This is a genomic window from Paenibacillus borealis (genome assembly GCF_000758665.1).
GTDB classification, from domain to species: Bacteria; Bacillota; Bacilli; order Paenibacillales; family Paenibacillaceae; genus Paenibacillus_AQ; species Paenibacillus_AQ borealis.
Genome location: NZ_CP009285.1, coordinates 2,941,247 through 3,171,932, shown reverse-complemented (window position 1 = coordinate 3,171,932; position 230,686 = coordinate 2,941,247). Strand labels below are relative to the sequence as shown.

The window sequence follows — 230,686 nt, the reverse complement described above, 5'->3', positions numbered from 1 at the left end:
CCTTGGTGTAGGCTGCACTGCTGAGTGAACGGACGATCCGGCTGGAGGCCGGCTGGCTAATGCTGGCGTCGACGTTCAGCAAGTCATTGGGGTCCGTGGAGAAGTAGGATTGATCCGATTCCAGCACGACACGGTTCTGCTCATCCAGAAGCTTGAAGCTCAAATAATCACGCTCTTTCTGGAACAGCTCGAGCACATTGTTTACCCGCAGGTCGATCCGTAAATACTTCGTATAAGGCTGGCCTGTGAAGCTATCCAATTTGCGGATCACGCTGACATAGGTTTCCTGCCGGGCCGGGTTCAGCGGGTTGGCCCCCTGATAGGAGGTCAGCAGCACCTTGTCAGAGCTGCCGGAAATTTTGCTGTACCATTCGCTCTGCTTGTCGCTGTCCGACAGAACATAATAACTTCCGCCGTTCTGAATCGTCGGATTCGTAGTATAGATCCCCATCCAATAAATATAGGAATGCAGATTGCTGTACTGCCGCAGCTTATCCCGCAGAACATCATTATAGGCATCATAATAAGTATTGTTATCCTCATAGGCGTAATCCATCATTTCATTGTAGGCACGGTCTGCGGCAACTGTATTGCTGATGGCCACACATTCATTAACGATCTGCATCAGATCATAGGCAACCCGGTCTACCGAAATCTCCAGATTACCTCTCTCCCTCGTCTCTATATTGCGGCTGATTTGAACGTAGAAAAGAGCATTGATACAGAGAATGGGGACGAGAACGCACAGTAAATAGATAAACAAAAACTTGTATTTGAGCGGAATATCATTAATGAAGGCAGATGGCTTCCGTGTATTCTTCATGCCGGCCCCTCCTCCCCCTTGAATTAACTCTTCTTATATACTGTAGGCGTGACCCCGTTTAATGCCTTGAACTTGGCAGCGAACAGATCGGCGTCCGTATAGCCCACCCGGCTTGAGACATCAGATATGCACATATCCGTCCGCCGCAGCAGCTTCTTGGCTTCTTCAATGCGGTATTCATGGAGAAATTCATTAAAGGAGCTGCCGTAATGCTTCTTGAACCGTTGTCCAAGGTAAGCCGAATTCATATGCAAAAGCTTAGCAATATCCTGCAGCTTCAGCTTCTCCTGATAATGCTCCCGGACATAGTCCAGCACCGCTGACACGGCTTGATCCTCCCGGGTGCTGTCACCAGCGGCGAACCATTCTGCCGCCTCACTCAGCTCTTCTTCCGTCTGCCGTTCCAGCAGCGGCATGCAGCAAGCGGTGTACCGGGGCGGAAACCATTTATCCTCCCATATGGCGGAGTCTCCCCCTCTTGCGGTGATTTCACGAAGCAGATCAGCTTTGATATTGGCCAGAAAAGCGTCGATCCATGCGCTTGAAGCAACCTTTGCCGAGAATATTCTAAAAACATCGCGCAATTGGGCGCTTAAGCGTTCCGTTTTCCCTTCGGTGACTGACTGCAGAAGCGTTCTCCTCAGTTCGGCCGGAAGCTTCGCCATTTGCCCCTGGTCCTGTTCCTGATAGAAAACGGTAGCTTCGGGGCTGTATGAATCCGGACGGCACAGCTCTGCCGCCAGCGCTTCATGGTAAACCGTGTTCAGAAACTGCGGCCCGTGATGCTCAAGACTTGCCGAGAAAAAGACTGGAACGCTATACAGAGTCCTCATTTCAGCGGTCCAGCTTTCCAGCATCCCCGGATCAAGCGCCGGCCCTTCCGCCGGAGAGACCAGCAAATATCCATGCTTCTGCCTTCCGGCTGTGAAAGAATAGGCGGTTATGCTGCGGAACGGCTCCTTGCCCTTCATGGCATAGACCTGGGCCTGCAAATGCAGGCTGTCCGGTGAGGCACCCTGAACCAATACACAGCATAGCCGTGAGCCGGGGGATATCCCAAGCATTTCCAGCCCATTCTTCAGCTCCTCTTCCTTGTTCTCCCGCATCAATAACCGCGATACGGTATCTGCCTGCATGAAAGCCGTAACCGCCTCCCGCCGTGAAGCCGCCTTGCGTTCAGCATAGATTTCTTCGGCTACAATCTGCAGCGCCTCCGTCAGTTCCTTTTCATCCAAAGGCTTGGTCAAATAGTTGGATACGCCATATTTAAGGGCTCTCTTGGCATATTCAAAGTCAGCGTAGCCGCTAAAGATAATAAATTTTGGCCGGAAATCGCTTTCAGAACATCTCCCGATAAGATCAAGACCGTCTATTACCGGCATGCGTACATCGGTTATAACCAAGTCAGGACGTGTGCTATGAATAAGCTGCAGCGCATCCTCACCATCGAGGGCTTCACCGCACACTTCAAAGTTTAATTTCTCCCAGTCTACCAGGAATCGCAGCCCCTCCAGCATCAGCGGCTCATCATCGGCAAACAGCACCTTAAGCATCGGCATCACCATCTTTATTTTCATATTTTGTTTCTGTAAGGCTCACCGTTCCTTGAACAGGAGAAACCGCTTCGGCTGCATCCGAAACGGTTATAGTATACATATTTTCCTTATATAAATTTAATTGACAATTATTCTTTAACACTTCCCAGGTTCAATCCTACCACGAAATACTTCTGCAAGAAAGGGTAGACGAACAATATCGGCACTGCGGTAACAATGGTGATGGCTGCCCGGATGGAAGCCGGTGTTACCAGAGCCTGCGCCTGATTATGCTGATTGCCCGCCAGCAGGGAAGGATCATTGTTCGTGCTCATGGTGGAACCGAGCAGCTTCATCATTTCATATTGCAGGGTGCTCAGCTTGATATCCGAGGAAGCATAGAGGAAGGTGTCAAACCAGGCGTTCCACGAGCCAACGGCGATAAACAAGGCTACGGTTGCCAGCACCGGAGTACACAACGGGAAGATAATTTTCCAGAAGATCCGGAAATCTCCCGCACCGTCAATCTTCGCCGACTCCGTGAGACTGCCCGGAAGACCGCGGATATACGTCCGCATGATAATCAGGTTGAACGCGCTGACCAGGCTCGGAAGAATATAGACCCAGAAGCTGTGAAGCAGACCCAGCTCTTTAATCAGGAAATAATTCGGGATCAGGCCGGCATTGAAATACATGGTCAGGATGAACAGCATGCCGATTTTTTTGCGTAAAACAAAATGCGACTGTGCCAGTGTATACGCCAGCATGGTGGTCAGAAACACACCTAGTACTGTTGAAAGTACCGTACGGGACACAGAGATGAATGCGGCATGATAGATCGTCCCGGAAATAAAGACAGCCCGGTAGTTCTCCAAGGTCCAGTCACGGGGCCAGAAATAAATTCCGCCGGAAAGCGTGTCGCTGCCGTCATTGAAGGAAACAGCAATCGTGTGGAGGAATGGATACAGCGTGATAGCGACTACAAAGAGCATAAATATCGTGTTAATCGTATGGAATACAACCGGCTCAATGCGGCTTGAACCTTTCGTCACAGCTTTCATAAGTGTTCCCTCCTCTATATTAACCGCTCTTCGCCAAGGCGTTTTGCGATATAATTTGCGATGAATACGAGCACGACACTAACGATGGTTTTGAAGATCCCTGCCGCTGTAGCCAGAGAATAATTCCCCATAGAGATCCCATACTTCAATACAAAGATATCAATGGTTTGCGACCAGTCCACAGTAAGACCGTTGCCAAGCAGATATTGAAGCTCAAAGCCGGCATCCAGAATATGTCCAATGTTCATAATTAATAGAATAACGAAGGTAGCTTTAATCCCCGGGAGCGTAACATAGCGCATTTTCTGAAAACGCTTGGCGCCGTCTATGGACGCTGCCTCATACAGAGATGGATCAATCGAGGTAATGGCCGCCAGATAAATGATGGTGCCCCAGCCTACCTCTTTCCACACATTCGAAGCCCCGACAATGCCCCAGAAATATTTCCCTTCACTGAGCCACATAATCGGTTCTTGAATGATGTGAAGCTTCATTAGAACGATATTGACAATTCCATCATCAATCGACAGCGAAGTGGCAACGATACCTGCCGCGATAACCCAGGACAAAAAATGCGGCAAATAGGAAATAGACTGAACGATACGTTTGAAAAACTTGACTTTGATCTCATTTAGCAGTAATGCCAGGCCGATTGCCGTAACAGTACCAAGTACAAGGTTTATAAAACTCATGGCAACCGTATTGCGCAGTACCATCAAAAAGGTCTCATCTGCAAACAGAAATCTGAACTGCTGCAGGCCTACCCATTCCTGCTGGCCGAAGGAAAGCGCCGGACGGTAGTTCTGAAAGGCCATCAGCCAGCCCCAAATAGGAACGTAGTTAAAGATAAGCAGATAAATCGCAATCGGCACAGACATCAAAACCAGCTGCTTCTGTATTTTGAGCGTCTTCCAGCTAAGGCTCACACCGATTTCCGGATCGACTCTGCGATTTCTGGTCTTCTGTTTCTTGACCTGTTTGTCCAGTACGGCATCAGACATGTAGTGTTTCCCTCCTGTAAAATCATTCTCTCCACATCCCTATTTATGAAGAGCGGGAAATCTCCTTTCCCGCTCCGGTTCCAGCCTACTTCCGCTTACTTCACACTCCACTTTTCGATGCGCTGCTGAATTCCTTCATTTATCCGGTCTTCATAGGCTTTGATATCCAGCTTGTGGATTTGGTTGACATAATCTGTCCAGACCTCTTCGAATTCATCCGGACTGGCCATAATGGCCTTAGGCAGGAATTTGACCTGAAGATCATTCAGCTTGGACTGCGCAAGCTGGGCTGCCGAACCATCTTTAAGAACGATGGAATAGGCAGGGAAATAGATATTATTTTCTTTGGGTTCCTTGAAGAATTCAGACCATGATTTCTTGTTGTACGCCTTCAGGATTTTCTGATCGTAAGGCTTCAGACTGTCGAAGAATTCCTGCGGCTGAGTTCCGGGAGAATCTGAATTCCCGTCGCTGTAGGTACCTTGAATTTTCGGCATAGATCCCTGCATGGTAGTAATCTTGTTTGCCAGCTGCCAGCTTGTCTGATCTGCGTTCGCCCGCTGTTCCGGCGTCCGGTAGAATGATCCGTCTTCATTTACTTCATAGTCTTCGCCTTTGACTCCCCATTGGAGCGTTTTCTGCCAATCCTCTGTAATCATCTGATCCAGGAATTTGATGATCCGGACAGGGTCCTTGGCTTTGATCGAAATTCCGAATCCGCGGTTGGTGCCGACCGCTCCGCGGTCACGGTACCATTCCTCAGCGCCATCATAGAGCAGAGGGAAGCCGATATACGTATTTTCAATTTTACCCTGGGAGATCAGGGAGGTTTCGCCATCCTGGAAATTCCAGTGCTGGTCAAACATTCCGATGACCTTGCCGCTTGCGATTTTGGCCAGATACTGGTCGTAGTTCTGTACGAAAGCCTCTTTATCCATCAAGCCTTGCGCGTTAATTTCATTAAGCTTCTTGTAATAGGTCTTGGATATGTCTTTGTCGGCAAAAATCTGCGCTTTGTTGTTGTCTACAATAACGGCGCCATCATTCGGATGTCCCGCCAAGTGCTCAGGGGCGTTCTGCAGCGGGAATACACGCCAGTCGAAGTTGAGGGATTCAAACCCGATCATATCCGGGTGCTTTTCTTTATATTTGGCTATGATATCGAAATACTCATCCAGGGTCTTTGGGGTCGGATATCCCATTTCCTCAAGCACAGCCTTCTGAAGCCAGAAGCCTGGTCCCTGGTATGTCGGTTCAGTGATTTTACCTTGATATACACCATAGGCCGGCAGAACGTAGATGTGGCCGTCGCTCTCATCCTTGATCTGATTCCAGACATCGGCATAATGCTTCTTCAGGTTAGGGGCATACTTCTCAATCAAATCCTCAAGCGGAATATAAGCTTTGGCATTAATTAATTTGTCATCACCCGACATGATGTCAGGATAGTCTCCAGAGGCAATCATTACGCCGAGCTTCTGCTGCAGGTCACCCACCAGAAATTCCATATTGAAGCTGACGCCGGTTTCTTCTTTAATCAGTTTGAGAATCTTGTTGTCGGCCGTAGGCTGCTGCCCGGGACCTGCCATAAATACCGAGAATGTTGCCGGAGCCTTGTCGTCTCCGTTTGCCGCCGGACTGGCACTTCCCCCTTTGGAAGAATTGCTGTTCGAGCTGCAGCCTGTAAGTGCCAGTGTAAGTGCGAGTACACCGGCTGCTGCTGCCCGGGCGGAACGTTTTGCCGTTTTATGCATGTTGTTATGCCTCCCCTTTTTGGCTAATTACTTATATTTATTGAATCACCTGGTGACATCTTTAATTATACTTTTGGAGAATACGCTTACAATTCATAAACTATAGTACTTCCCCCCCGAAAATACGATAAAATGAAAACGTTTGCTAGCGGCGCGGCAACGGAATTTCCTTTCTTTAGTACAGGAGCAGCACTTATGCTCTTCATTTCCTCCTGTCGCCCACTTTCGACGGATTCAGAGGGATTTCCCCCTTTCATTCCCGTGCACCGCCACTTCAGGCGGGTCTATTATATAAGCAGAATTTCCTGCACAACCACAGAAAAGGATTGGCGCAAATGCGCCAATCCCCAGCACAATCTTCTATAATCATCGAATTTGTCAGTATCCTATTTCCACAATATCCCATATCATCCACCCAGGCAGCTCTTGTCCCTACTTACCGGGTAAACGTATAAGAGCTTCCTGCTTCCCCTGTGAACGAAACGGAATCCAGTCCCGGACCTTCGATCCGGCAAGGTCCGGATACGGTACATGATATCATTGCTTCCGTAACGCGTCCATCGGCCCAGGTGAAGTCGAGGATATATCCGCCCCTTGCCCGCAGGCCGCTTACGCTTCCTTCACTCCAGCCTGGGGGCAGTGTGGGAAGCAGCTGGATTACCCCGGTATGACTCTGGAGCAGCATCTCGGCAATCCCCGCTGCTCCTCCGAAATTCCCGTCAATCTGGAACGGAGGATGGTTGTCGAGCAGGTTCGGCAGTGTTGAATGTTCGAGTAAAGCGCGGACGTTCGCATAGGCTTGATCAGCATCCTTCAATCTGGCCCAGAAGTTAATAATCCAGGCCCGGCTCCAGCCGGTGTGGCCGCCGCCGCTTGCCAGTCTGCGTTCCAGCGTGGTACGGGCGGCCTCAGCCAGCTCCGGAGTATGCTCTACGGTGAAAGCATCGCCAGGGTACAATGCAAACAGATGGGAAATATGGCGGTGCCCCGGCTCCACCTCTTCATAATCCTCCATCCATTCCTGAATCTGGCCGTATTTCCCGATCTGCGGCTGGGGCAGACGTGCCAGAGCGGCCGAGAGTTCTTCAAGGAAGCGCTCATCTCCGCCGATGATATCCGCACTGCGGATGCAGGCCGCGAACAATGCTTCAATAATTTGAAAGTCCATTGATGCTCCGGCGCAGAACACACCAGACTCGCCGCCCGGCAGCTGATAGGTATTCTTGGGAGAGACAGACGGACAGGTAATCAGGCGGCCTTCATCGTCTTCTATCAGATAATCAAGCAGGAACTGCGCCGCCTCCTTCATCGTCTCATACACCTGTTCCAGGAAATAACGGTCCTGGCTGAACCGGTAATGCTCCCACAGATGCAGGCACAGCCAGGCAGCGCCCAGCGGCCAGAAGGAAGCCGGCAGGTAGGTATCCTGAGGTGCCGTGTCTGCCCAGATATCAGTATTATGATGCGCCGTAAATCCTCCGCAGCCGTACATCACCCTGGCTGTAACCCGTCCCGGCTCCCGCATCCGCTCAATCAAATCAAACAGCGGCTCATGGCATTCAGCCAGATTGCAGATTTCGGCGGGCCAGTAATTCATTTGCGCATTGATATTAATGGTGAATTTGCTGTCCCAGGCCGGGGTGAAGCTGTCATTCCAGATGCCCTGCAGATTCGCGGGCAAGGAGCCCGGGCGGCTGGACGAGATCAGCAGGTAACGGCCATACTGGAAGTAGGCCGCCAGCAGACCGTTGTCCTCCTCCCCCTTCTGAAACCGCTTCAGCCGCTCGTCGGTCGGCAGCCCGCTAAGGTCCAGGTTCTCCGGCAGCGTCAGCGTAACCCGCCCGTACAATCTGCGGTAATCCGCAATGTGACGGCCCAGAAGCGCTTCGTAGGAATCCCGGCTCAGCTCTTCCAGCCTTCTCTTGGCCTGTAGCTGCGGCTCGGGATGGCGGAACGTGGTCCCTGCAGCAAGCAGCAGGGTAACCGAGCTTGCCCCGTCCACAAGCAAATATTCTCCGATGTTGCGGCAGGTGCCGTCATTGGTGACAGCCTTCAGGACAGCGGCAAAGGAGCTTCCCCCCTGACCACCGCCATAGCCGGTCATCACCAGCCCGCTGTTCTGCCACTTCTCAATTTGCTCCAGGTATCTCCAGTTGTGGCGGTTAAACCGCGCCTTCAGGGAAACCCCGTTCTTACGGCCGGAGGAGATCCGGATGACAATCGCCTGATCCGGAAAGCTGGCAAACAACTCGCGGGTATACCGGACGCCGCCGGTTGAATAGCTCACCCGGGATACGCCGCGCTCCAAATCAAGTTCCCGCCTATAGTCCGCAGCCGGCTGCTCATGTCCGTCAAATGACAGCAGCAGCTCGCCAAGCGGCAGATAATGACGCTGCGCTTCAGGCAGTCCTGCCATTGACATCGCTGCCAGCTCTTCCGCTTCCCGCAGCCTCCCCTTCAGTATCAGACTGCGGAGTTCCGGTAAATGTGGCAGGGCATCCCCGTTATTACGGTCACGCGGGCCGCCGTACCATACGGAATCCTCATTGAGCTGAAGCTTCTCCTCAGCGATGCCGCCATAAATCATCGCGCCAAGCCGCCCGTTGCCAACCGGCAACGCCTCATTCCAATCCCTCGCCGGTTGACCGTACCAGAGCCCCCGCTTATGTTCCATGCTTGTCATGATCGCTGCACCCTTTCAGGTTATTCCAGAGTGAATGAAGCCAGACTTGCGCCGCCGTTGCCGGTATACGTAAAATATAAGGCCTGAACGCCATCGGGAATGGCCACTTCAGCAGTGTAATCCTGCCAGATATTCGTAAAGCCCACCGGTATCCGTCCAAGTGCAGGTCCGTTCCAGGAAGTTTTCACTTCGAACTCACCCTGGCAATAGCCGCGCACCTTGATTGTGACCCGGTTGATACCCTCGCAAGCGAAATATTTAAACCCGGCAGCAGCTGAATCCGTCATATTGGCAATATAGCCGGCTTCCTCATCGCCGTCCCTGCCGTCCTGGGTAATCTTCGGAAACCGGCTGTCCATCCAGGCACCCGTACGGCCGAAGCCTCCGGTGTACATTTCCTGGTCTTTACAGAACAGATGGCAGGCCAGATAAGCCGGATATTCTCCCCGGCCTTCGAGCGGGCCTCCGTTCGGACCGCAGGACGTAATCTCCGCCTGGGGAATCGTGCCGTCTTCGCGGAATTCAATCCGTTCAATGCAGCCCTGGCGGCAGAACGCCGTCCCATGGGTATGCCGGTGATAAAAAATGTACCATGCTCCATGGATTTGAACGATGCTGCCGTGGTTATTGCCGCCGTAAGCCATCGGCTGGTCCGCCGGCTTGTACGTATCGATATGAAGATCACAATTACTTACAATGACTCCCTGGTAGGTGAAGCCCTTGGCCGGATGCAGGCTGGTTGCATAACACAGCTCATGCATGGAGACCGAGGAATAGATCAGATAATAGATATCCCCTCTTTTGCGGATGGAAGGGGCCTCGAAGAACTCATAACCTTCAAACCCGCTCCCCTTGCTGTAGGGCTGGCTCGGCACAACAAATACAGGCTCTTCGGTAATCGTGAGCATATCCGGGCCAAGCACCGTTGCCATAGCTCCATGTCTGGACGAATCTCCATAACCGCAGAAGCCGGTGTACAGGTAAGTGTTCTCCCCTTCGGTCAGCACACCCGGGTCAAACTGCGGCTCGTCGCCTTCCTTCTCTCCCAGGCGTATTCCATCGGCATAACTTACATATCCGTAGAATTCATATTTACCGCCCGGCTTGTCGCAGACTGCCACCGATACGACAGGAGCCTTATCCAATACATAGTAGAGATAGTACCGCCCGTCCGGTCCAACGGTGACATCAGGTGCATACAGGCACATGCTGCCTTCCGTGTTCAGCGGATCATCCGTAGTCTCGTAAATCACGCCTTCATACTGCCAATCGGCCAGATTATCCTCCGGCGCCGACCAGCAGGCATAGTCATTCAGGCAGAATGCGTGCCCGTTAAAACGGTCATGTGAACCATACACATACACTCTTCCTTCAAAAACGTAAGGCTCACCATCCGGGATATATTCCCATGACGGGAGATACGGATTAAAACCTTGTTTTTTAGCCATTCTTATTTTCCCCTTGTCATTTTGTCCCTATCAGTATAGTGAAGCCGCATGAGCGAAGTCCATGACATATAGACATCTAAGATTGATCTATCCTGAGATGATGAAATGGGACCGGATTACCTATAAATTTTAAGGAAAACGCTTTAATTTCTTTAGTTCCGCTTATGATATACTTTGGCAAAACCCTATCCATTGGAGGATTGTTATGAATATTTTCACAGAAGGCTCCTTTTATACAGGGAAATACAGAAACCTGTTCCTTGAGAACGGGATACCGGCAAAGACGATCAGCCAAAGGCTTGAAGCTACCTGGAACGAAATGTTCTACGGCGCTTCCGATGTCCGGATCTACCATCCTATGGGTGACGATATGGGATATATCGTAGATACCGGCAATACCGATGTGCGGACAGAAGGCATGTCCTACGGGATGATGATGGCAGTGCAAATGGACAAGAAGGAAGAATTTGACCGGCTCTGGAAGTTCGCCAAGATACATATGCAGCATACGAAAGGCCGCTACAAGGATTATTTCGCCTGGCACTGTAAGCTGGACGGAACACATCTCTCACCCGGTCCGGCACCGGACGGGGAAGAGTTCTTCGCCATGGCGCTGTTCTTTGCTTCCAAACGCTGGGGCGACTGTGCTTCACCGTTCAACTATTCTGAACAGGCCAGAATCATCCTCCGCGCCTGTGTGCATAAAGGGGAGAACGGAGAAGGCGATCCGATGTGGGACCCGGCGACCCGGCTGATTAAGTTCATTCCTGAAACCCCTTTCAGCGATCCTTCCTACCATCTGCCGCATTTCTATGATTTATTCGCTCTGCAGGCGGATGAACAGGACAGGGCATTCTGGAAGGACGCAGCAGCCAGAAGTAGAGCGTACCTGCACAAGGCCTGTCATCCCGAAACCGGCCTGTCGCCGGAATACGCCAATTATGACGGGACTCCGGCTGAACCCCAGCCGCATGGTGACTTCCGCCACTTCTTCAGTGATGCTTACCGGGTCGCTGCCAATATCGGGCTGGATTATGAATGGTTCCGCAGCGATCCTTGGCAGGTAGAGCAGTCTAACCGGATTCAGGCGTTCTTCCGGGACATTGATAGTGCCGATTACCGGCGCTACACTATAGACGGCCAGCCGTTTGATGAGCCTTCCCTCCATCCTGTCGGTCTGCTGGCGACCTTAGCCATGGCCTCGCTTGCAGCTGATGGACCGGATGCCGGACACTTCGTTAAGCTGTTCTGGCATACCCCGCTTCGCACAGGGGAGCGCCGGTATTACGACAACTGCCTGTACTTCTTCAGCATGCTGGCTCTAAGCGGAAACTACCGGATCTATAGATAGACAGAGAAATCGCTCCTGACAGGAGCGATTTCTTGTATTTGTTAGGCTAGTAATTCAGTCATGCCTGCCAGGAGGAGAACGCGATGGCCCTTATTCACTATGTTGAGTGCAATACTTCACACACCGGTAATTTTGTTATTGATGTTCCCGCAGGCTCTCATTGGCTGCTTGTTATTACCAAGACTCCAGCCGAGTTCTGGGTACATGGCGGGCTCAAGCTCTATCCTGCTCACAGTGTAATCCTCTACCGTCCACAGCAAAAGGTCTATTACCGGGCCAGTGCTGACCTTTTCGTCAATGACTGGATCCGCTTCGAAACCGATGAACCCTATATCACGGGATCTCCGCTTCCTTTTGGTGTTCCCTTCGCGTTAAGTGACCCCGACTACTGCCAGAAACTGCTTGAGCTGATTGTCAGTGAACACACTTTCAACCGGGATTGCAAAGAATCCTCCATCGATTATCTGCTCCGGACCCTGTTCAACAAACTATGGGAATCCTGCTTCCAGGATAATATTACACCGCAATACTACAAATTGCTGAAGCTGCGCACGGCTATTCAGATTAACCCAGGAGATTACTGGACCGTTTCAAAAATGGCGGATGATCTTCAGATTAGCCCAGGCTATCTCCAGAACATTTACAAAAAAACCTTTGGAATCTCCTGCATGGATGATGTCATCAACAGCCGGATTCGTATGGCGAAGGAATACCTGATCCACAATGCCCAGAGTATTGCCGATGTGGCTTCACGGTGCGGATATCAGAATGTGGAGCACTTCTGCCGGCAATTCAAGCAAATGACCGGGCATACGCCGAGAAATTTCCAGAAGCAGGCCAAAGACTAACGCCTATGCTTGAGAGGATCAAGCCGGACTACCGGCATTCTTGAAATACTGCTGCACGAGAAATTCCATCATCTCGCCCGGTTGCTGTCTGTTAAAGCCGGCCTTGTCTGCAAACAGCATTCCGTACGGTGCTTCAGGGGTATAAGGCTCCCACCGGGGTAATTCCAATCCTGTTGAATCCTGGCCGTTCGGGTCTCCGCTGCGGATGAAATGGGCCGTATAATTACACATCTGCCGGGCCAAATCATAATGCTTGCCGGTAAAAGGCCTCCAGCATTTGGCAAGCGTCTCGAAGAAGAACCAGAGGTCTACGGAGTGGAAGGTACCCGGGTTATCCCACCCCGGAATCTCAGCATCGAAATTATAATAGTAGAGCGGCGTTTCACCGCCGGTGTCCGCATTGGCCTGTGCAGCAACACGGATCGCGTATTCGATTCCGCTTACGGAAGCCCTCTCCCGGGCTTCCTCTAATGGAACTGTCTGATCCCCGCAAAGCCGGAGAAAAGTACCGGCATCTTCACCGAACATATCTGCGGCCAGCTGCTTGAGCTCGTCAAATGTCCCGGCGGCCGGGGTACTAAAGAACTCCGAGGAGGTATGACCCAGCATTACCGGTACCTTCAAGCGCTTGTTCTGAAGAAACAAATCGAACGGGTTGCCTGTCAGGAATCTCTGGTCTGCAACCGTGCCCCAGAATCCCCCATACTCTACGGCCTTGTCCCGAAGATAGACCGCATCCAGCTGCCGGGCTTCTGCAAGTGAGGATACGCCCAGGTAATTGAAGAACCGGGTACCGTCATGCTCAGCCTCCTGCAGATCACTGCGGTGAGGAGGCAGCAGGGTTCCCGGATACAGCTTTGTGAAAATCCCGCTTTCAACAATCGCCCGCTGAAACAGCCCTTCGTTCTGCGGTGAGGTGAGCTGGCTCATGACACTTCCGCCGCCGGCAGACTGTCCGCCGATGGTGATATTGTCCGGATCGCCTCCAAATGCCGCAATATTGCGCTTCACCCAGCGGGTCGCTGCCTGTTGATCGAGGTTGCCAAAGTTGGCGGGCGCCTCCGGCGCTTCCGCTGTTATTTCGGGATGGCAAAGAAATCCGAAGGCATTCAGGCGGTAGTTGATTGTCACTACCACTATGCCTCTGCGTGCAATACGTTCACCGTCAAATTCCATTTCAGCCGGATGGCCTACCTGCAGACCTCCGCCAAAATACCATACATATACGGGAAGCTTCTCGTCCGGAAGTTTAGCTGGTGTCCACACGTTCAGGTACAGACAATCCTCGCTCATCACGATGTCCGGTTCTACGGCCCATTCGCGGGTATAGATGTTATTATCATCCAGCTCTTGCCTTACCTGCATGGAGACCGGTGCGAACTGGTAAGCATGCAGCACACCTTCCCAGTCTTCCGCAGGCTGCGGCGCCCGCCAGCGGTTCTTGCCTATTGGCGGAGCGGCAAAGGGTATCCCCTTGAAGCTCGTAATCCGGGGATCAGCTGCCGGCAGTCCCTGAACCGTCCCGTTTTCAACATTTACCACTCTTAGCATGTTACCGTCTCCTTTGTGAAGGTGAATGAATTGAACTACATTGAAGGCTTGGTATTACGCACTGTGAGGTAACCGTTTTCATTAACTTATACTAGAAATTCTAATTTACCGCCCTATCTAAAACAATGATCTAAGCCAAATCATAATTGATGTATTCTAACATCTGAGTTTATACGCGTTTATTGCTACACAAAAAAATCCCCTTACGGGTAAGCCAGCACGTAAGAACATCTTACAGATGTCTTCGTGCGTTTGGCTTCCGTAAGGAGATTTTACTGGGGACGTGGTTATTCCGGAAATCCGCCGCTTAAAAAGATATTCGATCTGCCAGCCGGGACAGCAGCGGCAGCCGTCTTCCCCGCAGCAGCGTGTAGACCGGAGCGATAATTAGAACCGCAAGAAGAATGTAAACCAGATAGTATCCGGCATAAAAAGTGATATAATTGATGCCCGGTACGAAATACAATAGCGGGAGTACGAATTTTAGAAGGGTAAAAACAACAATGAGTGTAAGAATCGCCTTCAAATGATCCTGCAAATATGTATTCGTGATGAATAAATAAATGACACTGAGAATGACGAAGAAGTAGGACAACTTCAGATATGGACTCACCAGCAATGTAAATTCATAACCGCCAGACTTGGAATAAATATTGTACAGAACCGGTACCGCCGCCAGAATATAGAGCATAATCATACTTAGCTTAGCGGTTACCACTGGGCCGGAATCATGGTTACTGCCGGAAGACAATTTGACGCTCTCCTGCTCCGTCTTCCCGGCCGGTTCTCCATGTTCTACCGGTGGCAGTTTAACCAGAAACAATACCGTCAGCACGCTGACAACCACTGTATAGATCAGATTGGTTGGCCGAAGAATCTGCGACGGGTGCAGGCATGGCTGGTACAGAATAGATATCAGCTCCACGGACAGAAACATCAGCACCAGACTGTGCCTTCTCCCAAACCATATCACACAGACAACTGCAGCTATGGCTGCTACTATCGATATTAAGCCAGCCATACTACCGCTAGAAATTTGGTTGTTGTCGATATAAGCGATAAAGCTATAAAACCGGTTACTGAAAAGAGTGAACAGAAGCTGCAAACCAAATAATATATACACTATCGTATTGAGCTTACCCGGGCGAACGCCGCCTGTTTCCAAAGTCATCTTCCCTTTCAAATATAAGGATATACGACCTTTATTCTCTACTCCAGACGATTTCCCCTGCTTTATTGATCAGATATGCTGAATATTCATTGTTGTTATCTATGAATCCTTTGTCCGCTCCGGCTTTGAAATCCCGTACATTAGAGAAAGCAGGCTTGACGATCACATCACCCGCTACATTTTTGAAGCCGAACCCGCCGTCACTATAAGAAATCATGCCATCGCCATAACCATTAATTTGATCGGCACCCGGAATGGCGATAATATTGCCCTGGTCATCTACAAGCCGCTGAGTGTAATCGTATGCTTCTCCGCTCAGCGCCAGCAAAATATAACCGTCATGGAACCGCCCTACGAACCCATTTCCAGTACTGAACTCAGGCTTCAGAATCAACTTTCCTTTGGTATCGAGGAGATCGCTTTTGCCGTTCAATACCGCGGTAGCCACGCCTTCAGAGAAGGAGCTGACGGATTCATAAATCGGCTTGATTGCCCATTTATGCCGGGTACACTTGGTATTACGATTGTACCATTGTGGTCGATATAAAAGGTCTTGCCTCCGGCCACCTTCGCGAGTCCATCGGAGAAATCATACACACGGCATTAGTCTATTCTCTATGCACCAGTGACGGACGCTGTATAACCTGCTCCCGGCCCGGGCCTACAGATACCGTCGTAATCCCGACTCCCAGCTCAGATTCAATAAAATCAATATATCCTCTTGCTGCTTCGGGTAAGTCTTCCAACCTGGTAATCTGCGATATATCACACTTCCAGCCCGGAAGCTGTTTATATACCGGTTTGGCTAGGCTTAACTTATCCTGGTAAGGGAATTCATCGACGACCTCCCCCTCAATCTCGTATCCCACACATACCGGAATCTCATCCAAATACCCCAGGACATCCAGGTTTGTAAGTGCTACGCTGGTTGCACCCTGGATTCTGCAGCCATAACGTGTCGCGACCGCATCAAACCATCCGACCCTTCTTGGCCGTCCTGTCACCGCTCCGTACTCGCCGGCATCTCCGCCACGGCTTCGCAGCTCATCGCCTTGCATATCTTCCAGTTCCACAACGAAGGGGCCTGCCCCGACACAGCTGGAATACGCCTTGGTAACCGCCACGATCTTCTCAATCGAATAAGGCGGAAGCCCGGCCCCTACCGAAGCATATCCGGCAAGCGTAGATGAAGAAGTGGTGAAAGGATAAATTCCGTGATCAGGGTCTCTAAGCGCCCCAAGCTGTCCTTCGAGCAGAATTCCTTCGCCATTCCGATAGGCTTTATGTAATAACGAAGTCGTATCACACAGGTAAGGAGCTATAGCCTCTGCCTGCTCACTTAACTTGGATAACCACTCATCTACCTTAATGGAAGACTGACCATAAAGATGCTGGAGCAATATATTTTTGCTCTCCAACAGATTTTCCAGCCGTTCACGAAGATAAGCCATGTTGAATAAGCTGGAGGTTTGAATTCCAAGCTTGGCATATTTGTCGGAATAGAACGGAGCAATCCCGCGTTTAGTTGAACCGAAGCTGCGTCCTCCTAAGCGGTTCTCTTCGAGCTCATCGAGCAGCCGGTGCACCGGCAATACAATTTGAGCTCTGTCCGAGATTCGTAATTGAGGGGCCGGAACTCCTCTTTCGGTTAAGGATTCTAGTTCTTGCAGCAGCACATCAATATCCACAGCTACTCCGGGGCCGATAACGTTCACCACATTGGGATAGAAAACCCCGGAAGGAAGCATCCGAAGCGCGAATTTCCCGAAAGGATTAATAATCGTATGTCCTGCATTGCTACCGCCTTGATATCTCACCACATAAGAAGAAGCGGCTGCCATCATATCTGTTATTTTCCCCTTGCCCTCATCTCCCCAATTTGCACCCACGATTGCCGTTACAGTCATGTTTATGGCCTCCAATCCTAATTTGCTTACAAAACTAATGATAATCTAAGCAAAGCATATTAGAATAATGCATATAAGTAATACTAGGTATAAAGAGAGGTAATGTGTATGCAGGTCAATTTGGAATGGTATCGTGTCTTTTATTGGATTGCCAGAACAGGAAGCTTATCGCGGGCAGCAGATCATCTGCATATCACTCAACCGGCTGTCAGCCATACCGTTAAACAGCTGGAGGCCTCCCTTGGGGGACAACTGTTCTTACGCACTCCCAAGGGAATCATCTTGACCAAGGAAGGCGAGGTATTGCTGCATTACCTGGAGCAGGCTTTCAATTTCGTTGATATCGGAGAAAAGGCCCTTGCTGAGATGAATAACTTAAACAGCGGGGAAATTGCCATCGGGGCAAGTGACACGTTGTGCAAATATTTCTTGTTGCCGTATCTGGAGCAGTTCCATGCCCGGCACCCCCGGGTCAGAATCCGGGTCACGAACCGGACGACACCAGAGACAATAACGCTGCTTAAGGAAGGGAAAATCGACTTCGGTATAGTCAGCCTGCCTGCATCTGACAAACAGGTCGATTTCTATGAGAGCATACCGATCCAGGACTGTCTTGTCGGAGGGAAGGAATTTCAGTACCTGGCGGCAGAAAGCCCGCTTCCCGTCGAAGACCTCCATCAATATCCCCTGCTGATCCTGGAGCCGGGAAGCAGCACAAGACGTTATCTGGATCATTATGCCGCTTCATGTGGAGTGAAGCTGGAGCCTGAATTCGAGCTGGGAAGCGTGGATCTTCTCGTGCAATTCGCCAGCAGCGGATTTGGTCTTGCTTTTGTCGTGCGGAATTACATCACTGAGGAGCTGAGGTCCGGTAAGCTCTTTGAAATTCCCTTGAATCCTCCGTTACCTGAACGGCGGATCGGGATCGCGACGCTGCGGGGAGTCCCGCTGTCTTCGGCGACCCGTACTTTCTTGGAGCTATTACCTAGAATGACCTGAATACAGTCAGGCAAATCGGGCAGGCCATCATAATCCAATCTTCCACTCCGTGTCTAGCTTTGTTACGCAGTTATTTACATTAAATTTGTATGATTATAATTTTCATATCTACAATTCGTACAAATAACTGTCGATATACAATTGATACGTAAATTTTGCGCAGCAAATTGAGGAGTGGGAAGCATGAAGTACACACAGAGAAACCTGTTGGGGAGAATGAAGTTGACGATTCGCATGAAATTATTGATGGGGTTTCTGGTTGTGGTTGCACTGCTCGCCTTCGTAAGCACCTATGCCTTAAATCAGATTTATGGTATGTCCCAAACTTCCGAGGAAATCGATCAGGAGTGGATGCCGAGCGTCAGTTTACTTGGCATGATGAATGGTGACGTTTCAGATGTGGAGCGTCTGGCTCTTGCAGTTATCGTTGAGACGGATCCCAATGAAATTGCGAAGACGAATGAAGCTTTGGAGCAGCTCAAAGTCAAGATTGAGGATGAGCGCAAACAGCTGATTACACTCATTGAGGGCAGTGAAGAAGCGTTGACAATGTATGATACCTTCAGCACCAACTATGATGCCTATTTGGAGAAAATGCCTGCATTTATCGAATTTGGATTAGCTAACAACTTTGGGGAAGCCAGCAAGCTGCATACAGAGGCTTACCCGTTATGGTATACAGCCAATGATACACTCGCTCAGTTAATTGCCATGGGCAGCGATTTATCGGGACAGGCTACAAAAGATTCACTGTCCGAGGCAAATCGTGCATTCATTATCATTTTGGTGGTGACGATTATTTCCTTCCTGATCGCCTTATTTATTGCCTTCTTCATTGCAAGTATGATCTCAAGACCCATCCAGAAAATGAATGCTTCGGCGTTGCTTATAGCGAACGGGGATCTAACCGGTGAAACCATCACGCTTAAAAACAAGGATGAGCTCGGTACATTGGCAGCCTCCTTCAATACCATGACAGGTAACTTGCGTGCGATGATTCAATCCGTCTCCATGACTTCTGAGCAGGTAGCCGCTTCTTCGGAAGAATTGCTGGCGAGTGCAGAGCAAAATACGAGAGCCTCCGAGCAAATCTCCGAAACGGTCGAGGAATTGGCTGTGGGTACCTCTGATCAGGTGAGCATGGTGAAAAATTCCTCCCAGGCCATGAGCGAGATGGCCACCGGATCAGAACAAATTGCACATCTTGCGCAGAATGTATCCGTATTGGCTATAGATGCCGCGAATCAATCGGCTGAAGGCAATAAGATTATCCGGCAGGCCGTGGAACAAATGGGCTCTGTCCGGACTTCTATATCGTCACTGACCGAGCTCGTTACCAGCCTGGGAGAACGTTCTGCAGAGATTGGCAGTATTACCGGGGTCATCAATACTATCGCAAATCAAACCAATCTGCTCGCATTGAATGCAGCTATTGAGGCTGCACGTGCAGGTGAACATGGCCGGGGTTTCGCCGTTGTTGCCGGAGAAGTACGTAAACTGGCCGAGGAATCCTCCATATCTGCGCAGAAAATCACGGATCTGGTACAGCTCATTCAGAATGATACGAACCATGCGGTACTGGCTGTGAAAGTAAACAGCAGTGAAACCGAAGCCGGAATTGAGATTGTTACTGCAGCGGGACAAGCATTTGAGCATATCTCCGAAGCGGTAAACAAGGTCGCTGATGAAATTCAGGAGGTATCTGCCGGATCGGAAGAAATGTCAGCCAGCACGGATGAAGTGGTCCGGTATATTGAGCAGATTTCCAGTATTGCCGGGGAAGCATCCGGAGGGGTTCATAATGTATCTGCTGCAACCGAGGAACAGCTTGCTTCCATGGAAGAGATTACAGCGGCAGCAGAATCCCTCTCCAAGATGGCAGAAGAACTGCAGGGACAGATTAATAAATTTAAAGTGTAGCTGAGCCCAACAAATACAAACACCTTTTTTTGCTTTTACATAGAGTGCAGTCCACCGCCAAATACTGCTCGTATGGTAAAGAGTCAAGATAAACAATATACTAGCTATACAGTTATTTGTTGAGGTGAAAATCAAATGGATGAAATCGATGAATCGAAACAACTTGTTTTGCAAATTGGCAGTGCCTTGAAAAGGTACAGAAAAGAAAAAAACATGAGTCTGGATGACTTAGCGGAATCAACGGGTGTAAGCAAGCTTACTCTGGGTAATATCGAACGCGGCGAGACAAATCCAACGTTGGCGATAATATGGAAAATTTCAAAAGGCATTTCTTTACCGCTGTTGGCTTTGTTCAAAACAGAAGATCCGGTTAGCTTGTACCGGGCAGGCGAAGGACTCCGGTTTTCTAATGATCAAAAGAACTGGAGCATAGAACCTGTCTTTAAAAATGCAGGCAGCGATATTGAAATGTGCCGGGCTTACTTACAGCCTAATAGTTCGTACCACCCTGAAGGTCATCATGTGAATACAACTGAAATTGCAACTGTAATGACGGGTTCTATTGAAATTCAAGTGAATGGAGAGCGTTACACCTTGAATCAATATGATACGATCAGTTTTCGTGCAGATAGCCCTCACTCTTATACCAATAATTCGAATAGCGAAACCGTACTCCATATAGCCTTGAAATACGGTTTCTAAAAGTCAATATTCAACTATGAAAATGCAACTCTGTATTCCATTACATATGGGAGCTCAGGGTTGTATTTTTATTTCATAAAAAGTTAATCATATAATACTTATTGCAAATTTAAATATATTATAATATACTTTCATTGTCCGCGCGGATACTATAATATATTTTTTGTCTTGAAGGAGAATGAAGAATGCCGAACAAAAAAATCTTATCATCATCTATCGGGCTGTTAATACTCGGCATTATCATTATTGCAGCTAATTTACGTGCTCCCTTAACCTCAGTCGGTCCTTTAGTAAGTCTTATTAGGGATGACGTTCATATTTCCAATACTTTAGCCGGCCTCTTAACAACGGTACCTTTGCTAACCTTTGCTTTATTATCGCCTCTAGTCCCAAAACTGGGACGGAGGTATGGAGTAGAGCTTTTAATTTTGATTGCCCTGATTTTTTTGACTGTTGGTATTGTAATACGTTCTTTATCTGGCGCTGCCAATCTGTATATAGGAACAGCAATTCTCGGATTCGCTATTGCTGTTTGTAATGTATTATTACCGAGTCTAATCAAACGTAATTTTCCTGACAAAATCGGTTCCATGACTGGTATTTTTGCAATTTCAATGAGTTTATCCGGAGCCGTCGCATCGGGAATCAGTGTACCGCTAGCCGCGAATGCTGGTTTGAAATGGCAGGGGTCCTTGGGAATATGGGGAATCCTAAGCTTTATATCAATTCTCTGCTGGTTACCTCAAATGAGAAATCATACGAAGCAAACAACCCTGACGGGTCAACAGCATGCTGGCAATGATGTGAATGTCTGGCGTTCACCACTTGCGTGGCAGGTGACGCTGTTTATGGGTACGCAGTCCATGATTTTCTATGTATTGATCGCTTGGTTGCCTGAAATTCTACAACAGCAAGGCATTGACTTAAAGCAATCAGGATGGTATCTCTCAATTATGCAATTAGCGCTGCTTCCCTTTACCTTTATTGTCCCTGTTATAGCCGGGCGTATGTCAAACCAGCGTTCCCTGGTGGTCATCACAACCATTTTACTTTTGACAGGAACGCTAGGAATGCTTTATGGAAGCTCCAATATCATTTTGTTGTGGATCATAATACTCGGAATTGGCGGAGGCTTCGCCTTTAGCTTATCCATGATGTTTTTCGGGTTACGTACTCATAACGCGCATCAGGCAGCAGAACTGTCAGGCATGGCACAATCCGTCGGATACCTTCTTGCCGCAATCGGCCCTGCCCTTATCGGTTATCTGCATGATGCGACTAATAGCTGGAACCTGCCCCTTTTCATTCTGCTTGGAGCCACGGTCTTACTTTTCGCAGCCGGTATAGGAGCAGCAAGAAACCGTTATATAGAGTCAGGTCAAGTCACCATAGTTAATGTAAGCCACAAGGATGTACAGCAAACCTAACGTAGAACATTAGCTCAATAAAATAGCGGCAGTCGAGGACTTATTACGTCCAAGGCTGCCGCTACAAATATATTGCAATTAACGCTGATGGTCAAATCCACTTACCAAATCGCAATGCCAACCTTATCTTTTTCCGTAAGTGCAATCTTTATCATTTCCAAAGCATTTCCTGCTGCAAATTCAATAAAATCTCTATAATCGCCAATATGTAGTTGTATAACATCTAAATTATCCAGTAAAATCAGGAATTCACTTCTTAGCTTATCTAAGTCTTCATCAAATGCATAAATATTTGTACCTTTTAAAGAAAAGATCAATTCGCATCCAAGTTCATTTATGGTATCCATTCCCCAGAGCTTTTCTCTGTATGACTCAAATCCGAATAAATTATTATGTGGTTCTGGTACCTGCGCTTCCAATAATTCAGTATCTACAATTATGTTATTCTTTTTAATAATACTAACGATCAGACTCATATAGTTGAAACTCCTCTCAATAATAGAAAAGCGGGTGAATGAAATTTTTAAAAAAACCCTCATCTTAGTTGTATTTATCATTTTACTTCAAGGCTGTTCACATAAAGATAACACTACCGAATATCCCGTACTTCCCTACCCACCAGTTATTGTATGGAATAACAAAGCCTATGTAGTTACTGATGACACAATCGCAGCAGAGCGGATAGGCAAAGAAATCGGAACTGTAAAAAGGTACATCGACCCGGACAAATCCTTGCCTGAGCAGGATGGCGATTCAACCATTGCCCCGAAGGGGAGTACATTTTATGAAGTTGAGGGCCAGGACGAGGCTTCCGTTATCGCTGTCCTGATTGAAGGAGAGTATAGAAAAGCTTTCAGATAACTGCACGGTAATAGGAATGCCTATCCAAAAAGGCTGCTGCTTTCAGTAATGAAAGAGCAGCTTTTTGAGTATCAGTAACATGATTACCTTTTATAAAAACACCTACTGCTGGGAAGCCGCGGCATGGTCAGCCTTCACACAATCAATGGCGACCACAATCGCGATAATGATGGCTTCCATCTCCTCCTTTAATACTTGAACACTGTAGCTATCGCCCCAAGTGAACCACTTCTTGTTGACTTCACCTATGACGGCTCCGCGCTGGATGACCTGGAAATCCATGTCCCACCAGTTCCCGCGCACCTCAATGTCAGCCGAATCTATCGTATAGCGTGCTTTCAGGAATGAAAATTCCTTCTTAATCGTGAGCACCTCCCGGCCGCCCACCTCCACAAAAAACTTCGGTAAAAAGCTGAATACCTTCTTGGTAATCAGTGCGACTTCCTCATCCGCTGTATTCATAATGGAGAATGTCTTAGGAATCCGCATAAAGCTGCCTTCTACATAATAGACATCCTGCTCCTGCTGATTCTTCACCGTAAATTTCTCGCTTAGACTGAATACCTTCTGCTTAATAAAAAGCTCCGTCATTCTCTTCTCCTCCTTCGATATAGCCTATTCCCATAGCTTTCTTCGACCAGTATAATCCAAGTATATCAAAGATAGGATCTCTATACATTCGTCAGTGGAGATGCTATACCAGCACAGCCCAAATTAAATTAATGCCTATATTAATAAGGAGAAATCCATGGTTAAAAAAAACACTATTTTTACGAGGACTCCTATCTTAATTTTCATTTGTTTGTTCTTACTTACTTCATGCAATAAGGATGCTGAAATATTTATTGGAACTGTACACACCATAGATGCAGAAAATAAAAGAATGCTAGTTATATCTGGCTTAAAAGAAGAGGATTTGAAGTTGAGTGAGAGCTGCTCCACGCAAATAATCCCGGATGAGGGAATTACCTCACCCGGGATTATTAAATATTAGTATATACACTCTCCGGCATCCTCCAATAGAACTATCTTCCCTTATTTATATTTTCAGCTTCATAATCACCAGAGTATTATAATTGAAAATTTTGAGAATAGAGGGAAATCAAATTCAGCCGGGCGATTCCCCTCTAAAAAACCGGCTAGGATTGGTTCACTTTTAATACTCGCATAGCGTTCAGAACTGCGATCATTGTCACGCCTACATCTGAAAACACAGCTTCCCACATAGTAGCAAAGCCAAAGGCACCTAAAATTAAAAATGCTGCTTTTACTCCCAGTGCGAAGATAATATTCTGCCACACAATTCGTCTAGTCCTTTTTGCAATTCTAATAGCTGACGAAATTTTCGAAGGTTCATCCGTCATAATCACAATATCAGCTGCCTCAATAGCTGCATCTGACCCTAATCCACCCATGGCAATTCCTACATCAGCCCGGGCCAACACTGGGGTATCATTAATACCGTCACCGACAAAAATAATTTTTTCTTTGGCCGATTTACTCTGCATTAACTTCTCAATCTCTTCCACTTTGTGCTGTGGAAGTAACTCTGCATACACTTCATCTATGCCTAATTGCTTTCCCACGGAATCACCAACAACCTTGGCGTCCCCAGTTAACATCACGATTTTCTTTATACCTAATTCTTTCAATGAACGTACCGCTTTTGCGGAATCATCTTTTATTTCATCTGAAATAACGATGTAACCTGCATATTTCTTTTCTATTGCAACATGAATAACCGTTCCTGCTTCATTAGGCGTCTCAAAGGATATTTCGTACTTGTTCATTAACTTAACGTTCCCGGCTAAGACCTCTTTCCCTTGAACCTTTACTTCTATCCCATGTCCTGATATTTCATTATACCCTTCCAGCTGATCTTCACTTATTTCCTTACCATAGGCAACTCTTATCGATTCAGCAATCGGATGGGTTGAATGCAATTCAGCAAAAGCCGCATATTCTAGGAGCTCATCTTCAGAATATTCTGCAGCTGGGTTAATACTAGTAACTTTAAAGGCTCCCTTAGTGAGCGTCCCTGTCTTGTCAAAGACCACATACTTTACATCATTTAAAGCTTCAAGGTAATTGCTGCCTTTGATAAGAATCCCAGTCTTCGATGCAGCTCCGATCCCTCCAAAAAAGCCCAGGGGAATAGAAACCACAAGTGCACAAGGACAAGATATGACCAGGAAGACAAGCGCCCGGTAGATCCAATCTGAAAAAGTAGCCCCACTTAAAATCAGAGGAGGTAGGACAGCCAGAAGTAAAGCGATGATTACAACAACCGGTGTGTAGAAACGGGCAAATTTAGAAATGAATTTCTCAGTCGGTGCTTTCTTGCTGCTTGCATTTTCAACAAGCTCCAATATTTTGGATACCGTCGATTCTCCAAACGGCTTAGTTACTTCTATCGTTAAAACACCATTTTTATTAATAAAACCGCCCAAGACTTCACTCTTGACTTCAACTTCCCGCGGCATCGATTCACCGGTCAGCGCAGAGGTGTCTACAGCAGAGCTTCCTTCGATAACGATTCCATCTAATGGAACCTTTTCACCGGGTTTTACAATAATATGGTCTCCAATGTTAACCTCTTCCGGTGACACTCGTTTCGTATCATTCCCGGTTTTCAGATTTGCATAATCCGGCCTGATATCCAACAATGCACTGATGGATTTACGTGAGCGATTAATAGCAATACTTTGAAACAGTTCACCCACTTGGTAAAAGAGCATTACTGCTACACCTTCAGGATACTCCTGGATGGCGAATGCACCGATTGTAGCTACAGACATCAGGAAGTATTCATCAAACACTTGACCACGAAGAATGTTTTTCACGGCTTGAAGGACAATATCTCCCCCGATCAGGAGATAAGCGGCTAAGAAAATTGAAAGTTCTACCCAACTTGCAAAAGAGCCTACTAATCCGACTGCACCTATGACTGCACCTAGGGCTAAACGAATTAACATTATTCTGATTTTGTCTTTACCGACATCATGTGAATGTCCCTCATGATCCTTGTGCCCCTCACTACCATTCGAATGTTTATGGTCATTCCCTTCTTTTGCATGCAATTGGCCAATTCCTCCTTTCTTCTTGACACTAACTTCAATATGCGGTTCAAGCTTATTAACCAGCTTAGTTGCCGCAGTTACAATTTCCTCATCCTGATCTTTGTTTGCCTCAAAAGATAAGGTTTTATTCACGAAATTTACAGAGCAGTCTGAGACTCCTTGGATCTTTTTTACGCCATTCTCAATTTTTAATGCACAGTTCGCACAGTCTAGTCCTTCTAATAGTAATTCACGCTTCACGGTATCTTTAGCTTGACCTATTTGTCCCAATATCATCATCTCCTTAGAAGGAATATATATGATCATATGTTCATGTATTGGCTTTATTATATTCTTTTTCATTCATCCAAGTCAATGATTAGGCAGCGCACGACAATCAATCTAGTATGGCTTCGGCATCTCGATGGCTGATTGGTTTATAGCCTTCAGTGATCATTTGTATGACACACATATTGAACAGATTTTCCAACAAACCCTCCACCAATTAAGTCACGAATAATTACACTCAAACAGGCCGGTGCAATAAACCGACCTGTTATTATTATTAGATATTCAACCTCCCAAACTGATATAGTGAGCATAAATTGATTAATTCTCTGGAAAATGAATCATTGTAAAAGTCCAGTTAACAATCAAGCGTCCTGATATAACCATCCACCACAATATAAAGGACACTCCCTTATGCGAGAAAGTGTCGAGAGGTAAATCTTAATCCATCGTTACATAATATCTCCAATACCCTCATTCAATTGAGACATTGAAAAGAGTAAGGTTGAAGCAACTTCTTGAATATTGTTCCAGGTTTTTAACCAAAATCACGATTGCGGCAACCTCAGATTGCTCATCAAGAACCGGCGTTACGATTCCTTTAGCAGGTACGCCATAGGCGTGCGGCGGAGTGAGTGAAACGAAAGACTTTTTGGTTCTTATAACTTTTTCAATACCTTCGTTAATATCAACCCTCATCCCAACCTCGAAACTTGTTCTCAGCTTAATTCCATCTGCCTTTGCCAAGACATTCATCGCAGGAACGCTGACAACTGCAGCTGCAACGTCCTCCCCCAATACCTCTAACAAATCAGGAAGTGATGCAATAAAGGCATCCATATTTGTGATGTGCATACTCATCTGCTCCTAAAATATCAATTCAACCGGGTTCTTCACTTACTTCTGTATATCTACCGATACTAAGCATCTTTTCTATTCTGGCATTTACCAAGTCATCCGTTGAAATTCCATTTACTTGCTTGAGATATTTGTTTATATATTTTTTAATGATCTCTGCTTGACCTTCAATATCTTTATGAGCTCCACCTCTGGGTTCGGGAATAATCTCATCAATGATTCCGTACTCCATTAGATCATTAGATGTGATCTTCAAAGCTTCAGTAACTTCTGATACCCTCCCAGCATCCTTCAGTAATATTGACGCAGCAGCATTTGGAGACGCCACAGCATATACTGCATTTTCAAGCATTAGCAGCCGATCTCCTACACTTAAGGCTAGCGCTCCTCCGCTGCCCCCCTCACCAATGACAATACTGATGATTGGAACCCTTAGCTTCGACATTTCCAGAAGATTCATCGCTATAGCTCCAGATTGTCCCCGCTCTTCTGCAGACATCCCGGGGTAGGCTCCCGGCGTATCAATAAATGTAATTACAGGTCTATTGAATTTCTCAGCCTGTTTCATTAATCTTAATGCCTTGCGGTACCCTTCGGGATGGGGTATGCCAAATTCCGCTTTAAATTATCTTTCATATCCTTGCCTTTTTAATGTCCAATTACAGTGACCGCAACCCATCGTTCCTGTAAAAAAGTCATAACTTTGCAATGCGATAATCAAAGGGAAACCTCCAAGTGTACCCTCACCGGTGATGATTGCGTCATTTAATCCGGAAGATTGTTTGGCCAACGGCATATCTCTTTTTATTCGTAATAAAATCTCGGAATGAAATCATACTCACCTCATATAATTACCGTAATTTCGCCCTTCAGGAACGAAGTAAAATAAGATCAGGTTCTGTTCAATAAACAGAAGGGACGAATGTGTCGGTTATGGAACACCTTTAATGATTGTGTTGGCCAAATAAAAAAGCAGCCCGATTTATTTTTAAACCGACTGCCTTCTTATTTATTGTATCGGATTAAAAAATCTTCTTTCTCCGTAAGGTCAATCGGATCCAAATCACAAGAATCAAGGCTATGATCAATGTGATGATCCAAGCGAGGGGATTCTTATCACCCATGGGTAAGGTAACATTCATACCAAAGAAGCTAAACACAAGCGTAGGCAGCGTTAAAAAAATCGTAAAGATCGTAAGAGTCTTCATTGTATTATTCAATTCGTTAGATATTAACGAAGAAAACGACCCGGTTATACTATCCAAAATTCTTGTATATAATTCTGTTGTCTCGATCCCTTGATTAATTTCAATTCTTACATCTTCCAGAAGATCTATGTCATCTTCATATAATTTTATGGAATGGGTACGAAATAGTTTGGTTATAACATCCGAGTTGGCCTTTAATGAAATGAGAAAATAAACTAAACTTTTTTCAATATCCATTAGGTCATAGAGCTGCTTGTTCGTTAATGAATCACGCAAATGACTCTCTATTTTTAGACGTTGCTTGTTAAGCAGCTTTAATTTATCGATATACTGGGTTGAGATTGACAATAACACCTCTAATGCAAAACGATTTTTCATCGAGGTATTCACATTCTTCTTAATTGTATTCTCCAAAGGGCTATTCGATTGACTGCAAACCGTAACAATGTAATCCTTGCCTAAGATAATGCCAATGGGAATGGGAATGGTAATGTACGAATCAAACTGATTGTTGTTAACATCCATAGTCGGAAAATCATTAATAATTAATGTGGAATTCGTATCTTCATCATATTCAATCCGGGCACTTTCTTCTAAATCTAACGGATCTTCTAAGAATTCAATGGGGATATTATAAAATAGGGATACCTCATTAATTTCTTCCTTTGAAGGTGCGGTCATATTTATCCAGCTGTTTTTTTCGAAGCTTGGTCTTATTCCCAGAGTTCCATCACGAGAGGTTCTATAGGCGGTCAACATCACAGGTCACTTCCCTTCAACGCTTAATCTAAATTTAAGTTAACCCAAAGCCACATCAAGAATCATCATCAATACAAATCCAATCATTAAGTTCATGGAAACCAGATCCTTATTTCCTTTTTCCTGTGAGCTTGGAATCACTTCCTCAGCCACAACAAAGATCATTGCTCCCGCTGCAAAGCTCAAGGCATAAGGCAATAAGGGTTCAATAAATGCGACGGCAATGGCTCCGATAACTGCGGCTATGGGTTCAACCATACCTGAAATTTGTCCGTAGAAAAAGCTCTTTCTGCGGGACATCCCTTCACCTCGTAAAAGCCTAGATACTGCCAGGCCTTCAGGAAAGTTCTGAATGCCGATTCCGAGCGCAAGGGATAAGGCACCCTCTAAAGAAGCTTCCGTCCCCCCATTTGCAAGTGCACCGAAAGCGATTCCGACAGCTAACCCCTCCGGTATATTATGAAGCGTGATGGCAAGGACCAATAGGGTGCTTCTTTTTCTTTCTTTGGGATGGAGCACTCATACTATCAAGCAACCGCTGGTTTACTGTTCTTGTGGCAAATACGAGCGTAGCCCCCAGCGCAGTCATTCCCCAGGTGAATAAAGTGGCTATAAATGCTTGCGTTACAGGATTGAAATTCCGGAAAAAATCAACCATAAGAAGCGCTCCTTTCAAAATTCCTGATTTGATTAGAACCAAAATGTTTCTCTTCGGAAGCATTTTGGTCCTAGTCAAAGCAAATTCTTCGGATAGGTCCTGCTTAGTGTTATTACTTGCCTTAAGCGCAATAATCCGGGCAATATAGCCCGGACACTGGTCATCTAATTTCCTGTTGTTTCAGTGGTAGTAATAATATGGAAATAATAAAAGCGCCTTTATGAAGGAAGAAAATCCACTTGTTCCAGGACCATATTTAGCTGCTTATATGGGAACTGCAATCATAGGAGTCATTCAGCAATGGTTGGAAAGCGGTACGAAAGAATCTCCTCTTGAAATTGGCTCGCATCCTAACGACCATTTCGGTTAAAGGTCCCTTCTTTGCAGCTGATTTAAAGAAATAATCACTCAACAAATAAGGGACACTCCCTGAGAAAGAACAGGTAATGTTCTATTATTTCAATTTATCGTTTGTATAAAAACACTTATTTCATGTATTAATTACCTAATAATGGTAAAATAGAGATGACCACCAATACTGCATTGGCAACGCCTTCATTCCGTTGAAAACCAAGAGATGCATGCTTGGAAGTGCAAGGGCAAACAGAGTATTGAATGCTTTCTGGGTCGAGTAGAGAACTGTCAATCCGGAAATGAGTAATCCCTCATTTTCCAAGTTCAATGTATTCTTTACCCTTTTCCCATTTCACCAAAATAGTAACTGGTATATTGGAGGTAGCCCTAATAACAGGCCTTTCATCTGTAGATTTTCGTCCTTCACAACTTAAATCTAATATCCCTTCTTTTCCAAAAGGATATTGAGATATTCCATGAGCATCCAGAAGTCTTACATCCCATTCTAACTTTGAATTAGGCACATCAGGCTTAAGACCAAAAATATATTCAAAAAGAATTGCAATTGGAGAAAGTCCTGTCCATCCAACAAAATCAGGTTTTGCAGGGACTCCCGGAAGCGCTTTTTCCGCAGAATAGTTTTCCCAGAGAGTTCCTGTATCTTCATATACCTTTACGACGGCTTCTAAATGTCTCACTCCTATATCATGAGCAAGTGCGTTATACCCAGATTTAGATAAACCTTTCAATACCATATAATTCATTGGTGCCCAAACTCCTCCTCTCCAATAGCCGGCATCCTCTCTATATTCAGGATGATCTGCAGAAAGGGAAGGAATGGGGTGAGGGCGATTAAATTCTTTTTCATTAGTCAGGTGAGAAATAAACCCTTCCTTCTTGCTCTCAGGAACAACATCGGCAAGTAATGCCCAATAGCCTCCAATTGATTTTACATGATTAAGTTCATTGTTTTTCCAAAGATCATAATAATAAGAGCTTTTTTCATCCCAAAGCGTACTATTTACAAAATCAGAAAGATACTTGATCTCTTCTTCAAATTCCGGCACCTCATGCCGTCTGCCAATTTCATCACTCATGCTCAAGATTAATTTTGCACTAAGCAACTGTTGGAAACATGTATCCGACCAAACCATATGTCCATGTGAAAAACCCACATGATACATTTTCTCCAGCCTTGGTTGATTATCCATGCCGCATCCCCATCCTGAAGACCAGTAGCTCCCATCTCTCCATGTCCTAAATTCTCTAAGCCACTTATGATACCCTACCAATACCGGAAACACTCTCTTTAGACGATCCTTATCACCAAAATTCAAGTAGTATTCCCACTCTGAAAATGGCAAAATGTTTGGTCCTGTACTAACAGGATCAAATCGGTGAAATCTATCTTGACCATTCATTTCATTAATTACTCTTGAAATAAATCCATCTTTATGCTGCTTTGAATACAAGTTATCTAAGGTTTTTTGGAAATTGAAAACGCGGTTTCCATACTTCGCAAAAAGTAAAATAAAACATGAATCCCACATGAATAGTAAATTATTGAAGGCAGTATCGATGTAGTTTGTTATAAAACCATTTTCCGATGTAGGCTTTCTGAGATTATTAAATGCCAGTTCCCATGCTTTCCAATAACATTCAATGGCCAACTCGTTTTCATTCCAAAAAGGTTGGGGAAGAGACTGCTTTATCTCTTTAAAAAGTGGCAATTCCTCATTTTCCGGTATCTCACTTAAAAAAACATTTTCACTAACAAACTTGTTTGCAGTATAAACATTCAAAAAAGCCATAACCAGTCTCCCATATCTATAACATGCTTTTACCTGAAATATTTTACAGCAGGTCCTAGTGTTTGTTTTGAGCATAATGCTGAGATTGCACGAATATGCCACCCGAGCCGCAAGCAGGGTCTAAAACCATCCCCGATTCCGGCTCCAACATAGCAACAAACAGTTCGGCAATGGAACTCAGTATGAAGAACTGACCGCCGCGGTTTCCTTAGGACAAAGAAACAACCTTCTTCGTATCCTGTGATTCAAAAGCAGCCAGAATGACTGCGAGCGACTTCAGGCCTTCTTCACCGGAAATGTCCGGTGGTGTGTTCGTTACAATGCTTTCCACGAAAGCATCCATGATGCCGCTGGGCACTTGCTTCTCGTTCGTCGCCATCGCACCGACCTGATACTTCTCAACGGAGCCGTCACGAAGCTCGACAATCACTTGATCAACGGGATGCGTACCGATGTGCATCACGCCGTTCTCACACCACAATACTGTGCTGTTGTCGCCGCCTTTATAATACGTCCAGCTGGCCACTAGCGTACCAATTGTTCCGCTCTTCATGCGCAGGATGCACGTCGCGTTATCGTCGACATCGGTTCCTTCTTTATGCAGTGTGTTCACAAAGGCAGCGACTTCAGCGACTTCATCCTCAAGCAGCCAGCGGATCAGATCGGACTTGTGAACGCCGAGGTCACCCATTGCGCCCATGATGGCGTCTTCCTTGCGGAAGAACCAGCTGTCGCGGCCATCCACACTCCAGCGTTCAGGTCCCGGATGACCGAAGGAAGTACGGAAGGAAATAACTTTACCCATTTTACCTGTCTGCAAAATTTCTTTGGCCTTCAGGTGAGGCGGCATCAGGCGCTGGTTCTGCCCCGCCATTAAGAACACCCCGTTCTTATTCGCCGCTTCAATCATAGCCGCTGCGTCCGCCGCGTTCGTTGCCATCGGCTTCTCCACAAGCACATGAGCGCCTGCATTCGCAGCGGCAATTGCACATGGCGCGTGCAGCACGTTTGGTGTACATACGCTGACTGCATCAGGCTTTTCGGACTTCAGCATTTCTTCATAGCATGTATAGGCTCTGCCTCCGTAGTGCTCTGCAAAACCTTCGGCCCGTTCAAGAACCGGATCGCAGAAGGCTACAAGTTCAACGTTTGGATTCGCCGCGTATTCCGGAATATGTCTTTTCTTGGAAATGGTCCCGCAGCCTATTACGGCTACCTTAATTTTGTTCATATCTGATTCGTCTCCTTTGGAGATGGTATTTAACTTAAAATTGCGATAAGTAATTGCGCTTCAGCCAATTGTAGCTGGCAGCAACACTCTCAAGCGGAGGGTTCGCGCATCGATCCTGCTCTACTATGATCCATTCAACCCCTGCGTCCGAGCCGGCCTGGATGACAGATTGCAGATCGATCTCCCCTTCACCTAACTCAACTGTATTGATATCTCCGTCCACCGTTCCTTTGAAATCCTTCAAGTGAAGCAGCGGCAGCCGGCCTGCATAATCCGCAATGTACTGCAATGCGTCCAGACCTGCAAATTGAACCCAGCCTGCATCCAGCTCCACTTGGAGTGACTCCGCAGTAACGGATGAATATAAGGCATCTAAAGCGTATTGGCCGTTTACTTTCAGCTCAAATTCAAACGCATGGTTATGGTAAGCGAACTGAAGTCCTCGCTCCTTAACCCGCCGGCCTGTTTCCGCAAAATAAGCGAATAAGCTCTGCCAGGCTTCAGGAGTTTCGCGGTCCCCGGCAGCAATATGTGGGCAAATGAGATAAGGAGCGTCAATCGCACGCAGATATTCGATTTCTTTATTCAAATCAGCCTTCATCTTGGCGATACTTACATGAGCGCCGATTGCTTTCAGGTTCAATTCCTGCAACAGCTCCTTCAGCGCTTCCCCAGACAATCCGCCGTAACCTGCAAATTCTATCCCTTCGTAGCCAAGTTCAGCCACGCGGCGAAGTGTACCGGCGAAATCTTGGGCCAATTCCTTGCGCACCGTATGCATCTGCAATCCAATACCCATTCTTCTCATTGCTTGTATCCCTCCAGCTACATGTTCATTAATCAGCTACCTTACAAACTCCATGGTAGGACAGCTCATGATAATATTTCTGCATATCACAGCTCAGCCGCCATTTGATATCGGAGATTAATGCATAAGCATGCTTGGCCTGCACTTCATCATGAAGCCGGAGCTGCTTCACTTCCTCTTCACATCTTCTCATGCAATCCACAAGAAGCTTGTGCCTGTACTCCAGCTTCGTCATCACGAATAACCGATACCTGAAGAACATTTCGGTATGCACTTTGAACACCTTAACGACTTGTATCTGATAGTCCATACATTTCCTTAGAGCAAGATAGTCCTCTTCAACGAGCTCCTGCTTACACTGCTCCAGGATTTCACTCATTCTTCGAACATTGTGAACGGCCTGTTCCTTCTCATTTACAATGAGTGATAAATTTTCTTCAGTAGGCTCTAGAATCCATTTTCTTTCCAGCCCCGCCGTATTATAGACATGATCCACGTAGCTCAGCTGCCACTCGTATCTTTCGATTGAGCCAATAAAGGAGGAATGGAAATTATTAACGATGGCTTCATTGGCATAATGCGCTTGTTCGGCCACCATTTCCGACAATTGAAAGAACTCCAGCATTTGATCGGGAAAACCGCTTCTCTTGCACATGCGCCATACATCAGCCAGCTGGATATTCATGTCCCAGCAGGACTTGAAATAGATATCATATTTAATGGACTGTAGTCCCTTTAAGACAGCATAGTCGCCAACAAAGGTAGTATTCGGACCCAGGGCATGACCGCGTATTCTGCACATGAACCCGCTGATGCCCTTATCGTAATAATACCTCATGCGATCCGGGATAAACGCAAGCGCACAGCTAATCCACCCGGCCCAATCCCCCCGGTATTCGCCTCCGAGGTCAAATTCCACCCATTCTCTGCCCGGTGACAGCCTGCCTGGAAGCGTCGCGGGAGAATGAAAACGATAGTAATCCTCCACCTGCATTTTACTGCGCGAGTCACAGCGCTCCGGTAATTTACCCAAAATATCTTCATAGATTTTTTCGCAATCCGGATGATGGGTAAAGCTGGAGCAAATCACGCGTCCATCACTTCGTCCCACCTCATCCATCGCCTCAAGAGCGTAATCATACATCGCAAGGAAAAGCTCCCCAATCGACCTTGTATCCGTGTCCGGACGATAACATTGGTAGATTTCCATGGCCTCGCCTGTCCATAGCTCAATTCCGGAAAGGGAAGGAAAGTCCTCCATGACCTCTTTAATTTTCGCTTTATAGAATAGCCAGGTATCTTCATGGTCTAAACGTAGCACACGTAACCCCGTTTGCGGATTCTGATAGAACATATCCGGGCACCGCTGTAACAGGTCTTCGGGGATATTAAACTCCGTGCAGGAGAGGTAGAAATCCATCCCCCAATTTTTTGCTTCATTAATAATCGTGCGCAGGCATTCCTTCGCGTGCTTAATTTTACCCTGCTCATCCGTTCTTTGAAGTGCCGGAAAATACCTGAGTTCAAGAAACGGATACCAGCTCAGATTAATCCAACTATCGATCCACATGAGATGATTGACCCGTTTTCTTGCTAAAAGCCTGATCAGCTTGAGGTTCTCGTCCAGGTTATCCGTTGTTGTCATGGACGGGCCCCAATGCCGCTCGACTCCCCGCTTCTTAACATCTGGTGAACTAATCATATTCAGGAGCGGCAAACGGACATCTTGATCCCGGATATACGTCTGATCAAGAATTTCGCAGATGCCGTAGAGGATCGCCTTTTCACTTGTGCCGGAGAGATTCATCTGATAATATCCGTCTGTTATAGTTGTGGAAATAACAAAGGTCTGATTATCCTTACCTGCGATATCTGAGGGTTCGAGTATGCGAATGCGGTTCCCTTCAACCGGTTCCGAATGCAGCTGAAGATTACTAATCTGATACCCGTCCCTCCATTCTTCCAGCAACAATTCCACAGCATTATTCGTAATAATGCCACTGTTGTACGTTATCTCAATACTAACCTTGCATTCCCCGTTGTTCGTCACATATAAATCCATGAGTTGGGTGGTCCTTTCATTCCTGATAAAGTTTACAGCAGCAGATGCATTTTGCCTGTGGGTTCGATAATGGGCAGACGCACGGTAACCTTCGTTCCCTTCCCCGCTTCACTAGCAACATCCAGACCATATTGCGCTCCGAATTGCAGCCTGATCCGCTTATTAATATTGCTAAGCCCAATGCCTTGTTTGTCCGTACCGAGCAGTTCCGTATTTGCGCTCTCTCTGATTCCTGTAAGCAATTCGGATAACTGAGCCTCCGTCATTCCGATCCCGTCATCCTCGATGTCGATTTGCAGATAGCCCTCCTCAGAGATAAACCCTTGAATGGACAGACGTCCAGATCCTGTCTTCATCTCCAGACCATGATACATCGCATTTTCCACAATCGGTTGTAGAATCATTTTCAAAGATTTCATTTCCAGAATAGACTCTTTCATCTCAATGACAATCTCAAATTTACCCTGGTACCGGATGTCCATAATTAGCAGATAATCTTTAATGCAGCCCATTTCGTCCTTAATGCTCACTAGATCCTGGCCTTTAATGCTATAGCGGAATATGCTCGACATGGCAGACGATATGCTCACGACTTCGCTCACATCATAAGCCAGACCAATACTGCTCAGGCAGTTCAGCGTATTATAAAGAAAGTGCGGATTAATCTGGCTTTGCAGTGCAGATAGTTCCGCCTGCTTCTTGGATAATTCAGCTTCATACAGGGACGTTTGGTTCTCAACAGTATTTCGGGTCATTTCTTCCACATTGTCAAGCATGTGATTGATATGGGTAGCAATAATACCAACTTCATTGGTGGATGGTATTTTCAACCTGTAATTTAATTCCCGGTCGCCCACCCTGGATAGGAATCTCACGATCAGCATGATCGGACGAGTGGTATTATACATAAAGATACTTCCTATTGCCGCCAGCATGATAATCATAATGAGGCCTAACCAGATCCCTAACGTCACGATAGGCTTCATATCTTTGGTAAGCTCTGCAGTAGGAAGAACACTGATGATCTTCCAGTCCGTGCTTTCAATTTTCTTATACTGGACCAGGGACTTCTTGCCCTCATACACAATTTCATCTTTGGCCGTACTGCTTACTCCTTCTTGCCAAAACACATCTTCGTAGTAATCACCTGCTTTTAACCCTTTATTGCTCACAATCACCCGATTGTCGGCATCCAAGATTAGAAGGAGTGAATTCTTCGTTAATTCCGTGGTATTCACTAATTTTTCAAGTTCCCTTGTATCTAAAAGAAAAATGCAGCTTCCTATTTTGGAATTATCATATGAAGAAAAGATAGGCGAAATATAGGAATAATAATAGAACGCATCACTCCGGTCTCTTACAATCGAAGAAAATACGGGCTTTCTAAACTCATCACTTTTAAAGTTGTAAATCCCCTCTAAGGTTTTCAGAATATCATTGTTATAATGCAAGGAGTCGGAAGTCTGTTTATCCTTACTGCTCAAGAGCACGATACTGTAAATATTCTGATTGGATGACCTTGTATGGGTGAAAATTTCCGTGACATACTCATTTAATTCGGTTTTCCGGATAATATCATCCGACACCATCAATTCCTGCACAAATTTGCTATAACTAACTGTAATGGAGTCTCTCTCCACATTTTTGGCAATGGTATCTATATTTAGCGCTACCTGCTCCATTAGATTCCCTGCAAACTGAGCCGCACGGTCCCGTGTGAGCGAATTAAAGAAAGCAGTGTACATGCTCTGCATTAGGATCATCATAATCAGGGCAATCACGATCAACAGGGATATCTGATGCTTCAGTTTGAGATTTCTAAGTGAGCGCATTCATATCTCCACTCGTTTTACGATATTTGGAAGGTGTAGAACCCATATTCCGTTTAAATACCTTATTGAAATAGAAATAATCACTATAACCTACACTCTTACATATCTCTGCAATGGACAGATTGCTATTCTGAAGCAATTCAACAGCCTTTTTCATCCGCAAATCGGTCATATATTGGGAAAATGTCATTCCAGTAACCCTTTTAAACAATTCACAGCAATAGCTCACATTAATAAAAAACTTCGCGGCCAGATCCTTTAAAAAGAGTTCTTCATGAAAATGCTTATTGGTGTAGTGTAGCAGCTCTTTAAATTTCTGATTGGCATCCCCAAGCTGATCCGGTTCCGGGTACGACAATTGTTCAAAAACATATTCACCGAGCATTTCCAGATCCATGAACTTTTCCTTCATTTCACTATCATCCAGGAACTCAAAATCCATGACCCGGCTGCTGCTTTCTTTACCTTTTGAAGCATGCAGGACAATTTCATTCCACAAAAACACGGCATCCTCAATCCCTAACTGGTATGCAGCAAAGAAATCCGACATCCGGGATGTGAATTCCTTCATACTCCTGTATTGGGCCCTTTCGAGTCCATCAATAAGCTCTTCCGCAAATTGTTTGACAAGATTTTTTTTACCCTTGCTGTATTGTGAAATCCGTCTTGAACGGTCAATGAAACAATCATTACTCGCGATATCAGACGTTTTTAAGAGCATAGAGATATAATCTTCCCGGTCGACGGACAAACTAATCCCTGCCCTGTCCACGACATTCTCGTTGGAAGTGAGACTGCGATAGATCAACGCGCTTTGATCTGCATCACTATTAATAATGAACACACATTTTTTCGGGCCCAATTTCATGGTTGTGAGCTGCACTTTACTTTCTAATTCCAATAAACCCGTATCATCATATTCAGCGCTTTTAAAATACACCGTTACAACCTGATATCTTCTGTAGGGCTTAATACGCAACCGGGAGTTTAACAGCTGCTGGATATCCTTGTTCTCTTCAAGCAAGGAAATGTAAAAGCTTAAATCATTGGTGCTGCGCTTGTTCTCCAGCTTCTTATACAGCTTGTCCAGCATTTCCTGCGCCTTGTCCATATCCAGAGGCTTTAACTGATAATCCATTGCACCTTCTTGTAAGGCTTGCTGCACATAAGAGAATTCAGCAAATCCGCTGATTACAACAAAATCCACATCCCTTTCCTGTGCTCTCGTCCTTTGCATCAGCTCAATCCCTGTCATGTCAGGCATACGAATATCTGCAAAGACAACATCGGGGTATTCTTCACAAATCACCTCTAACGCTTTAAGCGGCTCTGTTGTTTCGCAGATAATTTTAAATTTGTTTCCGTTGCGCTCAATTAATTTGCGGATGCCAATCAAAGCCCAAGGTTCATCGTCCACGATGACTACACGATACATACAGGGTTCACCACATTTCTGCCGGATAGTATCTGAAAGGGGAAATCTTTATCCTTAGGACAAAGAGTTCCCCTTCTATGACTATTTACAATATAACATACCCGTTCTTATTGCTTGTCGAAATTCGCCTTTGCTGAAGGCAGCAATTCCGGTTCGCTCTTCAGACCCTCAAAGTCCTCCGGTGATAACATTTGATCTTTATGTTCTGCATAATACTCACTGTAGTATGCGTCTACAGCTTCACCGCCAGCTTTATTCCAGGCCTCTTTCGCTTCTGCAACTGCTTGTTCTGCCGTCTTGCCTGTATCTGCAAGTGATTTCAGGAAGATTTCATCAACGACTTTTAATCCATTCGTCTCCTGCAAGAGCAATTCAGAAGCAAGTGCCGGTAACGTTTGCTGCCATTTTCTTGGATCAGTAGTGCCAGGTTTGTTTGCAATTTGCGCCATTTTATAGTATAGAACCCCAAACTCCTGTAATAAAGGGTCGCTCGATTTGAGATACGAGTTATAATATTCATTCGCTAAAGGACTAATGGAATCATCCGTTAAATCAAAGGTTCTAATGATACTGTAATCGGCTGCGTAATCGTATTCAATTTTATTCTTCTCCGGATCCACAACAACAACGGTACCTTCAGCATCCCGCTTTTTATATACGCCATCCGGTCCGTTTACCAAATAGTCGGAAACTTTAGGATCGGTCAGCCAGTTAATGTATCTGGCGGCAGCATCAGGATCTTTGGTTGCTGAATTTATGAAGCCTACAATGGATGGTCCGCCATTGACATACCCTGTGAAGGAGCCATACTTTGTCGCAGGCAAATCAAATGCCTCCAGTTTGCCCGTTGGATTATTCTGTTTGAAGTTCACAAATGTCGGTGAATTCAGTTGACTAAGTTTCCCTGTAAGGAAAATACCAACCTTGCCATTGGTGAAATCTGTAAGTGCTTTATCCCCTTTATCAAGCAGGAAGTCCGGATCTACAGTCTTTGCATCCACGATTTGTTTCGCAAAGGTAATCCAATCCTGCTTCCGGTCCCATACATTGGTCAGCTTGCCATCTTCGATCGCATAACTCTCCGGATTGCCAAAGCCAAACATGTGAGCAAGTACTCTTCGTGAATCCGAGTTCATTGTTGTTCCGTAAGTATCGTTCTTTCCGTTTCCATCAGGGTCCTGCTCTGTGAACGCCTTTGCTACTGCAAGCAGTTCTTCCGGTGTCTTCGGTACAGAAAGATTTAACTTCTCCAGCCAGTCTGCACGGATGACAGCAGTATGGTTGGGTGAAACAGGGGATATTGTTCCCACGGTGTAGATTTTACCATTTGTTGTAGTGAGCTTTTGCAGCGCCGGGTTTTCATCCAGAATCTTCTTGTAGTTCGGCATTTTGGCCAGCAGATCCTCTGTGATTTCCAGTGCTTGTCCTTTAGCAATAAACGGCCCCACATCTTCATAGTTGGCTACGACATCCGGTCCCTCACCTGCTGCGAACAGCATGTTCATTTTCTGCACAGCTTCTGTCCGGGGCACGATGACAAATTCAACTTCTTCAAACGGTGCATTTTCCTGAATCCATTTGGTCCAGCGGTTATTATCATACGTACCTTCTGATGCCGGAATGAGTCCCCGGTCATAGACCATAACGCTGACTTTACCTTTTCTTTCTAAGCCGGCAGGGGTAAGGTTTGCCACCTTGTCAGGTTCTTTCGTTGCGCTGGCTGTAGTGTTGTTTGTAGTGCTGTTTGCAGCCTTATCTCCAGCGTTGTTGTTTGAATTGCTGCATGCTGTGAGACCAGTAGAAACGGCCATCATCAGCGTTAATGCAGCCACACCCAATACTTTCCTCTTCATACGTTTGCTGCCTCCCTTTTTTCGGAACAAAATAAGTATCGAAATTGAAATCGCTTTCGATATATATGTGAAGAATACGATTTGTGACCGTATCCTTTACAATCCTGTCTCATTAGCCTTTAACCGAACCGAGCATAACACCTTTAACAAAATATTTTTGCAAAAACGGGTATACAATTAGCATAGGCACTATCAATACAACAACACCTGCCGATTTAACAGATTCCGAAATGACCTGATTTGCACCCGCTACCTGATTCAGATCTACACTGGTACCAAGTTTTATTTGTTCAAGCTGGAAAACCATCTGTTGAATGAGCACGGGTAATGTATAACCCCTTGAATCGTTGATATACATCAGTACTTTCAGGAACATGTTCCAATACGTTACCCCGTAAAAGAGACACAACGTAGCAATCACTGCTTTGGACAGCGGAAGATACATCTGAAGCAAAATCCGCCATTCGGAACAACCGTCGATTCTGGCTGATTCGTCTATTTCATCAGGAATGTTCTCGAAGAAAGACTTCATGATTAACATATTGTAGGGACTGATCAGCGTTGTTAACCAAATGGACCAATAGGAATTCATCAATCCAAGCTCTTTTACAAGCAGGTAGGTTGGGATCATTCCACCACCGAACAACATGGTGAAGACAATGAAGAAGGTGATTTTCTTTCTAGCAAACAATTTCTTTTTGGATAACGGATACGCACAGATTATCGTGAAAATCATACTAAGTGCGACCCCAACCCCGGTTACAACAACACTATTCCAAACATATTTAAACAAACCCGTGGATACAGTCAATACTTTATAGGCAGCAGGTGTGAAATCAACTGGCCATAAATATACTTTTCCTGATTCTATAGCTGCACCGCTACTGAAGGAAGTAGCAACGATATACAGGAGCGGCATCAGACAAGTAAGCGATACCAAAAAAATCACGATATTGTTAATAGTATAAAACGTTTTCTCTCCAGTGGAAATTTTCAAAGGCCTGTCCTCTCTTTCAAATGGCTGGTTTGCTAATGGTTTAGAACAAAGCGTTATCTGACTTCTTAGCAATTTGATTAGCCAGAAGCACAAGTGTCAAGCTGATGACAGAATCAAACAATCCCATGGCCGTAGTTATGCTGAAATTCCCCGATTGTATCCCAAATTCATAAATATATGTGGACACGACATCCGAGATATCCCTGACCATTGCATTCTGCAGCACATAAATACGATCAAAACCGACTTCCATAATCTTGCCGGTGGCTAATATAAACTGCAGAACGATCACTGGGATCAAACATGGAATCGTGATCTTGGTAATCTGCTTCCACTTGTTAGCGCCGTCTACAACCGCAGCCTCATAATAGGAAGGATCTATACTCGATAGTGCAGCCAAGTAGATAATGGTATTGAATCCTGTATCCTTCCATATCCCGGCTCCCAGATAGATGGACATCCACGACGTATGATTAAACATAAACTGGAAGGGTGTCCCGCCAAGGGCTTCAATAATAAAATTGATTGGACCATTATTAGTGGAAAAGATGTTAATAATAATTCCGCCTACGATGATCCAGGAGAAGAAGTGTGGTAAATAAAGAACCGTTTGTGTTGCTTTTTTAAAGAACTTGCTTCTTACTTCATTCAGAAGAATAGCTAAAATAATCGGGAATGGGAACGATGTCACCAGGGTAAGCAGGCTTATCACCAAGGTATTCCGTATAATCCCTACGGTTTGCGGCTGGGCAAATATCATCCGGAAATTGCGGAGCCCCACCCATTCGCTTCCCATAATACCATCAATAAATCTGTAATCTTTAAAGGCGATGACCAGGCCAAACATGGGGCCATAGCTAAAAATAGCAAAGACCAAAAGCGGTAAAATCAACATACTGTATAAGGGTATATTCTCTTTAATTCTCATTTTTCTCTGTAGCTTCATAGAATCTGTCATCAAGTTCTTTCTCTGTAGCTTCACAGTATCTGTCTTCAATTACTTTCCCTCCTGCAGCGATAAATTCAATGATGAAAACGTTTTATTGAATATGCACTCCAATCTCTTATGATGTTTTTATTGTATGGCAGAAACACATGAAGAAAAATGTAATATTATCGTTTCTTTTATGGAAATTGTTCATAAATAAGAGCCCCGCAACCGGTGTCAACACCGTGCTGCGGGGCTCTTTAATTACTGTTATCAGTCTATTCGCGGCATACGTTTAGCAATCTGCGCGGGTGATCCCGAACCGGCGGCCAACGGTGATAGACGGACCTGGAAGTGGAAGTTCTCCGCCTTCAGCACATACTGCGGGAGCACGCCGGGACCACAGCTGGCGCTGCCCAGCCCGTTCTGCGCAAGATCGAGATGCAGGTAGATGCGGCCTCGTTCGTGCAGCTCAAATGTATGACGCGCCTTCTCCAGATCCCCGCTTGTATAGCGTCTTGCTGTGAAATCAAACTGCGGCGAACCCGCTACGAGCAAACCTGCCCCGTGCTGATTCGTCAGCGCGAGCCAGCGTGTATCGGTGCGGTTGCCATTCTCCTGCGGCACGATGTACTCGGTAAAGAGTCCGCGCACCGTTTGCTGATAGATGCCGAACTTCGCCGCCTGCTTCGAGTCCGCATACGCCTCGCCAGGACCGCGCCCGTACCATTCAGCCCGCTCACAATCGTCCGGCAGCGCCAGCCGCAGCCCGATGCGCGGCAGCGTCTCCGGAGCGCCGCTGCCGTCAATCGATCCGTTAACACTGGCCATCACGTCCCCGTTTGCATAAATCGTGTACGTATATACCGTGTCGACCGACCACTTTAGAATCGGCGGAGCCACGCGTACCCTGCAGGTGACCGTCACAGCCGATCCGCTGACGTTACTGCTCCAGTCCACACTGATTACCCGGTGCTGGAGCCAGTGCAGCCCGCTCTTCTTCCATAGCACTGTTGCACGCTGGTCATTATCAATGGAGGTTCTCCAGTCACCTATCGGCCGCATATCATTATCCGTTGGAGCACGCCACAGATATAGTCTTGGCCCTTCCTCCAAAAGATGCACACCAGCATGTTTCCATCCGGCAATAACACCATAAATACGGTCAAACTGAAGCTCGAAATCACTTCCCTGCACTTCAAGCATCATACCATTCTCCTTAACGGATAAAGGCGCGAAGCCGGATAGTTCTACCGCAGGCTGTAGCTCCGATTGATATGGCAGTTCAAACTGGGCCCAGGCAACTTCGAAGCCTGCTTCTGCCCAAGCCGTATCAGCGGCAAGCAGCACGCTGACATTCAGCCAGTAATCCGTTGCCGGCTGCAAGAGGTCCGGCAATGTATAACTGATTGTTACGGTGCCCGCTTCTCCCGGCGGGATCTCAGGCAGCCCGCTTGTACCCGAGCATAAGACTTTGCCGTCTGCCGTTACATTCCAGACCAGCTGCAGATGCTCCAGGTGCAGGAAATCGTAGCGGTTCGTAATTTTCAAGAGTCCAGCCCGCAGATCCTGCCCTTCGATTACAACCGGCTCCATCACCTTTTTCAGCTCCAGCAGTCCAGCAGATGGCACACGATCCGGGTTCACGAGACCATCAATGACGAAGTTTGAATCATTCGGGTGGTCATCGAAATCGCCACCATAGGCGAAGAATTCTTGACCGTCCGCTGTCTGCTGCCGGATGCCCTGATCGACCCACTCCCACACGAAGCCACCCTGTAACCGCTTATAGGTGTAGAAGACATCCCAATACTCCTTTAAGCCGCCAGGGCCATTCCCCATGGCATGCGCATACTCACATACGATATGGGGCTTGCCTAGATCTTCACGCTGGCCCAGCTCATGCAGCTGCCAGATCCTGTTATACATGGTGCTGAATACGTCGGCGGTCGCAGCTTCTCTGTCTTCCGCATAGTGGACCAGCCGCGTTGGGTCATGCTTCTTGGCCCACCGGTACATCGCTGCGTGATTACAGCCATAGTAGGATTCATTGCCAAGCGACCAGAGGATGATCGAGGGATGATTCTTGTCACGCTCAATCATCCTTTCGATCCGGTCTACATAAGCGGCCTCCCAATCCGGGTCATCGCTTAATTGATTGGAGTTATCTGTCCGGTGGAAGCCATGACATTCCAGATCGGCTTCATCAATAACGTAAAGGCCGTATTCGTCACACAGGTCATAAAAGCGCGGATCATTCGGATAATGTGAGGTTCGGACAGCGTTAATATTATGCCTTTTCATCAGCAGGACGTCTTTAAGCATGGAGTCCAGCGGTATTGTTCGCCCAAGGTCGGGATGATGATCATGCCGGTTAACGCCTTTGAACTTTATAGGTACCCCATTTACCAGCAGCAGGCCGCCCTCCAGCCCGATAGAGCGGAATCCAACGCGCGCTGACGTTACCTGTACAGTTTCGCCAATGACCCTGATCAACAGCTTATATAAGTACGGATCTTCCGCAGACCATTTCCTCGGGCTCACAACCGGGAGCTTAAAGACGAGCTCGCGTTCATGCATCAGCTCATCACCGGTTATACATTGCTCCGCACGGCCATCATTCACAGCCTTCCCATTGGCATCGAACAGCTGAAGCTCGAGCCGCAAATCTTGAGCTTCAGCTGTTGTACTGCGAAAGCGCAGGCTGACCTCAAGCGCCGCATCACGGTAGTCGTTATCAAGCAGGGTCCGGACCGTATAATCATACAAATGTGTTTGCGGGGCAGCCGTCAAATAGACGTCACGGAAAATGCCGCTCAGCCACCACATATCCTGATCCTCAATATAAGAGCCGTCCGACCACTGCATGACGCGGACTGCAAGGACGTTCCTCCCTTCGCGGACAAGTTCGGTAATATCGAACTGTGAAGGCATACGGCTTCCTTTACTGAAGCCCGCTTCCTGTCCATTTACCCAAACGAAGAATGCACTGTCCACGCCTTCGAAATTCAGCGTAATGCGCTGCCTGGCCCAGCCGGCCGGAACCGCAAATTCACGGCGGTAAGAACCCGTCGGATTCTCGGTCGGCACAAGCGGCGGCACAACCGGGAACGGATAGACAACATTCGAGTAATGAGGACTTCCGTAACCGTGCATCTGCCAGCAAGACGGCACAGGCAGGTCATCCCAGCCGCTCACGTCGAAGACATCCAGGTGAAAGTCCGCTGGAGCATGCGCAGGTGTAAGAGCATAGTTGAATTTCCAATTCCCGTTTAACGGCATAAAGTACGGAGACAGGCTCCTTTCATTACTTAGAGCATTTTCGTCATCACCAAAGGGGATGAATGCAGCTCTCGCCGGAAGCCGGTTCCGCTGCAGCAGTCTGTGATTTTCCCAGTCGTTCTTCATAGCCAATTCAATACCTCCGAATAATAATATTTATATAGGAAAGCCGGACCGCCATGAGCGATCCGGCCTTTTGACTTCACATAAAGGATTCGTTGCAACCCATCCGCACTATTCGTTAGTTCTTAGGCTCCATAAGTATCAAAGCCTTTAATGACTTCATTGCAGGCAGCCGCTGCAAAGATTGCTTCAATCAGAATCTGCACACGCAGCACTTCAGCATTCTTTACGATGGGTTCAGCTGTGTCTTCAATTACGGCTACAAAATTACTGTAGAATCCGTCTGGTAGTTCAGCGGCTGGAGGCAGCGCTTCAGTAATTGCCGCTCCTTTTCTGGGCGGAGCCATCGTCTTGGTGAGCCCTACGCCGGCGCGGACCGGAGCCGGCTCCCTTTGCTCACTTTCCCTGTTCCTCGTAACGATCCTTCCGTTCAGGAACCAGTCTTCAATTACAGCGGAACCTTCTGTCCCCTTCACATACCATCTCGGGAGAGGGATAAAGTTGGTCGTCCCAACCTCAACAATGGCTTTGATACCATTCTCAAATTGCAGAACCGCTTCAAACCCATCGTCGACTTCGTTGCCAAGGATATAACTCATAGTGCTGAAGACGCTGACCACTTTACTGTCAATCATGAACAGCAGCTGGTCGAGCAAATGCACTCCCCAGTCCAGCAGCATGCCGCCGCCATGTTCCTTGACATGCCGCCAGTCGCCCGGAATACCGTTCGCCCCGTGTACGCGGGATTCAATCTGGAATAAAGCTCCAATGGTTTCCCTCTCATACATTTGCCTGATTACACGGAAATCCTCATCCCAGCGCCTGTTCTGATGCACCATCAGCACACGGCCGGCTTTATCAGCTGCAGCAATCATCGCTTTAAGTTCTTCCGAAGACATCGCTGCCGGCTTCTCACAAACGACATGCTTGCCGGCTTCAAACGCGCGGATGGCGATTTCTTTGTGGACCTCATTAGGCGTGGCAATTACTACAACTTCAACAGAAGAATCAGCCAGCACTTCCTCAAAGCTCTTATAAGCCCTGAAACCAGCCTGCACGGATGCTTCCTGCCGTGCTTCCAGCAGGTCGAACGAACCCGCTACCTCAAGCTGCCCGTTCTCCCTGATCAATTGACCATGAAATTTCCCCATGCCGCCATAACCAATAATGGCTACAGTATGTTTGTCTGAACTCATGCATTCCACTCCTGTTTATCTAATAGTTCTGTAATCATGTTAATCTTATTAATAGTGATATTAGTGAAAAGTAATATTGGACGTATTCGGGCCGATATCAATTAACCCCTGGGTAGCGCTGGTGATCTTCTTGCCGTTCATTATCAAATCAGTGATGGTTACATTGGAAACCTTGCTGGAGCTATCATAACCTTGAATGAAGGAATGATAACTGCCGATATTCTCAAAACTGACGCGGGTCAGTTCTATATTGCTGACCGGGGCAACCTCGTCACTGCCATATTTAGCCGTCCAGATAAGAATAGGGGCTGTCCTGAATTGGCCGGAGGTTCCGTTATTATGAATTTTCTCCGTGCGGATATCGATGAAATGAATTCCGTCCCATACCCCGTTTCCTTGGTCGTGATCCACGCTGACGCCCCGGTAACCCTGGATCACGTCAATATTCATAAACCAGATATCACTGACCGCTGCCCGTCCTTGCATGCCGACCTTGGTACCCGCAGATTCGGTAAAAGCAACCGAATTTTTGTATACAACATCCGTCATCGGTTCTTCCGAGGAGGATTTCGCGTCAAATACATCATCGCCGGTATAGCCGAAGCATTGATCCACAACTGCGTGGGAAGTATTGACCAGATCAAAGCCATCGCCATGGATCCAGTTTACGTTATTAATAATCTTTACATTTTTGATGTTGACGTTAGTAGCGTCTTGAATCCTGAAATTCCAGGTGGTTCCATCTCTCAGGGTGATACCTTCGAACGTCAGGTTATTCGGCTTGGTTTCGCCGCCACTTTTGGATGAAGAGATGATGTTCTCACGGTTCGGCCCGCTATCGCCCGTTGTAAGTGTAGTCCCATTGGAGTCGATCATCCCTCTGCCTTTGATCGCTACGTTCGATTTCCCTACGATACGGATGTTGGCTGCGGGAAAAACATTTCCGGAGAAATCATAATCGTTAACATCTGATGACCCGCGAAGTATGGCACCGGCAGCTAAGTAGAGCGTAACGTTGCTTTTCATCTCAAGTTGAGAGAACTTATAAGTCCCCGCCGGAAAATACACAGTACCGCCGCCGGAACGGGCATTTGCGTCATTGATGGCTTGTTGGATTATGGATGTCATTAAATTACCGCCCGAATTATCCACACCCGAATAATCATTGATGCTCTTTACACTCCCGCCATTGGGCGAGGGTCTGTCTGTTTCTGGTGGGTCAGCCATAATGACCAGGTTCTCCAGGTTATTGATCTTGATCACTAAGTACCGCGATCCGGCTTGCGGAAGACTGAAGGTTAAGTCCTTGCCGCTTACCGTTGCCTGAATGCCGTAACTGTGAGGGCTGATGTCATAGGCGTTGATGTTTTCTGAGGCTGTTACTTTGAATGTAGCCGTACCAGAATAAGCAAACTGGGCAAACGAATAATCAAACTGCCTGGCAACCCTAACCGTAGTCGAATCAACCTTCAAAGTGTAGGCCGAACTTGTACCGAAGTGAGAAGGATACGTTGTGACTGTCGCAGCCGAAGCAGGTGGAGCCCAGCTAATAGTTAAACTGAACATTAGAGCAGCAACAAGGATCATTTTCTCAAACACATTTCCGGCCCGCCATTTCGCTTTACTGAAATACATAATCATTTCGCCTCCCGTTTACTTGTAATAGAAATAAATAAATAAATTAGCACAGCCTCCATTCCGGTAAGCGTTTTCAACCATTTTCATTTTATGGCAGATCCTCAACGATAAAAATGTATTCGTTTCGTTTCTTTTATGCAAAATTATCGGTGAGCACATTAGTATGCAGCACAAAAAGAGCCCGCAATCTTGCCGGGCTCTGTAAATAGTTTTACCTCTACAATCCTTTGTCAGACCTGGATGTAACACATACACCCGCTGTATAGTTGCCCTCAATAATCCACGCTTCAGCGGTATCCGCTAGTACCTCTCCACACATGTTTAGACCCGTAAATGTAACATTCTTTACAGCATTCGTGTTACTTGAGCCGTAGATATGAATGGGGTTATATGCCGATCTCTCGAAAAGAACCCCATCTATATATACATCAGATACAGGTGCTGTCCGCGCTTCAATCTCTACAGGAATACTTCTGCCCATGGAAGTAAAAACAAAGCTTTCCACCCTTGTATTTACAAAATGGATATCGTGCATCTGCTGATTGCCCGAGGTTGCTTCCACTACAATGCCGCGCCGTGCCTGAATGACATCATTATCCTCAAACCATACATCATACATTGGGCTTAAGGACTGCAAACCTGCCTTGAGGCCGGCACAGGATGAAAATACAATATTGTTCCTAAAACGCACATTATACATGGGAAAATGATTTTTCGTTGATTTTGCACAGAGTGCATCATCTACAGTCATGACAAAGTTATTTTCCGCGAGAGCATTTCTTGTTCCGCATAGATCTATACCGTCATTCATAATTTTATACTGGTATGGATTTTTATGATTAATAATCTTCACATATCTTACTGTAAATCCTTCACCGCCTTGAATACCGTTAATAGTCCAGGTTGTTGAGTCCTTTATAATGATGCCCTCTATCGTTACATGATTGGAGAAGTTACCCACTATAACGTTTCTTCTGTATCCAAGATAGGTTGGCGATGCAGAATTCTTATCCATAATCGCGATCCCGCTGGCATCAAGTACACCACGCCCCAATATCTTAGCATTAGGTGCATGGTCAATCCTTATCATCGGATCTATAAAGATTTTCCCTTCCCTGCTGGTCGTATATTTATATAGGCTTCTGTCCGGATTCGACTTTATCACTGCCCCGCCCTGCAGGTACAAGGTAACATTACTCTTCATAAACAGAATATCCTTCACTTTATACACACCTGCGGGAACATAGACCACTCCCCCGCCGGCGGCAGAGGCATCATCAATTGCTTGTTGTATAATCTCTGTAACATCGCTCATCCAAGTGTTGTCTGCATAATAAGGTGAATCCTTTAGATTATAAACACCTGTCCCCGAGGGTGGCGGGGCATTGCTCTCCAAAGGGTCAGCCAGAACGACCAGCTTCTCCAAGTCATTCATCCGAATAACCAGATAGGTTGGCTTCTCAGCATTACTATTAATAGTGAACGTCAGCTGATTCCCGCTTGCAGTCCCGGTTATCCCCAAACTATGGGGGCTTATATCAAAACTAGTAATAGGCTGATTTGCCCTGACTGTCAATAGGGATGTTCCCGAGCAGGAAAAGTGAGCATAATGGTAGTCCAAAAACTTTTCTACCAAAACAGGGGTGCCGTCTACATGTAAATTATAAACGGAGCTTGTTACCGTATATGTGGGTTGCGTATACGAAATTAAGATGGCAACACACCACCTTTCTATAGGTAAACTATTGTTATGGGTGCTTCAGTTATTCCCTGCACATTCGTTTATCTGACGGATAAGATCTGGAAGGTTCAGTAATACATCACCATCATACCAGCCCTTCCACTTGCCTCTCTCAGCATGCAGACGGATAATAGCTGCCTGCTGAAGTTCTGCTGCAGCTTCCAGAATTGGGCCGCGCACGTGGCCCTCTTCCTTCTTGAAACCGGCAAGTACAGACTCTGCCGCATTAGATAACTGGTGAACTGCCCGATATAGTCCGCGAATAAGCGATAGCTGGACCAGAAGGTTGGTAGTAAAGAACTCTCTTCGTTCCTTTTCAATCCCCTGCAAAGCCTGATAGGCCACATTCAAAGCAACGTCCCACTTCGGAAGAGCCTCTTCCGTAGCCTTTCTGTAATACGCTACAAAATCCGTTGCCTGATCAAATGCCAATAGGGTTTTGTTCTGGATCTCGTCCTTGGTGAACGGTTGACCTTGCAAAATGGCTGTCAATTTGATAATTAATCTTCGGCACATGCCATCCATCAGGAGCATACGGCCGTCGTATCCCGTGTTGTCCAGCGAATGGAAGGCTGCGAAATAAGCCTGATAAGCACGCACCGCCCCCGCGCAACCTTCCTGCCCGTAATGCTCGGCTGCCCAATGCTGCATAAACTGTTCCGGCTGATTGAGTTCAAAGTTCCAGCCTAAGGCGGCGGTGTATTGGGTTCCAAGCAGCATCTCTCTGACATTCGTTACGTTAACGACAAGATAACCGGTATTCCCGTGCTGAACAGCTGCCTGCAGATTGTAATGAATTTTATGAGGTAAAGTTCCTTGAACCTGATGAGGTCCGTCACTCCAGAACGCGACGTGATAATATAAACCGTATTGCCTTCCCGGCTCCCGCTTCACCTCATAGAAGCTGTCACCTAACATCTGGGTCGGGCCGAAATCCGCATGGATAATCATCGTCTCCTGCGGAAATGACAAATGGCCCCCCTTCAGAAGCTCCATTCCCTCCATCCACAAAGTAGCCGTCGAGGCGAAGTTGTTGTGACCCACGGCTTCAGTAATCACTTCAAGCTGCTTGGCAATGGCACCGGCGATCAGCTGTCCTCTTCCGCTATCTGTCTCTGGTGCATAAGGATCATCTGCCCATACAGGCTTATCCCCCATGCCGCGAAGGCCAAGCTGCCACACCACGTTGTCATACCTTGCCCAGCGGCCTGCATACAGCCGCCAGACTTCTTCATACTTTTCAGGATTTTTCGTATAGGATAAAGGCTCTGTATCTCCCCGTTCCTGCCAATAGCGCAGAACCCGCTTGGGGAATACGCCCAGCGGCTCAATGTGATGCTGGGTAATGAGCAGTCCGCGGTCCGCCACCCGCCGGACCAGGTCTTCATCGGATGGATCGAGGATATCGAGCAAGGAACAGGGGATGAGCAGATTCTGCTTCAGCCGCAGTGCGGTCTCCATAACCGGCTCCAGTGCATCCGCATAACCCGCATGCTTTGTAAATGCATTATTCTGAAAATTGGTATCGAATTTGCCGGTCCAGCCCAGCAGCAGATCCTCGTCATTGATGAACCAGCCACGGTAGCTGAAGGTGTGGGGGCCGTCCGTCATAGAGATGCTGCTGAAATCGAGGCTTTCTATAGCTGCAGCCCTATGGCCTGTCCATAGATATAAGGGATTAACACCAAGAGCTGACCTGCTGAAATCATAGATGCCATAGATCGCCCCACGGGTATCACTGCCTGCAATAATGAGCTGACGCCCCTCTTCCCCGGTACTCTTAATGAGGTAATGCTCTTTTTTTCCGTCGATATTGCTGAAATCGAATTCTCTATTTGTTAAGAATTCCGAGAATGCAGGATTGCTTAAGGTTCCCACTGCAATAGAAAACCCTTTCACATTTGAAAGGTATTTGCGGAAAATTCCCTGAATGTCCATTACTTTACACAAATCCTTGATTAAATCATTGACCGCTAACCCGAGCCCCTGATGTTCCAGGGCATCCATCTGAATTTCTACTATATCCTTGGCCTGTAACGCCAATTCCCCCACCCCTTTGCCTTATCTTTGGTGCAATCCGCTTACCGAGGATTATCGAGTTTACTATATCTCATAAGCGCATCCGTAAATATGGACTGGTTCTGTTTCTTTTATGTAATTAATTCGTTTATGGTTTCCAGTATAGAGTTCGTTTTTTTAGTTTGGTAGGTAACAAAAATGGTCATAAAAAGCATAAAAAAGTATATAGATTGGTTTCTATATACTAGCGTAAAATGATATGGGTCAAACGGTTTACCGCCGTATGTAAAGTTTCCTTTCCCTCCACACATGCCATTGCCACCCCATAAATGCCCCAGCTCCAAAAGGTAGCAAGTAAATAATGCTCTTCCTTCATACCATGCTCTTTATCTAATAAGGCTTTCAGAGTTTCCGTCAATCGTTGTTTAATCTCATAGTCCATTTTCGCCTTAAATTCTTCAAGTGCATGTTGACATTGTAGAGATAAATTTATTTGAGAGCTCATAATTGCTTGGAGGGACTTAATGATCGTTTGTTCATCGATGGCTTCTTGTAATGCTACTTCATTAAATATTTCTTTTGTAAGCACTTCTTTTTGAATCATATCGATTAAATCGTATTTATCAACAAAATGATAATAAAACGTTGAACGGTTGATCTTTGCTTCTTGTGTAATATCAGCAATGGTAATATCACTGAACTCTTTCTGTTTAATCAGTCTCATAAAACCATTCATAATATTTTCTCTTGTCCGTTGAATCCGCGGATCTGGTTTTTTCATTTGTATTGTACCTCCCCTTGTAAAATCATCTTTATTTTTCAACACTTGTCGGATTACGCAATTATAACAGAAAATTTTCAAAAAAAAGTCGCGGCCCATTTTGTATGGACCACGAACATCACTTTAATAATATGAAATGTTTTAGAAGGTTTGCGCTAATTGCTTTGCACGCTCGATGCCTGCTGTTTTAATTTCCCCTGCTTTATTTGGCATTTTAGCCTGGCCTTCAATAAATAAACCTTCAAACTCCGAGATACCCATGAAGCCCATCAAATGTTGTAAATAGCGATTGCCCTGCTCTTCCTCTGCTAAAGGACCCTCTGAATAAAAATCACCGCGGGCTTGAATGTGCAGCACTTTCTTACCATGAAGTAAACCTACAGAACCATCTTCCGTATATCTAAATGTCTTCCCAGGTACTGCTACGGCATCAATGTATGCTTTGACAACGGATGGGAATGAGAAGTTCCATAACGGCGTTACGAATATTATTTTATCTGCAGAAATAAATTGATCCAAAATATCGTTTAGACGTATGACTTTCGCTGATTCCTCAGCTGAAAGAGCATCCATTTGCTGACCTGCACGAAGTTTTCCCCAGCCACTAAAAACATCTGCATCCAAATTCGGAATTTCTTCCTTAAATAAATCCAAGGTCACAATTTCATCCGTTAAGTTTAAATCTTTATAGGTTTCGATAAATGCCTTTCCTGCTGCCATACTAAACGAATGATTTTCATCATTTGGATTTGCTGTAATAAATAATACCTTAGTCATATTAATCTCCTCTAATCTTTATTTACAACAACTGTTGTTAAAGTAAGTATAGGAGAATTGATTAACTAAACAAACCATCAGTTTAATCAAATTGTTGTAAATCCAACATTCAGCTGGTATTGACCGAAAATCAACTTTCAGTGATAACCATAAAAGCCGGTATACCTTAATTGAAGGGTTTACCGGCTTTAAAATATATAGATAAGATTTTGAACAGCATGAGAAGCCGAGGATTATCGAGTTTACTATATCTCATAAGCGCATCCGTAAATATGGACTATTAAAATTCCATCTTATTTCTAGCAAAATCCTGCTTAACTCTCGTTGTACCGTCCTAATCAGGATGGCATGTCGTATTTACTTTATCTCCTGCGAAAATAACCGCCATTTCTGATTGTCTCCGCCATTATCCTCCCATTGGGTGAGTTGAACTCCATCTGTCGCCGACTCCGTGCTATCTAAGGAAAAATGAATTAAAATCGTTTTTTTATGGAATTTATTCGTCCATAGTGATATTAAGCTATCTGGATGATTATGCTTATTTAAAATAATCTTCTAATGTTCTTTGGTTATTAAAATTTGAGACTGTTCTTACCAGTAGACAATTAACTTTACTTATCAACACAAAAAGTCCCGATATAGGACATTCCTAATCGGGACTTTTGCATTGTTGCTTATTACCTTTATTCGCTTACTTTAATATGGATAAACATTCTAATAAATAAAGCAACATTTTGTCTAACACATATATATTATTTATGGGATTTTACTTAAATATCAATGCAATATAATGCATAAAAACACACACTTGTATATTCATGCATTATAATGAATAACCACAAAAAATCTCACTTTTCATGAACCACTTTTCGCAACTTTCATGGTAGTTCTCGCAGCTTTGGTGATCCACCACACACAATATTGTATTAATTACGAGTTCAATCTACCTCACCCGCACCGGCTATACCCGCAATTCCCACATGTCTTGCACCCCTCAATATTAATAAGTGATGCACTTCCGCAGGAAGGGCAGAGATCCCGCGAAGCAGTCGCATGGCTATGCGCACCATGACCTCCGTGTCCATCATCAGTAGCCGTTGCCGGGACACTGGATTTCAGCTCCGCGCTGAGCGCTTCGTTGAAATCAAGCTCCAGTGTAGCTGCGATAGGTGCAGGCACGTGATCGTCATGGGCGTTGTTCAGCACATGGGTTTCCAGGGCCTTAGCCACCGCGTCGGCGATGGATTCGACGCGGTTCGCACCGAAGCCGATCGCGCCGGAGCCGCCGATGCCTTTGAGATGCTTAATCAGCAGCTCCACCTTCTCGCCGTGGTCGCCGTAACGCAGGAACAGCGAGCAGACGCGGCCCAGTGCTTCCGCCATGGCGAAGACGTCGGAGCCGGCTTTACCGACATTCAGGAAGATCTCGGCCGGAATGCCGTCAAGGTCGTTGATGGTAATATACGCCATGCCGAACGGCGTGTTGATCTTATAGGTAGCGCCGCGCAGAACCTGCGGGCGTTTCTTGTATTGTTTGTCCACTACATTAGCCGCAGGCTGTGGTGCGGGAGCGGCCGCTACTGTGACTGGAGCCGGGGCAGCTTCGACTGCAGGAGCTTCAACCGTCTCAACAGCTGCCGGTGTCTCCTGTTTCTCTTCCTTCTTCGTCGTTTCCAGCACCTGCACGTCACGGCTGCCGTCGCGGTAGATCGTTACGCCTTTGCAGCCCAGGTCGAAGGCCATTTCGTATAGCTCGGCGGTTTCTTCGACGGTGAAGTCCGACGGGCAGTTCGCTGTCTTGGAGATCGAGCTATCGACCCAGCGCTGAATCGCAGCCTGTGCACGGATATGATCCTTGGCGGACAGATCCATTGAAGTGACGAAGTATTCAGGCAGCTCTTCACCCGGATGGGCTTCCAGCCATTCCTGGGCAATCGGCACGAACTGTTCGTCATAGCCGAGACGGCTCTGGCGGTAATATTTGAAGGCGAAATAAGGCTCGATCCCGGTCGAAGTGCCGACCATGGTTCCTGTACTGCCTGTAGGTGCCTGGGTAATCACCGTAACGTTGCGCATACCATGTTTACGGATGGATTCGCCGACTTCCGGATAAACTTCGGTGATATTTCTCATGAAGCCGCTCTGCAGGTATTTATCGGTGTCAAAAGCCTGGAACGAGCCCTTCTCGCCAGCGATCTCAGCTGAAGCCAGATACGCTTCGCGGGCCATGAAGCCGTAGAGCTTGTCCAGGAACTCCAGGGATTCCGGACTGCCGTATCGGATATTCAGCTTAATCATCAGCTCAGCCAGACCCATCGTGCCGAGTCCTACGCGGCGTTCAAGCTTCTGGTTGGCTTCATTTTCCGGGAAATGATATGGTGTCTTGTCGATGACATTATCCAGGAAACGCACGGAGTAGCGGGTTGTTGTCGCCAGATCTGCCCAGTCCACATCGTGATTCTCCGCATCGTAGAACTTGGAGAGGTTGACGGCCGACAGATTGCACACACCCCAGCCCGGCAGACCCTGCTCACCGCATGGATTCGTGCAGATGATCGGGTTGAAGTACCAGCTGTTGGACATCTGGTTGTAATATTCCATGAACACTACGCCCGGCTCAGCCGATTTCCAGGCCGATTCGATAATCGTATGCCACACATCGCGCGCTCTGACAGTACGGTAAGGAATGACGCGCCGGCCTTCTGCTTTCCATTTATCCAGATCGCCGTCCCAGATTGTATCGTAATCCGGATCGGTGGTATCCGGGAAGACCAGCTCCCATTCCAGATCCTCCTTGACGGCTTTCATGAAGGCATTGCTCACGCATACCGACAGGTTGGCATTCGTTACCTGCCCCATCGTCTGCTTCACGGTAATGAAGTCCACCACATCCGGATGCCAGTCATTGATCATCAGCATCAGCGCGCCGCGGCGGCTTCCGCCTTGCTCAATCAGTCCGGTTGTATAGCTGAAAAGACCGCCCCAGGACACTGAGCCGCTGGATGATCCGTTCACGCCTCTTACAATCGCGCGGCGCGGACGCAGCGAAGACAGGTTAATTCCTACGCCGCCGCCGCGGGCCATGATCTCGGTCATTTCGGAGAGCGTCTGCATGATGCCCCCGCGGCTGTCTTTCGGGGAAGGTACAACATAACAGTTGAACAGCGTAAGCTCCTCGCTGGCTCCGGCACCTGCCGCAATCCGTCCGCCGGGTACCAGCTTCCAGTCATCAAGAATAGAGCGGAACTTGCCTGTCCACTCTTCCTGAAGCTCGGGAGTCTGCTCTACGGAAGCCATCGCTGCCGCAAGACGGTCCCACATTTCCTCCGGAGTCTTCTCAATATTCAGTGTCAGCTTCTCCACATCCGATTGCACGAGTTCACCGCTGCGGGTCTTCACCGTAACAACCCGGCCGGTGCGCTCAACAATCTCGCCAACCTCCTTGGTTGGGAATTTCGGATCATCCTTCGTCAGGACAAGCACTACATCGCCTACCTTGGCATTATTGCTGTCCGCGTCCTTCCAGGCATAACGGTCCAAAAATATTTTCTCACTCAGCCCCTCAAGACGCTGCTTGCGTTCCACTGTACTCAATAGAAAAACCTCCCGGATGATTGATAGGTAATACTTCCGTTCCTTGGTGTGGGCTTAGACTTTTTGTAACCCACAACAACAACTTCCGGCGCCCGAGTGGCCGCAGCCTGCATGTACAGCGGAAGTTCCTCTTGTCAATAACAAATAACCGCAAAAACCCGCGAATAATCAAATTTTCAAGCTTTTGTAACAATATATTGTATACATCAGCTTTTCAACTATACCACATATTGTATCAGAGTTCTTTTTCCAAAAAAGCGGCCCATGGCGGGAATTTCGTAAAAACGGTAAAAGATAGTGGATTTTCTCCCTCTTTCTCGCTTTTTTACAGGTTCCAGATTGATAAGCTTCCGGGCCCGGAAGACAGATTCCGCCACGGATATTCAAGATCCGCCGAAGCCGCAGCAGCACCAGCAGCAGTACCGCCGCAAGGCTCCGCAAGATTACTCCACGGCAGCAGCCGGAGGATAGCAGGTTATGAAATCTCTCTTTTACGCGCATACTACTGCTACGCATTTCGATATGAAACCGCGCCGGAGGAGGCTGCAACATGACGCAATTATTCCGCAATTCCTTGCCGCAAGGGGGCAGTACGCCTGCCCCGCTGCTGCCTGTTCCTCTGTCCTTTGAGCGTAACTGGCTGCAGGACCTGGAGTCGAAGCTTGATAAAGGCGGACCTTGGGGAGACTGGAGACTATCCCGGCTGGCCGTACAAGGTGAGCAATCGGGACTGGTTACGAGCTTCGATGAGCTGCAGTGTATGAAGCATCTGTCCGGGTTATCCCCGCTTCCACACCAGCTGGATACCGCCCATAAGGTACTGTTCGAGATGTCAGGCCGGGCCATTCTGGCAGACGAAGTGGGGCTTGGCAAGACGATAGAAGCCGGATTGATCCTCAAGGAATATCTGGTGCGCGGGCTTGTAAGTAAAGTTCTGATTCTTGTTCCTGCGTCTCTTGTCCTGCAGTGGGTGCGTGAGCTGAACAGTAAATTCGGTATTTCAGCCGTAGCACAGAAGAAAGCTTACTCCTGGGGCAATGATATTGTTGTCGCCTCCATGGACACGGCCAAACGCGATCCGCACAAGGAAATGCTGCTGAGCCAGGAATTCGACATGCTGATTATCGACGAGGCCCATAAGCTGAAGAATAAGAAATCAACGAACTATCTGTTCGTACAGCAGCTGCGCAAGAAGTACTGTCTGCTGCTCACCGCCACTCCCGTCCAGAATGATCTCGGCGAGCTGTTCAATCTGATCACGCTGCTGAAGCCGGGACAGCTCGGGAACCAGGGGGATTTCGCCACCAATTTCGTGGTCGATAAACGCCAGCCCAAGAACGAGGTCCAGCTGAGGGGCGAGCTCTCCAAGGTGATGATCCGCAACCGCCGCGGCGAGGGTCCGGTGAATTTCACGAAGCGCAAAGTGCGCAATATTCCGCTCACTCTCTCTCTGGAGGAGAAAGAATTATATGACGGCGTCACCGCCTTTGTCAAAGACCAATATCAGGAAGCGGGCGGCAATCTCAGCAGCATGCTCTCCCTGGTGACGCTCCAGCGTGAGGTATGCAGCAGCCGGGATGCCGTGTTCGTCACGCTTGTGAATCTGATTAAGAAGCTTCCGGCGGATTCACCGAAACGCGAGCGTATGATGGGTCTGCTCCAGACGATACGCACGGTCAAGACAAACACCAAAGCGGAGAAAACGATGGAGCTGATCCGTCAAATGAACGAGAAGGTCATCGTCTTCACCGAATACCGGGCAACCCAGGAATATCTGCTGCAATATTTCCGTGAGCATGGACTGCAGTGCGTCACTTACTCCGGCGGGATGAACCGCGGCAAAAAAGACTGGATGATGGACCTCTTCCGCGGCCGCGCCCAGGTAATGATTGCTACGGAAGCGGGCGGCGAAGGGATCAATCTGCAGTTCTGCCACCATATGATCAACTTCGACCTCCCCTGGAACCCCATGCGCGTAGAGCAGCGGATCGGCCGGGTACACCGGCTTGGCCAGGAGAATGATGTAGTCATCTACAATCTCTCTACTGAAGGCACGATCGAGGAGCATATTCTTCACCTGCTGCATGAAAAAATCAATATGTTCGAGATGGTCATCGGCGGGCTGGATGTCATCCTGGAGCGCTTCGAGAAGAAGGAATCCCTTGAGAAAAGCTTATATAAAATCGTCCTCGAAGCCCGCAGCGACGAGGAGCTGCGCAGCGAGCTGGATCAGATTGGTGACACGATCAGCGAGCTGACCCATGCCAATCTGGATGAAAGTGAGGTGGCTCCTTAATGCTGACCCCTGTGGAAGTACGCAAGCAGGTCATGGATTACCTGGAAGCGACAGAATGCACGATTCTCGAATCCTCTCCGATGCATGTGACGGTGAAGCTCTCGCCGCGCGCGGACCGGATGCTGACGGACCGCCCTTATTACTGGGGATTCGTGGAGCGCACCGGCGTAGATCCGGAGACCCTGTCCTTCAGCTTCGTCTTCGATCCGGAGAAGTACGATGAGCTGGCCGCACAGGCAGCTGCGCCTGCGGCCCGGCCGCGCGGCGGAGCCGTCCGCCCGGCGGCAGGGCCGGTGCCGCGCGGCACCGGCGCGGCGGGTGCCGCGGATGCTGAGGCAGGCGCGGAGCCTGGCGCGGCACCGGCAGCAGCACCCGGAGGCGTGGTGCCGCCCGGGGTCTCCGCTGATCCGGAGGACAGCATCCTCGCACGGTACTTCGGCATCGTCCCGCAGCTGCCGCGCATCGGGCCGGGTATGATCCGCCGCGAGGATGTGACCTACGGCAGCAAGCGCCTGCGGCAGATCTGGTCAGCGGCACGGGACGAGGGCAAATGCCTGCAGCTGTTCGAGGATCCGGGACTCCGGCAGCGGACCACGCTGTTCTCGGCCGCCTACGAGCCTTGGCTTGCCGTCTGCTACAAGGTGGAGATGACGTGTGACCTGAAGCGTGAAGAGCTGCATTTCATCGCGGTGTCACTGACCTCCGGGCTGATTGTTCCGGACTTTGAGGCCCGGCTGGCTTCGCGGGAGCTTACGCCAAGGCTGCCGGAGAATATCCACATTCAGCCTTCTGAGCTGTCCGTTACTGCCGGAGCCGACAGGCTGGAGGGCTATCTGACCTCGAAGCTGGCTCTGCTGGACTATACCTGGGCCGAGGAAGCCCGCGAGCGCCTGCGGCTGGAGCTGAGCATCGTGGATATCTATTACGAGGAGCTGCTGAAGGAGCAGGATGAAGAGAAACGCCTCGGGATAGAGGAGCAATACAACCGCCGCCGCAAAGAGACCACCTGGCAATATGAGCCGCAGATTGCAGTTTCTGCCGTAACATACGGGCTGTTTCACCTGCGCAGCACATAGAATGCGACCCGGCTCGCTAAAAGCAAACAAAAAAACAGCGGAATTCCCGCAGGCCGCCGCGACAGTAAGCAACAGCCTTTTCAGGGCTTGTCCCCTACAATTAAAAGTACGTAGCAGGACGCTGCCGGGCTCCGGGTTACCGGCCCCGGCAAGGCTTGCGAATAACCTTTGGAACAGGAAAGGTGAACAATGACATGAAAATCAAAGCGAGGCAGAAGGGACCGCTCGGGCGGCGCACCCGCCTGCTCCTCTGTCTGACTCTCGGACTGACTCTGTTCGCCGCCAGCGCCTCCCCGCCTCCGGCGCTCGCGTCTATAGGCAGCCGGACCACTGTCACACAATCCGTCCTGCAGGAGATTCTGCCCGGACTTGTTATGACACAGGCTCCCGCTCCTGAAACTTTGCAGGATTTCACCCGCCTCACGATTAGCCAATTGTCGGCGGATACTCCTTTTAAGGAATGGAAGAATGCCGGAACTGAGGTCTATCCTCTCGGGCCGGGCACACGCAGCTGGCTGGTCAATGTGATGAACGGGGAGCAGCGGATCGGATATCTCATTATTTCTGCTGCGGACGGGGGCAAATATCTGCTGAGTGAATACGGAGCCGGTACCTATGGTCTCCCTTATAGTATGAGTGATCTGCGCCAGTATCTGGTGCAGGAAGGACTGATTACCTCCTCTTATTCTGGTAAAATAGAATTAACGGCGCTGTACGCTCCGCTGCTGCCGGTCTGGAAGCTCACGCTTGCGGACAAGACGCTGTATCTCAATGCCTCAGTACTGCAGGTACTGCCTTGGAGTCTTAGCCAGGCAAACCGAATCCTGGACGGCCAGCTTGATGCCAAAGCCCTGGTGGTGTACTCGGGGCAGGGCTCAGGCCGCACTCCCTTGCCCGCTCTGCTTAGCAGCGGGCAGGATGACCCGTATGCAGATTTACAGTGGCTGACCGCTCCTGAACTGAAGAATATCAGCGAAGCCAGTTTAAATACTTTGCTTAAAAGCCGGGGCAGCCTTGCCTTCCAGTCCACGGGACACAATGATACCCTGGGCGCCCCGTTCATGATTACAGGCTGCCAGAGCTGGCTTCAGTCCCCTGCCGGAAGTAAGGCGGGTGCTGAACCGGCAGTTATTTACGCCGCTGCCGGGCCCGGCGGGAAACGTTATCTCCCGCTCACAGCACTCCAGAAGTACGGAACCTTCCACAAACCACCGCTGCCTCTGTCCGGAGGAACGACGCTCGGCGCAGCGCCGCATTAATTATAAAGGTTCAGCGCTTATCCTAATAATGCAGCTGTACAAGCCAAACAGCCTCCCCTTCTGCCGCTTAAGCGGCTTTAAGGGAAGGCTGTTTCTGAATCCGGGTGAGCAAAGCCGCTGGTGCTTGGCTTTTGCTGACTATCTGACTGATCACTTATGACCCTGCCGCGCTGACAGGCAGGCTATTGCCGTTCCTTGCGGCTCCATTTGCTGCGCCAGACGGACCAGGCGAGCGGCAGCATGCCGAACCATTTCTGGGCCCAGGGCTGTTTCTCCGCCTTCCGCCTTGCATGTACGGCGCGCGGGTCCTCCATATAGACGACTACTTTCTCCGTAATGTATTTCACCAGATCATCTCCGCTGGATGCCATGACCTATACCTCCTCTGCAGGCAGCTGACGGATTGCCGCCTGCCACCCTGCCCATTTCTCCATATCTGTAGTGTGCTCCATTCTTCAGCTCTCTAAACCGGAACCGTTAAGCTTCGTATAGGTTTGGCGCTAAAGGTACAATCTAACAGTACATGAAGCTATGATGATTCAGGCAGGAGGTTATTCACATGAGAATATCAGGACAATTACAAGAACATCATGCAGGAGGGGCAAGCCTTCCTGGGCAACATTACCGGCTGGGGCAATTGCTGCAGAGGATACTGGCGTCATTAGCGGTGCTGACTCTGCTAACAGCTGGAGATGCAGGGACCATCCTTGCCGCTACACCGGGGGTAGACCACTTGACCGACAAACAGTCAGACCGTCAGCATATGCTCGGACATGACCAGCGGATCATCCTGATTGATGCCGGACACGGGGGGATAGACGGCGGAACGTCTTACGGCACTATTCTGGAGAAGGACATTACCCTGGCCATCTCCCGCCGCCTCTTTCTCCTGCTGCGCAGTGACGGCTTCGATGCCATTCTGAACCGGACCGGTGATTATGCGCCGAGCGACGAGAACCTCTGGCTGCGCAGTAAATCCCGGCATCTGCGTGACCTGGCACAGCGCAAGGAACTGGCGGAAACGCTGCCGGCTAATGTCGTGGTCAGCATCCATATTAATTGGGCGAAATCGCCCTCCAAGCATGGCCCGCTCGTATTGTACCGCCAGGAAGGGCGCAGCTTCCTGCTGGCCAGAGCTATTCAGGACCAGCTGAACGGGCTGTATGGGATGAAGAATGACCCCAGACAAGGCAAACCCTTCTATCTGCTCAACAAAATAACCGCCACAACAGTGATCGTCGAGGCGGGTTTTGTCAGCAGTCCGGCAGACCGCGAGAAGCTGTGCACACCGCAAGGCCAGGAAGAGATTGCCGAAGCGGTTGCTAACGGAATTGCGGCGTATCTTATGGAAGTGTGACTTGCGAATTCCATTTCCACTCATCCCGGACAAGCTCGGAGATGCCGATAAATTCCACGCTGTCTTTCATTCCGGCAATGCCGCTGCGGATGCCCGCTGCGGTTTCTTTGCCTTGAATGCCGACATGACCGATAGTTACGCAGTATCTCTGGCTCATTGCCCGCTCATGTACCAGCTTCATCTGTTTAGCCACATGGCTGACAGAATGCACGTCGTCCAGGAAAATGTGGTTCTCCACAGGCGGGAGTCCCAGCTCCCGGGCCATTCTCCCGGCAACGGAACGATAATTGGTATGGCTGTCTACGAAGAATAAACCTCGTTCTTTGCAGACCGCCAGCACAATGCCCATCACCCGTTCGTCACCGGTCACCTTAGAGCCCATGTGATTGTTAATCCCAATAGCAAAAGGGACATTATCGAGCGCTGCCTCCACCCGCTGGCGGACTTCAGCATCACTCATCTTAGTCAGCACCGCACCCGGTCCAAGCCATTCCGGCTTGCCCTGGCGCGGCTCCATCGGCAGATGGACCAATACATCCAAGCCAAGCTCATGCGCACGCCGTGCATCCTTTTCACTCGTGGACAGGAACGGCATCACCGCAACGGTAATCTTGACCGGCAGCTTGAACATCTCCTCCGTGCCCCGCATGTTATTACCGAAATCATCGACAATGATGGCGACACGGCTGGGCAACTTCTTATTCTCTATTTGCCGGTCAACTGAACCGCTGCTTAAGCTGTTGTCTGCATGCGTATCTGTTGCCGGCTCCGGCAAGGAATCTGCGGTTTCCATAACCTGCGCGGTGTCTGCAAGGGCTGCCGGTGCGGCAAGTACCGCTTGAGATGCTGACGGAATCAGCGTGGTCATCAAGACAACTACTGCGGCCAAAAGATATAGAATGATGTGCTTTACGCTGTGACTGCTTTTCTTCAAATGGAACACCTCCTTCATGATTCAACAATTGTTCTCATTGTTTGGCTCACGAAGGTTAAATATGTACGGTGAACTTACGCAATAATTAACAAAGCTTAAAATAACCCCACAAAGTGTGGCTTTGGCTCCAGTGATGACTCAAGAACTTTGCGGGGACCCCAAAACATTTTAAGATAGCTGTGCCCCGCGGCGGTCGGCATCAAGAATCGCTGCCAGCACCTGCTGCGGTGTCACGGCAAACGGCATGTTGGCCATTGGACTGCCCTCGCTGCAGCTGGCCTCAGCTGCAATCAGCAGCCGGCCATGATCAACACCTGCTAACCCCAGCTCCGCCAGCGTTACTGGCAGACCAACCAGCCGGCAGAACTCCACCGCCCCGCTGATCTCAGCTTCCGTCGCTCCTTCAAGGAAGAGCTGTACCAGTGTGGTGAATGCTACCTTCTCCCCGTGAAGCACGCTCCGGCATTCCTCGAGCAGCGTTAGCCCATTATGAATAGCATGGGCCGCTGCCAGTCCGCCGCTCTCGAAACCGATGCCGCTGAGATAAATATTGGCTTCGACAATATGTTCAACTGCGGCTGTGACGCGTCCTTCCCTGACATCAGCCAGTGCCTGCGCACCATCGGCAAGCAGCGTAACATGGCAAGCGCGGGCGAGTGCCAGGGCAGCCAAAGTGCTTGTACCTCCGGCGCTGGTAAGCGCTCCTGATCTGCTGCAGGCTCTTGCTTCGTAATACGTCGACAAGGCATCCCCCATACCTGCTGCAAGCAGTCTGACAGGAGCTTTGGCGATAATCGCCACATCTGCGACAACGATATCCGGACTGCGACGCAGCGGCAGATACCGGTCGAATTCGCCCGATTCGCTGTAGAGAACAGATAGGGCGCTGCATGGCGCATCCGTTGATGCTACTGTCGGCACAAGCATCACCGGGAGCCCGGTGAAATGGCTGACCGCTTTTGCCGTATCCAGTGTCTTGCCTCCGCCAATGCCCACAATGACATCCACACTGCCGCTATCCAGCTCCGCCACTATCTGGTTCACCTGCACAAGACTGCATTCGCCCTTGAATTCACGCAGCAGCAGCGGAATCTGCTCCGTCTCGAAACCGGTGCTGATCTCTTGTCCATACAAAGAGAGAATATAGGGATCTACTATAGCGTAGGCACCTTTCGCCCCCATTTGCTGACAATACACCCCTAGCCTCGTAATCTCACCGCTGCCCTGAATATATTTAGACGGTGAATAGATGATCTGTGACATTATGAATCCCTCCTGTTCTAATTCTCTTATTCTAAGGAAGAATCTGGAATACAGCAATGAACAAACTCCGCTAAATCCTCATAGGGGCAACTTCTGCCCGCTCGGCAAATTTAACAATTGGATAAACGTATCTTAATTTCGATCTTTTATAGCGTCTGAGGCAAGTAAGTGGATAAACGTCATTTAATCTCATGTATTTCCACTACGTTGAAGGATTTGCCGCATATTAAGTGCCTTATTTCCAACTGTTTCCTGACAAGGACTCGTCCGTACCTAAGCAAGTGGAGAAAATCCAACTAATATTTCCTGAACAACAAGCGGAAACCGCTTTGCCGTCATTCTGGCACCGTTTCAGCGGGAAATGGGATAAGTTGTCATGTGAAACAGATGCATACAAGCGATATTAGCAAAAAGCCCCACTCCAAAGTGATTTGGAATGAGGCTGTGAGGGAATAGGATCAGCGTTTGCGCTGCGCCGGCATTCTGCGGGTATCTCCTGTAAGCTCACATTCCTGCGGGCCGAGGTTTCCCTGATCCATCTTGGTATCAATAAAATCCACAATCTGCTGCAGTGAAGCGATCTGCTCCAGGATCTTCTGTTTATGATTCAGGATCATCTCATGCAGCTCCGGATATTCAGACAGGTCCGAATCAAGAGACAGGCTAAGATATGGCCGTATGTCGTCAAGGGACATCCCCGTCTTCTTGAGACAGGTGATCAGCTTCATCGTCTCCAGATCCTGATCGCTGTAGATGCGGTGGCTGTTTTGCTTGCGCTGGGCCCGCGGCAGCAGGCCGATCTTCTCGTAATACCGGATCGTATCCTCCGGAATTCCGGTCCGCTCCGCTGTTTCTTTGATCGAATATCCCTGAATGATATTAGCTTCTGCCAGACTCATAGGGTCACCTCATTTGAATTATCTAGTCTTCAGTTCATCCTATTGTATAACTTGGAGTCAGCTCCAAGTCAACGGTTAATTTCAGGCCTTGACTTGGAGTCGGCTCCAAGTTATACAATGGGCACCATTCACCACTACAATCCCAAAGGAGAACTTAATATGACTATAGAACAATCTCAACGAACTGCGCTGATCACCGGAGCGAATAATGGAATCGGACTCGCCTTGACCCGCCGGATGCTGGGTGAAGGCTGGGAGATTATTGCGCTCATCCGTTCAGCTTTTCCAGAGGATGATCCCCTTATCCGTGAAGCGCTCAGCAGCAGACGGCTGCGGATTTATAAGGCTGACTTATCGGATTTCACCCAGTTGAAGCGTGCCTTGCAGGATATTCACAGCCATGAATCGCAGATCGATCTGCTGTTCAATAATGCGGGCGGCAGTTTTCCCGAGCTAAGCTTCTCCAAGCAAGGCCGTGAGCTGCACTATGAGCTGCAGACGGTTGTTCCGTACATCATTACCATGGAACTGAAGCCGCTGATCCTGAATGGCACACTGCGCACTGTGATTAATACCTCTTCCAATGCTTTTATGATGAAGCGCAAATTCGACCCTGCCGCCCTGGAGCATCCTGCCAAGTTCCAAAAGCTGACCGGCCCTTACGCGGACACCAAGCTTGCCTTATCCTTATGGACTTCCGAGGTTGCCCCCGCGCTTGCGGCGGAAGGCATTATAATCCGCAGTGCCGATCCCGGAGGTAACAATACGATCCGCGGCGGCAAGAAATCCGGAATTCCTTTTTGGCTGAGACCGGTTATACGTATGTTCTTCCCGGAACCCACTCATGGAGCTGGCTTGTTATATCAGGCTGCACTCGGCGAGCACAGCCGCAAGCCCGGTGTGTTCCTGATCAAGAATCAGGTGACCCCGCTTAAATTCACAGAGCACAGCAGCACTATTCTGAAGAACGTCCAGACCATTTATCAGCAGGAGTTCCGCACGGTCGGCAGCAGCTCCTGATTCATACGTTATACTGCACATACCAAAGCCCAAGCATCTGATACGATGACTTGGGCTTGATTGTGCGGGCATTTATCCTGCAATAATTATTCATGTTATAGCTCAGAGATTCGTCCAAACTCCCGCAGCAGCAGCATATTCTCCATAACAGTATGTGCCTTCCACCAGTTCTCGCTGACAGCAAATTCCCGCTCATACCCCGCCCAGCTCCAGGTCAGGTTCCAGACTCCTTCTGGATTTCTGGTCTCCAGCAGATAATCCAGCTCCTGGTGAACCAGCCCGGCGAGCTCTGCATATCCGGGACTTTGCGGCGACTTCAGGAAAAAGGACGGTCTGCAGCTGTAGCCGTTCCATTCTCCCGCATCGCGGCTGATCAGCTGTACGATTCGCACTTTAGCCGCTTCTTTCAATGTGACATAGGGGAAATGCTCCTGCTGCTCCGCCCAGGCGATACATTCCAGCAGAGTGACAACACATTTCAGCGGATGCATCTCAATGGCAGTATCTTGCAAGAATAGCTCCGTCAATTCATGGGCGATACCCATTCCCCGGTCATACAGCGCACTGTCTCTGTCGGCATATTTCAGAATGAATCCGGCCAATATGGCTGTCGGATTATAGATACTGCGTGCGGTGCTGTCCGAATCCGTGTGCCACCAGGGTGCATGGGGGTAATCGTTGTTGGAGGCTACCACATTCCTCCATGTCCGGTCTTCCATATCCGCACCGCTGTCCAGATACTTCAGAATGCCCTGTACAACCGGGTGGCCGGCATCTGCAAATTCCAGCTCCAGCAGTCTCTCCACAGCAGTAGCCGTCATGACCGGTGTGGAATCCGGATTCCAGGCATCCGCTTCCAGGGCATGGCCGAAGCCGCCGTCTTCATTCTGATAAGCTGACAATGCTTCCAGCACAGGCGGGACTCCGCCTTCTTCAAAGTGGAACTTCCATCTCGCCAGATCCAGCGGACGGGCATTGCGGTACAGCCATCGCCGTATAACCTCGTAATCCTCCAGCAGCAGCTTCATGTGTAATCTCCTTTTGATGAAATAGTATTAACCGGTTCTCTCAGCAAACGCTATGATTTCACACATATTATTCTAAGAGATTTCCAATAAAATACAAGAGAACACAGATTGCCGAGGAGGATACACATGACTGAAGATTTCTACTGTGACGAAGTATTAAGCGGCAAAATTGAAGTGAGGAAGGTAATCGAAACGGACAATGTTCTAGCCAACCACCACACCAGACCCTTTTATCCTGTCCACATTGTCGCCATCCCTAAGCGGCATATCTCCTCACTTATAACTCTTCAAGACAGCGATAATGACCTGCTGCTTGAGCTTATCGGAGTCATTAAGCAGGTGGCCGCCCAGGTAACCGGGGAATACGGGGCATGCAGAGTGAGCACGAACCTTGGGAACTATCAGGATTCGAAGCATCTGCACTGGCATATCAGCTATGGCGAGCCGCTGAGATAAGTCCTACAGCTTCTCCGGATATTCTCCCATCTCCCCCCAGCGGCTGCGGAGCATGCGGGCGGCGGCTTTAGGCTGGCGCTGGCGTGTGAATACGCCTTTTTTGTTGCCGTTAATTCTAGTAATCCCCTGTTTGGTGGCAAAATCGGCAAAAGCCCAAACATGCTCCCCGATCACGAAATCCAGCCGGTCAAACACATTGTGGTAGCGGGTGAGCAGCTCCTCCTGATATTCCTCGGTGAACATGACCGGAGGGTCCTGGTGAAATCCGGCGATGGCATCGGCGCCATATTCCGTCATGATGACCGGCTTGCCGAAATTCCGGTACCAGTTCGTCAGCTCCCATTCCACCTGATGCTCCACCAGCTCCAGGGCACCCGGGTCCTGGTACCAGGAGTAGTAGCGGTTCACACAGATGACGTCAAAAAACTGCGCCACCTTGCACTTATCCGGCAGCGGCCATTGCACAATCGTAATCGGACGCTGCGGGTCCAGCCTGCGGGCGGTATCGGCCAGCTGGCGGAAATACGGTACCGCCTCGTCCTGGAAGGTGGCCGCTTCGTTAGCAAGACTCCACATGACTACGGATGGATGATTCTTGTCGCGGGCAATCAGATCGCTCAGAACATCGTGATGATGAGCCAGCGTCTCCTCATTGGCCTGATCCGGTGTATACACCTTGTCGTTATAATTGAAGAAAGTGAAGCCTACAGCCGGGACCTCGCCGATCACCACGATGCCTTCGCGGTCTGCCAGCTCCAGCAGCTCTTCGGCATACGGATAGTGGGAAGTGCGGAAGGAGTTGGCGTTAATCCACTTGAGCAGATTGAAATCCTTCACATTGACCGCCTGATCCAGTCCCTTGCCCCTGATATCACTGTCCTCATGCTTCCCGAAGCCCTTGAAATAGAAACGCTCGCCGTTGATCAGGAACCGGGTCCCTTCCACCTTAACCGTGCGTATGCCCACCTGCAGCTGATAATGGTCAGCGAGTTGTCCGTAAGAATCAAGAAGCTCCACATGAAGGGTATACAGATAAGCCTGCAGCGGCTTCCACAGTCTGGCGTTCTCCACCTGCAAGGTGCCCGAGCTTCCCTTCCCTGTGGCAGCTTCCTTCCCGTCCTCGTCCAGCAGCTTGACCCTTACCTCTCCTTCCGGCTGAGAGCATTCAATGGAGTATCCGACAACCCCTGACTCCCCCTGCACATCTGTAGTTATGGTTATATCCTGAATGAACAATCCGGAAGTCCGGTACAGCTTCACCGGCCGGTGTAGTCCCGCATAGTTAAAGAAATCATGAAAATATTCCTGCACCCGGTAGCCTTCGGGATGCTTCTCATCGTCGAAGGTCTTGATCCGTCCCGGCGGCAGTGTCTGCCAGTTAAGCACATTGTTGACCACAATAGTTACGCGGTTCTCCCGGCCGGGCACTGCAACCCGTGTAATATCCGCTTCAAAAGGCAGAAATCCCCCCTTGTGGGAGGCCACCTCCACTCCGTTCACCCAGACAACCGCATGATGGCAGGCACTGCCGATCCAGAGCATCATCCGGTCACCCGACCAGGAACGGGGGACGATGAAGGTCTGCTCATACCACACGTCACCGATGTGGTCACGCAGCGCCGCATCCTGGGTGATATCGTTGTAGCTGGCGGGAACCGGCATAGGAATGGTATCCTGAAGCGGCTGATGATGCCACTTCTCTTCCCGGCCCCGGTTGTCCGGATCTGCCTTAAAGCGCCAGATGCCGGACAGATCCTTGATTTCGCGCGTCAATGTATCCTTTGGAAACAGCATGGTTTGTCCACTCCGATCTTCTATATATTAACTCTGAATTTCACTTAAGCTCAGACTCAGGCCCGCGCTAGGAAGAGGCTCACTGTTCCAGCTGAACAGTAACCTGATACTCTCTTCCTGCTTCATAGGGAAGTGCAGCTGCCATCCAGGCTTCTCCGTCGACCGTCACCTTCACCGTTCCCCGGCTGATCCCGGAGGGATTGAGCACATGAATCCGGTATGATGCAGACCGGTATTTCCGTTCCACTGTGTACTCCGGCCAATCGGCGGGAATACACGGGTCGATCTTCAGTCCATTAGCTGTAGCTCTGATTCCCAGCGCATATTCGAGCGTAGTCCAGAGCATCCAGCCTACCGTTCCGGTTGAGACATGATGGCTGGATTTGCCGAAGTTCGGAGAATCCGCCAGACCGAAATAATAATTCGGCACAAAAATCGGCACCTGCCCGTTCTGCCCGGGCGGATTGTCCGGGTTCGTCGGCAGCGTGCGGCTGATCGTCTGCCAGGCTTCGCTTCCCCGGCCTGCGATGCAGTCGGCGAACGCTTTGAACATGGACGCATGGCAATAGACGGAGCCATTCTCGGTAGTGCCCGCCAGCTTAAGGCTGATCCGTCCCCATTTGGGATTCCAGCCGCTGAATGGCGGCTCCAGCAGGCGGGGGCCAAACGGTGTATCCAGGCTGTCGATTGCCGCCAGGCATTGGTCCAGCCGCTCCCCGCTGGCGATACCGCTCATAATCGCCCAGGTCTGGGTGTTCAGGAACAGCTTGCCCTCTTCATCCTGCGCGGTTCCGAACGGCGTGCCGTCATCATCGAACCCGGCCACATACCAGCCTCCATCCCAGCAGATGCGGTTAACGGCATCCGCCAGCCTCCTAGCGACAGTATTCAGCTGCTCTGCATTCTCCGTATCGCCCAGCTGTTCGCAGAAGGGAATGAGTGCCTGAATGGCATAGACCAGCGCCATGGTATTCCAGGCAGATTCCCCGCGGCCCAGCCTTCCCGGTCCGTTAATCGGGTCATTCCAGTCCCCGTCTCCCATCAGGCACAGTCCATGCGCACCGGTCTCACCGGCCATATAATCCGCTGCCAGCAGCAGGTGCTGATAAATGGTAGCGCTATCAGAAGATCCTTTGAAGCCAACCTGGCGCTGCAGCAGCTCCGTATCCCCACACTGGTTCAGCAGCGCCGTTATGCAGATGATCAGCCAGACCGGGCCGTCCGTATGCTTCAGCAGGCACAGATTTTTGGGCGGGGAGCCGTCAGTCATAATCCACTGCTGGATGAAGCCGCTGCGCTCCTGGCCCTGAAGCACAGAGATCATATACTCTGCCGCCCCGGCGGGATCAACCAGCGCATAGCCCAAGGCATCCTGAAGCTGGTTACGGACCGGACAATAGCTCGACATACGGTTCGTGCGGGTCTGCATGACGATCTGTTTTTTGAGCCAGATATTCATGAATGCATTCACATCATCATCCGGTGTCTCCACCCGGAACATGCCGGTGATTCCCTCCCAGTAGTCCTCAGTTTCCTGGAGCAGAACAGCGTATCCCTTGGCGGCCAGCTCCGCCTTGCTGCTGCGGATCTCTTCCAGGGAAGAGGCGCAGCCGACAACAAAATGGCGCACTGCCTGTTCACCAGGCTCAAGAGTAATGGTCTGCTGGAGGGCTCCAAGCGGATTCTCTGCCTCTGCCTGCCCGCCCGAACAGCGCCCCTTCTGCACGGCTGCCGGAAGCTCATAAATATCGTCGCCGCCGAAGAATGCGCGCTGGCTGCAATCATAGGAATCCGCAGGATAATCCGGGTATACGTACACCACGTTGGTATGATCGTCGCACCCGGCCTTCTGCCCGTAAGTAACATGATAAGGGAAGGAATAGGAGGACAGGATTTGCGATTCCTGATCGAACTGGCATTTGCTGCCCATCACACCCCCGTTCTCCAGCGAGAAAGCGGTGAACAGCGATAGGCTCCTCGGCTTAACGCCCGTATTCGTAAGCGTTACTGTCCAGATCTCCTGCTGACCCGCACGGGGTACAAAAACATGAATAGAGGACGCAATCTCCTGTGATACGGAGCGGATTTCGGTAGTTCCCAGGCTATGAATACATTCATACGCCTCCGGCTCTGTCTTCAGCGGCTGATACAGCGGCGACCAGGTGCCTCCCGTTTCCAGGTCCTTCAGATAGAAGTAGCGGAAGCCCCTGGTCAACGTGCGGTTATGAGGCCGAAAAGCAACACTGTCCCCCTGCCCTGTCTGGGATATCTCTGTATAATAAGTGTCATTAAACAAATAGTTGAACCATCTTGCCGGTGTCCGGGGAGTGGTAATGACATACTCTCTCCCCTGGTTCCGGAAATACCCGTAAGCATCACTTCTGTTCAAATGAATTACACACCTTTCCTGTTCTGCTTCAACTCCTGCTGTCCTGCCCTACACAACACTCAAGGCTACTCCACCAGGTTGGTCCGGTACTGCCCCGGAGTAATCCCTTCCATCTTGCGGAAATAACGGATGAAGTTCGCCGGATTATTATATTTCAGTTTCATAGCGATCTCGGTGATCGTCAGATCGGTATCCTTAAGCCATCTTTTGGCCACGGTAAGCCGGTATTGCGCCAGATAATCGGTGAAGCTGGTGCCTGTCTCCTGACGGAACACACGGCTGATATACTGCGGATGATAGTTCAGCCTGGCTGAGCATTTCTCCAGCGTAAGATCTGTGTCGAAGGCTTCAACAATCAGCTGCTTCACCTCTTCCGAGATGCTGTTGAACTGCGTCTCCTGCCGCTCCTTCAGCAGCCCGATGGCCGGCGAAACAATGACCTTCCCGAACCAGGCTTCGATATCACCGGGACTATGCATGCCAAGCAGCTCCTCGAACAGGGAATCCTCCCCTGCCCTCAGCAGGTGGTGGGAGATGCCGGCATCCTGCAGTAGCCGGATCAGATCCATCAGCAGCCGGACCAGCGACATCTGATATTCCTGATGGTCGGATTCCTCGCTTGCGAGCGCATTCATCACCAGGGACAGGCGTTCTTCCGCCCGGCCGCTGTCATGCGCTTTAATCGCTTCGCACAGCTCATCTGCGATTTTGTTGGGATAGACAATTTCCTTACGGCTGGCTGGTTGAACATCCTCTATAAACAATATGACCTCTTCACCGAGCCGTGCCCGGTACTTCAGCGCATTCTCCCCTTCTTCATAGCCCCGGGCCACTTCAGGCCAGGCTGTACAGGAACGGCTGATACCGATGCTGGTCTGCAGCTCCAGATAACGCTTCACGGAAGCCTGTACCTCAGCCGCCTTGGCATACACGGATTCCTTGAAGGCTTCTTCGGATTGCGTACTTGTGCCGGTCAGAATCACCACCGATTCCCGGATGACAATCGGCGGAAGGCGTTCCCCTTCCGGGACTACCTCCAGCGCAATATTGCTGATAGCAAACAGCAGCAGATCGCGGTCCTTCTCTGTGAAACGGCTGCTGTCAAGCCGGTCAACCTGCACAAGCAGCACCCGCATGACCGTCCACTGGCTGGTGTACCCGTAACCATAATCCATGAGCCGCTCCTGAATACCCTGGGATCTCGCTTCACCCAGCATCATTTTACGGACCAGAAACTCTGCCAGCTGCTGCTGCTGTCCTGCAAGCTCAAATTGCAGCTTGGTCTGATCCGAGAGAATGCCCTGAATCCGGTCGGAGATGGCGATGAACTCATCCTTTCGGGGCCTCTGCTCCTTGTCAGGCAGCAAGGACCGGTAGATATGCCGCACGGGACTGTACATCCGGCGCGAGCCGACCAGAGCCGTAAGCACCGTGGCTGCAAGCACACAGAGGCTAATCAGAATCGAGGTCCTGCCAATGGCAGTAGCCTGACGGGTAACCGCCTGGGTTGGAACGACCGATACATACGTCCAGCCGTTATACGCTGACTTCCGGTAAGAGATGGAGGCTTTGCTCCCATCCGCTATGCCATTGAACACACCGGCGGTATCTTTCTTGTCCCGGATGGCAGCAATATAAGCTTCAGCCGACAGATCCTTATCCAGCAGGGAAGGGTTGGAATGGCTGATCGCCCGCCCATCCTCATCCAGTATGAACACGCTGCCCATGCCGGGCTCATTGGCGATCAGATCGTTCAGCTGCTGGGAGGACAGCACCACCGCGATCATGCCCCGGGGTCTGCTCGAATTAATCGGCCATTTCTTGATATTAATGACGGCGTGATTCAGTTCAACCATGCCGTCGGCCCCCTGGATGCTGGCTGAATTGCCGCTGATCCACACCGATCCGTTAGGCATTCCGGCGAACGGCCGCAGCTTCTCCTTCAGACCCGGCTGGCTGTATGCATCCATGCCGGAGTTGGTAATCAGCCAGTCCTGTTCCAGACTGAACAGATACACATCCTTAATCCCCAGCTCGAAGGTCTGGATCGAGGAGAGATTTTTATACAGCTCATGGATCATTTCCATATCTTGTATGCCGAGCTTAGTCGCAATTGCATTGGTCACTGTCGGCAGCCCCAGAAGCTGCGTGGTGGAGAAATCAATCATCTTAAGCGTCTGCTCCACCCGCAGCTGGCTCTGCCGGAGTACCTGGGAGTTGCGTTCTTCAATCTGCTGAAGCACCGACTGCGAGGAGTAGTGATAGGAATACCACCCTAAGATCAGCACCGGAAAAGCACCGATCACCAAGGTGAAAATGATTAATTTCAATAAATAGCTGGATATCCGTATTCGCATGACTCCCTACCCCCGCAATCGTATGTTGCTTTTATTCTAGCATATGGGGATTGTCAGGCACGCTTATTGCGCATTCGCTTTATTGTACGCCGCAGTATATTCTTCAATCACCTTCGCACCGCCGTCCTGCTCCCATTTCGCTACTGCCTGATTCCACCCGTTCTCGTCCAGATCACCCATGATAAAGCGGACCCGGGCATCATCAATAATTTTGCTAAGCTCCGAGCCCCGTTCGCTGTAGGTATCGGAGATGAAAGGCTGAACCGGGTTAACCACGGCGATTTCCGCATTCTTTTTCCACATCTCATCACGCAGATGCACCAGCGGATTGCCATAGGTCACCACTTTATCTCTTAACACAGCCAGCTGGGAGGAATCGCCCATGCCGTATTCAGCCAGCAGCTTGGAGTCGGTGGTCTTGACGTAATTCCCGTTATCCAGCGTGAACTGCCGTCCTTCCAGCCCGTTGACCAGCATATTCTGCATATCGTCGTCAGACACTTTGTCAAAAAAGTTCAGGACTGCCTTGAGATCCTCTTCTGTCTTCACCGAAGTCTTGGGAATCATGAAGATGCCGTATGAGCCTGAACCGCCGGCACTGCGGAGCCCTTCCGGACCTTCCAGCGCGTTGACCATCGTAATCGAACCGGTAGGCGTAACCTTCTTCACACTCTCTTCAATGCCGTTGGCATCATTCAGATTCGCAATCCACGAGCCCGCTTTGCCTGCATTAATCATCTGCTTGCCGTCTTTCACCACAGCGAAGTCCAGGTTGATGAGCTTCTCATCATACAGCTTCTTGTAGAACTTCATCGTTTCCAAAAAGGCAGGGGACAGATGAGCCGGACTCGCCTTGCCGTCCTTAATCTCCCAGTCCGCCGGACCGCCCAACCAGGTCAGCATGGCCCGCCAGCCCGCTGCCACCTGCTGCTCGGCCAGGCCGATCGTATCGGCTTTGCCGTTCTGATCCGGATCCTCCTTCACGAATGCCTGCAGCACTTGATAGAAATCATCCACCGTCTTCGGCTCCTGCAGCCCGAGATTCTCCAGCCAGTCCTTACGCAGCATCAAACCGTCACGCGCCAGATCCCGTTCGCGGTAGATCCCGTACACTTTCCCGTCAATGGAAATAGCGTTCAAGGCCACATCGCTCATCCGGCTTAAGTTCGGATAATCCTTCAGATAAGGACCCAGCTCCCAGAACATGCCGGAGCGTACTGAATTGACAATGTAGGGCAGCTTCTGGTCGAGTACAAGCACGGTGCTGGGCAGCTCGCCCGAAGCGATGGTAGCACTGAGCTTATCCGAATAAGTGGTCGAAGGAACCCAGGTGATTTTGAGATCGGTATTCGTCCGTTCCTCCAGCTGTTTGTATATCTCTCCTTCCGGGTCCATCGGCTCCGGATTGTAGCTGGTCAGCATCATGGACATTTTGTAAGGTCCGGCAGGTGATGCCGTTCCGTCCGCGCCTTGAGCGTTCTCTTCTTTGTTGCCGTTATTGCCGCAGCCGGCTAATGCGCCCAGCACCAGAGCTGCCGAGAATGTCGTCAGCGCCAGCTTTTTCAAGTTATAGGTATTTGCCCCTTTGGTTGTTTTCATGATTGATGTTCCTTCCTTAATATGAGGTGGGTGGTGTAATGCGTCGAACCTAGAATTTTGTAAAAGGACTGGTCGTGACTGCGGGGAATGTTTGGACTTCCGGCCGCTGTTAGGTTTGGATTTCCTGATTCTATACCGCTGGCTGCGGTTGAAATCCAAACCTAAAGGCGGACGCTACCGCTCCTACAGTTCCAAACTTTCCCTCCGCACTCCTGCCTTTTTATTGTTTTCTCAAGTTCTCCTTATTTGGGTGTGTTGTAGCAAGTTAAAGGCTGAGTAGTGACTCCAGAGATTGTTTGGACTTCCAGATGGCTGCTGTTGCCGCATAAATCACTCAATCCAGCGGTTTTTGTAACAGCGATCCGGTAACCCTCCAGAAATCCTGCACAAAATACAACATTTCCCTCATCAAAACGTCCGAAATCCAAAATTGTTGTACAAAATGCAAGATTTCACCTTTTTCAACTGGCTAAGCAGGAATATTATTGTATTTCGTACAACAATCCTTCCGAACACCCAGCTATCCATGAATCAAAGTTGTAAAACGTACAACATTTATCTCAACAGTGCTTACTAAGAAGACTCTAATCGGCCGGTAACGCATCAAGTGTACTGAATTTCCGTGCTGCCAGTACCGCAGCAGCAACTGACCGGTAATGTGTATTGTTCTTTTCCACAGTGCGGCTTCTATATAGTAGTTGGAAATCCAAAACCTCAGCCCTTAACCGATCCCAGCAAAGCGCCTTTGGCGAAATGCTTCTGCAGGAACGGGTATACGATCAGAATCGGAATCGTGGAGACTACGATAACCGCCATTTTCACAGCCTGGTCCGGTGGGATGAAGTTGCTCTCCAGTGAAGACGTATCTCCCAGACTGCCTCCCTGGGACAGCATGACAATCTGCCGCAGCAGCACCTGAATCGGCCATTTGGTAGAGTCGTTAATATAGAGAATGGAGCTGAAGTACGTGTTCCAGTGCCCTACGGCATAGAACAGCGAGAATGTAGCCAGAACCGGCAGGGACAGAGGAATCACAATCCGCACCAGAATGCCGGGATCGCTGGCACCGTCGATTTTGGCTGATTCCTCCAGATCCGGCGGAAGCTGCTGGAAGAAGCTGCGGACAATAATCAGGTTGAAGGCACTGATGGCACCGGGCAGCAGCAGCGACCAGTACGTATCCAGCATGCCCAGCTCCTTGACCACCAGGAAGGTCGGGATCATCCCGCCGCTGAACAGCATGGTGAAGATGACCATGAGCTGGATGGGGGAACGGAAATCCATATCCCTGCGGGATAACGGATAAGCCATCAGGCAGGTTAGAGTAATATTAATCAGCGTACCCACCACTGTGATGAAGATGGTAACGCCCAGGCTTCGCATCAGCGTATTGGTTGAGAAGATATAGTTATACGCTTCAAGCGAGAATTCTGTCGGGAAGAGAATAAAACCTTTCTCCAGCAGCTCCCGCTGCGTTGCGAATGAACCGGCAACCACATAAATGAACGGAACAATAGTAATGAGCGCAATGATTGCCAGCACGATGATATTGAATATATCAAACAGGCGGCTCGTCCATGATGTTTCTTTTACCACAATTCTACCTCCTTTCGCTGTTTATCCTAGAGAATTCCTTCCTCACCGAAACGTTTGGCCAGGAAGTTGGAGCCGAAGACCAGCACGAGCCCAACTACTGACTTGAACAATCCGACGGCAGTACTGTAGCTGTACTCTCCCTGCGAGATCCCCGTGGTATACACATAGGTATCGAAGACTTCGCCGACTTCCCGGTTGAGCGGATTCAGCATCAGGAAGATTTGCTCAAACCCCGTATCGAGGAAATTCCCCAGCCGCAGAATCAGCAGAATCACAATGGTCGAGCGGATCGCCGGAAGTGTAATATGCCATAACTGGCGCATCCGTCCGGCACCGTCTATTTTGGCAGCCTCGTAGAGCTGTGTGTCTACACCCGCCAGCGCCGCCAGGAAGATAATCGTTCCCCAGCCCGTTTCCTTCCACATTACTTCACCGGTGATGAAGGTCCGGAACCAGCCGGGACTAAGCAGGAACTGGATTTTCTCGCCCCCCACAGAGGCAATCGCTTCATTGACCAGCCCTCCCTCGGTTGTGAAGAACAGGTAGGCAATAGAGACGATAACCACCCAGGACATGAAGTGGGGGATATAGACCAGGGTCTGAATTGTCTTCTTGTACGTCTGCGATCTTAATTCATTCAGCATCAGTGCCAGCACAATCGGCAGCGGGAAAAAGAACAGAATATTGTAGGCCGCCAGCACGAACGTATTCTTCAGCAGCTTCCAGAACAGCGGATCCCCGAAAAAACGGTCGAAATGCTTCATCCCCACCCACTCACTATCCACAAACCCCAGGAAAGGCTGATAGTTCTTGAAGGCCAGCAGGACTCCATACATCGGTACATATTTGAAAGTAATAAAATACAGCAGTCCCGGCAGCAGCATGATATACAGCCAGCGGTTGCGGGCCAGACGCTTCAGCTTCTGCCTGCGGAATACAGCAGATATTGACGGCTTCGAAGCCGCTAATGGATTTCCCATGTTCCTTCCCCATTTCCGGCACCCGTAGATCAGTTATTTATGTCTAGAACCTGATCCTTAAGTGCATTGAATTGCCCGGTTGCCCGGTTATAAATTTGATACCAGCCATTGTCATCCCATACGGAGAAAGCAAACTGTCCCGCGATGGCCTTGTTCGCGATTTGCCGGTACGAATCCAGCAGTGTGTCCGTGATGACTCCCCGGTGCTCATAGCCGAATTCGCCCAGATACACCGGAATGTCATGCACATCCACAAATTCCCGCTTCACATCGTCCACACGCTTCAGATGATCCGCCAGATTCTGAAAATACGAGTGATAGGTGCCCATAATATAGCGGTCCGTTCCCCCGCCCGGCAGGTCCTGCGGATTGCGGTACGTATCGTACAGGCCCCATCCGCTGTTGTAGTTGTACCCGCCGAAGATCACGATCCGCTTGGCATGCGGCTCCATGCCGCCCAAGGTGTAGCTGCGGATCGCCGCATAAGCCCGCTTGTTGAGCTCAATGACGCTCGCTTTGGCAGCTGCCCCCGTATTCAGGCTCAGATGCGGTTCATTGAACAATTCGAACACCAGCGTGTCCGGTTCATCCTTGAACAGCTCCGCGATCCCCGTCCAAATAGTCTCCAGCCGCTGCATGTTCGTTTCAAAAGCAGGCTCGCCTTGAACAGCGTTCATTGCCCATTCCTCGTGATGTGCATTCACAATCAGAATGATAGGCGGCTTGCCCGCATTTGCCCGCTGAACATTCACATCCTTCAGTACATAATCCACCAGACGTTTCACCGTGGCCACATTCGGAGCGCTGAAGGAGAAATGCCCCGCTTCATCCGCAGTCGAAGCATATTTATCACCCCGTCCGCCCCAGTTGACCGGAATCCGGATGTTGGTATACCCCGCCGCAATAAAAGCATCCACAGCCGCCTTCACATCCTCGTAACTCTGGCTGTTCCAGTTCCCTTCAAACGTGTTGCCCAGATTAGTTCCCCTGCCCATAAGACCGGCCATTTCCTTCGCTGTCAACGGAGTGGAAACGGCGGCTCCAGACGATGCCTCCGCCTTCGCACTGGCTCCACCGGTCAGCAGTGAAATCAACAGAATGGCACAGACCGGCCAGATCATTGCAGATTTGAAGCTAGTCGGGAATCTCATTAATCATGCCTCCTCAGGATTGTAATGGTCATCAGAACGGGATACATCTAACGGAAAGCGCATTCATTTCGCAGCTGGCAAGAGAGCGTATTCTCCGGTCCAGCAGGTTCAGGCAGCAGCTGCTTGCTCTGCCACCAATATAGAGGAGCCTGTGAATTGCCGTCTATAGTCATCTTAGTACCACTGTGTGAAGCCTTGCTGCTACAGGCTTTGCGGCGCCCCGTTATTCATTACAGACTCTGCTGTTGTCATTATCGGCCGGGCCTTTTCGGGCAAAAAAAAACAGCATTCCGGTTCCTTCCGGAATGCCATTCCTGTATTCTTTGGTGACGCTTCTGCTTCTTCAACCCCACTGTGCTAAAATAAGAACAAGCATGCTGCACCTTAGGATAATTTTATGTGAGACACATATATATGGATATATTTTCATAAACAAGCCTATACCGCAATAAAAGAAGGAGGGCCCTATGAGCAGAAGTACTGCCGGCCGCAAGGATGCATTCACATTCATCAAACAGCTGCTGCAAAAAATCAAAGCCGATGATGTCCAGGGGATCAGCGCACAGCTGACCTATTATTTGATTCTGTCGCTGTTTCCCTTTCTGATCTTCATTATGACCCTGATCGGGTATGCGAATATTTCCCTGGAGGACAAAATCCAGCAGCTGGAACAGGTGATGCCTGCCGAAGCCGTCTCTATTATAGAAGAGATTCTGCAGGATGTGTCCGAGGGACGCAGTCAGGCGCTGTTATCCTTCGGGATGCTGGCTACACTCTGGGCGGCTTCCAAAGGGGTCAATGCGATCATTAAAGGGCTCAACCGCGCTTACGATATTGATGAGAGCCGGGCCTTCTGGAAAATAAGAGGGATTGCCTTTCTCGCCACGCTTACGATCGGTTTTGTCGTGCTGCTCAGCATTCTGCTGCTGGTCCTCGGGACCTGGCTCAAGACACAGGTCTTCCTGTTGACGGATCTGCCCTACGGTTTCCAGAAGCTATGGGATCTGCTGCAATACGCTGTGCCGCTGCTGGTCATGTTCATTGTGTTCACACTGCTCTACTGGATCGCCCCAAGCCGCAGACTGGCTCTGCGGGAGGTCGTTCCCGGCGCGATGTTCTCGACCCTTGGATGGATTATTACATCGGTACTCTTCTCGGTCTACGTCAATCAGTTCAGTGATTTCACCAAAACCTACGGCAGTCTAGGGGGCGTAATGATTCTGCTCATCTGGCTGTATATCAGCTCGATCATTATCCTGGCCGGCGGCGAGATCAACGCGATCCTCCTCAAACGCAAAGTTGACCTAGCTACGGTAAAATAACCAGATCATCAGTAATTTTAACAGCAACTAATTTTGGGCTGCATCCGCTGGCATCAGAGGAATGCAGCCTCATTAGGCTCGTCTACCCTACAATTGGCACATTGTATTCGATTTTTCGCATACATTTGGCCCGTCTACCCTATTGTTGGCACATTGTATTCGGTTTTCCGCATACATTCGGCTCGTCTACCCTATCATGGGCACATTGTATTCGGTTCTTCGCATACATTCGGCTCGTCTGCCTATCGTTCTCTTAAGCCCCTACTCAAGGTGTCCGATTCCCGTACAACAAGACAGGCAATCCCCGCTGACGGGAGATTGCCTGATTGGAAAAAGCTATATGCTAGCTAGCGTCATTTTGCTTCATGTCTCAGTGATACCTCACCGGTTTTCCCTCTTCTCCTGCCGCTGCATCCGGATCAACAAATACTGTTCCGTCTGCAGCATCCGGCAGGTAAGCGCCCTCTTCCTTCAGGCGTCTGCGCAGCACGGATACATCCACCGCATGCACGTCATAACCGGGAAGCTCCGCGGCGAGTGCTGCGGCAATCCCGGCTGCTTCGCCCATTGCCAGACAGACCGGCATTACCCGGACACTCCCTTGCACTTCACGGACACAGGAGATGGAGCGCCCCGCGACCAGCACATTTTTCAATGAACGCGGGGTCAAGCAGCGGTACGGAATGCCGTGCGATTCTCCCGGACCGTAGCGTTTAATGACCTCCAGCTTACCTCCTGCCTGCTTCTCTTCCTTCTCAGTCCCATGGATATCAATGAAATAGCTATTGCGGCAGATTTCATCCGCGAAGCTGCGGCGGTTGACATAATCCTCCACACTTAGCACATAATCGCCGGTAATTCTCCGCGTCTCCCGTACTCCCATCAGCGAGCCGGTATTGGCTACGTAAGAGCTGCCGAACGCAGCAGGCATGAACTCGGCCAGTGCATCCCTGTAGACGGAGGCCAGCTTCCTTCCCTGCATCAATGCAGCGGATACGGAGAAGGCATCCGTATTATCCACATCCCACAGATGGCCGGCATTGAAGCCCACCGTTCGGGGAGCAATAACATTGTTGCAGATATGCGAATCCGGAATTAAAGGGAACTTCCCGGAGCCCAGAATATCGAAGATCGGGCTGGTTTTGTTGTTATTATGCAGCAGCGGACCGTTCAGATAAGCATATTCATCGACATTGCCAAGGGTAAAACAGTGCGTCGCAGGCATCAGCTCACCGGTTACGGTATCACCCTTGAGATATTCCGCTCCCGCCCAGGCCGCTACATCGGCATCGCCCGTGCAGTCGATATAGACCTTGGCCTTCAGCGCCTGCAGACCGTTCTTGCTGGCAGTGATTAGCGCCAGCACATGGCCTTCCTCATCCGCCTCCACGGAACCCAGCTGCGTATTGAACAGCACCGTGGCACCGGCTCCGGCTACCAGCTCATCATAGATGACCTTGAGCTTCTCCGGTTCGATCGGAACCCAGTCCATCGCCTCTTGGCTCACATGCGGCATCTGCGCCTTCAAGGCTTCAAACACCTTCATTGCCAGTCCCCGGTAGATGATCGTCTTCATGTCCGAGAACGGGCACCAGGCCGGCACTAGTCCCGATGTGCCCATTCCGCCCAGGCTGCCTGTCGCTTCAATCAGCAGCGTCTTTGCCCCTTCCCGGGCTGCGGCTGCGGCCGCCGTACACCCCGCCGGGCCGCCGCCCACAACGATGACATCCCAAGAATCCTGCAGCGGAATCTCACTGCTCCGCATCCTGTAGCTGTTCATCCTTTTACCTCCTAAAATGTTTTCTTTGACTCTATTTCTTCACTGTAGCATACCAGGCATTCACCTCTTTGGTGCTGGCTTCCCCGCCTGCAGCTTTGTATTTCCCGGCGAAATCAGCCACGGCATCCGGGGACTCTTCACCGACAATGACTTTAACGGCGAAATCATTAATCATCTGATTCAGCGAAGCATTGTTCTTCGAATATTCCGGCAGGGATGGTGCCAGCGCTAGCGGATCGGCAATTCTCGCTTCCGCCGGAAGCTCATTGTTCAGATAAGAGAAGCCTGCGAACAGCCGGGCATCCTTCTGCACCCGGGCCTGCCAATAGATCGGGTACAGCTTCTCGTCTATACCAGTCAGATAATTGCTGGCGTTGCCGCGTTCGTCCGTGAATAGCGGCAGGATCGGACTGTATACGCCGTCTTTATACGTATGATGTTTGCCTTCTTCACCGATGGCAATCAGCTTGAAGGTTTCTTTTTCCAGCTTGGCATTGATCCATTTAATCGCATCTTCAGGATGCTTCGCAGATTTCGGAATGAAGGTAATGCGGTCGAACCCGCCGCTCATGCCGAGGCCCATTTGTCCGTCTTTGCCTTTGAGGGCAGGAAGGTAAGCATATTTGGCATCAGGGAAGTTCTTGGTCAGGGCATCGGCAATTCCGGGAATATCATACCAAGGCAGCTGAATGACCCCAATCTTGCCGCTGGTGAATTTCTCCTTCAGGGTAGCATCCTTGTTCACGGCAAATTCCTTATCGAGCAGCCCCTGTTTATACAGACCGGACATGTACGTCAGATATTCCTTGAAGCCCGGATGCAGCGGGGCCGGAACCAGCTGGCCGTCCACCGTATTCCAGCTCGTGCCTATTCCGAAGGCACCGGTAATATTCGCCGTTGTTGCCAGTGCCCCGTCAATCGACATGGGGGCGCCGCTGTTCCCGGTTCCGCCCGGATCTTTTTCCTTGAAGGCCTTCAGCACTTCCGTGAATTCATCAAGCGTAGTCGGCATCTTCAGCCCCAGCTTGTCGAGCCAGTCCTGGCGGATCATCAGATCGGCACCGGCAAATTGCGAGGAGCTGTTGGGGATGCCATAGATTTTGCCGTCAATCTTCATCGCATCGAAGGAAGCCTGGGAGATGGAAGCCTTAATATTATCACCGAACTCCTCGATGAGCGGGGTAAGATCCACCAGCGCACCCATTTTTGCATAATCGGTATACACGGCTTTTTCACCGGAAATGGTAATGACATCATACGGCTCGGCAGAGGAGATCAGCAGATTGAGCTTATCCATTGCCTTGTCGGCGGGAAGCATCTCATACTTCACCTTATAACCGGTCCGCTCCTCGATCACCTTGGCCAGCGGATACGTATTGTAATCATCCTTCGACCACAGATTAAGCGATTTCAATTCTGGCTTGGCGGCATTCTCTGATGTTGCCGTTGCGGCAGTTGCTTCTGCAGAAGCCGGGGCTGCTGTTGAAGCGTTCTCCCCGCTGCTATTCGTGTTGTTAGATGAACCACAGGCAGTTGCCGCAAACAGCAGCCCGGTGCTCAGCAGGAGTGACAGCCATTTGGTCTGTTTCATTAAGATAACCCCCTATAAGTTTTGTGAGCTTAAGCTTCCAGTCTTACTTCATACAAAACTCGCCTCGGAAGCATACGCTACAAGCTATGGACGGAATAGTCCCTCAGCCCTTGACCGAGCCGATCAGCACGCCTTTGATGAAATACTTCTGCAGGAATGGGTATACGAACAGAATCGGAACCGTCGAAGCGACCACCGTTGCCGCACGTATGCCTTCCGGAGACATGTTCATCAGGTCATCCACACTTTTATTAACTGCGTTGGCGGCACTTGCATCCATCACCACATCCTGCAGATAGAGCTGCAAGGTCTTAAGCGCGGTATCGTTGATGTAGATCATTGGACCGAAATAATCATTCCAGTACCCGACAGCATAGAAAAGCGCAATCGTGGCAATCACCGGCATACTGAGCGGCAGTATAATCCGGAACAGAATGGTGTAAGTCTTAGCCCCGTCGATCCGCGCTGACTCCTCTAATGCTTCAGGAAGACTCTCATAGTAGCTTTTGATCACCAGCATGTTGAACACACTGATCATCCCCGGCAGGATAAGCACCCACAGATTATTGATCAGATGCAGCTGGCGCATCAGCAGGTAATTGGGAATGAGCCCGCCGCTGAACAGCATCGTAAAGATGAACAGCACCATGAAAAAGGAGATGCCCGGCAGATTCCGTTTGGATAACGGATAAGCCGTAAGTGCCGTCATCAGAATAGAGATCAGGGTGCCCGCTACAGTGACGACGACGGATACACCGAACGCCCGGATGAACATCGATGAAGAGATCACCTGTCTCAGGGTGTCAAGCTGGAAGCCTACCGGCAGAATGCCCACTTTTCCCGAGGTAATGGCCCATTCTTCACTGACCGATTTCGATAATACATTGACCAGCGGCAGCAGCATCATCACTCCGAGCGTGATCAGGAACAGGTAGACAAAGATATCGAGCAGCATGTCGCCTTTGGTTCGTTTCGTCATGGGTTATACTGTCTCCCTTCCCGTCTACCAGATTCCGCGTTTCAGCAGCTTCCGGCTGATATAATTTCCCGAAACGATGAGGATGAAGCCTACCACTGAGTTGAACAGGCCAACCGCAGTGCTGAAGCTGTAATCCATTTTGCCCAGCCCGATGCGGTAAACGAAGGTGCCGATGACATCCGCTGTCTCATAGACTACCGGATTGTACATGGTCAGAATCTGCTCCGTTCCTGCATCAAGCACCGAGCCCAGCCGGAGAATGAACATCAGCACCACAGTCGGCAGGATACCCGGCAGTGAGATATGCAGCATTCTGCGGATCCGCCCCGCCCCGTCAATGGAAGCCGCCTCGTATTGCTCCTGATCGATCCCGGCAATGGCGGCAATGAAGACGATCGCATTCCACCCTGATTCCTTCCAGCCGGCCGTAAAGACAACCACACTGCGGAAATAATCATTGCTGACAAAAAAGCTGACCGGTTCTCCGCCAAACCACTGAATGATATTATTGACCAGTCCGCCCGAGGTGGAGAGTATGGTGACGAACAACCCGGAGATAATGACCCAAGACAGGAAATGCGGGAGATAAATAATCGTCTGGATCGTCCGTTTGAAGAACATCAGCCTAACCTCGTTCAGTACCAGCGCGATGAAGACCGGCACCGGGAACAGCAGAACAATTTTGTAGACACTGATAAGCAGCGTATTCATGAATACCCTTCCGAATTCGTCCGATTGGATAAGCTTATGGAATTGCTCCAGCCCTACCCATTCACTGCCTCTGATGCCCTCGAAAATGTTAAAATCCTGAAAGGCGATCAGCACCCCGTACAGCGGTGTATATTTGAAGAGCAGCAGAAACAGCAGTCCGGGTATCAGCAGTACATAATAATCCCTGTTCCTCCAGGCGAGTCTCCACTTGCTTGCGGACCTGATTCGGGTTGCCGTAACCTTGCTCTTCCGGTTCAAATCCGTGACACTCCCACCCACTTTCACTCACCCCCATATGTTTGTGAGATGATTATACTGAGAAACCGGGGGGCTCTTGTAGGTGGTAATCTGATTATTTCTGGTCTTACGCGACTGTATATCAAGCAGGCAGATTATTCGAATGGAACCGCTTTAATTCTGATGTTAATTACAGTACCCATGCCGGGTTCTGTTTCAATGGACAGGCCATACCGGTTGCCGGCAAAAAAACGGATCCGCTCGTTGACATTATAGAGTCCGAACGACCCCGGCATCCCGTCACTGCGCAGCTCGGAGGAAGGCTCCAGCAGCAGCCGTCTGGCCTGCTCCGTGCTCATGCCCGCCCCGTCGTCAGACACCGCCAGAAGGATATCATCCTGCTCCCGGCGCGCTGTAATAGTGATATTCCCCTGCTTCCTGCGGGTTTTGCGGATACCGTGCAGCAGCGCATTCTCCACCAGCGGCTGGAGGGTAAGCTTGGGAATCATATACTGTTCAAGTCCAGGCTCTACTAGGACACTGAAGGTAAAAGTCGAAGGGAAGCGGTTCTGCTGAATCTCCATGAACACCTTGGCCAGGTTCAATTCATCGGCAAGGCTGACATTGTCGCGGCCCTGATTCAGGCTGAGCCGGAAATATCTGGCCAGCGCCTCAATCATCTCGCTGGTATCCTCCGCATCATGAGAGATCGCGGACCAGTTGATCATATCCAGCGCATTATACAGAAAATGCGGATTGATCTGGGCCTGCAGGGTTCTCAGCTGCGCCTCCCGCTCCTGCATCTTCGCCTGGTAGGATTCCTCCATCAGAATGTTGACCTTGTGGATCAGATGGTCCACACTGCGTTCCAGCAGCCGGAAGTCCCCGTCCGGCATTGTCCTTCTGTCCTCCAGCCAGCCGATGCCCTCCTTGCGGATCATCCGCAGAATCATCTGCACTCTGCGCTGCATGTTCTGCACGAGGAACATCAGCAGCACAAACACGAGTACCAGGAACATGACTGTGATCCCCGCCAGCGTGGCAATGCTGGTGAACTGATTCATTGCTGTTGCCCGGTGCGAAATCTCCGATTCAGAGACTTGGGAGATCATTTTCCACCCTGAAGTCCCGATCGTGGTATAGACCACATTAACCTCTTCACGCCCGAGGGTCCGCTTAACGATTCCCTCGTCCGATTGCTTAATGGTATCCAGCAGTTCATCAGGCAGCACACGCACCTCTTGCGCTCCGCTATCTCCTGTACTGTAGATCAGCCGGCCCTCACTATCCAGGAGATAAGGGGTGTAGGTGTCCGAGAACTGAAGCTCTGACATCACCTCCGCAATCAGATCCTGGGATACATCCATCACAAGTATGCCGATGGTCTCTTCATATGCCTTCGGATTGCGCAGCATCCGGGCGACTGAGAAAATCCTCTTCTCCCCGTAATCGATATAACTCTCATCATAAACCCCGGTCCAGACCATGCCGCCCCCGGCCTCCACCACCTGCTTGTACCACGGATACTGCTCCATATCGGATAGCGGGTACAGGTTCACCCGGTCCCCTCCATACATCCGGGAAGGATCAACAAAAAACCGCAGCCGGAAAATATCCTCATTCTCCTGGGCGGTTTCGGCTAAATTACGCAGCTCCTTAATCTGGTTAAGCTCATCGGTGATGCTGTCCTTCTGCTGCAGATTGCTGTAGAGCACCTGGTTCATGAAGACCGAATTGCTGCTGTCGCGGATATGATCCAGCTTATAGGTCAGATTCATTCCTGCCTGCTTAAGCGTCAGCTGCATCGTACTGGTGACCTCCTTCTCCAGAATCTCACTGGACCGCTGATAGAAGGAAGCCAGCATGACTGATACCGGCAGGAGAATGAGTATGACATAGGCAATCAGCCACTTCCGCGCCGCCAGAATCCCCTGCCCCAGTCCGGTCAAATAGCTCCAGCCCTTTTTCACTGCATCGCCTCCTTGTTGGGCATGCCTTCATTCTTCTGCAGCCTGGCCTTCACAGATTGCACACTGCTCATAGACTCTGCTCCCTGTAGGCGCTGGGTGTGGTTCCGGTCATTTTCTTGAACAGCTTGCTGAAATGGCTGGGATCGCTGTACCCGACGGCGTAACAGATTTCGTAAAATTTGTTCTGCGGGTCTCTCAGCAGCTTCTTCGCCTGCTCGATTCTGACCTTGGTCAGATATTCGAACAGCGTTTCGCCCGTTTCCTGCTTGAAGAGCAGCCGGACATAGGTCGGACTGAGATAGACGCCGGCTGCAATATCGGCTACCGTCAGATTCTCCGGATAACGTTCGCCAATCAGCTGCCGGACCCGCTCAATGACTTCGCTTGCCTTGCCGCTGCGCTTCATTGCGACGAAATCACAGGCCTGAAGCAGATAGCTTTCCGTGTATTCAAGCAGCTCCTGCATGGTCTCCTGGCGCATAACCTGTTTCCAGGCAGCCGTCTCACGCTTTTCCCATTCCTCCGTCATTCCGCCAAGCTCCAGCAGAACCTGGCCGGACTGCAGAATCAGATGCAGACTGACATTCTGCGCATACCGCGCACCTTGTCCCCGGTTCTGCCCGAGCAGACTGAAGATCTCCCCAAGCTCTGCCTGAAGACGTCCGCGGTCTCCGGATTTCAGGGCAGACCACACCCGCTCCCCCCACTCCGGCTCGTACCGGTAACGCAGATTCTCACCGCTCTCCCCGGAGGCGATATTGTCCATGGTCAGAATCCGGTTTTTGCCCAGATACCACTTCTGGTCAGCCGCATCCCTTGCCTGCTTGTAGGAAGACGGGATTTCCGGCAAGCGTTCAACCCTCTCGCCGACACCGATGGTTACACTAAGCTTCAGCCATTGCCGCAGATTGCTGCGGACCGATTCTGCCAGCACCAGCAGATCATTCTCGGGAGCTTCGCTGAACTCCTGCGGCTGCAATGATCCGGCCAGCAGAATCCCCACATATTCTCCGGGCTCCTTCTCAAACGTCACGCCGCGCATCTGCTTGTCAATCAGCTCTTGAATAATGTTCAGCACCGTATAGGACAGCAGCTGTCTGTCCTGCTCGCTGCGGGTGTCCAGCACCTGCGGCACATCATCCAGCAGAATCACCATGAGGATATAGCTGTCCGCCGCAAGCTGCGGCAGGCCGAGAAACTCAAGCTTGTCCTGAATATGCGCCGTATGGATACCATCGCTGATGACGGACAGCAGAAACTTCTCGCGCAGCAGCGGCATGCTCTGCGTCAGCTTCACCTGCATCTCCTTGATCCGCTTGCGCTCCTGGGTCTCCGCATCCAGCGCTGCGGTCACCTTGCCCATCACCACCGACAGCTCCTTGCGGCTGACCGGCTTAAAAATATAATCCGCCGCATGCATCTGCAGCGCAGACTTGAGATAATCAGCATCATTATGCCCGCTGATGAACACGATCTTGGCCTCCGGCAAAAGCGCCCGGACCTCCGCAGCCATGCGGATACCGTCCATTGACGGCATCTGGACATCCGTCAGCACGATGTCCGGCTTCAGCTCCCGGATCAGCTCCAGCCCCGTGTCGCCGTCATCAGCGGTTCCGATCAGCTTAATCCCCTGTGCCGCCCAGTCCACATAGGTCCGCAGCCCGTTCACCACCGACGGCTCATCATCCACAATCACCAGTGTTTTCATTTCCTTGTCCTTGTCCCCTTCAATATTGAATCTGTCCAGGTTAGACGGAGCGTGACGATATAATGGTGCATTTTGAGAGTAAATGGTTTTTACTGGATTGAATAACCTGCTGACCTGAAATTCTACATCCAAGGTGCATCTCCTGCATACAGGCAATAAATAAGGGTCCGATGTGTTCTGCGGACAGCGAATTAATGGCAGACTGAGAACCGGGAGCAGTCATACAGTAAGCAGACGATCTCCATATTGTATGCCGGGTGCAGAATGGCAGCACAAACAGCCGTTCCACCCGGACTCAGAATCCGTTATTTTGGGAAAAACAGCTGTTTTGCCGGCTTCGCGGACTGAGATTCCGCTATGGCCTGAATGATGGGTCTAATTCTGGTGTTCTAAGCTGAATAGGCGATTCTCAGTCCGCTTCATCTCTAAAGTGGCTGATTCCGGCAAAATAAGGTCCCTACAGTCCGCCACGGTTTGATGGAAGCAATCAGCATCTCAACTCTACATCACCAATCGCAACTCTCCCTCCCCCGATCAGCGCCTCCACTCCATAGCATCAAACCCCCTCTACCCTTCTTCACTCACCGTGTACGCCAAACAGGCGAGGGCTTCCACCTGCTTGAAGCCTTCACCAATATACAGAGCCTGCGCCTGTTCGTTCTCTGCATTCACACACAGGATGGTGCGCGCATACGACTGTTCTCCTGCGAACCGGAGTGCTGCCCGGAGCATAATTCTGCCCAGCCCTCGCCCCAGATATTCAGGCAATACTGCCAGCGGCCCGATACTCATGGCAGGCTCATCCCCATACTCATCGGCGCAGCCGCGTACAATTCCCACGGCTTTGCCGTTATGGTACAGTATCAGTAAACCGCCCTCTATGTAATCCGTTCCGCTGATCATCTGCTTCACCATTGCCGGTGTGGCCGGTGTCTCGTTGCCCTGTAGCCTGGCGAAACCGGCATTCCGCACCTCACACCAGACGGCTTCATCCGCTCCGCTGCGGAAGGGAATGAGCTCGTAACCGGCGGGCAGGCTGATCTCAGGAATATTTGGCTCCTCTCTTACGAGAACATAAGTATACCGCTCCACCGCAAACCGCACGGCTGCCAACGCCTCCATCGCCGCAGTATTTACGGCGGGAACAAACAGATTCAGCTTATCCATTCCGGCAGCATGGGGCAGAATCGCCTCCAGCAGAGCCTCGTATACTTTCAAATCGGCTGTGTCTGCATGAAAGATTCTGAACCTTGCCTTGTGCCCCCTGCGGCTGTAATCATTCAGAATGAGCGAGGCTGCCGCGGTAATTTGACCTGAGGAATTGGCAACAATATATGTAGGATGGTCCGGTGAAAGCGTGAACCCGGCAAGCTCCTCATCGATCAGATAAGAATCATCCAGTTCGCCACGGTACTTCCGGCAGAAATTCAAAAATGCCTCCACCCTGCTCTGTTCGAGTGCTTCAACTTTCATCATTCTCATCCTTTCCGTTTCAGCATTACCCTTCTAAAAATATCAAAATATTCATTTTGCGCAAAGGATAAAATAACACTATGAAACATTCACTGATTGCAGCCATTACCAAAAGCCCGCTCCGCACTTCGTTATACCACTTCACCCGGGCCCGGAATTTGCCCGCCATGGCTGCACTTGACGCATTGTACGCCTCAGCCGTATTAAGTCCGGCGCATGCAGCCGGAGTACGCCGTACTACAGCCCTCCAGGTACAATACGCCGGGCAGCCGGTTGTCCTGAATTCCCATCTGCGCATCACACCTGAAGCGATGGACCCGGACACAACCCCTGAGGAATTCCGTCTCTGCCTTGACCGCCATGTCTTCTTGTGGCCGACCTGGCGTGATTGTCTGGCGATGGCCGCGATGTATTCCCGCAGAGAGCCCGGCGAAGTTTTTGCCATCCTAAAATTCGACGCCAGCGAGCTGCTCACCGGACAGTTTGATCGGATCAGGCTGTCCAAATATGATTCCGGCAGCTCGCCCAGATTCCCGCACCGGATGTCCTACCGCAAAAGCTGCGGAATGCTGCTGCCCATTGCTGAGTTCATGTCAACAAACGGGCAGGCGATACCCACCAAACCATCGGAGATCAAGGAAGTGCTGGTCGAAGGACAAGTATCCCCGCTCAGCCGGTATTTGCAGACGGTCTATTGTTCGGAGCCGCAGCTGGTTCCTGAGATCTGGCAGCCTGTATGTCAACCGCTGGCTCTGACGGCACATTAATTGCTGCTAGCCTTGAAAATTATGTCACATCGTGATATAGTCACGTTATGACATAGTCACGGCTAGACATATTATATTCAAAGCCATGAGTTATGCACAATGAACTGGCGAAGCAGGTGATCGTGTTGTCCACAATGGATAAAGTGCTGAAAAAGTACGTGCCGATGACAGAGACGGCCTTCTATATTCTGTTGTCCCTAACCATACCCCGCCACGGCTATGGAATCATCAAGCATGTGGATGAGCTGTCTGAGGGACGGCTTAGACTGGGTTCCGGTACGGTATATGGAACTTTGACGAAGATGAACAAGGATGGACTGATTGTTGTATTCGCTGATGAAGAGAGAAAAACGGTGTACGAGGTGTCAGATCTGGGGAAAGCAGTAATGCGCGCAGAAATCAGCAGATTAAAGGAACTTCACCGCAATGCCATTACCAGTGAGGAGGAATTTGTATGAAAAGGGTATTTCGGCCTTTCTGGAGCTACGACCTGCCCAAGTCAGAAGCCTGGCTGGCCGATATGGCCAGCCGGGGGTGGGTGCTGGCGGAGTGGAATCTGCTGCGGCAGCAGTTTACGTTCCGGCAGGATGAGCCGGTCCGGCTTACTTATCAGATCGGTTATGCTCCATCCTCCCAGCCTTCCATGTCTTCCTCTCTTGCCGCTGAAGGCTGGAGCAAGCGCCTGCAGCAAGGCAAGTGGAGCGTCTTCGAGAATGATCGGCTGCCGTCACAGATTAAGGCATCCCCTTCCCGCAAGGATGTCTTGAGGCGAAACCGCAAAATCTCATACATTTTTATGGGAATACTTCTTTATTTGCTGCTCATTGCAATGATTCCGCTGATTGCTCTAGGCTTCTCCTTGACCCAGGATACTCCACTTCAGGTACAGCAAAGCCCTATGTGGGCGGTTACCTGGGCCGCAGCAGCCTTGGCTGTGATCCTGCTTGTACTTGCAATCTACTCTATTATTAAACTCCGGGCGGCCAGAAGGGCGTTACTCTCGGATTATGAGGACTTCGACTTCGAGAGGCCTTACGGACAACAGAAGCCGGCCGGCGTTACGATGACGAGGTTGAAGTTAGGCTGGATGTACGCTCCTGACCGGCTGGAGGAATGGCTGGAGGATAAGGAAAGGCTGGGATGGAGTCTGTATAAAATCGGCCCGGGAGGCACACTGTTCCATTTCAGCAAAGGCAGTCCACGTATAATGAAGTATCACGCCGACTATCAGGTCATAGGTGATGAAGGGTATTTCGAGCTGCACCGGCAGGCAGGCTGGAATAAAGTCTATAGCTCATCCTCTTCTCTGCAGAAATGGACCATCTGGAGCCGGGAGGAGCTGGATCGTGCTGAACAACCGGAGATCTACAGTGACCCGTATCACCGCTTGAAGCACGCCCGTAAAATTGCCATCAGCTATACAGTATTGTTTCTTCCGATGATTCTGCTCTACAGCCTGAATGTGACGGCATTTATTGACGGCATGCTGCAAGACGGAATCTCCGCTTCCCGGGCATGGAATACTTCACTTATGTTCCTCTGTATCCTGCTCTTCGGCTCGTTCGCAGGCAGAACCTGGCTGTATTACCGGCGGCTTAAGAAGCTGTAGGTATTGCACCGCAACAAAAGGCGTATACCGGAAGTCATGCTCCAAACGGAGCAGGCTTCAAGGATACGCCTTAAACATATGCTTACCATATTTCAGAAAAATTGCGGGTATTGCTTGGACATCACCTGTACCCGTTCCAGCAATGTATTGGAATGCTCCATCACAATCTTGCGCATTCCCTCCACATCACGCTTGCGGGTGGCCGCTACCATCTTCACATGTTTATCGATATCGGATTGCTGCACGCCCTCCATCTTGCCGTACAGCAGACGGATCCGGTTATAGTGCGAGGCTACCTCTTCAATTGTGAACCAGGATAGCTCTTCCCCGGCCGTCTGAAAGATCAGCTGGTGGAAACGATTGTCCTTGAAGTAAAATTCCCGGAAATATTTCTTATCCATATATTTCTTCTGTTTGTTAATCAGCTCTTGCATGGTATCCGCAACAAGCTCACTGCATTTGCGGATGAATTCATCAATCACGGCAGATTCAAGCGATGTGCGGATGAACCATTCCTCGCGGACCCGCTGCAGATCAATCTTAGAGACTACTGTTTTGCGCTGAGGATATATTTCCACCAGTCCAGACTGTTGAAGGCGGACTACTGCTTCCCGTACCGGTGTCCGGCTTACGCCATAGCGTTCAGAGAGCTTCTGCACACTGACATCCATTCCCGGCTCCAACGTCATATTCATGATGTCTTCTCTTATTTTATTGTAAGTTACATCATTTAGTGAATTACTGTTATTAATAATCTTCAACGGGTTCCCTACACCTTCCTGAACTCACTCCTAGTACATCACGATATATCTTCTCCGCACTGGCAGCATCATAGCTGTAATACAGCAGAACATCCAGAATAAACGGCGCGTAGCTGAGTCTATTCAGTTCCTGTGTAAAGGCCATGGCTCCCACTTCACTCAAGGTGCGTATTGTAGAATAATTCTTGAACCCAAGCAGGTTCCATAACAGAATTTTCTCAGTCCGGGTGTAGATTTCATGTGCAAACTGGTCTTCTACAAAATGAAAGATTTCGTGTCCAAGGATAGTATTCATTATACCAGCTTGCTGAAAAAGTTCAACTAGCGCCGGCTCTTCCTCCTGGACAAGCTCCGCCGCTCTGCGCACGGGCTCCTCCATAATTTCGATTGTGTACGGCGGGGTATAGCAGGCAAAAAGCACACGTTTCCCTGTCATAAGCGCACTTTGAAACTCTAGCTTCAGCTTCAATTTGTCCGCGATCACGCGGACATCACGGGTTCCGTATTCACGGATGATGCGCTGTGCGTAGGCTTTGCCGCAGGCTGTAGCTTTGGCAATCATCTCTGTCTTGGTTTCAGGCAGAATGCGCCGGTTCAGAATGTCCCTGGAAAATGCGTACAGCCCCCAAGCCTCATCCTCTACCTGCAGCAAATCACGCATCATAACTCCCAGCTTCATCTGCACCTGCATCTGCATGCTGCCTCCATTCTTCATTCCTTAAGATTAGCGTTAGCTCTGCTTAATATTGGCTGCTACAACGATAACCTCTGTATCCGGCTCAAATGTTGAAATTTCGATATCCATGAGCAGCTCCAGCTGTTCGAAATCGGAAGCGGTAAAGTCCATGACACGGGCGCCGATACACAGATAGAAGTCCGGCCGGGCAATCAGCTCCGTCTGATAGACCGCCATAGCCTCCCATAGCTTTTTGACCGCATTCAGATAGTCTCCGGCAGTCGTCTTGAGGGCCATCGCCCGGCCTCGTTGCACCTTAATGAACCCTTTGGTGTCCAGGATGCGGACGGCACCGGCTTCACCGGCTTTCTCAACCTTTTCGCCGAAAATGCTGACATATCTCGTTTTCTCGAGCAGCTGTGTCCGGTCGATGGAAATACGCATATCCTTCGCGGCCAGCTCACGGAGCTCCTCTTCATCACATTCCTTCAGCAGCTCGGTCGTCTTCACTTCCGTGGAGCCGGTAGCAATCGCGGTGACCTTGGAGGTCTGCGGATCAATATCAATATGAATTTCGATGCTTTCCGGTGTGGCTCCGCTCTGAATCGCCTTGTTCATCGCTTCCATTTTGAGTGCGGCAATCACTTCTTTGGAGGGTGACGGAATGATCCGCTCTACCACGTCCCGCACCATGGACAGGGCAACACCAATGGACGAGATTACCTCAGCATTCTCAGGGATGCTGTATTTCAGGCCCATTTTCTCAGAGAAATAGACGATCAGCGAAGCGGCTCCCCCGCCAACTCCCACCAGAGAGATCTGGTCTTTCTCCAGTTTGTATTTCTCGGCCAGCGACAGGATGATCGGTTCGATCTTCGCATACGCTTTTTCCATAATCTGCTTGGCAATATCTTCGGCCGTGGTACCGCAATAATCGGCTAAGGCCTGCATCGCCCGTCTGGCAGCTTCCACATTCCCGTAGGAGAAATGCTCCGGCTTCACCAGCCCAAGGACGTTTGCAGCACAGGAATTCGTGATCGTCACGCGCTCCCCGTTCTCCAGACGGATGGCCACATAATCTGCCGGATCGCCCGGTTTGGGCGAGAAAAACTCCACCTTGGCGCCCTTAATCTTGTCCGGGTCGGTAAAGACCGAATAATCCAATCCGCCGATATGCGCTGATCTGGGTCCGACATCCACCACTCCGCTTTTGTTCGCCCGGATCATTGAACCGCCAGCGACACCGAGCACACGCACATCCAGTGAATTGACATAGGTCGGATGACCGCCGACGATTGAATAGTCAATGGCCGGACGGCCGTTTTTGATAACACCGATATTGGTTGTGGTTCCCCCTACCTCGAAATACACACCGTTAGAGGCTCTTAGATACATCAAAGACCCCATAACTGAGGCAGCCGGACCGGACAGCATCGTAAGCACAGGACGTTTCTTCATTTCGCTGATTTCCATAACCCCGCCGTCGCCTCTCATGATCATCAGCGGTACATGGACGCCGGCTTCTCTTACGGATTGTTCCGTTGAATTGGCCGTGTCCAGCATCTTGGGCAGAATACTTGCGTTGATCGCTGCCGTTCTCGTTCTGCGGGTCAGACCATACAATTTCGTAATATCGGAGGCCATGGTGGTCGGGATGCCTTTTTTCTCCGCTTCTTTATATACAAGCTCTTCAGGTCTGCCATTATCTACGCCAAAAGCCATGGAAGGCACAATCACCTGTGCTCCCTGACGCTTAAGATCATCGATGACCTGCAGCACGGACGCTTCGGACATTTTTTTAATATTAATGAAGCTGTTGTAGATTTTGATCTCTTTGCTGTTGCCCAGATCAATGTTCTGCAGTTTGGTCTGACGTTTGGCTAGCCAACCTTCAAGGCCGCCCTTAGCCATGCCAATGATGCCAACCTGTGCGATATCGCCTTCAATCAGTGCATTGGTTGCCTGCGTCGTGCTGTGTGCAACGAAGACTACATCTTCCGGCTTGATGTTATTTTCCTTCAGACAATTCTGAAAACATTTCACAACACCGGCGGCTACACCTCTCACATGATCATGCGTAGTCTTGACGGACGATTTCCCGATAATTTCATGGGTTTCGTTGTCGATGGCAACTGCTTTTGTATGTGTTCCGCCGACGTCGATCCCCATTCTAACCATTTTGCCCATATGATTTCTCCGTTTCTCTTCATTAAATTGTATTGAAGTTTGAATAACCGGCTCCTGACGGACATAGGCGCAGCAGCCGGTTCTGATTGGACATAAGCGGTGCTACACTAGATTGCCGTACATGAAGAATACAATCGCGCAGAGAATAATCCCGATAATCCAGCCTGTAGGAATGGACATCTTCATGTACTCCTTGGCCGGAACCTTCGTATATCCGAAGCCCCAGGCCACCCAGGATTGGGTAACGTCCAAATGCTGCGGAGCTACTGTAGTGATGGCGAACAAAGGATACAGGAACTGTACAGGCCAGGCTGCTGTAGCCACAACTACTGCGAGAATGGCCGAACCGGAACCGACCAGGTTCATCGGGCCGCGGAAGAAGCCGAGCGGTGTCAGGATGGCGAATACGATACAGAGCAATAACGCTGTCTGAGGCATTGCACCATCAAGCAGTGTTTTGAAATAAGGCGAAGCATAAGTTGCCGCATTATTGAACATGGACAATGTGAGCAAGAATCCGATCATCGGTGCCACATCGATCGCTCCGTCGGAGAATTGCTTCGACAGCATTCTGCAAACGCTTGCAAAACCACCCTTTAACTTGCCGCAGGTCAGTAAGGCGAACAGACCGGCAACGATGAATCCGAAGATAATCGGAAGCTTGAACACCACTACACCGATTACCGGCAGGATGATGGAAATCCAGGAGATTGCAGGTGCGTCTACCGTAGTTCCGGCATCCGGAGTTGCCGCCCAGGCACGTGATACCTTTTTGTTCATCGACAGATTAGACACCACCAGAACAACGATCAGGGAGACAGCCATCGCAATCATGCCGAATTTGAAATATGTATTGTAGTCGTAGCTGGCATAACTTTCATTGGCTGTGGCAAAAATAGCCTGATACTGCTTGAAGTTAACAATGTTCCCGAAGATCCCCGCCATAATGGAGCCCATGAAGGAGAACAAGGCAATCGGTGAAGGTATGCCCAGTGACAGCATAATAGGCAGGACGATTACAGCAATGGAGATTACCGGACCGATACCGGTCATGGAGGTGAAGATTACTGCTGTAACAATACATAAGAGCGACATTGTGATTCTGGGTTTGTCTCCGCCGAGTTCTACCACCTTGCGGATCAGCGTAGCTGCAATTCCTGTGTCAATCAACACTCTGCCGAAGAAGGCACCGAAGAAAATGTTAACCAGAATCGCTTTACCGTAGTTCTCCGGCCCCGTCTGGAAGACGTTCGTCAGGACATCAATAAATGTCTTGCCCTCCATAACGGAGGTTGGATGAATGGAATTTCCGATCAGGGCAATCGATGTCCACAGGACCGACATGACGAAGAAGCCCACCATGAGGTTATACCCCTTGACGCAATACCACACCAATCCAAAAAATGATAAAACCATAATGAAACCGATTACAACATTAGCCACATCCACAAAATAACCTCCTGTAATAGGAATATATGAATAACATGCTAACATGCTATATAGCGTCACTGACATGTTAGTTTGTCTCGGGAAAATATTAACATGTTAGTTACTCGGGCGTCAATACAATTCTGCACGGTGAATTCCCCTGTCTTGTCAGCCTCAAAAACACTGATAAACGTTGCTTCCGCCGGGTAAACCGGGAAATCATGTGCAGGCAGACATGCAGTATTTTCATGATACCCGCTTCCGGGTGTTGTTTCTGTCAGGAAGGACACACTGCGGGAATAATCAGGGATGGGCAGAAGGACGCTAGAGGGGATGGATGATGTAAGGCGGATCGGTGATGTGGGGCAGGGTCGATGTCGTGGCGGATGGATGACGTGTGGCGGGGTATAGATAGATGGATTGAAACCAGTTGGGTTGGAGCGATACTGATACGGGATAGTTAGTTGAGGTGAGATGATGAAAGCTCATCCTCTAAATAAGATAATTCTAGTCGCAGACCGTACCGATAACGCTTTAGAAGGCATTTATATCCACGTTTGAAACGATTTATTGACCATCTTTACATTGTTCATTTTTGCCCAACTCTTTAAATCCGAGATACCTTTATCTTCATCCTTTGAATACCTGAATGCCATATCCAATGGGACGATCTTCCTCCTGTAAGGTAATATCCCAATAACAGGTTTAAAGTAACCCCTGATCATTATCACTTTAATATCCTTTGAATCAACAATATGCCCATTTAATATAATTTGCTCATTGGATAAGCATAACTCGGTTAGTTTCTTAAAAAAGGTTCTGTACAATGCAAGTAACAGTAGAACTAAACCCAAAAGAACCACTGTTAACGAAGCGTAGAATACCCCACTCTGATCCCATAATCTGAATACAAGAACAGATTGACTCGATATAATAGCAATCATGCCTATAATGGTTCCAATCCTTGATGGATTTTTAACTGAATACTTTATTTCCATCAACATCGCCCCCTAATTTCACTAGGCTCAATTCCCGCTTTGCTTACGTGAAGAACTGAAACTCCCGATGCTAATCTTCTTTAATTTTCCTCTCAATTACGTAGAATAATAAGAAACCGAACATCAGACCGCTAATAGTATGAGCTGTTGTTCCCGGAGTAATCGAAAGGTAGCCTAAAGGTAAATCATTATAGGAAATAGACAGACCCGACCAAAATAATAGTGGAAGTATGGAGACATAGAGTGAAGGTACGCCGAATATACAGAGCTTCATCCAATTTATTGTCCAGTCTCCAGTCTTCCGCAGTAATTCAAAGAGTCTTAGCAAACCGAGTAATAATCCAAAGGAAATCGGAAAAAGAACAGAAAAGGCAACACTAGTTTTAGGTTGATACGTCTTAGTTGCTTCTACCTGTAAATGATGCTGATATTGTAACCCTAATACAAAAACTAAGATCACGATTACTAAGAATCCCAAATAAATAAACAAGTTATTTACCCATACTTTCTTCATTTGATCACCTCATATTGTTTACATCACAAAACCTTCAATCCTCTATAATCAGCACATTCTTAGCTGTTCTTCGCTGGGAATCTGATATGCTTGGGAACTCGATCAGGTCGAACGCAACTTTCTGTCCCTCTTTAAGAAATCGGAAGCCGTTCGGTAGCCTAACAGGGTCTGGTAATATTTCACTAAAGTGCACAAATACATGGTTTCCGTCCGCCCCGTCTAACATTATCCGCCCGTAACCTTTATCTTCCTTGAACCATTTGACAATCCCCCATCGTCTTTCTCCCATTTATAAAAACCTCCTCTTCACATTTATAAAATAATATTAAGTATTCCGCCGATTAGCTGAGTAAAATAAGATTCATCCATTCATTTCATACTAGTAGACTTGCTACTGAATCTGTATAGCTCTCTACCCAATACGAAAATGACAACTCATTATCCCAAGTAACCATATTCATTGCTTTTGCACAACCCCAATCCAAGACTCGTTGATGAAGCATATGTACTTTGATACGTTTTTTTATGGCTTCCTTTTCTTCTGAACCATTAAAATAAACTTGTATAAGATGACTAGCGAGTTCAGGTTCACCGTTATCCAAATAGACTGTAATCATCTTTATCAAATCAGAAATAGGGTCTCCAAAATATGAATTAGTGAAATCAAATAAACCGCTTATTTCCCAGCCGTTCATTCCTGGGTGTATTAGGAAGTTTCCAGGCTTGAAATCGCCCATCACGAAGCTTGGAGATGAAAAGTCATCAAAAGCCTCTTTGGAGTCCTCCAATAATAAATCGACCCTTGTTAAATCTTCATCCGTTATTACTGAATACTTCTTAGCATCTTCTAACCAAAACTTAATTCGATTGTACAGCCATATCGTATAACTTCCCTCAAAGGCAGCAATATTGAGATTGTTGGTATCCAGTTCGCCGAACCGGGTAACTTTCCAGCTATGCAGATCAGCTAAAGTCTTCGCAATTGATTCCGCAATTTCGAACTTGTCTGCTGTATTTAGTGTGACCTTTAGATGTTCTGAATTCATATGTTCCCCTTGAAGACAAGGCATTAAAGAGTAGCTCCATCCAAATATCTCTTCTGAATCATCGATTATATAGGGAGTAGGAACAGTTACATTCGTTCTTTTATGTATGTTTTCGATAAAGAATTTTTCCTCAATGAATTGTCCGGGATACAATGGATTTCCTTTTAGAATAAAATCTCCTTCTTTTGAGGAAACAAACATCGTTTGTCCCATAGCACCATTCACAGTTTTTTGGAAAGAAATAAGTTTACCTAAATTAAATTTATCAAGCATCAACTGCATTTGATCGTCATGTACTGCACCTAATTTATTTGATGCAAAAATTATTGCAGCAGTCATATAATGACCTCCTTTTATCTCCCCTGTCTGTTGACGCATACATTTCTTATCTGACTTGAACAATCGAACTCCCGGTAAAATCTTACGTATGTATAATATTACCAAACTAATGATACCTAACACAATGCCTATTCTGATCCATCTGGGCTGACGCCGCCTGTATTCATTTCCATTTCTCCACAACAAAAGACCCGTACATTACCTATAAGGTAAATGTACGGGTCTTTTGTTGAAATCAGTGATGCGGTCAAGAGGACTCGAACCTCCACGATATTGCTATCACTGGCACCTGAAGCCAGCGCGTCTGCCAATTCCGCCATGACCGCATATTAGGTTGACTTGCTTACGCAGTCACAAGATAGATCTTATCATGCTGGGATTTCAGAGTCAACCTTTTTCTAATTTTTTTAATTTTGTTTATTTCCAATAATTTTCAAGATGAATATTGCATTTACTTACCCAAAGGATGTATAATGAGAACAAAGGTTCGCATACTATAAATGAGGTGATTTATATGGCGACTACCAAGAGAAATACCCTAATCACACCAACACTTCCTGAAGATATAACCAAAGACGAATTGTCCCTTGTCAGAAGCTATCTGCTGCTAACGTTTATCCATAAAGTGTTCGAGCGCGATTGCCGAGTTATTGGTAAGAGCGGTCTGTTCAAGACCCCCCAGCTCTACATGGAGCTGGTCTCCAGCGCCACGAAGAAGACTTCGCTGATGCTGCAGGAGGTTACCCGTGAGCTTACTTCGCATCAGCTGAAGATCAATACCATCCGCCAGGATCAGCGCGGAGTTACGGCCGAGTATACCTGCCGGGGATACGCCGGCGATATCCATATCCTATGGCCCGGCTTCCGTAATGAGATGATGCTGCGCATGCGTGCTTATCTCGGGCTGGGTGCCGAGCTTGCCTCCGTCCTGCCCAGAGAAGAACGGGTGGAACAGATGGCCTTGTCTTTCTAGGCCATTACTGGTTAATACAAAGAGCCTCGTCCTATTTAATGGACGAGGCTCTTTGTGTACCTACACTTCCCTACAGGGTCCGTATGGTTTGAATTTGAACCAAAGCGAACCATTCCATTCTTCATAACTGTCCCGTTGTCCGCAGAGCGAGCCTGTGATTGTTAAATTAACACTCCATAGGCATAATTGTTGTACGTATTGCAACTTGGATACCTCGATACTCACATGTTTAGGGGGATTGTTGTATGAAATACAAGAATTCCCCCCGCAAACTGCCTGAAGAAGGAGTAAATGCTGCCTTTTGTACAACAATTCTGGTTTACCGCCAAAATCATGAGGAAAATGTTGTATTCTGTGCAAGATTTTAATAAGCAATGTGATCTCCGGTACAAATATCGGGATAAGAATACTTACGGCAATAGCCGCCGTAAGTTCATCTATTCTCTGTAGTCGCAGCAACCCCAAATTCGAAAAATCGAAAGTTCAATCTGTACAGAGCGCTGCGCTCCCCTACTTAATTACCTTTTCAATCTCCTTCATCCCCGCATCCGGGAACAGCTTCGCTACATGCTCAGCAATTCGCGCCTTTGATTCCGCAGGCTTATCAGCATAGCGCGAGGTTACCCACTCTGCCCCGTATACGTCCTCACTCATTGCATAACGCCCGACTCCCCAGCCGTACGGACGGCCTTCTTTGTCTTGCTTATATTCGAATCTGCTGGCTGTAATATAGGTCTGCATCTGCAGATGCGTCATTGCCGTATCGAAGCCCTTGACCCCGTTTTTCCCGAAGCCGGCCAGCTGCTTGAGCTCATTGGAGAGCAGTCCCTCATTATGTTCCATCAGCACATCCATAATTTGTTTGCTGGGCATGGAAGCTAATCCATCATCATATCTGGCATCGAAGTCGTATCCGTCCCGGCGGTAGTTGGCGAAGTCTGGGTACCACTCTTTGCTGATAAACCCGGCTTTTTTGTTAAAAAGCTTCGCATAAGCGATCTCGCCCCCTGCCGCAACTTCCTCACGCCACTCCCACGGGCCTTCCACATCCTTCACGAACCAGTAGCCTGCAGGAGTACACTCCTGCAGGGAGAAACCGTCGATCTCACAGCGGAATAAAGGAAGGAAACCAATCTCACGCACCAGATCGGCTAACTCCCGCGCATTCTTAATTACTGGCAGCTTCATGCCTTCCCTCCCGGATTATAGGTCCAGCCTTCGTCCCCATGATAGATCATCAGCTTGGACATTCCGCCATCGATATTTATATTCTCCCCGGTGATGAACCCTGCAGCATCACTGCACAGGAAAAGCACCATAGCAGCGATATCCGGCGGTGTTCCGACCCGTCCGGCCGGATGCTGCAGCCGGTCCGGCTCTGAATGAACCGGCTCCTCAGTCTCCCCCGCCCCATGATAAGCAGTGGTATCAATCCAACCGGGGCTGACCGCATTCACCCGCACTTTACCGGCCAGACTTACACTAAGACCATGGGTCAACGCGCCAATCCCGCCTTTGGCGGCCGTATAGCTCTCGGTATCCGGCTGGGACATGCGTTCCCGGCTGGAGGAGATGTTCACGATAGAGGCACCCCGCGCAAAGTGTTCCTTAAACCGCATTGTTAAATAATACGGCGCAGTAACCCCGATCCGCTGCACATATTCGAAATCCTCGTAGCTGCATTCCGACAGCAGGCCTTTTTTGCTGATGCAGGCATTGTTAATCAGATAATCCACTTGACCGAATCTGCTGATAACCTGTGCGGTGAAACCCTCAATGACAGAACGCTCAGCAATATCTCCCTGGTAGAAAAACAGCCGCTCCGCTCCATACCACTCCTCCAGCCAGCGTCCGGCCTCAAGATCGGTATCTATGCAGGCTACAGCTGCCCCGGCCTTCAGCAGCTCCTCTGTAATACAGCGTCCAATTCCGTTAGCGCCGCCGGTAACGACAGCTTTCTTATTCTGATGATTCATATATTCCTCCTGTGCAATGCAGTTTATGGGGCCTGTAAAATCAACAAAAGTACGCTCAGGGCGTACTCTGTTGCGATCTATTGTATATTCCATAGCCGTCTTCACAGCCTAATATCCTTGGCTTGTTACAGTGTGTCAACATCCGGTCTCGGCTCGCTGAAGGGCTGATACAGATAATTCCGGTCCAGCTTCACCACCCGCTTATTCGGACGGCGGATCATTACCAGGGATTCATCCCAGGCCAGCACGATCCCCCTGACATCATTGCTCTCCAGTCCATCCCTTACGACACGTATCTTTTCACCGGAAATCCGGTAGGCATCCAGCTGTTCATCACTGATCATAACGGCTCTATATCTCCTCTCTGTCTATTAGTAGCTTGTCCATATATTACCCTAATTCCACTCGTGAAAAAGACCCAAATGATAAATCATCCGGGTCTAGTTACGTACTAGGAAGTCTGTATGTCTTATGAAGTTCTTATATCAGCGCTTCATTCTTCTCAAACCAGAAGTCAAGAACTTTAGCGGACATCACTCGTTGTTCCAGATATTCCACCTGATGATCAGTGAATTTCTGTCTCCAGTTGAAGGACAGCTCTTCACACAAACTTGTGATTGTCAGAAGCTCCGACCAAGCTACGTAGCGTTTGTACCAGAAAAACTGAGGATGTTCGATCATATAGGGATACAAATCGTCGAACTCCGTGTGTTTGCAATCCAGCGCACGTTCGAAGTGATCCTTGGCCTCGGTTAGTTTATCAATAAAAAATTGCTCTGTCACCGGTTCTTTCCCCATTGTGACGCCTCCTCTCTCATGTCTAATTTTTATTATAAAGGAAAACTTATAGGGTGAAAAGCAGATGTTTCAAAAATAGGCTATGTTCCTGTATTTGTCACTTTATTCTTACCCGAAAGTAATCGTTCCCTCACTAAGAGAGGTAATGTCGACAAGTGACTCCAGACGGATACCCTGTTCCCGGATTGTGCGGGCTCCAGCCTGGAAGCTTTTCTCCACTACTACGCCCAGCCCGACAAGTTCCGCACCGGAACGCTGGATGATCTTGATCAGGCCGCGCGCGGCGTCTCCGTTGGCGATAATATCGTCGATGAAGAGGATTTTGTCATTCTCCGAGATGTATTGGCGGGACAGCATGATGTCCGTAACAATCCCTTTGGTAAAAGACGGCACCCGTTCGCATAAGGCATCAGGATCCGCGAGCAGTGTTTTTTTGCGCCGGGCAAAGACCAGCGGCACCTTCATCTCATAAGCGGTGGCAAATGCCACGGCAATACCCGAAGACTCCACGGTAACTACGCGTGTCACTCCAGCCTCAGCAAATCTGCGGGCAAACTCCCGTCCCATTTCCATCGTCAGCATTGGATCAACCTGGTGGTTGAGCAGACCGTCCAGCTTCAGCACCTGATCCGAAATGACGACCCCTTCCTCCAAAATCCGCTGTTTCAATAATTCCATGACTTTGAACCTCCATTACCTTTATAATTCCAGACGTTCCACTGTAATAACAGCTTATTCACAAGGCGGAAGTCATGTCCTTCTGTTCCTCATCATAACCTGTACTATGCGGACTGCACAAGGCAATCCTGCCCGCACCGCTATTTATATCTTCGCAGCATTCAGAGGAGGAGAACAATGAAGTCCCGAGTCCGCACTTTGCAGATCGCTTTTACCTATATTGGCACCATTGTGGGTGCCGGCTTCGCCACCGGTCAGGAAATTCTCCGTTTCTTCACAAGATACGGACACTGGGCCTTGCTGACCATCCTCTTCTCCACCGCGATATTTATTTGGCTTGGTACCAAAATGATGATTATCGCCCGGCGGATTGAGGCAGACTCCTATGAGGATTTCAACCGCCATCTGTTTGGAGAACGGGTCGGGTCCAGCATCAGCCTGTTCACCATGATCATTCTGATTGGCGTGAACAGCATTATGCTGGCGGGTGCCGGGGCTATTTTTAAGGAGCATCTCGGAATGCCCTATCAGGCGGGGCTGCTGCTCACCATCCTGGGGTCCTACCTGCTGCTGAAGCGCGGCATTTCCGGAATCCTGCAGATCAACAGTCTGGTGGTCCCTTTGATGCTTACCCTGTCGCTAATTATTGTATTTAATACGCTGGGTGTTCCCGGTGCAGAAAGATTCCTGTTCCTGCCGACAGACCACAGCTTCTTCGGTGCCTGGATGTCTCCGCTCCTGTATACCGCCTTTAACCTCGGCATGGCCCAGGCAGTGCTTGTTCCGCTGGCCCGGCATACTGAAGACGAGCAGGTGCTTGTACGCGGAGGGATTCTGGGCGGAGCCGGAATCGGATTCATGCTGCTGGCAGCCCATTTTGCCATGAGTTCACAGATGCCGGGAATTCTGCAGTTCGAGATTCCGATGGGCAGCATCGCCTTCCGGCTGGGTCCCATCGTGCAGACGATTTTTCTGCTGCTGATCTTCATGGAAATCTTCAGCACCTTCGTCGCTGATATCTATGGGGTTAGCGTTCAGCTGCAGCAGCGTCTGCCTGTCGCTCCAGCTCTGGTAACCCCGCTGCTGATGCTGGTCTGTTATGTGTTCAGCCAATTCGGCTTCAGTTCACTGCTGGGGGTGTTCTACCCGATCTTCGGCGCCCTGTGCCTGGTGTGGGCCGTCATGCTGATGCGAGCTCCCATGTCGACGCCGCCTCGGCCAAGCGATCCGCCCGCCTCTGGAACCGGAGGTAAGGGCATCACCATTGTGGCAGTTAAACCGGTGATCCGGACTACACGGAAATAACCGCAGCTGCGGGTATGATTCCCGCCGCCGCTTCGGCCACATGCCGGTGGCAGGTCATCATCACAATCTGCCGGGATACCGACAATTCACCTAATAAGGTTAGTGCTGCACGAAGCCTGTGTTCATCGAAATTCACAAACAGATCATCGAAGAACAGCGGCAGGTTCACCTGACTGCTCATGGTCTCCGATAGTGCCAGCCGGATCGCCAGATACAGCTGTTCCGCCGTCCCCCGGCTAAGCAGCCCGCTGTCCATCAGGCCAGCATCCTTATGCTCCGCCTTCAGCTCCTTATGCCCGAGAGTCATTACGATCCGGCGGTATTCCCCATGCGTCAGCTTGGAGAAATATACAGAGGCAAGCTGCAGCACCTGCGGCTGCTTCTCCTGTTCATAAATCCGCCGCGTCCGTCCCATAAGCTCGGCCGCCAGCGCCGTTACCGCATATTGCCCGGCGAGATTACGCAGCGCCGCCCGCTGTTCTTCCAGCTGCTGAAGCGCCGAGTCCTCCATGCACCGTCCCCTCAGGTCCTCCCGTTCCTGCAGCAGCTTGCCGCGCTGCTGGAGCAGGGAACTGCGTTCTTCCTCCAGGCTCAATACCGCTTCTTCCGCCGCCATAAGTTCCTGTTCAAGCATCCGGGCATCCTGATGCTCCAGCAGCCGGAGCAGCTCCCCCTTGCCTTCCTGATCCCATCCGCCAAACATCGCCAGCTCCCACTGCCGTACCGACCGCGTCAGCTCTATATGTCTGAGCCACGCCGCTGAACGCCGCAGGAATTGTTCGCCGTCCACAGCGCCGCCCTCCTGAAGGAGCTTGCTGCTCCGCCGGTTCAGCTCCTCCTGCCCGCTTCTGTTCGCAGCCAGCTCCTCATGGACTTCAATCAGCCTTGCTTCTGTATTCTCCCTGCGCAGCAGCTCTGCCTTCAGCTGCTCCCACTCCCGCTTCCGCAGCTCCAGCCAGGTTAGCAGGGAGAGAGGGTCCGGTGAAGCTTGAGTTGAAGCCAAAGCAACAGAGGAGTGATCCCTGCGGGCTCCGGCAGCAGCCTCAGTATCTCTAAGCAGCTTCATCCCTTCCTGCTCATAGGCAGCGCCCTCCGACTCCAGCCCGCTGAGCCGGAGGGATAATTTGCCCTGCTGGCGGAGCAGTTCATTCCCCTGCTCCGCCAGGGCGAAGATATCCGGCAGGCTGTCCGGTGACAGCCCTTCCGGCAGCCCCCGCTGGCGCAGCCATTCTTCATAACGGGCGGCCAGCTCCGTGAAGCTGGCTTCGGCATGGTCCAGCTCCTCTGCCAGTACCCGCTCCTGTCCGGCCAGCTGTGCAAGCTCTGACCGGCAGGCTTCGGCCTCGGCCGCCATCCGTTCTACGCGCTGGCGCCAGGCACTCCAGGCCTCCATGAGGCGGCGGAGCTCCTTCATCCCGGCCTCCAGCCCGCTGGCGTCTTGTATGCCGCTCTCCGGCTCTGCGACGGAGAGCAAAAGCCCGCGCAGCCGCAGCATCTCCGCTGCGGCCTTGCCCGCCTCCCCGCCGCCGTGCGCAGGCGGCGGATTAACGGCCGCCGCTGCCCGCATGGCGGCCCACAGCCCCAGGTCCGCTGCGGCCAGCAGGCCGAGCGCGGACCATGCGCTGACCGGCGGCGCGCCGGTCAGCCATAGCGCAGGCGGCAGCAGCAGCGTAAGCGCTGCGCCCGCCTGCAGGAGGCGCCGGTAGCGCTGCGCCCGGCGCCCGTTCCCGCCGGGGCGGCTGCCCCCGGCGGAGGTGCCTCTGCGGCGCGGGACCTCAGCGCCGCCTGCAGTGCCGCCGAGCAGCGCTTCGCGCCAGCGCTCGGCCGCCTGCTGCAGCTCGTCCCACAGCTGCAGCAGTTCACGCGGGCTGCGCTTCGCAATGCCCGCGAAGTCCGCTGCGCCGCTGGCGTGCCCCTGCGCAAGCTGGCGCTCGGCCGCCTGCAGCGCAGCGCCGGCGGCGGCCGTCCTGGCGCGGAGGCTCAGCATCTCCGCGCCCCGGGTCTCCATTTGCCGGTCGTACCCGGCAAATGACGCAGCGTAGCGCCGCGCGGCTTCCCGGTCCGCCGCGCTGGCTGCGAAGCCCGCCAGCTCAGCGGCGCTCCAGCCTGTACCCATGCTGCGCAGAATGCGCTGGAGATGCTCACCCAGCGCGGCGAGCTCACCCGTCAGCCGCTGCCGTTCCGTAAGCTTGTCTTCATAGCTTCCCCGTTTGCGGTCCAGCGCTTCAAGAGCTGGCCCCTGCTGCTCCAGCAGAGGATCAGGAGGGTTCGCGGCAAGGTCAGCCTCCAGCTCCGCCTGGAGCCGCTCCAGCCGGAAGGCAGCACTCTGCAAGCCCCGCAGGTCACCCTCCAGTGACTTCCAGCGTTCCACTCCAGCTTCAGGGAACGAAGCGATCACCGGAAGCTCTGACAGTTCAAGCCGGGCTTCGCACCATTTCAGCCATAGTTCCCGGATCTCCCGGGCCTTGCGGAGCTTATGCAGCTTGTCTCCGGCAAGTTCCCGGGCACCCTTCATCTGGGACAGCTTCTGCTCTACCGCTTCCAGTGCCAAGGTGTTCTCATTATATCTGGGCAGATAGGAACGGCTCTCCGCCACCTCCCGTTCCAGCTTCTCGATAGACTGCAGAATTTTGGCGGCGTCCTGGACTTTACCCCGTGGCTTATAGAGCTTCTCCGCATCCTGGACCAGGCGTTTCTCCGCCCGCATAATCTCTCCGCCACCGCCCATTCCGGCATGGAACAGGTAGCTGCTCATCTCACCGGACTGCAGCGCACCAAGCTCCTGCAGTTCGTCCAGCGAAACGGCGAACAGCTGGCGGAACATACTCCGCGAGATGCCGCCCAGCAGGCGGCGTTCCAGCTCAGCCTGATTCAGCTCCTCCGTACTTCCATCCGGATAGTGTAGCCCAATTTGCAGCTTCTCTCCTCTTCCCGGCCCTTCACCACCGGCAGTATAACGGCGGATCGTCCAGAGAGCACCTGTATCATCACGCGCATTCAACACCCCGCCATGCGTTCCGCCTAACAACGGCTCATACCGTTCGGCAGGATAAGCCCTGCCGGGGATGCCATACAGCATTGCCCGGATAAACTGCAGGGTTGTGCTTTTACCGGCTTCATTACGCCCGAAGAGGATAGTGACCCCTTCATTCAGCTCCATATCCCGCTGCGCCAGACGGCCGTAGCCGTCAATCCGTATAGACTCGATTTTCATTCTGCATTCCCCCGCTCCTGCCGTCCACTCCGCTCTGCCGCTTCCCTGCTGCCATCCCATTCCGGTGTCGTCTCTCTCCGCGCTGAACCGCCTGCATCTTCTCTTTCACCGAATGATCCACCGCCTCCGGCGGATTGGCCCACTACTCCCTCCGCAGGATTCAGCAGCACACCGGCCTGCTCCTCCACTCCGCTGAGCAGCACAATGCCCAGCTCCGCAGCACTGCTCAGCCACTCCCGCTTCTCTTCGCTCCCTGTGGACATGAGCAGCTTGCGCAGCTCCTGATTCTCCATTAGCGGCTTTAGTGCAGTGGAGATCAGCTCCTCCAGCTCCTGGTCGTTCCCGCCGCTCCGCCCGGCAAGCCGCAGCATTTCGCCGAGGAAGCTGTCCTCCAGCAGCAGGCGGCCGCGGTCGACTGCCAGTCCCGTTTCAATAGAGAAGCCCTCGGTCCATACGAGACCCGCATACTCCTTACGCTCCGCACGGACCGTTTCCCGCCGCTGCAGCTCAGAGAGCAGATCATCTGCCGCCCCCTTCTCCGTCAGTATCTTATGTATAGCTCCCCGCCCGGTCAGGCGGAATCTTACCACAGACATCAGCTGCGGTGTTTCTTCCCGGATATCTTCAACCGCATTCTCAACGGCCCGTGTCCACTCTGCCTCATCCGCCAGACCATCAATGGGAATCTCACGGACCTGCCAGCGCACACTGTCCAGTTCATGGAAGGTCAGTGATGCTGTACCTTCTGCATCCACGCGGACGGTATAGCAGCCTTTAGGGCCGGTTTCCTTGATGCTCCGTCCCTGAATATTTCCCGGATAGACAATCGGCGGACGATCATGCAGAATACTGCGTTTATGAATATGCCCCAGCGCCCAATAGTCATAGCCCCTGCCGATCAGATCCTTGCGGCTGCACGGAGAGTATGTCTCATGCTGGAGATCCCCGTCCACATTGCCATGCAGCAGGCCAATATGGAACAGGCTGCTGCCCGGCTGACGGTTAAAGCGCAGCGCCGTATTCTCTGTCACTTTGGCAGTCGGATAGGAGATTCCGCTGATCACAGCTACCTCCCGGCCATCCTCTCTGCGGCGGGCGACGGCCTGTTCCGGCTCACTGCCGCCGAATACCGTAACGTGATCAGGCGGTGCCGCTGCCAGACGCGGCCCGTCCAGCGGATCATGATTCCCGTGAATCAGGAACACCTGAATTCCGTGCCTCCCGAGTTCCTCCAGCGCTTCCCGGAACCGGAGCTGACCCTGAAGAGAAGCATCGGAGACATCATAGACATCCCCGCTGATCACAACGAAATCCGTCCTTTGCTCTATGGCTACGCCAACAAGCCGCCCGAGGGCGGCGAAGGTGGACTCCCGGAGATAGGAGCGTATGGCCTGCGGAAGATGGGCAAGGCCGGCAAACCGGCTGTCCAGATGCAGATCTGCAGCATGCAGGAATCGAAAAGGAATCATAAGCTCACCCCTTCAATCCAGGCTGATACTGCAGGTAAGTCTTCTTCAGTTCATTGGCTACCCGGGTCAGGGAATAGAGGCTTTTGGCTTTATCCCAGGCCGAACGTGACAGCTCATAACGGTAGCCGGGATCACTGATCACTTTCTCAAGGGCATCCGCCAGTCCCAGCTCATCATCCGGATTCACCAGCAGCCCGTTTACACCGTCTTCGATCTGCTCGGGAATCCCGCCCACATTCGTTCCGACGAGCGCCAGACAGCTGAGTGCGGCTTCCGCAAATACTGATCCGAACGCTTCCGCCCGCGAAGGGAGGACAAAAATATCAAAGAACGGCATGAATTCCTCCGGATGCAGTGTATAGCCGTAAAAGATCGTTTCATTATAAATTCCCAAATCCTGCGCCAGCCGCTCCAGCTCCGCCCGGCTCGGTCCGTCCCCGATAATATGCAGCACATATTCATGGCCCCGTTTTTTAAGCTCGGCACAAGCCTTGAACAGTGTATCTATTCCTTTGGCCGGTACCAGACGGGTAACAGTGACCAGCTGCGGAATATCATTGTCATGCGGCACAGGCTTAAATCTCTTCTCGTCGAACCCGTTAGGAATGACACCTATGCTCGCAGGATGATCAATATATGGAGTCAAATATTCGGCAAAAGCGCGTGAAACCGTCATCAGCCTATCGCTGACATGCTCCAGCTCCCGGTAAATCGAGACCAGGAACTGATGCTCCAGGCCGCCCTCCCGGATGGCTCCGTTCAGAATCAGCTCGCGCTCATAGCTGGAGTGCAGCGTCTGAATTAAAGGAATTTCCGGATATATTCTTTTCATCGCCAGTCCTGCAATCGGGTGATGGGCATGAATCAGATCATAGCTTTTGCTCATCCGCAGCTTCGTCCACCAAATATAATCGCGGTAGGTTTGGATATATTTTTGCACAACCGGACTTTCGCCGTACTGTGTCCAGTCAAAGGTTTCAAAGACAATCTCTTCGCGTCCCTTGCCCCGGATCCGTTTGGGCAGCCAGAACAAATCCATCTCCCAGCGGCTGGACCGGAAGCGTTCCTGCAGATAAGGGATCATAGAAGATACACCACCGGGCTGCTCCGGCGGGAAGAATAGCGCTTGCAGCAAGTTCATAAGGTACATCTCCCTTTACAATTGCCCTGATTACGGTGAGACCCGGCAATTATGATATAGTTGTGTATATGTAGAAGTACAATTACAGGCACGCTAAGGTCCATACTTTGATTTTATCGGTATCTACCTGAAACAGCAACTAAGATGACAGCTTTACTTATCTTGGATTTTGACTAGAGGAGAATGATGTATGAATGAAGAACGGCTGCCTGCCGCTTACACCGCTGACATTAGAGAGATGCTGGGGGAGACGGCAGACGCTTTTCTGGAGAGCTATCATGCACGGCGGACCCAGGGTCTGCGGTTCAATGGTTTAAAAAGCATTTCAGATCCGGGCCGCATCGCGGCGGAGCAGGCAATATCCCAATTCAGCCTGTCGCCGGTGCCTTGGTGTCCAGCAGGGTTTTATTATGAAGAGCCGGCACGGCCGGGGAGACATCCTTATCATACCGCCGGACTATATTATATTCAGGAACCCTCGGCAATGTCCGCAGCTGAGCTGCTTGGACCGCTTCCCGGGGAGACAGTGCTCGATCTTGCTGCCGCTCCCGGCGGTAAAACCACCCATATTGCCGCGCTGATGCAAGGACAAGGCTTGCTTATATCCAATGAAATCCACCCGGAACGGGCCAAAATACTGGCTGAAAACGTAGAGCGGCTGGGGATAGCTAATGCGCTTGTCACCTCGGCAACCCCGGGGGAACTCGCCAAGCGTTTCCCTGAAGTCTTTGACCGGATTATGCTCGATGCGCCTTGCTCCGGTGAAGGGATGTTCCGCAAAGACCCTGCTGCCATCAGCGAATGGTCGCCGAAGCATGTGGAGATGTGTGCGGCCAGACAGTGGGATATTCTGCAGGATGCCTACCTGATGCTGAAGCCGGGCGGCAGTATGGCCTATTCGACCTGTACCTTTAACCGCAAAGAAAACGAGGAAACGATGGAACGCTTTGTACGGAGCTATCCTGATATGGAGCTGATCGTTATGAAACGGCTGTGGCCTCATTTGGAGAAAGGCGAAGGGCATTTCGTAGCTCTGCTGCGCAAGGCAGTCTCAGAGGAAGATACTGAATCTGTACAGCGTCAGGGCCGCGCTAAACGCGGGGACCGCAGCAAAAATGGCCCGAAAGTCAGCTCCTCTCTCCGGGATGCCTACCAGCAGTTTATAACCTGGTCTTCGGAAGAGCTGCCCGGATTTGCTGGAGACGGCGTGCCGCTTCTCTTCGGTGAATCTCTGTATTTGCTGCCGGAAACGTTTAATGAACGGCTGCACAGCGGCATACTCGACGGCCTCAAGGTTCCGCGTGCCGGACTGCATATTGCCCACTTGAAGAAAAACCGGATTGAACCCGCCCACGCTCTGGCCATGGCGCTGAGACCGGATCAGGCGGCGCGTAACTATAATATGCCTGCCGGGGGTCCGGAAATTCAGGCCTGGCTGCGTGGAGAGAGTCTTCCTGTTCCGGCAAGCCTGCATGGCTGGACGCTGGTAAGCGTGGATGGCTTGTCTGTAGGCTGGGGCAAAGCCAGCTCCGGCCAGCTGAAGAATCACCTGCCCAAGGGCCTGAGGATTCTGAAAGCCCATAATGATGAAGTTTAGGCTGCTGACCAGTTCAGGAAGCCTCCTAATGCATATGATGTCATTATCCCATGGAAGCCCGCTGAGCAAGACCCGCGGCAATGGGAACAGACATGAGTCAAGGGAGGAATCAGACATGGGTGCAGTAGTTCCAGGGTTCACATCGACCGGTGCGATTTTGGTGCTCTTCATATTGCTCGTAATCATTTCCCGTTCGTTGTTTGTCTAATTCCGCTGAAACAGCATAGCGTATAGACATCAAGCAGCCCGCCGTTCCTTTTCAGGAGCGGAAAGGCTGCTTTTTTGGGTTTTTTTTGCGCTTTTTCATTTTTATTTGAACGAGACCACAATAAAAGCATGGCCCAGAGGCCGCCAAGGCACTGAACCATGCTTAATGTAAGTCTTTATCTTCTGCAAGCTTCATTGATCCTAAATTCTGTGAATCAACCCGGGCTGTGGTGGAAATAGATGGATTTTCAACATTTAATCATAACATTTCTGCTGCGTTGCTAATATTAAGTGGATTTTCGTCAACCAATTCCGCACATAATCCCGATATTCTCCAGAGGGAGTGGAATTAAGCGTCTTTTTCCCAACTGCTGCCCCGCGTCCGGTGATTTCCACATCATTAGATGACGATTTTCCACCTAATCTCCTAAAAATCCACTTTGTCTGTCAGACTCTAGTTAGAGCCACATTAAGACAGGCAATACTTCACCAGCGCATCGCGCACACCATTCTCATTATTAGTTCCGGTGACAGCATTCGCTGCCGCTTTGACCTCAACCGGAGAATTATCCATCGCAACACCCAGGCCGGCGTATGTCAGCATTGAGATATCATTATAATAATTGCCGATCGACAGGACCTGCTCCTGAGGGATGCCCAGCTCTGCGGCCAGATTCTTCAGGGCATTGCCTTTGGAGGCTTCCGGGTGCATAAAGTCCACGAAGAATTCTCCGCTGCGCAGAATATTGTACTGCTCTCCCCAGGTAGCCCATTCCCGCTGCGCTTCATCCAGAATGTCCGGCTGCGTGAACACGGTAAATTTCACAATCGGTTCGCGGAAATCCTCCCAGGCCGGCAGCGATGCAGGCATAATCCGGAAATGCTCATACATGAAATTGGCTTCCTGGGTCAGATTCTCCACGTTGTCGACATACATATCAAATGCGGTGTTGACGTCAAAATGGATATCACGTTCACGGCAATACGCTATATAGGGGTCAAGCCCCCGGGCGTCCATTCCGTATTGATGCAGTACCTTGCGGTCCTTCACTCTAACGGTTGCCGCTCCATTATGGCCAAGCACATACCCGGACAAGCCCATCTCTTCCATGAATGGAATCGAATTCTGCGGGCTTCGTCCAGTGCACAATACGATCTGGCCGCCCTGGCGGGTAACCTCGGCAATGGCCTCTTTATTCTCGTCACTCAAGTGATGATCATCATCCAGCAGCGTTCCGTCCACATCAAGTGCTATCAGCTTGTATTTCATACTCCACCATCCTTATCTCTCTATATAATCTACAACACACTCTATATCAAAAGCTTACCTCAACCCCATCAACTGAGATTACATTTCTATCAAAGATTTTGTAAATCCAATACCCGCGCAGCTGCCCAAAACCGGTGGATGGCAGAATGCCTGCATACGAAGACCCAGACTTGATGATAAACTGCCATCCTGATCTCCACACTAATCTAACATCAGTTTTAAACCAGTGACAATCACTTTGGTAAATCGCTTGCTGAGGGTTTACAGTGACCCGATTACGGTATATGCATTTTGCTTAAGTGCACTTTGTACAACTAAATCATCTGATTAAAAGCCAATTATCCGTTTAGTTGTATTTCGTACAATTAAACTGCCCTATGCAGATGCGCTCTCAGCTATTCAGACAGATTTAGTTGTACGAACTACAGTTATTTGATGCAGGCATCCCTTTTCGCTGTTTTTAATTGTACATAATACAACTATCTCTGAATTTTCATAGGTTTCACCACTTAGAATCCAACAACAGCCAGTCCACTCTGCATTTGCTGGATATGCTGCTCCATCAGCTTCTTTCTCCGCTAGCTTATTCCTCCGCCCCGCCCCGGCGCAGCAGCTCCAGCTCTTCAGCTGTCAGCTCCCGGCAGGCTCCCTGCGGCAGGCTCTCGTCCAGCTTCAAATCACCCATTGATACGCGCTTCAGGAAGACGACCTTCTTCCCCACCGCCACGAACATCCGCTTCACCTGATGGAATTTGCCTTCCGTGATCGTGAGGGAGATATATGACAGCACCCGGCTGCCTCTTTCTCTGCTCAGAATCCTTAAGCTTGCCGGCAGCGTCACATACCCATCCTCCAGCTCCACTCCTGCTGCAAAAGCGGCCACGTCCGCCGCATCGACCTCACCTTCGACCGTTGCCTCGTAGGTTTTGGGTACATGCTTGCGCGGGGACAGCAGCTCATGAGCCAGCTTGCCGTCGTTCGTAAGCAGCAAGAGGCCTACCGTGTCCTTATCCAGCCGTCCCACCGGGAACGGCTCGAACAGCGCCTGCTCCGCTTTAAGCAGATCCAGTACCGTCCGGTCGCGTTTATCCTCAGTTGCGGACAGGACGCCCGGCGGTTTATTCATCATCAGATAGATGAACTCCCGGTAGAGAACCGGCTCACCGCCAACTTCGATTACGTCCTGCGCCGAGTCTACATGGAACCCGCTGTCTTTGACGACAGCACCGTTCACCGTAATCAGCCCCTGCTTGGCCTGCTTGCGGATATCGCTGCGTGAGCCAATGCCCATGTGGGATAATATTTTATCGATCCGCTGCTTCTTATTTGTATTTCCAGCTCCACTCATACTCTATGTCCACCTCCAGCCTGCGGGATATTCGTTCTTCAGCATACCATCCTGCCATTTACCCCAGCCAGCGCTGAAGCCGTCGATGCAGACGAGCGTATACCCCTTGGAGGCATGTCCGGCCTTAATGGACAATCGCTCCTCGGGAATCGACAAGGTCTCCCCCTTCAGGTAGGAGACGGCTTCGCCGCTTTCAGTGGACAGCGATACACTGCGGCTGCTTTCCGCAGGACGCAGGGCTGTAGCGAGTGGATGGCCGGGGATAAACCGGCCGCTCTTCATATGGCCGACATACCAGCCGGGCCGGATCGTCTTCAGTCCGTCCAGCGCTTCACGCGGCAGCGGCGAGATATACAAGTGATCTCCGAACCATATCGGATATCCGGCGGGCATTGTCCCTAGCAGCTCCTGAATGAAATCAGCATACACCGCAAGCGAAACCTCTTCACCGGTTCCCTGAGCCTGCCGTCCGGCAGAAGCTCCGGCTTTGCCGGATCCGCGTCCGCCTTTGCCACCACGCCCGCTCTCTGCTCTGCCGGCTGAAGCTTTGGCAGGAGAAGCAGACCTGGCATCCCGGTTACGCGAAGAAATAGTCAAAGCTGCCTCTTGGAGATCTGCCTTAGCCTCTGCAGCTGCTTCTCCATCCGAGTCAAGGCTTTCACTTCCGTCATGCTGCAGCACAGCCATGAAATGGCCTTCGCCCTTGACCTTGTGCGGCCACAGCCGCGCAGCACCCGGCAATGGGCCTAATCCGGCAGCAAAAGGACCGCTGCCGCCCACCGGTACCAGTGAGAACTGCGGATGACCGGATAAGAATTCTTCAATCATCTCTTCGTTCTCTTCCAAGGCGAAGGTGCATGTCGAGTACACGACCGTTCCGCCCGGCTTCAGCGCCGCTGCTGCCGCCGCAAGGATCTCCCGCTGCATGCCGGCATATTTGGCCGGAGTTTCCGGTTCCCACTGCTTAACCATATCCTCGTCCTTGCGGAACATGCCTTCACCCGAACACGGCGCATCGATCAGAATACGGTCGAAGAAGCCGGGGAATGCCGCAGCGATCCGCTCCGGACTCTCGTTCAGTACAATTCCATTACGAACCCCGTACAGCTCCAGATTCTTGGCGAGTGCCTTCGTCCGTTCCGGATGCAGGTCGTTAGTGACCAGCAGGCCTTCGCCCTGCAGCTTGGCAGCAATCTGTGTGGACTTGCCGCCCGGTGCAGCGCATAGATCCAGTACCCGGTCACCCGGCTGAACGCCAAGCAGTTCGACCGGGGCCATGGCACTCGGCTCCTGGATATAGTATAACCCGGCATGATAATACGGATGTTTACCGGGTCTGGCACCCTCTCCGGTATAGAATCCGGTGGGACACCAGGGAATAGGCTCTAGCCCGAAGGGGGACCGCCCGCGTAGCTCGTCCACTGTAATTTTCAGCGTATTGGCGCGGATTCCCCCGTAGGGTGACTGCTTATATGTATCTACAAATAGTTCGTATTCGGGTCCCAGCAATTCTTTCATGCGCTCCATGAAAAGCCCGGGCAGTTGTGCCGCCATGATGCCGTCCTCCTGCTCAAATAATCAAGGAACACCCCTGCGGGTGCTCCTAATGTTGCCTTGCTATGGTCTTTCTGCTCTGTTCCTGGGTCTGTCCGGCCGCTGCGGACCGCGGCGCTGGGGAATATGCGGCTGAATGGAACCTGCAGCAATCTCCGCCTCTTCCTCCAGCCTGGGGTCAACGATAGTGATCGTCAGATCATAGTAGGGGAACGGCTGCTCTTCATAAGTTTCAAGCCGGGCGGCATACTCTCCCACCTCACGAACCAGCTTCTCCAGATCAATACCCAGCGTTACCGCCGGATATCCGCTTAGTACCTCATAGGAGTGTTTCATCATGATCAGTCCGCCGCGCACGTTGGCGTTCCGGAAATGATACAGCCCGACTGCCACCTGCAGCAAAGCTTTGTAGAGCGGGTCACGCTGCTGTTCCAGCCATAGCTCCTCAAGCACTTCATGGCATTCGAAATAATCCCTGTCCCTGTTGAAGTAGATCAGGTATGCCAGATACAACGGCTCATAGGCCATCCGGCTCGCTGCCCTTCTTGGCATTCGAGAGCAGCGCCCGCACATGATCCAGAAGTTCCCGCATTGCATCCATATCCTGTGCCTGCCAGATGGCATTGAACCGCTCCTGGCTCTCAATCGCTTCATTCACAAGGTGATAGAAATACAGCTGATGGATCGCTTTCAGCAGTTGAGTCGTTGTATTAGAGTTCTCTTCAAATGTCTTCTGGGCTTCCAGAATTTCTTCACGGATACTTGACATCTCACTATCCAGAATCGATGCGGCTTCAGCTGCCGTCTTCAGTCGGACGCGCATTTCATCCGGCAGGCTCTCGCGGTATTTATAATTCAGCGAATGCTCAATGGTTGCCCAGAAATTCATCGCCAGCGTGCGGATCTGGATTTCGGCCAGTACAATCTTTTGTCCAAGTGCAGTCTGTACCGGGTATCTTATGATCATATGGAAGCTGCGGTATCCGCTTTCCTTGTAGTTGGTGATGTAATCCTTCTCATATAACACTTCAAGGTCCTTGCGGGCGCGGATGTATTCCGCCACTCTGCGGATATCCTCGACGAATTGGCACATAATGCGAATGCCGGCGATATCCTCAATGCCCGTTTCCAGATCCTCCATCTTCACATTTAACCGTTTGGCCTTTTCGAGTATGCTCGACAGCCGTTTTACACGTCCGGTTACGAACTCAATCGGTGTATATTCTTCTCTTTTCTTGAGTTCCGAGCGCATTGTCTTAAATTTAACTTTCAATTCCTCCACAGTCTGTTCATATGGAAGTAGAAAAGTTCCCCAGTCCCTGACGTCCATCGCCTTGTCCTCCTGTCCATTCATCCTTCAGTGATGATCAGCGCCCACCGCTTCTAGGATTTGACGGAAACCGTCCCGCCGCAGCAGCTGCCGTAATCCGGCATGCACTTTGCGGTTAACCTCCGGCCCTTCATAGATGAGTGCTGTATAAATTTCGACCAGGCTTGCGCCTGCCCGGATTTTGTCATAAGCATCCTGGGCTGTAAAAATACCGCCCGATCCGATAATCGGCAGCTTGCCGCCGGTCTGGCTATAGATTCTACGGATAATTTCTGTAGACCGGTCACGCAGCGGCTGGCCGCTGAGTCCTCCCGTTTCACCGGCTTTATCACTCTTCAGCCCGTCACGGACGAGTGTCGTATTGGTGGCAATCACGCCGTCCATTCCAGCCTCTGTGATTGTATGTACCATATATTCCAGCTCTGCGTCGCTGACGTCGGGAGCAATCTTCACCAGCAGCCCTTTAGCTTCTCCGGTCTTCTCCCGCTGCAGCCCCATCTCTTCCTTCACCTGGCTAAGCAGATTCGAGAGCTCACTGCCATGCTGGAGACTCCGCAGATCCGGCGTATTCGGCGAACTGATATTGACCACAAAAAAATCACCGTACGGATATAGCGTACGGATACACTGGCGGTAATCCTCATGCGCTAATTCATTCGGGGTGGCCTTGTTGCGCCCGATATTGACCGCAACCGGAATCCTGCGCTTCTTCATCCCCTTCAGACGCTCAGCCATTGCCGCTGCGCCTTCATTGTTGAAGCCCATCCGGTTGATAAGCGCCTTGTCCGGCAACAGGCGGAATAACCGCGGGCTGTCATTGCCCGGCTGTCCCACCGGGGTTACCGTACCCACTTCCATAAATCCGAAGCCGATCGAAGAAAAGCCGCCAACCGCTTCGGCATTCTTATCCAGTCCCGCCGCTAAGCCTACCGGTGTGGGGAAATGCACGCCAAACAGATCTACTGCCAGGTCAGCCGTCTCAGGAACACCGTACATGAGGCGCATCGCCGCACTTCCGCCCGGAACTAAATTCGCTTTATTTAGTCCGCCTATGACGAGATGGTGCGCCGTCTCCGGGTCCATTTTAAAGAAAATTGGTTTGCCAAAATGTCGATACAGCACCGTTCTCGCTCCTTCAAGGGAACCACAAATCGCACTACGACTCCCGTATCTATAGGTTTCTTCTTAATTTTATCCGTTTCCGGGTGAAAAGAAAAGTTTTTTGCCGCAGCGATTGTTCCGGCCTGCTCTTCAGAGTATAGTAATTTTCTTGTAAACGCATTACAATGTAAGGGGAATCACAGATAAAGAGAGAAAGAAGGATGCGATATGTCAACTAAACGCAAACCGCCTACACTGCAGCAGAAGAAAGAAGAAGTCAACCGCAAGGCAATCCTATGGATCAGTGCAAGTCTGGTACTGCTGGTTCTTCTCATTGTCGTTTTGTTTATCGTAGCAGGGAACTAATTCAACCAATGGTAGACCTTATGGGGGTTGGTCTGATTTGGAGGCGCATCCGAGGGGAAACGAACCTCCGGCAGGACTAGCTCCTCAGGCAGAACCCCTTTACTAATCTGCACCTTCGTGCCCATCGGCACCATCGCGAACAGCTCCTCCACATCCTTCCGGCTCATCCGTATGCATCCCAGTGATTCATCCTTGCCGATACTATCCGGCTCATTCGTGCCGTGTATTGCATAATTGCTGTCCGAGAGCTGCATGCCCCGGCTGCCGAATTCACCGTTATCACGTCCATTCGGATTGACCACTTTATCCCGGATGACGAAATTCCCTTCAGGCGTGTTGTCACCGCCAAGTCCAACTGCATAGTTCCGCAGAATGATATTGCCGCTGGTTACTGCCAGCCGGTGTTTTTGTTTATCTACAATAATCGTGAGCGGTGCTGTAAAAAAGGGCGTCTCCGCCCCGCCGGCTCCGCTGCCAGTCTCAAGACTGCCTCCGCTTGTCTCATCCTGGCCCGTTGAACCGGCGGCCGGTGTTACGGCAGGCTGCGGAGAAGGACTTGGCACTGCAGCAAGTCCCGATGCTGTCCCGCGGAGCGGAGCGAACTCCTCCTTCATCAGCGGCGTTATTCCGCCCAGCCAGTTGGCCGGGAACGGCTTCACCAGCTCCTGCAGCGAATCCGGGAGGGCCCCCTTGCCCGTCTTGTACGCCCGCATGGCACTCCAGAGTACAGCAAGCTCCTCCTGCTTCTCCTGCCACTGACCCGCCTGCTTCTTGATTTCCGCCGGATCCGGCGGCTGGCAGTCGCATACAGCCGGATTATAGGACTGGTACACCACACGGCCATCTTCGCTTTTGGCGAGCGTAGCCGCCAGCGGAAGCTTCTTCTTCCATAGCAGCCACTTACCCGACCGCTCCATGCTTAGCATTGCCGTGGCAGAAGGCGTCTGTGCGTTCTGCAGAATATCCGCCAGCCCCTGACCGCCGGCAACAGCATCTGCTCCGGCAGCTGTGAAGGACAAAATCGGCTGAACTGCCGGAGTCTTGTCTTCATCTGCCGCCAGCAGCTCAGTCAGCGCACCGGATGTATCCTCCGCGGCCTGTCCGTCCGGGCTCTCCTGCTCCTGGCCGAGTCCCGGAGCCACTGCAGCCGGAATCAGCAACAGCAGCAGCAGCATGAAGGCCAGCAGCACACGGCGCGTTCTCAGCCTGCCTGCCTGGCGTTCCCGGGACGATTGCAGCAGCCCATCCTCATATTCCTTCAGCATTTCTGCCGGCACCTTGCTGTGTTCAAATGCCTCATACACTTCGCCGGCCTGGTTGAAGCAGTAATTGGCTTTTCCCTGCTGGCCGTTCTTATAATATTCCTTACCGAGCAAGTACCATGCCATCTTATTATCAGGATGCATCTGCACATATGCTTTAAGATGCTGCGAATTTTTCACATTGGCCTCCGGGGGTCTATGATTCGTTTTAATATTTAGTTATATTTTATATCGGTCAGGGCATTAAAAAAAGACATCTCAAGCCGCATTTATCACGGTCAGAAGATGCCTTTATATTAATGTAAGGATCAGATATAAGTTTCACCCTACATCTGATCCTTACATTAGGTACTGATAAATTGAAGACCGGTTTAGCCTTCTTTGTTGAAAGGTGCATCCGCAATCTTAATGGAGTCTGTTGGACATCCGTCAGCGGAATCCTGCAGGTCATCGAACAAGTCGTCCGGAATCACGACATTACCGTGGTTGCCGTCGTTATCGTAGATCACTTCTGCCAAACCTTCATCATCGTAATCAAAAATATCAGGGGCCGTCGCGCCACAAGCACCACAAGCGATGCATGTATCTTTTTCGACCCAAGTGTACTTAGCCATTTTATCTCTGCCTCCCGTTAAACAATACAGCCTGCAGTAGCAGCCTGTTATTTTTCTCATATTAATATAAATAGGATACAATTTCAATGAATTTTCAATGTGTTTACAGTATTGCCCTATTAAACGGCCGCATCCAGACTGCAATTCCGGGCCGATATCTCAGTCGGTATCCCGGTCTGCACCACTGAGATTGTCCTTCTGCAGCGAGGTTCCCCGCTCCTTGTGATTACGCAGCCGCGCCGAGTGGCTGTCAGTGAGCATGCCTGCCGTCAGCACGGCGTTCTCACCAAACTTGTTGCGCAGCATATCCATCGCCTTATTCAGCGACTCCTTCTTAGGCTGCCGTTCGTAATCGAACAAGTCCAGCTGAATCGCGGAATCCTCCTTGAGCGTCAGGCCCTGAAGCGTCACACCCAGCAGCCGTACCGGCTTATCGCCTTTCCAGTGGCGCGCGAACTGGTCACAGACCGCCTTATAGATGTCTTCAGCGCTTTCTGTAGGAGCCTCAAGCTGGCGTGAACGGGTAATCGTCTTCATATCCGGCGTACGGATCGTTAGCTGTACCCCAGCTGCGACCAGGCCCTGCTTCCGCAGCCGCCGCGCCACCTGATCACTCAGATTCAGCAGGATCGGGCGCGCCTCCGCCAGCCCCACCACATCCCGCGGCAGCGTAGTCGTGTGGCCGATGGACTTGCTCTGTTCCCGCTCCGGGTTCACTACCCCGTGATCGATCCCGTTGCCGGCCCGCTTCAGCCAGGAGCCCATCACGCCAAAATGTCCGACCAGCATAGCCTCATCCGCAGCCGCCAGCTGTCCAATGCTGTAAATGCCCAGCTTCCGCAGCTTCTCGGCCGTCTTGCCGCCGATTCCGAACATCTCGTTGCAGGGTTTGTTCCATAGTACGGACGGCACATCGCGCAGCCGCAGCACAGAGATGCCATTCGGCTTCTTAAGATCGGAGGCAATCTTCGCCAGCAGCTTATTGGGAGCAATCCCGATCGAGCACGGGAGACCCAGCTCTTCCATAATACGCCGCTGCAGCGTCTCTGCAATCTCCAGAGGGGTTCCGAATTGCCGCGAACCGGTAATATCCAGATAACATTCGTCTATCGATACCGCTTCAAGCAACGGGGTATAGCTGTAGGCAATCTGCATAAATGCATTCGAGTACTTGCGGTATAAATGAAAATCCGGCTTAATAAGGATTAAGGATGGACAGATCCGCAGCGCCTTCTGCACCTGCATCCCGGTTGAGATGCCCAGCCTGCGTGCAGCGTAAGAGCAAGTGACTATGATCCCCCGCCGGGACTCTACGCTCCCGGCAACAGCCGTCGCTTTACCTCTATACTGCTCCGGATCCTCCGCTTCATGCACCGAGCAGTAAAAAGCGTTCATATCCACATGCAGAATAACCCTGCCGCTTGCCGGATAATATTGATCCACATTCTGCATGGTATCTACCTTCTTATCTTCAGGGTTCCATTGTTATTGCCAGCATACCTCTTCACCGGGCGGGAGGTCAACTTACAGAAGAGCCCCTTGCGTCAATCAGGTGAAAAGTTCTTTGTTACTTTCCCGCGTAAAAATGCTATAATATAAAAATTCATTTCATATACGTGTATTTAACTACTACTACAACTTTTAGGAGGACACTCATGTCTAAGTCCATCTCCATCTTCGATACTACTCTGCGCGACGGCACTCAAGGCGAAGGGATCAGTCTGTCGGCGGATGATAAGCTGAAGATTGCCAAGAAACTCGACGATCTGGGTGTCCATTATATTGAAGGCGGTAATCCGGGAAGCAACAGCAAAGACATCGAATTTTTCAAAAGAGTCCAGGAGCTGCATCTGAATGCCAAAATCACGGCATTCGGCAGCACCCGGCGCAAGAATTCGGTGGCGGAGCACGATGACGGGCTGCAAAGAATGATCAATGCCGGTGTTCCGGCGGCTACCCTGGTCGGGAAGTCCTGGGACTTCCACGTTCATACTGCGCTGCAGACTACTCTTGAAGAGAACCTGGCCATGATCGGCGACTCCATCTCCTACCTGAAACGTCAGGGTCTGGAGGTCATTTTCGATGCGGAGCATTTCTTCGACGGGTATAAGAACAACCCCGAATATGCTTCTGCCGTACTCGCCCGTGCCCGCGAAGCCGGTGCAGACTGGCTCGTAATGTGCGACACGAACGGCGGTACTCTGCCGCATGAAATTCAGGAGATGGTCTCAGGCATAGGGCTTCAGCTTCCGGGTTCCGCACTGGGCATTCATACACACAATGATTGTGAGCTTGCAGTAGCCAACACTTTAAGCGCAATCGGCGCAGGTGTGCGTCAGGTTCAGGGAACCATTAACGGCTACGGCGAGCGCTGCGGCAATGCCAATCTGTGCTCCATCATTCCAACCCTGCAGCTGAAGATGGGCTATTACTGTATTCCGGGGGATTCATTGCCCCAACTAACCAATACCGCACGTTTCATCAGCGAGGTCGCCAATGTGAACATGCCGGTGAACCAGCCTTATGTCGGAACCGCGGCCTTTGCCCATAAGGGCGGCATTCATGTCTCAGCCATTCTGCGCGATTCGCGCACTTATGAGCATATTGCCCCTGAACTGGTCGGCAACAAACAACGTGTGCTTGTCTCTGAACTGGCAGGCCAGAGCAATGTATTGTCCAAAGCCCAGGAGATGGGACTCAGCCTGGATCCAAGCAGCGAACAGGCCCGCAAGGTTATCGATAAGATCAAGGACCTGGAGCATCAGGGTTATCAGTTCGAGGGGGCGGATGCCTCACTTGAACTGCTGCTCCGGGAAGCTACCGGTGAGATGAACGAGCTGTTCACCTTCGAATCCTTCAAGATGCTGGTGGAGAAAAGCGCCGGACGCCCTGTTGTCTCCGAAGCCTTCGTCAAACTGAAGGTCGGCGGCGAGAACCTGTATACTGCGGCGGAAGGCAATGGTCCGGTCAATGCGCTGGATAACGCGCTGCGCAAGGCGCTGCAGACATACTTCCCGCAGCTTAAGGATATGCATCTCTCCGACTATAAGGTCCGGGTGCTTGACGAGCAGGATCAGACCGCAGCGAAGGTCCGCGTACTCATTGAATCCAAAGACTACGGAGACACCTGGAGCACAGTAGGCGTATCCAGCAATGTGATTGAAGCGAGCTGGGAGGCATTGGTCGATTCCATGCGCTATGCTCTGCTCGGACAGATTTCGCTGGATCAAGGTACCCAGGCCAGCAGTGAACCGAGAGGCTTAGTCAATCACTAACCGCCTTCATCCATATGATCACAAGCAAAAGCCCTCCGGTGCGAACTCAACTTCGCACCGGGGGGCTTTGCAGCACATGGCTTACGGCTCCGCTAGGAGCCGGTTAACGCGATAATTTTTTTCTCCAGTTCCTCAGCAGACAGGACACCGAGAATAATCTCGCTAATCACACCATTCTTGTCAATCAGTACATTGGTCGGGAAGACTGCCCCATTATATTTATCGAAAATCTGGCCTTTCAGATCATACATTACCGGAAATGCCAGCATATACTTCTTCACAAACCGTTCTGCGTTAGGCTTATAATCCTGGCTGGTAACATTGATGCCGTAGATATCAAGAACATCGCTGTATTTCATAGCCATCTTGTTCAGCTCCGGAGCTTCCTGCTGGCAGGGATCACACCACGAGGCCCAGAAATTAAGCATTACCGCTTTCTCTCTGGCTCCGCCGACTTCATACCGTTGATCTCCCTCCTGCAGCGTGAATGCAGGTGCTTTCTTTCCCGCATAAGCACCGGTCTCAGGTTCTGCCTGCTGCTGAAGGACTGCTACTGCCTTGGGTTCAGCATTGCTTCTATGTTCTATGGCAAGAATGGCCAGAAATATTATCAGGGCCAGAACGGTCAAATTCCGTTTGTGGACTGCTTTCATAGGAGTCAGTTCCTTTGCTAAGAGGATTTTCCTCTATTGTACCCCCACTCACTGCAGTTTCAAACGTTATTCCCAATAAAAAAAGAGGATTCCGTCAAAGACGAAATCCCATGAAGAGAGAGGGGTGAAGATATGACAGCGAGCCAGGGAATCCCCCAGTCGATCAGACTGAGCTCTTCCGTACAGCATATGCTGGGGAAGCATCTGCTGTCCTGTTATCCGCAGGAGGCCTGCGGAATCCTGCTGGGAGCTGCCGCAGCGGGTGGCATGTGTATCGACAACTATATGCCGATACGCAACGTAGCGCCTGACCCGCTGCATTCTTTTGTGCCTGATCCCGGGGAGTGGGTCAGAGCCGTGTACCGTGATCCCGCGCCTGTCGGATTCTTCCACTCCCATCCGCATGCTGCGCCCTGGCCTTCTCCTGCCGATCTGAGCGGCCTGTCTTCGCTGGGGCCTGAGTTCAAGGTATACCTGATCGGCTCTCCGGGAACCGGACATACAAGTGCTCCGCTGTTGAATGGCTTCCTTATTCAGCGGCCCGACAACGCCGGGTCCTCGCAGACACATACCTTGCAGCATGTGCCGTTAAGTCCTGCTTAGATACGCATATAGATCGCCCAGAGTCTCCACCTGTTTCTTCTGGGAAATCTGCCTCATATAATCCACCCAGAGTTTCGCCGTCATCTTGGCATCTTCCAGGGCATGATGACGGCCTTCAATCGGAATCTCGTGGATAGCCAGAAGCTCATCCAGCGTATAATTACTGCGGTGCGGCTCCAGCCAGCGGGCCAGCATCATCGTATCCAATACCCGGTGGGTCAGCTGCACCTTGGAGGTTTTCCATAACGCTGCATTCAGAAATGATTTATCATGAGCGCTTCCATGCGCTACCAGCACTCTCTGGCCGACAAAAGACATGAAATTATGCAGTCCGTCCATCAAAGACGGCGCACTGGAGGTCATCTCTTCTGAAATTCCGGTAAGCTTCGTGATCGTATCCGGAATCGCCGCCCCGCAATTCACCAGCGTATAGAAACACTCGTCTTCCTTAATCTCTTCGCCTACCACACGGATCGCCCCGAAGGACATAATTTCATCCCCGCCCTGATGGGAGAAGCCGGTAGTCTCAAGATCAAATATAACGGTCTCCAGTTCAGAGAGCGGAGTATGCAGCACTTCCGGACGCCGTTTCTCGCGCATAAGAGAACGGATAAACGCCATCTGCTGTGCTGTTTGCTGCGCTGATTCCCCGCCTCTCATGGATGCGATGGCAGATGGCATTCCGCCTTGTCTCAGGTTGTTCCAGAACCCTCCGCCTTTGTTCGGCTCCTTCATGGCTGTCTCCTTTCCGCTGACCGGAGCTGACGCTGCAGGGCCTTATGCAGACGCCTGACCAGCAGCAGACTTTCCCGCAGCTCAGTTCTGAGCTGCTTATTCTTCAAATCATTCTCCGCATAATAATCACTGCTCGCAAGCAAACCGTCTTCCACGGTATAAGGCGTATTCACCCGCATCTTCAAGGCCGTCAGAAATGCCCGCCGGATCTCTTCAAGATGCTGGTATTTGTCCAGTTCTGCCAAATGCTCAAGCCTCTTCAGCGTCGAAGAATCCTGTATCCCGTGCAGCAGCGACAAATGCCTGACAATATTGACAAGCGGAATATAAAGACCGTATTTGACATCAAAACCGCCGGCATAATCGCCAAACCGTTCCGTGAGCACCTGTCCAAGCAGATTAAGCGTTGCCTTATGGCGAACAGTATTGCGCAGCACAGCCATCGTCAGTTTGTGATTGTCCGCAAACCCGGCATGAAAGACTTCTTTCCACTTCGCGGACAATTCTACGCTGCCGGCCACATGGCGCATATCAGAAGCTATGATCAGGTAACGGACAGGCTCCCATTCCAGCTGCTCCATCCATCCCGCCAGCTGATGCTCCCATTCAGGCAGTGTTTTACGCCACAAAGGCTCGGAGCACATCACCTTGCCGTCGCATTTCTCATAACCCGCAGTTTCAAGCACATCGGACAACATGGCTCCAAAGGCTTCGAAATAGCTTTTCTTAAGCCCATCCAGCTCTCCTTCTACAATCAAACCATTATCCTGATCACTCCACAGCGTAGCTTCCTGTCTGCCTGCACTGCCGAATACAATAAAGGAATAGGCGCAGGGAGGCAGGCCATAGCCCGCCTCCTTCATCTGCGCCTCACATATACGTACCGCCGTTCCTGCAATCTGATCATGCATTGCATTCACCCGGCACATCCATTCCTCAACCGGAATAACATTTAACTGCTCCAGAAGTACTTTTTGACAAGCGGTACGCCTGGCCTTAAGCTCCTGCGGCGAACCGGCCGTTACGATGGACAAGTATCTTTCATCTTCGTTCCAGTCTGCTGTCTCCATCGAAGCCACTCGGTCCGCCTCCCTATTAAGTAGAAGATATAATTATTTCAGGGGTTTGGATTCCGATTCTGTGATCAGTTTCATTTGTTCAGGATACCCGTAAGTACCATGCTCACTGATATCCAGACCCATCAATTCTTCTTCTTCAGTTACGCGCAGTCCGATAACCAGTTTCATTACGTAGAGGATAATGAAGGACATAACCGCTACGAAAGCAAAGGTTCCGATTACACCAAGCGCCTGTACTCCCAGCTGGTGAGCGCCGCCGCCGTAGAACAGACCGGCTTTACCAACACCAACAGTTTCAACAAGCTCAGGTGTTGCAAACAAGCCTGTAGAAATCGCTCCCCACATTCCTGCAATACCGTGAACAGAGAAAGCGTAGATTGGATCGTCAAGACCTGCACGTTCCAGCCACTGGGAAGTCATGAATGTGAATGCACCAGCGATAAATCCAATAAGAATTGCTGCCCAAGGTTCTACAAATGCACAGGCGCCAGTGATCGCAACGAGTGCAGCGAGAACACCGTTTAGCATTGCCGGAATGTCCGACTTGCCGAAGTACAGCCAGGAAGCAATCAGCGCTGCCAGACCGCCTGCCGCAGCAGCCAGGTTCGTTGTCAGTGCCACGTGGCCGAAGAATCCGCCCATAGGGGACAATGCACTACCCGGGTTGAAGCCAAACCAGCCGAACCAGAGAATGATAACGCCGAGTACCGTGAATACCTGGTTGTGACCAGGAATGATAACCGGTTTACCTTCTTTATTGAATTTGCCCAGACGGGGTTTGAGCAGAATTGTTGCCACAACTGCTGCAGTTGCACCTGTAAGATGGACAACCGTGGAACCTGCATAGTCCTGCATGCCCAGTTCAGCCAGCCAGCCGCCGCCCCATACCCAGTGAGCTACAACCGGATAGATGACTACGGAGAAGAGAATTCCGAAGATGATGTATACGCTCAGCTTCGCACGTTCCGCCATACCACCGGATACGATCGCCAGGGAAACCGCTGCGAAAGCCATTTGGAACAGGAATTTTACATTTAGGGTTACATCGGAGAATGCCAGGGATTCGAACGAGGAAGCCGTTGTGTCTCCACCGTAGAAGAATCCTGTAGTGCCGAAGAAGCTATTGCCGTTACCGAAGCCAAGACCGAAGCCCAGTGCCCAGAAACACAAGCTTGCAATGGCCAGTGTCAATACCGTCTTACCAGCAACGTGGCCTGCATTCTTCATCCGGACCGAACCGGCTTCAAGCATTGCAAAACCAGATTGCATAAAGAATACAAGGATAAATGCCAGGAACGTAAACGCAGTGTCAAGTCCGATTTGCAGATCCGGTGCTGCCGGACCCTCAGCTGCAAATGCGCTGACCGGGTAGATCATCAGTGTAACCATGGCCAGGAACATCATCAACATCTTTTTTTTCATACTTTACCCCACTCCCCAATGTTATATTTTCTAACAAAGCGTGAAACTCTTAATGTCATTATAATCAGAAGTCAGGGAAATTGACAAGACTATTTTTTTGAATGTTTTAATTTATTTATGGTAGCTCACGATTTATTCACAGAATGCCAAATCTCCCGCCATACCGCAGATAATCCGCACAAACCGCCAACTTCTATATCAACCGTGGGTGCAAGCGTATACATGGCGTGTAAGATTTCAGACTATTCCTTTTGTATTTTTATTAATGTCTGTTAGTAAACATGCCTTTTTCCGCCGGATTTTTTCTGACATCGTTTTTATTTTCCTTCCATATATAAATAAACTCAACCGCTTTTTCTACGTAACTTCCTAATAATATCTGGCTGTACATAACTCCCGCTTCAATACATGACACGTAATGTGATATATAATTCATCTTATCCAGTTGTATTACATTAATAAACAGCGAATCTTTCAGCAAATGCTGCATATACTTTAAGTAAGTGTGACGTTTGACTGTACGGTTTGGGTTTTGGTATCATTAGTTAGCAGGATAATTTAATGAACAGAGTGCATCGCTGTGTTACAGCCTGCCTCTTCCAGTGAGGTGAGACAACTTGGAGATATGACCCTTTACCGGATCGGTGAGCTGGCCAAGGCGGCCGGCACGAGTGAACGTACCATTGATTATTATACGAAGCTCGGACTGATTACACCTGAATCAAGAAGCATGAAGAATTACCGTTTGTACAACCATGAAACCTTGGTCAATTTACAACGTATTAATCAGCTAAAGCAAGAGAAATATACATTGGAAGAAATCAAATCCCTGATGGGCAAATGGAACGCAGCTACACCGGAGGCCGAGGTCTCGGGCAAACTGGTCCAGCTTGAGCTTCAGATGCAGCAGCTTGAGCGTGAAGTTAAGGCTCTTGAACCGGTAATCAGCGGTTTGAAGCCCGGACAGGCCAGCCGGGCATTAGCAGCATTAATTCCACAAGGCGTTGCCTGCATGGAAGCGATCCGGCTTCTGCTGACACAGGGGCCGCCAATGTAACAGCTTGTAACTTAAAGTGGAGGAATGAGACATATGATGCCCCTAATGTATCTATTATTAATTATCGCTTTTATCTTCTCCGTGTGGGCCCAGTTCAGGGTCAAGGGTAATTTCAAGAAATGGGCCAAGGTGCCCAACATGAATGGATTGACCGGATATGAGGCCGCCCGCCGTATGCTTGATGCAAACGGACTGTACGATGTACCTATCGAACCGGTAAGGGGCACCCTCTCCGACCACTACGACCCGGTCAACCGTGTTGTCCGGCTGTCTGAGCCAGTATATTACGAAAGCTCCATCGCAGCGGTTTCCGTCGCCTGTCACGAGATCGGCCATGCGATTCAGCATAAGGAACATTATCCGATGCTGACGCTCCGCCACCGGATGTTCCCGGTCGTCAACTTCGCATCAGGTGTTGCACCATTTATGCTGCTGGCCGGTTTTATTTTCAGCTCATTGAACCTTATCGGTCTGGGGATCGTTTTCTTCTCAGCCGCAGTAGCCTTCCAGCTTGTCACACTGCCTGTTGAGTTCAATGCCAGCAGCCGGGCACGCCGGATTATGGTCCAGCAAGGCTTCATCCGCAATGAAGAGGAACGCGGCGTCGCCAAGGTCCTTAACGCCGCAGCGCTCACGTATGTGGCAGCAGCATTGGTCTCCCTGCTGGAGCTCATCCGTCTGATCCTTATGTTCCTGGGCAACCGCGATTAATTCATAATTACAAACAATACCCCGGTCGGCTATGAGCCGACCGGGGTATTGTTTTGCTGTCTGTCCTTGAAATAGGTTAGCAGGAAGGTACGGAACGAACGGGCCACCAGCGGAAGCTTCCCGTCCGCCCGGTGAATCAGTCCCACCGTTCTTGTAACCGACGGTTCAACGACCCGGACCTGCGCCGGCTGCATCGGATTGGTCTGGTAGAGCGCCATCTCGGGCAGCAGACTCACTCCCATCCCGGCGGCCACCAGACCGCGGATAGTATCTGTCTCCCCGCCTTCAAAAGCAATCTGCGGCTTAAAGCCCGCCTGCAGACATGCTTGCCATACTATCGGCCGCAGCGAGTAGCCTTGGCTGAACAATACGAATTTCTCTTCACGCAGCTGCTCCAGCCGGATTACTTCCTCTCCGGCCAGCGGATGATTCTGCGGAAGAATGGCGAACAGCTCTTCAGTCATTACAATATCTCCGGCCACATGCCCGTCATTCTCCGGAAATGGAGAAATGAACGCCAGGTCCACCTCACCCGAAATAACATCCTTGATTAACGAAGGATATGCGCCCTGCTTAAAGCGGAATTTGACATGGGGATAATGCCGGCGGAATTCCGCAACTATAGAAGGAATGAGATGGGTCCCCAGACTGTGCGGAAATCCGATGCGGATCTCCCCGCGCTCCGGATCAAGGAATTCATGAACCTCCGCCACGGAACGGTCCAGCTCGTTTAGCAATGATTCCACTCTTTTGCAAAAGAGCTGTCCGACGGGAGTAAGCTGCAGGTTCCTCCCCTTCTGCATGAACAGATCTACACCCAGTTCCTGCTCAAGCTGATGGATCTGGCGGCTTACTGCAGATTGCGCGACATGCAGCTCTTCCGCCGCTCTGGTGACATGTTCCTTTTGGGCAACTTTTAGAAAATACTGCAGCTGTCTAAGCTCCACGTCTCCACCCTCTCTTATCTCCCTTTTCTTTTGAATACGCGGATCATAAGCCCGTAAATGAAGAACCCGGCTATCAGGCCGCCGATATGGGCCATGTAGTCTACATGCGGCGTAGCAAAGGACATAATAATCCCCATGACCAGGAGGCCGTACAGCGTCTTGCGCGAGCCCTCATCCATCAATGTTCTTTGCAGAAGCGCAATGTAGAGGAACGCGCCATAAATCGCGTAGATGGCGCCTGAGGCGCCTACAGAGACAATCCCGATCTCAACCACTCCGCGGCCGCTGATGGCAACTCCCAGCAGATTCGCCAGGAACCCGCCCGCCAGATACAGCAGCACATACCGCCACCAGCCCATCAGACGCTCCAGGGGAGGCGCAAAGACCAGCAGGGCGAAACAGTTAAAGAACAGATGCGCAAACCCGTTGTGCAGGAACATGGCCGCAGCGTAGCGCCACAGTTCCTCTTTTTCCGGGCCGACATTTACCGTTGCCCCGAACTTGACGAGGGTTTGCAGATTTGTCGATCCGCCGTTCAGCGACAGCACAATAAACATAACTACATTAGCCAGAATCAGTAAACAGGTTACCGGGTAATACCGGAGATAACTTTTCCACTTCTCGTATCGTATGAAAATCATAGCACCCATCCTTTTATGTATGTTTGTCCGGCTCGACATTCAGCTTCTAAAAAGATTATAATTTATTGTGGCAGTAACAATCCAATATTGCAATTCAAGGAGGAAACAAGGACATGACGCAAGAAAGAACAGGCGTAGCTACTTTTAAAGGCAATCCCATTACTCTCGTAGGACCTGAACTGAAGGCAGGAGATTCCGCACCAGCATTCGTGGTAAGCAAGAATCTGCTGGAAGATGCTTCACTCGGTGATTATGCCGGCAAAATAAAGCTGATCAGCGTTGTGCCTTCCCTCGATACCGGTGTGTGCGATGCACAGACCCGCCGCTTCAACAGCGAGGCTGCCGGACTCGGCGATGACGTAGTTATTCTCACCATCAGTACAGACCTGCCTTTCGCCCAGGCACGCTGGTGCGGCGCTGCAGGCATTGACAGTGTAATTACGCTCTCCGACCACAAGGAAACCTCATTCGGACAAGCCTACGGCGTACTGATCAAGGAATTCCGTCTGGATATGCGGTCCATTTTCGTTGTGGACAAGGATGACAAGCTGGCTTATGTCGAATATCTCGGCGAAATGGCGGAGCATCCCGATTATGAAGCTGCCATCTCAGCTGTCCGGGCACTGCTGTAACCGCCGCGAACGATATCCCACTTATAAATATCGGTCTTAGAAAAAAAAGCGGCAGAAGGTCATCCTTCTCCCGCTTTTTGCGTATGATGATCCATATTTATTAATGCCTAGCACGGCCTGTACCGCGCTTAGAAACCGCATACATTCTCTGAACAAAAAAGTGAAGTTTGCTCTTAATCAGCCTTATATTTGCCCAGCTTCTTATCCAGCGACTGGTACAAACGCTGAATGACACGGTAATTGGCACCCAAATCGCCGAGCGATCCTCTGGATGCGGAATACATATCTACGGCACAGCGTACCGGCGAGGTACTCAGCACAGATACGGTGATATCCAGTGTGCGGCCGAATGCCGTTCTCTTCTCCAGGGTGATCTCCCCTACAGACTGTACTTCATGAAGTACCTTGAATCCAGGAATCTTCTTCAGCGTTGCGGATACTTCGTCCCACGCCTTGTCTTTTGAAAGAGTGTAATAACGCGTTTTGAGTGCCGGATCTTTTGCACGGTCGCTTGTTCCGTCATGACTGCGAAATAAACCGACCAAGGTTCTTTTCAACGACAAAATTCTTCCCCCTCTTTAAATCCCAAGTTCACTACCCTAAGTGTAACACTCTTATCGCCGGAACAAAAGAGCATAGCGCACTTTCCCAGGGTTAATAACCCAAACACACACCATAAAAGGCACCCTATTCCTGCAGGTGAGCAGGTAACAGGGTGCCTTGTCAAAAACAGTGGAAAACCCGCCTATGCCGTCCGGCTGCAGTGTCTTCTGAACCTGCTATAGCAGGTGGGTGACCGCAGAAGTCGTTTTTGAATTCCCCAGGTCGTATAGACAGGGCTGTTCAGCCGCGCTTCATGTAGATCTCCCAAGACATTATCATTGGTTCAAAACAACGAGCAACCATAACGAACATCGCAGGATTTATTAATATTATATTGCGTTTTAACGAAAAAGTAAACCTGTATGCGCTTTAATTAACACCGGAATAAATTTCCGTCATAATTATACGTCTTTCAGTTAACGGGATGTTAACTCTTCTTGAGGTTGATGCCCTCTTCCTCTTCCTCTTCATCCTCATCAGAAGGCATGCCTTCATTCTCAGCAGCTTCCAGCGCCGCCTGCTCCTCAGCCAGCTTCTTCTTCTCCACCTGCAGCTGCAGCTTGTTGTAAGTTGCATAGAAGTTAAAGAAGGCCAGCATAGCAACAAATGTAGGAATACAAAGAGCGTAGAGCACCGGATACCGCAGACCTATATAGAGAAGAACCGCTGAACCAATAAGTGTTGAGAATACACGGATCGGCCGGGCGATGGTCAACAGAATGGAGTTGGTCACCACTTCCTTGAAGGTCATCTGGTAATGAACCACGATCGAGAAGAAATTGAACATGGAAACGAACAAAATAATCATCAGCACGAGCATTAATATACCGACGATTTTGAGATTGGCCATCTGTGTCATGTATACGGTAACATCAACGTACATGATCACGAACAGCAGGGTGTAGATCACCCCTCCAAGCATGCTTTTGAAATAATTCTCTTTGTACCCCTGAAAAAAAGTCCGGAACGTGCTTACATCCGTGTTGCCCATAACCCATTTGCGCACTACTGTAAACAGCGCCGCCGTAGCGGGAAATACAGTGAATGGCGCGAGTACGCCAAGTACCCAGTTGAGCGTGATCTGCTCATTCGGCCCGCCTGCTTCCGAACCCAGCATAATCATCTTCATAATTCCTGCGAACAGAAACGGAACCGAACACAGTGCCCACAAAATATTACTGAAGGCAATACGTGATATCCATTCCGTGATGCGGTATAAACCGCCCATTGCTCCCTTAAACTCCAATTCCCTTCCTCCTGTCTATCTAGCGCATACTGCGTATCTTAACTATACCCTATTTGACCCGGACTTTTCCAGCGCCCAAGTTTACAAGTTATAGGTAAGCGTCTATGCAAGCTCCGAGATCCGTCCATATATTAGAATCGTAACCACAATAACCACTGTTCAAAGGAGGTTAACCCTATGTCCGCACCTGGATGCTACAATCCTTGGACTTCCACCGGTACGATTCTCGTTCTGTTCATTCTGCTCGTCATCATTACCCGCACTTTTATCTAAACATGTATGATAAGGATAATGTATTGCGCGAAGCATATAAATTCTTATCTCTGCAAAAAAAGAAGACGAGAACCGCTAGCGGTCGCTCGTCTTCTTCCTATGTCAAACGCAATGCTTAAACGTCGTAATCCTGTTTAGCCGGACGGGCGCTTGTGCTGCTTGGGCGCGGCGATGGTTTGCGGTCCGCACTGCGGCTTGCACCGCCATCGCGTCCTGCTCCCGCATCACGGTTGCCTTTGTAGCCGCCGCCGTAGCTGCTGCCGCTGTTGCTGCCATAGCCGCTGCTGTAGCCGCCACGGGTGCTTCCGCCGCTGCTGGCATTATCACGGTTACCGCGATAGCCGCCGCCACTGCTGCTGCCAGTTCCGGAGCCTGTACGGTTGCCGCCATAGCCGCCGCCGTTAGGCTTGCGTCCGCTGCGGATATCGTTCTTGCCTCCGCGGCGTTTCGCGCGGATCGGATCTTCAGGAGTCAGCTCGATTTGCGCATCCTTGTTATCGCCGGTAAGAAGCTTCATAGCTGCGGACAGCAGCTGTACAGAATCATATTGCTCCAGCAATTGAATGGCAATACCTTTGTATTCGTTCAGTTCGCCGCCGTCCTCAACCATTGCCAGCAGACGTTCTGCCGTAATGCGTTGTTTGCCTTCAATAGCCTCAGCCATAGTAGGAAGCGGTTTACGGGTAATGCGGTGACGGGTAACACGTTCGATCAGGTGCAGGTGATCCATTTCGCGAGGAGTTACGAAGGACCATGCTGTTCCTTCTTTACCGGCACGGCCGGTACGGCCGATACGGTGTACATAGCTTTCCGGATCCTGCGGAAGGTCGAAGTTGATTACATGAGTTACACCGGAAACGTCCAGACCGCGGGCTGCAACGTCTGTAGCAACCAGTACATCAATACTGCCGTCGCGGAATTTGCGCATTACAGCATCGCGCTGGTTCTGCGACAAGTCACCATGCAGGCCATCAGCGGAATATCCGCGTTTCTGCAATCCTTCAGCAAGCTCGTCTACCCGGCGTTTGGTACGGCCGAAGACGATAGCCAGATCAGGGGACTCCATATCAATCAAACGGCTGAGTGCTTCGAACTTCTGGCGTTCAGGAACTTCAATATAAGCCTGATCGATTAGCGGTGCGCTGATTTGCTTAGGAATTACGGATACATGCTGTGGATTCTTCAGGAACTGCTGGGCAAGACGTTGAATGTTAGGAGGCATAGTAGCCGAGAAGAGCATCGTCTGACGTTCTTCCGGAACGAGCTTGAGGATCGTCTGGATATCCTCCATGAATCCCATATCCAGCATTTCATCAGCTTCATCAAGTACAATGGTCTGTACATCATCAAGACGGATGGTTTTGCGGTTGATATGATCCAGGAGACGTCCAGGAGTACCAATAATGATCTGAGGTTTCTTCTTAAGTCCGCGGATTTGACGGCCGATATCCTGCCCGCCATAGATAGCCAGTGAACGAAGTCCCTTGAAGCGGGTCAATTTGCCAATTTCTTCTGCTACTTGGATAGCAAGCTCGCGTGTAGGCGTCATAATCAGTGCAACGATTTTTTCTTCTTCCCGGGCGATCTTGGAAATGAGGGGAATCCCGAAAGCAGCGGTCTTACCTGTACCCGTCTGTGCCTGGCCGATTAGATCCGATCCGGCCATTGCAAGCGGAATAGCTTGCTCCTGAATGGGTGTTGCTTCCTCAAATCCTAGTTCAGTGATTGCCTGTAGCACTTTTGGCTCCAAGCCGAATTCTGCGAATGTTTTCAAATTATTCATGCTCCTTCTATACAGTGGACATTCCACATGCTTGTCTGTATTCTTAAGTAGCGGTAAACACATTTATAGGCTGTCCAATCATGCCGTATTTCCTGCATGGTTTAGCGCGTATTGGGACAAAAAAGCTGTCCTATGATCAGGCCACTACATATACCTGACAACTGTAACTTCGCATTCTAAGCAATGCAAAAATACCATTGTAACGTCCTACTCAAGAATATCCTATACATTATATCACAAACCCGATCAGGAATACCAGTACATTCCTTTCTTTCATTACTTACATTAAACATAGAGGTGAATTTGTTTGTTGAAACTCAGACTATTCGGGAGTTATCTGGCCGTAATCTTCGGTTCTGCGATGATTGCCTGCGGCTTTAATCTGTTCCTGATCCCGCACAGACTGCTCAGTGGAGGAGTATCGGGCCTGGCCATGCTGGTCGGTTACTTCACTCCATTTAATATCAGCCTGCTGTATTTACTCTTCAATGTGCCGCTGCTTGCCGCCGGCTGGTTCCAGCTCGGACGGAGGTTCATTATCCTCAGTATCCTCTCTGTCGGAGCCACAACCTGGCTGATGACCCTGGTGCCGGTGCATCAGGTATCCTCGGACATGCTGCTGGCTTCCGTCTTCGGAGGGGTGCTTGTAGGTGTCGGGGCCGGAGTGTCTTTCCGTGTAGGCGGCTCGTCCGGCGGATTTGATATTCTGGGCTCGATTATTACTCGTTACCGCGATTTCCCGATTGGCAATGTCCTGGTCGGCCTTAACGGGCTCGTTATTCTGGCCGCAGCTTATTTCGATAACAACTGGAACCTGGCACTTGCATCCATGGTTTCCATTTATGTGAGCGGCAAGGTCGTGGATCTGATTCATGTCAGCCACATCAAGGTCACTGTCTATATAGTAACAACCCGGACGGATGAGCTTCTGCAGCAATTGCTGGGACTGCAGCGCGGCGTCACAAAGATTAAGACGGAAGGTGCTTATTCTCATGTGGAACGGGACATGCTAATGACAGTGACCACTCGGTACGAACTCGCAGAGCTTAAACGGATCATCAAAACAAGCGACCCGCAGGCTTTCGTGAACATCGTTGAGACGGTCGGGGTGATGGGGTCCTTCCGCAAAAGATAGGCCCTGAAAAAAATGCGCATATTTTAAAATTGTGATATATTAGTACCACGCAGGACCCTTATCAATTTCATGAAGATTGTGATTTACCCCTCTTTTTTCCAGGCACTTCGTTTTTCCGGGTGGACCCTGAATTCAAATTCAGTTCGATTCGAAAAAGGAAAGGGTGATTTTTGTGGAAATGGAAACGGTAAAACTGTCAGCAATCGTCATGAGGTGGTATCCCGATATGATACCGTTTCTGAAGCAGGACGAACTTAACTCTGTAATCGTTCTGCGTGACGGTCTGAGTATTCTGGAACCGGCAGATGCCATGGATATCATCCATTACAGCATTTGCGAGCATCAGAATTCTGCGTATCTTCACTAAGTAAGCTGCTTTAGAGCAAGTTTTGATAGTTGCCGCTTCGGATTCGGCCTTCGTGCCGGATCCGGGCGGCATTTACTTTTTAATTCAGCGGTTCAAAATCTGTACATCCCGTTTATAAACAACAAGAGCGGTTTTTATGACACCAAAAATTACGGGTATTGTTACAAGTCTGTTCTTTTTGAGTGCACCCGTTACTTTATACTTTAAGGGAATGTACATAAAGGGAGCGAAAATGAAATGAACATCACCTGGGCATTACTGATGATGGCCCTGGGAGGCGTTGGAGTGCCGAATAACGGCCACGACGCTGATGTGGCAGCAGCACTGCAGAGCGCCATGAATCCCCCCATCGTCGCAGAACACACTACGAATCCAGAGGCAACAGCGACTTCACCGAATGGTGCTGGCGGCACTGCAGCACCGGCACCTTCACCAAGCGCAACACCAGAGACAGTACTTCATACCGATCCGCAGCCAGATGCACCTAAGGTTAAAGGGATTTATGTAACGGCCTACAGCGCCGGGGGAGCGCGTATGGAGACCCTGCTTGCCCTGCTCGACAAAACCGAACTGAATTCCATGGTCATTGACATCAAGGACGACGCCGGATACATCACATACAAAACGGATAACGCTGAACTCCAGCAAATGGGACATCCCCAGCCGTTCATTGGAGATATCAACAAGCTGATGACACGCCTGAAGGAACATGACGTATATCCCATAGCCCGGATTGTTGTCTTCAAGGATTCTGTACTGGCTAAGAAGAACAAGGAATTATCCTTTGTAAATTCCGACGGCTCCGTCTGGGCTAATAAGGGCGGAGACAGCTTCGTGAATCCGTATAATGAAGCAGTGTGGAAATACAACGTGGATATTGCCAAAGAGGCGGCTAAGCTTGGATTCAAGGAAATTCAATTCGACTATGTGCGCTTCCCTGAAGGCTTCGAGAAACGTGCAGATACATTGAAATATACCAAAAGCGACAGACCGCGTGTAGAGATTATTGCCGACTTTGTCAAATATGCCAAAGCAGAGCTGGCTCCGCTCGGTGTCCGTGTCTCTGTTGATATCTTCGGTTATGCAGCCTCAGTTCCTGCAGCAGAGGGCATTGGCCAGGATTTCGTCAAAATATCGAAGAATGTGGATGTCATCAGCCCGATGGTCTATCCGAGCCATTACTCTACCGGCTGGTTTGATGTGAAGGACCCGGATAAGGACCCTTATGCTACAATCAAAGGCTCGATGGTCGATACGCACAAGAAGCTTGATCCGCTCGGCAGCTACAAGCCGGTAATTCGTCCATGGATTCAGGATTTCACCGCCAGCTGGCTCGGCAGCGGCCATTATGTCAAATACGGTAAGAAGCAGGTTGAAGACCAGATCCGCGCCTTGAAGGACGAGAACGTGGATGAATTCCTGCTCTGGAACGCCAATAACCGCTATACCTCGGAAGTGGATTACGAACAATAAGCTTACAGCAATTATCTGATGTATCCAATCACCATAAGACATCACCATAAGACGATCCGGAACCCGGCAGCTGCCGGGTTTTTTACTGAGAACTAAGCATGTACATTCTTATACACTACTATATAGATAACGGGGCATTGATTATTATGAATCAGACATCATCCATTAAACAAAAGGCCGGGCAGTTTCTGCACATTCTGCTTCCGATCCTTATTACACAGATTGCATTGTCAGCCATCACCTTCTTCGATACGAACATGTCCGGTAAATTCGGCACGAATGATCTCGCCGGTGTTGCTATCGGCACTAGCTTGTGGATTCCCATTCAGACCGGGCTCAGCGGGATCCTGATGGGAATTACACCAATTGTCTCGCACCTCATCGGCAGCAGACGCAATAAGGATGTCGCCCATCAGGTAATGCAGGGCATGTGGCTCTCCTTGCTCGTATCGGTGCTGGTTCTCATTCTGGGCGGATTGGCCTTATCGCCGGTACTCAATTTCATGAACCTGGAGCCAGAGGTACGCGATATCGCATTCCGGTTCCTGCGGGCGATTTCTTTTGGCATCATTCCATTGTTCGGTTATACCGTAGTCCGCAGCTGTATTGACGCACTGGGTCAGACCCGTGTCTCGATGTTCATCACACTGATTGCTCTGCCGGTTAACGTGGGACTCAATTACCTGCTAATCTTCGGTAACTTTGGCTTCCCCCGCCTTGGCGGAGTTGGCGCCGGTGTAGCCTCAGCCATTACATACTGGGTAATATTCCTGATTGCCCTGATCTTCATCTACCGTGCCGAGCCTTTCAGAAGCCTGCAGCTGTTCCGCAAGTTCCATGCCATGTCGCTTGGCAGCTTCAAGGAACTGCTGAAGATCGGTGTTCCTATCGGCTTCTCGATTTTTTTTGAAACCGCGGTTTTCTCAGCCGTTACCCTGCTTATGAGCCGCTTTGACACGGTTACTATTGCAGCCCACCAGGCAGCGATCAACTTCGCGTCTACGCTGTATATGATTCCGCTGAGCATCTGTATGAGTCTGACGATACTTGTCGGCTTCGAGAGCGGTTCCGGCCGGCTGAAGGATGCCCGCCAGTATGGGATTATGGGCATCGGAACGGCTGCGGTCCTCTCCCTGCTTACCGCACTTGTGCTGCTGTTCGCCGGAAGCCATGTTGCCGGGCTGTACTCAGATGAACCGGAAGTAATCTCACTAATCCAGCATTTCCTGATCTATGCGATCTTCTTCCAAATTTCCGATGCTATCGCCACACCGACCCAGGGCGTGCTGCGGGGTTATAAGGATGTTACCCCTGCCTTCATCATTTGCTTCATTGCATACTGGGTAATTGGTCTTCCGGTTGGCTATCTGCTCGCCACTTATACGGATCTGGGTGCTTACGGCTACTGGATCGGCCTGATTACCGGTCTCGCTATCGGAGCCATTCTGCTGCTGGCACGGCTGGTCAGAGTGCAAAGAAGATTCGCGCCTGAGAAGGCTTGAGCATATTTACAGCTAGATACATGCAAAAACAGCCGCAGACTAGAGGACTATCCTCCAATCTGTGGCTGTTTTTTAATTTACCGGCTCTTTACAAGCAGTTCTACCGCTTCCTTGATTACTTGCTCAGTAGAATTCCCTTTTGCAAGTTCTTCCTGGATGCAATGTTCCAGGTTGTCTCCGATCACCGCACCAGCAGTACGGTCCACTGCAGTTCGTATCGCTGTCAGCTGTGTCACAATCTCCCGGCAATCCTTGCCTTCTTCCAGCATACCGAGCACGCCGCGCACCTGGCCTTCGATTCGTTTCAATCTGTTGATTATAGCCTTATCATATTCCATGGTTTCCTCACTCCCTCTATACGAACAGATTAACAGCAGAATCCTCCGCGGCACCAAGATAGCTGGCAACACCGCCAATTTCAATCCCGTCAATTAATTCTTCCCGGGCAATACCCATGATGTCCATACTCATCGAGCAAGCCATCAGCTTCACACCGGCATCAAGGGCTCCCTGCATCAGCTGTTCCAATGAATCCACATTCTTGCGCTTCATAGTATAGCGGATCAGCATAGAGCCCAGCCCGCCCATATTCATTCTTGATAAGGGAAGCTTTCGGGTGCCTCGCGGCATCATCATTCCGAACATCCGGTCGAGGACGCTCTTCTTTACCTTCGGCGGCTTCCCCCGGCGCAGAACATTAAGCCCCCAGAAAGTAAAAAACATCGTTACCTGCTTTCCCATCGCGGCGGCGCCTGAAGCAATGATGAAGGAGGCAATGGTTTTGTCCAGATCACCGCTGAATACAACCAGAGTTGTGCCTTCAGTGACCTGAAAATTCTGCACAGGGAGAGTATCAGCATCTGCCTTTCTGACTCCCTTTCGCACCAGCGCCTTCACCTTGCCTCCAGATACATCTACTGATTCCAGAGTATTATGCGTCTTGCTGCACCACTGTCTGATGTCAGCAGCAAAACCAAAATCCGTTGCAGTAATCTCAACCTGCTGCCCCGTTTCCATCGATTTAATAGTTTCGTATATTTTAAGTATAGGGCCCGGGCATTGCAATCCGCAAGCATCCAGTATAAGACGCTGTTCACCCTTAGGTTCTTTCACGCGAACTACAGCACTGGCCGGAGCGGGAGCTGTTGAAGAGGCCAGAGTCCCCTGCTTCTCTAAATTTTGCGGTTCACTTTCTGCCATTGCGGCATAGGTTTTATATCCGCCATCTACATTTTTCACTGGATAACCGTATTGGCTCAACATTCTCGCGGCAATGTATCCTCTTAGCCCTACCTGGCAGGACACGGCAATTTTCTGATTACAAGGAATTTCGGAGAGCCGGTCTCTAAGCTCCGGGAGCGGAATATTTATAGAACCGGAAATAGAACCAGCTATCCGCTCTACTTCATCTCTGACATCAATAATGAGTCCGCCGCTGCGTGTGAAATCATCCACCTCATGCCACTGCAGATTACGGACGAGTCCCTCCATTATATTGGAAGCAACATACCCGGCCATATTTACGGGGTCCTTGGCTGAGGAGAATGGGGGAGCATAAGACAATTCTATATCGGCCAGCTCGTCAGCCTTAAGATTGCCGCGGATTGCTGTGGCAATCACATCAATTCTTTTATCAACACCGCTGCTGCCCACCGCCTGTGCTCCATAAATAACTCCCGTCTGCGGATTGAACAACAGCTTCATAGCTATCGGAGCAGCACCGGGATAATATCCGGCATGGGAATTGGGATGTATATGCACAGCTTCGTATGCTACCCCCAGAGTCTTAAGCGTCTTCTCGTTATTTCCGGTAAGGGCGGCAGTTAAATCAAAGATTTTGATAATCGCCGTCCCCATTGCTCCGCTGTAAGAAGACTCGCGTCCATTAATATGATCTGCCGCGAGACGGCCCTGCCGGTTCGCTCCCCAAGCCAGGGATACCATAGTATCAAATCCTTGAATGCGGTCCTTCACTTCAATGACATCCCCGACGGCATAAATAGCGGGGTCACTGGTCTGCAGTGAGGCATTCACTTTAACGGCTCCCCGGATGCCAAGCTCCAGACCGCTGCTGCGTGCCAGCTCATTCTCAGGGCTGACTCCAATTGCCATAATCACCATATCTGTCTTTAGCTCTTCACCGGAAGTGAGGCGAAGCAGGCTGCCTTGTTGTTCAAAAGCCTCTACACCCTCGTTCAGCCGCAGCTCTACACCATGCAGCCGCATATGTTCTTCCAGCGGCCTTACCATTTCCGGATCTAACGGATTCAGAATTTGCCCTCCCCGGTCAATTACGGTTACTGCAAGACCCCGCTGCCGCAGATTCTCCGCCATTTCAAGTCCGATAAAGCCAGCACCGATTATCGTGGCATGCTCTGGCTGAGAAATATCAACATAAGCTTTGATACGGTCGGTATCAGGAATATTCCTTAGTGTGAACAGATTCTGTGCATCGGCTATACCATGAATAGGCGGCACTACCGGCCGCGCACCGGGAGACAGCACGATGATGTCGTATGGAATCTGATCAACCTCCCCGGTCTTTACATTCCGGCAATGCACCAACTTGTGTTCACGGTCTATTCCTGTTGCCTCAGTAAACACTCTCACCTCGATATTAAATCTTGCCGTTATGCCGGCAGGTGTCTGCAGAAACAGCTTATCCCGGGAATCAATGGTTTCCCCGATATAATATGGCAGTCCACAGTTGGCAAATGAAACATGTTCTCCCCGTTCCACAATAATAATCCGGTCTTGCTCATTCAATCTTCTCAAGCGCGCTGCAGCTGATGCTCCTCCTGCTACTCCGCCAATAATAACTATAGTTCTGCCCACTTGCATTTCCCCCTCACGTTGTCATACCCCTAGGGGTATTACTATATACGGGTGGGGGTATATAGTCAAGTGAAAAAAAGCGCCCTTCTCGTGAAAAAGGCACCCGCATAATGAAAGAAACCATCCTCTTTCCGGCTCAGTGCTGGAAAGGCCAGGTTAAGAAAAAACCCGCCTGTCTCCAGGCGGGTCTTAACGATATAAATAGTTCTATTGGGACAAACGGGAAGCCAATTCGTACAGATCCGTGTCGAAATCTTTCTTCGTGTTTACTACGGTATCGATATCAGTAAGAGTCAGTTCACCCTTGATAATTCCGCATGCTTTGTCTGATTCGCCTTCAATCAGCTTACGGACTGCGAAGTCGCCCAGACGGCTGGCCAGGTTACGGTCTCCTGGAGTAGGTGTGCCGCCGCGCTGGATATGTCCCAGAACAGTTACGCGGGCATCCAGAGAAGCATGGCGGTCTTTGAGCGCTTGTGCCACATCTTCACCTTTGCCTACGCCTTCAGCAACAATCACAATACTGTGACGTTTGCCGCGGGCAAAATTGTCCTTCATCCGGTCAGCAACTTCATTCAGGTCATAAGGCATTTCAGGTACAAGAATGGTTTCCGCACCGGAAGCAAGACCTGCATGCAGCGCGATGTCTCCGCAATGGCGGCCCATAACTTCCACGATCGAAGAACGCTCATGGGAAGACATGGTGTCACGCAGTTTGTTAATCGCATCTACAACAACGCCTACGGCTGTATCGAAGCCAATCGTGTAATCTGTGAAGGAAATATCATTATCGATGGTACCCGGCAGAGCCATGGTGTTAATACCCAGCTTGCTAAGTTTGTTAGCTCCTTTGTAAGAACCGTCGCCGCCGATTACTACCAGACCGTCAATGCCCATTTCATTCAGAATGTCAGCACCTCTCTGCTGGCCTTCAGGTTTCAGGAACTCCAGACAGCGTGCAGATTGCAGAATGGTACCTCCGCGCTGGATAATGTCACCCACACTGCGCAGATCCATCGGGAAAATGTCACGGTTAAGCAGACCCTGATACCCGCGCTGAATGCCGAACACTTCAATCCCGAAGTAGATCGCACTGCGGACAACCGCACGTACAGCGGCGTTCATGCCCTGTGAATCTCCTCCACTGGTTAATACTGCGATTTTTTTTACGTTTGCCATTCTGTTTGTTCCTCCTTAAAATTGCGCCGGATCACTGAGTTGAAAAGAGTCCCGGCGGCATCTGATGCGACTAATACATGTGTTTGCGTATCCAGCGGCTGTTAACGAAGAAGAATAGTCTGGTCAGCGGACTTTTTCTCATCAGCCGTTTGGATACAGAGCGAACCTCCCGCTGTTCGCTGACTTTTGGATCGGATAAATAAAGTGCCAGGAGCCCCTCGATGACCATACGATGCATTGAGGTCTCGGGAAGGTTCCGGACATCCTTGCGGGCCCACTCCACGATGGAAGCGATCCGATTCAGCATGGTATCAGTGTTGTCATAATAATTGCAGAAATTGAGGTCACCGCCGGCCCGGTCTTCGTCCTGGTCAATCAGATAATCCAGCATAATGTGCAGTCCGCACACATGCGGAAAGTAAGCAGCACGAATGGAAGCCGATGAAGAAGTGCTCAATTTAGGATCACATGAGGCCAAAAAAAGCATAAAGACTCCAAGAGTTGAACCGGTTGCGGCGGCAAACTCATTCCACTGGAGATGAGGCGCACGATGGCCTTCTTTCTCCCACCATTCCTTCAGGGCGGCTTCCCTGAGCTCCGGACGAATATGCTTATAGACCTGAAGATCGGTGTACAATACGGCCAGATCATGAATCTCAGCAGCGGCAGCACCGTAACCAGGAAGCTGGGAAGTCATCTCCTGGCATTTGCGGACCAGCCTGTACAAATAACCGCCGTCATTCTGTTCGTTGCGCAGCGCATAATAGTTCACCGGCTCCGCCCCGGGGTTAATAGCATCAAGCATCGATTGATGCAGCAGCCGGAAATCGGCAGGGTCAAGCGAAGTACTGCGGTCACATAGGTTGTCCAAATAATCACTGATCGTCTGATAAGCAACAATTAGCGGAATCAGTATATGTCTCATCGACAAATTGCCGGCGGCATAAATACCGCCGCCTTCGCAATGAAACTGCTTCGTTTCAATGCTGGCAAGCGCTTGCTTGCGGAGCTCGGGATCGGGAATCCCTTCTGCATCCTGGCGCCAGAAATCGAGACTTGCCCGTACTTCCGGCAGCACGTACTTGTAGACCCTGTTCATCAGTCCAATGGGACCGCGCGGACTAAGGTAACGGCCTTGCTCAAATTCTTTCAATGACAGTGCCTCCACATTGTTGTCTCCTTATCCAAATCATCATTATTATAATATGCAGAGCGTATTTGTACAAACAACAAAATCACTTTCGCAAAACCTTGAAAGATTCAGAAAAACGATTTTCCACGTAACCCCTGCCTTAGCGGCTTTGTGCTATACTATTACCCGTTCGACATTAAATATATGAGATTGAGGCTTATTTCATATCCGGAGGAGTGCAGGTTCATGTATGCAGGACGGAGCGGCGGCCAATATAGCGATCAAAACTGGCTGCGATCCTTTATGTTTACCCTATACGGCACCAGTGTGCTGGTTGTATCTTATTTTCCTTTATTCTATTCACATTTGGGCTTCAGCAGTCCGCAGATGGGTCTGCTCTACTCTGTCGGCCCGTTAATCTCCATTCTCTCCAATCTGTTCTGGAGCATGATGAGTGACCGGCTGGGTACGGTCCGGAAGATCATGGCACTCCTGCTCGGAGGCCAGCTGGTAACCGCTATCATTCTGGCCAGAGCGGCAGACTTCTCAAGTGTTATGCTTATTTTGTCCGTTTTCTATTTCTTCTATTACCCTGTATTTCCGCTGGCAGATACCATGGCGATCAAAATTGCCCAGCGTCACGGGCGGAACTTCATCGCAATCCGTGTATTCGGTTCACTCGGGTACTCTTTCTTCGCACTAACGATCGGTTATGTGCTGAGAGCACTTGGCCCTGAGTATAGTGTAGGCATTTGTATTGTGATTGTCGTGACCGCACTGCTTATTACCATCGGGCTGAAGGACGTGAAACGCAGCGATTCAGTACCTTCACCTGTGAGCGGGGAAACTCCAGTCAAACCGCTTAAAGGCGGCGGACTCAAAGAAATCCTGTTCCAAAAGGAAGTGCTGTGGTTCTTCAGCTGCGTCTTTCTGCTCGCCATCGGTTACCGGATGAACGAAGCCTTCCTGACCATCAGCCTCAAGGGAATGCATGCCGGTGACGAGATTATCGGCTGGGCACTGCTGGCATCAGCTCTTAGTGAAATCCCGATCTTCTTCCTGCTGAGCAAATACGGCGACAAATTCAAAGAGCTGCCGCTGCTCGCCTTCGCAAGCCTGATGTTTGCCTTGCGTTTCCTGTTCATGTCGCTGGCTCAGGAACCGGGGACTGTAGTCGCAATTCAGGCTATGCACAGCATCTCATTCGGCATCTATTATGTAACTGCTGTCCGTTATATTACACGGATTATCCCCGATCATCTCCGGGCAACGGGAATGGCACTCTTCACGGTTGTATGGTCAAGCGGAGCCGGCCTGCTCAGCGGCACCTTCGGCGGCCTGATCTACCAGGATGCCGGCCGGATTGTATTCTATATGGTCGCTACCGGGTTCTCGGTTCTTGCATTCATCGGCTTCCTGTCCAAGCACCTGATGGATGTCGGCGGAGGCGCCGACCGGCCGTTCCGTAGAAGAGCTAAGACTCCGCTCTGAGCGTTGCTTTGTAACAGGCTATAATGATTGTCCTCTTACGTATACCGGCAATTATAAAATCAGCCATGCTGTTCCCGGGCCCGGGAACAGCATGGCTTTCTTATTTCATCATTCTATAGAAGAAATAAAAAAACACAGTTCCCGAAAGAACTGTGTGCTGCTTAAGTTGCTTGTTGCTACTCATGCAAATGCGTGCTGCATCAAATATATATATTGCGGCTGGCAGAAGCTCTGCCTACCGTATCTTATAATTTAACTACGTTCGCTGCTTGTGGACCACGGTTACCATCAGTAACATCGAATTCAACCGCTTGGCCTTCATCCAAAGTCTTGAAACCGTCGCCTTGAATAGCTGAGAAGTGAACGAATACATCTTCGCCGCCTTCTACTTGAAGGAAACCATAACCTTTTTCTGCGTTAAACCATTTTACTGTACCTTTCAAATGAACAACCTCCTAAAAATACCGCCATATATGGCGTATGCTTACATTATACTCCATCTATACCTGTAAAGCAATCCATCTTTTCCCTGTATTCGTGATTTAATTTGCTTTTCCCTTCTCCGGTGCGTTATCATTGAGCCAAAAGCCAAAAATCGCCAGGGTGGTAATGATAATGATCAAAAAACATGAAATATACAAAACAGACAAATGGAATATGATGACAGTGGAAGTTCAGGGACGTTATATTATCCTCCGTGAAATTTCCGATCAATGGGGCGAAGAAACACATACCTTCATGAGCCGTCCGGCCATGATGCAGTGGGTCAACAACCGCTTCAACAAAGAGTCATACAAAGACAATGAAGAAGAGTACAAGAATATCATCGCTGCCTTCAAACAGGTATAACCGGGCATGAACAATGAGAATCTTGTAATCTATGTGATTGTCGTACTGTGTCTGGGTGCCGTGCTCGTTATGAGCAAGGACAAGATGCCGCCGCGTCTGAAACGCGGCATGGCCTTAACAGCAGTCATCATGATCGCGCTCGCATTTGTCTTCATTATTTACAGCATGCTCGCATAACTTTATCCGGCGTTACTTAAGAATTAATAATCAGGATTTGGCAGGGCATACTAAGCCGACTTTAAGACTCAGGAGGCTGCTGTCATGTCGTTTACGTCCAAATCCCTCCCGCTACTGCTTGCTCTCGGCCTGTTGCCGGGGAATGTGACCGCAGCAGTGCCGCAAACAGAGACAATGTCTGCTGCATCCCATCAACCGAGGAGGATTATTTCTATGGAACAATTACCTAAGAGAAGTGAAGTGCCCGCTGAGAACCGCTGGAAGCTGGAAGATATGTTTGCTTCAGAGGAACAATGGGATGCCGAATATAAGGAAGTGAAGGAGCTAATCACTAGCGCCGCCGGCTTCCAGGGTAAGCTGGACTCTCCTGAGGCCCTCAAGAAATGCTTCGAGCTGGACGATAAGCTGTCCCTGCTGACCGAACGCCTCTATGTCTATGCGCATATGCGCCAGGATGAAGATACGGCTGCCCCTAAGTACCAGGCTCTCTCCTCAAAAGCTAAAAAGCTTGGCGTTGAAGCCGGTGAAGCTCTATCTTTTGTCACACCGGAAATTCTCGCCCTGCCTAACGAAACACTGGACCAGTTCATTGCTGATCCTTCACTCTCTGACTATACCTTCACCTTAACGGAAATGAAGCGGGAGAAAGCACATGTTCTCTCCAAAGCGGAAGAAGCACTGCTCGCTCAGGTTGGCACTCTTGCCCAGGCACCTCAGACTGTATTCGGCATGCTGAACAATGCGGATCTGAAGTTCCCGAAGGTCAAGAATGAAGAAGGCCAGGAAGTCGAGCTCACCCACGGAAGCTACATTCAGTTCCTGGAAAGCCCGGACCGCGAAGTGCGCAAGAATGCGTTCAAGGCAGTCTACGAGACTTACGGCAAGCAGAAGAATACTATCGCCGCTACACTTAGTGCGAATGTCAATAAGAATGTATTTTACTCGCGTGTCCGCAAATATCCTTCAGTGCTGGAAATGTCCCTCTACGGCGACAATATTCCCAAAGAAGTCTACACTAATCTGATCGACACCATCCATGAGAGCCTGCCGTTGATGCACCGTTATATGAAGCTGCGCCAGAAGCTGCTTGGGGTAGATGAGCTACATATGTATGACCTGTTCGCTCCGCTGGTGGACGAATATAAGCTGGATATTACTTTTGAAGAAGCCAAGAAGATCACGAAAGAAGGCCTTAAGCCGCTGGGCGAGGACTACTTAAATGTGCTGCAGGACGGATACGATAAAGGCTGGATCGATGTTTACGAGAATGAGAACAAACGCACCGGCGCCTACAGCTGGGGAGCTTACGGCACCCATCCTTACGTGCTGCTGAACCATAACGACAATCTCAACAGTATGTTCACGCTGGCGCACGAGATGGGCCATGCCCTCCACTCCTACTATTCGGACACAACGCTGAAATACCGGGATGCCCAGTACACCATTTTCCTGGCAGAGGTTGCTTCAACCACTAACGAAGCCCTGCTGATGGATTATCTGCTGAACAAGTCGACGGATCCGAAGGAAAAAATGTACCTGCTCACCTATTATGCAGACCAGTTCCGCACTACCGTGTTCCGGCAAACGATGTTCGCCGAATTCGAGAAGATCATTCATGAGCGTGCTGAAGAAGGCGAATCACTGACTCCGCAAGATCTCTCAGCCATCTACTATGACCTCAATGTGAAGTATTACGGCGCGGATATGGTAGTCGATAAGGATATCGAGATGGAATGGGCACGGATTCCGCATTTCTACAACAGCTTCTATGTCTATAAGTATGCTACGGGCTTCTCGGCGGCGACCAGCTTCGCCAAACAGATTCTGGAGGAAGGCAAACCGGCGGTCGACCGTTACCTCGGCTTCCTGAAGAGCGGCGGCAGTGATTATTCGATCAATATCCTGACCAAGGCCGGCGTTGACATGTCCTCTCCTGAACCGATCCGTGAAGCAATGAGCGTCTTCGAGAGCGTGATCGAACAGATGGAGCAGTTGACCAAGTAAGACAGAAAGCTTAGTATTACAGTAATCCCTTGCCCTTGCGGGCAGGGGATTTGTATTGTCATATCATTCTAAGGAGGAAGCTATATGAAATTTCAATGGTCACTTATATTAGGTTTATTTTTCGCTCTGCTGACTGCAGTATTCGCAGTAATGAATGTGGATACGGTTCCCGTTAATTTCGGGTTCGACTTTGTCAGCATCCCGCTCATTCTTGTCATTCTCGGCTGTGCGCTGATCGGTGGCGTTGTTGTCGGTTCTTACGGGATTTTCCGCCAGTATAAGCTGCAGAAGCAGATTAAAAGCTTGAACGCAGAGCTTACCAAGCTCCGTGATGCAGGCAATGCCATGGATTCTTTAACCGTTCCGGGTGATTCCATCTCTCCTGAAGGATCAGCCCAGTTATAATTCACACATCGAATAGGAGGAACATCTCTTGCTTAACATTCAGCCTAATGAAGAATATATCCTGACCCTGCTCAAAAAACTGCTCGATACCCCCAGTCCCAGCGGCTTCACCGCCCAGGTGATGACTCTTGTGGCCGAAGAAGCGGCTGCACTGAATATTCCGCTCAGCTGGAATGAGAAAGGCGGGGCGATCCTGACTGTTCCCGGACTTGATCCTTCGCGCACCATCGGGATCAGCGCTCATGTAGATACGCTGGGCGCCATGGTACGCTCCATTAAACCAAACGGCTCCCTGCGCTTGACCTCTGTCGGTGGTTTCAGCATGCAGAGTATCGAGAATGAATACTGCACGATTCATACGCGCAGCGGATTAACCTACACCGGTACAATCCTTAGCAGCCATCCTTCCGTGCATGTGTATGCCGATGCCCGCGATTTCAAACGCGTAGAAGAGAACATGGAAATCCGTATTGATGAAATGGTCTCCACCAAAGATGATGTGCTGAAGCTGGGCATTGCTGTGGGTGATTTCATTTCTTTTGACGCCCGTGCGGTATTGACGCCGAGCGGTTATGTTAAGTCCCGTCATCTCGATGACAAAGCCAGTGTAGCGGCAATCTTCGGCCTCCTGGAGAGCATCCGGCGCGAAGGCTGGAAGCCGCTCCACAACCTGTCCCTGCTGATCTCCAATTATGAAGAGGTCGGACACGGCGCGGCCTGGATTCCGGGCGGGATTAACGAGATGATCGCTGTGGATATGGGCGCTATGGGTGATGATCTGAGCTGCAAGGAGACCGATGTCTCCATCTGTGCGAAGGATTCGTCCGGACCTTATGACTATGCCATGACCAGCAAGCTGATTGAGCTGGCTAATGGACTGGCGATTTCTTTTGCGGTAGATATCTATCCGCAATATGGATCGGACGCCTCCGCTGCGCTGCGGGGCGGCAATAATATCCGCGCTGCACTGATCGGCCCGGGCGTACATGCCTCCCACTCTATGGAGCGTACACACAAGCAGGCCGTACTGAATACAGCTAAGCTATTGGCTGCTTATGTTGGGGCGCACTGAAGCTGGCATTGGTGAGGGGCGCCAGCTATGGCAGCAGCGCTTGTGGCGGCAGCGTAAGCGGTGGGTAGCAGTCACCGTACTGGCGGTCCTTGCGGTGACTTGGGCTGTAATCGGGCTGACGAAGCAAAACAAGCATGAGGTCTTCGACGGCCTCCCCCATAACTACACTTATCTGGAGGCTGAAAGCCCCGGCAAGGTCCAGCTGCATATGATGGCGGTGAAGCCGGAGGATGTGGTGCTGCGGCGCGCAGGGCTGCCGCTGCGCCAAGTTGCCGCCTACGGGATCAATGGCGGCTTCTTCTATGGCGATGACCTGCTGTCCATCGCCATTATGAATGACGTGCCGGTGAACGGCGCACCGCAGGGCTACGGCTCCGGATGGTTCAACGCGAAGTACGAGCGTGGAACCCTGGTGTGGGATGGAGCCGCGGGAGCGTTCAGCGTACAGGTCGCCGCCTCCGGCGACGATCTGGCGGTGAGTGACCGCGGCAACTACTGGGCGCAGGGCGGGATCAGCATGAACCTGCAGCATGAAGAGCTGTGGGCGGCCGCTGCAGCCGCAGAGCATCTTCCCTTCGAGGGCGAGCAGCGCCTGCGCTCCGGGCTGGTCTACGACCAGTCCGGCAAGCTGTGGCTGCTTGTCACGAAGTCGCTCTGCACGGCGGAGGAATTCCGCACCGCCGTGCAGCAGACCGTCCCCGGCGGGGGACGGGAAGGGATCTTCCTCGACGGAGACGGTTCATCGCAGATGAACGCTGACGAGGCGGTGCTTACCGGCGACTCGCGGCCGGTCGTGCAGATGATTGCCGTGGCGGGCGGCAAGTAGCAACGGGAAAGCCGTGGCCGCGACATAAGGCGACCCTGCCTCTGCGGCTGATTCTCCATCGTCTCTGCCTGCTTACACAAAGAGTGCAGCACTAGCCCTATTAACGGCTGATGCTGCACTCTTTTTAATGAATAACCGGCCTGGTACGGACGAACCACTGGGATGGCAGTGGCAGCCCCCTTATTTACGGCGTGAGACCATCATGATTTCCATGCTATCGACCTTTAGCGGATTGACCCCAAAATGCCCAGCGCTACAGCCATAAGCTGCCTCCACCTCAAATCCTTCACTTTCCAGAAGCATCTTTAATTCCCTGAAAGTAAAAGCGGTGGTATATATAGATACCTCTTTAGCTTCGCCCTCTGGACTAAGAATCACTTCTTTATCGGCTTTGGTGCAGGTATAAGCATCGAATAGCGAGTCATCATTAACATTACGAGCTACGTTAAGAGCATTAATAACAGTGAGAATAAACAAAGATCCGGACCGCAGGGCTTGATGTACCCCTCTTAGAACCTTCCGGTGATTCTCCTCACTGCCGGCTAAACCAAATGCACCTTCACAGAGGCAGATCGCTCCGTCAAATTCCTGGATGAAGGCCAGTTCGCGGGCATCCGCAGCCAGAAATTCTGCATTTAGCCCTTCGCTCAAGGCTGCCCCATTCGCATATTTGATAAATTCTGCTGAAATATCAACACCGACTGTTTGAATTCCGCGACGGGCAAGCTCCAGGCTATGCCGGCCCGGACCACAGCCGATATCCAGAATACGTGTATCCGGTTGTAGATTCATCCGTTCAATCAAGAAGTCAACTTCCTGTACTGTTCCCTTGGTAAAGCCATAATTCAAGTAATTGTCCTTAATGAAATCTCCGATATCTTCGTAGAAATCGCCTTTATATTCAATGCTGGAATTTTTATGGTCCATTGTGAATACCTCCGTTTGCTGTAATACTAAACTCACTCACTTTCCTATTTTGTAATTTTATAGTAGTACCTTGCAATCATGTGGTCAAAGGAAAACTCGATTATACTCATTCTATACGTTGCATAACACGGCCAACATATCGTACCGCAACAACAGACCGGCACCCGAATTCCGGGTGCCGGTCTGCTAAATTCATAATGAGCTCAATCCCATACCTGCTCCAGCTTATCTGCATAGAACATAATGGCTTTGCTGTAACTTTGGATCCCTGCATCGCCAGAGGTTTCTGACAGCAGCTTAAGCAGCAGCTCCATCGCCTCAGAATGATCGCCCAGATTATGCAGCGTCATGGCCAGGAATGCTTGGAATTCTGCGCGTTGCGGGAAATTTCTCATCCCCTGCTCCAGAATCTCCCGGGACTGTGAGTACGCCCCAAGCGTCCGGTACGTGCTTCCCAGTCCCAGCATCGCCCCGGCTTTCTGCTCCTCATCCGGGAGACCAAGTGCAAGACTCCGCTCATAATAGGATACAGCCTCACGTTCCAGGCCCAGCACATCATGCGTCCAGGCCAGCTGATAGTTCAGCCCGGCATTGCTGTCATCCGCTGACAGCAGCTGAAGCAGCATGACTCTCGCTTCCTCTGCCTGACCGGAGGTCCGCAGCGCTATGGCAGTATCAATGGTTGTCACTGGCAGCGTCCTCCTTCTGTGATGTAACTCCAATAGGATTACCCATCCATATATAAACCGCACTTTAGCCAATAACCATCTATACAAGTTACCGCTCAGCCACTGTGGGACTGGCGGAACACGTCAATTCCTCGAATTGAATTGATTCGTTGCAGACCGTATAGTGGCTTCATAGCAAGACTGTAGACATAAATGTTGTACGTTTTGCAACTTTGATTCATGAATATCCAGGTGTTCAGAAGGATTGTTGTATAAAATACAACAATCCTTCTGCTAAGACGCTTGAATAAGGTGAAATCCTGCCTTTTATACAACAATCGTGGATTTGGGCCGATAGGATGAGGGAAATGTTGTATTTTGGGCAGGATTTTATATCAAGTTAACTGAACTCTTCCACAGAAAGCAGCGAATCAAGGATTTTCAGCGACAACGGCAGCGCCTAATAGTCCAGCTATTCACAGGGTGAAGGATAGGTTTATGTTGCTCCATCAGGCCACACCCGGCGCTTATTCAACCCCTGCTGCTCCATTTATAGTACTGCAACGATGGGGAACAGCGGAGATGGGTTTGTCACATCCTCACCCCAGCCCCGCAGCGCAGCAAACCTCACGCCTTCCCGGCGATCTTCTCCGCCAGCTCGTTGAGATACGTCCAGCGCTCCATCAGGCGCTCCAGCTCGGCTTCGGCCTGCCGTTGCTTATCCACCAGCTCCTGAAGCTTACCGGAGTCGGCAAAGGCCGACTCCATCTGTGCTGAAATATCTACGAGATGCTGCTCGGCCTGTTCGATGGCTTCGTCAATCCCTTCATATTCCTTCTGCTCCTTGAAGGTGAATTTCAGCTTCTCACGGGACGGCGCGGCAGCCGGTGCATTCCCGCTCTGCTCAACAGCAGCAGCGCTGCGGGCGCCGGAGCCTTCTGACTTGCCGGAACCTCCGCCGCCAGACGGCACGTTCTTCGCCAGCCATTCCTCATACTCACTATAATCCCCGACATGCAGCCGGATCGATCCGTCCTCGAACGCAATCAGCTTATCCACCGTACGGTCCAGGAAGTAGCGGTCATGCGATACGGTGAAGACTACGCCCGGGAATTCATCCAGATAGTCCTCCAGCACGGCCAGTGTTCCGATATCGAGGTCGTTTGTCGGCTCATCCAGCAGCAGCACATTCGGCGCTCCCATGAGCACACGCAGCAGGTAGAGGCGTCTCTTCTCGCCGCCGGACAGCTTGGAGATCGGGGTCCACTGCATCGCCGGCGGGAACAGGAACCGTTCCAGCATTTGACCGGCGGTGATGACACTGCCGTCCGCAGTCTTGATGATTTCCGCTTCTTCCTTCACATACTCGATCGCGCGCATGCTGAGATCCATATCCTGATGCTCCTGAGTGAAATAGCCCAGCTTGACGGTTGTCCCCAGCTGAACCTCGCCGCTGTCCGGCGTAAGCTTTCCGGCGATCAGGTTGAGCAGGGTCGACTTCCCGCTGCCGTTCTTGCCGACAATACCCACCCGGTCCTGCGGCACCGCGATATAGGTCAGGTCCTTAATCAGGGTCCGGCCGTCCAAGGATTTCGTGAGATCCTGGATCTCGATGATTTTGCGGCCCAGTCTGGTGGAAGCCACGGAAATATCCATCGAGGCAGATGAAGCGCCGCCTGTACTCTCCTTCAGCTTCTCGAAGCGGTCGATACGCGCCTTCTGCTTCGTGGAGCGTGCCTTGGCTCCGCGCCGGATCCACGCCAGCTCGGTGCGCAGCAGATTCTTGCGCTTCTGCTCCGCCGAGGCTTCGCGCTCCTCACGGTCAGCCTTCAGCTCCAGGAAGCGGGAATAGTTCGCTTCATAGCGGTACAGGCTTCCTCCGTCCAGCTCAAGCATCACGCTGGCTACCCGTTCCAGGAAATAACGGTCATGCGTAACCATCAGCAGCGCCCCGCGCCGTTTCTGCAAATATTGCTCCAGCCAGGCTACGGAATCCGTATCGATATGGTTGGTAGGCTCGTCCAGAATCAGCAGCTCTGAAGGCGTGATCAGTGCTGCGGCAAGCGCTACACGCTTGCGTTGGCCGCCTGAGAGGTTCTCCATCAGGGCATCAAATTGTGTAATTCCAAGCTTGGTCAGAACAATCTTGGCTTCACTCTCCAGCTGCCAGGAGCCGGCGGCATCGATGGCCTGCCCGATCCGAACGAGTCTGGTTTCCAGCACGGAATCACCCGGCTTCTGCTCCAGCAGAGACATAATCTCCATATATTCCCGCATCGTGGCAAGCTCCGGATCATCTCCGGCAAACACCTGCTGCAGCACGGTATTACCAGGCTCATACGGCGGATTCTGCGCCAGATACTGCACACGCACGTCATTGCCGATGGCAATCTGTCCGGCGTCCGGTGTATCCAGCCCGGCGATAATCTTCAAAAAGGTCGATTTACCCGTTCCGTTGACACCAATGACGCCAATCTTGTCCCTGTCGTCCATGCCAAAGGATGCATCACTGAATAATGTTTTCTCCCCGTAGCTTTTGGAGAGGTGTTCCACGGTCATAATATTCATCAGTTGTCCTCGCTTGCCTTATATTTATAAACCAGGTCTGGCTGTATCTCTTAGGGTTTAGGGTTCAGACGGAAGGTCGCCGAGTGCCGACTTCAAGCTGCCCAGCGCCCCTGTGATGAAGAGGTTCGCAGCAAATTTCGCCCGCTTATACGCATCTTCTTCTGCGAAGCCGGGGTTAAACAGGATATCCATCTTCAGACGGTCCAGCATCCCAATATAAGACTGTGCCATCAGTTCCGGCTCGGATGCCCCGCCTTCCAGCAGCACCTTCACCACCGCCTGCATATAGGCCTCCATGAACTGTGCCATATAGTCTACCAGTTCAGGATTATTGTTGGGTGCGCGGAAGAACAGCTTCGTATGCTGCTTGCGTTCATAATAATAGAACAGATGATGCTCGGCAATAACCGAGAGCTTATCCGCCAGTCTGGAACAAGTGCCCAGCTTGCCTTCAAGCTGCTCCAGGAACCCTTCACAATCCCGGCGGGTAACCGCCATGAACAGTTCTTCTTTGCTTTTAAAATATAAATAGACCGTGCCCTTGGCAATGCCCGCACGCTCTGCCACTTCCGACATCTTCGTTTCGTAGAAGCCGCCTGAACCGAAAAGCTCGTAAGCGGCATCCAGAATAGCTCCATGTTTGTGTACGGATGCGCTGCTCAACGGTTCACCTCCCAACCATTATAATAAAATTGTAACCGGATATCGTATCTAAGGCCCACAGACAGCCTATCCGCTTCATATGTAGCTGGCCAGCAGCGCCACGACGCCGCCTATAATTGAACTTACAGCATTCACGGTATCATTGTCCATCCAGCGCCAGCCCCGGGCGTACACGGTGGGCTTACCGCAGTGCATCGAGGCCTCCACCTCGCGGCCGCAGACCGCGCAGCGGTTCATCCGCTGCACCGTTGCCCCCAGGACCGAGTCGGCAAAGGCTCCGGCAAGTCCGCCCAGCAGTCCGGCAAGCGCCAGCGTCAGCAGAGAATGCTGCGGCATGCCGGAGGCCGCCCGCAGCAGCCAGGAGGCAACGCCGATCAGCACCCCGCCTGCTGCAGCAGCCAGTGTGCCCGGCAGCGATACACCGCCGGACGTGCCCGCTTGCAGCACCTTCCCGGTCAGTACAGACCGGGGAGGACGCTTGGCCAGCGTACCGATCTCCGTTGCCCAGGTATCCGAGGTTACGGTAGCCATGACCCCGATGAACAGGAAGCCCCAGATTTCCAGGGGATAAATCGCGTTAAGCAGCACCAGCAGCATGCCAAGTCCGCCGTTGGCGAAGACCTGGCCGGCATCCCTGCGCCCTGTTTTATCATAGGTAGCCTCAAGCTCAGCCTTATTCTCATGATGAAGCTTCGACAGCAGGCTGGAGGAGATGAAGAACAAGAGCAGAATACCGAACCAGAATGCATTGCCTGCCCCGAAATAGATCGTCCCCATCACAATAGCCGCCAGCATCCCCGAGAAGCTCAGCGACTGCTTCCAGTAAGCGGCTCCAGCGACCAACAGGGCACCGGAGGCACCGATCAGCCATTGAAGCACTTCAAGTCCTGACAACATCGCCTTAACCGATCAGGCAGGTGCCCATTAGCGTATCGCCCCAGAACAGCTCGAACGAATCGCCGGACACTACAGGACCTACGCCTGCCGGAGTTCCGGTGAAGATGATATCATCTTTGCCGAGCCCGTAGCGGGAGGCAATGAATTCAATAATTTTTTGCAGCGAGAAAATCATGTTCTGCACGTTCCCGCGCTGTACCTCAATCCCGTTCTTACGGACGGTGAAGTCCGTTGCTTCCAGCTCCTCCTGCTCAGGAAAAGCAATGTATGGAGTCAGCGGCGCCGCGTTCTTGAAGCCCTTGGCCGGCGTCCAGGGCAGGCCTTTTTTCTGCAGATCATTATGCACATCACGGAGCGTGAAGTCGAGGCCAAGCGCCATCACATCCACCAGTTCTTCCACACTCATCCCCGGCACGTAATCACGCGCAATACGCAGCACCAGTTCACCTTCATAATGGATCAGTCCCGCATCTTTGGGCAGATGGATAATCGCTTTATCAAGCGCAACAGCAGCATGCGATGGCTTCAGGAAGATCAGCGGCTCGGCCGGCACCTGATTGCCGAGTTCCTCCGCATGTAATTTATAATTGCGTCCTACACAGTATACATTATTGACCATTGCACTCATTGATAGTTCAGCTCGCTTTCTTCTCGGATTATTAGAACGAATAGATCTTTAAGAGAGGGATTAGAATATATCTAAAGTCAGGCTTGCAGAAAGATATCGCCCCAAATATCCGGCCGGTTCGTGCAGATCATAATATCCGAATGCATCGCAGACACGCGTCGCATCTCCTTCCCTTTGTTCACTGTCCAGGCCATGATCTTCACGCCCCTTTCAGCCAGGGATTTCGCCAGAACCGGGCTAAGCCGGTCGGAGCTGATGGATAAGAAGGAGCAGCCCAGCTCGTTCAGCTTTTTGGCCGGATCGCCGGACCTGGAATCATAGATCAGACCGGTACGGAACCGCGGGTCCAGCTCCTTAATCCGCTGCAGCGCACCGGCGTCGAAGGACGTCAGCACCACATCTTCACGCATTCCCATGGTATTCACCAGGTCGATGACCGCTTTCTCAAGGCCAGGATACATGTCCCCGCTGGTCTTCAGTTCAATGTTAAGCCGCAGTCTGCCTGACGCCAGGCTGAGCACTTCTTCCAGGGAGGGCACCCGCTCTCCGCGAAAAGCACGCCCTTTCCAGCTTCCCGCATCCAGACGCCGCATATGTTCATAATCCATGTTCTTCACCTTGCCGTGTCCATTGGTCGTGCGGTCCAGCGAATAATCATGGATGACCACAGGCACGCCGTCCTTCGTCAACTGCACATCGATCTCCATCCACCGCACAAAAGGCAGGGCAATCGCCATCCGTACGGCTGCCAGCGTATTCTCCGGAGCTTTGCCGGAAAATCCGCGGTGAGCGACACACATGTTATTCATCATCATTGGCACCTCCAGCAGAAGTAGGATTTATCGGGCCGACTGCACTACGGTACCATCATTGCCGATCTTGACCAGACCGGAAGATAAGGATTCAACCTTATGCAGCAAAAGCTGTCCGTCCGCCTCATTCATCGGCACCGGTTGTCCCAGCTCGGCATCCATCGGACTCAGCTTGAGGGAACACTGCCCCTTCTTGCTGCATTCCGCCTGGAATACAGCAGTCTCCCAGGTGGCCGGAAGAGTGGAACGGGTAAAGATAAAGTTGCCTGTACTGTAGGCAATCCATTTCCCTTTGTAGGGCTCAATTCCCTGCAGCACATGCGGATGTCCGCCCATAACCAGATCGGCTCCGGCATCGATAAAGCTATGCCCCAGCGTCTGCTGGGTCTGGTCATATTGCTCCATCCGTTCCTTGCCCCAATGGACCACGACTACGACAAGATCAGCTTGTTTCTTGGCAGCGGCAATGGCCTTCAGTGCTTCCGCGCTGTCATAGACTGAGGCGAGACCCGGCTTGCCTGCTTCGGCCTTCCATTCGATCACGGGCATCACCCGCGTGAAGCCAAGCAGTGCTATTTTAATCCCCTGACGCTCAAAATACTGCGCCGAATACGCTTCTTTGCTGTTACTCCCTGCTCCCACATAAGGAATTCCCCGCTTGCTCAGGTGCTTCAGGGTATCCAGCAGCCCCTCTTCCCCCTGATCCAGCGTGTGGTTATTAGCCAGATTGACCGCATCTACGCCAGCTGACTTCAGTGCATCCAGCGCTTCCGGAGCTCCCTTGAATACAAACTGCTTGTTCGCGGCTCCTACGCCGCCTGTCGTGATTGGAGTCTCCAGGTTGACTACGGTCAAATCATCCTTTTTGAACATACCGTCAAGAGCACTGTAAGAATAATCGTAGCCTTTCTTCTGGAGCAGCTCGCCTACTTTACCGGAAAAGATGATATCTCCGGCAAAATTCAGCTTCACTGTCCCGCCGGAAAAGTTCTCCGGCAAGCCTGATAGCTGGCCGCCAGCATTTCCCGCCGTTGGCCCTTGCGGTTCATCTGTAGCTGCAACATCATCCGCCCTAGCAGGCGTACTTACGGGCTCAGCAGTCTCCACAGGCACCGGAGTGGCCTCCGGTGTTGCTTCGGGAGTTGGCTCCGGACTGGCTGTAGCCTCTGCTGCAGGCGCCTCCTCCGTAGGAGCTGCCGCTGTTGCAGAAGCTTCAGGCGAAGGTGACGGCTCAGCCACCACTGCCGGAGGAGCTGAACTCTCCTTATCTTTATCATCCATAAAAGAATAAGCCAGAAGGCCGGTAATCATCAGAAGCAACACTACATTAAACCATGCCCAGACCGTTCTGCGCTTCTTTTTACTGCTGCGTTTCTTGCTCTGTCTATTGCGTGACCTCGGCGGATACATGAGTACTAGTAATCTCCTTTACCCTTAAAGTGTTTCTATTATAGCATATCTCTTCCGTGTCGCTCCAAAGTAACCCCTCAGTCTTCTAGTCTTCCCGCCCCGCTTCACCGGAGTTACGCACAATAAAAAAGGTGAAGCGCCACTGCTCCGCTCCACCATTCCCCTTATACCGTTACAGCCGCCCGTTCCGGCCGCTTCTCCAAATGGGCTGCAGCTGTCTCAGCCGTAAACTTCGCCTGCTTGATGCAGTCCGGCATCCCGATGCCGTCATAGCCTGCACCAAACGCATATACACCAGGCAGCTTCTGTGCCAGCTCACTGCGCAGGCCGGCAATCCGGCCGGGATGGCCTACCGGATACTGCGGCATGGAAGACCTGAGCCGGGTAATCTCTGTGAACAGCGGGGTTGCGGTGATCCCCATGATTTCCTTCAGGTCTTTGCGCACCAGCTCAGCCAATGCCTCATCCGGCAGGTCTACATTCTGTTCATCCCCCGACCGTCCGACATAACAGCGCAGCAGCACCTTGTCATCCGGGCTGGTATGCAGCCATTTCGTTGATGTCCAGGTGCAGGCGGTGATGTTCCGCCCCTCTTTGCGGGGTACAAGGAATCCTGATCCGTCATATTCGGTAACGATGTCCTTTTTGGTAAACGCCATGACCACATTGGCTACCGACACATAATTCACAGCATCCAGCGCGGATACATCCACATGCGGACGCAGCAGCTCTGCGGCAGCAAAATTCTGCACGGTTACATATACATCATCGGCTTGCAGCAGTTCACCGTTGTCCAGCTCCACCTCATAGCGGGGTGCAGCAGAGGCTTCTGCAGATATCCCTGCACTGCTCCGAATTTTGATGACTACAGCCCCCGTCCCGGTCCGTTGCTCGACATCATGCAGATCATGGATCAGGGCATGGACCAGACTCTGTAGCCCTTGGCGGAAAGTCAGGAACGCGCTTTTCTTGGTTCCTGTGTGGGTCTCTGCCGGCTTACGGCCGGTCGTCATCCCGCGGATCAGGCTGCCGTACTGGCGCTCCACCTCACCGAACTGCGGAAAAGTAGCCTGGAGGCTGATCTTGCGCATATCACCGGCATAAATACCGGCGAGCAGCGGCTCAGTCATATTCTCCAGTACCTCCGTGCCTAGACGGCGCTCGATCAGGTCACCGAGCGATTCATCTTCGGAGCTGCGGCGCGGCGGAAGTACAAAGTCCATCATCGCCCGCATTTTACCGCCGAAGGAGACCAGGCCGCTCTTCAGAAACGGCTTCAGCTCCGTAGGAATCCCCAGAACAAGCCCGGCGGGCATCGGGTGGAGCTTGCCGCGCTGCAGTATGTAGGTCTTCTTGGCGTTTGGATTCGTGGTCACCAGTTCGTGATCCAGCTCCAGCTCCCGGGCCAGATCGACCATGGCTGTCTTGCGCGCCAGGAAGGAATCAGGCCCTTTCTCAATGACGAAGCCGTCCCGGTGCAGTGTCTCGATTTTGCCGCCCAGGCATTTATCCTTCTCAATCAATATAATTTCCGGCAGAACCCCGGCTTCCCGGTAAAATTTACGGACATAGTAAGCGGCGCTGAGGCCACTGAGGCCTCCGCCGATAATGACTATTTTGCGCGGTGTACCGCTCATGATTGCTTCACCTTTAACTGTCCGGCCTTAGTACGCACCACATCGCTGAGCACAGACATATAAGCCGGATCGCTATTCAGTGAGTCAATCCGCAGCAGCCGCAGATCCAGTTCGGAGGCAAGTGCCTGTGCCTCGATATCCAGATCGTACAGCACCTCTAAATGGTCGGATACGAATCCAATAGGAGCGGACAACACATATTTCACCTGAGTTTCGGCCAGCTCTCGCAGCGTGTCCAGTATATCAGGACCCAGCCACGGCTCTGCGGTTCTGCCTGCGCTCTGCCAGGTGAACTGCCAAGACTCCACGCCTGCCTGATCGGCGATCGCTTTGGAGGTTTCCAGCAGCTGGTCACGGTACGGATCGCCCATGGCCAGAATACGTTCAGGCAGACTATGTGCGCTGAACAGTACACGCACTTCATCCCTCGCCGCCCCGGTTTCTTCGAATTCATCCAGCTTCGCGGTCACTCTGCGGCTGAGCACATCGATCAGCTCGGGGTGCATATGATAGCTCTCCACGAATTCCATGTGAATTCCGCAGGCATCCGCTTTTTCCTTAGCACGCTTGATATAGGTACCTACGCTCATCACAGAGTAATGCGGGGCCAGCACGATACCTATCGCCTGGGTAATCCCGTCCCGCGCCATCGCCTCCACACCATCCTCGATGAACGGTCTGGCATGCTTCAGCCCCTGATAGCAGACATACTGAATCTGCCCGCTATTCAGCTTGGCCTGCAAAGCCTCTACCTGCCGGTCCGTATTCTCCCTGAGCGGGAATACGCCCCCTACGATCGCTTCATAACGGTCCTTCAGCTCTTTCAGCTGTTCTGCGGAAGGCGCATTCCCCCTACGGATATGCGTATAATAAGCCTCCACATCCTCCAGACTTTCAGGCGTGCCGTACGACATCACGAGTACTCCAATTTTGGTGGTCACGGTTTCCATCCCCTTTTACGAATAATGTCCTTCGCCTGCTCATTTCACCAGCTCAAACAGGTTCATAAAAATAAAGAGAGCAGCAATTGCTGCTATCTCAGATACCTTGCTTAAATTTACGCCAGCGGTCCTGCTGCCTGTTTGAGCGCTGCTGCTGAATACTCATGTACATAATCCGTTAATTCCTTAAGTGTGTCCAATGAAGCTTCAGGAAATAATCCATGGCCCAGATTAAAAATATAACCAGGCTGCGTTATGCCTTCGTCAATCAGTTCTTTAGCCCGTTCTTTCAATACGTCCATCGGTGCGGTCAGCAGATATGGATCCAGATTGCCTTGAATGGCAAACCTTCCGCCGGTTCTGCGTCTTCCTTCGGTCAGGCTTACGCGCCAGTCCAGTCCGATGACATCGGCCTGCAGCTTGGCGAGGCTTGGGAGCAGCTCCCCGGAGCTTACACCCGGGAAGTAAATCTTCGGCACGTCCAGATCAGACAGCCCGGCAAAAATCCGGGTGATCGTCGGCAGCACATAGGCTTCGAAATCACGCGGGGCCAGTGCCCCCACCCAACTGTCAAACAGCTGGAACGCTTTGCCGCCGCTTGCGACATGGGCCCGGAGATAAGCAATAACCATATCGCCCAGCTTCTCCATAAGCTTCTCCCACACGCGGGGCTGGCTAAACATCATTTCCTTGGTACGGTGATAGCTCTTCGAAGGTCTGCCTTCGATCAGATAACTGGCGATGGTGAAAGGCGCTCCCGCAAAAGTAATCAGCGGCACGTCCAGTTCTTTGTCGAGGAGGGCAATCGTCTCCAGAATGTGGCCCAGATCGCCTTCCACATCAATGGGCTTCAAGCGGTCAACATCCGCCGCCGAGCGGATCGGATTCTCGATGACCGGTCCGATGTTCTTCACGATATCGAAGTTCACACCAAGCGAAGCTACAGGATTCATAATGTCGGAATACAGGATGGCCGCATCCACACCCAGCTTACGCACAGGCATCAAGGTCACTTCGGCCGCAAGCTCCGGCTGTCTGCAGATTTCCAGCAGTGAATATTTCTCCTTGATTTTACGGTACTCGGGATCATAACGGCCGGCCTGCCGCATGTACCATACGGGAACGTGCTCCGTACTCTGCTGTCTGCAGGCGCGGATAAAAGTGTCGTTGTAGGTCATGATAAGATCTCCATTAGATTTGATAGGATACTGTGAAAACACATATCATTATTATGCCCCTTTTGCCAGCGGGTAACAACCGCTTCACCCTTAAGGGAATGACAATCCCATGACATTACTATGACAAGTGTTGCACTGCACGGCTGAAAAACTATGATATACTGATATAATGTCAATTTTTCGTGAACTATTTCGTTAATTTATTTATTGAATCCCCTGAAAGGAAGTGAAAGCACTTTGAAGAATTGGGAGACCTGGAAAGTCAACCTCATGGTGCTTTGGTTTGGCCAGTTTCTGGTGAATGCCGGCATGACTATGATTACCCCTTTTCTGTCCCTTTATCTCGCCAAAGACCTGGGTGTGACCGGAGATCACGCGATCGGGATGTGGGCCGGGCTTATTTTTGCCGCAAACTTCTTGACCTCGTTTATCTTTCAGCCCTTGTGGGGCAAGCTTGCCGACAAATACGGCCGCAAAATCATGCTGCTGCGCTCCAGCTTCGGCATGGCGATTGTCATCGTGCTGATGGGCTTCGCGCAATCCCCGATGCAACTGCTCCTGCTCCGTCTGCTGAACGGGACCATCTCCGGCTTCAACCCCGCCTCCATCGCGCTGGTCTCGGGAACCACACCGAAACCCCGTATGGGCTTCGCGATGGGACTGATGCAGTCCGGCGCTGTAGCCGGAACAATACTCGGGCCGCTGATCGGCGGCCTGCTGGCGGACTGGATCGGGTTCCGCCCGATCTTTTATGTCGTGGGTGCGCTCTTATTCGTCGCCTCCCTGCTGGCCTTATTCCTGGTCAAAGAGAAATTCGACCGGGTGGAAGCCGCGCAGGTACCGCAGGTATCCGTGCTTGAAGGCTTCAAGGAGCTGGCCAAGGTGCCGCAGCTGCCCGCCCTGTTCGGCGTGACCTTCCTGCTGCAGTTCGCCATGATCAGCCCGATGTCGCTGCTGCCGATCTACGTGGAGAAGCTGCACGGCTCTGCTGTGAATATCGCTTTCTGGGCCGGCATGGTCAGTGCTGTCACCGGCATCTCAAACATGCTGGCCTCTCCGCTGCTCGGCAAGCTCAGCGACAAGGTCGGCGCCCACCGGATACTCACCTATGCGCTGATTGGCGCCGCGCTGTTCCTGATCCCGCAGGCCTTCGTGACCAGCGTCTGGCAGCTGATTCTCGTTCGCTTCCTGATGGGCGTCTTCATGGGCGGCCTGCTGCCCAGCGTAAACGCCCTCATCCGTTCTTATACGCCTGACGGCAAGGAGAGCCGGGCTTTCGGCTTCAACAGCAGCACCCTGGCACTCGGCAATATGCTCGGCGCGGTGATCGGCGGCTTCCTGTCAGGATATATCGGGATCGAAGGGCTGTTCATTATCTCCGGGGCTTTCCTGCTGATTAATACGGTCTGGGTGCGGCTCAAGTTATACAAGAAGACGGAACCGCGTTTGTTCCGTTAGCGGACTTTGGTATGCGTGGAGCGTATGGGCTCAGCCTGCAGAGGACAGGCTACTTAACCATCGCCAAGGCTAGTCCATCGTAGGCGGGCAGCAGCGTGCTGGTCAGGCGTGGATCGCTGGCGATCATCTCATTGAAACGGCGCATCGCCTGAACGGCAGGTCCGTTCTTCTCTGTATTCAGCGTGCGGCCGCGCAGGAAAATGTTGTCCCCGGCAATGATTGCGCCCGGCGAAGCCAGCCGGATCGCATATTCCAGGTAATTCGGATAGTTCTCCTTATCGGCGTCGATGAAGAAGAAATCAAACTTTTGGCCCTGTGCTTCGAGCAGCTTCAGGCTGTCCAGCGCCGGGCCGATTTTGTACTCTACCGCGTCACCGAAGCCGGCCTGCTCCAGATGGCTGTGGGCAAGCTTGGCATAGTCAGCCTTAAGCTCCAGGGAGGTCAGGCTGCCGCTCTGCGTTAAACCACGGCACAGACAGATTCCGCTATAGCCGCCCAGCGCACCAATCTCCAGTATGCGGGTGGACCGGGACAGAGTAACCAGCATTGTCAGCAATCTGCCGTAACCCGGAGCAATGGATACCTCCGGCATGCCGTTTGCTACGATGGCCTGTTTGACTTTTAATAGTAATTCATCCTCTGTATATAGCTGTTCACTGTATTCTTCCTGATTCTGCATATGTATTCTCCTTCAAATTTCATTTTGTGCAACACGGACGGGCATTGTGTAGATCTCTTCATTACCCTATACTGATATCTGAACGTTCTAATGGTTCACATTCACATGGAGAGCAAGCTTCTCTTATTGTACTGGCTTTGCGTATTTATCCACAAGTTAAACGGAGTTGAGAGCATTTGGGCAAATTACAATTGATCGCCACCGCCCCCATGGGGCTGGAGGCTGTAGTAGCGCGTGAATTAAACGAACTGGGTTATGAGACCACGGTCGAGAACGGACGGGTATTATTCAGCGGGGATTACATCGACATCTGCCGCTGCAATCTATGGCTGCGTACCTCTGACCGGGTACTGGTCAAAATGGGCCAATTCCCGGCCAAAACCTTCGACGAGCTGTTCGAAGGTGTCAAAGCCATCAACTGGGAGGACTGGATTCCCGAGAACGGCGAATTCCCGGTAGAAGGCCGCTCCCACAAATCACAGCTGACGAGTGTTCCTGCCTGCCAGGGGATCGTCAAGAAGGCGATTGTCGAGAAGCTAAAGCTGTCGTACCATACCGAGTGGTTCCCTGAGAACGGGCCGCGTTATGTGGTTGAAGTCATTCTGCTGAATGACATCGCGCTGATCACTCTGGACACCACCGGACCGGCGCTGCATAAACGCGGCTACCGACGCCAGGCCACCGAAGCGCCGCTGAAGGAGACCATGGCTGCGGCCCTGATCCAGCTCAGCCGCTGGAACGGCCACCGGCCGCTGTACGATCCATGCTGCGGCTCAGGCACGATTCTGATCGAAGCTGCAATGATCGCCTGGAATATCGCGCCGGGTCTGCGCCGCTCCTTCCCGTCCGAGCACTGGCCGGAGATCCCGCAGCGCCTGTGGGAAGAAGCCCGCGAGGAAGCCTTCGACGCCGTGCGCGATGATTACCCGCTGCAGCTGACCGGAACGGATATTGATCCGGTAGCGATCGAGATTGCTGAAGCGGCTGCGAAGAGTGCAGGACTCTCCGGCGAGATCACCTTCAAGCATATGGCTGCCGCCAAGGCCCGCCCGGAAGGCGAGTACGGCTGCATCATCACGAACCCGCCGTACGGTGAGCGGATCAGTAATGACAAGGAAGTGGAGAAGCTCACCCGCCAGTTCGGCGAGATGATGCTCTACCTGCCGACCTGGTCCTTCTTCGCCATCAGCCCGTATAAGGAATTCGAGCAATACTACGGACGCAAGGCGGACAAGCGCCGCAAGCTCTACAATGGCCGGATTGAATGCCAATACTATCAGTACCTCGGCCCGCTGCCTCCGCGTAATTAGCAGAGGGGGTGCGGGATTGATTAGCAGCGCAGGTGGAATGCGCAATTCCCCTGCGCTGCTTGCTTAAGTAATACTGTAAGTGCCACTCGTCCCCGCCGCAGTTTGCTTACGGTATCCGGTAGGTGCCACACGCCCCCGCCGCAGTTTGCTTGCGGTAAGTGGCAGGTACAACTCCCGTCCCCGCCGCAGTGCTTGCGGCATCCGGAGGCGTTAATCCAACAAACTAATAACAAGCCTTAAGTTCCATGCAGCCGGTGCGCGCTGCGGACTTAAGGCTTGTTTCGGCATTTACCTGCTGCTGCGGCACCAATTGTGCTGCAATATGCAGGCTTGCCATTGGATCGATACTGCTCGGACTCCAAACCTGGGGGCCCGACCCAAATTGTTGTACAGAATGCAGGATTTCTGCCAGATAGCGACCTCATAACTCCGATTGTTGTACAAAAAGCAGGATTTTGGCCATTTCGAGCCCTCTGCAGCTCAGATTGTTGTATTTTGTGCAAGATTTTCGAATTTCGGACGTTTGCCCATTGCGATTGTTGTATTTTGTGCAAGAATTATATCTATCGGCCACCTTTTACAGTACCTCCCTCCCACACACGACGAAATTCCCGCAAAATGGCGCTTTAGCTTCGATAACTACTCAGATACCAGATACTTTTCAGGGAACCCAAAACATACAACCTCAAGCTCTCATATCTCAAGCTCTCATCTCTCAAACAAAACAACCCCCGCAAATTTATGCGGAGGCTGTATTTGTGTTCTATCAAAGCTCTAGTATCTGATCTGATCTATTAGACCTGTTCTATCTGATCTATCAGACTCGATCTATCAGACCTGTTCTATTTCTTCACTGCCGGCTGTTTGACGAAAGCTTCCGCCTTGGCCAGCACCTCATCTTCTGTCGGTCCGCTGATGTAACGGCCGTTGATATAGACAAACGGGCGTTTGCCGCATGGACCGCAGTAGGAGATGCAACCTGTTTTGATCTCGGCGTCAGGCGCCATCTTCAGCAGCTTGGGCACGATGCTTTTCATTTTGATATGATTGCACTCGTCACATAATCTTATATCGTTAGCCATGAAGCAACCCTTCTTTATGTCCGTAAAATACGGGCGGATCAATTAGTGATCGCCATGATTTCCTTTAGACGGATTAGTAATAACGAAGCCTTCCTCAGGGAAGTAGAGATAATCAATCTTCACACCGTCCAGCAGCGGCTGGTTCGGATCGAGAATCACATCGATTTCTTTGTCGGTGGAGATCACTACATCGTTCTCCTTAGGCGTGTCCAGATCGAGGCCGTAGTGGGCATGGTCACCGTGGGAATGTGTAATCGCTACACGCAGTTTAAGCTCGCTGTTGCCTTCAAGCTCCATGGTTTTCTTTATCACTTTAGCCGCATTGCGGGTAATTTTGACGTTCATCCTATTCCATCTCCCAGGCATCTATAGTTTAAATACTCAATAATTCATTTTAAGGAATATAGCCTGTAAAAGCAACCATATTGCTGAAATACATCAGATCATGTAAGCACAATTTTCGCTAAAACGTCATCTTAGACTCTTCAGCGCCGGGTATTTACGGTCCATCCGCGAGACGAACCAGCCCATCAGCAGCATCGTTACCCCGATGTCATCAATTGGGATAAACGGCATGAAATCGGGCAGCACCCAGTACAGCAGCGCCGGAATAGTGAACAGCAGCTTATCTCCCATCGCGACATTCGGTGAAATGATATACTGCCAGGAGCTGCGGAATATATGAGACCATTGTTTGAGCGACAACAGTTTTCTGAATTTCATTAATAGTCCTCCCTGCTTCATTTGCTTATATCATTAGAAAAGGGCACAGCCGCCAAGCACCCGTTGAAAGGATTGCGGCCATACCCTTTGCTGTTATCTTACGCAAATTTGCAGAGATCGTTTCATTTTTAACTAAAATTTGACCGGATCATCCCGCTAAATTTTATTCCGTAACCTTAACATCATCGATCCGGGCGGTGCTGGAATGCATCCGTATCCCAATCTTCCCTCCGGCCGGCTGCACCGCCGTATCGGCCCACTGGATCAGCTGAGTACCACCGGCAAAAGCCGTAACCGTACTGCCGCTGACCGTCACCTTCAGCTCCGTCCACTGGCCGGGCGTAACGGCAACATTGGCACTGCTTACCATCGTGAGCGTTCCGGCTGTTTTTTTGTAGAGCTCCGCCTTGTCGCCTGAGTCATTCAGCCGGAACATGTAATAATTCGAGGCATCCGCATACCGGAACAGCAGCCCTGCGTTGCCGAAGGCATTCAGCAGCTTAACTTTGGCGGAATACGTATAGTTTGTCCAAGAGGCATCGCCTGTGTAGGCCAGCGCTTCCCCTGACATTGAGGTCTGCGTCAAAGCTTTCGTACCGTCATCCTCCACGCTCCACGCCCCGCCGGAAGTCGTCCAGCCGCTGTAATTGTTATCCTCGAAATCATCCTGGAACAGTGTAACAGGCGGAGTTATCGTACCCTGGAACTCAAATACACCGATATCCGGCACGCCGTTATAGAGTGGATTTCCGAAGTAATCGAGACCGCCATTGCCAGCAACCACCGCCCCGGCATTGATCAGCGGAGAGGTCTGCGCCAGCTTATAACCGTCTGCCGAAGCGAGGCCTGTGGCCGTGCCTGGACTGAAGAAGCCGGGATTGCCGGTGATTTTGTTAGGATCGCTGGGAACACCCGAATTCAACCCGTAGAAGCTGTTGTGATCATACGTCATTCTCGGGCTGTTCGTGTATTGCCCGCTGGCAGCATTATAAAAGATATTGTTCGTGTAATAGACCATTCCTGTATTGCTCGCATGGGTCAGCGCCTTGTTCTGCGTTCCCGAACGGTAGATGATATTGTTGTAGACGTACAGATTGCCGCCGCCGTTCACCAGATGGAATACCCCGTTCGCATCCTTATCATTCTGGCTGATATTGTAGCGGAAGATATTATTATTCGTGTTGTTCATGACCAGCAGGGTGCCGCCCTCGTTGTTATAGCTATAGTTATACTGGTAGATACTGTCGTGCACCTCGATGTCGAAGTCCCACGGCTGGCCGTCTCCGCCAAGCATCCGGGTATCGGAGGCCTCGTTGTACTGGAAAATAGCACCTTTGGTATAATAAGCCCACTGCGCCGCAACGACAGTGATATCCTCTAGGTAATTGACGATTGATGTATTCACATCGCAGGCTTCCCCGATGGATTCCGTCTTGTTGTATTCGATCAGCGGCGCTGCGCCGGCTCTGACCAGAATGCCGTCCCGGTGGATTTTCTCTACCACATTGCCCCGGATCACCACATTGCTGAAAGCATCGAACTTATGAGTCCATGCACTGTTGAAAAAAGCATCCGTCATTGTCTGAATCCCTGTATCCGCCACATTAATGACCGTGTTATTCTCGATTAGAACATCGTCCCAGGTACTCTCCGTTGCGGTATTGGCTCCACGGGCATGGATATTAATCCCGCCTGTTCTGCGGTCCGTGCCGAAGATATCGTGAATGTCGAGATTGCGGATATAGATATGCCGGAAGTTCCCCGCCCCTGCTCCTTCGCCCACGACCAGTACACCGTTTCTGCGCATATCTGTAGGCTGCGGCCCGCTTGTAATCTCCAGATTGCTGATCTCCCAGTAAGAGACATTGCGCAATCTGACCCCGAAGCCTTCACCGCCCACGGCTGTGTTGCCGAAATCTATCAGCGGCTTGGCTCCGCTCCCGTAGCGGTCTACTGTAATCGGGTTCCCTTCAAAACCCGAGCCCTGCAGATCAAGATACTGGTTAGTCCACACACTGCCTGCCTTCAAAAGAATCCGGTCACCCGGGCTGAAGGTGACGCTGTTCACTTTGCCCAGCGTCTTCCAGGCCGCCGCTTCGCTGGTGCCGGAGCTGCTGTCACTGCCCTGGGCGGAATCTACGTAATAAGTGGTCCCTGCGGCGGATGCCACCGGCCCTGATGCTCCGGATATCAGACTGAACAGCAGAAATGCAACTATGCCAAGGATGGGCAATCTGCCCCGTTTACTTGTTCGTGTCACTCTAATCACTCTCCCGCAATTAGTTATAACGCTGCCAGTGCTTCACCAAGCCAGGCTCCCTGCTGAACCAGCCCGCGCTGAAGCTCTGTGATATCTACCTTCCGGCTCTGGCTGTCACTTCCGGCGGCTATCGCTGCCGCCATACCTGCCGCCTGCCCCATCGCGAAACAATTGGGCATTACGCGCAGCGAGCCCTGCACCACGCGGTCCGAGGAGGCTGCACGCCCCGCCACCCACACATTATCCAGACCAACGGGCAGCATACAGCGGTAGGGCACACCGTGGGATTTGCCGGGCGGCAGATGATGAATATGCATTGCCCCGCTGCTGCGCGCCATATGGATATCGATGAAATAGCTGTTGCGGGCGATATCATCCGGGAAGGATGCCATATTCATGAAGTCATCCTGCGTCAGAACATAATCGCCGACAATCCGCCGCGTCTCACGGATGCCGATCTGCTCTCCGCTGGACACGAGATGGGCATGTTCAAAGCCGGGCACATATGCCCGGAAGAATTCCAGCTGGCGGAGGACAAGCTTACGTCCTTCAATCGCCCCCCGGGTCAAATCCTCTGCTCTGGAGCCGTCGATGCCGAACACATGGCCGAAGTTCACGCCGACCAGATAATCGGCGACCCAGGAGAGGCCGGAGACTGAATCCCGGCCCTGCGGCAGCTTCCCGTCCGCTTGGGCCTGCTGCACCGCCCGGTGAATCTGCTCGGTGTCACCGCTTTCATTTAGGTAATCGAGGAATCGCTTGCGGTCCACATTAGCCAGCAAATAACACATAGTCGCCGCCTGAAGCTCGCCTGCTTCCCCGCCTTTATGGAACGGCGCACCCGCCAGGGCCGCCAGATCGGCATCGCCGGTTGTATCAATAACCGTCTTCGCCTTGATGAGACTCCGGCCGGATTTGTTAACGATTACGACACCCTTGACGTTACGTCCGGTCTCGTCCATCACAGTCTGGCTGGCAATGGTATGCAGCAGCACCCCGGCTCCGCTCTCTGCCACAGCATCGTCGTATACACGCTTAAGCACCTCTGGATCGATAGGCACCCAGTCCAGCTCAGCGCCGAAGCGTTCCCGGAATTCCGGCTCACATTCCGCTTTCATCTGTTCCAGCAGCTCAAGACCGATGCCGCGGACAACAGCCTTCTCCCCGTCACTGTAAGGACAGAAGGCCGGCACAAGGGCAACGGTACCCATGCCGCCCAGGAAGCCGCGCTGCTCAATCAGCAGCGTCCGCGCTCCGCTTCTGGCGGCGGAAATGGCTGCCGCCACGCCCGCCGGCCCCCCGCCCGCAACCAGCACATCCACTTCCCGGGATATAGCGATTTCTTCCGCAGGCAATGTAAACACAGTTCTATTCATCGTTCTTCCTCCTTGAAGCTATACATAGACTCCATTACATTATAGTGAGATGGAGGGCTCCTGAGCGTGCAGCCTGATTGCCTGTTCCGGTGAAAAGTTTTGACTTTTCATTCCTCAGCGCCGCTCTCTTCAACCGGCCCGGCTTTGTATTCACTGGGATTTCTGCCGCTGTACTTCTTGAAGACTTTGGAGAAGTACGCCCGGTCGGAGAAGCCGAGGGTATACGCCACATTCTCCACGGTCTCATGCGGGCGCGCCAGCATGGTGATGGCCATATTCATTTTGTACTGATTGACGTAGTCAGTGAAATTAATACCGGACAGCTTCTTGAAATAGCGGGAGAAGTAGCTGGCATTCAGATGCAGATGCTCCGCCATATCGGTCGAGGTCACCATCTGGTCCACATGCTCCTCCAGGAAGCGGTCTACCTCCTGCAGCCGGATATCCTTCTCTTCCGCCGCCACTGGTGCCAGCGTGTGTTGTCTCCACAGATTCCGCAGCTCCCGCTTGGTCAAGCCGGCAGCCTCCCGGATATGAACCGTCTGCTCCAGCTGGGTGAAGAAGTCCTCCTCGGCAAGTCCTCCCGCTTCAAAGGCCATCTGGCGGACAAAATTGCCGCAGGCTTCCTTCACCAGCCGGGGCAGCAGCCGGTCTGCTGTTACCTGCTGCGTCCATTGATTGACCGCCAGATCAATCCAGGCGGCCTGCCCCTCCTCCAGTGCCAGCGACAGCATCCCGCGTTCCTTATCTCCGCGCCATTCAGCGGTCTGCCCGAAATTCGCCTGTTCTTCAAGAGCAGCAATAGGCGTAACCGCCTGATAGAAGTTATGATCGCGGCTTTCCATGAGCGTCTTATGCAGCGCATCGAAGTTCCGTAGAGGTGCGGAAGCCCCGGAATAGAACCCGCGCAGGGTAATCTTCAGGTACTGCGCTACCTTATCCAGCACGGATTGCATAAAATCAGTCAATCCCGTCCCCGGGCAGTCAGGGTCAGCTACATTCCAGACCAGATAAATGTCTGCGTCCCTGCTCATAATCGGTGTAATGGAGGCTTCTCCGGCGGACAGCTCCAGCGCTATATTGTTCACGGCAAAATGAATCAGCGGAATATCCTTGTACCGGTAACGCTCGGTTACCGAGGCGGCATCCATATGGATAAACCCGTGGCGCAGATAAGGATGCTTCCAGGAGATCCCGAGGCGCTGTCCGAATTCAAGCGTATTCTCCTGATCTGCCGCACCGGACAGCAGCTGTTTCAGGAAGCTCTGCTTCAGCACTTCCTTATTGCGCTCAATCGCCTGGCGGAAGGAATAACGCTCCAGCAGTTCCTCACGGCTCTTGAAGCGGCTCATCGCTTTGCTGAGGCTGCTCTTCAGCTGTTCAGGTGATAATTCATCCTTGATAAGATAATCATCCGCCTCCAGCTGAATGGCCCGCTTGGAATAATGGAAATCCTCATAGCAGGTCAGGAAGATCAGACGCACCTCCGGCTTCGTAATACGGAAGGCATCCGCCAGCTCCAGCCCGTCCATGCCCGGCAGCCCGATGTCGATAATGACGACATCCGGCAGAACCGAATGAAACTGCTCCAGCGCATCCTCACTGCTGAAGGCCGAAGCCACCAGCTGCAGCTCCAGTCCCAGTGACCCGAGCAGATATTCTACATATTCCAGCATCGGGACATCATCATCAATCAGCATCAGGGTCATCAAGGGGAACCGCCTCCTTCTCACTGGTTACGGGGATAAATAGGGTAAAAATCATGCCTTCCTCTGTTCCGGCCTGCGCCATCAGCCGCGCGCGGTATCCGTACAGCACCTGCAGCCGGCGCGCCGTGTTCACGAGTCCGACCCCTTTTTCCGGCCACAGGGCCGTGTCTTCATTTCCTTGCAGCCGCCGGTTCAGGCGCTGGAGCTTATCTTCCGGCATCCCCCGGCCATTGTCGCTGATGCTGATCTTCAGCATATCGTCTTCAAACGCTGCCTCTAGCCGGATCGCCGGCTTCGCCGGACGTGCTGAGAAGCCGTGGCTGATGGCATTCTCGACAATGGGCTGCAGCAGCAGCCTTGGCAGCATAACCTCGCCTACCTTCTCGTCCAGCACACATTCAAAAGCGATATCCAGCCGGTTGCGGATCTGCATCACCTGCACATAGCTGCCCAGCACCTTGCACTCCTCCGCCAGCTCCAGCGGCTTATCTACATGAACATATACACGCAGCAGCTTCATCAGTGCATCAATCATCGCGCCATGGGGCTGGTCCCCGGAGAGCAGCAGATCCACCTTAATGGAATTGAGCGTGTTCAGCAGAAAATGCGGCCGGATCTGCGCCGCCAATGCCTGAAGCTCCAGCAGCCTCTTCTCCTCCTGCTCACTCTCGACCTGCTGCAGCAGCTGATTCATATCATCCAGCATCTGGTTGAAGGCTGAGGACAGCACTGCCACTTCATCCTTGCCCCGGACCGGAATCCGCACAGCGCGGTTGCCGCCGACATACTGCTTGACGCTTGCCCGCAGCAGACTGATCGGCTTGTTAATATATCCGGCCCACAGCATGGACAGGATCAGAAACGCCAGAAAGAACAGACCGACGATTGAGATTGAGACCAGAAACTCGCGGTTAATATGGCTGTCGATGGAGCTGCGCGGCGTCTTGCTGGTGAGCAGCCAGCCTACTTTTGGAATACGGACCTCACTGACCAGCATCTGACTCTCCTTCGGGATATCCGCTCCGCCCGTGACTGCGATGCTTCTGCCCATCCCGTCGGCCAGGGAGAGAATGTTGGCGCTATTGCCCGTATCCAGCAGGTTATGAAAATAATGGCTCGGTATGCCCACGTACAGCGTCGCCAGCTTCTCCTGATTGAGCGGATCGGTAATGAAGCGTACAGCGTAATAATAATCCGGTGCAGAGGGGTCGCCGCCGTAGGGGAACCATTGCAGTGAGATCTTCTCCTGCTCATTCAGCTTGCTGCTCTCCAGCAGAAGCTGCTCCGGCAGGCCCGAAAAGACGGGAATATTCTGGTTGCCGATCAGAATCCGGTTCTCCCGGTTGACCAGCATAATCTGCAGATCGGCATCCAGCGACTGCACGGACAAGATATTGGCCGTGGTCTTGAGTTTATTGTAGTGGGTATACACTCCGTAGTTCCCGAAGTTCCCGGTGTTTTTTAGGTAACGCAGACTTTCCAGCACGGCCGGATCATAAGCTTCAGAGAAATAAACCGAGACAAACGAGATGCTGTCTACGGTTTTTTCGATTTGACTCCCGATAACCTTCAGCGTCTCCTCGCCTGCACGTGTGATTTTATCACTCACATTCTCCCTAACGGAGGTGTACGACCAGAAGGTAACGACAATAAAAGGCAGCAGGATCAGGATCAGGAACGTGAACTGCAGTCTGCGATGGAAAGAAAAACGGCTTAACCATTTCATAATGTATCCACCTTGTACTGTAATGTAAATTCAACGTCCCTATTATAATCCATAATCGCTGCCGCCTTTAGCTTAATTCATTATTTCTGATTGGCCTGAACTACCTTCTCCACTTCGGCTGTCATTTCGACCTTGACCTCATCGAAGCTGCGGTTATCCAGGATAAAGCTGGCGAAGCCATTCTCCACAATCGCTTTCAGCTCACTGCCGTAAGGGACGCTGAAGGTATCCGGCATTTGAATATTCGGATCGAACAGCGTTTTGGATAAGGATGCGGTGTCGATCAAATCTGTATTTTCGCCGAAGAAGCCGTTTATTAGCTCTGCTCCGTCTACACCCTTGAAGGCCGGAATTTCTTTCGTGAATTTATAGGATTCCTTGGACATCCAGCGGATGAAATCATAAGAGGCTTCCTTGTTCTCCGACTTCGCGCCCATAGCGAGCCCGCCGCCGGAAATATTCGTCATGCCCAGCTCTTCCGTATCCACGGAGCGCGGCAGCGGAGCGTACATCGTCTGGAACTCATGCGGGAATTTCTCCAGATTCAGCGCCGCCCGGACAGCATAGCTTGGTACAGCAAGCATACTGGCATTTCCGGCAAAAAACTGCTGCAGCACATGATAATTCGAGGCCAGCACATCGGCATACGGTTCAACACTCTTATCTTCCTTCTCCATAGTGCGGCGGAGATTGAAGAAGTACTCGAAGGACGGATCATCGAAAATCGGCTTCAAATCTGCGCTCAGCTGCGGATGCGGCTTCTCGGTGTAAGCGATGATGTTCGGATACTCGCCCCAGGTGTGGAAGTAGGTTCCGAAATGCTCAGGCGTCGTAAGCTTCTTGGCATAATCGCGGAAATCATCCCAGGTCCAGCCCATCTCGGGCAGGGACAGCCCCGCTGCTTCCAGGTGATCCTTGTTAAAGACCGTCAGCCACTGCGTGGAGCTCGGCAGAATGCCGTATACCTTATCATCCAGCTTCAGCAGCTTGGAATATTCATCCTCCGGTGTGATGCTCTCCTGCTCAAAGAAGGAGTTAAGCGGTTCCACAACACCGCGTGAAGCACGCTCCAGCAGTTCATCCTCATTACCGGTCATGAATACATCGACCACTTCTCCGCCGGCTACGAGAATATCCAGCTTCTTCATGAAATCTGTGCTGTCGCTGTTCTGAACCAGTGATTCATACTCAACTTCCACTTTATCCTGGGATTCGTTATACGCCTGAACGGCCTGGTAGATCGGTTCTTCCGGCTTATCGGCCTTGAACGTGTAGAATTTGATCTTCGCCTTGCCTGCGGGCTGGTCTGTACTGCTGCTTCCGGCAGCCGGATCAGCCGAAGCCGGTGCATCGGTGGCGGCCGAATTATTGCTGTTGCCGTTCCCGCCGCATGCGGTAACGGTGAGCATAAGAATCATACTTGCTAATACTAAGGATAGTTTTTTCAAAGCAATTCCCCCTTGATTTGTTGTCTGCAGGCTCATTATACAATCTAAGGCCCGCGCACACCGTGTACAGCTTTGCGGTGTGCGCGTACACTTTTTTGACCTTGTTTGTAATCGTTATACAGTTTGAACTTGAAATTTCGAACCAAGGATAAGTCGCCACTGCGGTGAGTTTTGGACTTCCGGCCGCTGTTGTCTCCAGATTTCCTGATTTAAACCGCAGTTTGCGGTAGAAATCCGGTGACAAAGGCGGTCGCTTCCGCTCCTACAGTTCCAAAATCCCCTCCGTTGCTTCATCCTTCGATAGTTTTATAGTTCAATCTATATAACGTCTACCCTTTGACTCCCCCGATGGCAATTCCGTCGATGACCTGCTTTTGCAGCGCCAGGAACAGTGCCAGCAGCGGCAGGATCGCAGCCACGGAAGCCATCATCATGACGGAAATTTGCGTGCCGAACTCTTCCTTGAAGAACTGCATCCCCAGCGGAATGGTATACAGCTTGGTCGAATTCAGCATAATCAGCGGGCCCTGGTAATCATTCCACGTCCAGATGAATTTGATAATCCCTACCGTAGCCAGGATCGGCCGGCTTAGCGGCAGCACGACACTCCAGAAGATACGGAAGAATCCGGCACCGTCGAGCTCGGCCGCTTCCAGCATATCATTATGAATGCCAATCATGAACTGGCGCAGCAGGAAGGTGAAGTAACTGGAGAACATCCCCATCAGGATGAGCGCTGCATGTGAATCGTAGAGTCCCAGCTCCTTGATCATAATATAGCGCGGAACGAGTGTCGCCTGCTCCGGGATCATCATAAAGGCCAGCATCAGGGTGAAGATCAGCGTTCTGCCCTTGAAGTCAAGCTTGCCGAGCGCGTAACCTGCCATGGCCGATATCACAATTGTAGCAATGGTGGATATCAGGGCGATTTTGATCGAGTTCATATAAAATAGTCCAAACGCGACGTCGCCCATCCACACCGCCTTAAAGTTAGCTACCAGGTTCCAGTCCGTGGGAATCCACTGAATCGGGAAGGTCCAGACCTCCTTCTCCGTCTTGGAGGCTGCGGACAGCATCCAGACCAGCGGCATCAGAAAGAATACCGAGAGCAGGGCGAACAGGGCTGTAAAGATCAGATTGCCGGTCTTAAATTTTCTCATTGTCATTGCCTTAGTTCCTTTCGCCGTAGACTAATAATGGACTTTGCGGTTCTGTGTCATCCAGGTGATGGAGGTAACCAGCATGATGATGAGGAACAGGACCCAGGACATCGCTGAGGCATAGCCCATTTTGAAGCGCTCGAACCCTTCCTCATAAATCTGGTACACAATGACCGTACTGGAATAGTTGGGACCGCCGTCCGTCAGGAACTTGATCATGTCGAAGATTTTGAAGGACGAAATTGTGCTGGTAATCGCCAGGAAAAAAGTCGTCGGACCCAGCAGCGGCAGCGTAATCCGCCGGAACTGTCCGATCCCGCTCGCACCGTCAATCGTTGCGGCCTCATACAGCTCTTCCGGAATATTCGTCATGCCGGCCAGGAAGATAATGATCTGATAGCCCAGCAGCTGCCAGATATAAATAATCATAATGGCAATCAGCGAGAAGCTGGTATCCACCAGCCAGCGCGGCGGCTCGGACAAACCGATCTGCATCAGAATCTGGTTGATCGGCCCTTTGGACGGATGATAGAGCGCCTGCCAGACGGCGGCAATCGCTACCGTTGAACAAATGTAGGGTACGAAAAAAGCCACTTTAAAAAAGCTCTTGGCATACAGCTTCTTATGGATCAGCGCCGAGAGCACCACCCCCAGCAGCATGGTGACCGGCACTGTGCCGACCGTAAACAGCACGTTATTCTTCAGTGCCAGCAGGAAGCGGTTATCCCGGAACAGCTCGATGAAGTTGTCCAGACCGACAAAATGGATCGCGGACAGGCCTCCGACCAGATTCCATTCCGTCAGGCTGAGGAAAAGGCTGAAGAGCAGCGGGAACACGGCGATGACCAGCATACCGATCACTTCAGGCGCGATAAAAATCCATCCGGCCAGCTGCTCCCGTCTTTTGCGTGTCCAGTAAGTTTTCGAAGGTGCCCCGGCTGTTGTTGTCTTCCGGGTAACGGCAGATTCACTCATTGTACTCTCTCCCCTGCTGTTTCAGCTTGTATGTCCGGCAGGTAGCCGCCTTCTTCCCGGAGTCGGGTACGCAGACGGGGGACATCAACGGCATGTACGTCGCCGCCGGTCTGAGCGGCAGCCAGTGCTGCAGCGAGTCCGGCTGCTTCGCCCATCGCCAGGCAGACCGGCATCACCCGGACACTGCCAAGCACCCTGCGGTCACAGGAGATGGACCGGCCGGCGACCAGTACATTGCGCAATCCGCGCGGCGTAAGGCAGCGGTACGGAATGCCGTGCGATTCGCCCGGACCGTAGAGCGTGATAGATTGGCTGGACCCGGCGCCGCTCTGCTGCTCCTTCTGTGTGCCGTGCACATCGATGAAGTAGCTGTTGCGGCAGATCTCATCGTCGAAGCTTCTGCGGGAAATGTAATCTTCCGCCGTCAAGACATAATCCCCGGTAATCCGCCGGGATTCCCGCGTTCCGATCAGCGTGCCTGTGCTCATCACCACCGCGTTGCCGAAGGCCGCGGGGTGGACAGCGGCGAGCATGTCACGGTAGGCAGCCGCCATCTTGCGTCCTTCAACCAGCGCCCCGGATACGGAGAAGGAATTCGTGTTATCGACTCCCCAGAGATGCCCGGCGTTGAAGCCAACGGCACGCGGAGCCACCATGTTATTGCACAGATGGGTGTCCGGAATTGCCGGGTATTCCCCTGACCGGACCACCTCATGGATCGGGCTGTGCGGGTTCTCCGCATGCAGCTTCGGCCCGTTCAAATAAGCGTAATCATCCACATTGCCCAGGATGAAGCAATGGGTTGCCGGCTGAAGCTCGCCGGTCTCTTCGTCCCCCATCTGGTACTCGGCGCCTGCCCAGGCGGCGACATCGCCGTCTCCCGTGCAATCGACATACACAGCTGCGCGGAAGGCTTGCAGGCCGCCTTTGTTGAGGAGGAGGAGGGTGGTGATGTTGCCGTGGTCGTCTCTGTCCACATCCGCAAGCGCGGTCAGGAACAGGACATGCGCACCCGACTCCGTTACGAGATCGTCATAGACCCGCTTGAGCTTCTCCGGTTCGATCGGCACCCAGTCCATCGCGTCCGCCTGCACATGCGGCATTTGTGCCTTTAAAGTATTGAACACCTTGGCCGCGAGCCCGCGGTAGACCATCTTCTCCTTATCCGAGAATGGGCACCAGGCCGGCACCAATCCGGAGGTTCCCATTCCGCCAAGGCTCCCGGTCGCCTCGACCAGCAGCGTCCGCGCCCCTTCTCTTGCCGCCGCAGCTGCGGCAGTGCAGCCCGCCGGTCCGCCTCCGACTACAATGACGTCGTAGGAGGAGTTCAGCGGGATCTGTTTACTTTTCAGCGTATACGTATCGTTCTCCATATGGCCCTCTCTTTCCCGGCGGCCGGCCCTCTTTCCGTGAAGCCGTCCGCCACTCTTCTATACGCTAATTTTAGCAAGAGACATTTGCGAGTACGGTATAGCTTTCATACGCCTTGATGTGCATTATTTTGACTCTCCACTTGGTAAAGAAAATTACATAGTGCTTACGCGAAAGTGCTTACGTACGGAATTCCTGAAGCTAGTGTAAGTTTGGCGATAGTATTTAGTACGGGGATGGGGAGATAAGGGATACGAGATGGGGAGGTGCGGGGAGATGGGGGGTGTTGAGGTACGGGAGTGTTGAGGTACGGGAGTGTTGAGGTACGGAAATGAGGAAGTATGTGTGTATGGGCGTACGTAGGTGCGGACGGTTGAGTGCGGGGTTCGGCACGGTTGGAGGTAAGGGGATAGGGTTGTATGTAGGGAGCCGGACGTGCGGGGAAGTGGGGGATATGGTCGTATGGACGCCCCGTTAACACTTATTTTCTTTACGTGTACTTAGCGAAACCTCAGTCCGCTTCAGCTAGGGATGAGGACTGAGATTCCGCTATTTGAGCAAATCAGGCGGAATCGCGGGGCAAACGGACTCAGATTCCGTTAAGTGTCCGAATATACCACATTTTGAGCCCGAATGAACAAAATAACGGATTCTCAGTCCGTTTCAACCTCATTATTGGCATTTTTCGGGAAATAAGCGCTTCTCAGTCCGCTTAATTCCATTAATGAGCACCCGTCCCAGTATCGACAGCAACAAATTTGCGCAAGCCACTATCCAACCTGCATTCTCCGGAAAAAATAGTCTAACTCATTCGTCCAATAGCCTACTTCCGGCGGAATCAGGGGCATTTCTGCCCCTCATTTCCTCCACCCAGCCCACTTCCGGCGGAATCAGGGGCATTTCTGCTCCTCATTTACCTCAACAGCCCACTTCCAGCAGAATCAGGGGCACTTCTACCCCTCATTTCTTCATCCAGCCCACTTCCGGCGGAATCAGGGGCATTTCTGCTCCTCATTTCCCCGCACACTCCCCAGCCAATACAAAAAGAAACCGCCCCTTAAGCGTCGGGGGGCCAGCCCGCCAGCTCATTAAGGAACGATTTCTTTGTGCGCTTATTATTGCGCCTATTAAACGGGTCCATGGACCAGATTTGTCTCCAACCGATAATACAAGAAAAAAGGATACAGCCGCGAAGTTTCGATAGGGAGGATTGCGGCCGTGCCCTTTGCTGCTATCTTACGCAAATTTGCAGACATTGTTTCATTATTATTTCAAATTTGAGAGTATCGCCCCGAGGATAAGTCCGGTCTCCAGGGCCATATCCTCAAAATCAGCCGCAGGCAGCGGATTCTTGCCCAGGCCCAGCTCTACGGTGAATCCCGGCTTGCGGAAGCGCTGGATGAACCAGTCTTTGTACCCGGCATCGCTGCCGGTCAGCTCGACTGCCCGGTAGCCGCTCACTGCCGCGAGCGCCGCTGCCCACCGCTTACTCTCCGGCGGCTCATAGCCCCGGTAGTTCCAGTAAATCTCTGCACCCTGGCTGTGCAGGGATACGGCAGCATCGCCGGGAATCCGCTCCGCCAGAGCAGCCAGCGCCGCGGCCTCCGGCTCACAGAGCGGCGCATGCCCGCTGTAATCCCGCGGCGCCGGACCGGGAACCTGCCGCCGGTCACGCTCCTCTTCCCAGTGGGCCGGGAACTGGTCGCCCAGATCGACGCCCCGGATGTTGGCCTTCCAGTGGCGGAAGCTGCGCCTGCCGCTGTTCCACTTCATCAGCGCATCGTAATAGGGATGCTCCGGCAGCGCACCTTCCTGCACCAGCTCGACGCCATCGGGATTCGCCATCGGCACGGCCCATAGCGTCCAGTCCCGGTGCCAGTCCGCCGGCTGATGACTATGCCATGCACTGCCGGAAGCAAAGGCTGACGCATACTCTTCGATGAAGCGCATCAGTGCTGGCGCTGTCAGCCATTCGTTGGCATGCAGCGCGCCATTCACATGCAGATGCCTTGGACCACTGCCAATCCGCAGCAGAGTGATTGGCTTGCCGAGTACGCTGGTGCCGATGACCTCTGTGCTGACAAAAGGATATTTACTTGTCAGCCTGACGGTATCCGCCTCCACATCAGCCGGTCCGTATTCCCCGCGCAGATAGACTTCCTCACGGCGTGAAGCGGCCGGAATCACAAGCACCTTACCCGGCAGGCATATACGCCCCGAGCTTACCCCCGGATTCAGCATTTCCAGTTCGTCAATCTCCACACCGAACAGGGACGCTATGCTGTGTACATCGTCCCCTTCCTGCACCGCATAACGCTTACGCGGAGCAGACGGCAGGAACAGCACCTGCCCCGGATATAAATAAGGCTGGCTTCCAGCCCATGGATTCCCTTGAATGACATGCTCCGGTGTCAGTCCGTGTCTTGCGGCTATACGGCTTACTGTATCTCCCCTGCGGGCAATATATTGCTGCATATGTCTCATCCTCCCGGCCCTCTTGAGCCGCCGTCCCCTCCAGCCTGTCCGGGTCTCTCCGCGAATACAGGCGGGACACAGCCCTAGCCTAGTATATGAGCAGCAGCTCCATGTCATGAAAGATTTGAGCACACAAAAAGCCGGGAATCCCGCTCCCGGCTCTAGCGTCCGCCCCCTGTAATGCCTGTGGGTTTGTCCCTATTCGATTCACCACTGAGAATATCTCAAACTACATCGAGGATACCTGCCATACCACAGGTGTACGGCTGATCTGCTCGCCAAGCCAGTCACGGGCAATCCGCTGGAACATCTCAGCATCGCCGCTGCAGAAGAATTGGTGGATCGGGCTTTCATCCCCGCGCGCCAGCTGGCCTTTGTCATACAGAATGGTGCTGATCTCCCGTGCCGTCTCGTCTGCCGAGCTGATCAGCTTGACTCCCGGCCCCATTACTTTACCAATCGGCTCGACCAGGAAAGGATAATGGGTACAGCCCAGAATCAGAGTATCAATCGGCTCGTATTTGATGCCGTTCAGCGACTCTGCTACGGCAAGGTGGCTCTCCTCCGAGCGGAATAATCCCTGTTCTACATAGGGGACAAGCGCCGGGCAGGCCTGGCTGACCACCTGGACAAACGGGGACAGCTGCTTCAGCGCCGCCGTATACGCTCCGCTTTTGATCGTACCGATGGTGCCGATGACGCCGACCTGGCCATTCTTGGTTGCGCTGATTGCTGCGCGGGCACCGGGGTGAATCACTCCGATCACAGGAATGGCTACCTTGGCGGAGATATAATCAAGAGCTGCCGCTGTTGCTGTATTGCAGGCAATAACGATCATTTTAGGATTAAATTGAATTAAGTAGTCCACGATTTGTTCAGTGAACAATTTCACTTCCTCAGTCGAACGCGGTCCGTACGGGGCTCTCGCCGTGTCACCGAAATAGATGATTTTCTCCCTCGGGAGCTGTCGCATCACTTCCTTGACAACGGTCAATCCTCCCACACCTGAGTCTAATATAGCTATTGCTTGCTGCACGAACACACCGCATCCTTTAACTTGTTTTGTGTAGCTTATGTAAGGCTGGAATAAAGTGTACCAGGATTTCAGCCCCAATTGCAGATAATACCCCATTTACGGGCTTAGTTCAAGTAAGGGATTCATCAGGGAGCAGTCCCGGGCCGGGGCAAGACCTGGCGGGCAAAAGCATAAGTTATCGTGTGAAACATATACATTCCTATATTTGAACGGCAAAAGCCGCCTCCCGCCTGGCCGGCGGAAAACGGCTTCTCTCTTAAATAAAGATTAGGACAGCTTCTCTGCGTTTTTGCCATCCTCGATCGCTATAGCTACAGCAGTATCTGTACCTGTCACAGCTTCGATTTCAGCTTCAACCACTGCCGCTTCCTCTGCCGCTTCATAAGCAGCTACCTCGTCCCGTACAGCTTCCACCGCATCAGTGACTTCCACAACCTCTTCGGCAATTCCGCTTACGGTAGCCGTTTCAGCTTCTTCAAATGCATCCGTGGCGGCTTTGCTCCACTCTTTGACTTCGCTGACGACTGATACTACAGCTTCTTTAGCCTTGCCATAGATCTCTGTAGTCTTCTCACTGGCCTGACCGGCGATTTCCTGTACCTTATCGATCGCTTCAGTCGTTCCTTCGGCAATATCCTTGCGCAGTTCCTTACCCGGTTTAGGAGCGAACAGCAAAGCTGTCACCGTTCCGACCACACTGCCGGCAAGCACACCCCAGAGCAAGCTTTTGGTATCCTTTTTCATCATCAATCTCTCCTTTGGATTCAAAGTGCCTCTGCCCGGCCGCCCGGGCGATCGCCTAGTTCTGGTATATCATAAGCATAGAGAGTTTGTCCTGTGACTGATCATTTGGAGTTTTCCGAAGTTTTCTCCTTTTTGACCGGAGTGATCGCATAACGGCAGCATTGTCCGCCTTCCGCCATACATTCACTGCGGGTGACCTTCGCATCCAGCAATTCCTCGAATAAATGCTGCTCACATTGGCAAGCCTTGCGGTACTGGGTAGCGACCTGGCGGATCGGACAGTTATATTCCCGCATCACATACGAACCGTCCTCCTCCTTACTCCATTCGGCCATATACCCTCCGGCATTCTGAATCGCTGACAGCTCGGCAACACGCTGCTCCAGATCGCGGTTCTGCATCATCGGGGTGTACTGGGCAAGCATACGCCGCCTGCGGCCTTCGAAAAGCACATTAACCGCATCCAGCCCGCTCCCGTGATCCAGCTCCCGCAGCAGCTCCAGCGCCAGATTGTGATAGCTTTTGGGAAAATGATCTTCCGCCCGCTCGGTGAGCGAATATACATGCATAGGACGTCCCATGGCCTGGCGTACCACCTTGGTCTTGGCAAGCGACTCCTGCTCCAGTTGAAGCACATGGCGGCGGACACCCATTTCCGTTATTCCCAGTTCCTCCGCCAGAGCGCCGATTGTCAGCGGCCCTTTCATCTTCAGCAGCGTCATAATCATCCGCCTTGTCGAACCGCTTTCCTGACCCTTCTTCGCCATAAAAGGACCTCCTTTCTGTCTGACTACATACGGGCCAGCTTACCCCGTTACTTCAATTCCCAGCTCCCTGTCCAGATAACCGCGCACCTCGGAGGCGAACTGTTCCAGCACACTTGGCAGCACCAGCGTCAGCGGATGCAGCGCCTTCCGTTCCCACACGTAATAGTCCTGGACCAGCGGCTTACGCAGGGCTACCAGTGAGGTCAGGTCAGGATAGATCACGCTGTCTCCCAGCACCTTTTCCTCATGAATAATGGAAATAATATCTTCATAGCTTCCGGCATCCCGCATAATAAACCCGTCGATCAGGCAGCTGCCCACATCCGTAACCACTTCGACCGCCAGATGCAGGCAGCGTTCCTGTACAAGACCTAGTATCGTACCGCCATCCCAGGAAGAAGCCGCGTGCCGGAGACCGTCATTCAGATCAGGGATTTGTTCAAGTATGGTTTCAATTTGCTTCCGGTTGACATAATACACTGCTGACCCTCCACCCTCGGTAATTTAATCTTCTATTCAAGAACTGCCGCTACTTCCCGCGTTTGCCCCGGCGCTTCAGCCAGAACAGCATAATGAAGCAAGCCGCCAAAAAAACAACCAGATACGTTAACGCTTCCATCGGATACTCAAGCTCACGCATAACCTTCACCGCTTTCCGTACTTAATGGGTTCCAGCCTTGCAGATCCATTGCCGCCCTAAATCTCGTAATCCACTGCCACAGAAACATCCTTGACCTCGTTAATATGAGCGATAACTTCCTTGTGTGCCGGATGGACCTGATAAGCCTGTAAATCTTCCATGGACGCTACAACCGTGACCAGGGCAATGTCAAACGAACGCTCGGAGTGAATCAGATCGGCCCCGACTTCAATAGAAATAAGCTGCGGAATTCTTCCTTCCATATTGCGGAGTACGGCTACAGTCTCTTGTACTTTGTCCGGTGACCGGTCCTTTAATTTGAAAAATACAATATGCTTGATCATCTATCCCGCTCCCAGCTCATGATTAATGTAAATTTGATTACTAAAAATATATCATAAACAGCAGCATTACTGAAAGAAACTTCACGCTGCCGGAATCGGAGGCATTTGATCTGGACGAAAGCCTTAGTGTAATGTTAAAGTCATATACAGTTAAACTAGAAGAATTACCACTTCATTAATTCAGTATATCGGAGGAATTATGCCTAAGAATCAGCAAGAACCACATAAAATTCAGGCCTGGTCTCTGATCAACCGCAAATATCTTGGACAAGGCGTACGGGTCAAAAGATTCCGCCGGCCAAAGCGCAGCCAGATCCGCAACCGCGTTCTGCTGGCTATTCTGATGGCTAAGGACATGAAGCTCTCCAGGCTTGCAGAAGAGCTCTCCGTTTCCTCCCGCAGCGTAAGCGCATGGGTGTATGAAGGCCGCATTCCCTCCAGAACTAATCTGGACAAGGTCTGCCGTCTGCTCGGCTATCCCCCCCACATCTTGTTCAATGAAGCCCTTCTGCGGCAGAGTCCGATTGTGTGCCAGCCGACCCCGTCCCGTTTCATGAAAAGAACGACTGCCCGTTCACCGCAAAGCAATGCTATTCTGACCGGACTCTGCATGGTTTATGACTTCTCGGTAACCGATGTCAGCATCTGGATCGGTGTTCATCCCGGCACTTTCCGCAAGTGGCTGCACCAATGCCATCTGCCTACGCTGGCGCTGCAGGAGAAAGCCGAGAATTTCTTCCGGATTCCACGCCATATCCTATTCGCCGATTGTGAGCTTCACTAGTGTAACCGCCTAAATAAACGTCTGAATAAGGCCCTTCTCATCCTCAGAGAAGGGCCTCTTGATGCTGCGCTCCTGCACCTGTTTATTTTTTGCGTGCAAGGATGTATCTCAGTATGTATTCATGGGTTCCGCCCTGCGGATTCTTCAGTGACTCGGTAAATGAACCCGTCTCCAGAATCTCATTCCCGGCAAAATGCCCTCTCAAATCGCCGTCGCTGAAAAAGTGGGCATACTTATCTGCCTTATATTCATAAGTGCCCGGTTCAAGCTCTGTTCCGCAGCCATAATTAGGATCTTCATCGGAGAAGCTGGTGAAATAGAGCAGCCCTCCAGAGCGCACCTGCTCAAGACACGCATCGATCAGCCTACGGCGGTCATCCGCCAGGAATAGATGCAGTACGTCATAGCAATACACGGCATCGACCGGATGTACAAGCTGCGGCTGCAGAGCAGATCCGGCGATAAAGGTTGTCCCGGGATCCCATTCTGCGGCCAGCTCCAGCGCGGCTTCACTTAATTCTATGCCATAAACGGTAAATTCGGGGGCAAACACTTTGGTGTTCCGCCCGTAACCGGCACCCGGAACCAGGACGGAAGACGCCCCGTCTTCCATAAACCTCTGTTTGGCCCACCCGGCGGACGGACTGGGCCGGCTCCCCCAGATCATCCCTTCCCTGGCAAAGCGCTGACTCCAATACTGTGACATACCGCTTCCTTCTTTCTATGATATATGGATATGCCCCCCCTGCTCAGCGGCGCTTACTGCGCATAGCATTCAGCAGCTTCACTCCGGCCTCTTCGCTGGAAGTATAGTAATCATATTCCGGAGATTCTTTAGCGTATAAGGCGATCTTGCCCTCTGCATCATAATGGATTCCCCAGCCGTACTTCTTGGGCAGCATCGAGGCCCGCAGGCAAGGATGACTCTTCGAGAACAGCTCTGCCCAGATCTCTTCCCGGCGCGAGTCCCGCTCTTCTTCTGAAATTCCTTTGTGCCGCACATGCACCTGATACAGCAGTTCTTCATGGTTATATTGGTAAGGAGCACCTGCCAGCAGATTGTATTGAATGACATGAGCAGGCGGATGCGGACGTCCCGAGACCGGGGATACGCCAATTTCTGCCGGGCAATCTTCGGCAACACGGATAAAAGTATCGGTATAGCTCATTAAGAAGCCTCCCTCAGCTGCGAAATATCCTTTTCCCTCTATCATAATTCACTCCGCTGCATCAGGCAAAGTCTAAGTATATGGCAAAACGGCTGATCCCCTGTATCCCAGAGAACCAGCCGTCTTGCGGCAGAGAGTATCTATGAAGTTAACGGTCTACCAGCTGGACTTGGTGATACCGGGAATTTGACCCTGGAGTGCGAGCCCGCGGAAGACGATCCGGGAAACATGGAATTTGCTTAAGTATCCCCGGGGTCTGCCGGAGACGGTGCATCTGTTTTTTTGACGGGTAGCCGAGGAATCACGGGGCAGCTTCTGCAGCGCCAAATAATCCCCCGCCGCTTTCAGCTCTCTGCGTTTATCCGCGTATTTCGCCACCAGCTCCTGCCGCTTCAATTCCTTGACGACCTTCGATTTCTTAGCCATTGTACGGATCAGCCTCTCTTCTTCTTATTCATTCAGCGCCGCGGTCAGGGCTTCAAGATTCTGGCGCATAATGCCCAAGTAATCCAGATTATTCTTCGTGTCCTCGTCCGTCAATCCTTCGATCGGATTCAGCACAGCTGTCTTTGCGCCAATTTCCTGGGCAATAGTATCAGCCACGCTGGAGGATACCAGAGTTTCGAAAAAGATCGTTTTTACGTTATTCGCCTTGGCAAATTCTACGATCTCTGCCATTTGTGCAGCAGAAGGCTCCTGCTCCGGTGACAATCCGGCGATGGGCACCTGAGTTAAGCTATACTCCCGGGCCAGGTATCCGAAAGCGGCATGCTGGGTAATAAAGTCCTTACGCTTCGTATCCTTCAGTGCGTCTTTGAACTCCTGGTCCAGCTGCTGCAGCTTGGCTATATAGGCTTCGCTATTTGCTTTGAAGGCTGCAGCATTCCCAGGCGAGGCTGCGGATAATGCCGCTTCAATCGTGCGGACCTCCTGGATTGCCAGAGCCGGGGCGAGCCACACATGCGGGTCAAGACCCCCGTGATCATGGCCTTCTCCGGCATGCCCTTCTTCCCCGTGTTCAGCCTCATGATCATGTTCAGCCTCTCCGGCAGCTGCGCCTCCTTCATGGGCATGGTCATGGTCCTCTTCCTCTTCCGTTCCTTCCATAATTTCCAGCCCTTTACTGGCTTCTACGGTAATCAGTTTGCCGCCTGAAGCTCCGTCTACAACCTGCTGTGCCCAGCCTTCCATGCGGGCTCCGTTATAGACCAGCACATCCGCGTCAGATATATCAGCCATATCCTTAGCCGTCGGCTCCCAGTCATGCGGTTCGGTGCCGGCCGGAATCAGCACTTCCACATCCGCAAGCTCACCGGTAATATTCTTCGTGAATTCGTACATCGGATAGAAGCTGACTTTAATATTCAGCTTGCCTGCCACAGGTGCGGTTGTAGCTGCAGCCGCAGTAGACGGTGTGTCAGCAGGGCTGCCGTTAGAGGCAGCATTGCCTGCACTGTTGTTGCCGCAGCCGGCGGCAATCAGCATGGCAGTCAGAGACAGGGCAGCAAGGTGGCGGATTCTGAATTTGGACTTTGGATTGGACTTTATCATATTTTTTCGAGACCTCTTTTCTTAAGTGGTTGTAGATTTATGAATGTAGCGGCGGTTTTTCAGGGTAATCAGCCGTTGTACGGCAATAGCAATTAGCAGAAATACGAGCAGAATAAGTGCAATCGTGCCTCCGGGAGGCGTGTTGATATAATACGAAGCCGTCAAGCCGCTAAAAACACCAGTTAATCCGACGCCGACGGAAATCAGAACGGCTGCTGTAAAACCGGATGCAATCCGCAGGGCTATGGATGCCGGAAGCACTATTAGCGCGGATACCAGCAGCACACCCACAACAGGCATGGCTGCGGCAACGGTCATGCCGGTAAGTACAGCGAAGGAAAAGGACAACAACCCTGTATGAACCCCGCCGATGCTGGCGGTCTCCTCGTCAAAGGTCAGGTTGTACAGCGGCCGGCGCAGAACTATGAAGTAGACAAGTCCGGCTGCGGCCACGACGGCAATCAGCTTAAGCTGGGTATCACTCACGGCGACGATGGAGCCGAACAGGTAGGAGCTGAAGCTTTTGGTCAGGTTCTGCTTCAGGCTCATCAGCACTACGGCCAGCGCCAGACCGGAGGTCATAATGATAGCTACCGGAAGCTCACTGTATGTACGGTAAGAACGGCGCAGTTGCTCGATAACCAGCCCTCCGGCTACGGCCACTGCGAAACCGCTGATGGCCGGGTTCCACTGCAGGACTGAACCCAGCGCCACACCTGCAAGTGAGACATGGGACAGAGTGTCCGCCATCAGCACCTGCCTACGCAGCATCAGATATACACCAAGCAGCGGACCAATAATGCCGATCAGGCCTCCTGCCCAAAATGCACGCTGCATGAATTCGTAACCAAGCATGTCCAGCCCTCCTGTTCCTGCCGTTCCAGGCTGATCACCGTATCCAGATAGGCTCTTGTCTCTTCCAGGCCATGTGTAACCATAATGACGGTGCGGCCATGCCGGCTGACATAATGCCGCATCAGCTTGTAGAATCCGCTGCGGCTGGCCGTATCCATGCCGGTTGCCGGCTCATCCAGCACCAGCACCTGCGGCTGCTGGGCCAGCGCCCGGGCAATGCAGATCCGCTGCTTCTGCCCGCCGGACAGCTCGCCGATTCTGCGGTTGCGGTACTCCCACATATCGACCTGCCGCAGGCTGCTCTCCACCAGCGCTTCCTGTTCCTTCGTGAAGCGGCGGAACAATCCCAGCCTGGAGTAGCAGCCGGAACGGACCAGCTCGATGACCTTGCTGGGAAATCCGGCATTGAAGGAGGCGACTTGCTGCGGCACATAGCCGATCACCAGCTTGCCCCCGCCGGTAAGCTCCTTGTTCAGGGAGACCGTTCCGCTCCATGGCTTCAGCAAGCCCAGCATAAGCTTGAGCAGCGTAGTCTTCGCCGCCCCGTTCGGGCCGGTAATCCCGATGAACTGTCCGGCTTCAAGATCCAGCGACAAGCGGTCAATGACCGGCTCGTTCCCGTAGCCGAACACAACATCCCGCATGGATGACAAAATCATAGGGTTTCTTCTTCCTTTCTTCTCTCAACTTCAGATGGAGCTGATGATTTGGCCGGTTCTCCTAATGGGGAGCTGAGTTCCTTCCCATTCTTCGGCCATGGAATTCTTACGGACTCCAGTGCCGTTATTTCTTCAAAATGGCCAAATCCGCTGCGCTTATGGACACTGCCCTATTCAGCAACACTCATCATTCAGCAACACTCATCATTCCGGAGTGGTTCTCCTCAACGGTCCTAAAGATAAAGTCCTCCGGCAGACTGATGCACGGCAAAGTCTATTCACAGGCAACCACAGCCGGTTTAATCGTAATAATTACGTTTTGACTCCATTGATATTATCGTAATAATTACGTTCTGTAAACCCAAAACCAGAAATTAATCGTAATTAATCTGATTAACACAGTAATCAAGGCAGCAAAAAGCCGGAATCGGCAGACCCGATTCCGGCTTTCCCGCGAATTAGATGCTCAGTCTTGCGTTCCACCGTAACTCCAGATACCCGTCTTGTAATTCACTAGAATATATATCTTCCGTATCACTCGAATTCAATTCTTAAGCACTGCCTTAATGCCCGTTACACCATGTCCACAGATCCCGCAGAACTCTATTCCTGCCCGGCAGCAAGCAATTCCTCTGCCGGCCATGGCAGCGGATTGTTGAACTTGCTCCAGTCCTGCTGCATCTCTTCCGCGCTCAGCAGGCAGCGGTCCAGCCGGGCCTCAATATCTGTGCGGTTCATGCTGACACCGATGAACACGATCTCGTTCAGCCGGTCCCCCCACTGCCCGTCCCACTTCGCCTTGACATCCGGCTCGCTGGCCAGCACTTCCTGCTGCTGGTCCTCCGGCATCGTCGCCAGCCAGTAACCGGCCGGCCCGAACTGGATGGACGGTCCCGCCTGGCTGATGGTTGCGGCCAGATCTCCGCGTGCCGCCAGCCATACCAGACCCTTGGCCCGGACTACCTCTGCCGGCCAATTACTGAAGAAGAAGCTCAGCCGCTGCGGATGGAACGGCGTTCTGCGCCGGTAGACAAAGGAGGTGATGCCGTATTCTTCTGTCTCCGGTGTGTGCTCCTCCTTGCCAAGCTCCGCGATCCAGCCGGAGGACAGACTGGTCTGCTCGAAATCAAACAAACCTGTATTCAGGATCTCTGAAGGGTCGACTTGCGCATTAACTGTACGGATGATCTTGGCGCGCGGTTGAAGCCTGCGCAGTACAGCCTCCAGCTTGTTCAGTTCCTGCTCGTCTACCAGATCACATTTATTGAGCAGCAGCACATCACAGGTCTCAATCTGGTCAATCAGCAGATCAACGATATCCCGGAAGTCGCCTTCGCCCGTAGTCATATTGCGGTCGAGCAGACTGTCTCCCGAAGCGAAGTCATGCCAGAAACGGTTGGCATCGACTACCGTAACCATCGTGTCCAGTCTGGCAAGCTCAGTAAGATCAATATCCAGCTCCGGGTTCGCATAGGTGAAGGTCTGGGCTACCGGAACCGGCTCGCTGATGCCGGAAGACTCGATCAGAATATAATCGAAACGCCCTTCCGACGCGAGATAATTCACTTCCCGCAGCAGATCATCGCGGAGCGTGCAGCAGATGCAGCCATTGGACATCTCCACCAGCTTCTCCTCGGTCCGGGAGAGAGTGTTGCCGGATTTCACCAGCCCCGCGTCCACATTCACTTCACTCATATCATTCACAATGACCGCCACCTTCAAGCCGTCGCGGTTATGAAGAATGTGATTGAGGAGTGTGGTTTTGCCGGAACCGAGGTATCCGCTGAGTACAGTAACAGGAATTCTCTTCATTAATTTACTCCTTACACAAATTTAGTGTAGGACAGCAGCGCACCCGCCGCCCGTCTAGCGGAACTTCTTCCTTCCCAAAGTTACCGCTCAGCATTCTTAGCGGGTCTCACGGTGCAGCGTCACTCGCTTCAGGCGCGGGCAGTATTTCTTCATCTCAAGCCGTCCAGGCGTGGTTCTCTTATTCTTCGTAGTGGTGTAGTTGCGGTCGCCAGTCTCTGTACAGGCCAAAGTAACGATTACTCTCACAAAAATCAACTCCTTCATATTTAATCGTAATTATTACGATTTACACATTCTACATGGTCCACCTATCCGCTGTCAAGCGGCGTTCCGGAAAATTTCAACTCTCTTAGATTTGTGGTCTTTCCTGCGGAGGAATTACGTATAGATGGAATTACAAGTAAAAACGGCTTGGCCTCCCTTCAAGGGAAGGGCCGTTTCAGCAGGAAACAGACGGTTGCCGTGTTGAGATGCATCGAAGGTTGTATTACAAAGAAAATATGATTCTTGCAATTCCAAGAACAAAGCGGGAGAGTGAGCCATGAAGATACCTGTGATCATACTGAGCGGATTTCTGGGGAGCGGAAAAACAACCCTGCTGTTAAGTCTGCTGAAGGAGAGCAAGCTGCGGGGGCTGAATCCCGGCGTAGTCATGAATGAACTGGGGAAAAAGGATGTCGACGGTTATATTCTGCAGGAGAATACCGGCATGAGTGTGGAAAAGCTGCTGGACGGATGTGTATGCTGCAGCCGTAAGGAAGAGCTGCCGCGCAGCCTGGCCGCCCTGCTGGCGCGCCGGCCGGATATCATCTACATCGAGCTTACCGGCGTTGCTGATCCTGATGAAATTGCCAAATCGCTGCTGGAGGCGCCCTTGGCAGACCGGCTGAAGCTGCACTTCACAATCACACTGCTCGATGCCGAGAATGCGCTGGATTATAACAGCCGCTTCTCCTCCGATAAACAGCTGGTGCGCACACTGCGCAAGCAGCTCACTGTGGCTGATCTGATTATCGTCAACAAAAGCGATCTGGTTGAGCCGGAAACCCTATGGAAAATCGAGAAAATGGTCTATAAGCAAAACTCCGAATCGGAGATTGTTTTCACCCATTACAGCCAGATTAATCTGGCCCCGCTGCTGGCTGGCATCGCCGCCCGTGAACTGCGGAGCCACGTGCCGCAGCGCGGACCGGGTACTATAAACGGAACAACGCTTAAACGGGCGGTCCCTGGCCGCGGGGGCAGCGCGACTGCCGTGCAGGAGCCCGAATCCGGTCCAAGCACCTCCTACTCACAGGTTGCGGCAGTCACGCTGACCGTTCCGCAGGGCGGAAACGGGAGGATCCGCCGGGAGCAGCTGGAGCTTTTTTTCCGGGAATGGGGAGACAGTCTGCTTAGAGCTAAAGGTCATGTCCAGATTGCGGAGCATGATTCCGTACAGCTTGTGCAATATGCGGGACACCGCACAACCTGGGAAGCTTCGCGTTATCCGGGCCAGCCTTACATTGTGTGCATCGGCCTGAATTTGGACGAGAGGGCGGTCAGCCGCCGCTGGGCAGCCTTGTTCAGCTAATGTCAGGTGCGGGAAGGAGCCGATGAAGCCTTTGACAGCCTTATCTCCGTTCAAAATACTGCCGCTGCTCATTCCCGCCGCCTTCCTGATCACGATTGGGACTCTCTGGCTCCCCGGCCATCCGGAGCTGCTTAACAACGGGTATGTGGACACGTTCAAAACAGCGTTTCTCGGCATTCTGCTTGAAGCCCTGCCGTTCGTGCTCCTGGGTGCGCTGCTCTCTTCACTGCTCCGCGTCTTCGTACCGGACGAGATGATCTCGCGCTGGATTCCGCGCCGTCCCGTTCCGGCCATCCTGTTCGGCTGCCTGCTCGGGATCATCTTCCCCGTCTGCGAATGCGGGATGATTCCGCTTGTCCGCCGGCTGATGCACAAAGGCATGCCGCTGTACGTCGCCATCGTCTTTATCCTGTCCGGCCCGATCCTGAATCCGGTCGTCTACGGGGCCACCCTGACGGCCTTCCGTTCCCATCCGGAACTGGCCTATGCGCGGATGGGACTGGCTTTTGCCGTATCCGCCCTAATCGGCCTTGTCATCTATGCCACCATCCGCAAATCACCGCTGCGTCTGTCCATCCCGCGCGAGGGGGGCGAGGAGCATCACGGCACCACCCGCGGCGGGCGGCTAGTCGCAGTCTTTGTGCATACGTCGGATGAGTTTTTTGAAATGGGCAAATATCTGATCATCGGCTGCCTGTTAACCGCCGGTATCCAAACCTTCATGAATCACGGCAGCCTGACCGCTATCGGAGAGCGCCCGCTGGGCTCCTACCTGTTCATGATGGGGCTGGCCTTTGTACTCTCACTCTGCTCCACCTCGGATGCCTTCGTCGCTTCAACCTTCCTGCATTCCTTCCCGGCCGGAGCACTGCTGGCATTCATGGTGCTGGGGCCGATGCTCGACTTCAAAAACTCGCTGATGCTGCTGTCGCTGTTCAAAACCAGATTTGCGCTTTATCTGTTCTTCCTGATTGTCTCGGCCGTCTTCACCGGCTCGGTACTGGCTTCACTCTGGCTGTAGCAACCCTTACAAACTCAGCATATGCTTCCGATGCAGTTTGTCCGCAGAAACTCAAGGAGCAACCCTCACAAACTCTTAGGAGGTTCCGCATGAATAACTCCCGGAGCATCCGGTTTCACTATTTACTGAGGGCGGTTATTCTGCTCGCCTTCGCCCTCTATATCGGACATCTGGTCCAGCAGGACGCGCTTCATTATTACGTTGCCCCCAAGCTGGCCCGCTGGATCAGGCTGTGTCCGGTTCCGCTCTCCCTGATGGCGCTGAGCCTCGGGCTTCAAGCCGTCCTTGGCAAAAGCAGTGTCCTGTGCGACTGTGAGCACCGCCTGCCCCGTTCCGGGCTGGGCAGTTCCGCACTGTACAGCCTGTTCCTGCTTCCGCTGCTGCTGGGATTCCTCCTGCCTGACCGCGCGCTGGGCAGTGCCGCAGCAGCCAGGAAAGGCCTCACCTTGTCTTATACGGCCGCAGAGTCCGGCAGCGGAGCGAAGTTCACTCCCTCTAACCCCTATGAGGCGGAATTTGCCGAGCTGGCCGGCAAGCTGTACGGAGAGTCCGTTATTCCTGTATACCCGGAGATTTTCTCTGAGACCCTGGGCGCTATCAACCTGTATAAATCACAGTTTGAGGGCAGGGAAATCTCGGTATCCGGCTTTCTCTACCGAGAGCCGCAGGGTGCCGGCCAGACCAGTTATGCGGTCAGCCGGTTCCTCGTCCAGTGCTGCACGGCGGATGCCACTCCGTTCGGTATTCTGCTGGAGCCGGGAACACAAATAAGCCTGCCCGCCGATACCTGGATTGAGGTTCGGGGCAAGCTTCATGTGGTGCTCTATCAGGGAGTGGAGACACTGCAGATTACTCCGGAAGTCCTAACCGCAGTTCCTGAGCCGTCCACACCTTATGTATACACTAGTGCCGACGCCGCAGCGGCCTGGGAGGAGCTGCAGCCTTGAGTGCCAGCTTAGATCACCGCATCCAGCGCATCATCGTCATCAATGGATGAACCGGGATTTACGACCTCAATGAGAAGCCGGGCCGGAATACAGATAATCTGCTGTTTGGGCCTGGAGATGAACCCCATATCCAGCGCAATGGTCAGGGGAGCATCCGAGTAAGTCATCTGTATCCCATAGTCGAACACCTTCAGGGTATTGTGGCCGAACTTGGTACGGATGTCTATAATCTGTTCTTCCTTGGTCAGGTTTACCGTCTTGTACGCCTTGCCGTTCACTGTAATAACAGCCTTCAGATCTCCCTGTGCATAATGCTCATTGTGATTCGAGAACCACTTATAGCCGTAAATGGAACCGGCGGCAAGCAATACGACCAGGATCATGATGAAATCGCCACGTTTCATGGTTTTCAATACCGTAACCCTCTCACTGACTATTTTATAATCGTAATAATTACGATCCCTATAAATAATAGTTTAGCCAAGGGAAGATTGTCAACGTCTGCCCAGCCGCTTCAGCAAACTCCGCAGCCACCAGGTAATTCCGGCATAGATCAGCAGTACAATGGCCAGTGTCAGCATCCTCTCCCGGAACGATCCGTCAGCCAGCAGCACCGGCCCCAGCCCATATAGCGTTGTCAGCCCATAGAGTATGGCAAATAAAATATAGATGATCCATCTCATTCCTCTTTGCTCCTCCTCATGTCTCTGCCTGCTAATTCCGGAGATTAATCGACCATTCCCGCAGAACCCTGTCCAGCTCTTCCACCCGGATCGGCTTGGAGATGAAGTCCTGCATCCCTGCTCGAAGGCACATTTCCTTATCTTCCTTCCGGGCAAAGGCAGTAACTGCAATAATAACCGGAGATAATCCCATCGCCTCGCGGATCCGCCCTGTAGCTTCAATACCATCCAGCACCGGCATCTGAATATCCATGAATACCAGATCATACTGCCGTGTCAGCACAGCGTGAACCGCCTGCTCCCCGTTCAGGGCCACATCCGAGGTATAGCCGCGCTTATTCAAATATTTCTGCAGCAGATGCAGATTCACCGGATGATCCTCAGCAATAAGGATCGACAGCGGACCATATTGCCCCTCCGGATAATCCATATCAAAAATTCCGTTCTTATACTCTTCCGCTGCAAGGATCTCCAGGGGCAGCGGAGGCCTCGCAACCTCACCAGACGGCATAACCTCAATCGTGAAATAGAACTCCGAGCCCTCATCTTCGGTACTGTCCACACCGATCGCACCATCCAGCAGCTCGACCAGCTTCTTGCTTATGGCCAGCCCCAGTCCGGTTCCGCCGTATTTGCGGTTAATGGAAGGATGCAGCTGGGAGAACGACTGGAACAACAGGCTCTGGCTGTCCTGCGGAATTCCAATACCGGTATCTGTCACCGAGAATCTGAGAATCATTGACCCGGGTTCCCGTACAGGTTCCAGCTTCACCGAAATACCGACTTCCCCTTCTTCCGTGAATTTCACCGCATTGCCGACCAGATTCACGAGAATTTGCCGCAGCCGGATTTCATCCGTTATTACAAGACCGGGAATCTCCGGGTCTGCTTCGCTGCGCAGGGTCAGCCCTTTTTCTTTGACACGCGGATAAAAGAGTTCACATACATTCTGAATCACTTGCCGGATATCGACCGGCTGCAGATCCAGCGTCATCATACCGGATTCAATTTTGCTGAAATCCAGCACCTCATTCAGGATATGCAGCAGTGCTCCGCCGCTTTTATTAATAATCTGCGTGTAGTATTCCTGCTCTTCCGTAAGCTCTGTCCCCGAGAGCAGATCAGCCATGCCAATAATCCCATTCATCGGAGTGCGCAGCTCGTGGCTCATAATGGCCAGAAATTCTGATTTGGCCCGGTCAGCCTGCTCCGCAGATTCCTTTGCACGCACAACCGCTTTCTCCTCGGTGATGTCACGGAATACCACTACCGCACCCTTGCGTTCCCCGTTATCATATAATGCCGTCATGCGGTATTTAACGAGGAAGCTGGAACCGTCCTGTCTCCAGAAAATCCCTTCCTGCTCCCGCTCATAGGAGAGATTAGTCGTAAGCAGCTCTGCGAGGGTCCTATGCCCTCCGCGGTAGAGTTCCCCGTCCATCCAGGTCTGGGCGATCGTCTGCAGCTTGATATTGCTGGCCAGCTCTCCGGGAGCGTAACCCAGCATAATGGAAGCCGCCGGATTAATAAAGACCGTATCCCCCTGCAGATTGATGCCAAAGATCCCTTCCGAAACCGAATTCAATATTAGCGCATGCTCATAACTAAGCTTCTCAATCTGTTCCAGATGCCGTTTGCGTTCGGTGATATCGCTCGTGATCGCAAACACGCCTACCACCTGGCTGTCCAGCAGAATAGGCACATAAATCATGCCAACCTCAACCGTCAGCCCGTCACGGCGGATGATCCGGGTCTCAAAAGTCTGGGCCATCCCCCCGGCAGCGGCAAGAAAACGGTTATTTACAAATGCCAGCTCATCCGCATCAATAATCTCACTGTAGCTTGAATGCAGCAGTGTTTCACGGGAATAGCCGGTGAGTTGCTGCAGACTGGCATTCAGCGACTGGATGCAGCCCTGCAGATCCATTGCACTGATCGCGGACGGATTATATTCGAACAGCGACTTGTACCGGTTCTCGCTTTCCAGCAGCTTCAGTTCATATTGCTTGCGCTCAGAGATATTCCGGGTAACTCCAATCATCTCTGTAATTCCCGGGGTTCCCGTCTCCGTATGCCGCAGCGTAGTTTCCACCCACAGATAAGAGCCGTCCTTGCACAGATAACGGAAGACGATAGGCTCCAGCTTCAAGCCCTTCTTACTGTCGTCCAGAAAAGCCTGCACACAGGCAAAATCGTCAGGATGGATATAATCCATCCCATTCGTGCCGACCATTTCTTCCGGAGTATATCCGAACATCTGCTGGCAGACCGGGGAAGCATACAGATAGGTCGCCTGTTCATCTGTCGCATTGCGTGAGATAAAGTCCTGAGAATTCTCCGAGATCAGTCGGTAATTCCGTTCGCTGTCACGAAGCTGTTCTTCCATCCGGTGGCGTTCCGTAACATCCTGCACAATGCCGCGGATCTGCTGAACCTTGCCTGCTGCATCCAGGATAACCTCCCAGTGCGCATAGATCACCTTACGCCCGCCGCTGCCGTTCCTGATTCTGAAGGTCGCCTCACCTTGGGTGCCTGACTTCAGTGTATGGTGCAGCTCCTCACGCAGCGCCCCCAGGTCATCCTTCACCACACAATCCAGGAGCAGCTGATAATCAATCCGGGTATGACTGCCCTGACTGCCGCCCATTTCAAAAATAGCCCTCATCTGGCTGGAAACCGTCAACTCCGCATAGACCGAATTCCATTCCCACGAACCCATCTGCCCAAGCTCCTGCGCAGACGCCAGCATCTCCTCATATTTCTTCCGCTCTGTAACATCACGGGCAATGGTCAGTACCTGCTGCACTTCACCTTCACGGTCCCGCATAACCTGAAACGAGCTTTCAATCCAAATGTAATGGCCATCTTTATGCCTTGCCCGGCGGGTAAAGACATCGTTGTCCGAGTAAAGCTTCCCCCGCTCGGTCATCTCTAGCGCGTCAGCTTCATGATAATACTCCGGCCTTTTCCTGCCGATCATCTCACTTGCGGAATAACCCATCAGTTTTTCAACAGAGGGAGAAACATATCGCAAGGTTCCATCCGGATCGGCAAAGGAGATCATGTCCGGAGTATTTTGCGTAATCAGCTTGTAGAGCTGGTGATCCTCCTCAATCTTCTTCTCCGCTACCTTGCGTGCGGTAATATCGGTCATCTCCGCAATCAGCTGCAGGGGCCTGCCTGTCGATTCATCAATAATTAAAAATAGATGCAGCGCCACCCAGATGATCTCCCCATCCTTGCGCACAAACCGTTTCTCTTTATCTACAGCCGCGCCGGGACTGCGCAGCAAATATTTCATAATCAGGCCGTGATCCACGGTATGCTCATCCTCCGGATAGGCAATATCCAAATAACGCAGATCCTTAAGTTCATCCTCTGTATATCCGAACATCCCGCAAAAGGCAGGATTGGCCATGAGCATTGTACCATCGTCAATGGATACTACCGCATAGCCTATGGAAGACCGTAAATACAAATGCTTAAAAAGTGTGTCAGACAAAGCTCCGAGCCTCCTCTGTGAAAGTGGGGGACATAAATTATTATCAGTATACCTTTTTTTCGGATAATATGCTCCAGCTCTGAAGTCACTCCAATAATCAGGCAGTATATTCAATGCGTCAAAAAACCGCCCCGGTCACTAAAATGACGTCAAGGCGGTTGTTATATGATTTTTATTATATTGGATTGTACCTGATATAAGACAGGCCTGGCCTCTACTAGTCCAGCCTCTTGCGCGGCAGCCAGAAGGCGCAGAACAGCGCCAGGGCGAGAGAACCTCCTGCCAGCAGCCATTTATCATTATCCCATTCGCTATTTATCAGGCCGAATAAATAAAAGCGGCCGGTCAGCTTGCCTTTGGTCATGAAATCAAGCAGATACCAGGAGAATCCGGCAATGTATCCGGCAGAGATGTTGCCGATCAAGAGTGCAGCCGTCAGTCCCGCTGATCCTATCGCAACTGCGGTAATCACCGTCCCGCCGATCATCGGCCACAGTTCAAAATCAGCACCGCTCCCATGCATCCATGTGAATAAGGCAGTCACCACAAGGAAGATATAGAGAAAGGTGAGCAGCCAGCGAAAAAGAAATACCGGATGATGCCTTACCCGCTTGGCATAGAGTACTTCACCAATCCCGCCATCCTCCAGCAGGCCCAGGTGGGGGAAGACAATCAATCCCAGAAAGCTGATCAGCTGTTCCCCCAGCTTCGCAGTCTGAACCCTGTCCATCAGTGCCGGCTCCATGAAGAACGGGACGACAGCCAGAAGCGCTGCGGACAGGAGCCAGGAATAATGTGCAGTCAGCCTAAGGTTGTACCCGGCCAGCGGGCGGATGATCTGCCGGCTCATCTAAGCGCCTCCGCTGCAGATGCCGCCACACTTCCTTTAGCGGTCTTCCTGCTCAGTATCTTGGCTGAATCCAGCCGGCTGCGGTTTCTTTCCCATAACCAGGCGGCTCCTGCAGCCAATAGAACAGTGAGTATCAGATAGAAGCTGCGGTTAAGTGCAATCTCATCCGTCCACTTCCAGTATAACTCGTAGTCATTAGGCGAGTTGAAGCGGATGAACAGCCGGTTCAGCCCATAAGAGCCCAACAGCGGCAGTACCGACATGAACCACCAGACAATCTGCAGGGCGATGGGTACGATCCCCCGGCGGAACAGCATCGAGCCGAACATCCCGAAGGCAACGGAAATCCATAACGTCGGCAGCAGCCACCATGCTGTGTATCCAAGGAAGACTGCTATAGCCTGTCCCGTCTGGCCGGTAAGCCCCAGTGTATCCACGGTCTGCCAGCCGCCGATGACAGCCAGGATGAGGTAGATCATAGATAACATGACACCTTGTGCAATAAACTTCGAACCAACATACACCCAAGGCGAAATTCTGCGGCTGTAAATCAATTCATTCATCCGGCTGGAGCGGTCCCGGAGCAGCAGAAAGGCTGACAGAAAGACCGGAAAGATCCCTGCTGGCAGCGAGAGATAATCACTGAAGTAGCGTGCGGCTCCGGGCAGCAATTCACCTGCATCCACCTTTAAGTTATAGCGGGCAAGCTCCGCTTCCTGCGCCTTTATGGCTTCATCAACAGACTCAATGGCAGAACCGAATTCCCCCAGCCCTTGCTGGTATATACTTTTCCCGCCCAATTGATTGTTCACTGACTCGGCGATAGTGTATACCTCATCCATAGTATATTTATCCGGATTCTTCAGAACCTCATCCAGCTGGGAGATCGCTGCAGACAAGGCCTGCTTCTCCTTCTCGTTCAGCTTAACCTTGAATGGAAAACCCAGCCTGATTTTTTGGCTGGTTCCGGCATCCAGATTCCAGCCCATTTCCTTCCTCATTTGTTCGGCCAAATCGCGGGTATCCGCCGGCTGCTTCCAGCCGTAATACGGGTGTTCAATAGTACCTACATTCTGTGGCGTACTTACAACAGGGGAACCCAGCTCGCCCCAGGTTTCCTCCGTAGCATAAGAAGTGAAATAGAAGAACACGCTCGCGATAATAAACAGATAAAAAACCAGGCTGCGCAGCGTCATGCGCATCTCTTTGCCGATCAGTGCCATCATACGAAGGATTCCTCCCTGCGCATGAGGTGCAGATAAGCATCTTCAATCGACGGCGCGGTCTGCTGTGCCCCTGCATAGGGCTGCTGATCTGACAGTATTCGGACACGCATCCTGTTCCCTTCCGGCACAGCAGATAATACCGGAAACCGGTCGCGCTCCCTCTCCCACTCGGCCCGGTCAAGCTCCGCTATCCAGACACGGCCGGCAGCGGCGGCGGTTAAATCGCCTATTCTGCCGTGATAACGCAGGCATCCCTTATGCAGAACGGTCATCTGCTCACAGGTAGATTCCACGTCTTCGACGACATGCGTGGACAAGAGAACAATTCTGCCTTCCGCGAACCGGCTGAGCAGACGCCGGAAACGGATCCGCTCTTCAGGGTCCAGCCCTGCTGTCGGTTCATCGACGATCAGCAGCTTCGGCTCATGCACCATTGCCTGGGCCACACCGAGACGGCGCTTCATCCCCCCGGATAACGCCTTCACCTTCGTACGCCGCTGCTCGGTCAGGTTAACCAGCTCAAGCAGATTCTCTATTCTCCGTTTCCGCTCAGCACGGCCGGCTATGCCGGATAACAGCGCCAGATAATCCATCGCTTCCACTACCGTCATCCCCGGATAAAAGGCGAATTCCTGCGGCAAATATCCAACCAGTTCGCGGATCCGTGCTTTGTCCTTCAAGGCAACCCCATCAATCTCCACCGTTCCCGAGGTGGGCTCCATCAAGGTGGCCAGCAGACGCATGAGCGTTGTTTTGCCCGCTCCGTTAGGCCCGAGCAGGCCATGAATACCTTCGCCCACCCGGAAGCTGATATCCTGCAGCGCCTGTTTGCTCCCGTAGGTCTTAGTCAAATGATTAATGATTAGCTCCATTCCAGTTCTCTCCCCATTCTTAATACTCCCTGGTTAACTGTCATTCTCCGGACTCCACGTCAATTCAAGCTTCTCTATCAGCAGACCTGCTGCGATCAGAAGAAGCGACAGCGCTACGCATAGGGTCTGATCGATCTTTCCAATCGAGATCATCAGGGCAAAAACAGCCGTAAAGATTGTGACGCATGATATGGTCATTGCCTTGCGTCTGGCCAGCACTCTGCGGTTATGCAGCACTTTCTGTGCTTCACGCTTGTCATATTCCAGCAGACGGGCTTTGCGGTAGACCTCATCCAGAAATAACTGTTCCGGTTCGTTTGACCTCACAATCCCACTCCTCCTTTTCATAAATCTGCCTGAGCTTCTTGCGCGCCCGGTGCAGCAGCACCTTGAAGCTTACCGTATTCCGTCCCATTACCGCAGCCGCCTGCTCATAAGACATCTGTCCCACATCCACCAGATAGACCGCCTGGCCGTAATCCGGCTTCATCCGGCGCAGTCTGCTGCGCCACTCCAGGTCTTCTTCACGGATAATAGCCAGCCGTTCGGGATCGTCTGTTCCCTGTGTATGTATGCTGCTCTGTGTCCCGCGGTCTTCCGGACCATGGCTCTCTCCCGCTCCGGTCAAGGTTCGCTGTCTGCTGCGCTTGCGGATGGAGTCAATGCTTTTATTGCGGAGAATGGTGAACAAATAGGTTTGGAAGGCTGCACGGTGATCATACTTCTCCGGATACACCAGCAGATAGGCGAAGCAATCCTGCGCCAGATCCTCAGCCGTATGATAATCTCCGGTCAAGTGGTACGCAAACCGCACCGCCGGCTTCCGGTACTTGCGCACCAGCCACTCAAAAGCCTCAAGGCTCCCGTCCCTGAAGCTGACCAGTACAGCCTCTTCTTCCGCGGAACCATCCTTCGCAGCCTCTGATTCAGCGCCTCCCGCATGTTCTCTTCCGATTCCGTTCGTCTTACGCCGCCTCCTCTCCCGCTGAGCCATCTACTTGTTATTCGTCTACCACCGGCAAAAGGTTACAGTCTGTCCGCAAAAAATAACCCCACAAAGTGGGGAACCCAAAACATATAAATCATCCTAAAAAAAAGAAACGGTAATGCCGTCCTCTGAGGGGTGCCGTTTCTTCAAGAAGCTGGATGGAGCTTCGGGCTATGGCTTATGTCTGCTGCTGTGCCAGCTGGGCTATACCTGCAATGATTATTTTCAGGCCTGTACGGAACATGTTATCCGAACCCAGCTCGCGGAATAAGCCGTTATGATGCATACGCTGAACTACGTTCGGCCCATCTCCGGACAAACGTTCAAGTGAATCCATAAACGAACCCTGCGCTCCGCCGTCCGCTTCATTTTTCATGGCTGTATCGACTCTGCGCTGCTCATATTTATCGAGTTCAAAAGCAATGACATAGTTCAGCAGGCAGGCAATGGAGGAGAACTTGTCGCTGTCGCTGACAGGAAGCGGGTCCACAATCTGCAGCAGCTGGTTGATCAAGGCCAAATAATCCGGCTCAGAAGGTACCGTTCTCATTAACAGCTGGGCAGAGCATGGATACTTATCAATTACGCTGCGGATCATCGACGCACAATGAAACAGCTGTTCCTCCCAATCTCCTTCCAGTCCGGCTGCCTCCCGTGCCTCTTTTGCCACCTCATTGGCCAGCGTCTGAAACAGGCTCTGCTTGCTTTTGAAATGCCAATACAGCGAAGGGGCCTGGATATGCAGCAGATCCGCCAGCTTCCGCATGCTGAAATCCTCAATCCCTATTTGGTCAAGCAGCTCCCAGGCTGCCTTGATGATATTTGGTTCGGTAATTTGCATATTTTTGATTCTCATATGAGCCCTCCCGAGTACAAGCTACTTCTATTTTAAGCGATCCTGCAAACAGGGTCTACCATCGTTAGATAATTCTAACAACAAACTTACACCATTAGATATTTCTCTTTACAGTAAATATATCGCGGTGCTATATTAATCTTACATCGTTAGATTGTGGATGCAGAGATCCTTACCGGCCGGAGGGGACAGCTGCTTCCCGATCATTATTCAAGCTTCGCACGATGACCAACATTAATTTTAAGAGGACGTGTACTGCGATGAAACCATCCACAACAGAAACTGCTCTGCAAGGCGGCAAACCCTTTTCGATCAAACCGCTTATCCCTGTACTCTTCGCCCTGATTGCAGGAATGCTGCTGGTTATGCTGGACAATACCATTATGAATGTAGCGATACCTGAGCTGGAGAATGTATTTCACACCAGCCTAAAGACCATTCAATGGGCGATTACCGGCTACACGCTGGCTACCTCCATGATCATTCCGCTCGCCGGCTGGTTCTCGGACAGATTCACGGCTAAACGCGTATTTCTCGTATCCATTCTATTATTCTCTTTCGGCTCCCTGCTGTGTGCATTAGCCCAGTCCCCGGCTCAACTGATTGTCTTCCGTATTATGCAGGGACTTGGCGGCGGCATGGTAGCTCCTATCGGTATGGCTTTATCTTTCAAGATCGCCCCGCCTGAGCGAAGAGGCGAGCTAATGGGCTTCCTCGCCATGCCAATGCTGATCGCTCCGCTGCTCGGCCCCGTGTTATCGGGGTGGCTGCTGGAATACGTAAGCTGGCATTGGATTTTTCTGATCAATCTGCCGATCGGCCTGATCGCAATCTATTTAGGAATGAAGTATCTTCCGGTCTCCGGAAAAGGAACATCCGCCAAATTGGATATTTGGGGAATGGCCCTGTCCCCGCTGGCCTTCTCCAGTCTCGTCTTCGGAGTGCACAGAGGTGGCGCGGAGGGCTGGACAGACTCCTATACACTGCTGCCGCTCGCCTTTGGCTTAGTTGCGCTGTCTCTGTTTATTATCGTAGAGCTGCGCCAGAAGGAGCCGCTGCTTGAGCTGCGTTCCTTCCGTTCCTTCGAGTTCACCAAGGGAATCATTCTGGCCTGGATTAACCAGATCGCCTTATTCGGTTCAATCTTGTTGATCCCGCTATATCTGCAGCAGGTTAGAGGCTTCTCCTCCTTGGAATCCGGGATGATGATCATTCCGCAGGCGCTGGTCAGCTTCGCCGGGGTTATGGCTGGGGGCAGACTTCTCGACAAATACGGAGCACGGATTCCTGTGTTCTCCGGTCTTGTGCTGCTCTCAGCTGCACTCGTCCTTCTTTCACGGCTGGACAGTGATACGACGATCTATGCGATGACCGGATCCTTCGCCCTCCTGGGGCTCGGCCAGGGACTCACTACCATGCAGCTCGGCACCCATGTGCTCAAGTCAGCACCCAAAGATCTGATCAGCCGGGTAACCCCGCTGACCACATCCGCCCAGCAGATAGTCGGTTCCTTCGCCGTTGCCATCATCTCCGGTCTGTTGTCTTCCAACATTGCCGAGCACATGAGCCAGGCCGGCTCCGCTGCAGCTTCTGCCCATACTGCAGCGATGATCGCAGGGTTCCACGACACCTTCCTGCTTCCGCTGAGTCTGGCAATTTGCGGGGTTGTATTGAGTCTGTTCCTGCGGAAGCAGGAGCGTGGGCGTGGGCAGTGAACAAGGTATTTAAAGAAGCCGTCCCGCTAAGCAGGTTGATTGGCATGCAGATGTAACTGCAACAGGTTTCTCCTCACATAACGCGCATAACGCATATCACGCAAAAAAAAGATGCCCCCCTTATCGGGTAGCAACTTTTGCGGCTTCTCGTTCCTACATCCCGCCTACTTTAGGCGGAGTCAGAGGCATTTTACATCTGATTCGCCCTCAACTACCCTATCGTTGGTGCATTGTACTCGGTTTTTCACATACATCCAGCTCATTTGCCCTATCGTCGGTGCATTGTACTCGGTTTTTCGCATATATTCGGCTCATTTGCCCCATTGTTAGTGCATTGTATTCGGCTTTTCGCATACATTCGGCTCATTTGCCCCATTGTTGGTGCATTGTATTCGGCTTTTCGCATACATTCGGCTTGTCTGCCCCATTGTTGGTGCATTGTATTCGGTTTTTCGCATACATCCGGCTCATTTGCACAATCGTTGGAGCATTGTATTCGGTTTTTCGCATACATCCGGCTTATCTGGCTACTTTTGGTGGACTCAGAGGGAACTTCACCCCCTAATCTCCCCACAACGCCTACTTCCGGCGGAATGAGGGGCATTTCTGCCCCTCATTTCCGCTTGCCGCCCAATTTCGGCGGATTCAGGGGCATTTCTGCCCCTCATTTCCGCTTGCCGCCCAATTTCGGCGGAATCAGGGGCATTTCTGCCCCTCATTTCCGCTTGCCGCCCAATTCCGGCAGATTCAGGGGCATTTCTGCCCCTCATTTCCGCTTACCGCCCAATTTCGGCGGATTCAGGGGCATTTCTGCCCCTCATTTCCGCTTACCGCCCAATTCCGGCGGATTCAGGGGCACTTTTGCCCCTCATTTCCGCTTGCCGCCCAATTCCGGCGGATTCAGGGGCATTTCTGCCCCTCATTCCACCCATCCAGGCTCTTTCCCGCCTACATTTCGCCCATTCGGCTCAAAAATCAAAATGACCCGTAATTGCCTAAGCAATTACGGGTCAAATTTGTAAAGCAGATGCGGTCAAGAGGACTCGAACCTCCACGATATTGCTATCACTGGCACCTGAAGCCAGCGCGTCTGCCAATTCCGCCATGACCGCATATTATGTATTTCAGTGATTCAATCACCGTAATTAGACTATACTCGCTTTGCGTGTAAATTGCAAGCTTTTTTATTAATGATTATTCCTGGCTTATGAAACTCCCAATAAACGTCCAATCAGCGTCCAATAAACAACATATCGATAATATGGAATATTATTGCACAACTTAATATTATAATGTATATTTCTCATATAGATTAATAATACAAGGAGGAATAGCATGGATTCTTTAGATTATAAGATCATCTCGGCAATAATGAATAACGGCAGGATCACCTGGTCAGAGCTTGCCGGACTGCTGGGTCTTTCTTCTCCCGCCACGGCGGACAGGGTCCGGCGGCTGGAGGAGCAAGGTGTCATTACCGGATATACGGCACTGATCGACGCTGAATCCGCCGGATACGGATTAGCTGCGCTAATTGCCGTATCCCTGGAGCGGCCGGAACACCGGCAAGGCTTCATAGAACTCGTGAGGAAGCTGCCCGAGGTTCAGGAATGCCATCACACTGCCGGGGATGATGATTATATCCTGAAGCTGCGCTGCCGGGGAACACGGGATCTGGACCGGATCATCAGCGAGGAGATCAAAGGCCTGCCGGGTATTGTGCGGACCCGCACTACAATTATCCTAGGGACCGTCAAAGAAACTCCGCATGTACCGCTGCCGCCGGCTGAACGTACACCATGATCTGGGTGGCCTTGTTAAGCGGTCTCAGCTTCGGCTTCATTATTGCCGCTCCTGTCGGACCGATGTCTCTGCTGTGCATGAACCGTACCCTGAAATCCGGCTTCACCGCCGGTCTCGCTACGGGTGCCGGAATTGCGCTCGCCGACGCCTTCTATGCGCTGGTGACCGTTGCCAGCTTCCGGGTTGTGAATGATTTCACCTCCACATACGCAGTGCCGCTTCGTCTGCTCGGCAGCCTGTTTCTCGGCTACCTGGGATTGAAGGCGCTGGGGCCGGGGCCGGCCAAGGTAGAACCTGTAACAGCAGCCGTGCGCAGCGGAAATATCTACAGCCTGTCCTCCGCCTGCCTGCTGACTCTGGCCAATCCGGCCACACTTCTGTCCTTCATGGCCCTTGCTGCTTCCCTGGGCCATGAAGTCAGTGCCTCCCTGTTTCTTCCGGCAGGTATTGCTCTGGGCTCCTTCGCCTGGTGGCTGCTGTTATCCGGTCTGATCTCCCTGATCAGCGGCAGGCTGTCCGGCAGCTTCAGCCGGTTTCTGAGCCTGGGCACCGCAGTCATACTCGTTCTGTTCAGCTTGTACGGCATCTTCAGCGTATTGTCGGCGTATTGGCGGGAACAGTTATGAAGACCGACCGCTGGTCTGCTTCTGATTCAAGCCAGCCGTTCAACTGTCCGCCTCATACTCTGCCACAGTCAGAGAATCTGCGGGAGGTTCTGCCGGCATCCCGGCCACAAAGCCCGCTGCAGCTGGCCCATTTCCTGACCGGATATTTCATATCCAGAATCGGCGATGCGCTGTACACCTTTTGTCTGCCGCTGCTCTCCTTCAGGCTGACCGGATCTGTGCTGGTGATGAGCTCGATGTTTGCCGTCAGTGTGCTGCCGGTCATATTGTTTACCCCTTTTGCCGGAGTGATCCTTGACCGGTTCAGCCGCAAACGGCTGATGCTCTGTGCAGACCTGATCCGAATGGGGCTCATTGCCCTCATTCCTGTAATGGCACATTACGGACTGCTCGCCATTTGGCATCTGTACGTCATTTCTCTGCTCTTATCCATTGTATCAACGGGTTATGATATAGCGGTTGTAACCCTCATTCCGGCGCTGTCCGGCAAGAATCTTACCCGGGGAAATGCCGGGGTGCAGACCGCAGGCCAGCTGGCCGATATGCTGGGACCGGCAATCGCTGGCGGATTGGCCTCGCTTATGAGCATTACTTCCATCCTGTGGCTGGATGTCGCTTCCTTCGCAGTCATTCTCTACGTCCTGTACCGGCTTCCGCAGGAAGCGGAACGGACACGAAGCGCCAAACCTGCTATTTTCGCTGAAATGTCCCAGGGCTTCCTCTGGCTGATCCGCAGCCCGGTTCAATTGGCCCTCTCTGTACAGGCAGCCATCGGTAACTTCGGCTACAGTGCAGCGTATGCCACATTGACCTACTACCTGATTACCAAGCTTCATTTAACTACAGGTCAGATGGGCATGACTTATACCTTGCTGGCCGCCGGAGGAGTCACCGGGAGTCTTGCGGTCATTTATCTCGACCGTCATTTCAGGCGCGGCCGCCTGATTCCGCTGCTGCTGCTGGCCGGAACCTGCGGATTTGTGCTGGCCGGCTTCAACTCCTCCTGGCTCGCGCCGGGAATCGGCTTCGGCCTGGTCGCTGCCTGCAACACCTCCTGGTCCGTATTGTCCGCTTCCATCCGCCAGGAGAAGGTTCCGCCCGAGCTGCTCGGCAGAGTGCTGAGCTTCTCAAGAGTCGTCACCCGCACGGCCATGCCGGCCGGCGCATTGCTCGGCGGCTGGATGAGCGGCGCACTAGCGCCCGGTGCTGTATTCCTGCTGGCCGCCGGGGCCAAGCTGATCGAGGTGATTATTGCTGTTGCCTCACCAATCCGCAGACTGTGATAGTTGCTTATGCCAATACCTTAAGCACATCCTCAATCTTCCGCTGATGCGACAGCACACCATAATTCATCCAGGCCATGAAATCCACCTCGTACACACAGCGGTTGCGCACAGCGGGCAGGCTTCTCCATAGCCGTGTGTCGAGCAGTTCCCGGCTTTCACCTTCCTGTTTGTCAAAAGTAATAAACAGATGATCTGTAGTCAGCTGCGACAGCTCCTCGCGGCTAAGGTTCACACGTTTCTGTCCCCGGGTAAGCCGGCTGGCATATCCATGCCGCTGAAGCCCCAGATCCTCGTGCAGAACGCTTGCTGAATATCCCAGCTCTTCACAGCCATAAAGCGCAACTCCATAGGAGGAAATCCGGACTACCGCTACCGTCTGTCCCCGGATGCTGCGGCTGAGCATCCGCTTGGCCTGCCGGGCCTGCTGCTCATAATGTGCGATGACCTCCTGCACCCGTTCCGTTCTGCCGAAGACAGCTGCTGCGGAGCGGAGCGTTGCCCGCCAGTCCTCCTGGTGGAACGGAAGCCGGAGCAGCGGGGCAACCTGGCGGCATTCCCCCAGCTGCCAGCGCTGAAAGCCGTCATCCAGCATGATCAGCTCCGGCATATACCGGGAGAGACCTTCCCAGTCTCCGCTCGAAATATCAAATGCCGGAACCTGATCAAGACCCAGATACTCCTGCTTCCCCCACTGGGCATGACAATATTGCACCACTGGAGTAATCCCCAATGCCAGCAGGTAATCCTCCAGAAAAGGGGCAAATACACGGACTCCCTCCTGATGAAGGCTCCTGTATTGGCCGGGAGTTACACCAACCGTTCCCTTGAAGCGGCGGTTGAAATAATACTCATTACTGTAGCCGACAGCCAGTGCAACGTCATGCAGGCGGTCCTTAGTCAGCAGCAGCTGCTGCTGTGCCCGTTCAATACGCAGACCGTTTAAGTGCTCCAAGGGGATCTGACCGGTAATCTCTTTAAAAATCTGGGTATAACGCGCACGGCCAATCCCTGCAATCTCAGCCAGCTGGTCGACAGATAAGGATTCATTGAAATGTTCCTCCATATAGCGGATCGAACGCTCCACCGCCTCATGATCATCCATTGTCTTCATTGCCGGGGAATTTGCCTGCATAATCAGCAGCAGCAGCTCTTGAAAGCGGGTCTGAGCCGCGAACCATTCGATACCCTCCGCAATCCTGCGGCTGTGGTGAATGGAATCCAGCAGCAGTACACACTGCGAGTAAGGTCTGCAGTTAAGGAATCCCGGCCGGAGCAAGCCATCTCCACACGTACTTTCAACTCCGCTATGTGTACTGTCCCCTGTATGGATAACCTCAAAGGCAATCCGGTAAAAGCTTAACCCCCGCTCTCCGGCCCGGATTCTGTTTAGAGATCCGGCCTCTATCAGAAATCCCGTCCCTTTCTCCAAGGGATATTGTCTATCATCCGCTTTGAGCCAGCCCTGCCCTTCCGAAACTATAATTAATGTATGTTCCTTATACACATCTACCGGATCATGTCCGGACGGGGACTGGGAAACGGTTTCTATGTTAGTCAGGCTGTAGAACAGCCTTCTTCCGGTGATCTCCTGTAATAACTCCGCCATTCCACCCCTCCTAATTGAGAATCATTATCATCATTTTAGTGTAAAACAAAAAAGAAGATCTATCAACCGTGCTGATAGACCTTCTTTTCGCTTGGATCATCAAAATCATCAAAATCACTTAAACTGGAATGTTATTTCACCATGACCTTCAGCAGATCGTCAAGTTTCATCGTATTTGCCGTGATGGCACCCGACTGCCAGTGGGAACGCTCCATTCTGTAGATGTTTCCGTTCTTCACCGCAGGCAGGTTCTTCCACAGTGGGCCATCGAGAATCCCGATTGCCTCCTGATTGGCCGCTGTATCCCAGTCTCCGTTGTCAGGGAATACAATGATGTGATCCGCTTCAAGCGCTGGTATCACTTCTTCAGAAATAATAGACTGATATTCCGTCATCTCCGCTGCCATTGGGACAGGAGTCAGACCGAATTGATCATAGAGCACACCGGTAAAGCGGTTTTTGACCCCAAAAAGAGCAAAGGTTTTGTCGGCAACATTAAGCCGGATTACAGCTACCTTTTCCTGTCCCAGAGCCTGCTGCAGCTTGGCTTTACCATCGGCTACCTTCTGATCATACTCAGCAAGCACTGCCTCGCCCTTCTCCGGGATGCCCAGCGCATCTGCGATTGCAGTCAGCATCAGCCTTGAATCCTGCAGCACGCTCTCCGGCAGGCGGTAAGTTGGCGCTATCATGGAATATTGTTCATACTTAGCGGCATCTGCACCACCATCGGTAATGATCAGATCAGGATTCTTGTCGAGCAACGCTTCCATACTGCCGCTGATATCAAATTCAGGCACATCCAGATTCAGATAATCCTGCTTGCCCCAGCTTGGATGATACCATTGCACCACTGGAGTAACACCCAGTGCCTTCAGATAATCTTCAACATAGATCCCTGCTACCCGCTTAGGGTGTACAGGAATTTCTACATCTCCGAATTCTCCGGTAATCGTACGGGTCGCGCCTTCTTCAGAGGTATTATTGCTGCTCGCTGCAGGAGTTGCACTAGCTGCTGCCGCCTGCTCCCCCGCATTCTCAGCCTGGACGGCATTGCCGTCCGCAGCCTTGTTATTAGTCCCGCAAGCCGCCAAAGCGGACATTGCCAGTATAAGTACGATTGTCCAGATAAACTTCCGGCCCCGGCTTGTCATTTCTCTCTTCACTCCTATGTCTGATTTTCATTGATTATCATTCTCATGTAATCTTAATGACAATAGTAGCATGTCCTGATCAGCTTTCAATGCACTTTCTCTGTAAAAATCTTATACAAACTTGTATTCCATTTGGGAGCCGTAAACAAAAATTGACCCCGCCAACAAGTGGCGGAGTCCATAGTTCATAAACATATGTAGCACATACAAGCTGAGGATATCCTTAATATACCACCCGATTGTTAGTGGAATGTGTGAAGTAATCCATGAAAATAATAAATATGTCCGGGTTCATTATAATCCTCTACTTCCGGTCACCTACGTATCGGTCGCGTCCGGCTCCCATTCCTGCCGCGAACAACAGCACGCTTGCTGCCGCAAGCAGCGCCAGCGGTGTGTTCCAGCTGTTCGTAGCATCATGCAGCAGACCGAACAGTGCGGGTCCCATCGCGGCCAGCAAATAACCGGCCGACTGGGCCATGCCCGACAGCTCACTGGCTTCCTGCGTAGTCCGGGTGCGCAGGCTGAAGAACATCATCGCCAGGCCAAAAGCAAATCCCCCGCCTGTACCGATGCATACCGCCCACACTGCCATCAGCTCCGTGCTGCCCAGCCAGACTCCGAGGATGCCAATGATAAACAGAATGGAAGTAATAACTACCAGCAGGCGCTGGTTCTTCATCCGTCCGGCCCAGAGCGGTACAAAGAATGTAAACGGCAGCTGAGCCAGCTGCATCAGCGAGAGAATCCACCCTGCACGGCTGGAGGACATCCCCCGCTCCCCGAGAATAACCGAAAACCAGGCGATCAGGACATAGTAGAGCAAAGACTGCAGTCCCATGAACAGTGTAACCTGCCAGGCGAGCGGGGAGCGCCATACGCGCACGGCCGAAGACCGCACAGCGCCCGTACTGCTTGGACTGAGACTCTTCATCTGCGGAATCCAGAGCAGTGTAGCCAGCGCAGAGACGATAAACCACAAGGCTAGGGTTCCCCTCCACCCGAGCCCGGAATGGGTGGCCAAAGGAACACTGATTCCTGAAGCAGCAGCTGCACATATATTCATGGAGACCGTGTAGATTCCGGTCATCAGGCCGATGCGGTGCGGGAATTTCCCTTTGATCAGTCCCGGCAGCAGCACATTGCAGACGGCAATGGACAGGCCAATCATTGCCGTACCCGCAAACAAGGTAACCGTTCCGGAAGCTGAACGGACGAGAATCCCCATCGACAGCGTGAGCATAGCCAGCATCAGGATATTGGCAAGTCCCACTTTGCGGGCAAGCTGTGGAGCGAATGGTGATAGAAGCGCAAACGCCAGTAACGGCAAGGTCGTGATCGCTCCGGCCATCGTATTAGACAATCCCAGGTCATCACGGATCATTTCCAGCAGAGGTCCGACTGATGTGAACGGGGCGCGCAGCGCAGCTGCGACACAAATAATGCCGGTGACGAGCATCCACCGGCTGGCGGTATTCGAATTATGCGCGGACAAGCCTGGCTCCGCTAGGTTGCTTTTTTGACGGCTGAATTTCATGTTGTACCTCCATGGCCGCAGCAAAGAACCCGTCAAGCCCAGGGCTTGTCAGGGAATAAAGCTGCTGTATGTATTAGGATTTAAGATTCATGGCGCATGTGGCCATTATATCTCTTTATGCCGGAGGCTGCACAAATTAAAGTTATTTCAGAGGCTTGACAATGCACCTGAACAAAATCAGCAGCAGGAAAACCGCCGGTCTCTCGACCGGCGGCAGTACACCTAGATGAAGCTAAATTAAATCCAGAATGATTTAGTAATGATTACGAGCAGGATGAACAGAACCAGAATCGCGCCAGTGGAAGTGAAAGCTGCGCCGTATCCCCCAACATTTTCGCTCATGTTAACTCCTCCTTTGTGCTTGAATACTGTTAAAATATGTGGAAAAACCCTTTCGCGACTGGGTGCAACGGCAATAAATCACCTGAATCACATGCAATTTTAAACATCTTACCGTTGACAAATCATGTAACCCTCTTTAGTATCCTAAGAATAAGGTTTACTTGAGAATCAATCTCAATGAACAGATACATAACACACTACAGAAAAGAGTGAACAAGAGATGCTGCGTCGTTTTTTCTCCTATTACCGTCCTTATAAGAAGCTGTTTATTCTCGACTTCACCTGTGCGGTAGGTGCCGGTCTGCTGGAGCTGGCTTTTCCCGTAGCGGTCAATAAATTCATTGATGATCTGCTGCCGGGTCAGGACTGGCCGCTGATCCTGATTGCCTGCGTTGTCTTGCTCGCGATTTATGCGCTGAATACGGCAATGAACTATGTTGTCACCTATTGGGGTCACATGCTGGGCATTAACATTGAGACCAACATGCGCAAAAAAATGTTCGATCATATCCAGAAGCTGTCCTTCCGGTTCTTCGATAATAACAAAACTGGTCATCTGCTCGGCAGAATTACCAATGACCTGAACGATATCGGCGAGGTGGCGCATCACGGGCCGGAGGATGTGTTTATCGCTGTCATGACACTGATCGGTGCGTTTATTCTGATGGCGGATATCAATCTTCAGCTGGCTGTGATCACCTTCATCATCGTGCCGATTATGGCCTGGGTCATCATCCATTTCGGCCGCAATATGACGGATACTTACCATCGCCTGTTCGGCAATGTGGGTAACTTTAACGCCCGGATTGAGGATAATGTCGGCGGGATTCGCGTTGTTCAGTCTTTTGCCAATGAAGAATATGAGAAAGAGCTGTTCGCTGTGGACAACCAGAAGTTCCGCCAGACCAAGCTGATGGCTTACAAGCTGATGGCCAAAAGCTCGTCAGTCAGCTATATGATGACCCGTCTGATTACCATTGTAGTGATGGTCTGCGGTGCCTGGTTCTTCATTCAGGGAGAGCTTGAGATCGGGGAATTCGTTGCTTTCATCCTGCTGGCTAATGTCTTCTTCCGTCCAATCGAGAAAATCAACTCCGTCATCGAGAGCTATCCGAAGGGGATTGCCGGGTTCAAACGTTATCTTGAAGTCATTGATACCGAGCCCGATATCGCCGATAAACCGGATGCTGTAGAAGTAGGCTCACTCCGCGGGGATATCAGCTTCAGCAATGTCAGCTTCGGCTATGAAGCGGACCGTACGGTGCTGGCGGATATCAGCCTGAAGGTTAACGCTGGTGAAACCATTGCCTTCGTCGGACCTTCCGGCGCCGGTAAAACAACAATCTGCAGCCTGCTTCCCCGCTTCTACGATGTGACCGGCGGAGCCATTTCTATCGACGGGATCGATATCCGCGATATGAAGCTCAGCTCACTGCGGAAGCAGATCGGGATCGTGCAGCAGGATGTGTTCCTCTTCTCCGGCACGATCCGTGAGAATATCGCTTACGGCAAGCTGGATGCAGAGCTGCCGGAAATCTGGCAGGCTGCCCGCCAGGCCCACCTGGAGGAGCTGATCAACAGCCTGCCGAACGGGATGGATACCGTTATCGGGGAACGCGGCGTCAAGCTGTCCGGCGGACAGAAGCAGCGCCTGGCGATCGCCCGGATGTTCCTCAAGAATCCGCCGATTCTGATTCTGGATGAGGCCACCTCGGCCCTCGACACCGAGACTGAAGCCGCGATTCAGCAGTCGCTGGCTGACCTGTCCGTAGGCCGGACGACGCTTGTCATCGCGCACCGCCTGACAACAATCAAGAATGCCGACCGGATTATCGTGGTCAGCGAGGACGGCATCTCCGAGGAAGGACGCCATGAGGAGCTGGTTAATGCCGGCGGAACCTACAGCCGCCTGTACCAGGCGCAGTATAATGCTTAGGGATTTACATTAAAAACCTTCCGGAATACGGCCATTCGGCTGTATTCCGGAAGGTTTTTTTGCGTGCAGGGGATTCGTTCCCGCAACCTCCCATGAACATTTTCGTCAATTAGTATAAGTAAATGGAATTTGCAGTTAACTATTATGCAATTTAAGAAAGGCGGGGGTCTTGGAATGAAAATAAAAATACTCATCGCGCTAACAGCGCTTATAGTCCTGTGCAGCTGCTCGAAAGGTGACCGGATTAAGGGTGGCTCTGAAATTGATTGGGTAGATTTCGTAAAGTTAAACGGTCATTCCTACACCGGATCTTGGGAAAACGTAATTAAGAATCCGGCTCAAGTCAGCACGGAGACTGTTGGTAAAGTTAAATTTAAAGTCGCGGACGTCGTTACTAATCCAGATTACCGGACGAAGGATGGCGATGCAGCCTTTTTGGACAAAGGCACTGACTTATACCGTGTGGAAGGCTTCAAGACAGATGAGGTCATTGCAGCTAAAGATGAACAAAGAATTGGCGGATACCGCTTATATGTAGAGAATGATTACTCCAAAAACCTGCAGCAGCGATATAACGACGTTATTAAAGACAATATAGAGCGGGTTGAACTATATCATCAGGATGATGTGAAGCCGTACAAAACTTTAGACGATAGTGAAACTAAGCGCTTCATTCACCTGCTGGAAAGCGGGAGAAACACCCAAAATTACAGCCCTCAGAATAAGGAGGGGGATCCAGTGTATTATCAGGTAGTCTTATATACCGGCGAACCGTTTGCCTTTGCTTTTTCTCTTGTTGATGATGGTGTCAATGTGTACTTTTCGCCTTGGTATACCAGAATTGTCGGCGACGAAATCCGGTCACTGATCGAACCTTAGGAATGGCTTAGTTCAGCTGAGCAGCTAAAAATTCTACAGGAATAGTTGCTCTACTCTTCAGCCTTGCCCAGAAAACGGATCGCCAGCTCTCTATAAAAGTCGATTGATTCCAGAAAAGCTTCAATATCCACCCATTCATCCGGCTGGTGGGCAAGGCGGTGGTCGCCCGGGCCGTAGATCAGCACGGGCAGGCGTCCATTATCATGCAGCACGGAGCCGTCCGTGTAATAGGGTACGCCTTGGACCGGGGTTACATCTATTGCCGCATCACCTTCTGCTTCTTCATCAGGGCCTCCCGCTTGGCCCTGCCGCCTCTGCTGCGCAGCAATTTCCAAAGCCGTAGTAATCAACCGCTGGCCGGGATCCGTGTAGACCACACTGCGGTCCAGCAGCTGATCCACCTGATAACGGTAATCCGGATGAAGCCGCTGGATCTCCTGCAGCTTGTCCTCGATCTCCCGCAGCAGCGGACCATGCGCAAGCGGCGGAACGGTGCGGATATCGACATCGATGGTGCACTGATCGGGGACCACGTTAGTCTGTACGCCGCCTGTTATTTTGTTCACGGACAGGCTGCTTGAACCAAGAACCGGATCTGTGGCCTGCCACTCCAGCGCATGGCGGTGCAGCAGCGCGATTACCTCCATCATGCCCTCCACTGCATTGAGTCCAAGCTGCGGCATGGAGCCGTGAGCACTGCGTCCGAAGAGGGAAATACGCAGCCAGAGGGCGCCTTTGTGGCCGACCGCCACCCGGCTGCCGGTCGGCTCGCCGATAACGAGGCCGTCCAGCTCCGGCAGGTCGTGCCTGTGCTGCTCGGCATACAGCCGCGCTCCGCAGCTGTCGACCTCTTCCCCGGCTGTCGCCAGGAAGACCAGATCACCGGCCAGCCGGATGCCGTCCTGGTGCAGGGAGGCTGCGGCGAGCAGCATGGCGGCCAGGCCGCTTTTCATATCCGAGGTGCCCCGGCCGTACATCCGGCCCCCTTCAATTACCGCTCCATGCGGAGGATAGCTGCCTGCTGCTGCGCTCCACGGACTGACCGTGTCGAGATGGCCGCAGAACATCAGCTTCCGGGTGCCGGACCCGGCGATCACCGCCTCCAGATTGCTCCGCCCCTGCTCCACATTCGAAATGCTGCTGGTAATCCCTAGCTCCCTCAACTCGTCCTGCAGCAGCAGAGACAGCTTGTGCTCATTGCCTGGAGGATTGCATGTATTCACCTGGATCAGACGCTGCAGAAAAGGTACGGCAAACCCGCGGTTTCTCACATTGATCATAGTTCAACATCCTCCTTGGTTAGGTAGGTTCAATTCAATCCTGTTCGACTTACTTTCATGCAAGCTTCCAGCACGCCTATCCAGACCGCGCATATAGCTTACGTTGAAATCTACGTGATCGCAGAAATTATTGCAGCCGCAAAAGTCACTTTGTCCCGGAACATCAGCTTTATTCAGGACAAAACCTTGGTGTCACTATACGTTTCAGTTCCTTCCCCTCCAACATTTTCCGGATTATCGGCTTCACCCGCTAGCGTTGGCACATTGTATTCGGTTTTTCGCATACATCTGGCTCGTTTACTGCATTGGTGGCAAATTCTATTCGGTTTTTCGCATACATTTGTCCGCTGGCTCTCATACATCATACATCACAAAAAAAGCCGCCACCCCGTGTAGTAACTGGTGTGACAGCTCTTGGAAATATCTTATTGGAACTGGATTCAGGAAAATGGAAACCCATAACTCACGCACATCCGCACAAGGCAGGCTGCAAATGCAGCCTTAGCCCGGCTTATTTTTTCGCGATATGGCACTTCAGCAGCTTGCCCTTCACGGTCGTCTCCTTCATCGCCTGCAGCACAAGCGATCCCTTGCCGTTCAGAATATCGACGTAGGTCACGTTATCCTGAATCGTGATGATCCCGATGTCCGCAGCCGTGATGCCCTCAAGCTTGGCGATGGTGCCGACGAAATCGACCGCGCGGAGCTTCTTCTTCTTGCCGCCGTTGAAGTATAGCTTCATGATGTCCTGGTTCATGACCTCGGTTTTACCGGCTTTGCGGACCTGCTTCTTGCCCAGCTTCAGATCGAACGCCGGTTTGGCATAGGCTACGGCATCATCCGATGGAGCTTTCATCTCCGGCAGAGTGAAGCCGATGTAGCCTTCGATTTCCTTGACCCATTTGTGCTCGTTCGGCGTAACGAAGGTGATCGCTTTACCGCTTTTGCCTGCGCGGGCGGTCCGGCCGGTGCGGTGGACGTAGCTCTCTTTTTCCAGCGGGATATCGTAGTTGATGACATGGGTGATGTTCTCAATATCAATCCCTCTGGCGGCAACGTCGGTGGCAATCAGGTAACGGAACTGGCCGCGCTTGAATGCATTCATGACCTCAAAACGCTCGTCCTGCTCCATGCCGCCGTGGATTTTGTCCACCGGATACTCCAGATCCGCCATTCCGCGGAAGAGGGCATTCACCTGCTCCTGGGTGCGGCAAAAAATAATACAGCTATCCGGATTCTCCACCGTCAGCAGGTCGCTCAGCAGTCCAAACTTGGCAGCCTGTCTCACTTCAATCAGCGCATGCTCAATCGACGCCGTCGTAATTCCGCTGGCTTCGATCTCGATATCCACCGGCTCCGTCATGTACTTACGGCACAGATTCTTAATCACTTCCGGCAGCGTCGCCGAGAATAGCATCGTTACACGTTCCTTGGGCAGCTGCTTGATAATCTTCTCAATCTGCTCAATGAAGCCCATGCTGAGCATTTCGTCCGCTTCATCAATCACCAGATATTTAATCCGGCTGAGGTTCAGCGTTCCGCGGTCGATATGGTCAAACACACGGCCCGGCGTGCCAACGACCACATGCGTCTTCTGGGTAAGCTCAATCTTCTGCGGGGCAAAAGGCTGCTTGCCGAACAGCGCTACCGCCTTAATCCGCTTGAAGCGCCCGATATTCGTAATATCCTCACGCACCTGCTGGGCCAGCTCCCGGGTTGGGGTCAGCACCAGCGCCTGGGGTTTGTTCTCATTCCAGTCGACCAGCTCACAGAGCGGAATGGCGAACGCTGCGGTTTTGCCGCTGCCGGTCTGCGACTTCACGATCAGATCCTGCGCGTTCAGCGCTACCGGAATGACCTTCCGCTGCACCTCGGTAGGATCCACGTACTTCAGAACCTCCAGTGCGCGGATAATCTCTTCATTTAAACCATAATCACTAAACTGTACTTGTGCTTCACTCATTTTGTATTCTACCTCTTCTATGCCGATTGTTACGGTCGGGGCGGGGTCTCCCGCGTTCCATCCATCTTGCGCATTATTCCATTATAACACCTACTCCGCCCCTTGATTCCATTCCTTATAAAATTGCTCCAAAAAAATCAGCATAAACTGATGCCGCTCCTCCGCCAGCTGTTTGCCGTAAGAGGTGTTCATGAGGTCCTTCAGCTTAAGCAGCTTCTCATAAAAATGATTGACCGCCGTTCCCTTGGAATAATTGCGGTATTCCTCCTTCAGCGATTCGTCCCTTGGCGCAATCTCCGGGTCATAGACCGGACGGCCTTTGGCTCCTGAAAAGACCATCGTCCGCGTAATCCCGATCGCCCCCAGCGCATCCAGACGGTCCGCATCCTGTACGGCTTGTCCTTCCAGCGTAGACATCGGTGCTCCTCCGCCGCCACTGAATGACATCGTCTCGATGATCTCAATAATCTGCTCGTTTGCAGCTTCATCCGGAAGATGTGCGGCCAGCCAAGTTTGTACTTTGAGCAGTCCTGCTTCTTTGGAGGGATTCAGCTTCTCGTCAGCCACATCATGCAGCAGCGCGGCGATTGTGCAGATCACCACGTTGGCCCCTTCCATCCCTGCGATCAGCGCCGCTGTATTGCGTACGCGGTTAGTGTGAAACCAGTCATGGCCGGTGGTATCCTGGCCTAGCTGCTCTTTGGCGAAGTTCTCTGCTGCTGTGATAAGCTCTGTATGATTCATTATGATTGCTCCTTTATTGGCATAGTCTGATGAAAAGACTGCTTGCACCGCGGCCGCTGTTCCGCTATAATGTGCTGTAATTAAGACTGAAGGGAATTGATTCACATGAACTGCCTGTCCATCATACCGAATCAACTTCATCATCACAAGCAGCGTTAGCACACACCTGAATTCATTCAGGGAGGGCTAACGCATTTCGCGTTTGACCTCCCTGCGGCATATCGAAGCGCGCGGGACCATGGGGTCCGGCGCGTTTTTTATTTTACCAGTAAATTACAACAAGGGAGCTGCTAATGATGCAAAATATTAAAGGTACTTATGATTACTTCGGCCGCGAACAGGCCATCCGCCAGAACGTCCGGACCACACTTCAGGAGTTATTCGAGCTGTACGGGTTCGAATCAATGGATACAACGCTGCTCAATGAGCTGGAGCTGCTGACCTCCAAATACGCCGGGGGCGATGAGATTCTGCGCGAGATGTACCAGCTGGCTGATCAGGGCGGGCGCAGGCTGGGGCTGCGTTACGATCTGACGATCCTTTTTGCCAAGGTGATTGCCATGAATCCGGGAATCGAGTTCCCATACCGGCGCTATGAGATCGGCAAGGTGTTCCGCGATGGTCCGGTCAAAAAAGGCCGCCTGCGCGAATTCCTGCAATG

199 protein-coding genes, 2 tRNA genes, 1 other RNA gene and 3 pseudogenes (2 of these 205 cut by a window edge) are annotated in these 230,686 nt (G+C 51.3%); 54 read left to right on the top strand and 151 right to left on the bottom strand.

Annotation, left to right across the window (positions count from 1 at the left end; genetic code table 11):
• The 8 genes from PBOR_RS13075 to PBOR_RS13045 all read right to left on the bottom strand — a co-directional run.
• Positions 1–823, bottom strand: the start of a protein-coding gene (locus PBOR_RS13075) for a sensor histidine kinase (RefSeq protein ID WP_042212213.1). It extends 989 nt beyond the left edge of the window; 823 of the gene's 1,812 nt are visible here — the first part of the coding sequence; its start codon is at positions 821–823; its stop codon lies off the left edge, out of view.
• 23 nt (positions 824–846) lie between these two features.
• Positions 847–2,400: a response regulator transcription factor gene (locus PBOR_RS13070; RefSeq protein ID WP_081972026.1), complete on the bottom strand. Its 1,554-nt coding sequence runs from the start codon at positions 2,398–2,400 to the stop codon at positions 847–849.
• Positions 2,369–2,521 (bottom strand): hypothetical protein, encoded by a 153-nt coding sequence (locus tag PBOR_RS36955; RefSeq protein WP_157764024.1) that lies wholly within the window; start codon positions 2,519–2,521, stop codon positions 2,369–2,371. Before PBOR_RS36955 ends, PBOR_RS13070 begins: the two co-directional genes overlap by 32 nt.
• Positions 2,508–3,419 (bottom strand): carbohydrate ABC transporter permease, encoded by a 912-nt coding sequence (locus PBOR_RS13065; protein ID WP_042212210.1) that lies wholly within the window; start codon positions 3,417–3,419, stop codon positions 2,508–2,510. Before PBOR_RS13065 ends, PBOR_RS36955 begins: the two co-directional genes overlap by 14 nt.
• 14 nt (positions 3,420–3,433) lie before the next feature.
• Positions 3,434–4,420: an ABC transporter permease gene (locus PBOR_RS13060; RefSeq protein WP_042212207.1), complete on the bottom strand. Its 987-nt coding sequence runs from the start codon at positions 4,418–4,420 to the stop codon at positions 3,434–3,436.
• A 95-nt stretch (positions 4,421–4,515) separates the two neighbouring features.
• Positions 4,516–6,174 carry a type 2 periplasmic-binding domain-containing protein gene (locus tag PBOR_RS13055; RefSeq protein WP_042212205.1) on the bottom strand — a complete coding sequence of 553 codons (1,659 nt, stop codon included), beginning with the start codon at positions 6,172–6,174 and terminating at the stop codon, positions 4,516–4,518.
• 436 nt (positions 6,175–6,610) lie between these two features.
• On the bottom strand, positions 6,611–8,857 hold the full coding sequence (locus tag PBOR_RS13050) for a glycoside hydrolase family 95 protein (RefSeq protein ID WP_042212204.1): 2,247 nt from the start codon (positions 8,855–8,857) through the stop codon (positions 6,611–6,613).
• A 20-nt stretch (positions 8,858–8,877) separates the two neighbouring features.
• On the bottom strand, positions 8,878–10,305 hold the full coding sequence (locus tag PBOR_RS13045; RefSeq protein WP_042212201.1) for a family 43 glycosylhydrolase: 1,428 nt from the start codon (positions 10,303–10,305) through the stop codon (positions 8,878–8,880).
• Positions 10,306–10,510: 205 nt separating this feature from the next.
• On the opposite strand from PBOR_RS13045, the gene PBOR_RS13040 reads away from it, so the two are divergent.
• Both PBOR_RS13040 and PBOR_RS13035 read left to right on the top strand, forming a co-directional pair.
• Entirely contained in the window at positions 10,511–11,656 is a 1,146-nt protein-coding gene (locus PBOR_RS13040; RefSeq protein WP_042212199.1) for a family 8 glycosyl hydrolase, read from the top strand.
• Between the two features lie 83 nt (positions 11,657–11,739).
• Positions 11,740–12,504, top strand: a complete 765-nt coding sequence (locus PBOR_RS13035) for a helix-turn-helix domain-containing protein (protein ID WP_042212197.1) — start codon at positions 11,740–11,742, stop codon at positions 12,502–12,504.
• 18 nt (positions 12,505–12,522) lie between these two features.
• On the opposite strand, the gene PBOR_RS13030 is transcribed toward PBOR_RS13035, so the two are convergent.
• The 4 genes from PBOR_RS13030 to PBOR_RS13015 all read right to left on the bottom strand — a co-directional run bounded on the left by PBOR_RS13030 (position 12,523) and on the right by PBOR_RS13015 (position 17,133).
• On the bottom strand, positions 12,523–14,055 hold the full coding sequence (locus PBOR_RS13030) for a carboxylesterase/lipase family protein (protein WP_042212195.1): 1,533 nt from the start codon (positions 14,053–14,055) through the stop codon (positions 12,523–12,525).
• Positions 14,056–14,362: 307 nt separating this feature from the next.
• Positions 14,363–15,076, bottom strand: a complete 714-nt coding sequence (locus PBOR_RS13025; RefSeq protein ID WP_218918902.1) for a hypothetical protein — start codon at positions 15,074–15,076, stop codon at positions 14,363–14,365.
• A 181-nt stretch (positions 15,077–15,257) separates the two neighbouring features.
• Positions 15,258–15,716 carry a WG repeat-containing protein gene (locus PBOR_RS13020; protein ID WP_081972025.1) on the bottom strand — a complete coding sequence of 153 codons (459 nt, stop codon included), beginning with the start codon at positions 15,714–15,716 and terminating at the stop codon, positions 15,258–15,260.
• A 118-nt stretch (positions 15,717–15,834) separates the two neighbouring features.
• On the bottom strand, positions 15,835–17,133 hold the full coding sequence (locus PBOR_RS13015) for an adenylosuccinate synthase (protein ID WP_042212189.1): 1,299 nt from the start codon (positions 17,131–17,133) through the stop codon (positions 15,835–15,837).
• 108 nt (positions 17,134–17,241) lie between these two features.
• Here PBOR_RS13015 and PBOR_RS13010 point away from each other — a divergent pair, with 108 nt between their 5' ends.
• From PBOR_RS13010 to PBOR_RS12995, 4 genes are all read left to right on the top strand, one after another.
• Positions 17,242–18,132 carry a LysR family transcriptional regulator gene (locus PBOR_RS13010; protein ID WP_042212188.1) on the top strand — a complete coding sequence of 297 codons (891 nt, stop codon included), beginning with the start codon at positions 17,242–17,244 and terminating at the stop codon, positions 18,130–18,132.
• Between the two features lie 216 nt (positions 18,133–18,348).
• Positions 18,349–20,052, top strand: a complete 1,704-nt coding sequence (locus PBOR_RS13005) for a methyl-accepting chemotaxis protein (RefSeq protein WP_042219347.1) — start codon at positions 18,349–18,351, stop codon at positions 20,050–20,052.
• A 135-nt stretch (positions 20,053–20,187) separates the two neighbouring features.
• On the top strand, positions 20,188–20,754 hold the full coding sequence (locus PBOR_RS13000) for a helix-turn-helix domain-containing protein (RefSeq protein WP_042212186.1): 567 nt from the start codon (positions 20,188–20,190) through the stop codon (positions 20,752–20,754).
• A gap of 185 nt (positions 20,755–20,939) precedes the next feature.
• Positions 20,940–22,181 carry a CynX/NimT family MFS transporter gene (locus tag PBOR_RS12995; protein WP_042212184.1) on the top strand — a complete coding sequence of 414 codons (1,242 nt, stop codon included), beginning with the start codon at positions 20,940–20,942 and terminating at the stop codon, positions 22,179–22,181.
• Positions 22,182–22,282: 101 nt separating this feature from the next.
• Here PBOR_RS12995 and PBOR_RS12990 read toward each other — a convergent pair whose 3' ends face one another.
• The gene (locus PBOR_RS12990) at positions 22,283–22,657 is read right to left on the bottom strand and encodes a hypothetical protein (protein WP_042212183.1); all 375 of its coding nucleotides are present in this window, start codon (positions 22,655–22,657) and stop codon (positions 22,283–22,285) included.
• Positions 22,658–22,691: 34 nt separating this feature from the next.
• Between PBOR_RS12990 and PBOR_RS12985 the strand changes: the two genes are divergently transcribed.
• Positions 22,692–23,042 carry a hypothetical protein gene (locus PBOR_RS12985; protein WP_157764022.1) on the top strand — a complete coding sequence of 117 codons (351 nt, stop codon included), beginning with the start codon at positions 22,692–22,694 and terminating at the stop codon, positions 23,040–23,042.
• 102 nt (positions 23,043–23,144) lie between these two features.
• On the opposite strand, the gene PBOR_RS12980 is transcribed toward PBOR_RS12985, so the two are convergent.
• The 6 genes and pseudogenes from PBOR_RS12980 to PBOR_RS34980 all read right to left on the bottom strand — a co-directional run bounded on the left by PBOR_RS12980 (position 23,145) and on the right by PBOR_RS34980 (position 29,872).
• Positions 23,145–23,633 (bottom strand): LURP-one-related/scramblase family protein, encoded by a 489-nt coding sequence (locus PBOR_RS12980; protein ID WP_042212179.1) that lies wholly within the window; start codon positions 23,631–23,633, stop codon positions 23,145–23,147.
• Between the two features lie 548 nt (positions 23,634–24,181).
• Positions 24,182–26,398: a heavy metal translocating P-type ATPase gene (locus tag PBOR_RS12970; protein ID WP_042219345.1), complete on the bottom strand. Its 2,217-nt coding sequence runs from the start codon at positions 26,396–26,398 to the stop codon at positions 24,182–24,184.
• A gap of 465 nt (positions 26,399–26,863) precedes the next feature.
• Positions 26,864–27,244, bottom strand: a complete 381-nt coding sequence (locus PBOR_RS12965; RefSeq protein ID WP_042212175.1) for a hypothetical protein — start codon at positions 27,242–27,244, stop codon at positions 26,864–26,866.
• Positions 27,245–27,269: 25 nt separating this feature from the next.
• Positions 27,270–27,916 (bottom strand): annotated as a pseudogene (locus PBOR_RS34985) (carboxyl transferase domain-containing protein); the annotation flags it as partial.
• A gap of 353 nt (positions 27,917–28,269) precedes the next feature.
• The gene (locus tag PBOR_RS12955; RefSeq protein ID WP_042212174.1) at positions 28,270–29,214 is read right to left on the bottom strand and encodes a magnesium transporter CorA family protein; all 945 of its coding nucleotides are present in this window, start codon (positions 29,212–29,214) and stop codon (positions 28,270–28,272) included.
• 39 nt (positions 29,215–29,253) lie between these two features.
• Positions 29,254–29,872: pseudogene (locus PBOR_RS34980) on the bottom strand (ZIP family metal transporter).
• Positions 29,873–30,092: 220 nt separating this feature from the next.
• Here PBOR_RS34980 and PBOR_RS36205 point away from each other — a divergent pair.
• On the top strand, positions 30,093–30,242 hold the full coding sequence (locus PBOR_RS36205) for a TetR-like C-terminal domain-containing protein (RefSeq protein WP_425415524.1): 150 nt from the start codon (positions 30,093–30,095) through the stop codon (positions 30,240–30,242).
• 295 nt (positions 30,243–30,537) lie between these two features.
• Here the strand turns inward: PBOR_RS36205 and PBOR_RS12945 are convergent, their stop codons facing one another.
• The 18 genes and pseudogenes from PBOR_RS12945 to PBOR_RS12865 all read right to left on the bottom strand — a co-directional run bounded on the left by PBOR_RS12945 (position 30,538) and on the right by PBOR_RS12865 (position 58,334).
• A complete protein-coding gene (locus PBOR_RS12945) occupies positions 30,538–32,037 on the bottom strand; it encodes an MGH1-like glycoside hydrolase domain-containing protein (RefSeq protein ID WP_042212172.1) in 1,500 nt (499 codons plus the stop codon).
• A 58-nt stretch (positions 32,038–32,095) separates the two neighbouring features.
• Positions 32,096–32,245: pseudogene (locus PBOR_RS36200) on the bottom strand (N-6 DNA methylase); the annotation flags it as partial.
• The gene (locus tag PBOR_RS12940) at positions 32,246–33,268 is read right to left on the bottom strand and encodes a Gfo/Idh/MocA family protein (protein ID WP_042212171.1); all 1,023 of its coding nucleotides are present in this window, start codon (positions 33,266–33,268) and stop codon (positions 32,246–32,248) included.
• 34 nt (positions 33,269–33,302) lie between these two features.
• Positions 33,303–34,076 carry a sugar phosphate isomerase/epimerase family protein gene (locus PBOR_RS12935; protein ID WP_042212170.1) on the bottom strand — a complete coding sequence of 258 codons (774 nt, stop codon included), beginning with the start codon at positions 34,074–34,076 and terminating at the stop codon, positions 33,303–33,305.
• Positions 34,077–34,104: 28 nt separating this feature from the next.
• Positions 34,105–36,138: a hypothetical protein gene (locus PBOR_RS12930; RefSeq protein ID WP_042212168.1), complete on the bottom strand. Its 2,034-nt coding sequence runs from the start codon at positions 36,136–36,138 to the stop codon at positions 34,105–34,107.
• Positions 36,139–36,170: 32 nt separating this feature from the next.
• Positions 36,171–37,820 (bottom strand): sensor histidine kinase, encoded by a 1,650-nt coding sequence (locus tag PBOR_RS12925; RefSeq protein WP_167549538.1) that lies wholly within the window; start codon positions 37,818–37,820, stop codon positions 36,171–36,173.
• 136 nt (positions 37,821–37,956) lie between these two features.
• Positions 37,957–39,405: a response regulator transcription factor gene (locus tag PBOR_RS12920; protein WP_042212166.1), complete on the bottom strand. Its 1,449-nt coding sequence runs from the start codon at positions 39,403–39,405 to the stop codon at positions 37,957–37,959.
• Between the two features lie 107 nt (positions 39,406–39,512).
• Entirely contained in the window at positions 39,513–41,258 is a 1,746-nt protein-coding gene (locus tag PBOR_RS12915; protein ID WP_042212164.1) for a type 2 periplasmic-binding domain-containing protein, read from the bottom strand.
• Between the two features lie 112 nt (positions 41,259–41,370).
• The gene (locus tag PBOR_RS12910; protein ID WP_042212162.1) at positions 41,371–42,255 is read right to left on the bottom strand and encodes a carbohydrate ABC transporter permease; all 885 of its coding nucleotides are present in this window, start codon (positions 42,253–42,255) and stop codon (positions 41,371–41,373) included.
• 40 nt (positions 42,256–42,295) lie between these two features.
• Positions 42,296–43,252, bottom strand: coding sequence for an ABC transporter permease (locus PBOR_RS12905; RefSeq protein ID WP_245648144.1), 957 nt, complete (start codon positions 43,250–43,252; stop codon positions 42,296–42,298).
• A gap of 204 nt (positions 43,253–43,456) precedes the next feature.
• Entirely contained in the window at positions 43,457–46,591 is a 3,135-nt protein-coding gene (gene lacZ / locus PBOR_RS12900) for a beta-galactosidase, LacZ type (protein ID WP_042219341.1), read from the bottom strand.
• A gap of 122 nt (positions 46,592–46,713) precedes the next feature.
• Positions 46,714–47,784: a Gfo/Idh/MocA family oxidoreductase gene (locus tag PBOR_RS12895; RefSeq protein WP_042212159.1), complete on the bottom strand. Its 1,071-nt coding sequence runs from the start codon at positions 47,782–47,784 to the stop codon at positions 46,714–46,716.
• 60 nt (positions 47,785–47,844) lie between these two features.
• Positions 47,845–49,419: a glycosyl hydrolase family 28 protein gene (locus tag PBOR_RS12890; RefSeq protein WP_042212158.1), complete on the bottom strand. Its 1,575-nt coding sequence runs from the start codon at positions 49,417–49,419 to the stop codon at positions 47,845–47,847.
• 220 nt (positions 49,420–49,639) lie between these two features.
• Positions 49,640–50,857: a glycoside hydrolase family 28 protein gene (locus PBOR_RS12885; protein WP_157764021.1), complete on the bottom strand. Its 1,218-nt coding sequence runs from the start codon at positions 50,855–50,857 to the stop codon at positions 49,640–49,642.
• Between the two features lie 324 nt (positions 50,858–51,181).
• Entirely contained in the window at positions 51,182–53,206 is a 2,025-nt protein-coding gene (locus PBOR_RS12880; protein ID WP_042212154.1) for a glycosyl hydrolase 115 family protein, read from the bottom strand.
• 220 nt (positions 53,207–53,426) lie between these two features.
• Positions 53,427–53,963: a TetR/AcrR family transcriptional regulator gene (locus tag PBOR_RS12875; RefSeq protein ID WP_042212153.1), complete on the bottom strand. Its 537-nt coding sequence runs from the start codon at positions 53,961–53,963 to the stop codon at positions 53,427–53,429.
• 141 nt (positions 53,964–54,104) lie between these two features.
• Positions 54,105–54,740, bottom strand: a complete 636-nt coding sequence (locus PBOR_RS12870) for an FMN-dependent NADH-azoreductase (RefSeq protein WP_042212150.1) — start codon at positions 54,738–54,740, stop codon at positions 54,105–54,107.
• A 948-nt stretch (positions 54,741–55,688) separates the two neighbouring features.
• The gene (locus PBOR_RS12865) at positions 55,689–58,334 is read right to left on the bottom strand and encodes an adenosylcobalamin-dependent ribonucleoside-diphosphate reductase (RefSeq protein ID WP_042212148.1); all 2,646 of its coding nucleotides are present in this window, start codon (positions 58,332–58,334) and stop codon (positions 55,689–55,691) included.
• A gap of 550 nt (positions 58,335–58,884) precedes the next feature.
• Here PBOR_RS12865 and PBOR_RS12860 point away from each other — a divergent pair.
• The 3 genes from PBOR_RS12860 to PBOR_RS12850 all read left to right on the top strand — a co-directional run bounded on the left by PBOR_RS12860 (position 58,885) and on the right by PBOR_RS12850 (position 62,965).
• On the top strand, positions 58,885–60,630 hold the full coding sequence (locus PBOR_RS12860) for a DEAD/DEAH box helicase (protein WP_042212146.1): 1,746 nt from the start codon (positions 58,885–58,887) through the stop codon (positions 60,628–60,630).
• Entirely contained in the window at positions 60,630–61,706 is a 1,077-nt protein-coding gene (locus PBOR_RS12855) for a YqhG family protein (RefSeq protein ID WP_042212144.1), read from the top strand. Before PBOR_RS12860 ends, PBOR_RS12855 begins: the two co-directional genes overlap by 1 nt.
• A gap of 194 nt (positions 61,707–61,900) precedes the next feature.
• Positions 61,901–62,965, top strand: a complete 1,065-nt coding sequence (locus PBOR_RS12850) for a hypothetical protein (RefSeq protein ID WP_052429458.1) — start codon at positions 61,901–61,903, stop codon at positions 62,963–62,965.
• Between the two features lie 182 nt (positions 62,966–63,147).
• Here the strand turns inward: PBOR_RS12850 and PBOR_RS12845 are convergent, their stop codons facing one another.
• On the bottom strand, positions 63,148–63,336 hold the full coding sequence (locus tag PBOR_RS12845) for a YqzE family protein (protein WP_042212143.1): 189 nt from the start codon (positions 63,334–63,336) through the stop codon (positions 63,148–63,150).
• 188 nt (positions 63,337–63,524) lie between these two features.
• On the opposite strand from PBOR_RS12845, the gene PBOR_RS12840 reads away from it, so the two are divergent.
• Positions 63,525–64,322, top strand: a complete 798-nt coding sequence (locus PBOR_RS12840) for an N-acetylmuramoyl-L-alanine amidase family protein (protein WP_245648142.1) — start codon at positions 63,525–63,527, stop codon at positions 64,320–64,322.
• Here PBOR_RS12840 and PBOR_RS12835 read toward each other — a convergent pair.
• The 3 genes from PBOR_RS12835 to PBOR_RS12825 all read right to left on the bottom strand — a co-directional run bounded on the left by PBOR_RS12835 (position 64,309) and on the right by PBOR_RS12825 (position 67,418).
• Positions 64,309–65,256, bottom strand: a complete 948-nt coding sequence (locus PBOR_RS12835) for a divergent polysaccharide deacetylase family protein (protein WP_042212141.1) — start codon at positions 65,254–65,256, stop codon at positions 64,309–64,311. The genes PBOR_RS12840 and PBOR_RS12835 overlap by 14 nt on opposite strands.
• 168 nt (positions 65,257–65,424) lie before the next feature.
• Positions 65,425–66,519, bottom strand: coding sequence for a glycerol dehydrogenase (locus PBOR_RS12830; protein ID WP_042212139.1), 1,095 nt, complete (start codon positions 66,517–66,519; stop codon positions 65,425–65,427).
• 458 nt (positions 66,520–66,977) lie between these two features.
• Positions 66,978–67,418: a MerR family transcriptional regulator gene (locus PBOR_RS12825; protein WP_042212137.1), complete on the bottom strand. Its 441-nt coding sequence runs from the start codon at positions 67,416–67,418 to the stop codon at positions 66,978–66,980.
• Between the two features lie 159 nt (positions 67,419–67,577).
• Between PBOR_RS12825 and PBOR_RS12820 the strand changes: the two genes are divergently transcribed.
• Entirely contained in the window at positions 67,578–68,438 is an 861-nt protein-coding gene (locus PBOR_RS12820; protein ID WP_042212135.1) for an SDR family NAD(P)-dependent oxidoreductase, read from the top strand.
• 95 nt (positions 68,439–68,533) lie between these two features.
• On the opposite strand, the gene PBOR_RS12815 is transcribed toward PBOR_RS12820, so the two are convergent.
• Positions 68,534–69,466 carry a hypothetical protein gene (locus PBOR_RS12815; RefSeq protein ID WP_052429457.1) on the bottom strand — a complete coding sequence of 311 codons (933 nt, stop codon included), beginning with the start codon at positions 69,464–69,466 and terminating at the stop codon, positions 68,534–68,536.
• Positions 69,467–69,592: 126 nt separating this feature from the next.
• Here PBOR_RS12815 and PBOR_RS12810 point away from each other — a divergent pair, with 126 nt between their 5' ends.
• Positions 69,593–69,922 carry an HIT family protein gene (locus PBOR_RS12810; RefSeq protein ID WP_042212133.1) on the top strand — a complete coding sequence of 110 codons (330 nt, stop codon included), beginning with the start codon at positions 69,593–69,595 and terminating at the stop codon, positions 69,920–69,922.
• A gap of 3 nt (positions 69,923–69,925) precedes the next feature.
• Here the strand turns inward: PBOR_RS12810 and uidA are convergent, their stop codons facing one another.
• The 7 genes from uidA to PBOR_RS12775 all read right to left on the bottom strand — a co-directional run bounded on the left by uidA (position 69,926) and on the right by PBOR_RS12775 (position 81,788).
• The gene (gene uidA, locus PBOR_RS12805; protein WP_042212131.1) at positions 69,926–71,716 is read right to left on the bottom strand and encodes a beta-glucuronidase; all 1,791 of its coding nucleotides are present in this window, start codon (positions 71,714–71,716) and stop codon (positions 69,926–69,928) included.
• Between the two features lie 79 nt (positions 71,717–71,795).
• Positions 71,796–74,105: a 3-O-beta-D-glucopyranosyl-beta-D-glucuronide phosphorylase gene (locus tag PBOR_RS12800; protein ID WP_042212128.1), complete on the bottom strand. Its 2,310-nt coding sequence runs from the start codon at positions 74,103–74,105 to the stop codon at positions 71,796–71,798.
• A gap of 65 nt (positions 74,106–74,170) precedes the next feature.
• Positions 74,171–76,435, bottom strand: a complete 2,265-nt coding sequence (locus PBOR_RS12795) for an AraC family transcriptional regulator (protein WP_218918901.1) — start codon at positions 76,433–76,435, stop codon at positions 74,171–74,173.
• Positions 76,436–76,525: 90 nt separating this feature from the next.
• The gene (locus PBOR_RS12790; protein ID WP_042212123.1) at positions 76,526–78,061 is read right to left on the bottom strand and encodes an extracellular solute-binding protein; all 1,536 of its coding nucleotides are present in this window, start codon (positions 78,059–78,061) and stop codon (positions 76,526–76,528) included.
• A 714-nt stretch (positions 78,062–78,775) separates the two neighbouring features.
• The gene (locus PBOR_RS12785) at positions 78,776–79,657 is read right to left on the bottom strand and encodes a carbohydrate ABC transporter permease (RefSeq protein ID WP_042212121.1); all 882 of its coding nucleotides are present in this window, start codon (positions 79,655–79,657) and stop codon (positions 78,776–78,778) included.
• Positions 79,658–79,683: 26 nt separating this feature from the next.
• Positions 79,684–80,637, bottom strand: a complete 954-nt coding sequence (locus PBOR_RS12780) for an ABC transporter permease (RefSeq protein ID WP_042212119.1) — start codon at positions 80,635–80,637, stop codon at positions 79,684–79,686.
• 29 nt (positions 80,638–80,666) lie between these two features.
• Complete coding sequence (locus PBOR_RS12775; protein ID WP_042212117.1) at positions 80,667–81,788, bottom strand: glycoside hydrolase family 5 protein; 1,122 nt, start codon at positions 81,786–81,788, stop codon at positions 80,667–80,669.
• Between the two features lie 467 nt (positions 81,789–82,255).
• Between PBOR_RS12775 and PBOR_RS12770 the strand changes: the two genes are divergently transcribed.
• Entirely contained in the window at positions 82,256–83,110 is an 855-nt protein-coding gene (locus PBOR_RS12770; RefSeq protein ID WP_042212115.1) for a YihY/virulence factor BrkB family protein, read from the top strand.
• 370 nt (positions 83,111–83,480) lie between these two features.
• Here the strand turns inward: PBOR_RS12770 and PBOR_RS12765 are convergent, their stop codons facing one another.
• The 7 genes from PBOR_RS12765 to PBOR_RS35440 form a co-directional block, all read right to left on the bottom strand.
• The gene (locus PBOR_RS12765) at positions 83,481–84,890 is read right to left on the bottom strand and encodes an FAD-dependent oxidoreductase (protein ID WP_081972021.1); all 1,410 of its coding nucleotides are present in this window, start codon (positions 84,888–84,890) and stop codon (positions 83,481–83,483) included.
• A 31-nt stretch (positions 84,891–84,921) separates the two neighbouring features.
• The gene (locus PBOR_RS12760) at positions 84,922–86,481 is read right to left on the bottom strand and encodes an extracellular solute-binding protein (protein ID WP_042212113.1); all 1,560 of its coding nucleotides are present in this window, start codon (positions 86,479–86,481) and stop codon (positions 84,922–84,924) included.
• A gap of 103 nt (positions 86,482–86,584) precedes the next feature.
• Positions 86,585–87,460 carry a carbohydrate ABC transporter permease gene (locus tag PBOR_RS12755; protein ID WP_042212111.1) on the bottom strand — a complete coding sequence of 292 codons (876 nt, stop codon included), beginning with the start codon at positions 87,458–87,460 and terminating at the stop codon, positions 86,585–86,587.
• Positions 87,461–87,484: 24 nt separating this feature from the next.
• On the bottom strand, positions 87,485–88,396 hold the full coding sequence (locus PBOR_RS12750; protein ID WP_042219332.1) for an ABC transporter permease: 912 nt from the start codon (positions 88,394–88,396) through the stop codon (positions 87,485–87,487).
• A 167-nt stretch (positions 88,397–88,563) separates the two neighbouring features.
• Entirely contained in the window at positions 88,564–90,378 is a 1,815-nt protein-coding gene (locus PBOR_RS12745) for a histidine kinase (protein ID WP_042212108.1), read from the bottom strand.
• A gap of 67 nt (positions 90,379–90,445) precedes the next feature.
• A complete protein-coding gene (locus PBOR_RS12740; RefSeq protein ID WP_245648141.1) occupies positions 90,446–92,218 on the bottom strand; it encodes a response regulator transcription factor in 1,773 nt (590 codons plus the stop codon).
• Positions 92,219–92,653: 435 nt separating this feature from the next.
• Positions 92,654–93,562, bottom strand: coding sequence for a GNAT family N-acetyltransferase (locus PBOR_RS35440; protein ID WP_167549536.1), 909 nt, complete (start codon positions 93,560–93,562; stop codon positions 92,654–92,656).
• Between the two features lie 77 nt (positions 93,563–93,639).
• Between PBOR_RS35440 and PBOR_RS12730 the strand changes: the two genes are divergently transcribed.
• The 3 genes from PBOR_RS12730 (at position 93,640) to PBOR_RS12720 (ending at position 95,935) form a co-directional block, all read left to right on the top strand.
• Positions 93,640–94,326: a DUF7002 family protein gene (locus PBOR_RS12730; RefSeq protein WP_042212106.1), complete on the top strand. Its 687-nt coding sequence runs from the start codon at positions 93,640–93,642 to the stop codon at positions 94,324–94,326.
• Positions 94,327–94,418: 92 nt separating this feature from the next.
• The gene (locus PBOR_RS12725) at positions 94,419–94,784 is read left to right on the top strand and encodes a PadR family transcriptional regulator (RefSeq protein WP_231575337.1); all 366 of its coding nucleotides are present in this window, start codon (positions 94,419–94,421) and stop codon (positions 94,782–94,784) included.
• Positions 94,781–95,935, top strand: coding sequence for a DUF2812 domain-containing protein (locus tag PBOR_RS12720; protein WP_042212104.1), 1,155 nt, complete (start codon positions 94,781–94,783; stop codon positions 95,933–95,935). Before PBOR_RS12725 ends, PBOR_RS12720 begins: the two co-directional genes overlap by 4 nt.
• A gap of 92 nt (positions 95,936–96,027) precedes the next feature.
• Here PBOR_RS12720 and PBOR_RS12715 read toward each other — a convergent pair whose 3' ends face one another.
• The 9 genes from PBOR_RS12715 to PBOR_RS12675 all read right to left on the bottom strand — a co-directional run bounded on the left by PBOR_RS12715 (position 96,028) and on the right by PBOR_RS12675 (position 104,210).
• Positions 96,028–96,696, bottom strand: a complete 669-nt coding sequence (locus PBOR_RS12715; RefSeq protein WP_039309052.1) for a GntR family transcriptional regulator — start codon at positions 96,694–96,696, stop codon at positions 96,028–96,030.
• Complete coding sequence (locus tag PBOR_RS12710) at positions 96,683–97,411, bottom strand: hypothetical protein (RefSeq protein ID WP_042212102.1); 729 nt, start codon at positions 97,409–97,411, stop codon at positions 96,683–96,685. Before PBOR_RS12710 ends, PBOR_RS12715 begins: the two co-directional genes overlap by 14 nt.
• A gap of 15 nt (positions 97,412–97,426) precedes the next feature.
• Positions 97,427–99,559: a hydantoinase/oxoprolinase family protein gene (locus tag PBOR_RS12705; protein ID WP_042212099.1), complete on the bottom strand. Its 2,133-nt coding sequence runs from the start codon at positions 99,557–99,559 to the stop codon at positions 97,427–97,429.
• A 102-nt stretch (positions 99,560–99,661) separates the two neighbouring features.
• The gene (locus tag PBOR_RS12700) at positions 99,662–101,008 is read right to left on the bottom strand and encodes a citrate transporter (RefSeq protein WP_081972019.1); all 1,347 of its coding nucleotides are present in this window, start codon (positions 101,006–101,008) and stop codon (positions 99,662–99,664) included.
• Positions 101,009–101,532: 524 nt separating this feature from the next.
• Positions 101,533–101,985 carry a hypothetical protein gene (locus PBOR_RS12695; protein WP_042212093.1) on the bottom strand — a complete coding sequence of 151 codons (453 nt, stop codon included), beginning with the start codon at positions 101,983–101,985 and terminating at the stop codon, positions 101,533–101,535.
• 70 nt (positions 101,986–102,055) lie between these two features.
• Positions 102,056–102,499, bottom strand: coding sequence for a hypothetical protein (locus PBOR_RS12690; RefSeq protein ID WP_042212090.1), 444 nt, complete (start codon positions 102,497–102,499; stop codon positions 102,056–102,058).
• Positions 102,500–102,533: 34 nt separating this feature from the next.
• Positions 102,534–102,788 carry a cold-shock protein gene (locus tag PBOR_RS12685; protein WP_042212087.1) on the bottom strand — a complete coding sequence of 85 codons (255 nt, stop codon included), beginning with the start codon at positions 102,786–102,788 and terminating at the stop codon, positions 102,534–102,536.
• An 85-nt stretch (positions 102,789–102,873) separates the two neighbouring features.
• On the bottom strand, positions 102,874–103,884 hold the full coding sequence (locus tag PBOR_RS12680) for a phosphotransferase family protein (RefSeq protein WP_042212086.1): 1,011 nt from the start codon (positions 103,882–103,884) through the stop codon (positions 102,874–102,876).
• 242 nt (positions 103,885–104,126) lie between these two features.
• Positions 104,127–104,210 (bottom strand) — tRNA-Leu (locus PBOR_RS12675).
• 188 nt (positions 104,211–104,398) lie between these two features.
• Here PBOR_RS12675 and PBOR_RS12670 point away from each other — a divergent pair.
• Together PBOR_RS12670 and PBOR_RS38340 are read left to right on the top strand one after the other, a co-directional pair.
• On the top strand, positions 104,399–104,857 hold the full coding sequence (locus PBOR_RS12670) for a YhjD family protein (protein WP_042212084.1): 459 nt from the start codon (positions 104,399–104,401) through the stop codon (positions 104,855–104,857).
• 245 nt (positions 104,858–105,102) lie between these two features.
• Positions 105,103–105,225 carry a hypothetical protein gene (locus PBOR_RS38340; protein ID WP_281192304.1) on the top strand — a complete coding sequence of 41 codons (123 nt, stop codon included), beginning with the start codon at positions 105,103–105,105 and terminating at the stop codon, positions 105,223–105,225.
• 142 nt (positions 105,226–105,367) lie between these two features.
• Here PBOR_RS38340 and PBOR_RS12665 read toward each other — a convergent pair whose 3' ends face one another.
• The 5 genes from PBOR_RS12665 to PBOR_RS12645 form a co-directional block, all read right to left on the bottom strand.
• The gene (locus PBOR_RS12665) at positions 105,368–106,045 is read right to left on the bottom strand and encodes an AlkZ-related protein (RefSeq protein WP_042212082.1); all 678 of its coding nucleotides are present in this window, start codon (positions 106,043–106,045) and stop codon (positions 105,368–105,370) included.
• Positions 106,042–106,833: an SDR family oxidoreductase gene (locus PBOR_RS12660; RefSeq protein ID WP_042212080.1), complete on the bottom strand. Its 792-nt coding sequence runs from the start codon at positions 106,831–106,833 to the stop codon at positions 106,042–106,044. Before PBOR_RS12660 ends, PBOR_RS12665 begins: the two co-directional genes overlap by 4 nt.
• A gap of 125 nt (positions 106,834–106,958) precedes the next feature.
• Entirely contained in the window at positions 106,959–107,177 is a 219-nt protein-coding gene (locus PBOR_RS12655) for a hypothetical protein (protein WP_042212078.1), read from the bottom strand.
• A gap of 136 nt (positions 107,178–107,313) precedes the next feature.
• Positions 107,314–107,631, bottom strand: a complete 318-nt coding sequence (locus PBOR_RS12650) for a hypothetical protein (RefSeq protein WP_039309077.1) — start codon at positions 107,629–107,631, stop codon at positions 107,314–107,316.
• 108 nt (positions 107,632–107,739) lie between these two features.
• Positions 107,740–108,309, bottom strand: a complete 570-nt coding sequence (locus PBOR_RS12645) for a xanthine phosphoribosyltransferase (protein WP_042212075.1) — start codon at positions 108,307–108,309, stop codon at positions 107,740–107,742.
• Between the two features lie 177 nt (positions 108,310–108,486).
• Here PBOR_RS12645 and PBOR_RS12640 point away from each other — a divergent pair, with 177 nt between their 5' ends.
• The gene (locus PBOR_RS12640; protein ID WP_042212074.1) at positions 108,487–109,614 is read left to right on the top strand and encodes a YkvI family membrane protein; all 1,128 of its coding nucleotides are present in this window, start codon (positions 108,487–108,489) and stop codon (positions 109,612–109,614) included.
• Here PBOR_RS12640 and PBOR_RS12635 read toward each other — a convergent pair.
• Genes PBOR_RS12635 through PBOR_RS12625 form a run of 3 tightly spaced genes read right to left on the bottom strand, consistent with a single transcriptional unit; the run spans position 109,601 to position 115,438 of the window.
• Complete coding sequence (locus tag PBOR_RS12635) at positions 109,601–112,888, bottom strand: AAA family ATPase (RefSeq protein WP_081972018.1); 3,288 nt, start codon at positions 112,886–112,888, stop codon at positions 109,601–109,603. The genes PBOR_RS12640 and PBOR_RS12635 overlap by 14 nt on opposite strands.
• Positions 112,825–114,297 (bottom strand): metallophosphoesterase family protein, encoded by a 1,473-nt coding sequence (locus PBOR_RS12630; RefSeq protein ID WP_081972017.1) that lies wholly within the window; start codon positions 114,295–114,297, stop codon positions 112,825–112,827. The genes PBOR_RS12635 and PBOR_RS12630 overlap by 64 nt, the downstream gene beginning before the upstream one ends.
• 4 nt (positions 114,298–114,301) lie before the next feature.
• Positions 114,302–115,438: a glycosyltransferase family 4 protein gene (locus tag PBOR_RS12625; protein ID WP_042212069.1), complete on the bottom strand. Its 1,137-nt coding sequence runs from the start codon at positions 115,436–115,438 to the stop codon at positions 114,302–114,304.
• Between the two features lie 190 nt (positions 115,439–115,628).
• On the opposite strand from PBOR_RS12625, the gene PBOR_RS12620 reads away from it, so the two are divergent.
• The gene (locus tag PBOR_RS12620) at positions 115,629–117,035 is read left to right on the top strand and encodes an RsmB/NOP family class I SAM-dependent RNA methyltransferase (protein WP_042212067.1); all 1,407 of its coding nucleotides are present in this window, start codon (positions 115,629–115,631) and stop codon (positions 117,033–117,035) included.
• Between the two features lie 115 nt (positions 117,036–117,150).
• The gene (locus tag PBOR_RS37695) at positions 117,151–117,243 is read left to right on the top strand and encodes a YjcZ family sporulation protein (protein WP_218918900.1); all 93 of its coding nucleotides are present in this window, start codon (positions 117,151–117,153) and stop codon (positions 117,241–117,243) included.
• A 468-nt stretch (positions 117,244–117,711) separates the two neighbouring features.
• Here PBOR_RS37695 and PBOR_RS12615 read toward each other — a convergent pair whose 3' ends face one another.
• The 6 genes from PBOR_RS12615 to PBOR_RS12590 form a co-directional block, all read right to left on the bottom strand.
• On the bottom strand, positions 117,712–118,512 hold the full coding sequence (locus PBOR_RS12615) for a Cof-type HAD-IIB family hydrolase (protein ID WP_042212064.1): 801 nt from the start codon (positions 118,510–118,512) through the stop codon (positions 117,712–117,714).
• A gap of 583 nt (positions 118,513–119,095) precedes the next feature.
• On the bottom strand, positions 119,096–119,860 hold the full coding sequence (locus tag PBOR_RS12610; protein ID WP_042212062.1) for a pseudouridine synthase: 765 nt from the start codon (positions 119,858–119,860) through the stop codon (positions 119,096–119,098).
• Positions 119,861–119,863: 3 nt separating this feature from the next.
• The gene (locus PBOR_RS12605) at positions 119,864–121,414 is read right to left on the bottom strand and encodes an RsmB/NOP family class I SAM-dependent RNA methyltransferase (protein ID WP_042212060.1); all 1,551 of its coding nucleotides are present in this window, start codon (positions 121,412–121,414) and stop codon (positions 119,864–119,866) included.
• 63 nt (positions 121,415–121,477) lie between these two features.
• Entirely contained in the window at positions 121,478–121,966 is a 489-nt protein-coding gene (locus PBOR_RS12600; protein ID WP_342671110.1) for a DUF309 domain-containing protein, read from the bottom strand.
• Complete coding sequence (gene yjbM / locus PBOR_RS12595; protein ID WP_042212056.1) at positions 121,932–122,744, bottom strand: GTP diphosphokinase; 813 nt, start codon at positions 122,742–122,744, stop codon at positions 121,932–121,934. The genes PBOR_RS12600 and yjbM overlap by 35 nt, the downstream gene beginning before the upstream one ends.
• A gap of 27 nt (positions 122,745–122,771) precedes the next feature.
• Positions 122,772–123,866 carry a quinone-dependent dihydroorotate dehydrogenase gene (locus tag PBOR_RS12590; protein ID WP_042212054.1) on the bottom strand — a complete coding sequence of 365 codons (1,095 nt, stop codon included), beginning with the start codon at positions 123,864–123,866 and terminating at the stop codon, positions 122,772–122,774.
• 207 nt (positions 123,867–124,073) lie between these two features.
• Between PBOR_RS12590 and PBOR_RS37375 the strand changes: the two genes are divergently transcribed.
• Positions 124,074–124,211 carry a hypothetical protein gene (locus PBOR_RS37375; RefSeq protein WP_167549535.1) on the top strand — a complete coding sequence of 46 codons (138 nt, stop codon included), beginning with the start codon at positions 124,074–124,076 and terminating at the stop codon, positions 124,209–124,211.
• On the opposite strand, the gene PBOR_RS12585 is transcribed toward PBOR_RS37375, so the two are convergent.
• The 3 genes from PBOR_RS12585 to PBOR_RS12575 form a co-directional block, all read right to left on the bottom strand.
• Complete coding sequence (locus PBOR_RS12585; RefSeq protein WP_342671109.1) at positions 124,208–125,599, bottom strand: L,D-transpeptidase; 1,392 nt, start codon at positions 125,597–125,599, stop codon at positions 124,208–124,210. The two genes, PBOR_RS37375 and PBOR_RS12585, sit on opposite strands and share 4 nt — an antisense overlap.
• Positions 125,600–125,844: 245 nt before the next feature.
• Entirely contained in the window at positions 125,845–126,087 is a 243-nt protein-coding gene (locus PBOR_RS12580; protein ID WP_042212050.1) for a ferredoxin, read from the bottom strand.
• Positions 126,088–126,246: 159 nt separating this feature from the next.
• Positions 126,247–127,539, bottom strand: coding sequence for a DNA polymerase IV (locus PBOR_RS12575; protein ID WP_042212048.1), 1,293 nt, complete (start codon positions 127,537–127,539; stop codon positions 126,247–126,249).
• A 203-nt stretch (positions 127,540–127,742) separates the two neighbouring features.
• On the opposite strand from PBOR_RS12575, the gene cimA reads away from it, so the two are divergent.
• Positions 127,743–129,362, top strand: a complete 1,620-nt coding sequence (gene cimA / locus PBOR_RS12570) for a citramalate synthase (RefSeq protein WP_042212045.1) — start codon at positions 127,743–127,745, stop codon at positions 129,360–129,362.
• Positions 129,363–129,454: 92 nt separating this feature from the next.
• Here cimA and PBOR_RS12565 read toward each other — a convergent pair whose 3' ends face one another.
• Entirely contained in the window at positions 129,455–130,015 is a 561-nt protein-coding gene (locus PBOR_RS12565) for a TlpA family protein disulfide reductase (protein WP_042212043.1), read from the bottom strand.
• A gap of 132 nt (positions 130,016–130,147) precedes the next feature.
• Here PBOR_RS12565 and PBOR_RS35435 point away from each other — a divergent pair, with 132 nt between their 5' ends.
• On the top strand, positions 130,148–130,618 hold the full coding sequence (locus tag PBOR_RS35435) for a M67 family metallopeptidase (protein WP_052429453.1): 471 nt from the start codon (positions 130,148–130,150) through the stop codon (positions 130,616–130,618).
• Here PBOR_RS35435 and PBOR_RS12555 read toward each other — a convergent pair.
• The 3 genes from PBOR_RS12555 to PBOR_RS12545 are packed head-to-tail and all read right to left on the bottom strand — an operon-like array spanning position 130,604 to position 133,854.
• Positions 130,604–131,353: an exonuclease domain-containing protein gene (locus tag PBOR_RS12555; RefSeq protein WP_042212041.1), complete on the bottom strand. Its 750-nt coding sequence runs from the start codon at positions 131,351–131,353 to the stop codon at positions 130,604–130,606. The two genes, PBOR_RS35435 and PBOR_RS12555, sit on opposite strands and share 15 nt — an antisense overlap.
• Positions 131,350–132,423, bottom strand: coding sequence for a DUF294 nucleotidyltransferase-like domain-containing protein (locus PBOR_RS12550; RefSeq protein ID WP_042219323.1), 1,074 nt, complete (start codon positions 132,421–132,423; stop codon positions 131,350–131,352). The genes PBOR_RS12555 and PBOR_RS12550 overlap by 4 nt, the downstream gene beginning before the upstream one ends.
• Before the next feature lie 42 nt (positions 132,424–132,465).
• Entirely contained in the window at positions 132,466–133,854 is a 1,389-nt protein-coding gene (locus PBOR_RS12545; protein WP_042212039.1) for an ammonium transporter, read from the bottom strand.
• Between the two features lie 625 nt (positions 133,855–134,479).
• On the opposite strand from PBOR_RS12545, the gene PBOR_RS12540 reads away from it, so the two are divergent.
• The gene (locus PBOR_RS12540; protein ID WP_042212037.1) at positions 134,480–134,911 is read left to right on the top strand and encodes a MerR family transcriptional regulator; all 432 of its coding nucleotides are present in this window, start codon (positions 134,480–134,482) and stop codon (positions 134,909–134,911) included.
• 33 nt (positions 134,912–134,944) lie between these two features.
• Positions 134,945–135,622 (top strand): zinc metallopeptidase, encoded by a 678-nt coding sequence (locus PBOR_RS12535; RefSeq protein ID WP_425415523.1) that lies wholly within the window; start codon positions 134,945–134,947, stop codon positions 135,620–135,622.
• A 29-nt stretch (positions 135,623–135,651) separates the two neighbouring features.
• On the opposite strand, the gene gltC is transcribed toward PBOR_RS12535, so the two are convergent.
• Both gltC and PBOR_RS12525 read right to left on the bottom strand, forming a co-directional pair.
• Positions 135,652–136,569 (bottom strand): glutamate biosynthesis transcriptional regulator GltC, encoded by a 918-nt coding sequence (gene gltC / locus PBOR_RS12530; RefSeq protein ID WP_042212034.1) that lies wholly within the window; start codon positions 136,567–136,569, stop codon positions 135,652–135,654.
• Positions 136,570–136,583: 14 nt separating this feature from the next.
• The gene (locus PBOR_RS12525; protein ID WP_042212032.1) at positions 136,584–137,210 is read right to left on the bottom strand and encodes a rhomboid family intramembrane serine protease; all 627 of its coding nucleotides are present in this window, start codon (positions 137,208–137,210) and stop codon (positions 136,584–136,586) included.
• 113 nt (positions 137,211–137,323) lie between these two features.
• On the opposite strand from PBOR_RS12525, the gene tpx reads away from it, so the two are divergent.
• The gene (gene tpx, locus PBOR_RS12520) at positions 137,324–137,842 is read left to right on the top strand and encodes a thiol peroxidase (protein ID WP_042212029.1); all 519 of its coding nucleotides are present in this window, start codon (positions 137,324–137,326) and stop codon (positions 137,840–137,842) included.
• Between the two features lie 173 nt (positions 137,843–138,015).
• Here tpx and PBOR_RS12515 read toward each other — a convergent pair whose 3' ends face one another.
• The 3 genes from PBOR_RS12515 to PBOR_RS12510 form a co-directional block, all read right to left on the bottom strand.
• On the bottom strand, positions 138,016–138,405 hold the full coding sequence (locus tag PBOR_RS12515) for a DUF1499 domain-containing protein (RefSeq protein ID WP_042212027.1): 390 nt from the start codon (positions 138,403–138,405) through the stop codon (positions 138,016–138,018).
• Positions 138,406–138,576: 171 nt separating this feature from the next.
• Positions 138,577–138,768, bottom strand: a non-coding RNA gene (gene ssrS / locus PBOR_RS36195) — 6S RNA.
• Between the two features lie 104 nt (positions 138,769–138,872).
• On the bottom strand, positions 138,873–139,691 hold the full coding sequence (locus PBOR_RS12510; protein ID WP_042212025.1) for a YesL family protein: 819 nt from the start codon (positions 139,689–139,691) through the stop codon (positions 138,873–138,875).
• 177 nt (positions 139,692–139,868) lie between these two features.
• Between PBOR_RS12510 and PBOR_RS12505 the strand changes: the two genes are divergently transcribed.
• On the top strand, positions 139,869–139,964 hold the full coding sequence (locus tag PBOR_RS12505; protein WP_042212023.1) for a hypothetical protein: 96 nt from the start codon (positions 139,869–139,871) through the stop codon (positions 139,962–139,964).
• Positions 139,965–140,079: 115 nt separating this feature from the next.
• Here the strand turns inward: PBOR_RS12505 and cshA are convergent, their stop codons facing one another.
• Positions 140,080–141,738, bottom strand: coding sequence for a degradosome RNA helicase CshA (gene cshA, locus PBOR_RS12500; RefSeq protein ID WP_042212021.1), 1,659 nt, complete (start codon positions 141,736–141,738; stop codon positions 140,080–140,082).
• A gap of 319 nt (positions 141,739–142,057) precedes the next feature.
• On the opposite strand from cshA, the gene PBOR_RS12495 reads away from it, so the two are divergent.
• The 4 genes from PBOR_RS12495 to PBOR_RS12480 all read left to right on the top strand — a co-directional run bounded on the left by PBOR_RS12495 (position 142,058) and on the right by PBOR_RS12480 (position 146,224).
• The gene (locus tag PBOR_RS12495; RefSeq protein ID WP_039299805.1) at positions 142,058–142,882 is read left to right on the top strand and encodes a YitT family protein; all 825 of its coding nucleotides are present in this window, start codon (positions 142,058–142,060) and stop codon (positions 142,880–142,882) included.
• Positions 142,883–143,060: 178 nt separating this feature from the next.
• Positions 143,061–143,249, top strand: a complete 189-nt coding sequence (locus tag PBOR_RS12490) for a hypothetical protein (RefSeq protein ID WP_171718441.1) — start codon at positions 143,061–143,063, stop codon at positions 143,247–143,249.
• Between the two features lie 237 nt (positions 143,250–143,486).
• Positions 143,487–144,722, top strand: a complete 1,236-nt coding sequence (locus tag PBOR_RS12485) for a putative glycoside hydrolase (RefSeq protein ID WP_042212018.1) — start codon at positions 143,487–143,489, stop codon at positions 144,720–144,722.
• Between the two features lie 146 nt (positions 144,723–144,868).
• Complete coding sequence (locus tag PBOR_RS12480) at positions 144,869–146,224, top strand: MATE family efflux transporter (protein ID WP_042219317.1); 1,356 nt, start codon at positions 144,869–144,871, stop codon at positions 146,222–146,224.
• Between the two features lie 77 nt (positions 146,225–146,301).
• Here PBOR_RS12480 and PBOR_RS12475 read toward each other — a convergent pair whose 3' ends face one another.
• From PBOR_RS12475 to PBOR_RS12460, 4 genes are all read right to left on the bottom strand, one after another.
• The gene (locus PBOR_RS12475) at positions 146,302–146,562 is read right to left on the bottom strand and encodes a metal-sensitive transcriptional regulator (protein WP_042212016.1); all 261 of its coding nucleotides are present in this window, start codon (positions 146,560–146,562) and stop codon (positions 146,302–146,304) included.
• A 16-nt stretch (positions 146,563–146,578) separates the two neighbouring features.
• The gene (locus tag PBOR_RS12470; protein WP_042212014.1) at positions 146,579–149,059 is read right to left on the bottom strand and encodes an FAD-dependent oxidoreductase; all 2,481 of its coding nucleotides are present in this window, start codon (positions 149,057–149,059) and stop codon (positions 146,579–146,581) included.
• A gap of 207 nt (positions 149,060–149,266) precedes the next feature.
• Entirely contained in the window at positions 149,267–150,238 is a 972-nt protein-coding gene (pfkA, locus tag PBOR_RS12465) for a 6-phosphofructokinase (RefSeq protein ID WP_042212012.1), read from the bottom strand.
• A 70-nt stretch (positions 150,239–150,308) separates the two neighbouring features.
• Positions 150,309–151,337, bottom strand: a complete 1,029-nt coding sequence (locus PBOR_RS12460; protein ID WP_042219316.1) for a tetraprenyl-beta-curcumene synthase family protein — start codon at positions 151,335–151,337, stop codon at positions 150,309–150,311.
• A 279-nt stretch (positions 151,338–151,616) separates the two neighbouring features.
• On the opposite strand from PBOR_RS12460, the gene PBOR_RS12455 reads away from it, so the two are divergent.
• Complete coding sequence (locus tag PBOR_RS12455) at positions 151,617–152,861, top strand: MFS transporter (protein ID WP_042212009.1); 1,245 nt, start codon at positions 151,617–151,619, stop codon at positions 152,859–152,861.
• 245 nt (positions 152,862–153,106) lie between these two features.
• Here the strand turns inward: PBOR_RS12455 and PBOR_RS12450 are convergent, their stop codons facing one another.
• The gene (locus PBOR_RS12450) at positions 153,107–153,304 is read right to left on the bottom strand and encodes a cold shock domain-containing protein (protein ID WP_036725228.1); all 198 of its coding nucleotides are present in this window, start codon (positions 153,302–153,304) and stop codon (positions 153,107–153,109) included.
• A 172-nt stretch (positions 153,305–153,476) separates the two neighbouring features.
• Between PBOR_RS12450 and PBOR_RS12445 the strand changes: the two genes are divergently transcribed.
• The 6 genes from PBOR_RS12445 (at position 153,477) to PBOR_RS12420 (ending at position 158,194) form a co-directional block, all read left to right on the top strand.
• The gene (locus PBOR_RS12445) at positions 153,477–153,710 is read left to right on the top strand and encodes a hypothetical protein (protein ID WP_036702226.1); all 234 of its coding nucleotides are present in this window, start codon (positions 153,477–153,479) and stop codon (positions 153,708–153,710) included.
• Between the two features lie 6 nt (positions 153,711–153,716).
• Positions 153,717–153,887, top strand: a complete 171-nt coding sequence (locus PBOR_RS37370; protein WP_042212004.1) for a hypothetical protein — start codon at positions 153,717–153,719, stop codon at positions 153,885–153,887.
• Positions 153,888–154,100: 213 nt separating this feature from the next.
• Entirely contained in the window at positions 154,101–155,891 is a 1,791-nt protein-coding gene (gene pepF, locus PBOR_RS12435; RefSeq protein WP_042212001.1) for an oligoendopeptidase F, read from the top strand.
• Between the two features lie 84 nt (positions 155,892–155,975).
• Positions 155,976–156,296 (top strand): LapA family protein, encoded by a 321-nt coding sequence (locus PBOR_RS12430; RefSeq protein ID WP_042211999.1) that lies wholly within the window; start codon positions 155,976–155,978, stop codon positions 156,294–156,296.
• Positions 156,297–156,324: 28 nt separating this feature from the next.
• Positions 156,325–157,368: a M42 family metallopeptidase gene (locus PBOR_RS12425; protein WP_042211997.1), complete on the top strand. Its 1,044-nt coding sequence runs from the start codon at positions 156,325–156,327 to the stop codon at positions 157,366–157,368.
• Positions 157,352–158,194: a hypothetical protein gene (locus tag PBOR_RS12420; RefSeq protein ID WP_052429452.1), complete on the top strand. Its 843-nt coding sequence runs from the start codon at positions 157,352–157,354 to the stop codon at positions 158,192–158,194. The genes PBOR_RS12425 and PBOR_RS12420 overlap by 17 nt, the downstream gene beginning before the upstream one ends.
• A gap of 180 nt (positions 158,195–158,374) precedes the next feature.
• Here PBOR_RS12420 and PBOR_RS12415 read toward each other — a convergent pair whose 3' ends face one another.
• The 11 genes from PBOR_RS12415 to hemE all read right to left on the bottom strand — a co-directional run bounded on the left by PBOR_RS12415 (position 158,375) and on the right by hemE (position 170,523).
• Positions 158,375–159,121 carry an SAM-dependent methyltransferase gene (locus PBOR_RS12415; RefSeq protein WP_042211995.1) on the bottom strand — a complete coding sequence of 249 codons (747 nt, stop codon included), beginning with the start codon at positions 159,119–159,121 and terminating at the stop codon, positions 158,375–158,377.
• Positions 159,122–159,324: 203 nt separating this feature from the next.
• Positions 159,325–159,810: a tetratricopeptide repeat protein gene (locus PBOR_RS12410; protein ID WP_042211993.1), complete on the bottom strand. Its 486-nt coding sequence runs from the start codon at positions 159,808–159,810 to the stop codon at positions 159,325–159,327.
• 606 nt (positions 159,811–160,416) lie between these two features.
• The gene (locus PBOR_RS12405) at positions 160,417–162,357 is read right to left on the bottom strand and encodes an ABC-F family ATP-binding cassette domain-containing protein (protein WP_042211991.1); all 1,941 of its coding nucleotides are present in this window, start codon (positions 162,355–162,357) and stop codon (positions 160,417–160,419) included.
• Between the two features lie 57 nt (positions 162,358–162,414).
• Complete coding sequence (locus tag PBOR_RS12400) at positions 162,415–163,020, bottom strand: TetR/AcrR family transcriptional regulator (protein ID WP_042211988.1); 606 nt, start codon at positions 163,018–163,020, stop codon at positions 162,415–162,417.
• Between the two features lie 75 nt (positions 163,021–163,095).
• The gene (locus tag PBOR_RS12395; protein ID WP_042211986.1) at positions 163,096–163,917 is read right to left on the bottom strand and encodes a DUF92 domain-containing protein; all 822 of its coding nucleotides are present in this window, start codon (positions 163,915–163,917) and stop codon (positions 163,096–163,098) included.
• Between the two features lie 4 nt (positions 163,918–163,921).
• Complete coding sequence (locus PBOR_RS12390) at positions 163,922–164,545, bottom strand: fumarylacetoacetate hydrolase family protein (protein ID WP_042211983.1); 624 nt, start codon at positions 164,543–164,545, stop codon at positions 163,922–163,924.
• Between the two features lie 77 nt (positions 164,546–164,622).
• Complete coding sequence (locus PBOR_RS12385) at positions 164,623–165,354, bottom strand: glycerophosphodiester phosphodiesterase (protein ID WP_042219314.1); 732 nt, start codon at positions 165,352–165,354, stop codon at positions 164,623–164,625.
• A 30-nt stretch (positions 165,355–165,384) separates the two neighbouring features.
• On the bottom strand, positions 165,385–166,767 hold the full coding sequence (locus tag PBOR_RS12380; RefSeq protein WP_042211980.1) for a CapA family protein: 1,383 nt from the start codon (positions 166,765–166,767) through the stop codon (positions 165,385–165,387).
• Positions 166,768–166,931: 164 nt separating this feature from the next.
• Complete coding sequence (hemG, locus tag PBOR_RS12375) at positions 166,932–168,404, bottom strand: protoporphyrinogen oxidase (RefSeq protein ID WP_042211978.1); 1,473 nt, start codon at positions 168,402–168,404, stop codon at positions 166,932–166,934.
• Complete coding sequence (gene hemH, locus PBOR_RS12370; RefSeq protein WP_042211976.1) at positions 168,401–169,354, bottom strand: ferrochelatase; 954 nt, start codon at positions 169,352–169,354, stop codon at positions 168,401–168,403. Before hemH ends, hemG begins: the two co-directional genes overlap by 4 nt.
• A 107-nt stretch (positions 169,355–169,461) precedes the next feature.
• Positions 169,462–170,523, bottom strand: a complete 1,062-nt coding sequence (gene hemE, locus PBOR_RS12365) for a uroporphyrinogen decarboxylase (protein WP_042211974.1) — start codon at positions 170,521–170,523, stop codon at positions 169,462–169,464.
• Positions 170,524–170,760: 237 nt separating this feature from the next.
• On the opposite strand from hemE, the gene PBOR_RS12360 reads away from it, so the two are divergent.
• Complete coding sequence (locus PBOR_RS12360) at positions 170,761–171,981, top strand: MFS transporter (RefSeq protein ID WP_042211972.1); 1,221 nt, start codon at positions 170,761–170,763, stop codon at positions 171,979–171,981.
• A 49-nt stretch (positions 171,982–172,030) separates the two neighbouring features.
• Here the strand turns inward: PBOR_RS12360 and PBOR_RS12355 are convergent, their stop codons facing one another.
• A complete protein-coding gene (locus tag PBOR_RS12355) occupies positions 172,031–172,660 on the bottom strand; it encodes an O-methyltransferase (RefSeq protein ID WP_042211970.1) in 630 nt (209 codons plus the stop codon).
• A gap of 176 nt (positions 172,661–172,836) precedes the next feature.
• Between PBOR_RS12355 and PBOR_RS12350 the strand changes: the two genes are divergently transcribed.
• Positions 172,837–173,970: a THUMP domain-containing class I SAM-dependent RNA methyltransferase gene (locus PBOR_RS12350; RefSeq protein ID WP_042211967.1), complete on the top strand. Its 1,134-nt coding sequence runs from the start codon at positions 172,837–172,839 to the stop codon at positions 173,968–173,970.
• Between the two features lie 842 nt (positions 173,971–174,812).
• On the opposite strand, the gene PBOR_RS12345 is transcribed toward PBOR_RS12350, so the two are convergent.
• The 17 genes from PBOR_RS12345 to PBOR_RS12265 all read right to left on the bottom strand — a co-directional run bounded on the left by PBOR_RS12345 (position 174,813) and on the right by PBOR_RS12265 (position 193,806).
• Positions 174,813–175,052: a DUF1450 domain-containing protein gene (locus PBOR_RS12345; protein ID WP_042211965.1), complete on the bottom strand. Its 240-nt coding sequence runs from the start codon at positions 175,050–175,052 to the stop codon at positions 174,813–174,815.
• A gap of 42 nt (positions 175,053–175,094) precedes the next feature.
• A complete protein-coding gene (locus PBOR_RS12340; RefSeq protein WP_039308768.1) occupies positions 175,095–175,397 on the bottom strand; it encodes a HesB/IscA family protein in 303 nt (100 codons plus the stop codon).
• A gap of 126 nt (positions 175,398–175,523) precedes the next feature.
• Positions 175,524–175,775, bottom strand: coding sequence for a hypothetical protein (locus tag PBOR_RS12335; RefSeq protein ID WP_042211962.1), 252 nt, complete (start codon positions 175,773–175,775; stop codon positions 175,524–175,526).
• 163 nt (positions 175,776–175,938) lie between these two features.
• Positions 175,939–178,035, bottom strand: a complete 2,097-nt coding sequence (locus PBOR_RS12330) for a 3-keto-alpha-glucoside-1,2-lyase-like domain-containing protein (protein ID WP_042211959.1) — start codon at positions 178,033–178,035, stop codon at positions 175,939–175,941.
• Positions 178,036–178,058: 23 nt separating this feature from the next.
• Positions 178,059–179,411, bottom strand: coding sequence for an FAD-dependent oxidoreductase (locus tag PBOR_RS12325; protein WP_042211957.1), 1,353 nt, complete (start codon positions 179,409–179,411; stop codon positions 178,059–178,061).
• A 107-nt stretch (positions 179,412–179,518) separates the two neighbouring features.
• Positions 179,519–181,120 carry a helix-turn-helix domain-containing protein gene (locus tag PBOR_RS12320; protein ID WP_042211953.1) on the bottom strand — a complete coding sequence of 534 codons (1,602 nt, stop codon included), beginning with the start codon at positions 181,118–181,120 and terminating at the stop codon, positions 179,519–179,521.
• Complete coding sequence (locus PBOR_RS12315) at positions 181,101–182,846, bottom strand: sensor histidine kinase (protein WP_042211951.1); 1,746 nt, start codon at positions 182,844–182,846, stop codon at positions 181,101–181,103. The genes PBOR_RS12320 and PBOR_RS12315 overlap by 20 nt, the downstream gene beginning before the upstream one ends.
• 80 nt (positions 182,847–182,926) lie before the next feature.
• Entirely contained in the window at positions 182,927–184,294 is a 1,368-nt protein-coding gene (locus tag PBOR_RS12310) for an ABC transporter substrate-binding protein (RefSeq protein ID WP_042211948.1), read from the bottom strand.
• Positions 184,295–184,623: 329 nt separating this feature from the next.
• Positions 184,624–185,460: a carbohydrate ABC transporter permease gene (locus tag PBOR_RS12305; protein ID WP_042211946.1), complete on the bottom strand. Its 837-nt coding sequence runs from the start codon at positions 185,458–185,460 to the stop codon at positions 184,624–184,626.
• A gap of 24 nt (positions 185,461–185,484) precedes the next feature.
• Complete coding sequence (locus PBOR_RS12300; protein WP_042211944.1) at positions 185,485–186,429, bottom strand: carbohydrate ABC transporter permease; 945 nt, start codon at positions 186,427–186,429, stop codon at positions 185,485–185,487.
• Positions 186,426–187,802: an FAD-dependent oxidoreductase gene (locus PBOR_RS12295; RefSeq protein WP_042211942.1), complete on the bottom strand. Its 1,377-nt coding sequence runs from the start codon at positions 187,800–187,802 to the stop codon at positions 186,426–186,428. The genes PBOR_RS12300 and PBOR_RS12295 overlap by 4 nt, the downstream gene beginning before the upstream one ends.
• Positions 187,803–189,066: 1,264 nt before the next feature.
• Positions 189,067–190,275 carry a M14 family metallopeptidase gene (locus PBOR_RS12290; protein ID WP_042211940.1) on the bottom strand — a complete coding sequence of 403 codons (1,209 nt, stop codon included), beginning with the start codon at positions 190,273–190,275 and terminating at the stop codon, positions 189,067–189,069.
• Positions 190,276–190,504: 229 nt separating this feature from the next.
• Positions 190,505–191,311 carry a glutamate racemase gene (racE, locus tag PBOR_RS12285; protein WP_042211937.1) on the bottom strand — a complete coding sequence of 269 codons (807 nt, stop codon included), beginning with the start codon at positions 191,309–191,311 and terminating at the stop codon, positions 190,505–190,507.
• Between the two features lie 267 nt (positions 191,312–191,578).
• Positions 191,579–192,058 (bottom strand): YtxH domain-containing protein, encoded by a 480-nt coding sequence (locus tag PBOR_RS35430; protein ID WP_081972014.1) that lies wholly within the window; start codon positions 192,056–192,058, stop codon positions 191,579–191,581.
• A gap of 98 nt (positions 192,059–192,156) precedes the next feature.
• Positions 192,157–192,822 (bottom strand): helix-turn-helix transcriptional regulator, encoded by a 666-nt coding sequence (locus PBOR_RS12275; protein WP_042211935.1) that lies wholly within the window; start codon positions 192,820–192,822, stop codon positions 192,157–192,159.
• A gap of 39 nt (positions 192,823–192,861) precedes the next feature.
• Entirely contained in the window at positions 192,862–193,302 is a 441-nt protein-coding gene (locus PBOR_RS12270) for a DUF86 domain-containing protein (protein ID WP_042211933.1), read from the bottom strand.
• A gap of 216 nt (positions 193,303–193,518) precedes the next feature.
• The gene (locus tag PBOR_RS12265) at positions 193,519–193,806 is read right to left on the bottom strand and encodes a Dabb family protein (protein WP_042211930.1); all 288 of its coding nucleotides are present in this window, start codon (positions 193,804–193,806) and stop codon (positions 193,519–193,521) included.
• A 199-nt stretch (positions 193,807–194,005) separates the two neighbouring features.
• Here PBOR_RS12265 and PBOR_RS12260 point away from each other — a divergent pair, with 199 nt between their 5' ends.
• Positions 194,006–194,590 (top strand): helix-turn-helix domain-containing protein, encoded by a 585-nt coding sequence (locus PBOR_RS12260; protein WP_042211927.1) that lies wholly within the window; start codon positions 194,006–194,008, stop codon positions 194,588–194,590.
• A gap of 82 nt (positions 194,591–194,672) precedes the next feature.
• On the opposite strand, the gene PBOR_RS12255 is transcribed toward PBOR_RS12260, so the two are convergent.
• The 8 genes from PBOR_RS12255 to rpmG form a co-directional block, all read right to left on the bottom strand.
• Entirely contained in the window at positions 194,673–195,296 is a 624-nt protein-coding gene (locus PBOR_RS12255) for a class I SAM-dependent methyltransferase (protein WP_042211924.1), read from the bottom strand.
• Between the two features lie 43 nt (positions 195,297–195,339).
• Positions 195,340–195,759 (bottom strand): DUF6157 family protein, encoded by a 420-nt coding sequence (locus PBOR_RS12250; protein ID WP_042211922.1) that lies wholly within the window; start codon positions 195,757–195,759, stop codon positions 195,340–195,342.
• 156 nt (positions 195,760–195,915) lie between these two features.
• Positions 195,916–196,185 carry a 30S ribosomal protein S14 gene (gene rpsN, locus PBOR_RS12245; RefSeq protein ID WP_042211919.1) on the bottom strand — a complete coding sequence of 90 codons (270 nt, stop codon included), beginning with the start codon at positions 196,183–196,185 and terminating at the stop codon, positions 195,916–195,918.
• A gap of 24 nt (positions 196,186–196,209) precedes the next feature.
• Positions 196,210–197,310, bottom strand: coding sequence for a metal ABC transporter substrate-binding protein (locus PBOR_RS12240; RefSeq protein ID WP_081972013.1), 1,101 nt, complete (start codon positions 197,308–197,310; stop codon positions 196,210–196,212).
• A 21-nt stretch (positions 197,311–197,331) separates the two neighbouring features.
• Positions 197,332–198,171 (bottom strand): metal ABC transporter permease, encoded by an 840-nt coding sequence (locus PBOR_RS12235; protein ID WP_042211917.1) that lies wholly within the window; start codon positions 198,169–198,171, stop codon positions 197,332–197,334.
• Positions 198,117–198,824, bottom strand: a complete 708-nt coding sequence (locus tag PBOR_RS12230; RefSeq protein ID WP_042211915.1) for a metal ABC transporter ATP-binding protein — start codon at positions 198,822–198,824, stop codon at positions 198,117–198,119. The genes PBOR_RS12235 and PBOR_RS12230 overlap by 55 nt, the downstream gene beginning before the upstream one ends.
• 603 nt (positions 198,825–199,427) lie before the next feature.
• Positions 199,428–200,636, bottom strand: coding sequence for a GTP-binding protein (locus PBOR_RS12225; protein ID WP_042211913.1), 1,209 nt, complete (start codon positions 200,634–200,636; stop codon positions 199,428–199,430).
• Positions 200,637–200,732: 96 nt separating this feature from the next.
• Positions 200,733–200,882 (bottom strand): 50S ribosomal protein L33, encoded by a 150-nt coding sequence (rpmG, locus tag PBOR_RS36190; RefSeq protein ID WP_042135659.1) that lies wholly within the window; start codon positions 200,880–200,882, stop codon positions 200,733–200,735.
• 295 nt (positions 200,883–201,177) lie between these two features.
• On the opposite strand from rpmG, the gene PBOR_RS12220 reads away from it, so the two are divergent.
• The 3 genes from PBOR_RS12220 to PBOR_RS12210 all read left to right on the top strand — a co-directional run bounded on the left by PBOR_RS12220 (position 201,178) and on the right by PBOR_RS12210 (position 204,177).
• Positions 201,178–202,209 carry a CobW family GTP-binding protein gene (locus PBOR_RS12220; protein WP_042211910.1) on the top strand — a complete coding sequence of 344 codons (1,032 nt, stop codon included), beginning with the start codon at positions 201,178–201,180 and terminating at the stop codon, positions 202,207–202,209.
• Positions 202,210–202,231: 22 nt separating this feature from the next.
• Positions 202,232–203,230: a permease gene (locus PBOR_RS12215; RefSeq protein WP_042211908.1), complete on the top strand. Its 999-nt coding sequence runs from the start codon at positions 202,232–202,234 to the stop codon at positions 203,228–203,230.
• An 89-nt stretch (positions 203,231–203,319) separates the two neighbouring features.
• The gene (locus PBOR_RS12210) at positions 203,320–204,177 is read left to right on the top strand and encodes a TIGR03943 family putative permease subunit (RefSeq protein ID WP_042211906.1); all 858 of its coding nucleotides are present in this window, start codon (positions 203,320–203,322) and stop codon (positions 204,175–204,177) included.
• An 8-nt stretch (positions 204,178–204,185) separates the two neighbouring features.
• Here PBOR_RS12210 and PBOR_RS12205 read toward each other — a convergent pair whose 3' ends face one another.
• The 9 genes from PBOR_RS12205 to PBOR_RS12165 all read right to left on the bottom strand — a co-directional run bounded on the left by PBOR_RS12205 (position 204,186) and on the right by PBOR_RS12165 (position 213,154).
• Positions 204,186–204,581 carry a NusG domain II-containing protein gene (locus PBOR_RS12205; protein WP_042219308.1) on the bottom strand — a complete coding sequence of 132 codons (396 nt, stop codon included), beginning with the start codon at positions 204,579–204,581 and terminating at the stop codon, positions 204,186–204,188.
• Positions 204,582–204,671: 90 nt separating this feature from the next.
• Complete coding sequence (locus PBOR_RS12200; RefSeq protein ID WP_042135652.1) at positions 204,672–204,860, bottom strand: DUF6954 family protein; 189 nt, start codon at positions 204,858–204,860, stop codon at positions 204,672–204,674.
• A 31-nt stretch (positions 204,861–204,891) separates the two neighbouring features.
• On the bottom strand, positions 204,892–208,362 hold the full coding sequence (locus PBOR_RS12195; RefSeq protein ID WP_042211903.1) for a PAS domain S-box protein: 3,471 nt from the start codon (positions 208,360–208,362) through the stop codon (positions 204,892–204,894).
• Between the two features lie 217 nt (positions 208,363–208,579).
• Positions 208,580–209,212 (bottom strand): hypothetical protein, encoded by a 633-nt coding sequence (locus tag PBOR_RS12190; RefSeq protein WP_042211901.1) that lies wholly within the window; start codon positions 209,210–209,212, stop codon positions 208,580–208,582.
• On the bottom strand, positions 209,209–210,438 hold the full coding sequence (locus PBOR_RS12185; protein ID WP_042211899.1) for an ABC transporter permease: 1,230 nt from the start codon (positions 210,436–210,438) through the stop codon (positions 209,209–209,211). The genes PBOR_RS12190 and PBOR_RS12185 overlap by 4 nt, the downstream gene beginning before the upstream one ends.
• Positions 210,435–211,310: an ABC transporter ATP-binding protein gene (locus tag PBOR_RS12180; RefSeq protein WP_042211897.1), complete on the bottom strand. Its 876-nt coding sequence runs from the start codon at positions 211,308–211,310 to the stop codon at positions 210,435–210,437. The genes PBOR_RS12185 and PBOR_RS12180 overlap by 4 nt, the downstream gene beginning before the upstream one ends.
• A gap of 33 nt (positions 211,311–211,343) precedes the next feature.
• Positions 211,344–211,637 (bottom strand): hypothetical protein, encoded by a 294-nt coding sequence (locus PBOR_RS12175; protein ID WP_042211894.1) that lies wholly within the window; start codon positions 211,635–211,637, stop codon positions 211,344–211,346.
• Entirely contained in the window at positions 211,600–212,304 is a 705-nt protein-coding gene (locus PBOR_RS35425; RefSeq protein WP_052429450.1) for an RNA polymerase sigma factor, read from the bottom strand. The genes PBOR_RS12175 and PBOR_RS35425 overlap by 38 nt, the downstream gene beginning before the upstream one ends.
• Positions 212,305–212,476: 172 nt before the next feature.
• Positions 212,477–213,154, bottom strand: a complete 678-nt coding sequence (locus PBOR_RS12165) for a TetR/AcrR family transcriptional regulator (RefSeq protein ID WP_042211891.1) — start codon at positions 213,152–213,154, stop codon at positions 212,477–212,479.
• Between the two features lie 260 nt (positions 213,155–213,414).
• Here PBOR_RS12165 and PBOR_RS12160 point away from each other — a divergent pair, with 260 nt between their 5' ends.
• Positions 213,415–214,869, top strand: a complete 1,455-nt coding sequence (locus tag PBOR_RS12160; RefSeq protein ID WP_042211888.1) for an MDR family MFS transporter — start codon at positions 213,415–213,417, stop codon at positions 214,867–214,869.
• 1,028 nt (positions 214,870–215,897) lie between these two features.
• On the opposite strand, the gene PBOR_RS12150 is transcribed toward PBOR_RS12160, so the two are convergent.
• Positions 215,898–215,981, bottom strand: a tRNA-Leu gene (locus PBOR_RS12150).
• Positions 215,982–216,204: 223 nt separating this feature from the next.
• Between PBOR_RS12150 and PBOR_RS12145 the strand changes: the two genes are divergently transcribed.
• Genes PBOR_RS12145 through PBOR_RS12135 form a run of 3 tightly spaced genes read left to right on the top strand, consistent with a single transcriptional unit; the run spans position 216,205 to position 218,581 of the window.
• Complete coding sequence (locus PBOR_RS12145; RefSeq protein WP_042211884.1) at positions 216,205–216,672, top strand: Lrp/AsnC family transcriptional regulator; 468 nt, start codon at positions 216,205–216,207, stop codon at positions 216,670–216,672.
• Positions 216,669–217,298: a LysE family translocator gene (locus PBOR_RS12140; protein ID WP_042211883.1), complete on the top strand. Its 630-nt coding sequence runs from the start codon at positions 216,669–216,671 to the stop codon at positions 217,296–217,298. The genes PBOR_RS12145 and PBOR_RS12140 overlap by 4 nt, the downstream gene beginning before the upstream one ends.
• Entirely contained in the window at positions 217,295–218,581 is a 1,287-nt protein-coding gene (locus PBOR_RS12135; protein ID WP_052429449.1) for an MFS transporter, read from the top strand. Before PBOR_RS12140 ends, PBOR_RS12135 begins: the two co-directional genes overlap by 4 nt.
• A gap of 7 nt (positions 218,582–218,588) precedes the next feature.
• Here PBOR_RS12135 and PBOR_RS12130 read toward each other — a convergent pair whose 3' ends face one another.
• From PBOR_RS12130 to PBOR_RS37690, 4 genes are all read right to left on the bottom strand, one after another.
• Complete coding sequence (locus tag PBOR_RS12130) at positions 218,589–220,190, bottom strand: helix-turn-helix domain-containing protein (protein WP_052429448.1); 1,602 nt, start codon at positions 220,188–220,190, stop codon at positions 218,589–218,591.
• A 131-nt stretch (positions 220,191–220,321) separates the two neighbouring features.
• Positions 220,322–221,344 (bottom strand): ABC transporter substrate-binding protein, encoded by a 1,023-nt coding sequence (locus tag PBOR_RS12125; protein ID WP_042211882.1) that lies wholly within the window; start codon positions 221,342–221,344, stop codon positions 220,322–220,324.
• A 304-nt stretch (positions 221,345–221,648) separates the two neighbouring features.
• The gene (locus PBOR_RS12120) at positions 221,649–222,881 is read right to left on the bottom strand and encodes a CynX/NimT family MFS transporter (protein ID WP_042211881.1); all 1,233 of its coding nucleotides are present in this window, start codon (positions 222,879–222,881) and stop codon (positions 221,649–221,651) included.
• 237 nt (positions 222,882–223,118) lie between these two features.
• Complete coding sequence (locus tag PBOR_RS37690) at positions 223,119–223,223, bottom strand: YjcZ family sporulation protein (protein WP_218918899.1); 105 nt, start codon at positions 223,221–223,223, stop codon at positions 223,119–223,121.
• A gap of 220 nt (positions 223,224–223,443) precedes the next feature.
• Here PBOR_RS37690 and PBOR_RS12115 point away from each other — a divergent pair, with 220 nt between their 5' ends.
• The gene (locus PBOR_RS12115; RefSeq protein ID WP_042211880.1) at positions 223,444–225,159 is read left to right on the top strand and encodes an ABC transporter ATP-binding protein; all 1,716 of its coding nucleotides are present in this window, start codon (positions 223,444–223,446) and stop codon (positions 225,157–225,159) included.
• Positions 225,160–225,333: 174 nt separating this feature from the next.
• On the top strand, positions 225,334–226,038 hold the full coding sequence (locus PBOR_RS12110; RefSeq protein WP_042211879.1) for a hypothetical protein: 705 nt from the start codon (positions 225,334–225,336) through the stop codon (positions 226,036–226,038).
• A 50-nt stretch (positions 226,039–226,088) separates the two neighbouring features.
• Here the strand turns inward: PBOR_RS12110 and PBOR_RS12105 are convergent, their stop codons facing one another.
• The 3 genes from PBOR_RS12105 to PBOR_RS12095 form a co-directional block, all read right to left on the bottom strand.
• Positions 226,089–227,318: a M20 family metallopeptidase gene (locus tag PBOR_RS12105; RefSeq protein WP_042211878.1), complete on the bottom strand. Its 1,230-nt coding sequence runs from the start codon at positions 227,316–227,318 to the stop codon at positions 226,089–226,091.
• A 511-nt stretch (positions 227,319–227,829) separates the two neighbouring features.
• Positions 227,830–229,281 (bottom strand): DEAD/DEAH box helicase, encoded by a 1,452-nt coding sequence (locus PBOR_RS12100; RefSeq protein WP_042211877.1) that lies wholly within the window; start codon positions 229,279–229,281, stop codon positions 227,830–227,832.
• A 90-nt stretch (positions 229,282–229,371) separates the two neighbouring features.
• Positions 229,372–230,025 carry an HD domain-containing protein gene (locus tag PBOR_RS12095; protein WP_042211876.1) on the bottom strand — a complete coding sequence of 218 codons (654 nt, stop codon included), beginning with the start codon at positions 230,023–230,025 and terminating at the stop codon, positions 229,372–229,374.
• A 296-nt stretch (positions 230,026–230,321) separates the two neighbouring features.
• On the opposite strand from PBOR_RS12095, the gene PBOR_RS12090 reads away from it, so the two are divergent.
• Positions 230,322–230,686, top strand: partial view of a histidine--tRNA ligase gene (locus tag PBOR_RS12090; RefSeq protein ID WP_042211875.1) — the 5' end (the start) only. It continues 913 nt past the right edge of the window; only the first 365 of its 1,278 coding nucleotides appear in the window; its start codon is at positions 230,322–230,324; the stop codon falls past the right edge of the window.

Excerpts from the sequence above, each read along its gene's own strand:
- PBOR_RS13070 (WP_081972026.1), bottom strand. The coding sequence starts at position 2,400 with ATGAAAATAAAGATGGTGATGCCGATGCTTAAGGTGCTGTTTGCCGAT.
- PBOR_RS13065 (WP_042212210.1), bottom strand. The coding sequence starts at position 3,419 with ATGAAAGCTGTGACGAAAGGTTCAAGCCGCATTGAGCCGGTTGTATTC.
- PBOR_RS13060 (WP_042212207.1), bottom strand. The coding sequence starts at position 4,420 with ATGTCTGATGCCGTACTGGACAAACAGGTCAAGAAACAGAAGACCAGA.
- PBOR_RS13055 (WP_042212205.1), bottom strand. The coding sequence starts at position 6,174 with ATGCATAAAACGGCAAAACGTTCCGCCCGGGCAGCAGCAGCCGGTGTA.
- PBOR_RS13050 (WP_042212204.1), bottom strand. The coding sequence starts at position 8,857 with ATGACAAGCATGGAACATAAGCGGGGGCTCTGGTACGGTCAACCGGCG.
- PBOR_RS13045 (WP_042212201.1), bottom strand. The coding sequence starts at position 10,305 with ATGGCTAAAAAACAAGGTTTTAATCCGTATCTCCCGTCATGGGAATAT.
- PBOR_RS13040 (WP_042212199.1), top strand. The coding sequence starts at position 10,511 with ATGAATATTTTCACAGAAGGCTCCTTTTATACAGGGAAATACAGAAAC.
- PBOR_RS13035 (WP_042212197.1), top strand. The coding sequence starts at position 11,740 with ATGGCCCTTATTCACTATGTTGAGTGCAATACTTCACACACCGGTAAT.
- PBOR_RS13030 (WP_042212195.1), bottom strand. The coding sequence starts at position 14,055 with ATGCTAAGAGTGGTAAATGTTGAAAACGGGACGGTTCAGGGACTGCCG.
- PBOR_RS13025 (WP_218918902.1), bottom strand. The coding sequence starts at position 15,076 with ATGGCTGGCTTAATATCGATAGTAGCAGCCATAGCTGCAGTTGTCTGT.
- PBOR_RS13015 (WP_042212189.1), bottom strand. The coding sequence starts at position 17,133 with ATGACTGTAACGGCAATCGTGGGTGCAAATTGGGGAGATGAGGGCAAG.
- PBOR_RS13010 (WP_042212188.1), top strand. The coding sequence starts at position 17,242 with ATGCAGGTCAATTTGGAATGGTATCGTGTCTTTTATTGGATTGCCAGA.
- PBOR_RS13005 (WP_042219347.1), top strand. The coding sequence starts at position 18,349 with ATGAAGTTGACGATTCGCATGAAATTATTGATGGGGTTTCTGGTTGTG.
- PBOR_RS13000 (WP_042212186.1), top strand. The coding sequence starts at position 20,188 with ATGGATGAAATCGATGAATCGAAACAACTTGTTTTGCAAATTGGCAGT.
- PBOR_RS12995 (WP_042212184.1), top strand. The coding sequence starts at position 20,940 with ATGCCGAACAAAAAAATCTTATCATCATCTATCGGGCTGTTAATACTC.
- PBOR_RS12990 (WP_042212183.1), bottom strand. The coding sequence starts at position 22,657 with ATGAGTCTGATCGTTAGTATTATTAAAAAGAATAACATAATTGTAGAT.
- PBOR_RS12980 (WP_042212179.1), bottom strand. The coding sequence starts at position 23,633 with ATGACGGAGCTTTTTATTAAGCAGAAGGTATTCAGTCTAAGCGAGAAA.
- PBOR_RS12970 (WP_042219345.1), bottom strand. The coding sequence starts at position 26,398 with ATGATATTGGGACAAATAGGTCAAGCTAAAGATACCGTGAAGCGTGAA.
- PBOR_RS12965 (WP_042212175.1), bottom strand. The coding sequence starts at position 27,244 with ATGCACATCACAAATATGGATGCCTTTATTGCATCACTTCCTGATTTG.
- PBOR_RS12955 (WP_042212174.1), bottom strand. The coding sequence starts at position 29,214 with ATGTTGACCGCCTATAGAACCTCTCGTGATGGAACTCTGGGAATAAGA.
- PBOR_RS36205 (WP_425415524.1), top strand. The coding sequence starts at position 30,093 with ATGAAGGAAGAAAATCCACTTGTTCCAGGACCATATTTAGCTGCTTAT.
- PBOR_RS12945 (WP_042212172.1), bottom strand. The coding sequence starts at position 32,037 with ATGGCTTTTTTGAATGTTTATACTGCAAACAAGTTTGTTAGTGAAAAT.
- PBOR_RS12940 (WP_042212171.1), bottom strand. The coding sequence starts at position 33,268 with ATGAACAAAATTAAGGTAGCCGTAATAGGCTGCGGGACCATTTCCAAG.
- PBOR_RS12935 (WP_042212170.1), bottom strand. The coding sequence starts at position 34,076 with ATGAGAAGAATGGGTATTGGATTGCAGATGCATACGGTGCGCAAGGAA.
- PBOR_RS12930 (WP_042212168.1), bottom strand. The coding sequence starts at position 36,138 with ATGGATTTATATGTGACGAACAACGGGGAATGCAAGGTTAGTATTGAG.
- PBOR_RS12925 (WP_167549538.1), bottom strand. The coding sequence starts at position 37,820 with ATGGAGCAGGTAGCGCTAAATATAGATACCATTGCCAAAAATGTGGAG.
- PBOR_RS12920 (WP_042212166.1), bottom strand. The coding sequence starts at position 39,405 with ATGTATCGTGTAGTCATCGTGGACGATGAACCTTGGGCTTTGATTGGC.
- PBOR_RS12915 (WP_042212164.1), bottom strand. The coding sequence starts at position 41,258 with ATGAAGAGGAAAGTATTGGGTGTGGCTGCATTAACGCTGATGATGGCC.
- lacZ (WP_042219341.1), bottom strand. The coding sequence starts at position 46,591 with ATGAAGAACGACTGGGAAAATCACAGACTGCTGCAGCGGAACCGGCTT.
- PBOR_RS12895 (WP_042212159.1), bottom strand. The coding sequence starts at position 47,784 with ATGAGTTCAGACAAACATACTGTAGCCATTATTGGTTATGGCGGCATG.
- PBOR_RS12890 (WP_042212158.1), bottom strand. The coding sequence starts at position 49,419 with ATGTATTTCAGTAAAGCGAAATGGCGGGCCGGAAATGTGTTTGAGAAA.
- PBOR_RS12885 (WP_157764021.1), bottom strand. The coding sequence starts at position 50,857 with ATGAATGACTTGGAGAAGCTGGTCGTTCTGGCTGACCCTTTGGAGAGC.
- PBOR_RS12875 (WP_042212153.1), bottom strand. The coding sequence starts at position 53,963 with ATGAAAAAACCAGATCCGCGGATTCAACGGACAAGAGAAAATATTATG.
- PBOR_RS12870 (WP_042212150.1), bottom strand. The coding sequence starts at position 54,740 with ATGACTAAGGTATTATTTATTACAGCAAATCCAAATGATGAAAATCAT.
- PBOR_RS12860 (WP_042212146.1), top strand. The coding sequence starts at position 58,885 with ATGACGCAATTATTCCGCAATTCCTTGCCGCAAGGGGGCAGTACGCCT.
- PBOR_RS12855 (WP_042212144.1), top strand. The coding sequence starts at position 60,630 with ATGCTGACCCCTGTGGAAGTACGCAAGCAGGTCATGGATTACCTGGAA.
- PBOR_RS12850 (WP_052429458.1), top strand. The coding sequence starts at position 61,901 with ATGAAAATCAAAGCGAGGCAGAAGGGACCGCTCGGGCGGCGCACCCGC.
- PBOR_RS12845 (WP_042212143.1), bottom strand. The coding sequence starts at position 63,336 with ATGGCATCCAGCGGAGATGATCTGGTGAAATACATTACGGAGAAAGTA.
- PBOR_RS12840 (WP_245648142.1), top strand. The coding sequence starts at position 63,525 with ATGAGAATATCAGGACAATTACAAGAACATCATGCAGGAGGGGCAAGC.
- PBOR_RS12830 (WP_042212139.1), bottom strand. The coding sequence starts at position 66,519 with ATGTCACAGATCATCTATTCACCGTCTAAATATATTCAGGGCAGCGGT.
- PBOR_RS12825 (WP_042212137.1), bottom strand. The coding sequence starts at position 67,418 with ATGAGTCTGGCAGAAGCTAATATCATTCAGGGATATTCGATCAAAGAA.
- PBOR_RS12820 (WP_042212135.1), top strand. The coding sequence starts at position 67,578 with ATGACTATAGAACAATCTCAACGAACTGCGCTGATCACCGGAGCGAAT.
- PBOR_RS12815 (WP_052429457.1), bottom strand. The coding sequence starts at position 69,466 with ATGAAGCTGCTGCTGGAGGATTACGAGGTTATACGGCGATGGCTGTAC.
- PBOR_RS12810 (WP_042212133.1), top strand. The coding sequence starts at position 69,593 with ATGACTGAAGATTTCTACTGTGACGAAGTATTAAGCGGCAAAATTGAA.
- uidA (WP_042212131.1), bottom strand. The coding sequence starts at position 71,716 with ATGCTGTTTCCAAAGGATACATTGACGCGCGAAATCAAGGATCTGTCC.
- PBOR_RS12790 (WP_042212123.1), bottom strand. The coding sequence starts at position 78,061 with ATGAAAACAACCAAAGGGGCAAATACCTATAACTTGAAAAAGCTGGCG.
- PBOR_RS12780 (WP_042212119.1), bottom strand. The coding sequence starts at position 80,637 with ATGGGAAATCCATTAGCGGCTTCGAAGCCGTCAATATCTGCTGTATTC.
- PBOR_RS12775 (WP_042212117.1), bottom strand. The coding sequence starts at position 81,788 with ATGAGATTCCCGACTAGCTTCAAATCTGCAATGATCTGGCCGGTCTGT.
- PBOR_RS12770 (WP_042212115.1), top strand. The coding sequence starts at position 82,256 with ATGAGCAGAAGTACTGCCGGCCGCAAGGATGCATTCACATTCATCAAA.
- PBOR_RS12765 (WP_081972021.1), bottom strand. The coding sequence starts at position 84,890 with ATGAACAGCTACAGGATGCGGAGCAGTGAGATTCCGCTGCAGGATTCT.
- PBOR_RS12760 (WP_042212113.1), bottom strand. The coding sequence starts at position 86,481 with ATGAAACAGACCAAATGGCTGTCACTCCTGCTGAGCACCGGGCTGCTG.
- PBOR_RS12755 (WP_042212111.1), bottom strand. The coding sequence starts at position 87,460 with ATGACGAAACGAACCAAAGGCGACATGCTGCTCGATATCTTTGTCTAC.
- PBOR_RS35440 (WP_167549536.1), bottom strand. The coding sequence starts at position 93,562 with ATGATGAAAGTTGAAGCACTCGAACAGAGCAGGGTGGAGGCATTTTTG.
- PBOR_RS12730 (WP_042212106.1), top strand. The coding sequence starts at position 93,640 with ATGAAACATTCACTGATTGCAGCCATTACCAAAAGCCCGCTCCGCACT.
- PBOR_RS12725 (WP_231575337.1), top strand. The coding sequence starts at position 94,419 with ATGCACAATGAACTGGCGAAGCAGGTGATCGTGTTGTCCACAATGGAT.
- PBOR_RS12720 (WP_042212104.1), top strand. The coding sequence starts at position 94,781 with ATGAAAAGGGTATTTCGGCCTTTCTGGAGCTACGACCTGCCCAAGTCA.
- PBOR_RS12710 (WP_042212102.1), bottom strand. The coding sequence starts at position 97,411 with ATGAAGAATGGAGGCAGCATGCAGATGCAGGTGCAGATGAAGCTGGGA.
- PBOR_RS12705 (WP_042212099.1), bottom strand. The coding sequence starts at position 99,559 with ATGGGCAAAATGGTTAGAATGGGGATCGACGTCGGCGGAACACATACA.
- PBOR_RS12695 (WP_042212093.1), bottom strand. The coding sequence starts at position 101,985 with ATGGAAATAAAGTATTCAGTTAAAAATCCATCAAGGATTGGAACCATT.
- PBOR_RS12690 (WP_042212090.1), bottom strand. The coding sequence starts at position 102,499 with ATGAAGAAAGTATGGGTAAATAACTTGTTTATTTATTTGGGATTCTTA.
- PBOR_RS12685 (WP_042212087.1), bottom strand. The coding sequence starts at position 102,788 with ATGGGAGAAAGACGATGGGGGATTGTCAAATGGTTCAAGGAAGATAAA.
- PBOR_RS12680 (WP_042212086.1), bottom strand. The coding sequence starts at position 103,884 with ATGACTGCTGCAATAATTTTTGCATCAAATAAATTAGGTGCAGTACAT.
- PBOR_RS12670 (WP_042212084.1), top strand. The coding sequence starts at position 104,399 with ATGGCGACTACCAAGAGAAATACCCTAATCACACCAACACTTCCTGAA.
- PBOR_RS38340 (WP_281192304.1), top strand. The coding sequence starts at position 105,103 with ATGAAATACAAGAATTCCCCCCGCAAACTGCCTGAAGAAGGAGTAAAT.
- PBOR_RS12665 (WP_042212082.1), bottom strand. The coding sequence starts at position 106,045 with ATGAAGCTGCCAGTAATTAAGAATGCGCGGGAGTTAGCCGATCTGGTG.
- PBOR_RS12660 (WP_042212080.1), bottom strand. The coding sequence starts at position 106,833 with ATGAATCATCAGAATAAGAAAGCTGTCGTTACCGGCGGCGCTAACGGA.
- PBOR_RS12655 (WP_042212078.1), bottom strand. The coding sequence starts at position 107,177 with ATGATCAGTGATGAACAGCTGGATGCCTACCGGATTTCCGGTGAAAAG.
- PBOR_RS12650 (WP_039309077.1), bottom strand. The coding sequence starts at position 107,631 with ATGGGGAAAGAACCGGTGACAGAGCAATTTTTTATTGATAAACTAACC.
- PBOR_RS12645 (WP_042212075.1), bottom strand. The coding sequence starts at position 108,309 with ATGGAATTATTGAAACAGCGGATTTTGGAGGAAGGGGTCGTCATTTCG.
- PBOR_RS12640 (WP_042212074.1), top strand. The coding sequence starts at position 108,487 with ATGAAGTCCCGAGTCCGCACTTTGCAGATCGCTTTTACCTATATTGGC.
- PBOR_RS12635 (WP_081972018.1), bottom strand. The coding sequence starts at position 112,888 with ATGGGATGGCAGCAGGGAAGCGGCAGAGCGGAGTGGACGGCAGGAGCG.
- PBOR_RS12630 (WP_081972017.1), bottom strand. The coding sequence starts at position 114,297 with ATGATTCCTTTTCGATTCCTGCATGCTGCAGATCTGCATCTGGACAGC.
- PBOR_RS12625 (WP_042212069.1), bottom strand. The coding sequence starts at position 115,438 with ATGAACTTGCTGCAAGCGCTATTCTTCCCGCCGGAGCAGCCCGGTGGT.
- PBOR_RS12620 (WP_042212067.1), top strand. The coding sequence starts at position 115,629 with ATGAATGAAGAACGGCTGCCTGCCGCTTACACCGCTGACATTAGAGAG.
- PBOR_RS37695 (WP_218918900.1), top strand. The coding sequence starts at position 117,151 with ATGGGTGCAGTAGTTCCAGGGTTCACATCGACCGGTGCGATTTTGGTG.
- PBOR_RS12615 (WP_042212064.1), bottom strand. The coding sequence starts at position 118,512 with ATGAAATACAAGCTGATAGCACTTGATGTGGACGGAACGCTGCTGGAT.
- PBOR_RS12610 (WP_042212062.1), bottom strand. The coding sequence starts at position 119,860 with ATGAGTGGAGCTGGAAATACAAATAAGAAGCAGCGGATCGATAAAATA.
- PBOR_RS12605 (WP_042212060.1), bottom strand. The coding sequence starts at position 121,414 with ATGGCGGCACAACTGCCCGGGCTTTTCATGGAGCGCATGAAAGAATTG.
- PBOR_RS12600 (WP_342671110.1), bottom strand. The coding sequence starts at position 121,966 with ATGCCAAGAAGGGCAGCGAGCCGGATGGCCTATGAGCCGTTGTATCTG.
- yjbM (WP_042212056.1), bottom strand. The coding sequence starts at position 122,744 with ATGGACGTCAGGGACTGGGGAACTTTTCTACTTCCATATGAACAGACT.
- PBOR_RS37375 (WP_167549535.1), top strand. The coding sequence starts at position 124,074 with ATGTCAACTAAACGCAAACCGCCTACACTGCAGCAGAAGAAAGAAGAA.
- PBOR_RS12585 (WP_342671109.1), bottom strand. The coding sequence starts at position 125,599 with ATGGCATGGTACTTGCTCGGTAAGGAATATTATAAGAACGGCCAGCAG.
- PBOR_RS12580 (WP_042212050.1), bottom strand. The coding sequence starts at position 126,087 with ATGGCTAAGTACACTTGGGTCGAAAAAGATACATGCATCGCTTGTGGT.
- PBOR_RS12575 (WP_042212048.1), bottom strand. The coding sequence starts at position 127,539 with ATGCAGAATGTGGATCAATATTATCCGGCAAGCGGCAGGGTTATTCTG.
- cimA (WP_042212045.1), top strand. The coding sequence starts at position 127,743 with ATGTCTAAGTCCATCTCCATCTTCGATACTACTCTGCGCGACGGCACT.
- PBOR_RS12565 (WP_042212043.1), bottom strand. The coding sequence starts at position 130,015 with ATGAAAGCAGTCCACAAACGGAATTTGACCGTTCTGGCCCTGATAATA.
- PBOR_RS35435 (WP_052429453.1), top strand. The coding sequence starts at position 130,148 with ATGACAGCGAGCCAGGGAATCCCCCAGTCGATCAGACTGAGCTCTTCC.
- PBOR_RS12555 (WP_042212041.1), bottom strand. The coding sequence starts at position 131,353 with ATGAAGGAGCCGAACAAAGGCGGAGGGTTCTGGAACAACCTGAGACAA.
- PBOR_RS12550 (WP_042219323.1), bottom strand. The coding sequence starts at position 132,423 with ATGGAGACAGCAGACTGGAACGAAGATGAAAGATACTTGTCCATCGTA.
- PBOR_RS12545 (WP_042212039.1), bottom strand. The coding sequence starts at position 133,854 with ATGAAAAAAAAGATGTTGATGATGTTCCTGGCCATGGTTACACTGATG.
- PBOR_RS12540 (WP_042212037.1), top strand. The coding sequence starts at position 134,480 with ATGACCCTTTACCGGATCGGTGAGCTGGCCAAGGCGGCCGGCACGAGT.
- PBOR_RS12535 (WP_425415523.1), top strand. The coding sequence starts at position 134,945 with ATGATGCCCCTAATGTATCTATTATTAATTATCGCTTTTATCTTCTCC.
- PBOR_RS12525 (WP_042212032.1), bottom strand. The coding sequence starts at position 137,210 with ATGATTTTCATACGATACGAGAAGTGGAAAAGTTATCTCCGGTATTAC.
- tpx (WP_042212029.1), top strand. The coding sequence starts at position 137,324 with ATGACGCAAGAAAGAACAGGCGTAGCTACTTTTAAAGGCAATCCCATT.
- PBOR_RS12505 (WP_042212023.1), top strand. The coding sequence starts at position 139,869 with ATGTCCGCACCTGGATGCTACAATCCTTGGACTTCCACCGGTACGATT.
- PBOR_RS12490 (WP_171718441.1), top strand. The coding sequence starts at position 143,061 with ATGGAAACGGTAAAACTGTCAGCAATCGTCATGAGGTGGTATCCCGAT.
- PBOR_RS12485 (WP_042212018.1), top strand. The coding sequence starts at position 143,487 with ATGAACATCACCTGGGCATTACTGATGATGGCCCTGGGAGGCGTTGGA.
- PBOR_RS12480 (WP_042219317.1), top strand. The coding sequence starts at position 144,869 with ATGAATCAGACATCATCCATTAAACAAAAGGCCGGGCAGTTTCTGCAC.
- PBOR_RS12475 (WP_042212016.1), bottom strand. The coding sequence starts at position 146,562 with ATGGAATATGATAAGGCTATAATCAACAGATTGAAACGAATCGAAGGC.
- pfkA (WP_042212012.1), bottom strand. The coding sequence starts at position 150,238 with ATGGCAAACGTAAAAAAAATCGCAGTATTAACCAGTGGAGGAGATTCA.
- PBOR_RS12460 (WP_042219316.1), bottom strand. The coding sequence starts at position 151,337 with ATGAACAGGGTCTACAAGTACGTGCTGCCGGAAGTACGGGCAAGTCTC.
- PBOR_RS12455 (WP_042212009.1), top strand. The coding sequence starts at position 151,617 with ATGTATGCAGGACGGAGCGGCGGCCAATATAGCGATCAAAACTGGCTG.
- PBOR_RS12445 (WP_036702226.1), top strand. The coding sequence starts at position 153,477 with ATGATCAAAAAACATGAAATATACAAAACAGACAAATGGAATATGATG.
- PBOR_RS37370 (WP_042212004.1), top strand. The coding sequence starts at position 153,717 with ATGAACAATGAGAATCTTGTAATCTATGTGATTGTCGTACTGTGTCTG.
- pepF (WP_042212001.1), top strand. The coding sequence starts at position 154,101 with ATGGAACAATTACCTAAGAGAAGTGAAGTGCCCGCTGAGAACCGCTGG.
- PBOR_RS12430 (WP_042211999.1), top strand. The coding sequence starts at position 155,976 with ATGAAATTTCAATGGTCACTTATATTAGGTTTATTTTTCGCTCTGCTG.
- PBOR_RS12420 (WP_052429452.1), top strand. The coding sequence starts at position 157,352 with ATGTTGGGGCGCACTGAAGCTGGCATTGGTGAGGGGCGCCAGCTATGG.
- PBOR_RS12415 (WP_042211995.1), bottom strand. The coding sequence starts at position 159,121 with ATGGACCATAAAAATTCCAGCATTGAATATAAAGGCGATTTCTACGAA.
- PBOR_RS12405 (WP_042211991.1), bottom strand. The coding sequence starts at position 162,357 with ATGAATATTATGACCGTGGAACACCTCTCCAAAAGCTACGGGGAGAAA.
- PBOR_RS12395 (WP_042211986.1), bottom strand. The coding sequence starts at position 163,917 with ATGTTGTCAGGACTTGAAGTGCTTCAATGGCTGATCGGTGCCTCCGGT.
- PBOR_RS12390 (WP_042211983.1), bottom strand. The coding sequence starts at position 164,545 with ATGAGTGCAATGGTCAATAATGTATACTGTGTAGGACGCAATTATAAA.
- PBOR_RS12385 (WP_042219314.1), bottom strand. The coding sequence starts at position 165,354 with ATGAATAACATGTGTGTCGCTCACCGCGGATTTTCCGGCAAAGCTCCG.
- PBOR_RS12380 (WP_042211980.1), bottom strand. The coding sequence starts at position 166,767 with ATGTATCCGCCGAGGTCACGCAATAGACAGAGCAAGAAACGCAGCAGT.
- hemG (WP_042211978.1), bottom strand. The coding sequence starts at position 168,404 with ATGAGCGGTACACCGCGCAAAATAGTCATTATCGGCGGAGGCCTCAGT.
- hemH (WP_042211976.1), bottom strand. The coding sequence starts at position 169,354 with ATGGAAACCGTGACCACCAAAATTGGAGTACTCGTGATGTCGTACGGC.
- hemE (WP_042211974.1), bottom strand. The coding sequence starts at position 170,523 with ATGACCTACAACGACACTTTTATCCGCGCCTGCAGACAGCAGAGTACG.
- PBOR_RS12355 (WP_042211970.1), bottom strand. The coding sequence starts at position 172,660 with ATGCAGAATCAGGAAGAATACAGTGAACAGCTATATACAGAGGATGAA.
- PBOR_RS12345 (WP_042211965.1), bottom strand. The coding sequence starts at position 175,052 with ATGGCTAACGATATAAGATTATGTGACGAGTGCAATCATATCAAAATG.
- PBOR_RS12340 (WP_039308768.1), bottom strand. The coding sequence starts at position 175,397 with ATGAACGTCAAAATTACCCGCAATGCGGCTAAAGTGATAAAGAAAACC.
- PBOR_RS12335 (WP_042211962.1), bottom strand. The coding sequence starts at position 175,775 with ATGAAATTCAGAAAACTGTTGTCGCTCAAACAATGGTCTCATATATTC.
- PBOR_RS12325 (WP_042211957.1), bottom strand. The coding sequence starts at position 179,411 with ATGAATAGAACTGTGTTTACATTGCCTGCGGAAGAAATCGCTATATCC.
- PBOR_RS12320 (WP_042211953.1), bottom strand. The coding sequence starts at position 181,120 with ATGACCCTGATGCTGATTGATGATGATGTCCCGATGCTGGAATATGTA.
- PBOR_RS12315 (WP_042211951.1), bottom strand. The coding sequence starts at position 182,846 with ATGAAATGGTTAAGCCGTTTTTCTTTCCATCGCAGACTGCAGTTCACG.
- PBOR_RS12305 (WP_042211946.1), bottom strand. The coding sequence starts at position 185,460 with ATGACAATGAGAAAATTTAAGACCGGCAATCTGATCTTTACAGCCCTG.
- PBOR_RS12300 (WP_042211944.1), bottom strand. The coding sequence starts at position 186,429 with ATGAGTGAATCTGCCGTTACCCGGAAGACAACAACAGCCGGGGCACCT.
- PBOR_RS12295 (WP_042211942.1), bottom strand. The coding sequence starts at position 187,802 with ATGGAGAACGATACGTATACGCTGAAAAGTAAACAGATCCCGCTGAAC.
- PBOR_RS12290 (WP_042211940.1), bottom strand. The coding sequence starts at position 190,275 with ATGCAGCAATATATTGCCCGCAGGGGAGATACAGTAAGCCGTATAGCC.
- PBOR_RS35430 (WP_081972014.1), bottom strand. The coding sequence starts at position 192,058 with ATGATGAAAAAGGATACCAAAAGCTTGCTCTGGGGTGTGCTTGCCGGC.
- PBOR_RS12275 (WP_042211935.1), bottom strand. The coding sequence starts at position 192,822 with ATGGCGAAGAAGGGTCAGGAAAGCGGTTCGACAAGGCGGATGATTATG.
- PBOR_RS12265 (WP_042211930.1), bottom strand. The coding sequence starts at position 193,806 with ATGATCAAGCATATTGTATTTTTCAAATTAAAGGACCGGTCACCGGAC.
- PBOR_RS12260 (WP_042211927.1), top strand. The coding sequence starts at position 194,006 with ATGCCTAAGAATCAGCAAGAACCACATAAAATTCAGGCCTGGTCTCTG.
- PBOR_RS12255 (WP_042211924.1), bottom strand. The coding sequence starts at position 195,296 with ATGTCACAGTATTGGAGTCAGCGCTTTGCCAGGGAAGGGATGATCTGG.
- PBOR_RS12250 (WP_042211922.1), bottom strand. The coding sequence starts at position 195,759 with ATGAGCTATACCGATACTTTTATCCGTGTTGCCGAAGATTGCCCGGCA.
- rpsN (WP_042211919.1), bottom strand. The coding sequence starts at position 196,185 with ATGGCTAAGAAATCGAAGGTCGTCAAGGAATTGAAGCGGCAGGAGCTG.
- PBOR_RS12240 (WP_081972013.1), bottom strand. The coding sequence starts at position 197,310 with ATGATAAAGTCCAATCCAAAGTCCAAATTCAGAATCCGCCACCTTGCT.
- PBOR_RS12230 (WP_042211915.1), bottom strand. The coding sequence starts at position 198,824 with ATGATTTTGTCATCCATGCGGGATGTTGTGTTCGGCTACGGGAACGAG.
- PBOR_RS12225 (WP_042211913.1), bottom strand. The coding sequence starts at position 200,636 with ATGAAGAGAATTCCTGTTACTGTACTCAGCGGATACCTCGGTTCCGGC.
- PBOR_RS12220 (WP_042211910.1), top strand. The coding sequence starts at position 201,178 with ATGAAGATACCTGTGATCATACTGAGCGGATTTCTGGGGAGCGGAAAA.
- PBOR_RS12215 (WP_042211908.1), top strand. The coding sequence starts at position 202,232 with ATGAAGCCTTTGACAGCCTTATCTCCGTTCAAAATACTGCCGCTGCTC.
- PBOR_RS12210 (WP_042211906.1), top strand. The coding sequence starts at position 203,320 with ATGAATAACTCCCGGAGCATCCGGTTTCACTATTTACTGAGGGCGGTT.
- PBOR_RS12205 (WP_042219308.1), bottom strand. The coding sequence starts at position 204,581 with ATGAAACGTGGCGATTTCATCATGATCCTGGTCGTATTGCTTGCCGCC.
- PBOR_RS12200 (WP_042135652.1), bottom strand. The coding sequence starts at position 204,860 with ATGAGATGGATCATCTATATTTTATTTGCCATACTCTATGGGCTGACA.
- PBOR_RS12190 (WP_042211901.1), bottom strand. The coding sequence starts at position 209,212 with ATGAGCCGGCAGATCATCCGCCCGCTGGCCGGGTACAACCTTAGGCTG.
- PBOR_RS12185 (WP_042211899.1), bottom strand. The coding sequence starts at position 210,438 with ATGATGGCACTGATCGGCAAAGAGATGCGCATGACGCTGCGCAGCCTG.
- PBOR_RS12180 (WP_042211897.1), bottom strand. The coding sequence starts at position 211,310 with ATGGAGCTAATCATTAATCATTTGACTAAGACCTACGGGAGCAAACAG.
- PBOR_RS35425 (WP_052429450.1), bottom strand. The coding sequence starts at position 212,304 with ATGGCTCAGCGGGAGAGGAGGCGGCGTAAGACGAACGGAATCGGAAGA.
- PBOR_RS12165 (WP_042211891.1), bottom strand. The coding sequence starts at position 213,154 with ATGAGAATCAAAAATATGCAAATTACCGAACCAAATATCATCAAGGCA.
- PBOR_RS12160 (WP_042211888.1), top strand. The coding sequence starts at position 213,415 with ATGAAACCATCCACAACAGAAACTGCTCTGCAAGGCGGCAAACCCTTT.
- PBOR_RS12145 (WP_042211884.1), top strand. The coding sequence starts at position 216,205 with ATGGATTCTTTAGATTATAAGATCATCTCGGCAATAATGAATAACGGC.
- PBOR_RS12140 (WP_042211883.1), top strand. The coding sequence starts at position 216,669 with ATGATCTGGGTGGCCTTGTTAAGCGGTCTCAGCTTCGGCTTCATTATT.
- PBOR_RS12135 (WP_052429449.1), top strand. The coding sequence starts at position 217,295 with ATGAAGACCGACCGCTGGTCTGCTTCTGATTCAAGCCAGCCGTTCAAC.
- PBOR_RS12130 (WP_052429448.1), bottom strand. The coding sequence starts at position 220,190 with ATGGCGGAGTTATTACAGGAGATCACCGGAAGAAGGCTGTTCTACAGC.
- PBOR_RS12125 (WP_042211882.1), bottom strand. The coding sequence starts at position 221,344 with ATGACAAGCCGGGGCCGGAAGTTTATCTGGACAATCGTACTTATACTG.
- PBOR_RS12120 (WP_042211881.1), bottom strand. The coding sequence starts at position 222,881 with ATGAAATTCAGCCGTCAAAAAAGCAACCTAGCGGAGCCAGGCTTGTCC.
- PBOR_RS37690 (WP_218918899.1), bottom strand. The coding sequence starts at position 223,223 with ATGAGCGAAAATGTTGGGGGATACGGCGCAGCTTTCACTTCCACTGGC.
- PBOR_RS12115 (WP_042211880.1), top strand. The coding sequence starts at position 223,444 with ATGCTGCGTCGTTTTTTCTCCTATTACCGTCCTTATAAGAAGCTGTTT.
- PBOR_RS12110 (WP_042211879.1), top strand. The coding sequence starts at position 225,334 with ATGAAAATAAAAATACTCATCGCGCTAACAGCGCTTATAGTCCTGTGC.
- PBOR_RS12105 (WP_042211878.1), bottom strand. The coding sequence starts at position 227,318 with ATGATCAATGTGAGAAACCGCGGGTTTGCCGTACCTTTTCTGCAGCGT.
- PBOR_RS12100 (WP_042211877.1), bottom strand. The coding sequence starts at position 229,281 with ATGAGTGAAGCACAAGTACAGTTTAGTGATTATGGTTTAAATGAAGAG.
- PBOR_RS12095 (WP_042211876.1), bottom strand. The coding sequence starts at position 230,025 with ATGAATCATACAGAGCTTATCACAGCAGCAGAGAACTTCGCCAAAGAG.